Annotated in this window: 203 protein-coding genes, 1 tRNA gene and 2 pseudogenes; 118 read left to right on the top strand and 88 right to left on the bottom strand. The window is 63.3% G+C overall.

Annotation, left to right across the window (positions count from 1 at the left end):
- Nucleotides 1–119: 119 nt before the first annotated feature.
- Nucleotides 120–416, bottom strand: a complete 297-nt coding sequence (gene groES, locus AC04SG_RS07835; protein ID WP_006203049.1) for a co-chaperone GroES — start codon at nt 414–416, stop codon at nt 120–122.
- A 185-nt stretch (nt 417–601) separates the two neighbouring features.
- Nucleotides 602–1,399 (bottom strand): class I SAM-dependent methyltransferase, encoded by a 798-nt coding sequence (locus tag AC04SG_RS07830; RefSeq protein WP_488550558.1) that lies wholly within the window; start codon nt 1,397–1,399, stop codon nt 602–604.
- 168 nt (nt 1,400–1,567) lie between these two features.
- Between AC04SG_RS07830 and AC04SG_RS07825 the strand changes: the two genes are divergently transcribed.
- On the top strand, nt 1,568–2,335 hold the full coding sequence (locus tag AC04SG_RS07825; RefSeq protein ID WP_488550557.1) for a hypothetical protein: 768 nt from the start codon (nt 1,568–1,570) through the stop codon (nt 2,333–2,335).
- Nucleotides 2,336–2,345: 10 nt separating this feature from the next.
- Here the strand turns inward: AC04SG_RS07825 and AC04SG_RS07820 are convergent, their stop codons facing one another.
- On the bottom strand, nt 2,346–2,972 hold the full coding sequence (locus AC04SG_RS07820) for a TetR/AcrR family transcriptional regulator (protein WP_488550556.1): 627 nt from the start codon (nt 2,970–2,972) through the stop codon (nt 2,346–2,348).
- 159 nt (nt 2,973–3,131) lie between these two features.
- Here AC04SG_RS07820 and AC04SG_RS07815 point away from each other — a divergent pair, with 159 nt between their 5' ends.
- Nucleotides 3,132–4,319 (top strand): MFS transporter, encoded by a 1,188-nt coding sequence (locus AC04SG_RS07815; protein WP_488550555.1) that lies wholly within the window; start codon nt 3,132–3,134, stop codon nt 4,317–4,319.
- Between the two features lie 103 nt (nt 4,320–4,422).
- The gene (locus tag AC04SG_RS07810; protein ID WP_488550554.1) at nt 4,423–5,358 is read left to right on the top strand and encodes a bifunctional helix-turn-helix transcriptional regulator/GNAT family N-acetyltransferase; all 936 of its coding nucleotides are present in this window, start codon (nt 4,423–4,425) and stop codon (nt 5,356–5,358) included.
- Nucleotides 5,359–5,525: 167 nt separating this feature from the next.
- On the opposite strand, the gene AC04SG_RS07805 is transcribed toward AC04SG_RS07810, so the two are convergent.
- The gene (locus tag AC04SG_RS07805) at nt 5,526–6,359 is read right to left on the bottom strand and encodes an AraC family transcriptional regulator (protein ID WP_488550553.1); all 834 of its coding nucleotides are present in this window, start codon (nt 6,357–6,359) and stop codon (nt 5,526–5,528) included.
- A 143-nt stretch (nt 6,360–6,502) separates the two neighbouring features.
- Here AC04SG_RS07805 and AC04SG_RS07800 point away from each other — a divergent pair, with 143 nt between their 5' ends.
- Nucleotides 6,503–8,032 (top strand): winged helix-turn-helix domain-containing tetratricopeptide repeat protein, encoded by a 1,530-nt coding sequence (locus tag AC04SG_RS07800; protein WP_488550552.1) that lies wholly within the window; start codon nt 6,503–6,505, stop codon nt 8,030–8,032.
- Here AC04SG_RS07800 and AC04SG_RS07795 read toward each other — a convergent pair.
- From AC04SG_RS07795 to AC04SG_RS07775, 5 genes are all read right to left on the bottom strand, one after another.
- Nucleotides 8,008–8,340, bottom strand: coding sequence for a hypothetical protein (locus tag AC04SG_RS07795; protein WP_488550551.1), 333 nt, complete (start codon nt 8,338–8,340; stop codon nt 8,008–8,010). The two genes, AC04SG_RS07800 and AC04SG_RS07795, sit on opposite strands and share 25 nt — an antisense overlap.
- Nucleotides 8,341–8,365: 25 nt before the next feature.
- Entirely contained in the window at nt 8,366–8,779 is a 414-nt protein-coding gene (locus AC04SG_RS07790) for a hypothetical protein (protein WP_352559502.1), read from the bottom strand.
- 75 nt (nt 8,780–8,854) lie between these two features.
- Nucleotides 8,855–11,956, bottom strand: a complete 3,102-nt coding sequence (locus tag AC04SG_RS07785) for an efflux RND transporter permease subunit (RefSeq protein WP_488550550.1) — start codon at nt 11,954–11,956, stop codon at nt 8,855–8,857.
- A gap of 113 nt (nt 11,957–12,069) precedes the next feature.
- Nucleotides 12,070–13,644 carry an FAD-dependent monooxygenase gene (locus AC04SG_RS07780; RefSeq protein WP_488550549.1) on the bottom strand — a complete coding sequence of 525 codons (1,575 nt, stop codon included), beginning with the start codon at nt 13,642–13,644 and terminating at the stop codon, nt 12,070–12,072.
- Nucleotides 13,641–14,765, bottom strand: a complete 1,125-nt coding sequence (locus AC04SG_RS07775; RefSeq protein ID WP_488550548.1) for an efflux RND transporter periplasmic adaptor subunit — start codon at nt 14,763–14,765, stop codon at nt 13,641–13,643. Before AC04SG_RS07775 ends, AC04SG_RS07780 begins: the two co-directional genes overlap by 4 nt.
- 276 nt (nt 14,766–15,041) lie before the next feature.
- Here AC04SG_RS07775 and AC04SG_RS07770 point away from each other — a divergent pair, with 276 nt between their 5' ends.
- From AC04SG_RS07770 to AC04SG_RS07750, 5 genes are all read left to right on the top strand, one after another.
- On the top strand, nt 15,042–15,233 hold the full coding sequence (locus tag AC04SG_RS07770; RefSeq protein WP_488550547.1) for a hypothetical protein: 192 nt from the start codon (nt 15,042–15,044) through the stop codon (nt 15,231–15,233).
- A gap of 210 nt (nt 15,234–15,443) precedes the next feature.
- Nucleotides 15,444–15,914, top strand: coding sequence for a MarR family winged helix-turn-helix transcriptional regulator (locus tag AC04SG_RS07765; RefSeq protein ID WP_192252809.1), 471 nt, complete (start codon nt 15,444–15,446; stop codon nt 15,912–15,914).
- Nucleotides 15,911–17,101, top strand: coding sequence for an HlyD family secretion protein (locus tag AC04SG_RS07760; protein WP_488550546.1), 1,191 nt, complete (start codon nt 15,911–15,913; stop codon nt 17,099–17,101). The genes AC04SG_RS07765 and AC04SG_RS07760 overlap by 4 nt, the downstream gene beginning before the upstream one ends.
- A 343-nt stretch (nt 17,102–17,444) precedes the next feature.
- The gene (locus AC04SG_RS07755; protein WP_488550545.1) at nt 17,445–18,980 is read left to right on the top strand and encodes a DHA2 family efflux MFS transporter permease subunit; all 1,536 of its coding nucleotides are present in this window, start codon (nt 17,445–17,447) and stop codon (nt 18,978–18,980) included.
- 296 nt (nt 18,981–19,276) lie between these two features.
- Nucleotides 19,277–21,955, top strand: a complete 2,679-nt coding sequence (locus tag AC04SG_RS07750; protein ID WP_488550544.1) for an EAL domain-containing protein — start codon at nt 19,277–19,279, stop codon at nt 21,953–21,955.
- Between the two features lie 30 nt (nt 21,956–21,985).
- Here the strand turns inward: AC04SG_RS07750 and AC04SG_RS07745 are convergent, their stop codons facing one another.
- On the bottom strand, nt 21,986–22,504 hold the full coding sequence (locus AC04SG_RS07745; protein WP_488550543.1) for a CAP domain-containing protein: 519 nt from the start codon (nt 22,502–22,504) through the stop codon (nt 21,986–21,988).
- Between the two features lie 184 nt (nt 22,505–22,688).
- Here AC04SG_RS07745 and AC04SG_RS07740 point away from each other — a divergent pair, with 184 nt between their 5' ends.
- Both AC04SG_RS07740 and AC04SG_RS07735 read left to right on the top strand, forming a co-directional pair.
- Nucleotides 22,689–23,513, top strand: coding sequence for a DUF2189 domain-containing protein (locus AC04SG_RS07740; RefSeq protein WP_488550542.1), 825 nt, complete (start codon nt 22,689–22,691; stop codon nt 23,511–23,513).
- A gap of 55 nt (nt 23,514–23,568) precedes the next feature.
- Nucleotides 23,569–24,432, top strand: a complete 864-nt coding sequence (locus AC04SG_RS07735; RefSeq protein ID WP_488550541.1) for a dienelactone hydrolase family protein — start codon at nt 23,569–23,571, stop codon at nt 24,430–24,432.
- A gap of 47 nt (nt 24,433–24,479) precedes the next feature.
- Here the strand turns inward: AC04SG_RS07735 and AC04SG_RS07730 are convergent, their stop codons facing one another.
- From AC04SG_RS07730 to AC04SG_RS07720, 3 genes are all read right to left on the bottom strand, one after another.
- Nucleotides 24,480–25,112, bottom strand: coding sequence for a LysE family translocator (locus tag AC04SG_RS07730; RefSeq protein WP_023742986.1), 633 nt, complete (start codon nt 25,110–25,112; stop codon nt 24,480–24,482).
- A 284-nt stretch (nt 25,113–25,396) separates the two neighbouring features.
- Nucleotides 25,397–27,358, bottom strand: coding sequence for a TadE/TadG family type IV pilus assembly protein (locus tag AC04SG_RS07725; RefSeq protein ID WP_488550540.1), 1,962 nt, complete (start codon nt 27,356–27,358; stop codon nt 25,397–25,399).
- A 190-nt stretch (nt 27,359–27,548) separates the two neighbouring features.
- Nucleotides 27,549–29,465: a vWA domain-containing protein gene (locus AC04SG_RS07720; protein WP_488550539.1), complete on the bottom strand. Its 1,917-nt coding sequence runs from the start codon at nt 29,463–29,465 to the stop codon at nt 27,549–27,551.
- 341 nt (nt 29,466–29,806) lie between these two features.
- Between AC04SG_RS07720 and AC04SG_RS07715 the strand changes: the two genes are divergently transcribed.
- Both AC04SG_RS07715 and AC04SG_RS07710 read left to right on the top strand, forming a co-directional pair.
- On the top strand, nt 29,807–30,667 hold the full coding sequence (locus AC04SG_RS07715; RefSeq protein ID WP_488550538.1) for a TIGR01459 family HAD-type hydrolase: 861 nt from the start codon (nt 29,807–29,809) through the stop codon (nt 30,665–30,667).
- 10 nt (nt 30,668–30,677) lie between these two features.
- Nucleotides 30,678–31,661, top strand: coding sequence for a bifunctional riboflavin kinase/FAD synthetase (locus tag AC04SG_RS07710; RefSeq protein ID WP_488550537.1), 984 nt, complete (start codon nt 30,678–30,680; stop codon nt 31,659–31,661).
- Between the two features lie 12 nt (nt 31,662–31,673).
- Here AC04SG_RS07710 and AC04SG_RS07705 read toward each other — a convergent pair whose 3' ends face one another.
- On the bottom strand, nt 31,674–32,228 hold the full coding sequence (locus AC04SG_RS07705; protein ID WP_112564910.1) for an HdeD family acid-resistance protein: 555 nt from the start codon (nt 32,226–32,228) through the stop codon (nt 31,674–31,676).
- A gap of 221 nt (nt 32,229–32,449) precedes the next feature.
- Here AC04SG_RS07705 and AC04SG_RS07700 point away from each other — a divergent pair, with 221 nt between their 5' ends.
- From AC04SG_RS07700 to AC04SG_RS07690, 3 genes are all read left to right on the top strand, one after another.
- Nucleotides 32,450–33,238: a MipA/OmpV family protein gene (locus AC04SG_RS07700; RefSeq protein WP_488550536.1), complete on the top strand. Its 789-nt coding sequence runs from the start codon at nt 32,450–32,452 to the stop codon at nt 33,236–33,238.
- A 284-nt stretch (nt 33,239–33,522) separates the two neighbouring features.
- Nucleotides 33,523–36,498, top strand: a complete 2,976-nt coding sequence (ileS, locus tag AC04SG_RS07695) for an isoleucine--tRNA ligase (protein WP_488550535.1) — start codon at nt 33,523–33,525, stop codon at nt 36,496–36,498.
- 199 nt (nt 36,499–36,697) lie between these two features.
- Complete coding sequence (locus AC04SG_RS07690; protein ID WP_192252854.1) at nt 36,698–37,381, top strand: hypothetical protein; 684 nt, start codon at nt 36,698–36,700, stop codon at nt 37,379–37,381.
- 28 nt (nt 37,382–37,409) lie between these two features.
- Here AC04SG_RS07690 and AC04SG_RS07685 read toward each other — a convergent pair whose 3' ends face one another.
- On the bottom strand, nt 37,410–37,862 hold the full coding sequence (locus AC04SG_RS07685) for a nucleoside deaminase (RefSeq protein WP_488550534.1): 453 nt from the start codon (nt 37,860–37,862) through the stop codon (nt 37,410–37,412).
- A gap of 180 nt (nt 37,863–38,042) precedes the next feature.
- On the opposite strand from AC04SG_RS07685, the gene AC04SG_RS07680 reads away from it, so the two are divergent.
- From AC04SG_RS07680 to AC04SG_RS07660, 5 genes are all read left to right on the top strand, one after another.
- The gene (locus AC04SG_RS07680) at nt 38,043–40,148 is read left to right on the top strand and encodes a pseudouridine synthase (protein WP_488550533.1); all 2,106 of its coding nucleotides are present in this window, start codon (nt 38,043–38,045) and stop codon (nt 40,146–40,148) included.
- 30 nt (nt 40,149–40,178) lie between these two features.
- Nucleotides 40,179–40,733: a 16S rRNA (guanine(966)-N(2))-methyltransferase RsmD gene (rsmD, locus tag AC04SG_RS07675; protein ID WP_488550532.1), complete on the top strand. Its 555-nt coding sequence runs from the start codon at nt 40,179–40,181 to the stop codon at nt 40,731–40,733.
- A 123-nt stretch (nt 40,734–40,856) separates the two neighbouring features.
- The gene (locus tag AC04SG_RS07670; protein ID WP_488550531.1) at nt 40,857–42,212 is read left to right on the top strand and encodes a M16 family metallopeptidase; all 1,356 of its coding nucleotides are present in this window, start codon (nt 40,857–40,859) and stop codon (nt 42,210–42,212) included.
- A gap of 155 nt (nt 42,213–42,367) precedes the next feature.
- On the top strand, nt 42,368–43,696 hold the full coding sequence (locus AC04SG_RS07665) for a M16 family metallopeptidase (protein ID WP_488550530.1): 1,329 nt from the start codon (nt 42,368–42,370) through the stop codon (nt 43,694–43,696).
- Nucleotides 43,693–44,553 carry a patatin-like phospholipase family protein gene (locus tag AC04SG_RS07660; protein ID WP_488550529.1) on the top strand — a complete coding sequence of 287 codons (861 nt, stop codon included), beginning with the start codon at nt 43,693–43,695 and terminating at the stop codon, nt 44,551–44,553. The genes AC04SG_RS07665 and AC04SG_RS07660 overlap by 4 nt, the downstream gene beginning before the upstream one ends.
- Nucleotides 44,554–44,716: 163 nt before the next feature.
- On the opposite strand, the gene AC04SG_RS07655 is transcribed toward AC04SG_RS07660, so the two are convergent.
- Nucleotides 44,717–45,121, bottom strand: a complete 405-nt coding sequence (locus AC04SG_RS07655; protein ID WP_488550528.1) for a dihydrofolate reductase family protein — start codon at nt 45,119–45,121, stop codon at nt 44,717–44,719.
- A gap of 283 nt (nt 45,122–45,404) precedes the next feature.
- On the opposite strand from AC04SG_RS07655, the pseudogene AC04SG_RS07650 reads away from it, so the two are divergent.
- Nucleotides 45,405–45,518 (top strand): annotated as a pseudogene (locus tag AC04SG_RS07650) (HNH endonuclease); the annotation flags it as partial.
- 48 nt (nt 45,519–45,566) lie between these two features.
- The gene (locus tag AC04SG_RS07645; protein WP_488550527.1) at nt 45,567–45,749 is read left to right on the top strand and encodes a hypothetical protein; all 183 of its coding nucleotides are present in this window, start codon (nt 45,567–45,569) and stop codon (nt 45,747–45,749) included.
- A gap of 78 nt (nt 45,750–45,827) precedes the next feature.
- Here AC04SG_RS07645 and AC04SG_RS07640 read toward each other — a convergent pair whose 3' ends face one another.
- Genes AC04SG_RS07640 through AC04SG_RS07630 form a run of 3 tightly spaced genes read right to left on the bottom strand, consistent with a single transcriptional unit; the run spans nt 45,828 to nt 52,677 of the window.
- Nucleotides 45,828–47,081, bottom strand: a complete 1,254-nt coding sequence (locus AC04SG_RS07640; RefSeq protein ID WP_488550526.1) for an adenylate/guanylate cyclase domain-containing protein — start codon at nt 47,079–47,081, stop codon at nt 45,828–45,830.
- Nucleotides 47,078–47,467: a response regulator gene (locus AC04SG_RS07635; RefSeq protein WP_488550525.1), complete on the bottom strand. Its 390-nt coding sequence runs from the start codon at nt 47,465–47,467 to the stop codon at nt 47,078–47,080. The genes AC04SG_RS07640 and AC04SG_RS07635 overlap by 4 nt, the downstream gene beginning before the upstream one ends.
- Nucleotides 47,464–52,677, bottom strand: coding sequence for a GAF domain-containing protein (locus AC04SG_RS07630; RefSeq protein ID WP_488550524.1), 5,214 nt, complete (start codon nt 52,675–52,677; stop codon nt 47,464–47,466). Before AC04SG_RS07630 ends, AC04SG_RS07635 begins: the two co-directional genes overlap by 4 nt.
- 495 nt (nt 52,678–53,172) lie before the next feature.
- Between AC04SG_RS07630 and AC04SG_RS07625 the strand changes: the two genes are divergently transcribed.
- The 5 genes from AC04SG_RS07625 to AC04SG_RS07605 all read left to right on the top strand — a co-directional run bounded on the left by AC04SG_RS07625 (nt 53,173) and on the right by AC04SG_RS07605 (nt 59,697).
- Complete coding sequence (locus tag AC04SG_RS07625; RefSeq protein WP_488550523.1) at nt 53,173–54,225, top strand: LacI family DNA-binding transcriptional regulator; 1,053 nt, start codon at nt 53,173–53,175, stop codon at nt 54,223–54,225.
- Between the two features lie 69 nt (nt 54,226–54,294).
- Complete coding sequence (locus tag AC04SG_RS07620) at nt 54,295–55,536, top strand: ABC transporter substrate-binding protein (protein WP_488550522.1); 1,242 nt, start codon at nt 54,295–54,297, stop codon at nt 55,534–55,536.
- Between the two features lie 356 nt (nt 55,537–55,892).
- The gene (locus AC04SG_RS07615) at nt 55,893–56,819 is read left to right on the top strand and encodes a carbohydrate ABC transporter permease (RefSeq protein WP_477351997.1); all 927 of its coding nucleotides are present in this window, start codon (nt 55,893–55,895) and stop codon (nt 56,817–56,819) included.
- The gene (locus AC04SG_RS07610) at nt 56,819–57,676 is read left to right on the top strand and encodes a carbohydrate ABC transporter permease (RefSeq protein WP_488550521.1); all 858 of its coding nucleotides are present in this window, start codon (nt 56,819–56,821) and stop codon (nt 57,674–57,676) included. The genes AC04SG_RS07615 and AC04SG_RS07610 overlap by 1 nt, the downstream gene beginning before the upstream one ends.
- A 41-nt stretch (nt 57,677–57,717) precedes the next feature.
- Nucleotides 57,718–59,697, top strand: coding sequence for a glycoside hydrolase family 127 protein (locus AC04SG_RS07605; protein ID WP_488550520.1), 1,980 nt, complete (start codon nt 57,718–57,720; stop codon nt 59,695–59,697).
- Between the two features lies 1 nt (nt 59,698).
- On the opposite strand, the gene AC04SG_RS07600 is transcribed toward AC04SG_RS07605, so the two are convergent.
- The 3 genes from AC04SG_RS07600 to efp form a co-directional block, all read right to left on the bottom strand.
- Nucleotides 59,699–60,496: an endonuclease/exonuclease/phosphatase family protein gene (locus tag AC04SG_RS07600; protein WP_112564939.1), complete on the bottom strand. Its 798-nt coding sequence runs from the start codon at nt 60,494–60,496 to the stop codon at nt 59,699–59,701.
- A 27-nt stretch (nt 60,497–60,523) separates the two neighbouring features.
- Nucleotides 60,524–61,984 carry a phospholipase D-like domain-containing protein gene (locus tag AC04SG_RS07595; RefSeq protein ID WP_488550519.1) on the bottom strand — a complete coding sequence of 487 codons (1,461 nt, stop codon included), beginning with the start codon at nt 61,982–61,984 and terminating at the stop codon, nt 60,524–60,526.
- A 70-nt stretch (nt 61,985–62,054) separates the two neighbouring features.
- On the bottom strand, nt 62,055–62,624 hold the full coding sequence (efp, locus tag AC04SG_RS07590; RefSeq protein WP_112565024.1) for an elongation factor P: 570 nt from the start codon (nt 62,622–62,624) through the stop codon (nt 62,055–62,057).
- Nucleotides 62,625–62,753: 129 nt separating this feature from the next.
- Between efp and epmA the strand changes: the two genes are divergently transcribed.
- The 7 genes from epmA to lpxK all read left to right on the top strand — a co-directional run bounded on the left by epmA (nt 62,754) and on the right by lpxK (nt 69,795).
- On the top strand, nt 62,754–63,794 hold the full coding sequence (epmA, locus tag AC04SG_RS07585; RefSeq protein WP_488550518.1) for an EF-P lysine aminoacylase EpmA: 1,041 nt from the start codon (nt 62,754–62,756) through the stop codon (nt 63,792–63,794).
- Between the two features lie 419 nt (nt 63,795–64,213).
- Nucleotides 64,214–65,557 carry a TldD/PmbA family protein gene (locus AC04SG_RS07580; protein WP_488550517.1) on the top strand — a complete coding sequence of 448 codons (1,344 nt, stop codon included), beginning with the start codon at nt 64,214–64,216 and terminating at the stop codon, nt 65,555–65,557.
- Nucleotides 65,544–66,344 carry a 3'(2'),5'-bisphosphate nucleotidase CysQ gene (locus tag AC04SG_RS07575; protein WP_488550516.1) on the top strand — a complete coding sequence of 267 codons (801 nt, stop codon included), beginning with the start codon at nt 65,544–65,546 and terminating at the stop codon, nt 66,342–66,344. The genes AC04SG_RS07580 and AC04SG_RS07575 overlap by 14 nt, the downstream gene beginning before the upstream one ends.
- 68 nt (nt 66,345–66,412) lie before the next feature.
- A complete protein-coding gene (locus AC04SG_RS07570) occupies nt 66,413–66,658 on the top strand; it encodes a DUF4170 domain-containing protein (RefSeq protein ID WP_112564945.1) in 246 nt (81 codons plus the stop codon).
- 5 nt (nt 66,659–66,663) lie between these two features.
- Entirely contained in the window at nt 66,664–67,452 is a 789-nt protein-coding gene (locus AC04SG_RS07565; RefSeq protein ID WP_488550515.1) for a lysophospholipid acyltransferase family protein, read from the top strand.
- The gene (gene waaA / locus AC04SG_RS07560) at nt 67,449–68,765 is read left to right on the top strand and encodes a lipid IV(A) 3-deoxy-D-manno-octulosonic acid transferase (RefSeq protein ID WP_192252905.1); all 1,317 of its coding nucleotides are present in this window, start codon (nt 67,449–67,451) and stop codon (nt 68,763–68,765) included. Before AC04SG_RS07565 ends, waaA begins: the two co-directional genes overlap by 4 nt.
- 1 nt (nt 68,766) lies before the next feature.
- Complete coding sequence (lpxK, locus tag AC04SG_RS07555) at nt 68,767–69,795, top strand: tetraacyldisaccharide 4'-kinase (RefSeq protein WP_488550514.1); 1,029 nt, start codon at nt 68,767–68,769, stop codon at nt 69,793–69,795.
- A gap of 235 nt (nt 69,796–70,030) precedes the next feature.
- Here the strand turns inward: lpxK and AC04SG_RS07550 are convergent, their stop codons facing one another.
- Nucleotides 70,031–70,264, bottom strand: coding sequence for a DUF2093 domain-containing protein (locus tag AC04SG_RS07550; protein ID WP_488550513.1), 234 nt, complete (start codon nt 70,262–70,264; stop codon nt 70,031–70,033).
- A gap of 114 nt (nt 70,265–70,378) precedes the next feature.
- On the opposite strand from AC04SG_RS07550, the gene AC04SG_RS07545 reads away from it, so the two are divergent.
- Nucleotides 70,379–70,975 carry a hypothetical protein gene (locus AC04SG_RS07545; RefSeq protein WP_488550512.1) on the top strand — a complete coding sequence of 199 codons (597 nt, stop codon included), beginning with the start codon at nt 70,379–70,381 and terminating at the stop codon, nt 70,973–70,975.
- A gap of 17 nt (nt 70,976–70,992) precedes the next feature.
- On the opposite strand, the gene AC04SG_RS07540 is transcribed toward AC04SG_RS07545, so the two are convergent.
- Nucleotides 70,993–71,919: a LysR family transcriptional regulator gene (locus AC04SG_RS07540; protein ID WP_488550511.1), complete on the bottom strand. Its 927-nt coding sequence runs from the start codon at nt 71,917–71,919 to the stop codon at nt 70,993–70,995.
- A gap of 92 nt (nt 71,920–72,011) precedes the next feature.
- Between AC04SG_RS07540 and AC04SG_RS07535 the strand changes: the two genes are divergently transcribed.
- Complete coding sequence (locus AC04SG_RS07535) at nt 72,012–72,905, top strand: DMT family transporter (protein ID WP_488550510.1); 894 nt, start codon at nt 72,012–72,014, stop codon at nt 72,903–72,905.
- Nucleotides 72,906–73,047: 142 nt separating this feature from the next.
- On the top strand, nt 73,048–73,803 hold the full coding sequence (locus tag AC04SG_RS07530) for a hypothetical protein (protein ID WP_488550509.1): 756 nt from the start codon (nt 73,048–73,050) through the stop codon (nt 73,801–73,803).
- A 39-nt stretch (nt 73,804–73,842) separates the two neighbouring features.
- On the opposite strand, the gene AC04SG_RS07525 is transcribed toward AC04SG_RS07530, so the two are convergent.
- From AC04SG_RS07525 to AC04SG_RS07515, 3 genes are all read right to left on the bottom strand, one after another.
- Entirely contained in the window at nt 73,843–74,157 is a 315-nt protein-coding gene (locus AC04SG_RS07525) for a DUF1905 domain-containing protein (RefSeq protein WP_488550508.1), read from the bottom strand.
- A gap of 4 nt (nt 74,158–74,161) precedes the next feature.
- The gene (gene mutL / locus AC04SG_RS07520; protein ID WP_488550507.1) at nt 74,162–76,030 is read right to left on the bottom strand and encodes a DNA mismatch repair endonuclease MutL; all 1,869 of its coding nucleotides are present in this window, start codon (nt 76,028–76,030) and stop codon (nt 74,162–74,164) included.
- Nucleotides 76,031–76,296: 266 nt separating this feature from the next.
- Nucleotides 76,297–77,199: a LysR substrate-binding domain-containing protein gene (locus AC04SG_RS07515; RefSeq protein WP_488550506.1), complete on the bottom strand. Its 903-nt coding sequence runs from the start codon at nt 77,197–77,199 to the stop codon at nt 76,297–76,299.
- Between the two features lie 90 nt (nt 77,200–77,289).
- On the opposite strand from AC04SG_RS07515, the gene AC04SG_RS07510 reads away from it, so the two are divergent.
- The 4 genes from AC04SG_RS07510 (at nt 77,290) to AC04SG_RS07495 (ending at nt 81,713) form a co-directional block, all read left to right on the top strand.
- Nucleotides 77,290–78,840: a trimethylamine methyltransferase family protein gene (locus AC04SG_RS07510; RefSeq protein WP_488550505.1), complete on the top strand. Its 1,551-nt coding sequence runs from the start codon at nt 77,290–77,292 to the stop codon at nt 78,838–78,840.
- A 43-nt stretch (nt 78,841–78,883) separates the two neighbouring features.
- Nucleotides 78,884–80,533: an ABC transporter substrate-binding protein gene (locus AC04SG_RS07505; RefSeq protein WP_488550504.1), complete on the top strand. Its 1,650-nt coding sequence runs from the start codon at nt 78,884–78,886 to the stop codon at nt 80,531–80,533.
- 93 nt (nt 80,534–80,626) lie between these two features.
- Nucleotides 80,627–81,106 (top strand): DUF3828 domain-containing protein, encoded by a 480-nt coding sequence (locus AC04SG_RS07500; protein ID WP_488550503.1) that lies wholly within the window; start codon nt 80,627–80,629, stop codon nt 81,104–81,106.
- Between the two features lie 4 nt (nt 81,107–81,110).
- Complete coding sequence (locus AC04SG_RS07495) at nt 81,111–81,713, top strand: YqhG/Tai3 family protein (RefSeq protein ID WP_488550502.1); 603 nt, start codon at nt 81,111–81,113, stop codon at nt 81,711–81,713.
- 9 nt (nt 81,714–81,722) lie between these two features.
- Here the strand turns inward: AC04SG_RS07495 and queF are convergent, their stop codons facing one another.
- Complete coding sequence (gene queF, locus AC04SG_RS07490) at nt 81,723–82,184, bottom strand: preQ(1) synthase (RefSeq protein ID WP_112564976.1); 462 nt, start codon at nt 82,182–82,184, stop codon at nt 81,723–81,725.
- A 138-nt stretch (nt 82,185–82,322) separates the two neighbouring features.
- On the opposite strand from queF, the gene AC04SG_RS07485 reads away from it, so the two are divergent.
- A complete protein-coding gene (locus AC04SG_RS07485; RefSeq protein ID WP_488550501.1) occupies nt 82,323–84,368 on the top strand; it encodes an oxidoreductase in 2,046 nt (681 codons plus the stop codon).
- Between the two features lie 154 nt (nt 84,369–84,522).
- Here the strand turns inward: AC04SG_RS07485 and AC04SG_RS07480 are convergent, their stop codons facing one another.
- Nucleotides 84,523–84,930: a hypothetical protein gene (locus AC04SG_RS07480; RefSeq protein ID WP_488550500.1), complete on the bottom strand. Its 408-nt coding sequence runs from the start codon at nt 84,928–84,930 to the stop codon at nt 84,523–84,525.
- Between the two features lie 203 nt (nt 84,931–85,133).
- Between AC04SG_RS07480 and AC04SG_RS07475 the strand changes: the two genes are divergently transcribed.
- Entirely contained in the window at nt 85,134–85,538 is a 405-nt protein-coding gene (locus AC04SG_RS07475; protein WP_488550499.1) for a MarR family winged helix-turn-helix transcriptional regulator, read from the top strand.
- A gap of 22 nt (nt 85,539–85,560) precedes the next feature.
- On the opposite strand, the gene AC04SG_RS07470 is transcribed toward AC04SG_RS07475, so the two are convergent.
- Nucleotides 85,561–87,627: a putative bifunctional diguanylate cyclase/phosphodiesterase gene (locus tag AC04SG_RS07470; protein ID WP_488550498.1), complete on the bottom strand. Its 2,067-nt coding sequence runs from the start codon at nt 87,625–87,627 to the stop codon at nt 85,561–85,563.
- A gap of 311 nt (nt 87,628–87,938) precedes the next feature.
- On the opposite strand from AC04SG_RS07470, the gene AC04SG_RS07465 reads away from it, so the two are divergent.
- Both AC04SG_RS07465 and tdh read left to right on the top strand, forming a co-directional pair.
- Nucleotides 87,939–89,126, top strand: coding sequence for a glycine C-acetyltransferase (locus AC04SG_RS07465; RefSeq protein ID WP_488550497.1), 1,188 nt, complete (start codon nt 87,939–87,941; stop codon nt 89,124–89,126).
- 45 nt (nt 89,127–89,171) lie between these two features.
- A complete protein-coding gene (gene tdh / locus AC04SG_RS07460; protein ID WP_183458247.1) occupies nt 89,172–90,206 on the top strand; it encodes an L-threonine 3-dehydrogenase in 1,035 nt (344 codons plus the stop codon).
- 207 nt (nt 90,207–90,413) lie between these two features.
- Here the strand turns inward: tdh and AC04SG_RS07455 are convergent, their stop codons facing one another.
- Nucleotides 90,414–90,857, bottom strand: a complete 444-nt coding sequence (locus tag AC04SG_RS07455; protein WP_488550562.1) for a MarR family winged helix-turn-helix transcriptional regulator — start codon at nt 90,855–90,857, stop codon at nt 90,414–90,416.
- Nucleotides 90,858–90,980: 123 nt separating this feature from the next.
- On the opposite strand from AC04SG_RS07455, the gene hmgA reads away from it, so the two are divergent.
- Genes hmgA through AC04SG_RS07430 form a run of 5 tightly spaced genes read left to right on the top strand, consistent with a single transcriptional unit; the run spans nt 90,981 to nt 95,045 of the window.
- Nucleotides 90,981–92,294, top strand: coding sequence for a homogentisate 1,2-dioxygenase (hmgA, locus tag AC04SG_RS07450; RefSeq protein WP_488550496.1), 1,314 nt, complete (start codon nt 90,981–90,983; stop codon nt 92,292–92,294).
- Between the two features lie 10 nt (nt 92,295–92,304).
- Nucleotides 92,305–93,192, top strand: coding sequence for an MBL fold metallo-hydrolase (locus AC04SG_RS07445; RefSeq protein ID WP_488550495.1), 888 nt, complete (start codon nt 92,305–92,307; stop codon nt 93,190–93,192).
- Entirely contained in the window at nt 93,189–94,202 is a 1,014-nt protein-coding gene (locus AC04SG_RS07440) for a fumarylacetoacetate hydrolase family protein (protein ID WP_488550494.1), read from the top strand. The genes AC04SG_RS07445 and AC04SG_RS07440 overlap by 4 nt, the downstream gene beginning before the upstream one ends.
- Nucleotides 94,203–94,215: 13 nt before the next feature.
- On the top strand, nt 94,216–94,512 hold the full coding sequence (locus AC04SG_RS07435) for a hypothetical protein (protein ID WP_488550493.1): 297 nt from the start codon (nt 94,216–94,218) through the stop codon (nt 94,510–94,512).
- A complete protein-coding gene (locus AC04SG_RS07430) occupies nt 94,509–95,045 on the top strand; it encodes a DinB family protein (RefSeq protein WP_488550492.1) in 537 nt (178 codons plus the stop codon). Before AC04SG_RS07435 ends, AC04SG_RS07430 begins: the two co-directional genes overlap by 4 nt.
- Nucleotides 95,046–95,226: 181 nt before the next feature.
- Here the strand turns inward: AC04SG_RS07430 and hppD are convergent, their stop codons facing one another.
- Nucleotides 95,227–96,342 (bottom strand): 4-hydroxyphenylpyruvate dioxygenase, encoded by a 1,116-nt coding sequence (hppD, locus tag AC04SG_RS07425; protein WP_488550491.1) that lies wholly within the window; start codon nt 96,340–96,342, stop codon nt 95,227–95,229.
- A gap of 139 nt (nt 96,343–96,481) precedes the next feature.
- Here hppD and AC04SG_RS07420 point away from each other — a divergent pair, with 139 nt between their 5' ends.
- On the top strand, nt 96,482–96,949 hold the full coding sequence (locus tag AC04SG_RS07420) for an Lrp/AsnC family transcriptional regulator (RefSeq protein WP_041163864.1): 468 nt from the start codon (nt 96,482–96,484) through the stop codon (nt 96,947–96,949).
- A 241-nt stretch (nt 96,950–97,190) separates the two neighbouring features.
- On the opposite strand, the gene AC04SG_RS07415 is transcribed toward AC04SG_RS07420, so the two are convergent.
- Both AC04SG_RS07415 and zigA read right to left on the bottom strand, forming a co-directional pair.
- Entirely contained in the window at nt 97,191–97,529 is a 339-nt protein-coding gene (locus AC04SG_RS07415; RefSeq protein ID WP_352559434.1) for a protein tyrosine phosphatase family protein, read from the bottom strand.
- Nucleotides 97,530–97,648: 119 nt separating this feature from the next.
- Complete coding sequence (zigA, locus tag AC04SG_RS07410; RefSeq protein ID WP_488550490.1) at nt 97,649–98,860, bottom strand: zinc metallochaperone GTPase ZigA; 1,212 nt, start codon at nt 98,858–98,860, stop codon at nt 97,649–97,651.
- Between the two features lie 235 nt (nt 98,861–99,095).
- Here zigA and AC04SG_RS07405 point away from each other — a divergent pair, with 235 nt between their 5' ends.
- On the top strand, nt 99,096–99,440 hold the full coding sequence (locus AC04SG_RS07405) for a RidA family protein (protein WP_192252993.1): 345 nt from the start codon (nt 99,096–99,098) through the stop codon (nt 99,438–99,440).
- Nucleotides 99,441–99,616: 176 nt separating this feature from the next.
- Here AC04SG_RS07405 and hutC read toward each other — a convergent pair whose 3' ends face one another.
- A complete protein-coding gene (hutC, locus tag AC04SG_RS07400) occupies nt 99,617–100,357 on the bottom strand; it encodes a histidine utilization transcriptional repressor HutC (RefSeq protein WP_488550489.1) in 741 nt (246 codons plus the stop codon).
- Nucleotides 100,354–101,706, bottom strand: a complete 1,353-nt coding sequence (locus AC04SG_RS07395) for a formimidoylglutamate deiminase (RefSeq protein ID WP_488550488.1) — start codon at nt 101,704–101,706, stop codon at nt 100,354–100,356. Before AC04SG_RS07395 ends, hutC begins: the two co-directional genes overlap by 4 nt.
- A gap of 97 nt (nt 101,707–101,803) precedes the next feature.
- On the opposite strand from AC04SG_RS07395, the gene hutI reads away from it, so the two are divergent.
- From hutI to AC04SG_RS07355, 8 genes are all read left to right on the top strand, one after another.
- A complete protein-coding gene (gene hutI / locus AC04SG_RS07390) occupies nt 101,804–103,033 on the top strand; it encodes an imidazolonepropionase (protein WP_488550487.1) in 1,230 nt (409 codons plus the stop codon).
- On the top strand, nt 103,030–104,568 hold the full coding sequence (gene hutH, locus AC04SG_RS07385; RefSeq protein ID WP_488550486.1) for a histidine ammonia-lyase: 1,539 nt from the start codon (nt 103,030–103,032) through the stop codon (nt 104,566–104,568). The genes hutI and hutH overlap by 4 nt, the downstream gene beginning before the upstream one ends.
- A 1-nt stretch (nt 104,569) precedes the next feature.
- Complete coding sequence (gene hutG, locus AC04SG_RS07380; protein WP_488550485.1) at nt 104,570–105,382, top strand: N-formylglutamate deformylase; 813 nt, start codon at nt 104,570–104,572, stop codon at nt 105,380–105,382.
- Between the two features lie 28 nt (nt 105,383–105,410).
- Nucleotides 105,411–107,081, top strand: a complete 1,671-nt coding sequence (hutU, locus tag AC04SG_RS07375) for a urocanate hydratase (protein ID WP_488550484.1) — start codon at nt 105,411–105,413, stop codon at nt 107,079–107,081.
- 11 nt (nt 107,082–107,092) lie between these two features.
- Complete coding sequence (locus AC04SG_RS07370; protein ID WP_488550483.1) at nt 107,093–107,671, top strand: HutD/Ves family protein; 579 nt, start codon at nt 107,093–107,095, stop codon at nt 107,669–107,671.
- Nucleotides 107,672–107,983: 312 nt separating this feature from the next.
- Nucleotides 107,984–116,563, top strand: a complete 8,580-nt coding sequence (locus AC04SG_RS07365; protein WP_488550482.1) for a glycoside hydrolase family 94 protein — start codon at nt 107,984–107,986, stop codon at nt 116,561–116,563.
- Between the two features lie 344 nt (nt 116,564–116,907).
- Nucleotides 116,908–118,680 carry a glucan ABC transporter ATP-binding protein/ permease gene (locus tag AC04SG_RS07360; RefSeq protein ID WP_488550481.1) on the top strand — a complete coding sequence of 591 codons (1,773 nt, stop codon included), beginning with the start codon at nt 116,908–116,910 and terminating at the stop codon, nt 118,678–118,680.
- 281 nt (nt 118,681–118,961) lie between these two features.
- On the top strand, nt 118,962–119,714 hold the full coding sequence (locus AC04SG_RS07355) for a heme ABC transporter permease (RefSeq protein WP_112563598.1): 753 nt from the start codon (nt 118,962–118,964) through the stop codon (nt 119,712–119,714).
- A 39-nt stretch (nt 119,715–119,753) separates the two neighbouring features.
- Here the strand turns inward: AC04SG_RS07355 and AC04SG_RS07350 are convergent, their stop codons facing one another.
- The gene (locus AC04SG_RS07350) at nt 119,754–120,812 is read right to left on the bottom strand and encodes a D-TA family PLP-dependent enzyme (protein ID WP_488550480.1); all 1,059 of its coding nucleotides are present in this window, start codon (nt 120,810–120,812) and stop codon (nt 119,754–119,756) included.
- A gap of 143 nt (nt 120,813–120,955) precedes the next feature.
- Here AC04SG_RS07350 and AC04SG_RS07345 point away from each other — a divergent pair, with 143 nt between their 5' ends.
- Nucleotides 120,956–121,642, top strand: coding sequence for a D-lyxose/D-mannose family sugar isomerase (locus AC04SG_RS07345; RefSeq protein WP_203279006.1), 687 nt, complete (start codon nt 120,956–120,958; stop codon nt 121,640–121,642).
- 32 nt (nt 121,643–121,674) lie between these two features.
- On the opposite strand, the gene AC04SG_RS07340 is transcribed toward AC04SG_RS07345, so the two are convergent.
- Genes AC04SG_RS07340 through AC04SG_RS07310 form a run of 7 tightly spaced genes read right to left on the bottom strand, consistent with a single transcriptional unit; the run spans nt 121,675 to nt 127,984 of the window.
- Nucleotides 121,675–122,022 (bottom strand): hypothetical protein, encoded by a 348-nt coding sequence (locus AC04SG_RS07340; RefSeq protein WP_488550479.1) that lies wholly within the window; start codon nt 122,020–122,022, stop codon nt 121,675–121,677.
- Between the two features lie 14 nt (nt 122,023–122,036).
- Nucleotides 122,037–122,897, bottom strand: a complete 861-nt coding sequence (locus tag AC04SG_RS07335) for an RDD family protein (RefSeq protein ID WP_488550478.1) — start codon at nt 122,895–122,897, stop codon at nt 122,037–122,039.
- Complete coding sequence (locus AC04SG_RS07330) at nt 122,884–123,903, bottom strand: stage II sporulation protein M (protein WP_488550477.1); 1,020 nt, start codon at nt 123,901–123,903, stop codon at nt 122,884–122,886. Before AC04SG_RS07330 ends, AC04SG_RS07335 begins: the two co-directional genes overlap by 14 nt.
- A complete protein-coding gene (locus tag AC04SG_RS07325; RefSeq protein ID WP_488550476.1) occupies nt 123,900–125,210 on the bottom strand; it encodes a DUF58 domain-containing protein in 1,311 nt (436 codons plus the stop codon). Before AC04SG_RS07325 ends, AC04SG_RS07330 begins: the two co-directional genes overlap by 4 nt.
- The gene (locus tag AC04SG_RS07320; RefSeq protein WP_203279010.1) at nt 125,207–126,163 is read right to left on the bottom strand and encodes an AAA family ATPase; all 957 of its coding nucleotides are present in this window, start codon (nt 126,161–126,163) and stop codon (nt 125,207–125,209) included. The genes AC04SG_RS07325 and AC04SG_RS07320 overlap by 4 nt, the downstream gene beginning before the upstream one ends.
- The gene (locus AC04SG_RS07315; RefSeq protein ID WP_488550475.1) at nt 126,150–127,355 is read right to left on the bottom strand and encodes a DUF4350 domain-containing protein; all 1,206 of its coding nucleotides are present in this window, start codon (nt 127,353–127,355) and stop codon (nt 126,150–126,152) included. The genes AC04SG_RS07320 and AC04SG_RS07315 overlap by 14 nt, the downstream gene beginning before the upstream one ends.
- Complete coding sequence (locus AC04SG_RS07310) at nt 127,352–127,984, bottom strand: DUF4129 domain-containing protein (protein WP_488550474.1); 633 nt, start codon at nt 127,982–127,984, stop codon at nt 127,352–127,354. The genes AC04SG_RS07315 and AC04SG_RS07310 overlap by 4 nt, the downstream gene beginning before the upstream one ends.
- Before the next feature lie 150 nt (nt 127,985–128,134).
- Between AC04SG_RS07310 and AC04SG_RS07305 the strand changes: the two genes are divergently transcribed.
- Entirely contained in the window at nt 128,135–128,917 is a 783-nt protein-coding gene (locus AC04SG_RS07305; RefSeq protein WP_488550473.1) for a hypothetical protein, read from the top strand.
- Nucleotides 128,918–128,944: 27 nt separating this feature from the next.
- Here the strand turns inward: AC04SG_RS07305 and AC04SG_RS07300 are convergent, their stop codons facing one another.
- Complete coding sequence (locus AC04SG_RS07300) at nt 128,945–130,630, bottom strand: hypothetical protein (protein WP_488550472.1); 1,686 nt, start codon at nt 130,628–130,630, stop codon at nt 128,945–128,947.
- 271 nt (nt 130,631–130,901) lie between these two features.
- Between AC04SG_RS07300 and AC04SG_RS07295 the strand changes: the two genes are divergently transcribed.
- Entirely contained in the window at nt 130,902–131,774 is an 873-nt protein-coding gene (locus AC04SG_RS07295; RefSeq protein ID WP_488550471.1) for a DUF4747 family protein, read from the top strand.
- A 671-nt stretch (nt 131,775–132,445) separates the two neighbouring features.
- Here AC04SG_RS07295 and AC04SG_RS07290 read toward each other — a convergent pair.
- The 5 genes from AC04SG_RS07290 to AC04SG_RS07270 form a co-directional block, all read right to left on the bottom strand.
- Nucleotides 132,446–134,086, bottom strand: coding sequence for an ABC transporter substrate-binding protein (locus AC04SG_RS07290; RefSeq protein ID WP_488550470.1), 1,641 nt, complete (start codon nt 134,084–134,086; stop codon nt 132,446–132,448).
- 327 nt (nt 134,087–134,413) lie between these two features.
- Entirely contained in the window at nt 134,414–135,400 is a 987-nt protein-coding gene (locus AC04SG_RS07285; RefSeq protein WP_488550469.1) for an alpha/beta hydrolase, read from the bottom strand.
- Nucleotides 135,401–135,408: 8 nt separating this feature from the next.
- Complete coding sequence (locus tag AC04SG_RS07280; RefSeq protein WP_488550468.1) at nt 135,409–136,086, bottom strand: isochorismatase family protein; 678 nt, start codon at nt 136,084–136,086, stop codon at nt 135,409–135,411.
- Nucleotides 136,087–137,391 carry a M24 family metallopeptidase gene (locus AC04SG_RS07275; RefSeq protein ID WP_488550467.1) on the bottom strand — a complete coding sequence of 435 codons (1,305 nt, stop codon included), beginning with the start codon at nt 137,389–137,391 and terminating at the stop codon, nt 136,087–136,089.
- A 291-nt stretch (nt 137,392–137,682) separates the two neighbouring features.
- Entirely contained in the window at nt 137,683–138,579 is an 897-nt protein-coding gene (locus AC04SG_RS07270; protein ID WP_352589602.1) for a GlxA family transcriptional regulator, read from the bottom strand.
- A gap of 182 nt (nt 138,580–138,761) precedes the next feature.
- On the opposite strand from AC04SG_RS07270, the gene AC04SG_RS07265 reads away from it, so the two are divergent.
- A complete protein-coding gene (locus tag AC04SG_RS07265) occupies nt 138,762–139,259 on the top strand; it encodes a GAF domain-containing protein (RefSeq protein ID WP_488550466.1) in 498 nt (165 codons plus the stop codon).
- Between the two features lie 6 nt (nt 139,260–139,265).
- Here the strand turns inward: AC04SG_RS07265 and AC04SG_RS07260 are convergent, their stop codons facing one another.
- Nucleotides 139,266–140,342: a YeiH family protein gene (locus AC04SG_RS07260; RefSeq protein ID WP_488550465.1), complete on the bottom strand. Its 1,077-nt coding sequence runs from the start codon at nt 140,340–140,342 to the stop codon at nt 139,266–139,268.
- Nucleotides 140,343–140,700: 358 nt separating this feature from the next.
- On the opposite strand from AC04SG_RS07260, the gene AC04SG_RS07255 reads away from it, so the two are divergent.
- The 3 genes from AC04SG_RS07255 (at nt 140,701) to AC04SG_RS07245 (ending at nt 143,136) form a co-directional block, all read left to right on the top strand.
- Nucleotides 140,701–141,165, top strand: a complete 465-nt coding sequence (locus AC04SG_RS07255; RefSeq protein ID WP_112563564.1) for a GNAT family N-acetyltransferase — start codon at nt 140,701–140,703, stop codon at nt 141,163–141,165.
- 27 nt (nt 141,166–141,192) lie between these two features.
- Nucleotides 141,193–141,576, top strand: a complete 384-nt coding sequence (locus AC04SG_RS07250; protein WP_488550464.1) for an ACT domain-containing protein — start codon at nt 141,193–141,195, stop codon at nt 141,574–141,576.
- 126 nt (nt 141,577–141,702) lie between these two features.
- A complete protein-coding gene (locus tag AC04SG_RS07245) occupies nt 141,703–143,136 on the top strand; it encodes an aldehyde dehydrogenase family protein (RefSeq protein ID WP_488550463.1) in 1,434 nt (477 codons plus the stop codon).
- 85 nt (nt 143,137–143,221) lie between these two features.
- Here the strand turns inward: AC04SG_RS07245 and AC04SG_RS07240 are convergent, their stop codons facing one another.
- On the bottom strand, nt 143,222–143,485 hold the full coding sequence (locus tag AC04SG_RS07240) for a hypothetical protein (protein WP_488550462.1): 264 nt from the start codon (nt 143,483–143,485) through the stop codon (nt 143,222–143,224).
- Between the two features lie 163 nt (nt 143,486–143,648).
- On the opposite strand from AC04SG_RS07240, the pseudogene AC04SG_RS07235 reads away from it, so the two are divergent.
- Nucleotides 143,649–143,762 (top strand): annotated as a pseudogene (locus tag AC04SG_RS07235) (aldehyde dehydrogenase family protein); the annotation flags it as partial.
- Nucleotides 143,763–143,969: 207 nt separating this feature from the next.
- Here AC04SG_RS07235 and AC04SG_RS07230 read toward each other — a convergent pair.
- The 3 genes from AC04SG_RS07230 to AC04SG_RS07220 all read right to left on the bottom strand — a co-directional run bounded on the left by AC04SG_RS07230 (nt 143,970) and on the right by AC04SG_RS07220 (nt 145,791).
- The gene (locus AC04SG_RS07230; protein ID WP_488550461.1) at nt 143,970–144,473 is read right to left on the bottom strand and encodes a hypothetical protein; all 504 of its coding nucleotides are present in this window, start codon (nt 144,471–144,473) and stop codon (nt 143,970–143,972) included.
- A 288-nt stretch (nt 144,474–144,761) separates the two neighbouring features.
- Entirely contained in the window at nt 144,762–145,052 is a 291-nt protein-coding gene (locus AC04SG_RS07225) for a hypothetical protein (RefSeq protein ID WP_488550460.1), read from the bottom strand.
- A gap of 106 nt (nt 145,053–145,158) precedes the next feature.
- The gene (locus tag AC04SG_RS07220) at nt 145,159–145,791 is read right to left on the bottom strand and encodes a hypothetical protein (RefSeq protein WP_488550459.1); all 633 of its coding nucleotides are present in this window, start codon (nt 145,789–145,791) and stop codon (nt 145,159–145,161) included.
- Between the two features lie 184 nt (nt 145,792–145,975).
- On the opposite strand from AC04SG_RS07220, the gene AC04SG_RS07215 reads away from it, so the two are divergent.
- A complete protein-coding gene (locus AC04SG_RS07215; protein ID WP_488550458.1) occupies nt 145,976–147,124 on the top strand; it encodes a hypothetical protein in 1,149 nt (382 codons plus the stop codon).
- A 73-nt stretch (nt 147,125–147,197) separates the two neighbouring features.
- Here the strand turns inward: AC04SG_RS07215 and AC04SG_RS07210 are convergent, their stop codons facing one another.
- The 5 genes from AC04SG_RS07210 to AC04SG_RS07190 form a co-directional block, all read right to left on the bottom strand.
- A complete protein-coding gene (locus AC04SG_RS07210) occupies nt 147,198–147,728 on the bottom strand; it encodes a J domain-containing protein (protein ID WP_488550457.1) in 531 nt (176 codons plus the stop codon).
- 412 nt (nt 147,729–148,140) lie between these two features.
- Nucleotides 148,141–148,344, bottom strand: a complete 204-nt coding sequence (locus tag AC04SG_RS07205; protein ID WP_027162011.1) for a CsbD family protein — start codon at nt 148,342–148,344, stop codon at nt 148,141–148,143.
- Nucleotides 148,345–148,638: 294 nt separating this feature from the next.
- On the bottom strand, nt 148,639–149,016 hold the full coding sequence (locus tag AC04SG_RS07200) for a DUF2934 domain-containing protein (RefSeq protein WP_488550456.1): 378 nt from the start codon (nt 149,014–149,016) through the stop codon (nt 148,639–148,641).
- A 343-nt stretch (nt 149,017–149,359) separates the two neighbouring features.
- Nucleotides 149,360–149,433 (bottom strand) — tRNA-Gln (locus tag AC04SG_RS07195).
- Nucleotides 149,434–149,568: 135 nt separating this feature from the next.
- The gene (locus AC04SG_RS07190; protein ID WP_488550455.1) at nt 149,569–150,501 is read right to left on the bottom strand and encodes a lysylphosphatidylglycerol synthase domain-containing protein; all 933 of its coding nucleotides are present in this window, start codon (nt 150,499–150,501) and stop codon (nt 149,569–149,571) included.
- A gap of 285 nt (nt 150,502–150,786) precedes the next feature.
- Here AC04SG_RS07190 and AC04SG_RS07185 point away from each other — a divergent pair, with 285 nt between their 5' ends.
- On the top strand, nt 150,787–152,151 hold the full coding sequence (locus tag AC04SG_RS07185) for a Ppx/GppA phosphatase family protein (protein WP_488550454.1): 1,365 nt from the start codon (nt 150,787–150,789) through the stop codon (nt 152,149–152,151).
- On the top strand, nt 152,148–152,945 hold the full coding sequence (locus AC04SG_RS07180) for an RlmE family RNA methyltransferase (protein ID WP_488550453.1): 798 nt from the start codon (nt 152,148–152,150) through the stop codon (nt 152,943–152,945). The genes AC04SG_RS07185 and AC04SG_RS07180 overlap by 4 nt, the downstream gene beginning before the upstream one ends.
- A 6-nt stretch (nt 152,946–152,951) precedes the next feature.
- On the opposite strand, the gene AC04SG_RS07175 is transcribed toward AC04SG_RS07180, so the two are convergent.
- Complete coding sequence (locus AC04SG_RS07175; protein ID WP_488550452.1) at nt 152,952–154,373, bottom strand: MFS transporter; 1,422 nt, start codon at nt 154,371–154,373, stop codon at nt 152,952–152,954.
- 228 nt (nt 154,374–154,601) lie between these two features.
- On the opposite strand from AC04SG_RS07175, the gene AC04SG_RS07170 reads away from it, so the two are divergent.
- Both AC04SG_RS07170 and AC04SG_RS07165 read left to right on the top strand, forming a co-directional pair.
- Nucleotides 154,602–154,847, top strand: a complete 246-nt coding sequence (locus AC04SG_RS07170) for a type II toxin-antitoxin system Phd/YefM family antitoxin (protein ID WP_488550561.1) — start codon at nt 154,602–154,604, stop codon at nt 154,845–154,847.
- Entirely contained in the window at nt 154,844–155,299 is a 456-nt protein-coding gene (locus tag AC04SG_RS07165) for a PIN domain-containing protein (RefSeq protein WP_488550451.1), read from the top strand. The genes AC04SG_RS07170 and AC04SG_RS07165 overlap by 4 nt, the downstream gene beginning before the upstream one ends.
- Nucleotides 155,300–155,314: 15 nt before the next feature.
- Here the strand turns inward: AC04SG_RS07165 and AC04SG_RS07160 are convergent, their stop codons facing one another.
- Nucleotides 155,315–155,458 carry a hypothetical protein gene (locus AC04SG_RS07160; RefSeq protein ID WP_488550450.1) on the bottom strand — a complete coding sequence of 48 codons (144 nt, stop codon included), beginning with the start codon at nt 155,456–155,458 and terminating at the stop codon, nt 155,315–155,317.
- Here AC04SG_RS07160 and guaB point away from each other — a divergent pair.
- Genes guaB through AC04SG_RS07145 form a run of 3 tightly spaced genes read left to right on the top strand, consistent with a single transcriptional unit; the run spans nt 155,445 to nt 157,990 of the window.
- Nucleotides 155,445–156,947, top strand: coding sequence for an IMP dehydrogenase (gene guaB / locus AC04SG_RS07155; RefSeq protein ID WP_112563527.1), 1,503 nt, complete (start codon nt 155,445–155,447; stop codon nt 156,945–156,947). The genes AC04SG_RS07160 and guaB overlap by 14 nt on opposite strands.
- Before the next feature lie 55 nt (nt 156,948–157,002).
- Nucleotides 157,003–157,548: a hypothetical protein gene (locus AC04SG_RS07150; RefSeq protein ID WP_488550560.1), complete on the top strand. Its 546-nt coding sequence runs from the start codon at nt 157,003–157,005 to the stop codon at nt 157,546–157,548.
- Nucleotides 157,549–157,570: 22 nt separating this feature from the next.
- On the top strand, nt 157,571–157,990 hold the full coding sequence (locus tag AC04SG_RS07145; RefSeq protein ID WP_488550449.1) for an MAPEG family protein: 420 nt from the start codon (nt 157,571–157,573) through the stop codon (nt 157,988–157,990).
- Nucleotides 157,991–158,161: 171 nt separating this feature from the next.
- On the opposite strand, the gene rnd is transcribed toward AC04SG_RS07145, so the two are convergent.
- The 3 genes from rnd to AC04SG_RS07130 all read right to left on the bottom strand — a co-directional run bounded on the left by rnd (nt 158,162) and on the right by AC04SG_RS07130 (nt 162,082).
- Nucleotides 158,162–159,313, bottom strand: coding sequence for a ribonuclease D (gene rnd / locus AC04SG_RS07140; protein ID WP_488550448.1), 1,152 nt, complete (start codon nt 159,311–159,313; stop codon nt 158,162–158,164).
- Between the two features lie 75 nt (nt 159,314–159,388).
- Entirely contained in the window at nt 159,389–160,633 is a 1,245-nt protein-coding gene (locus AC04SG_RS07135) for an MFS transporter (RefSeq protein ID WP_352560501.1), read from the bottom strand.
- 243 nt (nt 160,634–160,876) lie between these two features.
- Nucleotides 160,877–162,082, bottom strand: coding sequence for an MFS transporter (locus AC04SG_RS07130; RefSeq protein ID WP_488550447.1), 1,206 nt, complete (start codon nt 162,080–162,082; stop codon nt 160,877–160,879).
- Nucleotides 162,083–162,194: 112 nt separating this feature from the next.
- Between AC04SG_RS07130 and AC04SG_RS07125 the strand changes: the two genes are divergently transcribed.
- Nucleotides 162,195–162,953 carry a DeoR/GlpR family DNA-binding transcription regulator gene (locus AC04SG_RS07125; RefSeq protein WP_488550446.1) on the top strand — a complete coding sequence of 253 codons (759 nt, stop codon included), beginning with the start codon at nt 162,195–162,197 and terminating at the stop codon, nt 162,951–162,953.
- Between the two features lie 43 nt (nt 162,954–162,996).
- On the opposite strand, the gene AC04SG_RS07120 is transcribed toward AC04SG_RS07125, so the two are convergent.
- Entirely contained in the window at nt 162,997–163,878 is an 882-nt protein-coding gene (locus AC04SG_RS07120; RefSeq protein WP_488550445.1) for a DMT family transporter, read from the bottom strand.
- Between the two features lie 93 nt (nt 163,879–163,971).
- On the opposite strand from AC04SG_RS07120, the gene AC04SG_RS07115 reads away from it, so the two are divergent.
- The 3 genes from AC04SG_RS07115 (at nt 163,972) to AC04SG_RS07105 (ending at nt 167,881) form a co-directional block, all read left to right on the top strand.
- Nucleotides 163,972–164,838: a LysR family transcriptional regulator gene (locus tag AC04SG_RS07115; protein WP_488550444.1), complete on the top strand. Its 867-nt coding sequence runs from the start codon at nt 163,972–163,974 to the stop codon at nt 164,836–164,838.
- Between the two features lie 141 nt (nt 164,839–164,979).
- On the top strand, nt 164,980–166,770 hold the full coding sequence (gene aspS, locus AC04SG_RS07110; protein WP_488550559.1) for an aspartate--tRNA ligase: 1,791 nt from the start codon (nt 164,980–164,982) through the stop codon (nt 166,768–166,770).
- A gap of 148 nt (nt 166,771–166,918) precedes the next feature.
- Nucleotides 166,919–167,881 (top strand): bifunctional helix-turn-helix transcriptional regulator/GNAT family N-acetyltransferase, encoded by a 963-nt coding sequence (locus AC04SG_RS07105; RefSeq protein WP_488550443.1) that lies wholly within the window; start codon nt 166,919–166,921, stop codon nt 167,879–167,881.
- Between the two features lie 109 nt (nt 167,882–167,990).
- Here the strand turns inward: AC04SG_RS07105 and AC04SG_RS07100 are convergent, their stop codons facing one another.
- Nucleotides 167,991–169,181: a hypothetical protein gene (locus AC04SG_RS07100; RefSeq protein WP_488550442.1), complete on the bottom strand. Its 1,191-nt coding sequence runs from the start codon at nt 169,179–169,181 to the stop codon at nt 167,991–167,993.
- A 403-nt stretch (nt 169,182–169,584) separates the two neighbouring features.
- On the opposite strand from AC04SG_RS07100, the gene parC reads away from it, so the two are divergent.
- Both parC and AC04SG_RS07090 read left to right on the top strand, forming a co-directional pair.
- Nucleotides 169,585–171,837 (top strand): DNA topoisomerase IV subunit A, encoded by a 2,253-nt coding sequence (gene parC, locus AC04SG_RS07095; protein WP_488550441.1) that lies wholly within the window; start codon nt 169,585–169,587, stop codon nt 171,835–171,837.
- A 236-nt stretch (nt 171,838–172,073) separates the two neighbouring features.
- The gene (locus AC04SG_RS07090) at nt 172,074–173,288 is read left to right on the top strand and encodes an AI-2E family transporter (protein ID WP_488550440.1); all 1,215 of its coding nucleotides are present in this window, start codon (nt 172,074–172,076) and stop codon (nt 173,286–173,288) included.
- Here the strand turns inward: AC04SG_RS07090 and AC04SG_RS07085 are convergent.
- The 4 genes from AC04SG_RS07085 to AC04SG_RS07070 form a co-directional block, all read right to left on the bottom strand.
- Complete coding sequence (locus AC04SG_RS07085; RefSeq protein WP_488550439.1) at nt 173,276–174,172, bottom strand: DMT family transporter; 897 nt, start codon at nt 174,170–174,172, stop codon at nt 173,276–173,278. The two genes, AC04SG_RS07090 and AC04SG_RS07085, sit on opposite strands and share 13 nt — an antisense overlap.
- A 131-nt stretch (nt 174,173–174,303) precedes the next feature.
- Entirely contained in the window at nt 174,304–175,068 is a 765-nt protein-coding gene (locus AC04SG_RS07080; RefSeq protein WP_192253163.1) for an arginyltransferase, read from the bottom strand.
- Nucleotides 175,069–175,207: 139 nt separating this feature from the next.
- A complete protein-coding gene (locus AC04SG_RS07075) occupies nt 175,208–175,678 on the bottom strand; it encodes an RDD family protein (RefSeq protein WP_112563497.1) in 471 nt (156 codons plus the stop codon).
- A gap of 108 nt (nt 175,679–175,786) precedes the next feature.
- Complete coding sequence (locus tag AC04SG_RS07070; protein WP_488550438.1) at nt 175,787–176,479, bottom strand: methyltransferase family protein; 693 nt, start codon at nt 176,477–176,479, stop codon at nt 175,787–175,789.
- Between the two features lie 201 nt (nt 176,480–176,680).
- Here AC04SG_RS07070 and sthA point away from each other — a divergent pair, with 201 nt between their 5' ends.
- From sthA to AC04SG_RS07055, 3 genes are all read left to right on the top strand, one after another.
- Nucleotides 176,681–178,069, top strand: coding sequence for a Si-specific NAD(P)(+) transhydrogenase (gene sthA / locus AC04SG_RS07065; protein WP_112563493.1), 1,389 nt, complete (start codon nt 176,681–176,683; stop codon nt 178,067–178,069).
- A 151-nt stretch (nt 178,070–178,220) separates the two neighbouring features.
- A complete protein-coding gene (locus tag AC04SG_RS07060; RefSeq protein WP_488550437.1) occupies nt 178,221–178,862 on the top strand; it encodes a DUF47 family protein in 642 nt (213 codons plus the stop codon).
- A 3-nt stretch (nt 178,863–178,865) separates the two neighbouring features.
- Entirely contained in the window at nt 178,866–179,870 is a 1,005-nt protein-coding gene (locus AC04SG_RS07055; protein ID WP_488550436.1) for an inorganic phosphate transporter, read from the top strand.
- 125 nt (nt 179,871–179,995) lie between these two features.
- Here AC04SG_RS07055 and AC04SG_RS07050 read toward each other — a convergent pair whose 3' ends face one another.
- A complete protein-coding gene (locus AC04SG_RS07050) occupies nt 179,996–180,178 on the bottom strand; it encodes a hypothetical protein (protein WP_488550435.1) in 183 nt (60 codons plus the stop codon).
- A 188-nt stretch (nt 180,179–180,366) separates the two neighbouring features.
- On the bottom strand, nt 180,367–181,023 hold the full coding sequence (locus AC04SG_RS07045) for an alpha/beta hydrolase (protein WP_488550434.1): 657 nt from the start codon (nt 181,021–181,023) through the stop codon (nt 180,367–180,369).
- A 218-nt stretch (nt 181,024–181,241) separates the two neighbouring features.
- Here AC04SG_RS07045 and AC04SG_RS07040 point away from each other — a divergent pair, with 218 nt between their 5' ends.
- A complete protein-coding gene (locus AC04SG_RS07040; RefSeq protein WP_488550433.1) occupies nt 181,242–182,429 on the top strand; it encodes an OpgC family protein in 1,188 nt (395 codons plus the stop codon).
- Nucleotides 182,430–182,432: 3 nt separating this feature from the next.
- Here AC04SG_RS07040 and AC04SG_RS07035 read toward each other — a convergent pair whose 3' ends face one another.
- Complete coding sequence (locus tag AC04SG_RS07035) at nt 182,433–183,512, bottom strand: LacI family DNA-binding transcriptional regulator (RefSeq protein WP_488550432.1); 1,080 nt, start codon at nt 183,510–183,512, stop codon at nt 182,433–182,435.
- Between the two features lie 146 nt (nt 183,513–183,658).
- Between AC04SG_RS07035 and AC04SG_RS07030 the strand changes: the two genes are divergently transcribed.
- Both AC04SG_RS07030 and AC04SG_RS07025 read left to right on the top strand, forming a co-directional pair.
- A complete protein-coding gene (locus tag AC04SG_RS07030; protein WP_488550431.1) occupies nt 183,659–183,799 on the top strand; it encodes a hypothetical protein in 141 nt (46 codons plus the stop codon).
- Nucleotides 183,800–183,861: 62 nt separating this feature from the next.
- Nucleotides 183,862–184,005: a hypothetical protein gene (locus AC04SG_RS07025; protein ID WP_488550430.1), complete on the top strand. Its 144-nt coding sequence runs from the start codon at nt 183,862–183,864 to the stop codon at nt 184,003–184,005.
- A gap of 42 nt (nt 184,006–184,047) precedes the next feature.
- Here the strand turns inward: AC04SG_RS07025 and AC04SG_RS07020 are convergent, their stop codons facing one another.
- Nucleotides 184,048–184,422: a DUF423 domain-containing protein gene (locus AC04SG_RS07020; RefSeq protein WP_488550429.1), complete on the bottom strand. Its 375-nt coding sequence runs from the start codon at nt 184,420–184,422 to the stop codon at nt 184,048–184,050.
- A 40-nt stretch (nt 184,423–184,462) separates the two neighbouring features.
- Entirely contained in the window at nt 184,463–185,728 is a 1,266-nt protein-coding gene (locus tag AC04SG_RS07015) for a multidrug efflux MFS transporter (protein WP_488550428.1), read from the bottom strand.
- 151 nt (nt 185,729–185,879) lie between these two features.
- Here AC04SG_RS07015 and AC04SG_RS07010 point away from each other — a divergent pair, with 151 nt between their 5' ends.
- Both AC04SG_RS07010 and AC04SG_RS07005 read left to right on the top strand, forming a co-directional pair.
- Nucleotides 185,880–186,545 carry a GntR family transcriptional regulator gene (locus AC04SG_RS07010; protein WP_488550427.1) on the top strand — a complete coding sequence of 222 codons (666 nt, stop codon included), beginning with the start codon at nt 185,880–185,882 and terminating at the stop codon, nt 186,543–186,545.
- An 82-nt stretch (nt 186,546–186,627) separates the two neighbouring features.
- On the top strand, nt 186,628–186,888 hold the full coding sequence (locus AC04SG_RS07005) for a DUF982 domain-containing protein (RefSeq protein ID WP_112563470.1): 261 nt from the start codon (nt 186,628–186,630) through the stop codon (nt 186,886–186,888).
- A gap of 65 nt (nt 186,889–186,953) precedes the next feature.
- Here the strand turns inward: AC04SG_RS07005 and AC04SG_RS07000 are convergent, their stop codons facing one another.
- Nucleotides 186,954–187,112 carry a hypothetical protein gene (locus AC04SG_RS07000; protein WP_488550426.1) on the bottom strand — a complete coding sequence of 53 codons (159 nt, stop codon included), beginning with the start codon at nt 187,110–187,112 and terminating at the stop codon, nt 186,954–186,956.
- 272 nt (nt 187,113–187,384) lie between these two features.
- Between AC04SG_RS07000 and AC04SG_RS06995 the strand changes: the two genes are divergently transcribed.
- Nucleotides 187,385–188,356, top strand: coding sequence for a glycosyl transferase family 90 (locus tag AC04SG_RS06995; RefSeq protein WP_488550425.1), 972 nt, complete (start codon nt 187,385–187,387; stop codon nt 188,354–188,356).
- A gap of 18 nt (nt 188,357–188,374) precedes the next feature.
- On the opposite strand, the gene AC04SG_RS06990 is transcribed toward AC04SG_RS06995, so the two are convergent.
- The gene (locus AC04SG_RS06990; protein ID WP_488550424.1) at nt 188,375–189,418 is read right to left on the bottom strand and encodes an aldo/keto reductase; all 1,044 of its coding nucleotides are present in this window, start codon (nt 189,416–189,418) and stop codon (nt 188,375–188,377) included.
- 244 nt (nt 189,419–189,662) lie between these two features.
- Between AC04SG_RS06990 and ppk2 the strand changes: the two genes are divergently transcribed.
- Nucleotides 189,663–190,583 carry a polyphosphate kinase 2 gene (gene ppk2 / locus AC04SG_RS06985; RefSeq protein ID WP_112567462.1) on the top strand — a complete coding sequence of 307 codons (921 nt, stop codon included), beginning with the start codon at nt 189,663–189,665 and terminating at the stop codon, nt 190,581–190,583.
- Nucleotides 190,584–190,780: 197 nt separating this feature from the next.
- Here the strand turns inward: ppk2 and AC04SG_RS06980 are convergent, their stop codons facing one another.
- Together AC04SG_RS06980 and AC04SG_RS06975 are read right to left on the bottom strand one after the other, a co-directional pair.
- Nucleotides 190,781–191,431, bottom strand: coding sequence for a dihydrofolate reductase family protein (locus AC04SG_RS06980; protein WP_488550423.1), 651 nt, complete (start codon nt 191,429–191,431; stop codon nt 190,781–190,783).
- A 424-nt stretch (nt 191,432–191,855) separates the two neighbouring features.
- On the bottom strand, nt 191,856–192,551 hold the full coding sequence (locus tag AC04SG_RS06975; RefSeq protein WP_488550422.1) for a winged helix-turn-helix transcriptional regulator: 696 nt from the start codon (nt 192,549–192,551) through the stop codon (nt 191,856–191,858).
- A gap of 175 nt (nt 192,552–192,726) precedes the next feature.
- On the opposite strand from AC04SG_RS06975, the gene AC04SG_RS06970 reads away from it, so the two are divergent.
- Nucleotides 192,727–193,053, top strand: coding sequence for a DUF1330 domain-containing protein (locus tag AC04SG_RS06970; RefSeq protein ID WP_023693250.1), 327 nt, complete (start codon nt 192,727–192,729; stop codon nt 193,051–193,053).
- A 64-nt stretch (nt 193,054–193,117) separates the two neighbouring features.
- On the opposite strand, the gene AC04SG_RS06965 is transcribed toward AC04SG_RS06970, so the two are convergent.
- Nucleotides 193,118–194,326, bottom strand: a complete 1,209-nt coding sequence (locus AC04SG_RS06965) for a polyhydroxyalkanoate depolymerase (protein ID WP_488550421.1) — start codon at nt 194,324–194,326, stop codon at nt 193,118–193,120.
- A 113-nt stretch (nt 194,327–194,439) separates the two neighbouring features.
- Between AC04SG_RS06965 and AC04SG_RS06960 the strand changes: the two genes are divergently transcribed.
- Nucleotides 194,440–195,096 carry a glutathione S-transferase gene (locus tag AC04SG_RS06960; RefSeq protein WP_352560438.1) on the top strand — a complete coding sequence of 219 codons (657 nt, stop codon included), beginning with the start codon at nt 194,440–194,442 and terminating at the stop codon, nt 195,094–195,096.
- A 28-nt stretch (nt 195,097–195,124) separates the two neighbouring features.
- On the opposite strand, the gene hemB is transcribed toward AC04SG_RS06960, so the two are convergent.
- Together hemB and AC04SG_RS06950 are read right to left on the bottom strand one after the other, a co-directional pair.
- Nucleotides 195,125–196,177 carry a porphobilinogen synthase gene (hemB, locus tag AC04SG_RS06955; RefSeq protein ID WP_488550420.1) on the bottom strand — a complete coding sequence of 351 codons (1,053 nt, stop codon included), beginning with the start codon at nt 196,175–196,177 and terminating at the stop codon, nt 195,125–195,127.
- A 119-nt stretch (nt 196,178–196,296) separates the two neighbouring features.
- Nucleotides 196,297–196,803, bottom strand: a complete 507-nt coding sequence (locus AC04SG_RS06950) for a pyridoxamine 5'-phosphate oxidase family protein (RefSeq protein WP_488550419.1) — start codon at nt 196,801–196,803, stop codon at nt 196,297–196,299.
- Between the two features lie 193 nt (nt 196,804–196,996).
- Between AC04SG_RS06950 and AC04SG_RS06945 the strand changes: the two genes are divergently transcribed.
- The 11 genes from AC04SG_RS06945 to AC04SG_RS06895 all read left to right on the top strand — a co-directional run bounded on the left by AC04SG_RS06945 (nt 196,997) and on the right by AC04SG_RS06895 (nt 206,384).
- Nucleotides 196,997–198,034: an enoyl-CoA hydratase/isomerase family protein gene (locus AC04SG_RS06945; RefSeq protein ID WP_488550418.1), complete on the top strand. Its 1,038-nt coding sequence runs from the start codon at nt 196,997–196,999 to the stop codon at nt 198,032–198,034.
- Nucleotides 198,031–198,453 (top strand): DUF6163 family protein, encoded by a 423-nt coding sequence (locus AC04SG_RS06940; RefSeq protein ID WP_488550417.1) that lies wholly within the window; start codon nt 198,031–198,033, stop codon nt 198,451–198,453. Before AC04SG_RS06945 ends, AC04SG_RS06940 begins: the two co-directional genes overlap by 4 nt.
- A 203-nt stretch (nt 198,454–198,656) precedes the next feature.
- Complete coding sequence (gene ldtR, locus AC04SG_RS06935) at nt 198,657–199,172, top strand: transcriptional regulator LdtR (RefSeq protein WP_112562982.1); 516 nt, start codon at nt 198,657–198,659, stop codon at nt 199,170–199,172.
- 190 nt (nt 199,173–199,362) lie between these two features.
- On the top strand, nt 199,363–199,740 hold the full coding sequence (locus AC04SG_RS06930) for a hypothetical protein (RefSeq protein WP_488550416.1): 378 nt from the start codon (nt 199,363–199,365) through the stop codon (nt 199,738–199,740).
- 338 nt (nt 199,741–200,078) lie between these two features.
- A complete protein-coding gene (locus tag AC04SG_RS06925) occupies nt 200,079–201,332 on the top strand; it encodes a L,D-transpeptidase family protein (RefSeq protein ID WP_488550415.1) in 1,254 nt (417 codons plus the stop codon).
- Between the two features lie 201 nt (nt 201,333–201,533).
- Nucleotides 201,534–201,680 (top strand): hypothetical protein, encoded by a 147-nt coding sequence (locus AC04SG_RS06920; protein WP_488550414.1) that lies wholly within the window; start codon nt 201,534–201,536, stop codon nt 201,678–201,680.
- A 175-nt stretch (nt 201,681–201,855) separates the two neighbouring features.
- A complete protein-coding gene (glyA, locus tag AC04SG_RS06915; RefSeq protein ID WP_488550413.1) occupies nt 201,856–203,169 on the top strand; it encodes a serine hydroxymethyltransferase in 1,314 nt (437 codons plus the stop codon).
- Nucleotides 203,170–203,248: 79 nt separating this feature from the next.
- A complete protein-coding gene (locus AC04SG_RS06910) occupies nt 203,249–203,836 on the top strand; it encodes a hypothetical protein (protein WP_488550412.1) in 588 nt (195 codons plus the stop codon).
- A 247-nt stretch (nt 203,837–204,083) separates the two neighbouring features.
- The gene (gene nrdR / locus AC04SG_RS06905; protein ID WP_023669351.1) at nt 204,084–204,578 is read left to right on the top strand and encodes a transcriptional regulator NrdR; all 495 of its coding nucleotides are present in this window, start codon (nt 204,084–204,086) and stop codon (nt 204,576–204,578) included.
- 2 nt (nt 204,579–204,580) lie between these two features.
- Nucleotides 204,581–205,702 (top strand): bifunctional diaminohydroxyphosphoribosylaminopyrimidine deaminase/5-amino-6-(5-phosphoribosylamino)uracil reductase RibD, encoded by a 1,122-nt coding sequence (gene ribD / locus AC04SG_RS06900; RefSeq protein ID WP_488550411.1) that lies wholly within the window; start codon nt 204,581–204,583, stop codon nt 205,700–205,702.
- 64 nt (nt 205,703–205,766) lie between these two features.
- Entirely contained in the window at nt 205,767–206,384 is a 618-nt protein-coding gene (locus AC04SG_RS06895) for a riboflavin synthase (protein ID WP_488550410.1), read from the top strand.
- 13 nt (nt 206,385–206,397) lie between these two features.
- Here the strand turns inward: AC04SG_RS06895 and AC04SG_RS06890 are convergent, their stop codons facing one another.
- The gene (locus tag AC04SG_RS06890) at nt 206,398–207,045 is read right to left on the bottom strand and encodes a glutathione S-transferase family protein (RefSeq protein ID WP_488550409.1); all 648 of its coding nucleotides are present in this window, start codon (nt 207,043–207,045) and stop codon (nt 206,398–206,400) included.
- Between the two features lie 224 nt (nt 207,046–207,269).
- On the opposite strand from AC04SG_RS06890, the gene ribH reads away from it, so the two are divergent.
- The 7 genes from ribH (at nt 207,270) to AC04SG_RS06855 (ending at nt 213,676) form a co-directional block, all read left to right on the top strand.
- Complete coding sequence (ribH, locus tag AC04SG_RS06885; RefSeq protein WP_488550408.1) at nt 207,270–207,764, top strand: 6,7-dimethyl-8-ribityllumazine synthase; 495 nt, start codon at nt 207,270–207,272, stop codon at nt 207,762–207,764.
- A complete protein-coding gene (nusB, locus tag AC04SG_RS06880) occupies nt 207,761–208,252 on the top strand; it encodes a transcription antitermination factor NusB (RefSeq protein WP_488550407.1) in 492 nt (163 codons plus the stop codon). Before ribH ends, nusB begins: the two co-directional genes overlap by 4 nt.
- Nucleotides 208,249–209,478 (top strand): MFS transporter, encoded by a 1,230-nt coding sequence (locus AC04SG_RS06875; protein WP_488550406.1) that lies wholly within the window; start codon nt 208,249–208,251, stop codon nt 209,476–209,478. The genes nusB and AC04SG_RS06875 overlap by 4 nt, the downstream gene beginning before the upstream one ends.
- Nucleotides 209,479–209,633: 155 nt before the next feature.
- Entirely contained in the window at nt 209,634–210,545 is a 912-nt protein-coding gene (osmF, locus tag AC04SG_RS06870; protein WP_488550405.1) for a glycine betaine ABC transporter substrate-binding protein OsmF, read from the top strand.
- A gap of 286 nt (nt 210,546–210,831) precedes the next feature.
- Entirely contained in the window at nt 210,832–211,995 is a 1,164-nt protein-coding gene (locus AC04SG_RS06865; RefSeq protein WP_488550404.1) for an ABC transporter permease, read from the top strand.
- The gene (locus tag AC04SG_RS06860; RefSeq protein ID WP_488550403.1) at nt 211,992–212,930 is read left to right on the top strand and encodes an ABC transporter ATP-binding protein; all 939 of its coding nucleotides are present in this window, start codon (nt 211,992–211,994) and stop codon (nt 212,928–212,930) included. The genes AC04SG_RS06865 and AC04SG_RS06860 overlap by 4 nt, the downstream gene beginning before the upstream one ends.
- On the top strand, nt 212,927–213,676 hold the full coding sequence (locus tag AC04SG_RS06855) for an ABC transporter permease (protein ID WP_488550402.1): 750 nt from the start codon (nt 212,927–212,929) through the stop codon (nt 213,674–213,676). Before AC04SG_RS06860 ends, AC04SG_RS06855 begins: the two co-directional genes overlap by 4 nt.
- An 11-nt stretch (nt 213,677–213,687) precedes the next feature.
- Here AC04SG_RS06855 and AC04SG_RS06850 read toward each other — a convergent pair whose 3' ends face one another.
- Entirely contained in the window at nt 213,688–213,894 is a 207-nt protein-coding gene (locus tag AC04SG_RS06850) for a type II toxin-antitoxin system HicA family toxin (protein ID WP_488550401.1), read from the bottom strand.
- Nucleotides 213,891–214,091 carry a type II toxin-antitoxin system HicB family antitoxin gene (locus AC04SG_RS06845; protein WP_488550400.1) on the bottom strand — a complete coding sequence of 67 codons (201 nt, stop codon included), beginning with the start codon at nt 214,089–214,091 and terminating at the stop codon, nt 213,891–213,893. Before AC04SG_RS06845 ends, AC04SG_RS06850 begins: the two co-directional genes overlap by 4 nt.
- A gap of 343 nt (nt 214,092–214,434) precedes the next feature.
- On the opposite strand from AC04SG_RS06845, the gene AC04SG_RS06840 reads away from it, so the two are divergent.
- Complete coding sequence (locus AC04SG_RS06840; protein WP_352589315.1) at nt 214,435–216,576, top strand: sodium-translocating pyrophosphatase; 2,142 nt, start codon at nt 214,435–214,437, stop codon at nt 216,574–216,576.
- Nucleotides 216,577–216,687: 111 nt separating this feature from the next.
- On the opposite strand, the gene AC04SG_RS06835 is transcribed toward AC04SG_RS06840, so the two are convergent.
- Nucleotides 216,688–217,608, bottom strand: a complete 921-nt coding sequence (locus tag AC04SG_RS06835) for a LysR substrate-binding domain-containing protein (RefSeq protein WP_488550399.1) — start codon at nt 217,606–217,608, stop codon at nt 216,688–216,690.
- A gap of 203 nt (nt 217,609–217,811) precedes the next feature.
- Here AC04SG_RS06835 and AC04SG_RS06830 point away from each other — a divergent pair, with 203 nt between their 5' ends.
- Nucleotides 217,812–218,825, top strand: coding sequence for a helix-turn-helix domain-containing protein (locus AC04SG_RS06830; RefSeq protein ID WP_488550398.1), 1,014 nt, complete (start codon nt 217,812–217,814; stop codon nt 218,823–218,825).
- A 107-nt stretch (nt 218,826–218,932) separates the two neighbouring features.
- On the opposite strand, the gene AC04SG_RS06825 is transcribed toward AC04SG_RS06830, so the two are convergent.
- Nucleotides 218,933–219,445: an outer membrane protein assembly factor BamE gene (locus AC04SG_RS06825; protein ID WP_246691392.1), complete on the bottom strand. Its 513-nt coding sequence runs from the start codon at nt 219,443–219,445 to the stop codon at nt 218,933–218,935.
- Nucleotides 219,446–219,560: 115 nt separating this feature from the next.
- Between AC04SG_RS06825 and AC04SG_RS06820 the strand changes: the two genes are divergently transcribed.
- The 3 genes from AC04SG_RS06820 (at nt 219,561) to plsX (ending at nt 221,890) form a co-directional block, all read left to right on the top strand.
- On the top strand, nt 219,561–220,103 hold the full coding sequence (locus tag AC04SG_RS06820; protein WP_488550397.1) for a ubiquinol-cytochrome C chaperone family protein: 543 nt from the start codon (nt 219,561–219,563) through the stop codon (nt 220,101–220,103).
- 23 nt (nt 220,104–220,126) lie between these two features.
- On the top strand, nt 220,127–220,675 hold the full coding sequence (locus AC04SG_RS06815) for a YceD family protein (RefSeq protein ID WP_488550396.1): 549 nt from the start codon (nt 220,127–220,129) through the stop codon (nt 220,673–220,675).
- A 144-nt stretch (nt 220,676–220,819) separates the two neighbouring features.
- Nucleotides 220,820–221,890, top strand: coding sequence for a phosphate acyltransferase PlsX (plsX, locus tag AC04SG_RS06810; protein WP_192253291.1), 1,071 nt, complete (start codon nt 220,820–220,822; stop codon nt 221,888–221,890).
- Nucleotides 221,891–221,932: the final 42 nt, after the last annotated feature.

The following is a 221,932-nucleotide window of genomic DNA, read 5'->3' as shown; positions in this document are numbered from 1 at the left end:
CCGCGCAGCATGCGCTCACGGGCGTCGCGGGAGAATTTTACGTCTTTGGCAGCCATGTTTTAGCTCCTGGCAGGGGCTTGCGATCAAGCCCGAAATTCAGTTGACGGTGAGGCCGATAATCAGCCGATGATGCCCATAATGTCGGATTCCTTCATGATCAGAAGGTCTTCGCCATTGAGCTTGACTTCGGTGCCCGACCACTTGCCGAACAGGATGCGGTCGCCAGCCTTGACGTCCAGGGGAACCAGCTTGCCAGCTTCGTCACGAGCGCCGGAGCCGACGGCGATGATCTCGCCTTCCTGCGGCTTTTCCTTTGCCGTATCCGGGATGATGATCCCGCCGGCGGTCTTGGATTCGGATTCGACCCGGCGAACGACCACGCGGTCATGAAGCGGGCGGAACTTCGACTTTGCCATTTTTTCTTCCTCGAATGAGAACGGTGAGAACAGTTCCTCCATCCGGCGATGCCGGACATGCGTTAGCACTCACCAAGGGAGAGTGCTAACGTGGCGCTGAAATAGGCGCGTGGCTTTCGAGAGTCAAGGCGAGCGGTGGGCTCAATTTGCTCTAATCTGAGCCCTGCCGTGGTCTGACGGGAAGCCTAGCGACGCCTCGGCGATCCAAGCACCAGCAGAGGGCATCGTTCCGCCAGCGGATAGGAGCCGCTCGGCACGACGCGCACGTCGCCGAACCACGCACTCGCCTCATCGACCAGCACGGCCAGCGTCGCGAAGCTGTAGCTTACGTCGGAGCCGGCATAGACGTCGATCGTGTTGATCGAGGCGATGCTCCATCCCGTCCGCGCGGCAAGGGCCTCGCGGTCGGGGAACAGGCCGTCGAATGTATCGCGGATCATTCGCACCTGGATCGCGAAATCCGGGCCGCCCGTGGTGCACGCCATGGCGATCCGCCATTTGAGCGCATGGAAATTCTCGATCGCACCGGCCAGCACCTGGGCTTCAATGCTGGCCAGATCCTCGGTCGTTTCCGGAGCCGCGAAAACGCGGATCGCGGCACGCCCGCCGGGTCTCAGGACCCTGACGATTTCGCCATGCAGGCGATTGCGCGCCGCCTTCGAGGCGACGGCGGACAGGCATCCGTCGCCAATGACTGCCTCGGTGCTGGCCCCGGCAACCGGCAGATCCAGCCAATTTCCAGCCATCGCGCTGCGCGAGGCATTGTCGCCTGCCCATACGCCCGAGATCATGGCCGCCGATTGGTCGATTGCCAGCATCGATCTGCCAAGCACTGCAAGTTCCGGCGTCACCCCCAGGAGCAGGACATCGGCATTTGCCAGGCTGACTTCGCGCTCGAATATACCAACGGTTTCCGGCGTCGGACGAAGCGGCGCGTCCAGAAGCCTCCAGTGACGGTGATAATTGTCCCAATGACTTGTCATGCTGCCTTTGCAGAGTCCGAGACGTCTGGCTTTTGGTGTTCACAGTCGCCTATTAGAAAATTGCAGGAAATCAAAAGGCTGTCTGTGGCACGAATTGTCGTCGTAACGCATGAGCACGATCGGTTCCAGAGCGGCCGCAACCTCTTACTGCGCAGGTCGAGCCCCTACATGCTTTTCGATGTTCTCGAAGAACTGAAAAGGCGCGGCCATTCGGTCCGGATCCAGCAAGGCCCGGCCATGACGCACAGTGCCGACATCGCAATTCTACATGTCGATGCAACCGTCACACCGGCGGATTATCTCGACTATGCGCGGGGTTTTCCATTCTGCCTCAATCTCGCAACGGCCGACATCTCCAAGCGACGGGTCAGCGGCGCGTTGCTAACGCATGACGACGCCTGGCAAGGCCCGGTCATCGTCAAAACCAATCTCAACAATCAGGGCATTCCGGAGACGTTCCTCAACCGGCGATCCAGGCGCGCGGGCAAGCAGCCACCTTTTCCCGATGTGCAGGGGCTGCAGCCCTACGAGGTCTACGAGTCTCTTGGCGGCGTCCCGGATGGCGTCTTCGGCGACGACGATCTGGTCGTGGAAAAGTTCATTGCCGAACGGGAACCCGATGGCTTCGCAATGCGGTTCTGGGTGTTTTGCGGAGAGAGCGAGCGTTGCACCCGCTACGTGTCACCAAACGGCCTCGTCAAGGCATCTGAAACGATCCGACGTGAGCCTGTCCCTGTTCCTGACGAGATCCGCGAGCGGCGACGAGAACTCGGCTTCGACTACGGCAAATTCGATTTCGTCATGCATGAGGGCAGGGCGATCTTGCTCGATGCCAACAAGACGCCGGGCCGTCCCAAAAACCTGGTGAAAATGTTTGCGGCTGGCGCCGCCCATCTGGCCGACGGCTTCGAGGGCCTCATGCACCGGGCGCGATAGGCCTTCTCGCCTAAAGAAACTGGCGCAGCTGCGTATGGATGATCGATCGGTAGTCCTCGATCGTATGGACGCTTTCCGTTTTGTCCTGGGTCAGCGCCATGCGCACGACGCCTCCGGCAAGCTGGAAGATCAGGAAGACCATGCGCCCGAACTCTTCACGCCGTTCGGCCGCGAGAAACGGACCGACATGATCGCAGAACATCGCCGCCTGGCGCCGGGTTTCGGCGATATCTAGATTTTGCAGCGCCTTGTCGGCCTGGATGGCGTTCTGCAGGTCCTGGATGGCCGGGTCACCGGCGACACGTTCATAGTAATCGTCGAGTAGTCGGTCGGCGGCGGCGATGACGTCGCTCAGTCCGCCAATGTCGGCAACGATCACGGCAAGCCGGGCGCGGCTCACTTCCGAGAAACGCTCGTAGAGCATCGCCAGGATCGCCGACTTGTTTGGGAAGTAATGATAGACGGTGGCAATCGGGCCGCCGGCCAGCGCGCCGACTTCCTTCATGGTGACGGCGTCGATGCCCTTTTCGCCGATCAGCCGCATGGTGGTCGACAGGATGGCGTCGATGCGCTCGCGGCTGCGCTCCTGCTTGGGCCTGCGCCTCGGTTCGGTCGCCGTTCTCACCGCTTCGTTCATGCCGCCACCCTCTCGATCGCCAAGTCCATTCGATCCCCAGCCTTGCTGATGCCGCGCCTCACCAATGATTGACAAACGAATATGATCGAGTATCAGTTTCTAAATACTGACAGATTGTCAGTTTTTGTGCCGTCAGGCAAGGACGTTTGGGAGACGCCCGTGACTTCTGTTGGTAACGCCGATGCCGGAAACGGCGACTGGCTGGTCGGCAATCCGACCGCCGCGCAACTGGCCTCGGCGCTGTGGATCGGTTCGGTTGGCCTGCTCATTCTCGGCCTGCAGCCGGTGCTGCTTGGCGCGCTCTACACCGAGGGACATGTCAGCGGCGACGAACTCGCGCTGGTCGCCACGGCGGAGATGATCGCCATCGGCATTGGGTCAGCCGTTGTCGCGATGCTGCTGTCCGCCCGCAATATGCGTTGGAAGAGTGCGATCCTTCTGGTCCTGCTGGCGCTGGCGAACTGGGCAACCGCCTATGCGGTCAGCCCGAATTCGCTGATTGGCGCCCGCACTGTCGCCGGCCTCGCCGAAGGTGGCCTGGTGGCGGTCGCCACGGAACTGATCGCCCGATCGCGCCGGGCCGAGCGCATCGGCGGCTATTTCGTCACCATCCAGACCCTGGCGCAATGCGCGCTGGCGCTCTTGCTGGCGCTTTACGTCATCCCGGCTGCCGGATCGGCGGGCGGCTTCATCGTTCTTGCCGTCGTCTGCATCGCCTCGCTGGCGGTCGCCTTCATCGTCCCGGACAACTATGCCGACCTGCCGAAGGAGGAGAATTTCGGCAATGTGCTGACCGTTCCTTCGATCACCGCTCTGCTGTGCGTCTTCTGCTACTTCATGTTTTTCGGCTCGGTCTGGGCCTTCCTCGAGCCGCTCGGCGCGCAATACGGCATTGACGGGCGCACCGTCGGCCTGATCGTCTCCGCCAGCCTTGCGATCCAGGTGCTGGGCGCGATGACGGCGACCGTCTTCGAAGCGCGCATCGACTACCGCTTCGCCACAGTGGCGATCGGCGTGGTCGCTGTCGCCTGTTCCGCGGTGCTGGCCAGTAGTCCAAGCCTGACGATATTCTGGGCCGCCGCGCTGGTCATGGGCTTCATTCTTCTGTTCATCGTGCCTTATCAGATCCGGCTGGCGATCACCGCCGACGAGACGCGCACCGCAGTGCTCCTGGTGCCGGCTGCCCAACTTTTCGGTCTGGCCATCGGGCCGATCGCGGCATCGCTGCTGATCGACGGCAAGGATTTTCGGCCGGTGCCGGAATTCGCCGCCGCGAGCGCCGCGGCCAGCGTCGTATTGCTCGGCCTGTTCATACTGGTCGCGCGCCGCCGCCGCGCCATCGCCTGACCGAAACCATTCGTTCCCGAAGACACGATGGCGTGAGCGTTCAGCCACGATACTTGACCAAGTCAAATAAATGATTGATCGTCGTGGGGCAGGAGGCTGGCCCATGACGATCCATCATCAACCCGGCAAGGAACGCATCGACGCGGTGCGGGCTTTCAACCGCTTCTACACCCGCCAGGTTGGTCTGCTCGACGAAGGCCTGCTGAAAAGTGCCTTCTCGTTGACCGAAGCGCGGGTGCTTTACGAACTGGCGCATCGCGACGGCCTGACGGCCACTGATCTCATTCGCGATCTCGGCCTCGACGCCGGCTATGTCAGCCGACTCCTGAAGAAGTTCGAGCACTTGCAGCTAATTTCGCGCACGGCGCTGGCGTCGGATGCGCGGCAATCGTCGATCACGCTGACGCTGGCGGGGCGGCAGGCCTTCGCGCCGCTGAACCGGGGTTCGCACGACCAGGTCGCGGCCTTGCTGGGGCGGCTCCCGGCTGCCGAACAGGACCGGCTGGTCAAGGCCATGCAGACGGTGCAGCAGCTCCTGGGCGAGAGCCCGGAGCCCAAAGTCCCCTATATGCTGCGACCCTTGCAGGTCGGCGACATAGGCTGGATTGTCCGCCGTCAGGGCCAGATCTACGCGCAGGACTATGGCTGGGACGAAACCTATGAGGCGCTGGTCGCCGAAATCCTCGGCGCCTTCGTAAAATCCTTCGATCCAAAATGGGAGCGCAGCTGGATCGCCGAGCGGCAAGGGGAGGTGGTCGGCTCGGTCTTCGTCGTGCGCAAGTCGGACGAGGTGGCAAAGCTGCGCCTGCTCTATGTCGAGCCTTCGGCGCGCGGCCTCGGCATCGGCAAGCGGCTGGTCGAGGAGTGCATCGGCTTTGCCCGCGCCAAGGGCTACAAGACGCTGACGCTGTGGACCAACGACATATTGAGCGCCGCCCGCCACATCTACGAGAGCGCCGGCTTCAAGCTCGTCGAGGAAGAGCGCCACCATTCCTTCGGCAAGGATCTCGTCGGCCAGAACTGGAACCTGGAGTTGTAGCAGCTCTTCCTTCTCCCCCTGTGGGAGAAGGTGGATCGGCACGTAGCGCCGAGACGGTTGAGGGGTGCGCGAAGGATCGCTGTCCTTGCCAAGCTGGAACACCCCTCATCCGACCGAGCTTCGCTCGGCCACCTTCTCCCACAAGGGGAGAAGGGAAGGCCCAGGCCTCACCCCTTCACCGGAATCCAGATCTCCAGCCCGCCATTGCCGCTGCGCGGATCGAACTCCGGCCCGTAGCGTTCGAATTCGGGGCCGTCCGCGATGTCGTGACCGGAAGCCGGCAGCCATTTGTTCCAGATCGTGTTGACGGTGCGGCGGATGGTCGAGATGTGCTCGGCATGGGTGAAGACGGCGTATTTCTGCGCCGGCACCCGCACCCGGGAAAGCTCTTTCGGCAGGTCGGAGAAATCCAGGACTTCGACGCCGGCGATGTAATCGAAATTGCCGGCATCGTCGCCGTTGACGCAGACGCCATAGGCGACGTCGCCGGTCTCGCCCGGAATGTTGCCGATATAGGGACCGAAGCGCTGCCACTGCATCGGAATGGCGGCGCTGGATTCGCAGCTGTAGCGTTCGCCGAGGCCGGCGATGAGGAACGGCCGGCCAGCCTCGAAGCGTGGCGGCGGCAGTGAGGCGAGGAAGGACTGGTCCATTAGGATCGGCTCCACGAGGTCGAGGTTTCTGAGGCTGCCTTGCGCACGCACCAGTTCCGGCGTGGTGCCGAACTGGTCGCGGAAGGCACGGGTGAAGGCCTCATGCGAGGCGTAGCCGGCATCGAGCGCGACTGAGAGGATGTCGGGCGCGCCACCGGCCAGCTTGCGCGCCGCTTCGGTCAGCCGGCGCGCGCGCAGATAGCCCATCACCGAACGGCCGGTGGCGGCGCCGAAGGCGCGCGTCACATGAAAGCGCGACACGCCGCTGCTGTGCGCGACATCGTCAAGCGAGATCGCTTCCGGCAGATGGCTTTCGACAAACCACAGCGCTTTCTCTGTCGGGTTCATGGCACCTCGCATTTGGCGGACCAACATTATCCATCGCGCCAACCGACAGTTTGATCGAAATTGCGCACTGGGCAATAATGCAGCATGTCCATGCCGTGTCGATGTGGGAATGGAGACGGCCCGATCCGGGGAGGGGTGTCCCGATGACAGCGACGGCTGCCGATCAGCTTTTCCGGTTTGGCGGGTTCACGCTCGACCTCGCCATGGGCACGCTGCGCGGTGTCAACGAGCCGCTGTTCCTGCGCCCCAAGGCCTACGCGTTGCTGTCGCATCTCGCCCGCAACATGGGCCGCGTCGTGCCGAAATCGGAGCTGATGGATGTGGTGTGGCCGGGCGTCTACGTCACCGAGGATTCGCTCACCCAGTCGGTGCGTGAAATCCGCAAGGTGCTGGGCGATGACATGGTGCGCACCGTTTCCAAGCGCGGCTATATGCTTGCCGCCGAAGCGCAGACCGCGCCCGAGATCGGCGCGCAGCCGGTGGTGGCGGTGGTGCGCTTCCGCAACGAAAGCGGCGATCCGGCCGACGAGGCTATGGTCGATGGCTTTGCCGAGGACCTCATCAACGGCGTCGCGCGCTTCGGCACGGTTACCGTGCTTGCGCGGAACTCCAGCTTTTCCTTCGCTTCTTTCGGCCGTTCCGAATGGTCGCAAATCCGCGCCCGCATCGGCGCAGATTATCTGGTCGAAGGGTCGCTGCGCCGCCAGGGCGAGCATGTCGTCGTGGCCGTCAGCCTCGTCGACATCGCCACCGCCCGCCAGCTCTGGGGTGACCGGTTCCAGTCGCAGGGCGACGGCCTGTTTGCAATCGAGCGCGAGATCGTCGAGCAGATCGTCAGCCGGCTGGTCACCCGCGTCACCAATGCCGGTCTCGAACAGGCCTCGCGCAAGCCGATGACCAGCCTCGCCGCCTATGAGCTTCTATTGCGCGGTTTTGCGATGTTGCGCGATCCGGCCCAGACCGACCAACGCAGCGCCGAAATCCTGTTCGAGGCGGCAATCGCCAAGGATCCAGGCTACGGCCTTGCCTATACCTATCTCGCTCTGGTGCGGGCATTGGACGGAGAGTTCGGGCGCGCCAGCGATGCGGTGCTGCAAAATGCGCGCGATCTCGCCGACAAGGGCCTGGCCCTATCTCCGGACCAGCCGACCGGGCATCGGGTGCAATCACTGATACGGCTCTATATGCGCGAGCATGAAGCCGCCGAGCAGCACATGCGCATCGCGCTGCAGCTCAACCCCTATGACGCCGACAGCATCGAGCAGATGGGCATGCTGCTCACCATGCGCGGCCGGCCGCTCGAGGCGCTGACCTGGCTGGCGCGGGGCATCCGCATCGATCCCCTGCACCCGCACTGGTACCAGTTCGACCGCGCGCTGGCGCTCTACATGATGGGGGAATACCGGCAGGCGGCGGATGCGCTTGAGCTTGCAACGCGCCCGGCGCCCTGGATCCGCACCAGGCTGGCTGCCTGCTATGCCCAGATGGGCGAGATGGAGAAGGCGCGGCGGCAGATCGCCCTGATCGAGGAGGGCGATCCATTTTCGCCGATCGACTATGCGCTGCGTGGAGTGCCGTTCGAGAACAAGGCCGATGCCGAGCATCTCGCCGAGGGCGTCAGGCTGGCCCTCGGCGAGATCGAGCCGGGTCAATCAACGACCACGACGATGTAGCGGCCCTGATAGGCCCTGTAATAGGTGCCGCCGCAACGCCAGACGTCGAAGCCGTTGACCTTGGTGCGCACGCAGCCTGCCGGCAGCGTGGCGACCCAGGCCGTGGTGTGGCGCAGCACGCGCCATGCGGTGGTGCGGCGGGCGACGCCGGCGGCGCTGCGCGGCGTCCACGGCGCACCGACACGAGCCTGCGCCTCGCCGACCAGCGCGAGCGCCGGCACGGTGGCGCCGGCGATCTCGAGGGCGCTGAATGTTATGGCCAGAATGGCAGCCAGGGAGCGGGTTTTCTTTAGGGAATTCATAGACATTTTCATATCTCCAGATGTTGAAAGTCTAGTGGGAGGATGAAGCGGCAAGCCGGGCCGAGCCCGCCAATGCCGCCAGGTGAGCAACCACGAACAGAAAGTGCGCCGCGGTTGTGACGTAGCCGACGACGAGCACGTCGGCGGCGATGAAGAACTGCCAGAACGCAAGGTTTGCGGTCCCAAGCAGCAGGTGCACGGCAGCCAGGAAGGCATGCCATGTGCGGGAGTAGGCGATGCGCCAGAGCGTCACGCCGATGATCAGGGCCAGGCCGTGCGCCTCGATGAAGCCGATGCCGGTGCCCGGCGCATTGCCAAGCAGGACGGCTTCAGCACCGGTGCCGAAGAACGAGCCGGCAATGTCGGTGGCGAGCCCGCCGACTGATGCCAGGATCAGAAAGCCGGCATTGAAGCGCACGAGGATCTTTCCAAAGAAGGGGTCCATGGTCGATTTCCTTTCGGTTGAGTGGGGTCGCCACGGCGGCGTTTCCGCCGCGGCTTGCAGCAATGCGTTGCCGCGTCAGGCGGCGATGGCCTGCGGCTCGGCAGACACCTCAATGGGTTCCGCCGCTTGCCGGGTTTGCGGCGGGGCCTTGATGCGGAACCAGGCGACGTAGAGCGTCGGCAGGAAGATCAGCGTCAGCACGGTCGCTACCATCAGGCCGCCCATCACCGCATAGGCCATCGGCCCCCAGAACACGGTCGGCGCGATCGGGATCATGCCGAGGATGGCGGCGGCCGCCGTGAGCAGGATGGGCCGTAACCGGTGCGTGGTGGCGCTGATCACCGCCGCCCACGGCTCCTCGCCGGCGGCGATGTGCTGGTCGATCTGCGCGATCAGGATGACAGAGTTGCGGATCACCATGCCGATCAGCGACATCACGCCCAGGATCGCGACGAAGCCCATCGGGGCGCCCGACATCAGCAGTGCACCAGCGACGCCGATCAGGGCCAGCGGGGCGGTGAGCAGCACCAGCACCAGGCGCTGGAAGCTCATCAGCTGCACCATCAGCACCGTCGTCATGATGAACAGCATCAGCGGGAAGACCACGAAGATGCTGGCCTGCGCCTTGGCGCTGTCCTCGATCACGCCGCCCTGTTCGACGCTGTAGCGCGCCGGCAGCTCCGCCTTGAAGGCAGCGATTGCGCCGCCAAGCTTCTTGGTGACGGAGGCGGCGTCGGTGCCCGGCACGATGTCGGCCTGGACCGTCACCGTCGGCAGCCGGCCGCGGCGCCAGATCAGCGGCGGCTCGGTCTGGTAGCTCAGAACAGCCACCTGATCGAGCGGCACGCGGCGACCGCCGGAGGCGCTGATCGTCAGCGTGCGCAGCGTGTCGATGTCGGCGCGTTCCGACTGGACGGCGCGGGCGACGATGTCGACGAGATAGGTGTCGTCGCGCATCTGCGTGATCTTCGAGCCCGACAGCACCGCGTTGATGGTCTCCGACAGCTGCTGCGAAGAGATGCCCAGCGCCCGTGCCCGGTCCTGGTCGACTTCGACCTTGATGACCTTGGCCGGTTCATTCCAATCGTAGTTGATGTTGCGCACGGCGGCATCGCTACCCAGCACCTGCGCAAACTGCTGCGCCAGGCTGCGTGTCTTGTCCGCATCCGGACCGCTGACGCGGAATTTTAGCGGCCAGCCGACCGGGGGGCCAAGCTCCAGCGGCGTGACGCGGGCCATCACATTGTCGAAGCCGTCGGACAGCTCCTTCTCCAGCCGGTCGATCACCGCCTGGCGCACGGCGTGGCCCTTGGTGACCACCACGGCCTGGGCAAAGAAGTCGTTCGAAAGCTGGGCATCGAGCGGCAGATAGAAGCGCACCGCGCCCTGGCCGACATAGAAGCTCCAATGGTCGATATCAGGATCGGCCGCGAGCAGCTTTTCGACACGCGCAACCACTTCATCCGTCGCCTTGATCGACGCCGTCTGCGGCAAAGTGAGGTCGACCATGACTTCCGGCCGGTCGGACTTCGGGAAGAACTCGTGGCCAACAAAGCCCATCGCCACGACCGAGAGTGCGAACAGGCCAGCGGTTGCCGACAGCACCAGCCACTTCGCCCGCATCGCCGCTTCGAGCAGCGACTGGAAGCCGCGCGCAATGCGCGAAGGTTGGTGGCTGTCATGGCCCTTGATGCGATCCGGCAGCAGCACCACGCCGGTGAGCGGCGTGAACAGCACAGCCACGATCCACGAGACGACCAGCGCGATGGCGACGACCGCAAACAGCGAAAAGCAGTATTCGCCGGCACCACTCTTGGCGAAGCCGACCGGCACGAAGCCGGCGATCGTCACCAGCGTCCCCGTCAGCATCGGGAAGGCGGTCGAGGTGTAGGCATAGGTCGCGGCCGAAATCTTGTCGTAGCCTTCCTCCATGCGTGAGATCATCATCTCGACAGCGATCATGGCGTCGTCGACCAGCAGGCCGAGCGCGATAATCAGCGCGCCGAGCGAGATGCGCTGCAGCGAGATGCCGAAATAGGCCATGGTGACGAAAGTGACGGCGAGCACCAGCGGGATGGCGACGGCGACCACGATGCCGGGACGCCAGCCCAGCGCCAGGAACGAGACCGCGAGCACGATGGCGACGGCCTCGCCGAGGCTTTTGGTGAACTCGCCGACGGATTCCTCAACCACTTGCGACTGGTCGGCGACCAGGCCAAGTTCGACACCGAGCGGCAGCTCGGCCGACATCTGATGCATTTTCTCCTTGACGTTTTCGCCCAGCGCCAGCGCGTCGCCGCCGGCGGTCATCGAGACCGCGATGCCGAGCGCCGGCTTGCCGTTGAAGCGGAACATCGGCTGCGGCGGATCCGAGTAGGCACGCTTGACCTCGGCGACGTCGCCCAGCCGGAAATAGTGGCCATTGGCATAGAAGTTGATGGCCTTCAGGCTCTCCTCGGAGGTGAAGCTGCCCGACACCCGGATGGCGATGCGCTCGGGACCGGCGTCGACCGTTCCGCTCGGCACCAGCGCATTCTGCGCCTGCAGCGCCTGCGTCAGCGCGCCGACATCGAGGCCGAGGGCTGCAACTTTCTGCGTCGAGAATTCGAGATAGATCTTCTCGTCCTGCTGGCCGATCAGCTCGACCTTGGCGACGTCGGGCACGGTCAACAGACCGGCGCGCAGGCTGGTGCCGAGATCTTTCAGCTCGCGATGGCTGATGCCGTCGGCGGTGAGCGCATAGATCAGCGAATAGGTATCGCCGAACTCGTCATTGTAGAACGGACCCTGGACGCCGGACGGCATCATCGGCTTGATGTCGTCGAGCTTCTTGCGCACCTGGTACCAGAGCGGCTGCACCTCGTCGGCGGCGACCGTGTCCTTCAGGTTGACGAAGACCACGGACTCGCCAGGCTTGGTGTAGCTCTTGACGTAATCGAGCTTGGGAAGCTCCTCGAGCTTCTTTTCGATGCGGTCGGTGATCTGCTTGACCGTGTCGCTGGTCGTGGCGCCGGGCCACATCGTCTTCACCACCATGGTCTTGATGGTGAAGGGCGGGTCTTCCTCGCGGCCGAGGCCGCTATAGGCGAAGAGGCCGGCAAGGGCGGCTGCCACCATCAGATAGATGACGAAACTCTTGTGGCGCAGCGCCCATTCGGAAAGGTTGAAGCTGGTCATGATGCAACTCCTGTGTCTAGGCGCGCGCTTTCCCGCGCGGCCGGGCTGCGCCGGCTGACGTTTCGGGTTTCGGATTTTTGGTCAGCGCCGGCCGTTTCGGTCGGCGCTAGCGATCAGGCCAGGCTGTGCATGGTGCCCGTGATACGATAGGGCGCGCGCTCGGCGAGCCTCGGCTTGATCGCCAGTCCGGCGAGATAGCGCTGGAAGACCGCCGCCTCCTGGACGGGCGAGGCCAGCGCGACATGGCCGTCCGGTCTCACCAGATAGGCGCCGTCGCGCTTCAGGCCGGCGGCTTCCGCAATGTCCGACCAGGCGAAGACATGGACGGGAATACCGGTCGAGGCGAGCATCGCCCGAAACTCCCCATTGGCCTCGCCATAGACATGCACCTGCCAGTCGAGCGAGCGCAGCGGTTCGAAATTGTCGCCGTTCGCCGCCGGGACATAAGGCAGGCGGTCGCCGCCCTCGATCGTGCCGGCCTTGCCGCTGCTGATCGCGCTTTCGCGGTATTGAATGCGGGTCTGTGAAATCAGCCCGAAAAACCCGCGCGATCCAAATGTCGTCGCGAGGCCCAAGCGCAGGATCTTCGGCATCAGATAGCGGCGGAACAGGCCGACCAGCCGCGAGCGGTTGGTGGCGACCCGAAACGCCTGGTCGGTGCTGTGGATCAGCTTGCGGGCAAAGGCAATGCGCTCCGGCTCGTAGCTGTCGAGCAGGCGCTGATCGGCGCGGCCCTGCACCACGGCGGCGAGTTTCCAAGCGAGGTTGACCGCGTCGCCCATGCCGGTGTTCATGCCCTGGCCGCCGGCCGGGCTGTGGATGTGGCCGGCATCGCCGGCGAGGAAGACGCGGCCGACGCGGAAGCGGTCGGCGACGCGGTGATGGACGCGGTAGGTCGAGAACCAGTTGACCTTGTCGATCGTCACGCCGGTGTCGCGCTCGATATCGGCGCGGATCGCCTCGAAGGTGATCGTCTCGTCGGCCTCATGCGCCTTCGGCACAATGCCGATCAGGCGCAGCGAGCCCGACTGCCGCACCGGCATGACGATCGCAAAGCCATAGGCGCTGATGACGGTGTCCATGCCGTTGCGGGTGACATCGCCGCGCCCGTCGACATCGGCGACGTAGAAGGCCTGCTCGTAAGTGCCGCCGGGAAAGCCGATGCCGAGCCCGTGCCGCACCGCGCTGCGGGCGCCGTCACAGCCCGCGAGATAGGCCGCGCTGACGATCTCGTCCGTGCCGTTCTTGCGCAAGGTGGCGACGACCGAACTGCCCTTGTCTTCGAAGGCGACAAGCTCGGTGTCGCGCTCGACCTGGACGCCGGCGCGCTCCAGATGCACGATCAGGATGCGCTCGTGGATGTCCTGCGGCAGCGCGAAGGCGAACGGGTAAGGGCTGATGCCGCGGCCGAAATCGGCCAGCGGCAATTTTGCGGCGACGCCGGCTGGCGTGTGCACGGTAAGCTGTTCGATCTTCACGCCTGCGGCGATCATGTCATCGACGATGCCGATCTGGCGATGGAATTCCAGCGTGCGGGCCTGGACGGCGAGCGCGCGCGAGGTCTCGCCGGGGCCGGCATCCTTGTCGAAGAGGCGGACCGGAATGCCGAGACGGGTAAGCCAAAGCGCAAGCGTCAGGCCGGTGGGGCCGGCGCCGGCAATGAGGACCTTTGTTTGAGCCGTGCTCATTTTGCTTCTCCCTGGAGAGTGCGGACTTTCTCATGCTCGCGCAAGCGGTTGACGCCGGCGGTGACGACGATGTCGCCTTCGGAAAGGCCGTCGCTGACGACGACTCGGTCGGTCTCGTAGCGGGCGATGACGACGCTCTTCAGCTCGACGGCCGATGAGGCGCTCACGACCCACACCGCCGGCTCGCCATTCTTGTCGAACAGCGCGCTTCCCGGCAGCACCACGACCGGCGCACCGGCCTCGTTTACGCGGCCGGCAACGCTGGAGCCGAAGCGCATTTCATCAGGTGGATTTTGCAGCGCGACCTTGACTTGAAAAGTGCGGGTCGCGGCATCGGCCACCGGCGATATTTCGCGCACGATGCCGGTGGTCGAAATCGCCGGTTTGCTGAGCAGCGAGACCGTGATCTCCGGTGGCTGTCCGGACCTGTGTTCATCGGAGAACACCGCCTCAGCGATCGAGAACACGGCGTCGCGAGCCTGCGGATCGGCAATGCGCGCCACCATCTGTCCGACATTGACGAGCTGGCCTTCCTCAGCGCCGGTCGCGGTCACCACGCCGTCGAAATCGGCATGCAGTTCGGTATAGGCGAGCTGATCCTTGGCCATCTCGTAGCCGATCCTGGCAGAGTCCAGCTTGGCCTGCGCCGAGCGCAAGTTCTTCAAGGTCGCATCGTAATTGGCGCGCGTCGCATAGCCTTTGCGCAGCAGCGCGCCGATGCGGCTCTCGCCGGCGCTGGCCTCGACCAGCACCGCCTGTGCGGCCGCGACATCGGCCTCGGCGCTGCGCAGCCGGTTGCGGCAATCCTGGTCGTCGATACGGGCGAGGATGTCACCCTTGCGGACGCTCTGGCCGACCGACACAAAGCGCTTCACCAGCTTGCCGGAGATGCGAAAACCGAGATCGCTCTCGCGCTGCGGGCGGATCTCGCCGATGGCAAGGCGGCTGTCGGCCTGCGGCGCCGGCTTGACCGCCATCGCCTTGACCAGTTTCAGCTCGGGCGCTTCAGGCTTGGCGCCCGCGGCCTCGCCCTTGGCGGCGTACCAGCCGACGGCGGCAGCGCAGGCAAGCGATACGCCGAGAAGGCCTTTCTTCAACCTCAAATGGGATGCGGTGCTCATATTGTCTCCTATCCATGGTGCGGCCGGCCGAACCGGCAGCCGGCAATAATCCTGGCTGGGAGAGGGGAAGCGCCTTGGCGCAAATTCGGGGTCAGTCCACCCGTTTCACCAGCACGCTCTCATTCGGCGTTTCGGCGGCTGAAATCCCGATCGGTTTCTGAAAATTTTCCGATGTTTTGGCGACCGGCCTTGACGGCGGCGGTCCGTTGACGGGGCGGCCCGCGCTGGCGCCTGGGATCAGATGGCGAAGCCGCTGCTCAGCATGCGGCCGCCGTAATGTCTGCCTTGCAGACCCGCATGGATCCGCAGGCCAAAAAGGTCGCCGCACTTTCGGCGCTCGCAACCGCGCCCTCGACCCAGCCGAGATCGCTGGTGAACAGATCCGAGCCGCGCGGCCGCAATGCCGCCTATGCCGGCGCCGACGATCGCATAGTTCAAGGGTTGCATCGGTCTGCTCCGCTCACTTAACCGCTTTGGCCTGAATCGCTCCACGCGTGGCGACGACCATTGAGGGCCTGCCTTAGAGGCAAAGCAGGATCGGTTCTTGGGAAGAGCGGAACACGGTTTTGGGGAAATAGGCACCTTTGCCGCCTGACGAGCGGCGTGGCTTCCCTGTTTGGCAGCTCTGGCGCAATGCGGCATCTTGAATGGTAAGCACGCTTATAATATATACCGCTCATGGTTTCCGACGGCATAGATAGACTGGGCTTTTTGATCCACGACGTGCAGCGCCTGATGCGCAAGCGCTTCGAGGCGCGCGCCAGCGGGCTTGGCCTGTCCTCGGCGCAATGGCGGCTTCTGGTCCGCGTTGCCAAGGAAGCGGGCGTGGCTCAGGCGCGGCTTGCCGAACTGCTCGAAATCGAGCCGATCAGCGTCTCGCGCTTGGTCGACCGCATGGAGGAGGGCGGCTGGATCGAACGTCGACCTGACGCAACCGACCGGCGCGTGCGCATGATCTTCCCGACCGACAAGGCGAATGCGGCCTATGCCAATGTCAAAAGCCTTGCCGGCGAGGTCTATGAAGAATCGCTGGTCGGCGTTTCGCCGGAAGATCGCCGCGTCCTGATCCGGGCGTTGGATACCATTGTGCAAAACCTTGCGGACGGTGAGACGTCGTCCTTGAAGAGTACGGAAGGGGCAGCGTCATGAACGCGGCAGCCAAGATAGACGAGAATGTGACTAAGCTCGAAACGCCGGCACAACCGGCCGCCGAAGCGCCGGTCCAGCCGACCGCCGCGCCCGTCGCGGTGGCTCCGTCCGCGCAGCCCGCTCCCACTCCGAAAAAGCGCCGCCTCGGCCGCTTGCTTCTAATGGTCGTCCTGCCGGCGGCACTGGCCATTGGCGGCGGCTATGTCTGGGTGACCGGCGGCCGCTATCAGGAGACCGAGAACGCCAATTTGCAGCAGGCCAAGGTGTCGATTGCCTCGGATACGGCCGGGCGCATCGTTCAGGTCAACATTTCAGACAACCAGCTGGTCAAGCAGGGTGATGTGCTGTTTGCCATCGATCCCGAGCCCTACCGGATCGCGTTGGCCCAGGCCGATGCGGCGGTTGCGGTCGCACGCGTGGGCATCGAACAGTTGCGCGCTGCCTACAGCCAGGCGATGGCGCAGGAGAAGTCCGACGCCAGCGAAGTCGACTACGCGCAGTCGCAGTATGACCGCGCGGCCGACCTTGCCCAGAAGGGCATCAACGCCAAATCCTCGCTGGATCAGGCCAAGAACGATCTCGACAAGGCCAGGCAGCAGCTGGCGGTGGCCGAGCAGGGCATCATCAGCGCCAAGGCCGCTCTCGCCGGCAATCCCGATATCGAGACCGACAAGCACCCGACGGTGATGGCCGCACTCGCCGCGCGCGACAAGGCCGCCTACGATCTGGCACAGACCACGGTCAAGGCGCCGGCCGATGGTGTCATCAGCCAGGCCTCGTCTTTCAAGGTCGGTCAGTATGTCGGTTCCGGCACGCCGTTGTTTGCGCTGGTCGAGACCGGCGACACCTGGATCGATGCCAATTTCAAGGAAACCCAGCTTACCCACATGAAAACCGGCCAAAAGGCCGAGATCGTGGTCGACACCTATCCGGGCCGCACATTCGAAGCCACCGTCAAGGCAATCGGCGCCGGCACTGGCGCGGAGTTTTCGCTGTTGCCGGCCCAGAATGCCACCGGCAACTGGGTCAAGGTCACCCAGCGCATTCCCGTGCGCCTGGAACTCACCGATGCCGATGCCAAGATGGCGTTGCGCACCGGCATGAGCGCCTCGGTTACGGTGGACACCGGCGTTGCCCGCGGGTTGCCGGCCATCTTCGGCCACGCCACGGCGGGCGAGGCACAATAGACTGTGAATGGACCGTGATCCTGAAAAGCAGGATCACGGCCGGGCAGGAATGCTCGCTCAGGCGAGGTGGGATGACAGGATTGGTCCGATGGCAGGTTGCGCGACGGGTGGGGTTGGACCGGGCCGCATCGCGGCCTGACCAACGCCTGGCTATCGCGGCGCCGATCCTCCGGTCCTTGGATTTCCGGGCGGTAAGCGCCTGATGTGTTGAGACGTTCGGTCGATGTAACCCCCACATCGATAGATCGCGTCCCACCGCGATGAGGGTCTCTTCACCAGAGAAGGCCTCGCCGCCCGGAAGCCTAGTGTACACGTTTTTGTTACCTGTCGGAAGTTCCGTATCATGAGCACGCCAGAGCCGTTCAAGGAAGTGCCGCATCGCGGCCTGATCACCGTGGCGTTGATGCTGGCGACGATCATGCAGGCGCTCGACACCACCATCGCCAATGTCGCGCTGCCGACCATGACCGGTGATCTCGGCGCCTCGCCCGACAACATCAACTGGGTGTTGACCTCCTACATCGTTGCCGCCGCCATCATGACGCCGGTCACCGGCTGGCTGGCCGACCGCTTCGGCCGCAAGGAACTGTTCCTGGCGGCGGTGGTCGGCTTCACCGTGTTCTCGATGCTGTGCGGCATCGCCTGGAGCCTGGAGAGCATAGTGTTCTTCCGGCTGATGCAGGGCGTGTTCGGCGCTGCCATCGTGCCGCTATCGCAGACCTTCCTGCTCGATATCAATCCCAGGGAACGCCACGGCCAGGCGATGGCCATCTGGGGCGCCGGCATCATGCTGGGGCCGATCCTGGGCCCGACGCTGGGCGGCTGGCTGACCGAGAATTTCAACTGGCGCTGGGTGTTCTTCATTAACTTGCCGGTCGGCATCATCGCCTTTCTCGGCATGGCCGCCTATCTGCCGGTCGTTGCCCGGCGGGTGCGCAGCTTCGATTTCTTCGGTTTCGCCATGATCTCGCTCGGCGTCGGCGCGCTGCAACTGCTGCTCGACCGCGGCGGCGAGGTTGACTGGTTCTCCTCGGTCGAAATCTGGATCGAGCTTGCTCTTTCGATCACCGGATTCTGGGTGTTCACCATTCACACGGTGACGGCGGAACGTCCTTTCATCGACCCCAAGATTTTCCTCGACCAAAATTTCGTCACCGGGCTGGCGTTCATCTTCGTCATGGGCGTGCTGATCCTGGCTTCGATGTCGCTGTTGCCGCCGATGCTGTCGACCATCTTCGGCTATCCGACCATCACCATCGGTATCGTCTTGGGGCCGCGCGGTGTCGGCACGATGATTTCGATGCTTGTCGTCGGGCGGCTCATGAGCAAGATCGACGCCAGGATTCTCGTCGTCATCGGCTTTCTGCTCACGGCCCAGTCGCTCTACACCATGGCCGGCTTTACACCGCAGATGGACAATTGGCTGATCCTCAGCTCCGGCGTCATCCAGGGGCTGGGCATGGGCATGGTGTTCGTGCCGTTGTCGACGGTGGCCTTCGCCACGCTCGACGTGCGCTTCCGCACCGACGCCACGGCGCTGTTCAGCCTGGTGCGCAATCTGGGTTCCTCGATCGGCGTGTCGGTGGTGACGGTTCTCCTGGTACGCAACACGCAGGTCAATCACACCGAGCTGTCGACCTTCATCAACCCGTTCAACCCCAATCTGTGGGCGCTTTCGCCGGCGGCAGCTGGTGGCGACCCGATGGCGCTTTCGCAGATGGATCGCATGGTCAACGTCCAGTCGATGATGATCTCCTACGTCAACGACTTCAAAATACTGATGATGATGACGCTGATTGCCATCCCGTTTGTGTTTCTGCTGCGTAAGCCGAAAACGGCCCCGGTTGCCGGCGCCGCGCCGGCGGCACATATGGATTGAGACGCGCGTCGATATTTGTCGATATCAGATGACGTTGTCGCGGGCGCCTGCGAATATGCAAGGTCGGACGGTTGCCGGGATGATCGCAAAACTCTCCAGATATCCAAGAATGTCGATTCTGTAGCTGCGATGGTGATTTGAAAATGGCGTTTAAGTTTCAGGTAACCAGAAACCCTCTCGTCTGATTTCGGTTCGGCTTGTATGCTGTTAGTACATATCCAACACTATCAACAGACTGTCGCATGGCACATAAATGATCGTTGCGTTCTTTCAGACCCAGCTGGGAGAAGGTCTGTTTGGCTACGAAATCATCCAGGAAATCCGCGGAAACGACTGAGCCTGCCGGCTTGGCCGCGTTGGCAAAACTGGCCGATGTTTCCTATGAGTCGCTGGAGCGTGACCTCCGGGCGACGATCACGACACTCGAAGCACAGGCGCTGCGCTTCGAGACGGTGCTCGAAAACATTTCGCAAGGCATCTGCTTTTTCGACCGCGATGAGCGGCTGATCCTGAGCAATCGCCGTTATGCGGAAATCTACCGCCTCGCACCCGAGCAGTTGCGGCCTGGTCTGACGCTGAGCGAAATCGTCGAGCGCCGCGCCGCTGCCGGCACGGCGGCGCTGGCTACCGACGCCTATCTGGCGATGGCGAGATCGGTCAATTCAGGCAATGCTCCAAGGACCTGGACTGCCAAACTCGCCGACGGCCGGGCCATCCAGATTTACAACCAGCCGATGCCCGACGGCAGCTGGGTAGCCACCCATGAGGACATTACCGATCTTGCCGCCAGTCGACAGATCGTCGACGAGCGCATCTCGTTGCAGGCGCTGATCGACTGGGTGCCCAATTATCTCTGGGTCAAGGACACGCAAAGCCGCTTCGTCGTCGTCAACAGCGCACTTGCGACTGACAGTGGCCGCGACAAGACCGCCGACATGATCGGCTTGACCGATTTCGATATCCATCCCCCGGAAGTTGCGCAGAGGTTCCGGCAAGTCGAACAGTCGGTGCTCGAAAGCGGACAACCCTTGATCGATGCGGAGGAGTTTGTCGTCGATGCGTCGGGCACCGTAAAATGGTTCTCCTCGACCAAGGTGCCGTTGCGCAATGCTCAAAACGAAATTTTCGGTCTGGTCGGCATCGCCCGCGACATTACCGCCCGCAAGCAGGCCGATGTCCTGCGCAGCGGACAGGCAAACATTCTGGAGATGATTGCGACGAGCGCTCCGCTCGAGAACGTGCTCGACAGCCTCATGCGCTTGGTCGAATCCCAAGTGAAGGGGATATTCGGTTCCGTCCTACTGCTTGACCAGGATGGCGTGCACTTGCGGCACGGTGCGGCGCCGAGCCTGGCCAAAGCCTATATGAGCGCCATCGATGGATCTGCCATCGGCCCCAAGACAGGGTCGTGCGGAACCGCCGCCTACCGGCGCGAACCGGTCATCGTGGCCGACATTCTGCAGGATCCGCTCTGGGAGGATTACCGCGAACTCGCGACGCCCTATGGCTACCGTTCGTGCTGGTCGACCCCGATCCTGTCACATCAGGGCGTCGTGCTGGGCGTCTTTGCCATGTATTCGATGAGCGTGCGCGAGCCGACCGAGGCCGAGACTCGCCTGATCGAATTCACCACCCACATTGCCGGTATCGCGATCGAGCGCAAACGGGCTGAAGACCAGATCCACTTCATGGCCAACCATGACGCGCTGACCGGGCTGCCCAATCGCGCTTTGCTGGAGGATCGGCTTTCCCAGGCGGTCCTCTACGCGCAGCGATACAATCGCTGGGTGGCGGTGGTGTTCATCGATCTCGACAATTTCAAACTGGTGAACGATACGTTGGGCCACAATGCCGGCGACGAACTGCTCAAGACTGTTGCGAGCCGTTTGGTTGGATGCGTGAAGGCGACCGACACCGTCGTGCGGGTAGGCGGCGACGAATTTGTCATCGTCCTGTTCGATCAACCCACCAATGTCGATGTCATTTCGGAAACCCTGCAGACGATCAGGGATGCGATTGCCGAGCCGGTTCCCGTCGCCGAGCACCGCTTGCGATTAACGGCCAGCATCGGCATCGCAAATTACCCGAAGGATGGGACAAGCCCGGACAAGCTGTTGGCCAATGCCGATGCCGCCAAGTCTCGCGCCAAGGAATTCGGCCGCGACAATTTCCAGTTCTATGCCCCCGAGTTCAACTCGAGCGCACACGAAAAATTCCTGCTTCAGGGGGAATTGCGAAACGCGCTCGCCCGTTCGGAATTCGCGCTGCTCTACCAGCCGCAGATCGATCTGCGGTCGGGTCTGATCCTGGCCGTCGAAGCGTTGGTACGCTGGAACCACCCGGCGCGAGGCCTGGTGTCGCCGATGATGTTCATCCCGACCGCCGAGGAGACCGGGCTGATCGTGCCGATCGGCGACTGGATCCTGCACGAAGCCTGCCGGCAAAACAAAGCCTGGCAGCGCGCCGGTCTGCCGCCCGTCACCGTCTGCGTCAACGTGTCGGCGCGGCAGTTCAGGGAGAAGAACCTGATCGACCGCGTCGTCAACGCATTGAACGAAAGTGGCCTGGAGGCCAGGTATCTCGAGCTCGAGGTGACCGAAAGCCTGATCATGCAGGATTTCGAGTTGGCGGTCGCAACGATGAACGGGCTGCAAGGGCTCGGCGTGCAGATATCGATCGACGATTTCGGAACCGGCTATTCCAGCCTCAGCGCGCTCAAGACCTTTCCTGTGCAGCGGCTGAAGATCGACAAGTCCTTTATCGACGACCTCGCGACCGACGAGAACGATCAGGCGGTTACCAGTGCCGTCATCTCATTGGGTCAAAAGCTGAACCTGAGGGTGCTTGCCGAAGGCGTCGAGACGGATGATCAGGTTGCCTTCCTGCGCAAGAACAATTGCGACGAAATGCAGGGCAATTATTTCAGCAAACCGCTGTCGGCCGGGGATATCGGCAAGCTCATCGCGAAAGGCTGACGATGGGTTGGCGTCGCTAACCGCAGGCGCTTACCTTCCCAGCACCAGGCTCCAGTAACGGACAGCGCCGTCGCGTCCGTCGCGCACATAGGCAAGGCCGAAGCGGCTGAAATCCGGATCGAGCATGTTGTGGCGGTGGCCAGCCGAATGCATCCAGATGTCGAACAGTTTCCGCTGGTCGAACCGGCCCTCGGCGATGTTTTCGCCGGCGGCGCCCCCCACGCCATTGTCCCTCATCCGCGACGCGAAATCCTTGCCCCAGCCGGTGGTGTGGCTCATGCGGCCGCGCTGGGCCATGTAGCCGGCCTGCTGGAGCGCTGCCTGTTCGAGCTGCGCATCCGGCGCCAGCGGGCCGAGCCCGGCCGAGGCGCGGATGCCAGCCAGAGTGGCCGTGGCGGAGGAAGACACGCCGGCGCCTTCGCCGGTCGGCAGAGAAACGGTACTGCAGGCGGCAAGCCCGGCCAGCGCGGCAAGGCCGGCGGCCTTTAGCAGCGTGCGTCGTTCGAAATTGATCTGGGGCTGGTCGGCTTCGATGGTCGCTATGCTCATGCGACCTCTGATACCGGTGATCATGTCTTTTGCCGGGCAGGGCGATGAAAATCGCGTGAGGACCGGCGAAATGCCATCCCTGCGAGGACAACCCCTGGCAAATCGGCTATGCTGCCACAGGTATATGTGGCAGCTGCGGGCGGCCATCCAGGCGGTGACCGCCCCGACACACGGGAGGAAGGTTATGGCCGGCTTTCATGTCATGGCGGACGCGCACGGTATGCATGTGCAGCCCACGGTACGCCATATCTCCACCGCGGACCTCTGGGATGCGCTCAAGCTCGGTTTCGACGATTTCTGGGCCAAGCCGTCGCACTACGTGTTCCTCTGCCTGATCTATCCCGTCGTCGGCCTGATCCTGACGCGGTGGACCTCCGGCTCCAACGCCATCCAGCTCATCTATCCGCTGATGTCGGGATTCGCCCTGGTCGGCCCGTTCGCGGCGATCGGCCTCTACGAGATCAGCCGCCGGCGCGAACTCGGCATGAACACCTCCTGGTGGCATGCGCTCGACGTGCGCCGCTCGCCGGCGCTGCCGTCGATCGCGGTCATCGGCTTCATGCTGCTGGTGCTGTTCCTGTTGTGGATGTTCACCGCACAGTCGATCTACACCAGCCTGTTCGGCGATCAGCCGCCGGCTTCGATCGCTGGATTTCTGAGCGAGGTGCTGACGACCAGCAAGGGCTGGACGCTGATCGTGTTCGGCAATGCCGCCGGTTTCATCTTTGCCGTGATCGTGCTGGCGACGACGGTGGTTGCCTTTCCGTTGCTGCTCGACCGCGACGTCGGCGCCGTAGCGGCGATCGAGACCTCGGCGCGCGCGGTGATGGCAAATCCGCTGCAGATGCTGCTGTGGGGGCTGCTCGTCGCAGTGTTGCTGGTGATCGGCTCGATCCCGCTGTTTGCCGGGCTCGCCGTCGTCATGCCGGTGCTTGGCCATGCCACCTGGCACCTCTACCGCAAGGTGGTGGAGCCGGAGCGCGCGCAGCAGACACGGCGGCCGATGTAGGGGCGTCAACCTCGGCCGGTGCAGCCGGCCTAAGAAGTCAAGAGAGAGACCCATGATGAGCAGATTCCTGGAATTGCTCAGAGGTATCGGCTTTGCCGCTTGCTTCTGCCTAACCAGCCATGTTCACGCCGCGTCTGCAAGCGCCGACCAGCCGGTGCAATTCGAAAGCGCCGCCGTGAAGCCGACGCCGTTTCAGCAGCGCATTGCGCAACAGAACGGACAGGTACTAAAGACAGCTCCCGGCACGCCATTAAACGGCTATCTGACGCGACCGCCGGGCGACGGGCCGTTCCCGGCTGTCGTAGTTCTCCACGGATGTTCAGGCCTATTCCCAAGTTTGAGGAAATCCGGGTCCGAGCTGCTGTCTTCCTGGGGGTACGTCGTCCTCGTTGTCGACAGCTTCAGCACGCGCGGCATAAAGGAGACCTGTGATGGCCTCCACTCTGTTGATCGCGTCTATGACGCCTACGGTGCCTTGGAGTTCCTGTCGAAATACAGTTTTGTCGACCGGCAGCGCATTGCGTTGATGGGGTTCTCCGCTGGTGGGATCGCAACACTCGACGCCGTGCAATTGGGTGGCGCCGAGCGGCTGGTCGAGGGCAAGTTCAAGGCAGCGATCGCCTACTATCCGGATTGTTCGGCGACAAATGGCGACGTGACGGTCCCAACCTTGATCCTGATCGGCGACCTTGACGATTGGACCCCTGCCAAAAAATGCCAGGAGATGATGGCGCAGCGCAGCGGCAAGGGAAGTGCTGTTCAGCTTGAGGTCTTCAAGGGCGCTCGGCACGCATTCACATCCCGAGGATTGAAGGCCGGCACTGAGGAGTATGGTCACCGGATGGAGTACAATGCGGCTGCGACCGAGCAATCCGAGAAGGATGTCCGAGCGTTTCTGAAGCAAGCCTTCAGCGGATAGGAGCTCACTGGAGACAGGTTCGCTTTTGAGCGGGGGAGTCTCCGACCTCAGCGCTGGGCGTCGGTTGCCATTTTCAGCGCCAGCGCGGCAAGCACCGTGCCCATCATCCAGCGCTGGATGACCATCCATAGCGGCCGTCCGGCGAGGAAGGTGGCGATTGAACCGGCCGTGACCGCGATGATCGCATTGACAGTCAGGCTGATCGAAATCTGCGTGGCGCCGAGCACCAGAAGCTGCGACAGCACATGGCCCTTGCCCAGCGAGATGAACTGCGGCAGCAGCGATAGATAGAGCACCGCCACCTTGGGGTTGAGGAGATTGGTCATCAGGCCCATGGCGAACAGCTTGCGCGGCCTGTCCTTCGGCAGTTCGCGCACTTGGAACGGCGAGCGCCCGCCGGGCCGCACCGCTTGCCAGGCGAGCCACAGCAGATAGAGCGCGCCGGCAATACGGAGCGCGTCATAGGCGAACGGCACGGCAAGCAGCAGTGCGGTGATGCCCAGCGCAGCCGATACGACATAGAACAAAAAGCCGACTGCCACGCCGCCGAGCGAGATCAGCCCGGCCTTCGGGCCCTGCGACAGTGAGCGCGAGATCAGGTAGATCATGTTCGGCCCGGGCGTCAGCACCATGCCAAGGCAGACCAGCGCGAAGGCGAGATGGTTGGCGGTTTCGGGCACGGGTATGTCTCCGGGAAGCGGTGACGATACTCACCATGCGCTCTGACTCACCGCAAGAGCATGATGGCGGTAGCCTTTGCGCCAGCGTCAAAAATTGGCGAGGGCGGCGACGCTGTTGATCTCCCTCCTTGAGGGGGAGATGGCCGGCAGGCCAGAGGGGGTCGTCTCGCGTGGAGAGCCAGCCTCGTCTGGCGACGAAGGGGGTCGCGTCCCGTCGAACCGACCCCCTCTGTCGCCTTTGGCGACATCTCCCCCGCAAGGGGGGAGATCAGCAGCTTCAACCCTCAGCTCACCACGCGCAGGTTCGACAGTTCGTTGGCGATTTCCTTAAAATTGTCCGACAGCGTGGCGCCCGTCGCATTCCAGAACAGTTTTGCAGGCTTGCTCGGGTCGGTTGGATCCTTGCGGAAGCGCGAGTCGGACGAACACGTCTTCAGCGCGTCCATCGCGCTCTTGTCGCCGGCGTCGGTCGTCGACATGTCGAGCGCCACCGTCATCACCATGATGTTGGCCGCCTTGGCGTTGTTGCACAAGGTCGTCATCTGCTCGTTGAGCGCGGCGGTGTAGTTGCTCGACGAATAGTTGAACTGTCCGATGGCGCTCGACGTGCCGCCGAACAGGCGGGTGACCGCAGTGCCATTGTAGCCGACGCCGGTATAGCCATAGCCGGCATAGGTCGACTTGTTGCCGGCGGGGTCGGAGCTCGGCGTCGAATAGGTGTTCTCGCCGTCGGTAAGCACGATGACCACCTTGTCGTTGCCGCGCTCGGTCTCCGGGCGTCCCTCGGTGAAGGGCTCGGTGCTGGAGACGGTGCGCCAGCCCCACGCCATGCCTTCCGGCACATTTGTGTTGCCGTTGGGTGCCATCAGGTCGATCGCAGCCTTGATCTTGGCCAGCCCGTCGGCGTTGGTGACATCGGTCAGCGGCGTGATCGGCGTCGTGGTGCAGCTGTAATTAGGCCCGGCGCCTTTCGACAGCACCGGCGCATTGATCGGCCGCGGCTGGAAATACTTGGCCATGTTGGACTGCCTGGTCTTGCCGGTGGTGCTCGATGGATCGTCGTTCCACCAGCTGTTGACCGCGCCATAGGTCACCGGCTTCGGCTCATCCGGATCCTGCGTGATATACCAGTGGTTGCCCGGCTCGTCTGGCGCAAACATCGGCACGAACATGGTCGCGGGGTCGCCGACGCCGGTGCCGGTGTTGTTCGGTCCGCCAGAGGCTGGCGCGTCGTTGACATTATAGGGATAGGGACGGACTTCGACGCAGCCCTGCCAACTGGCGAACGGTCCGTATGTGTCGGTGTAGTCGTATTCGTCGTGGCTGTCCGAGCATGTATGATTGGCACGGTATTTGTCGCAGACCACGCGCTTGCTACCGACGATGCGCTCGTGGCTGGTGACCACCTTCATGTCACGGTAAAGCGAGAAGCGGGTCAGCATCTGCCCCTCCTGCTCACCCCAGCCGGTGCCTTTCTTGTACCAGATGCCACCGATCTTCTGGGCATATTTGTCAGCGGCGTTCAGCGTCGACCAGTCGAAGTTCTCATTATGGATGGGCGACAGCCCATAGGCGTCGATCCATGACGCATTGTCGTTGCTGGCGCCGACATTGACCGATGCGGCGAACGGCACCAGGCTGAACTGCACCGGCTTGTCGATCTGCTTGATCATCGCCGCCTGCGAGGCAAGCGTGTCGACCAGCTGCTTTGCGGCCTGTTTGAGAAGGTCGATGCGCTTTTGTCCGGAGCCGGTGCCGGGTGTCGACATCGAGCCCGAATTGTCGAGCACCATGGCTACTTCCAGCGTGTTCTTCAACCGCACCTGCGAGCACACGGAGTAGTCGATGTCGCCTGACGTCTTGCCGATCAACATCGAAGCTGCCGGCAGGAAATAGGGCTTGTAGACCAGGCTTGCGCAAAGCTTGACGATGCCGCCGCCGGCTGTGCTGCTGGGCAGCGTAACGTCGAGCGTCGTGTTGGCGGGATCGACGTCGTTGAGGTTTGCCTTGAAGAAGTCGAGCGCATAGGCGCGCAACTGGTCGTCGGTGGCGCCTTCCACCAGCCGGCGCGCTGTGGCGAAGTTGGCGGCGTCGAGCGCGTTGACCACTCTCTGCTTCTCGCTGACCATGCCGCTGAAGTCGACGGCCATCGCCACGCCGCCCATCAGCGGCACCATGGCCAGAACGGTCATGAGAGCATAATTGCCGCGCCGGTCGCGCCAGAAGTCACGCCAGAATTTGCGCATGTGATGTAAGCGGCCCCGCCTGCGGATTCTTCAATGCCGCCACACTTTCACAAAACGCTGAAGGACGGGTTTGGGAAACCGCTCGATTGCGCGCCGAGCGCTTCACCAAGCGCTAACCAAATGGGGGCGGCTGCTCTAGGCAAAACGCCCCGCCGGAGACGGGGCGCCTCGTCCCAAAGGACTGCGCCGATCAGCCGACGATGCGCAAATTGGACAGTTCGTCGCCGATTTTCTTGAAATCATCCGACAGTGTGGCACCCGTCGAGTTCCAGAACAGTTTCTCCGGATTGCCGGCCGCATCCTTGCGGAAGCGCGAATCCGACGAGCAGGCTTTCAAGGCGGCCATCTGTGCCGTTTCGGCCGTCTTGCTGGAGTCGAGATCGAGCGCGATCGTCATGACGATTACGCCGGCCGCCTTTGCGTTGTTGCAAAGCGTGGCGAAGTGCTCATTCATCGCCTTGGTGTAGTTGGCATTCGAATAATCGCCCTTGTTGACGTTGCTGCTGGTGCCCAGGAAGATACGGCCATCGCTATAGGGGCTGTTAAAGGGTTTGGTCTGGTTGGGGTAGGTGAGGTATCCCAGGGACGAGTAGATGGCCTTGGAACCGGCAAGATCGTTGCCGCCGTTCTTGTAGTTGGTGCTGGAATAAGGCTGCGCCCATACCGACGTTGGCGTGTAATAGGTGTTGGCACCGTCGGTTAGGACGATCAGCACCTTGTCGTTGCCCTTTTGGGTCTCGGGCCGGCCTTCCGTGAAAGGCGCCGTGCTCGAAAGGGTTCTCCAGCCCCAGGCCATTCCCTCCGGCACGTTGGTGGCACCGACATCGACCATGGCGTCGATGGCCGCTTTCACTGCTGTCGCCCCGGCAGCGACAGACACGTCGGTCAAAGGCGTGATCGCGGTCGTGCTGCAGCTTGTGTTCGGCCCCTCATTCATGCCGTAGGCCGGCGTTACCTTGGTGCCGGCATTGAAATATTTCGGCATGTATTTCTGGCGCGTGGCGTTGTTGGAGTTTGTCGTCACGTCGAGGTGCCAGTTGTTGTTCGCCGGCCGTGAACTGCTGTCAATATTGTCGGTCTCGTCGGGTGCGAACATCGGCACGAACATGGTAGCCGGTGTCGAGGTTGAAGCAGCTGTATCGTCTATATTGTAAGGATACGGGCGGGATTCGACGCAGCCGCCCCAGGTCGCGATCGGCGCGTAAACTATGTTGGATGTGCAAACGTTACTCGAGTTTTTGGTGCACGACGAAATGCGCTTCATCCACTTGTAGAGCGAAAAGCGCGTCAGCACCTGGTTCAGTTGCGTGGCATCCCAGAGCGAACCCTTCGCGTAGTAGTTGTTGCCGGACTTCGTCGCGTACTGGTTCGGGGAGTTAGTCGCGGTAAGCGTCGACCAATCGAGATTCTCCTGGTCGAGGGGCGAGACGCCTGTCGTGTCCATCCACGTCGCGTCTTTGTTTGCCGGGCCGACATTGACGGAGGCTGCGAACGGGACAAGGCTGAACTGGACCGGATTGCTTATCTGCTTCATCATCTGCGCCTGGCCGGCAAGCTGATCCACCAATTGCTTGGCCGCGCTCTTGAGCAAGTCGAACCTGACCGCGTTCGAATCTTTGCCGAGTTCGGACATCGAGGCGGAATTGTCGAGCACCAGCGCCACTTCCAGCGTGTTCTTGAGGCGGATCTCTGATCTGGCGGTAAAATTGACGTTGGTGTTGCCGGAGGATTCGCCAAGCAGCATGGCCGCAACCGGCACGAAGTACGGCTTGTATGTCAGGGCGGCTTGCAGAACCAGCGTGCCGCCGCCGGCGTTGTTGTTGGGCAGCGTCACGGTCAGCGCCGTATTGGCCGGTTGAACGTGGCCGAGATTGGCCTCGAAGAAGTCCTTGGCATAGGCCTTGGCCGCATCGTCGGTCGCGCCGGAGACAATCTGCTGGGCCGTGGCGATGCCTGCGGCGTCGAGCGCGTTCAGCGTGTCCTGGCGCTGGCGGATCAGTTCGGTGTAGTCGATGGCGAGTGCCAAGGCGCCCATCAAGGGCACCATGGCGATCACCGTCATCAAGGCATAATTGCCGCGTCTGTCGCGTAGAAATCTGCGGATCATGCCTTCAGCACCCCTGCCAGGATCCAAATATCGAAAATCGGCGCGAAGATGCCCACAAATCGTTAAATTTCAGGTTGCTGAAATGCGTTCAAGATCGGCCCATCATTTCAAGGCTCGTTAACCACTCGGCCCTGGTGAACGGCGAAGCAACATTTTTCGATCGACCGAAGCTTGGGGAAGGGGCGCTTGAATCGAGATGCAATCGCCATCAGCCCGTGGCGCGACGGCGTCGAAAACGCCGAAAGCTGGTGACAGGATGAAACGCTTCGGTTAATGCGGGGCCGGTTGCGGCGGACCGTCGGCTGCAGCTCTCGCAACGATCGTCACATCAGGAAAACGGCATGGCGGATTCGCCTGACATCATCGGCTCGCTCGGGGATTTGTCGGGAGCCTACTCGGCCATCCTGTGCGATGTCTGGGGCGTGATCCACAATGGCGAATGGCATTTCCCGGCGGCCGCCGAGGCGCTTGCCGCTGCGCGTTCTGCGAAGGTTCCGGTTGTCCTGATCACCAATTCACCACGCCGCAATGCCGATGTGGTGGCGCAGATGAATGCGATCGGCGTCCCCACCGCTGCCTACGACCGTGTCGTCACCTCCGGCGATGTGACCCGCGACCTCATCGCCGAAGGCCCGCGAAAAATCTTCCACATCGGCGCCGACCGCGACTTCACCCTCTATGACGGTCTCGACGTCGATCTCGTCGAGGAGTTCGAAGCCTCCGGCGTTGTCTGCACCGGCCTGTTCGACGACGAGGTGGAAACACCTGAGGATTACGCCGAACTGCTGCGCCGACTGCGGGCCAGGAACCTGCCTTTTATCTGCGCCAACCCCGACATCGTGGTCGAGCGAGGCGAGCGCATGATCTGGTGCGCCGGGGCCTTGGCCCGCGACTATGCCCAGCTCGGCGGCCGCACGCTGATCGCCGGAAAACCCTATGCGCCGGTCTATGACGCAGCAATGCGGGAGCTCGCCTTGCTTCTTGGCCGTGACGTCGAGCGCTCGGAGGTGCTGGCCATCGGCGACGGCATGCTGACCGACGTCAAGGGCGCCGCCGATAATGGCATCGACGTGCTTTACGTGTCGGGCGGCATTCACGCGCGCGACTATGGCGATCCCATGCAGCCGGACCCTGCCAGGCTTGCAGCCTTTCTGCAAAAGCACGGCTACCGGCCGGTCGCCGTCATTCCGAGACTGCAGTAGGGTCGCTTCCATGAGCGCAGCCTTCGACCATATTTCCGCGACCGCGCCGCTGCCGGCGCACTTGCGTGGCGGCGTGGTGGCGATCGGCAATTTCGACGGCGTTCACCGCGGCCACCAGGCCGTGCTCGAACGCGCGCTTGCCGAAGCCAGGCGGCGCGGCGTGCCGGCGCTGGTGCTGACCTTCGAGCCGCATCCGCGCAAGGTGTTCAGGCCCGATATGCCGCTGTTCGTGTTGACGCCGCCGCCGATGAAGGCGCGGCTGTTGGCGCATCTGGGCTTTGCAGCACTCGTCGAACAGCCATTCACGCGCGCCTTTGCCGGCCTGTCGGCCGAGGCTTTCGTGACCGATGTGCTGGAAAGGAACCTCGGCATCACCCATGCCGTCACCGGCTTCGATTTCCACTTCGGCAAGGACCGGCAAGGCGGCCCGGCCTTTCTGATGGCGGCAGGCGAGCGCCACGGTTTCGGCGTCACTTTGGTCGACGCCTTTCGCGACGAAGGCGCCGAGGTGGTGTCGTCGAGCCGCATCCGCGCATTGTTGTGCGAGGGCGAAGTCGCCGAGGCCGCCGGCCTGCTCGGCTACCGCTTCACCGTCGAAAGCGAAGTCATCGGCGGCCAGCGGCTCGGCCGCACGCTCGGCTTCCCGACAGCCAACATGAGGCTTTCTCCGGAAGCTGAACTGAAGGAAGGGATTTATGCTGTCCGCTTCCGCCGCGCCGATGGCACGCTTTATGACGGCGTGGCCAGCTTCGGCCGCCGCCCGACCGTCGACGACAATGGCGCGCCGCTGCTCGAAACCTTTGTCTTCGACTTTTCCGGCGATCTCTATGGCGAGATCTGCGAAGTCTCGTTCTTCGGCTTCCTCCGCCCCGAGGTGAAGTTCGACGGGCTCGATGCGCTGGTGGCGCAGATCAAGCGCGACGAGGCGGAGGCACGCGCGCTGCTGGCCGGCGTCAGGCCGCTGTCGCAACTCGACAGCGCGATCGCTTTTTGAGCGTCCGGCCGCCTACCGCTTCAAGGCAAGTCCGAGGGCGATGAAGCTCCAGCCCTGGAAGATCAGGTCGATGGCCAGGAACAGGCCGAGCACCCACAGGCTGTTGACCGGCCAGCCCATGGCGATGGTCAGGCCCGCCAGCACGCTGATCAGGCCCGCCGCGACGACCCAGCCCCAGCCATTTTCCGGCCGGTGGCTGTAACCGACCCAGGCCCTGAGCGCGCCCGAGGCGACCAGCGCCACTGCCAGCAGCAAGGTCAGCACCGTCGATGCCAGCAGCGGATTGTCGAAGGCGAAGAAGCCGGCAACCGCATAGAGCAGGCCGCTGAGCAGCCAATAGAAGAAGCGGCTCCAGCTCTTCACCCCGAAGGCATGCACGATCTCGATGATGCCGGCCATCAGCATCAGCCAGCCAACAACATAGACCGAGGCGACGGTGGCGATGAACAGATTGCCGAAGGCAATGCCGCCGAAAATGAGCAGCAGCACGCCGAGCGCGACGAACCATCCCCATTTGTCTCGTGTCCGGCCGATCGCGTCTTTCAGGGTGTCACCGTGCAGGGTCATAGCCGCATCTCCTCAAAGTCACTTTGCATCAAAGATCGCCTGGCTTGTCGCCGTCCCTGAGGTTAGTCCCGGCGTCGGCACCCGTCCAGCGACTGCGGACAACTGCAAACCGCGATCTCTGTCTCGGACTTAAATCAAATTTTACCAAACGGCCGTCAAAGCTGTGGCCGGGGGCGCGGCTGTGTTGTGTTAGTGGAGTGACCATGAGTCCGGTCGGGAAAATGTCTGCGGTTGTGGCGGCGATCATGCTGGGTGCGCCCACGGTGGCAAACGCAGGCGGGGGCACCTTCGGCTGGCTCTCGGGCGACTGGTATCTGACGCTTGGCGCCACCGGCATGGTCGCGCCGAAATTCGAGGGCGCCAACAGTCTTCTGCTCAGCGCCACGCCGATCATCTCACTGGGCAAGGTCGGCCCCGCCGCCCGCTTCACCTCGCGCAATGACAACATTTCGCTGGCATTGGTCGACGATGGCGGCGTCCGCGCCGGCCTGACCGGAAAGTTCCTGTTTTCGCGCAGCAGCAAGGATGAGCTGAAAGGCCTCGACCCGGTGCGCTGGGGCGGCGAGGTCGGCGGATTCTTCGAATTCTACCCGACGGACTGGCTGCGCGCCCGCGCCGAACTGCGCCACGGCATCCGTGCCCATGACGGCTTTGTCGCCGACATCGCCGCCGATGCGTTTTACGATGTGACGCCGACGGTCAGGATTTCGGGCGGCCCGCGCGTGTCGTTCGCCTCGTCGGGCTATTTCGACTCCTATTACGGCGTCAACGCCAAGGAGGCCGCGGCATCGGGCCTCAGCGAATACCATCCCGGCGGCGGCCTGAAATCGACCGGCCTCGGCGGCGCCATCACCTGGAAGGTGACGGAGCCGATGACCGCCAGCCTATTCGGCGAATATGCGCGCCTGAGGGGCCCGGCCGCCGATTCCAGCCTGGTCAAGGAGCGCGGCCAGCGCGACCAGTTCACCGTCGGTGTCTCGACCACCTACCGTTTCAACTTTTCAATGTAGGCGATTTCGGCGCTTTATTCCTGCCGTAGCTTCGGCTAAAAGCCCAGCCATGACCAGCTTTTCGCGCCTTTTCGCGATCGCGATACGAATTACAGGCCCGGTGTTCCGGGTGGCCTGAGCGCCGCCGGAGCCGCCGGGAGTTTCTGCGCGCCCCCTCGCGCTTTTTCCAGAACATCAACGCATATCGCCCAAAAGTGGGTCCGGTTTTGGGAAAATGATATGCGTCAACCGAAGACTTCACGCCCGAGCTTCGATGCCGCCGGGCAATGCACATGGCAGACCAAATGACCGACACTGTTGAAACGATCGACTATTCCAAGACGCTTTATCTGCCGCAGACGGATTTCCCGATGCGCGCCGGCTTGCCGGAGAAAGAGCCGCTGCTGGTCAAGCGCTGGCAGGACATGGACCTTTATCGCAAGCTGCGCGAGAAGGCCGCCGGCCGCGAAAAATACGTTCTGCACGACGGCCCGCCCTACGCCAACGGCAACATCCATATCGGCCATGCGCTGAACAAGATCCTCAAGGACGTCATCACCCGCTCGTTCCAGATGCGTGGCTACGACGCCAACTATGTGCCGGGCTGGGACTGCCATGGCCTGCCGATCGAATGGAAGATCGAGGAGCAGTACCGCGCCAAGGGCAAGAACAAGGACGAGGTGCCGGTCAACGAATTCCGCAAGGAATGCCGCGACTTCGCCGCGCACTGGATCTCGGTCCAGGGCGGCGAATTCCAGCGGCTCGGCGTCGTCGGCGACTTCAAGAACCCCTATACGACGATGGCTTTCCACGCGGAGTCGCGCATCGCCGGCGAGCTGTTGAAATTCGCCATGTCGGGCCAGCTCTATCGCGGCTCCAAGCCGGTGATGTGGAGCGTGGTCGAGCGCACCGCTCTGGCCGAGGCCGAGGTCGAATACCAGGACTATGAGAGCGATACGATCTGGGTGAAATTCCCGGTCGCCAGCCTTGCTCGCCCGGTTACCGGTGCCGAGGACGCGCAGGCTGCGGTGCTGTCGGAATCCTCGCTCGACCTGCTCGAGGCCCATGTCGTCATCTGGACAACGACGCCCTGGACGCTGCCCGGCAACCGCGCCGTCAGCTATTCGCCTCGCGTCGCCTATGGCCTCTACACGGTGACGGCGGCCGAGAATGCCTTCGGCCCGCAGCCCGGCGAGAAGCTGATCTTCGCCGATGCACTGGCCGAGGACGCGGCGGCAAAAGCCAAGGTCACGTTGACTCGGCTTCACAGCGTCTCAAGCGAACAGGTTGCAAGCCTTACGCTTTCGCATCCTTTCAGGGGGCTGGGCGGCGGCTATGAATTCCCCGTGCCAATGATCGCCGGCGACCATGTCACCGACGACGCCGGCACGGGTTTCGTTCACACCGCGCCCAGCCACGGCCGAGAGGACTTCGACGCCTGGACGGATGCGGTGGCCGAGCTGCTCAAGCGCGGTATCGACACCGCGATCCCGTTTCCCGTCGACGATGGCGGCTTCTTCACCAAGGACGCGCCGGGCTTCGGCCCGGACCGCGAGGGCGGCGCCGCGCGCGTCCTCGACGACAACGGCAAGAAGGGCAATGCCAACCAGGCGGTGATCGACGAGCTGATCAAGCGCAACGCGCTGTTCGCGCGCGGCCGGCTCAAACACAGCTACCCGCACTCATGGCGCTCGAAGAAGCCGATCATCTTCCGCAACACGCCGCAATGGTTCGTCTATATGGACAAGGACCTCGGCGACGGCACGACGCTGCGCAGCCGCGCGCTGAAGGCCATCGACGACACGCGTTTCGTGCCGGCGGCCGGCCAGAACCGCATCCGCGCCATGATCGAGGAGCGCCCTGACTGGGTGCTGTCGCGCCAGCGCGCCTGGGGCGTGCCCATCGCCGTCTTTGCCGACGAGGACGGCAATGTGCTGAAGGACGAAGCGGTCAACCAGCGCATCATGGATGCCTTCGAACAGGAAGGCGCCGACGCGTGGTTCGCTGCCGGCGCCAAGGAGCGCTTCCTCGGTAATCACGATGCCTCCAAATGGAAGCAGGTGATGGACATCCTCGACGTCTGGTTCGATTCGGGCTCGACGCATGTCTTCACGCTGGAAGACCGTCCGGACCTGAAATGGCCGGCCGACGTCTATCTCGAAGGCTCCGACCAGCATCGCGGCTGGTTCCACTCCTCGCTGCTCGAAAGCTGCGGCACCAGGGGCAGGGCGCCCTACGACACCGTCGTCACCCATGGCTTCACCATGGATGAGGAGGGCCGCAAGATGTCGAAGTCGCTCGGCAACACCGTCGTGCCGCAGGACGTCATCAAACAGTCCGGCGCCGATATCCTGCGGTTGTGGGTGGTGACGACAGATTATTGGGAAGACCAGCGGCTCGGCAAGAACGTGCTGCAGACCAACATCGACGCCTACCGCAAGCTCCGCAACACCATCCGCTGGATGCTGGGCACGCTGGCCCATGACGATGGCGAGGAGGTGCCGCTGGAAAAGATGCCGGAACTGGAGCGGCTGATGCTGCACCGGCTGGCTGAGCTGGATGAGGTGGTGCGCTCGGGCTACGACACGTTCGAGTTCAAGCGCATAACCCGCACTTTGCTCGACTTCATGGTCGTCGAGCTGTCGGCCTTCTATTTCGACATCAGGAAGGACGCACTCTATTGCGACGGACCTTCCAGCGTGAAGCGCAAGGCCTCGGTGCAGGTGGTGCGCCACCTCTTCGACTGCCTGGTGAAATGGCTGGCGCCGATGCTGCCTTTCACCATGGAAGAAGCCTGGCTCGACCGTCATCCCGATGCCGTTTCGTTGCATCTCGACCAGTTCCCTGAGATTCCGGCCAACTGGAAGAACGAGGCGCTGGCCGAGAAATGGCGCAAGGTGCGGCAGGTTCGCCGTGTCGTCACCGGCGCCCTCGAGATCGCGCGCGCCCAGAAGGTCATCGGCTCGTCGCTGGAAGCCGTGCCGGTCGTGACGCTCGACGATGCCGCGCTTGAAGCTGCAATCGCCGATGTCGACATGGCCGAAATGGCGATCACCAGCGATCTCGTCATCGCCCATGGCAAGGCGCCGGAAGGCGCCTTTGCGCTCGACGATGTCAAAGGAGTCGCCGTCGTTGTCGAAAAGGCCGAGGACCGGGGCCTGGTCAAATGCGCGCGTTCGTGGCGCTATACGGCCGATGTCGGGCAGGATGCCGAATTCCCCGACGTTTCGGCCCGCGATGCCGCGGTGCTGCATGAGCTGCAGGCTCTGGGACGTTTGTGAGTCCCTAAGCCGGTGCATAGAAGCCACGCCGGGTGGGCGAAAACCGCCCGCGCGTTGCCCTTAACGAGTGGTTGAGGTAAACACGCGAAACTCCGGAAGACAAATTGTCGCCGGATTTCCGTCGCAAGAGCGTGGACGATGGGGACCGGACCTTTGGCCGGTGACGATCGAGAGGCTGTCTAGAGTGGGACTTTTTGGCATGACCGACAGAACTTCCGTGCGCGTTGCGCTGCTGGCGCCGCTTGTCGCGTCCGGCCTCGCTCTGTCCGGCTGCATGAGTTCGCCCACCTACGGCACCGACAAGACGGCTGGCGAGCAGCTTGCCGGCGACCTGTCCGGCGCCTTTTCAATCTCGCCGAAGCGCAAGCAACAGATCGACTACAAGCCCCGTCCGGAGCTGGTGAAGCCCGCGCCAGGGCAAAAGGAGGCGCTGCCGGCGCCCCAGGAAAGCATCGAGACGGCGAGCACCGATTGGCCCGAATCGCCCGAGCAGCGCCGCGCCCGCCTGCGTGCCGACGCCACCGCCCACCAGGATGATCCGTCCTATCAGTCACAGATTGTCGATGATGTGCAGACCGATCCGGCTGCGGTGAAGAAGGCGATGGCGGATTCGGCCTCGAGCCACCCGCCACGCTGGTCGCCGGCGGATTCGGACAAGGGCCGCGCCGCCGAAATCCAGCGCCGTACGGCTGAGGGCAAGCAGGGCGATCCCACCACGCGCAAATATCTGAGCGAGCCGCCTTTGGCCTATCGCGCCGCCGCCGACACCGCGCCGCAGGGCGAACTCGGCGAGGACGAATACAAGAAGGAACGCCGCCTCAAGAAAGAGGCAGCCGCCAAGAGCAAGAGCGGCGGGCTCTTCGACTGGCTGCCTTCCTGGTAGGGATACCGCCCGCCATCGTTGGCGGGGCCTACGTCTCGCGCCTTTCCCGAAAGAATTCCTTGAGCAGCAAGGCCGCATCGGCTTCGGCCATGCCCGGATAGATATCGGGCGTATGGTGGCAGGTCGGTGAGGCGAAGAAGCGCACGCCGTTGACCACCGCGCCGCCCTTCTCGTCGGCCGCGCCGAAATAGAGCCGGCGCAGCCTGGCGAAGGAAATGGCGCCGGCGCACATGGCGCAGGGCTCCAGCGTCACATAGAGGTCGTGTCCGGTCAGCCGCTCGCTGGAGAGCTTCTGGCAGGCCGCGCGGATCGCCAGCATTTCGGCATGTGCCGTCGGATCGGCAAGTTCACGGGTACGGTTGCCGGCGGATGCCACCACGGTGTCGCCGCTGACGATGACGGCGCCGACGGGAACTTCGCCGCGCAAGGCGGCGGCTTGCGCCTCTTTCAGCGCCAGCGCCATGAAATCCGGCCGCTTCACGCGGTTTGCATCCTGATTATCTCCTCGCCACTTAGCTGTGATCCTGTTATGGAGCGCGTCAACCCGAACATCGGAACAGATTTTCGGAAATGATCATGCGCCACATCAAAGTGCTATAGCGTTCGTTGCGCGCCCCAAAGGATGCGCCACGCTGTAGCAGCGCAAACGGACAAAGGCCACATGGACGACAACGACAAGAAATCCCCGCGCCACAAAGGCCCGGGCAAAAGCGGTCCGAGAGCCGCGGGGCCGCGCCGTGATGGCGCCGCCGGCAAGGGCGGCAAGCCTTCCTTCGGGGCCAAGAAACCCTATGCGCCACGCGGTGCCCGGCCGGCAGCGGCTGAAGGCGAGCGGCCGAAGCGCGACTTCAAGAGCGGCGACCGGCCGTTCAGCAAGGGTCCGCGCCCCGAAGGCAAGCCTTTCGAAAAGCGCGAAGGTCCGCGCAAGCCTTATGCGCCGCGCGGCGACCGGCCGATGGCAGCCGATGGCGAGCGGCCCAAGCGCGACTTCAAGAGCGGCGACCGGCCGTTCAGCAAGGGGCCGCGTCCCGAAGGCAAGCCTTTCGAAAAGCGCGAAGGGCCGCGCAAGCCCTATGCGCCGCGCGGCGACCGGCCGATGGCGGCCGATGGCGAACGACCGAAGCGCGACTTCAAGAGCGGCGACCGGCCGTTCAGCAAGGGGCCGCGTACCGAGGGCAAGCCCTACGAGAAGCGCGAAGGTCCGCGCAAGCCCTACGCACCGCGCGAAGGCGAAAACCGTTTCGACCGGCCAAAGCGCGATTTCGGCGATCGTCCGCAGCGCGACGCCGGTGATCGGCCCAAGCGTGACTTCGCGGATCGCCCCAAGCGCGATTTCGGTGGTGACCGGCCGCAAGGTGTATCCGGCAGCGGCTTCAAGCCGCGTCCGCGCGCCGTGGAGACGGAAGAAGCCGGCGAGCGCATCGCCAAGCGGCTGGCCCGCGCCGGCCTTGCTTCGCGACGCGATGCCGAGGATCTGATCGCGGCCGGCCGCGTCAAGGTCAACAACCGGATTTTGACCTCACCGGCCTTCAACGTCATGCCCGGCGACATCATCCATCTCGACGGCATGGAAATTCCGCCGATCGAGCGCACAAGGCTCTTCCTGTTTCACAAGCCGGCCGGAGTCGTTACCACCAACCGCGACCCCGAGGGGCGCAAGACCGTGTTCGACGTGCTGCCCGCCGAATTGCCGCGGCTGATGACCATCGGCCGGCTCGACATCAACACCGAAGGCCTGCTGCTGCTCACCAATGATGGCGGTCTGTCGCGCGTGCTCGAACTGCCTGCCACCGGCTGGCTGCGCCGTTACCGCGTGCGCGTTCATGGCAAGGTCGAGGAAAGCATGCTCGCGGGCCTGCGTGAAGGCATTGCCGTCGACGGCGTCTTCTACGGCGCCATCGAGGCGACGCTCGACCGTGAGCAAGGCACCAACGCCTGGCTGACGATCGGCCTGCGCGAAGGCAAGAATCGGGAAGTGAAGAACATCCTCGGTTCGCTCGGCCTCGACGTGACGCGGCTGATCCGCATCTCCTACGGGCCGTTCCAGCTCGACGACCTCGCCGAAGGCCATGTGCTGGAGATCAAGGGCCGCGTCTTGCGCGACCAGCTCGGCGAACGCCTGATCGAGGATTCCGGTGCCAATTTCGACGCCGAGATCACCAAGCCGTTCTCCAACCAGCCGGTGCGGCGTGAGCGCGAAGTGGAGCCCGAACGACCGAAATTCACCCGCGAGGGCGACCGCCGGCCGATCGGCGAGGGCGGTCTGATCAAGAACCGCAAGCGCCGCGAGGGCAGCCGCGACGAGGCGTTGGGCAAGCTGTCGACCAGCCCTGAAAGGGGTGCAAGGCCGGAAAAGAGCTTTGGCGAACGCGGCCCGCGACCCGAGCGCGGCGAGTTTTCAGACAAGCCGCGCGGCAATTTCGGCGATAAGCCCCGCGGTGGCTTCGGCGATAAACCCCGTGGCGCCTTTGGTGACAAACCGCGTGGCGGCAAAAAACCTGAGCGCGAGCAGCGGCCGATCGAGCCGCCGGGCCAGCGCAAGGCCAATGTCTGGATGGCGCCGGGTGCGCGCCCGATCGGCAAGGGCAGGGCGGAAGCCGATGCCGCCAAGGCGGCCAACGCCAAGGCGCGCAAGGCCTCGTTCAAGCCGGCCTATGGCAAGCCGGGTGGCGCCAAGCCGTTTGGCAAGCCGCGCGGCGAGCGTCCGGATGGCGGTCGGGGCGGTGAGCGGCCGCGCAACGGTCCCAAGGGCCCCCGGACCAGATGAGAGCCGGACTTAAATGAGACCCGGACTTAAATGAGGATCGTCGGCGGCCAATTTCGCGGGCGTCCGTTGGCGACGCCGCGCGACCATGCCATCCGCCCGACCACCGACCGCGCCCGCGAGGCCGTCTTCAACGTGCTGGCGCACCGCTTCGCCGACAAGCTCGAGGGCGCGCGTGTGCTCGACCTGTTCGCCGGCACCGGCGCGCTCGGCCTTGAAGCGCTGTCGCGCGGCGCCTCCTATGGCGTCTTCATCGAGGAATCGGCGGAAGGGCGCGGCCTGATCCGCACCAATGTCGAAGCCTTTGGCCTCACCGGCCGCACCAAGATCTTTCGCCGCGACGCGACTGCCTTGGGCGACGCCGGCACGCTTGCCGCCTTTGGCCTGATCTTCGCCGATCCGCCGTATGGCAAAGGTCTCGGCGAGCGCGCACTGCGTTCGGCCAAGGCAGGCGGCTGGCTGCTGCCCGGCGCGCTCTGCGTGGTCGAGGAAGCCGCCTCGGCGCCCTTCGAGGTTGGGCCTGAATTCTCGGTGGTTGATGAGCGCAACTACGGCGAGACGGTGATCCGGTTCATCGAGGCTGGGTGATTAGGCTCCACCTTCTCCCACGAGGGAGAAGGAAGAAACAGCGCCTTCAAAATGACGCACAATTCACTTTGCCTCGGTGGCTAACCTTGCCTATCGTCGCGCGATAACAAACCGGAGCCATTGATGACACTTCATACTGAATGGCTGCGGAGAGCGTTGCTCGCCACCGCGCTGACCGTGGCCGGCCCGGCCCTGGCTGCGGACGACGGCAAGGTGGCGAACTTCCTGCTCGACAACGGCATGGAAGTGGTGGTCATCCCCGACCATCGTGCCCCCATCGTCACCCATATGGTGTGGTACAAGATCGGCAGCGCCGACGAGCCGCCAGGCAAGTCCGGCATCGCGCATTTCTTCGAACATCTGATGTTCAAGGCCACGACCAACCACGCCGCGGGCGAGTTCGACCGCGCCATTTCGGACATAGGCGGCTCCAACAACGCCTTCACTTCCTATGACTACACCGCCTTCCACGAGACGGTGACGCCCTCGGCGCTCGAACAGATGATGAACTTCGAGGCCGACCGCATGCGCAACCTCATCTTGACCGACGAGGTCATCAAGACCGAGCGCGACGTGATCCTGGAAGAGCGCCGCTCGCGCATCGACAGCAACCCCGAGGCCGTGCTCGACGAGGAGGTCGATGCGACGCTCTGGCAGAACCAGCCCTACCGCATTCCGGTGATCGGCTGGATGCAGGAGATGGAGCAGCTGAACCGCACCGATGCGGTTGCCTTCTATGACAAGTATTACCGCCCCAACAATGCCGTGCTGATCGTTGCCGGCGATGTCGAGCCGGATGCGGTGAAGGCGCTGGCCGAAAAGACCTATGGCAAGGTCGCGCGCGGCCCGGACCTGCCGCCGCGCATCCGCCCGGTCGAACCGGAGCAGAACACCAGGCGCACGGTGACGCTCACCGATGGGCGCATTTCGGTGCCGAGCTTTTCGACGCAATGGGTGGTTCCGTCCTACCACACCGCAAAGCCCGGCGAGGCCGAGGCGCTCGACCTGTTGGGAGAGATTCTTGGCGGCGGCAGCCGCAGCCGGCTTTACCAGCAGCTCGTGGTCAAGCAGGGCATCGCATCGGGGACCGGCGCCTTCTTCCAGGGAACCATGCTCGACGCCACCAATTTCACCGTCTATGGCGCGCCGCGCGGCGACGCCAAGCTGAGCGACGTCGAGGCGGCCGTCGACGCCGAGATCGCCCGCATCGTCAAGGACGGCGTCACCGCCGACGAGTTGGAGAAGGCCAAGGCCCGCTACATCAGGGCCCTGATCTTCGCCCACGACAAGCAGGACGAGATGGCCAATCTCTACGGCGCCGAGCTCGCCACCGGCGGTAATGTGAAGGACATCGAGGAATGGCCGGACCGCATCCGCAAGGTCACCGCCGACGAGATCAAGGCGGTCGCCGCCCGCTATTTGCTGCTCGACCGTTCGACCACCGGCTATCTCTTGCCGCAGCAACAGGCGGGGAATTGATGATGAGCCTGGTTTCCATGAGCATGCGCGAGACTGCCCCCTCATCCGGCCGCTTCGCGGCCACCTTCTCCCCGCTGGGGAGAAGAGGCGGGCGCCAGCGCTGGCAAGCTCCTCTCCCCATCGGGGAGAGGTCAGCCGAGCGAAGCGGAGGCTGGGTGAGGGGGAGTGCCGCGCTCCGTACCTTCACCGCCCTGTTCCTCGCCATCCTCTTCCTCGTCCTGCCGGCGCTTGCCGCGCGCGCGATGGACATCCAGCAGGTGACCTCGTCAAAGGGCATCAACGCCTGGCTGGTCGAGGATCACTCCATTCCGATCGTCGCCATTCGCTTCGTCTTCGATGGTGGCTCGACGCAGGATCCGGCCGGCAAGGAGGGGCTGGTCAATCTGATGACCGGCCTGTTCGACGAGGGCGCCGGCGACCTCGACAGCGAGGCCTTTCAGACCAGGCTTGACGATGCCGGCGCCGAAATGGGTTTCGACGCGGCGCGCGACGGCACCTATGGCTCGATGCGCATGCTGGCCGAGCAGAAGGATGCGGCCTTCGACCTGCTCAGGCTGGCGGTTACCAGCCCGCGCTTCGACCAGGCGCCGATCGACCGCATCCGCTCCCAGATATTGTCCGGCATCATCGCCAGTGAGCGCGACCCCAACACCGTCGCCCAGACCAAATGGCTGCGCGCCATCTATGGCGACCATCCCTACTCCCGGCCGGACCAGGGCACCAAAGACAGCATCGCCACCATCACTGCGGCGGATCTGGCTGCCTTCCACAAGGCCAATTTCGCCCGCAACGGCCTGCATGTCGCGGTGGTCGGCGACATCGACGCCGCGACGCTGAAACAGAAGCTCGATGACGTGTTCGGCGATCTTCCCGAAAAGCAGCTGCTGCGGCCGGTAGCCGATACCGAGCTGAAGCTCGGCCAGCAGCTCGAGGTCGATTACGACCTGCCGCAGACCTCGCTGCAGTTCGCCTATCCCGGCGTGAAGCGCGATGCGCCGGATTTTTTCCCGGCGGTGCTCATGAACCAGATTCTCGGTGGCGGCACCTTCACCTCGCGCCTCTATGACGAGGTGCGCGAAAAGCGCGGCCTGGCCTACAGCGTCGATTCCAGCCTGGTCGATCACCAGCATTCCAACGCGCTGATCATCACCACGGCGACGCGTTCGGACCGCGCGGCCGAGACGCTCGCCATCGTCAAGGACGTGGTCAAGAAGATGGCCGAGGAGGGGCCGACAGAGGCCGAACTGGACGCAACCAAGAAATACATGGTCGGCTCCTATGCCATCAGCAATCTGGATTCTTCCAGCGCCATTGCATCGACGCTGGTGGAATTGCAGCTCGACCATCTCGGCATCGACTACGTGCAGCGCCGTTCAGCGCTCATCAACGGCGTGACGCTCGATCAGGTCAAGGCAGCGGCGAAGAAGCTGCTGTCGGCGGCCCCTGCGATCATGAGCATCGGCCCGAAGCTGGAGGCCAAATGACAGGTCCCACTTTCGGCATCGCCTTTGGCGGCGGCGGCGCTCGCGGCCTGGCTCACATTCACATCGTCGAGGCTCTGGACGAGCTCGGCATCAAGCCGGTGGCCATCGCCGGCTCCTCGATCGGCGCCATCATGGGCGCCGGCATGGCCTCTGGCATGAGCGGCAAGGACATCGAGGGCTATGCCCGTTCGATCCTGGGCCGTCGTGCCGAGGTGGCAGCGCGCATGTGGCGCTCGCGGCCGGGCACCATCGCCGAGGCAATGCAAGGCGGCATCCGCGTCGGCCAGTTCAACATCGAGCGCATCCTGAAGGCCTTCCTGCCCGAAGCGATCCCTGAAACCTTCGCCGACCTTCAGATCCCGCTCAAGGTGACGGCGACCGACTATTTCGGCCACAAGCTGGCCGTCTTCGACGATGGCGACCTGCATTCGGCCTTGGCGGCTTCGGCCGCCATTCCCGCCGTGTTCCGCCCGGTGACGCGCGACGACCGCGTGCTGATCGACGGCGGCATCTACAATCCGGTGCCGTTCGACCTGATCGAAAACGCCGCCGACATCATCATCGCCATCGATGTCGTCGGCGCGCCGAGCGAGGCCGAGCGCAAGCACCCGACCACCGTCGACCTGATGTACGGCGCCACGCAATTGATGATGCAGTCGATCATCGCCCACAAGCTGAAGCAGGGGCCGCCCGACATCCTGATCCGCCCCAACGTGTCGAAGTACCGCGTGCTCGATTTCATGAAGATCGACGCGCTGATGGCCGAGACGCAGGAGATCAAGGACGAGCTGAAGCGCGAGGTGGAAAGGGTGGTCGAGGCACGCGCCAAGGGCAAGCGAGGGAAGAAGGCCGGGTGAACTGCTAATCTCCCCCCTTGAGGGGGAGATGGCCGGCAGGCCAGAGGGGGTCGGTTCGACTGGATACGACCTCCTTGCGACAGATGAGGTGGGCGCTTTACGCGCAGCGACCCCCTCTGTCGCCTTCGGCGACATCTCCCCCCTCAAGGGGAGAGATCAGCCTTCACTTCCCCGCCGCATATTCCAGTGCTACCACGCCATTGCTGAACGTCATGGCCGAGATCGGCTCCAGCGCCACAGGCATGTCGGTCGGAAACAGCTTCTTGCCCTCGCCAACAGTGCCGGGGTAGCTCAGCAGCCTGACGCGGTCGACCAGGCCGTGGCGCAGCAGCTCCTGCGCGACGCTGAGGCTGCCATGCAAATAGATGTTGCCGCCACTGCCTTGCTTCAGCTTGCTCACTGCTTCCGGCAAGGAACCCGCAAGCAATTCCGCCGGCTTCCAGTCCAGCGCCTTCAGGCTGGCCGACGCGACATATTTCGGCAGCCCATTGAACCGGTCGGCGAAGTCGCCGGTCTCGCTCGGCCAGGAGCCGGCAAAGATCTCATAGGTCGTGCGCCCCAGAAGCATGGCGCCGCTATCGGCAAGCTCTCCTCCTTGAACCTTTGCATTTCATCGTTCCAGGTCACTTTGGGCAGCTTCTCGACCTCGGCAATGCCGTCGACGCTGATGAATTCGGTGACGATGAGTTTTCGCATGACGTTCTCCTTTTTTGGCCAGAGGACGGATGGCGGAGACTTGATGCTACACGCAACGAGGGGAAAATTCTTCCGGCCTGAAATAAACTCCCGAGATCGGATTTTGGTGTTACATCGCAGGCAGATATTTCCCAGGAACGGATTGCAGGACGATCATGGGATTCGGAGTCTTCATTCACCGATGGGATTCGAGATACAATGATCGCCCTACAGAGCAATACCAGTTTCCTCGCCCGTATCTCAGCCGCGTCGAAGCATGCGTCGCAGAGCGTCCCACCTGATCGGAGAAAGAGGTTGTCAGTCTGAAGGTGGCGGTGATGCGGCGTCGAATTCCGGGTGTTCGATTTGATGATGAAATCAAGGACGCTGAAGCGGATATTGAGAAGGCGGTGGAGGTGCTGGGCGGCGAGGGCGCGCGGGTGGAACGGCCGCTGATGATCCAAAGCGGACTCCCCGAGGCGAAGGCGCATGACCGCTTTGCGCCGCTTGTCGGTCGTTGAGGGCACCTTTGCCACCTTGTGAAAGCAGACATTGCTGGCGACGAGGCTTGACGGTCGCGGTCGCGACAGGCGCAAAGATCAGTCGAGGCTGATCCGCGTTCCCTTGGCGCCGTTGAGCAGCCGCTTGAGATGGAAGCTGGCGAGCTGGTCGTCCGGACATTTGCCGATCTGCGCGGCGAAAGCCGTAAGCGCGTTTGCATCGCCGGCCTCCAATCTGCCGAAGGCTTCGAGATAGCTCGCCGTCGAAGGATCATCATACTGCTTTGACGACAAAGGCTCGAACGCGCGCAGCGCCTCGGCCCTGCCGCGCAGCATCAGATCGCCGACCGGCCGTCCGCGGAAGCCGTCGACCCTTGCAGCCGCGCTCGCGCTGACGCAGATACGCGTGCCCAGCTGCTTGTTGGCGCTTTCCAGCCGCGCCGCGATATTAATGGTGTCGCCATAGGCCGTGTAGTCGAAGAAGCGGCCTCCGCCGAAATTTCCGACCAGCGCCGGACCTGCATGGACGCCGATGCGGGTCGTACCGACCGCGACGCCCTTGTCGCGCCAGCTATCGCGGAACGATTGCGACAGCGCGTCGAGCTCGAGCGCGCAGGCAACCGCGCGCGCCGCATGGTCCTGCTGCTCGCCAGGCGCGCCGAACAGCACATGCAGCGCATCGCCGACGATCTTGGCGACAGTGCCTTCATGCGCGAACACGACGTCGGTCATGCCGGCCAAATAGTCGTTGAGGAGCGCGCCTAGCGTGGCAGGGTCGATCGTTTCCACCAGCGTGGTGAAGCTGGTAATGTCAGTGAACAGCGAGGCGACCTCGCGCCATTGCCCGGCTAGCGCCAGCCCGTCGGCGTCGCCGGCCAGCCGCTCGGCCAGATTGGGCGAGAAATAGCGCGACAGCGATGCATGCGCGCGCTCCGCGACTGCTTGCCGCCGATGCGCCTCTTGCAGCACCTCGCGATGCTTCAAGGTCTTGGCGATCGTGGTCTCCAGGTCGGCAAAGTCGATCGGCTTAGTGATGAAGTCGAAGGCGCCGCGGTTCATCGCAGTACGGATGTTGGCCATGTCACCGTAAGCGGAGACGATGACCGTCGAAAGCTGCTGACCCTCGGCCTGCTGCAGCTTCTCCAGCAGCGACAGGCCGTCCATACGGGGCATGTTGATGTCGCACAGCACCATGTCGATGTCGCTGTTGCCGTCGATGACGGACAGGGCGTCCACACCATCGCTGGCAAACAGGAAAATGACCGCGCCGTCGCGGATCTGACGCCGGAACTTCTGGACGATCAAGACCTCAAGATCGGGCTCGTCGTCGACCACGAGGATGCGCGCCGTCACGCCACCATTCCCAGCCGGGTTTCGATCTGTTGCCTGAGCGCCGAAAAGTCGATCGGCTTGGTCAGCAGCGCTTCGGCACCGTTCTCCAACGCCTTGCGCTTGGTTTCGGCGTCGCCATAGGCGGTGATCATGATGACCGGGACGTCGGGCCGCAGCACCTTGATCTTCGGCAGCAGCTCGAGCCCGCTCATGCCGGGCATATTGATGTCGGACAGCACCAGGATCAGTGTCACCCCTTCGGCGTGGTCGATCTGCTCCAACGCATCGACTGCCGATTGCGCGAACTCCATGGTGAAGCGGCTGGCTCGGATGTCGCGGCGGAACTGCTGGCGAAACAGCGGCTCGACGTCGGGCTCGTCGTCGACGACCAGGATGAGGAGGCTCATACTTCACCTCCCGATTTTGCGAGCGAGGCCGCAGCGCGCGGCAGCACGATCCGGAACTCGGTGAACTCGCCTGGCTGGCTGTCGACGTCGATCGTGCCGGCATGCTGTTTGACGACGATGTCGTGGCTGAGCGACAGGCCGAGCCCGGTGCCCTCGCCGGCTGGCTTGGTCGTGAAGAATGGGTTGAACATCTTCTCTTTCACCTCCGGCGGAATGCCGGTGCCGTTGTCGCGGATCCTGATTTCGACACGGTCGCCGAGACTCCTGGTGGTGGCGGAGAGCGTCGGCTCATAGCCCGCGCCATTCGCCGCGGCGCTGCGCTTGGCCGTTGCATAAAAGCCGTTGGAGATGAGGTTGAGAAGCACCCGCGTGATCTCCTGCGGGTAGAGATCGACATCCCCCGCCTGCGGGTCGAAATTCCGCGTCAGCGTGACGTTGAATCCCGGCCTTTCGGCGCGCGCCCCGTGATAGGCAAGGTTCAGGCTCTCCTCCACGATGGCATTGATGTCAATCGGACGATGCTCTCCTGAACCCGCGCGCGAATGCAGCAGCATGTTCCTGACAATGGAATCGGCCCGCTTGCCGTGCTGGACCACCTTGTCGAGATTGCTCTTGAGAATGGCTGTCAGCTCGCCGACCTCTTCGCGCACGGATGCCTCCAAAGGCGCTCCGGCCAGCACACTGTTCAAATCATCGATGAGTTCGCCGGAGAGCGTTGAGAAGTTGTTGACGAAGTTGAGCGGGTTCTTGATCTCGTGGGCGATACCGGCGGTCAACTGGCCGAGTGAGGCGAGCTTCTCCGTTTGCACGAGGCGGTCCTGCGCGGTCCTCAGATCTTCGAGCGAGCGTGACAATTCGCGGGTACGCGCCTGCACCTCGTCGAACAGCCGGACGTTTTCGATCGCTATGCCGGACTGGTCGGCAAACGTCTCGACGAGCTCGATCTGCCTCGGCGTGAAGTCCCGCACCTGTGACCGCGTCAGCGCGAACACGCCGACCGGCGCGCCTTCGCGCAAGATCGGAACACATAGAATGGTCCGGTAGCCGCCGAGCTTCTGAAGCTGCGTTGCCCCGTAGTCCGGGTCGGCGAGCACGTCCGAAACGTGGACGGCGCGGGCTTCGAGGGCCACCCTTCCGGTGACGCTGTCGCGACCGGCGGCGAAGGGATTGGCTTTGGCGAAAGCCGCGGCTTCAGGCAAATTGCCGTACTCGGCCGACCACCGGTAGAGATCGCCGTCACGCTTGAAGATGACGCTCGTGTCCGCGTCGCACAGCTTGGCCGCTGATTCTGCCAGCGTGTCGAGAACCGGCTGCAGGTCGAATGTGGAACGGCTGATCGCCTTCAGAACATCCGCCGTTGCCGTCTGCAGCTGCAGCGATTCGCTCAATTCCGCCGTGCGGGCCTGTACCTCGTCGAACAAGCGGACATTTTCAATGGCGATCACCGCTTGGTCGGCGAAAGTCTCGACCAGCTCGATCTGCTTTGGCGAGAATGGTCCGGGCGCCTTGCGCATGACCAGAAGCAACCCCATCAGCTCCGTACCGCGCAGAAGCGGAACGCCGAGGATGCAGCGAACGCCGCGCTGCCGCGCCACGTCGGTGAAGGTGAACTCGGGATCGGCTTCGAAATCCGGTACGTGAACGGTTTTCTGTTCCAGCAGAACGCGCCCCGACACCGATCCGCGCCCCGGCTGGCGCATGATCTTGGTATGGGCAGGGGCCGCTTCCGGATCTCGGCTGAAGGTCGTGGTCCACTGAAATCCGTCGTCGACCAGACGATAGAAATCGGCAATGTCCGCGTCGCAGAGGTGCGCGGCGGACTCTGCCAGGGTGTCAAGGACGTTCTGCAGGTCGAAGGCCGACCGGCTGATGACCTTGAGCACGTCTGCTGTCGCTGTCTGCTGCTGAAGCGACTCGCTTAGCTCCGCGGTCCGCGCCTTGACCTCATCAAACAGGCGGACATTTTCGATGGCGATCACGGCCTGGTCGGCGAAGGTCTTCAGAAGTTCGACTTGCTTAGCGGCAAGAAAGCCCGTCTCAGCACGCCCGACTGCTATGCAACCGATGGGCAGGCCGTCACGCAGTATCGGCACGGCGACAGCACTGCGCAGGCCCGAAAAAGCCGCCGCGGCGCGATGCGTGAATTCACTATCCAAGGTGAGGTCCGGGATCTGCGCCACGTCAAGATATAGAATTGCCCGTTCGGCAGCGCTGCCGCGAGTAGGTGCCACGGGAAAGGTGTTGCGCACGATCTCAACGCTTTCTTCGGTGATGCCGTGATGCGCGACGAAATGCAGAAGCTCGCCGTCAAATCTGTAGACAAAGCAGAACTGCGCTTCGCATAGACGGGCGGCGCTTTGCGCGATCATATTAAACACTGGCTGCCCATCGGTGGGCGAGCGGCTGATAACGCTAAGCACATCGCTGGTCGCCGTCTGGTACTCCAGCGCCTCTGTGGCCTCCCGTGTCCGCTGCTGCACCTCCTCGAAAAGGCGGACGTTCTCGATCGCAATTACGGCCTGGTCGGCAAAGGTCTGGACAAGTTCGATCTGGCTATCGGTGAAGGGCCCGGGTTCAGGTCGCGTCATTGCGAAGACGCCAATTACCGATCCTTCGCGCATAAGCGGTACACAGAGCACAGCCGAATAACCTCCGAGACGCGGAGCTTCGGGAAGGCCATGTTCTGTGTCCTTGGTAACATCCGGAACATGGACGACTGCCTTGTCGAGTGCTGTTCGGCCGACCCAGGATTGTCGGCTGATCGGACTCGGATTCGCCTCTTCATACGCGCGATACTCCGGGGTTTGGTCGTAGCCTGCCGCAAGCCGGAAGACATCGCCGTCGCGCATAAAGATGCCAGACGTTTTCGCACCGCAGAGCCTCACAGCAGAATCGATAAGTGTCTGCAGGACGCTCTGCAGGTCGAATGCGGAGCGGCTTATGACCTTGAGCACATCCGCGGTCGCTGTCTGCTGCTGTAATGCTTCGCCAAGTTCGGCGGTGCGGGCCTGCACCTCTTCGAAGAGCCGCACATTGCCGATCGCGATGACGGCCTGGTTGGCGAAAGTTTTGAGGAGGCCGATTTGGCTGTCGCTAAAGGGCCGCGCCTCGATGCGCCGGATCATAAGCGCTCCGATTGCTTTTCCTTCCTGCAACAGCGGAGTGGCGAGAATCGCGCGAAAACCGAGACGTTTAGCCATCATTCGGGCAGTTGCAAACTCCTCTCCAGCGATGGTCAAGTCGTGAACGTGGACCGGCACCCGATCCAATACGGCGCGGCCGGTAACGATGTCGCGCGCGACCGGCAAGCCAGCACTGTCAATCGGAATCGGTCCATGATGCGCTCCCACAGCCAGCCTGTCGGAGCGCAGCAGATAGATCGTTGCGTCATAGGCGTCGCAAAGCCGAGCGGCACTTTCAGCGACGGCGTCCAGCACAGGCTGAATGTCCGTAGGAGACCCGGCGATCACTTGCAATATCGCGCCGGTCGCCGTCTGCTTCTCTAGCGCGTCGGTCAGGTCACGGCCACGCGACTCGACCTCTTCGAACAGCCGGACGTTCTCGATGGCTATGACCGCCTGGTCGGCGAAGGTCTTGAGCAGTTCGACCTGCCGATCGGGAAAATCGCCGGCTTCAAGCCGGTCGACCGTGATCACGCCGATCGGAACGCCATCCTTGAGCATCGGCACCGCGACGGTGCTTTGCGAATGCAATAAATCGGCAAGGGCGCCCATCCTATGATCCGGATCGGCCTGATAATCCGGATCGGCCTGTATGTCGGGGATTTGCACTACGGTGCCGCTGCTCACCGCCCGCGCTGCAGCGCTGCCACGTCCTGGTGCCATTGGGAAGCTGCGATCGATCGTCTCGATTGCTTCGGGCGGCACCCCGTAATGGGCCATGAAGTGCAGGAGCGTTCCATCGAACCGGTCGACAAAGCAGAATTGCGCCCCGCAGAGCTTGGCGGCGCTCTGTGCGATCGCGTCGAAGACCGGCTGCGCATCAGTCGGGGATCCGGAGATTGCGCGCAATATCTCGCCGGTGGCCATCTGCTGTTCCAGCGACTCGGCTAGGTCGCGGTTGCGGGACTCGACCTCTTCGAATAGCCGCACGTTCTCGATCGCGATGACCGCCTGATCCGAAAATGTCTGTACCAGTTCGATTTCGCGCGTACTGAACGGCGAGACCGACGAGCGGGCGAGGACGAAGACGCCGGTCACGGCGCCGTCACGCATCAGCGGAACGCCTAGCAGAGTGCGGAAGCCGCCGAGCCGCTGGCCTTCGATGTTTGTATACTCCGGATCGTCGAGAACGTCGGCAATCTGCTCCACGGACCCGCTCTGGGCAACGCGGGCGGCGATGCTGCCCCGGCCCGGCGTGACCGGGAGGTTGTTCATGTGGTCCTGGAATTCTTGGCTCCATCCGATCTGTACCGTCGGCTGCAACACGTCGCCCTGGCGCAGATAGATGTAGCCCATCCCGGAATGACAGAGGTCGGACGCGGACTTCACAAGCGTATGCAGCACGGAATCGAGATCGAACGCCGAACTGCTGATCGTCTTCAACACTTCGGCCGTCGCAGTCTGCTGATCCAGCGACTCGGCCAGTTCACGATTGTGCCCCTCGACTTTCTCGAACAGCCGGGCATTCTCGATGGCGATCACGGCTTGGTCGGCGAAGCTCTCGACCAGTTCGACTTGACGCGGTGAAAATAGCCCGATCATCCGCCGCGCCATGCCGAATACGCCGATGGTCTCCTGACCCCGCTTCAGCGGAACAGAAAGTACTCCGCGGAAACTGCCGATGATTGCGGCTTCCGGCCTTTCGTATTCCGGGTCTTCAAGCGCGTCCGCCACATGGATCGTCAATCCCTCCAGCGCGGCGCGGCCCTGGAACGTCCCTCGTCCCACGACATGTGGGTGGGCCCGTTCGTATGCATGCAGCTCAGCAGCCTGCCCGCCGCCTGCCATGAACCGCAACGTATCGCCAACGCGCAACGTGATTGCGCCCATGTCCGCCCCGGCCAGGCGTATAGCCGAGTCGACCAGCGTCTGCAGTACCGGTTGGATGTCGGTCGGCGATGCGGCGATCACCCTGAGGATCGCACTCGTCGCATTCTGCTGCTCAAGGAGATTGGCGACCTCTGCGGTGCGTACCTGATTTTCTTCGCGCGCCGCTGTCAACTCGGATCGGAGCGAGCTGATCGTCATCTCTGAGTCGGAGTCTGGCCCTCCCACAGAGGTGCTCCTCTTTTTCTCTGCTCAGTGTCGGCTCTGGCCAGCCCAGCGTCAAGTTTGGTGACCTGCAATGTCCGTGCGTCACGCAGAGCGGCCGCTTTGGTGATGCACCTGAGCGCCGGCTTTCGGAGCTATCGCAGATAGGGAATACTTCCGAGATGGGGTCGTAGGCGGAGTGTCCGCTTTTTCGCGCCTTGACCTAAAGCCAGTCGGTCAGCTTCCGGCCAAAAGGCGACATCGGAAGATCTGCTCGTCAATGGTCACTTCTGACGCAAATCGGTCGCAACGAACAACTGCGTCGATCGCGTCGCCACTCGCCGCCCCCTTGCCATCCCCGAATTCTCATCCTAGTCTCCCGTTGAGAAAACCTTTTCCCAATTTCCGTGGCGTCCGCCGATCCCCAACATCGACAGGGCACGGGCCAGCAAGAGAAAACCTTTTCCCAAACCGAGGACCAACACCTAAGCAATGGCATCCGACGCGCCACCACCTGTCTCCGCCAAGACCCCCGTCACCCTGCGTGAGGTAGCGTCCGCCGCCAGCGTCAGCGTGGCGACGGCGTCGAAGGCGCTGAACGGGCAGGGGCGGATGACGGCGCAGACGCGCGAGCGTATCCGCGAGACGGCGCAGCGGCTCGGCTTCCGGCCGAACAGCCTGGCGCAGAGCCTGTTGCGCAAGCGCTCCTTCACCGTCGGGCTGCTCACCAACGATACCTATGGCCGCTTCTCGCTGCCGCTGATGGCCGGCGTTTCCGATGCGCTGGTCGATGCCGGCGTCTCGGTCTTCCTGTGCAATGTCGAGGACGACGTGCGGCTCGGCCAGCTGCATGTCGAGGCCATGCTCGACAAGCGCGTCGACGGCATCATCGCCACCGGCAAGCGAATCGACCGCCACCTGCCGGTCGACCTCGCCAATCTGCGCATCCCGGTGATCTACGCCTTTACCCAGCCCGATCCCGACGCCATCGGCTTCGTCTCCGACGATGCCGGCGGCGCGCGGCTGGCGGTCGAGCAGTTTTGCGCGCTCGGGCGCCGGCGCATCGCCCATGTCAGCGGTCCTGCGAGCTTCGCCGTGGTGCATGAGCGGGCGCGTGCCTACCGCGAGGTGCTGACCGAGCATGGCCTGCCGGTTGCCGAGCCGCTGCTCGGGCACTGGTCGGAGGCCTGGGGGCACGAGGCGGTCGCAAGACTGTTCGACGGCAAGGCGGGCAGGGGGGAGAAACCCGACGCCGTCTTCTGCGGCAACGACCAGATCGCGCGCGGCGTCATCGATGCGCTGCGCGAGCGCCGCATCGGCGTGCCCGGCGATGTCGGCGTCATCGGCTTCGACAATTGGGAGATCGTGGCGGAAGCGACGCGGCCGCCGCTGACCTCGGTCGACATGAACCTTTCAGCGCTTGGCCGCGAGGCCGGGCTTGCGCTGCTTTCGCTCGTCGGCGGCCAACCGGCCGCGCCAGGCATAAGAAAACTGCCGTGCCGGCTGGTGGTGCGTCAGTCATGCGGCCGTCCACCAGGCGGCTAGGAGAACGCGCGGCGCGATCTGGGAGAGCGCCGCAATAGGGAGGAGAATAGAACCATGAGGAGGAAAACCATGAAGACCAGGATTGCCGGGCTTGCCATTGCCGCGAGTATTTTCGCTATGCCCGCCATGGCCGCCGACACGGCCAATATCTGGGTGCGCGCCGACGGCTCGAATTTCATGCCGCGCATCGTCGATGCCTTCAACAAGGGGCATGAGAACCAGATCAAGCTCGACATCATCCCCAATGCCGAGATCATTCCGAAATATGGCGCCGCGGCCGCCGGCGGCACTGCGCCCGACGCGCTGTCACTTGACCTGATCTACACGCCGGCCTTTTCCGCCGCCGGCCAGCTGGAAGACATCACCGACTGGGCGAAGTCGCTGCCCTATTTCGCCAGCCTGTCGCCGGCGCACGTCAAGACCGGCACCTACAAGGGCCGCATCTACGGCCTGCCGTTCTCGGCTGACTCCTCGGTGCTGATCTGGAACAAGAAGCTGTTCAAGCAGGCCGGGCTCGACCCTGAAAAGGGCCCGGCCAATTGGGCCGAAATCGAAGCCGACGCCGAGAAGGTCAATGCGCTCGGCGGCGACATCAAGGGTTTCTATTTCTCCGGCAATTGCGGCGGCTGCAACATCTTCACCTTCACGCCGCTGGTCTGGGCCTCGGGCGGCGACATCCTCTCCGAGGACGGCGCCAAGGCGACGCTGGACAGCCCGCAATTGCGCGGCGCCATCGACCTCTACCGGTCGATGGTCAAGAAGGATCTGGTGCCAGCCGGCGCGCAGACCGACACCGGTTCCAACTTCTTCGCCGCCTTCGCCGCCGGCAATATCGGCATCTCGCCCTCCGGCGCCTTCGCCATCGGCGCGCTCAACACGCAGTATCCTGATGTCGATTACGGCGTCACCTTTCTGCCGGGCAAGGATGGCGGCTGGTCGTCCTTTGCCGGCGGCGACAATTTCGTCGTCACCAAGGGCACCACGAAGCTCGCTGTGGTGAAGGAGTTTCTCGACTTCGCCTATTCGCTCGAGGGCCAGACCATCCTGGCGAAATACGGCAGCCTGCCGGTGCGCGGCGACATCGCCAAGGAGGCGCTGAAGGATCTCGACCCGCGCTACCAGATCGCCGCCGAGGCGATGGCCAAGGGCCGCACACCCTATTCGGTGGTGTTCAACGATTTGATCAACTCCGCCAACGGCCCGTGGACGCAGATGGTCAACGAGGTCTTCTTCGGCGACGATGTCGACGGCGCGATCGCGAACGCCCAGGAGACCATGCAGTCGATCATCGACCAGGCGCCGCAGAAATAGGGACTGGCTGGACGGCAGCAGTGGCGCAACGCCCTGCCGTCCGAAGTCCCAATCCGGCCGCCCGCCCGTCTCCCTGGACGGGCGGCCGGACATCGCATCGCTAATTGCAGGGTTATCGTGTTGAAACAGCATTCACCTATCGGGATTGCCAGCAATAAGGCGCACCGGGACCTTGGCTCCCCCTTCTCCCCTTGTGGGAGAAGGTGGCCGAACGAAGTTCGGTCGGATGAGGGGTGTTCCAGCTTGGCTATACGTTCGAAATCCCCGCTGCCTCATTCCTTTGCGCACCCCTCATCCGTCTCGGCGCTGCGCGCCGATCCACCTTCTCCCACAAGGGGAGAAGGGAAGGGCAAGCCATGACCACCATCGCAGCAACCTCCGCCGCGGCGCGCCCGCGAAAACTGGTCGGTGCCGGCCGCCGGCAGTGGATCGGCTTGCTCTATGTCGCGCCGGCCGTGGCGCTGGTGGTTGTCTTTTTCATCATCCCGCTCGGCATGACGGCGTGGATGTCGTTGCACAACTGGCCGCTGATGGGCGAGCACAGCTACATCGGCCTCGATAATTATTGGGCGATCCTGCGCGACACCAGGTTCTGGAATGCACTGCGCTTCACCGGCCTCTACACGGTGGTGGTGACGATCGCGATCTTCGCCGTCGCCTTTCCGCTGGCGCTGTTCATCGAGCGTCCCCGGCGGCTCACCGGCTTCTACCGCACGTCCTTCTTCATGCCGGCTGTTATCGGCTTCGCTTCGGCGAGCCTACTCTGGTCGTGGCTTTTGAATGTCGATTCCGGCCTGTTCAGCCCGGCCGCCTTCGACCTCGGTCTGACCGGGAAGAAATTCAACCTTCTGGCCACCTTCCAGCCGGCCTTCTGGTCGATCATTGCCATGGTCGTGTGGAAGGTGGCGGGCTTCACCATGATCATCCTGATGACCGGCCTGCAGTCGATCCCGACCGATCTGCAGGAGGCGGCGATGATCGATGGGGCAGGACCGTTCGCGCGCTTTCGCGCCATCACGCTGCCGCTGATGCGCCGCACCCTGGCGCTGGCGCTGATCCTGTCGGTCGCCGGCTCCATCCTCGCCTTCGACCAGTTCTACATCATCCTGCGCGGCGGTCCGCGCAATCAGACGCTGACCGCCGTCTACTGGATATTCAACCAGTCCTTCGTATCGTTCAAGCTGGGCTATGGCGCCGCTCTGTCGATGATCCTGCTCGCCATCCTGGTCGCGCTCAGCACGTTCCAGCTCTGGCTGCTGCGCAAGCCCGAGGGGGTCGACTGATGGCGCAGGCAAGAAGCCGCAACAGCCGCTTGCGCCTCGGCATCGCCGAGCACGCGACCGGCATGATCGCCTCGGTGCTGTTCCTGGCGCCGATCGTCTGGACGGTGCTGTCGGCCTTCAAGCCGTCGCAGGAGGCGCGCCTGCCGCCGCTGCCGCCTTGGCCGACCACCGGTTTTTCGGTCGAAAATTACGGCACGCTCAACACTTTCGGCGACGGGCTGTGGCTGCCGGCGCAAAACAGCCTCTATGTCTCCGTCATGACGGTGGTGTTTTCCGTCATCGTCAGCGTGCTTGCCGGCTACGGCTTCTCGCGCTTCCGCTTTCCGTTCAAGGACCTGCTCTTCGTCGTCATCCTGTCGACGATCATGATCCCGTTCCAGTCGATCCTGACGCCGATCTTCCTGGTGCTGACCAAGGTCGGCCTGCACAACACGCTGACCGGGCTGGTCTGCGTCTATGTCACGCTGCAGCTGCCGTTCTCGATCTTCATGATGCGCAACGCCTTCGACGCGGTGCCGCGCGAGATCGAGGAGGCGGCCCGCATGGACGGCGCCAACAATGTCACCATGCTGCTGAAGGTGATGCTGCCTTTGGTCTGGCCCGGCATCGTCACCATCGCGCTGTTCGCCTTCCTCGGCGCCTGGAACGAGTTCCTGGCCGCCCTCGTGCTGATGACCGACCAGTCCAAATTCACGCTGCCGATCATGATGACCGCACTTCAATCCGGCCGCTTCGGCGCCATCGACTGGGGCGCCGTGCAGGCCGGCGTCACCGTGATGATGGTGCCTTGCCTGATCCTCTTCCTGTTGCTGCAGCGCTTCTACATACGCGGCCTGATGGCCGGCGCCGTGAAATGACCGGCGGAAATGACAATGACGAAATCGAACGGAGCCAGCCGATGACCGCACACAAATCCGCCGCCCGGAAGACGGGAAAACTAAGCCTCGCCTTCCGCCCGCTGCCGGTGCCGCAGGTCGACGTGCGCGGCTTCTGGGGCGACCGCGTCGATGCGGTGGCGTCGCGCACCGCCGACATCCTCTACGAGCGCTGCGTCGAAGCCCGCATGCTGGAGCAGATCGATCCGGACCGGCCGTCGCCCGGTCTCGTCATCCCATTCCATTCGCCGTCGCCCGACGAGGCGGCCACGCCCGGCTTCACCGGCTCGACGGTGACGACGCAGATGTTCTGGGATTCCGACTGGGGCAAGACCATCGAGACCGCCGCCTATTCGCTCTACCGCCGCCGCAACGACCGGCTGGAGAAAAACATCGACGCCGTCATCGACATGTACGAAAAGCTGCAGCAGCCCGACGGCTATCTGTCCTCCTGGTACCAGCGCATCCAGCCTGGCCTGCGCTGGACCAATTTGCGCGACTGCCACGAGCTCTACTGCGCCGGTCATCTGATCGAGGGCGCGGTCGCCTATTTCCAGGCCACCGGCAAGCGCAAGCTGCTCGACATCCTATGCCGCTATGCCGACCATATCGCCGACACGTTCGGGCCAGAGCCCGGCAAGCAGAAGGGCTATTGCGGCCATGAGGAGATCGAGCTGGCGCTGGTCAAGCTGGCGCGAGCGACCGGCCAGCGGAAATACATGGAGCTGGCGAAATACTTCATCGACCAGCGCGGCGTTGAGCCACATTATTTCGACGAGGAGGCGCGTGCGCGCGGCGCCGACCCGAAGGCCTATCATTTCAAGACCTACGAATACAATCAGTCGCACAGGCCGGTGCGCGAGCAGGACAAGGTCGTCGGTCACGCGGTCAGGGCGATGTACCTCTATTCCGGCATGGCCGACATCGCCACCGAATATGGCGACGATACGCTGCGGGTAGCGCTCGACCGGCTCTGGGACGATCTCACCACCAAGAGCCTCTACGTCACCGGCGGCATCGGGCCGTCGGCCCACAATGAAGGCTTCACCAGCGATTACGACCTGCCCAACGAAACCGCCTATGCCGAGACCTGTGCCTCTGTCGGGCTGGTGTTCTGGGCCAGCCGCATGCTCGGCATGGGTCCCGACGCCCGCTACGCCGACATGATGGAGCGGGCGCTCTACAACGGCTCGATCTCCGGCCTGTCGCTCGACGGCTCGCTGTTCTTCTACGAGAACCCGCTGGAAAGCCGGGGCAAGCACAATCGCTGGAAATGGCACCGCTGCCCCTGCTGCCCGCCCAATATCGGCCGCATGGTGGCGTCGATCGGCAGCTATTTCTACGGCCTGGCCGACGATGCGCTGGCCGTCCACCTCTATGGCGACTCGACGGCGCGTTTCGACATCGCGGGCACGCCGGTCAGCCTCGTCCAGACCAGCAACTATCCCTGGGACGGCGCGGTCTCGATCCGGGTCGAGCCGGATGCGCCCGTTGAGTTCACGCTGCATCTGCGCGTGCCGTCCTGGTGCCGCAAGGCAACGCTGAAGGTCAACGGCGCGTCTGTCGACCTCGATGCCGCGTCGAACGATGGCTACGCAGCGATCCGGCGCGAGTGGCAAAAGGGCGACCGCGTCGAACTCGACCTCGACATGTCGATCTCGCGCCTGTTCGCCAACCCGCAGGTGCGCCAGGATATCGGCCGCGTAGCACTTGCGCGCGGCCCGTTGATCTACTGCGTCGAAGAGACCGACAATGCCGGCCAACTGCACCGCATCACCTTGCCGCGCACGGCTGAGATCGAGGCGCATCCCGAGCCGAACCTTCTCGGCGGCGTCGTCACCCTCTCGGCCACCGGAAGTCGGGAAACGGCGGAAAACTGGGACAACGGCCTCTATCGCACCGAGGCGCCAGCCGTCGAGCAGGCGAAGCTCAAGGCCGTCCCTTATTACGCCTGGGACAATCGTGACCCCGGCGAGATGGTGGTGTGGTTGCGCGACGGGTGAGTTACAAACTCACGAAAGCCGTCAGCGGCAGATGATCAGACGCAACCCGCGATAGCGGCGTATCATGGGCTTCCACCGACGAGACCATGCCGTGCCGGTTGGCCATGATGCGGTCGAGCGCCAGAACCGGCAGGCCCGAGGGGAAAGTCGGTACGGCCGGCGGCGTGGCGAAGGTGGTGTGCAGCGTCTTCAGCGCCGAGCGGTTGCCCAGCCGCCATTCGTTGAGGTCGCCGAGCAGCAAGGTCGGCCTTTCATCCTGGCTGCTCATAATGTCGAGCACGACGCGGGCCTGCTCGGAGCGTGAGCGGCGCAGCAGGCCGAGATGGGCGGCAATGACGCGCAGCGTGCGGGTTTCGTCGAGGTCGATCTCGGCTACCAGCGCGCCGCGCGGCTCCAGCCCCGGCAGCTTGATCTGATGCACGTCACGCACCGTGCCGCGCTTGAACAACAGAACGTTGCCGCGCCAGCCATGGCCCTTGCCGTTTCCCGAAACCGGCACCGGCACCAGCCCCGTTTCGTGTTCGATCCGGGCAAGATCGAGCAGCCCGGCGCGATCGCCGAACCGGTTGTCGGCCTCTTGCAAAGCAATGACGTCGGGGCCGATCTCGCGGATGACGCGGGCGGTCCGCTCGGGGTCGAACCGGCGGTCGGTGCCAATGCATTTGTGAACATTGTAGGAGGCGACCACCATCTCAGCGCCATCAACGCGCTTGCGCGGCGTCGCATTCGCCTTGCGCGCCTTCCTGCCGCGGATCGACAGGAGCACGGTTTCGGGGAGGCTGCGTCCGTTTATGTCCATAGGCCTGCTGTTCAATCTGTACTGATTCTAAAGATAGGGCGATCCCAGCCATAGCAACCGGTCGAAAACACGGATGACAAATGGCCGCGCTTTCAAGGTTGCGAGTGTGACGGGTTTGGCGGAAGCGATTGCTGATCCGATGCGTGCTTCGATCTCGGCGGCAAAGCCTTTATCCAGCACCTCCAGATCGATCTCGAAATTCAGCCGCAGCGACCGGGCGTCGAGGTTGGAGGAGCCGACATAGGCCCACACGCCATCGACCGACAGCAGCTTCGAATGGTCGAACGACCCTTCGTGGCGCCAGACACGGCAATAATGCTTCAGCACCTGGTCGTATTGCGCCGACATGGCACGGCCGACCAGGAAGAGATTGTTGACCGCCGGCACGACGATATCGATCTCGACGCCGCGCCGGGCCGCCGTGGTCAGCGCGCTGATGAATTCCCGGTCCGGCAGGAAATAGGGCGACATGATGCGGATCGATTTGCGGGCGACGGAAAATGCGCCCATCAGCAATTTGTGGTTGGTTTCTATGCTGGCGTCCGGCCCCGACGCCACGGCCCGCACCAGGATCGGCTGACCGGGCGGCGGCGAGGGTTTTTCGACGTGCCAGACCTCGTCCTTGAGGGCCTCGTTGCCGGCAAAGCGCCAGTCCTCGGCGGCAACCGCAAACAGGTCGGCCACGACCGGTCCAGTGACCTGGAAATGTGTATCCGCCGAACTGGCGGTTCCCGCGAATTCGGCCGAGAATCCCTTGCGGATGTTCATGCCTCCCGTGAATGCGACCGCACCGTCGACGATCAGGATCTTCCTGTGCGTTCTGAGGTTCGCATAGGGAAGTCTCAGGCCCATGACGATGTTGCCGTTGAAGAGGTCGACGGTGACGCCGGCTTCCCGGAGAGTCGTCAGGATGCTGGGCACTGAGTAGCGCACGCCGACGGCATCGATGAGCACGCGCACGGTGACACCGCGCCGAACCGCGCCGGCAAGCGATTCGACGAACAGCTGCCCGATCTCGTCATTGTCGAAGATGTAGGTCTCGAGCAGGACGCTGCGCTGTGCCTCGTCGATCGCCTTGCGCATGGCCGCGTAAGCATCGTCGCCCGTCCTCAGCATGGTGATTGCGTTGCCCGAAAGCAGTCCGCGTCGCGCTACCCGGTCGCCCAACGTCTTCAGGCCGGCAAAGCGTTCGCCGAATTCGGCTGAGATCAGCGCTTCGAGCGCAATGTCGCGGTCGTGTTTGGCCGTCTCGGCTTCGCCCGCCACGGGCCTCATGGCGCTGATCGTGGCGCGGCGGATGCGGTTGATGCCGGCGATGGCGTAGATGATGGCGCCCAGGAACGGCGACAAAATCATCACGCCCACCCAGCCAGTGGCGGCGCGGACGTCTTCCTTCGTCATGATGGCGTGGACGATGCCGATAGCGGCCATCAGCATCGGAATGATCACGAGGATCAGAGGCCAGTAGGTCACAAAGGTCTGCCACATCGGCAGGACTATCGAGCCAGTGGCCGCAGAAGGCAATGCAAGGCATTAACGAGGACTGGGGCTTGGCGCCTCAGTCCTTCGCCCGCTCCACATAGGAGCCATCCGCCGTCATCACCACCACGCGGGTGCCGGCGCTGATGTGCGGGGGGACTGCGGTGCGCACGCCGTTGGACAGCACGGCCGGCTTGTAGGAGGACGAGGCCGTCTGGCCCTTGGTCACCGGTTCGGTCTCGACCACCTCGAAGGTGGCGCGCTGCGGCAGCACGAGGGCAATGGCGATGCCGTTGAACTGCGAAATCTGCACAGCCATGCCTTCGAGCAGATAGGGCGCCATGTCGCCGACGACGCTTTCCGACACCGCGACCTGGTCGTAGCTCTCCGGGTTCATGAAATGATAGCCTTCGCTATCCGCGTAGAGGAAGGTGTGCTCGCGGTCCTCGACATAGGCGCGCTCGACCTGCTCGGTGGTGCGGTAGCGCTCCGAAACCTTCACCCCGTCGGAGATGCGGCGCATGTCGAGCTGGGTGACCGGCGTGCCCTTGCCAGGGTGGATGTTTTCGGCAAAGAGGATCACGTAAAGCTTGCCGTCCTTGTCGACGACGTTGCCTTTACGCAGGGAACTGGCGATGACCTTCACCACGGTTTTCAATCCTAGACTTCGTTGGCCTGAAACGATTGTTCGGCGCAAATCGGCTGCGAGAGCCGTCGCCGTAGCGCATCTTGGCGCGAACCGCCAGCCCTGTCAGCAATTCCGTTGCCCGGCAAAGCCATGACCGAGGCCTCGCCCTGGTGGACGCCGGATGTTCACGCCGACCGCCGGCCGCGGCTGATCGCCCGCAACGCCATCGCGGCCGCGATGCGTGATTGGTTTGGCGAGCGCGATTTCATCGAGGTCGAGACGGCGGCGCTGCAGATATCGCCCGGCAATGAGGCGCATCTTTCGGCTTTCGCCACCGAGGCAATTGGTTCTGACGGGGAGCGCCGGCCGCTTTATCTCCACACCTCGCCGGAATTCGCTTGCAAGAAGCTGCTGGCCGCCGGCGAACAGCGCATTTTCAGTCTGGGTGCGGTCTGGCGCAACCGCGAGCGCGGCCCCTTGCACCATCCGGAATTCACCATGCTCGAATGGTACCGGGTGGGCGAAACCTATGAGAGCCTGATGGCCGATTGCGCCGAGCTGCTCAAGCTGGCGGCCAAGCGGGCCGGCGCTAAAACCTTTCGCTTTCGCGGCCGCGAGGCCAATCCATTTGCCGAGCCGGAACGGCTGAGCGTTGCCGAAGCTTTTCAACGCCATGCCGGCATCGATCTTCTCGCCACGGTGGCGGCTGATGGCAACACCGACCGTGACGCGCTTCATCAAGCGCTGGTCAAGGCGGGCCTGCGCACCGCCGACGATGACAATTGGGCCGATCTGTTCAGTCGCGTAATGGTCGAAAAGGTCGAGCCGATACTGGGGCAGGCGCGCGCCACCATCCTCTATGGCTATCCGATCTCGGAGGCAGCCCTTGCCCGGCCGAGCGCCGAAGACCCGCGCGTTGCCGAGCGCTTCGAGCTCTATTGCTGTGGCGTCGAGCTCGCCAACGCTTTCGGCGAACTGACCGATGCTGCCGAGCAGCGACGGCGCTTTGCCGCCGAGATGGACGAGAAGGAGCGCGTCTATGGCGAGCGCTATCCGCTGGACGAGGATTTTCTCGCGGCGCTGGCCACGATGCCGCAGGCCAGCGGCTCGGCGCTCGGCTTCGACCGGCTGGTGATGCTGGCGACGGGCGCGGCCAGAATAGACGACGTGATCTGGACGCCGGTCGCCTAAGAGGCGGGCCGGGCGGCTATACGCCTCCGCGGCCGCTTTTGGCTGCCGTGGCGCCAGCAGGTTGGCGACGAAAAGCGGGACTTATCGAATCTCCACGTTCGTCCTGAAATGGATGCGATCCGGTTAGGCTGGAATCCGTGGACAATAAATTAAATCAACTTGATCTCTTAAAGCTGCGTTCTGTGGAAAGGGCTGCTGTTCGAGAAAGTTCGGAGCCTTGCCTCCACGCGGCCGGCTTATCATCACCATCGCCTTGGCCTGGGTTGTGATCGGCACCGCAGATGGGGCTTTGGCGGTCTGCTCGGGCGCTATGCCGCAGCGGCGCAATTGCCCATGCGCCATTGCACAAGCCGAAGCGGGACAATAGATGGTGCAGCAGCCGCTACCGCCCGGCGCGGCTTGAAGCCAGGACCATGCGCATGACAGATACATCAGAGGCAGCGAAATTGACCGACCGCGTCGCGGCTCTGGTCGAGGCTGCCAAGCGGGCCGGCGCTGACGCCGCAGATGCGGTTGCCGTGCGCGGCCGCTCGACCGGCGTGTCGGTGCGGCTGGGCAAGGTCGAGAGCACGGAGGCCTCCGAGGGCGACGATGTCTCGTTGCGCGTCTTTGTCGGCAACCGGGTGGCGAGCGTATCGGCGACGGCGGCATCGGACCCCAAGGCGTTGGCCGAGCGCGCCGTGGCGATGGCGAAAGTCTCGCCGGAGGATCCCTACCAGGGTCTTGCCGATCCGGCTTTGCTCGTCGGCAAGGTGCGCGACCTCGATCTGTTCGACGCCACCGAGGTTTCGGCCGATCAGTTGAAGGAAGCGGCCCTGGCTGCCGAGGAAGCAGCCCTTGCCGTCAAAGGTGTCACCAATTCGGCCGGCAGCGGCGCCAGCGCCGGGCTGGGCGGGCTGGTGCTTGCGACGTCGAACGGCTTTGTCGGCCACTATGTCGCCTCGCGCTTTTCGCGCTCGGCCAGCGTCATTGCGGGCGAGGGCACCGGAATGGAGCGCGATTACGAATATTCCTCGCACCAGCATTTTTCCGATCTCGACGCGCCCGAGCTGATCGGCCGCAAGGCCGGCGAGCGCGCCGTGCGCCGCCTCGGTGCCCGCAAGGCCGCGACCGGGCCGGTCGATGTCGTCTTCGATCCGCGCGTCGCACGCGGCATTGCCGGCCATCTCGCCGGCGCCATCAACGGCGCTTCGGTAGCGCGCAAGACCAGTTTTTTGCGCGAGATGATGGGCAAGCAGGTTGCATCGGCGGATATCACCGTCACCGACGAGCCGCTGCGGCGCCGCGGCCAGGCCTCACGGCCATTCGACGGCGAAGGCGTCGAGGGCGAAAAGCTGCTGATGGTCGAAAACGGCGTGCTGAAGCATTGGTTCCTGTCGACGTCCGCGGCGCGAGAACTGGGCCTTGTCACCAACGGACGCGGTGCGCGCAGCGGCTCGTCGGTGTCGCCGTCATCGACCAATCTCGCCATCGAGCCGGGCGACAGGATGCCGGAAGATCTGATCAAGTCGCTGAAATCAGGCTTTTACGTCACCGAAGTGTTCGGCCAGGGCGTCGACATGGTGACCGGCGAATACAGCCGCGGCGCGTCCGGCTTCTGGATCGACAATGGCGAGCTTGCCTATCCGGTGGCCGAGGTGACCATCGCCTCCAATCTGAAGACGATGTTCCTCAACATGGTGCCGGCTAGCGATCTCGACCGCAATTTCGGCACCGCCGCACCGACGCTGCTGATCGAAGGCATGACCCTTGCCGGCGCGTGACCCGGTCATATCGGCTGCAGAAGACCTTGAGCTTTTGCGCGACGCCGCCCGCGAGGCCGGTGCGATCGCCATGCGCTATTTCGGCAAAAACCCGCAAGTGTGGATGAAGGGCGGCACCTCGCCGGTCAGCGAGGCCGACCATGCGGCTGATGCCTATTTGCGTGAGACCCTGCTCGCGGCGCGGCCGGACTATGGCTGGCTGTCGGAGGAAACGACCGACGATCCGGCGCGGCTTCTGGCGCGCCGCACCTTTGTCGTCGATCCCATCGACGGCACCCGTGGCTTCCTTGAAGGCCTGCGCTCCTGGTGCGTCAGCGTCGCTGTGGTCGAGGACGGCCGCACGCTCACCGGCGTGCTCGAATGCCCGGCCAAGGACGAAACCTATTGGGCGCTGCCTGGACAGGGCGCATTCCTTAATGGCAAGTCCATTGCCGTGCGTCGCTTGGGCGAGACGGTCGAGATCGGCGGGCTGAAGCAGCTGATCGACCGGATGCCGGCGGAGTGGCAGAGCCGGGTGCATCGCGCGGCGCACATTCCCTCGCTCGCCTATCGGCTGGCGATGGTCGCCAACGGCACGCTCGACGCCACCTTCGTCAAGCCCAACGCGCATGATTGGGATATTGCCGCCGCCGATCTCATCCTGCGCGAAGCCGGCGGCGCCGTGCTCGACGGGCATGGCCGCGCGCCGCTTTACGCCGGCGAGGTGATCCGTCACGGAGCCTTGGTCGCAGGCAGCGGGAAGCTGCTCACCGTGCTTGCCGGCGTCATTGCCGGTACGGAAGCGTGATCGAAGGTTCCAAAGTCGACAGCTTTGGTCTAGACCTGTCACAAACTCACAATATGTGAAGGACCGAAATGCCCGCGGAAGACGGAAAGAAACAGCTTTTGCACCTGGTGTTTGGCGGCGAGCTGAAGAAGCTGGGTGGCACCGAGTTCCGCGATCTCGACGCGCTCGACATCGTCGGCGTCTATCCGGACTACCAAACCGCGCACAGCGCGTGGAAAGCCAAGGCGCAAGCCAGCGTGGACAATGCCCATATGCGTTATTTCGTCGTTCATCTGCATCGGCTGCTCGACCCTGAAAGCAAGGCCGGCAGTTGACAGCGATGGAGCATGAAGCGGTGAAAGGGCAGCCCACCGGCGCCGCGGTCAGAAGAAGACGCGGCGGCAGCACGAAGACGTTCTGGCGCAAGATCCGCGAGCCATTGGCGCAGTCGCGAATCGTCAAGAGCATCATCGTCAGCCTGCTCGCCTGGTTTGTCCGCCTGGTGCGCCTGACCAACCGCATGGTCGAAGGCTCGGCGCAGTTTTCCGGCGGCGCCTACGCCAAGTTCGAGCCTGGCATCATCGCGCTGTGGCATGGCCAGCATCTGCTCACACCCGCCTATTATCCCAAGGGACGGCCGCTGGTCGCCATGGTCTCGCGCAGTGCCGATGCCGAACTCAACGCGCTGATGATCGCGAAATTCGGCATCGAGGCGGTGCGCGGCTCCGGCGGCCGCGAAAGCTCGAAGCACCTCGACAAGGGCGGCGCCAAGGCGCTTATTGCCCTGAAAAAGTCACTCGTCGCCGGCAAGAACGTCGCCATGATCGCCGACATTCCCCACGGCACGCCGCGCGACGCGGGGCTTGGCATCGTTCTGCTGGCGCGGCTTTCGGGTCGGCCGATCATGCCTGCCGCCATCGCCACCAGCCGCCGCAAGGTGCTGGAACGGAGCTGGGACAAGACCACCATCAACCTGCCGTTCGGCCGCTCCTCGATCGTCATTGGAACGCCGGTGTTTGTGCCGGCCAATGCCGACGAGGCCGAAATGGAGCGCAAGCGCCGGGAAGTCACGGCCGCGCTCAATGCCGCAACCGCCGAGGCCTATCGCCTCGTGGACGGCAATCCATGAGCGAGCGCTGGGCGCGCGCCTTCCTGACGGCGTATCGCTTCGCCGGCGCGGCCGCCTATCCGCTGATAGGCCCCTATGTCGCCTGGCGGACGTCGCAGGGCAAGGAAGATCGTAGTCGCAGTCGCGAGCGCTACGGCGTCGCCGGGCGGCCGCGTCCCGAAGGCCCGGTGATCTGGATCCATGCCGCAAGCGTCGGCGAGACCATCGCTGTCGTGCCGCTGGTGCAAAGCATCCTCGATTACGGCGTCAATATCGTGCTGACGACGGGCACGGTGACCTCGGCGCAGGTCGCCGACGAACGGCTCGGCGACCGCATCATCCATCAATATGTGCCGCTCGACCTCAAGCCGGCGGTCAGCCGCTTCCTCGATCACTGGCGGCCGGACCTGGCGATCATCGCCGAATCCGAGATCTGGCCGATGACCATCCTCGAACTCGGCGCACGTCGCGTGCCGCAGGTGCTGGTCAATGGCCGGCTGTCCGACCGCTCGTTCAAATCCTGGAAGAAGCGCGCCAACATCGCCGAGGCGCTGTTCGAGAACCTCGCCCATGTCGTTGCCCAGTCTGATGTTGATGGCGAACGGTTTCGTGCGCTTGGCGCCCGGCCGGTCACCGTCTCCGGCAACCTCAAGGTCGACACCTTGCCGCCGCCGGTCGACGAAAGGACTCTGGCGACGCTGAAGCGCCAGATCGCCGGCCGCCCGACCTGGGCGGCGATCTCGACCCATGACGGCGAAGAGGTGGTCGCCGCCGAGGTCCACGCCATGCTCTACAAGCGCCACCATGGCCTGCTGACGATCATCGTTCCGCGCCACCCCGACCGCGCCGAAGCGCTTGCCGCGCAGATTTCCGGCATGGGCCTGAAGCTGGCGCGGCGCAGCAAGGGCGACCGGATCACCGCCGACACCGATATCCTGCTCGGCGATACGATCGGCGAGATGGGGCTTTATCTCCGGCTGACGGAAATCGCCTTTGTCGGCCGCTCGCTGACCTCGGAAGGCGGCCAGAACCCGCTGGAGCCGGCCATGCTCGACACCGCTGTGCTTGCCGGCCGCAACGTCCAGAATTTCCGCGAAGCCTATCAGCGTCTGCTCGACAGCGGCGGCGCCAAGCTGGTGCGCGACCGCGACATGCTGGCCGGCGCCGTCAATTTTCTGCTGAGCAATGAAGTCGCCCGCCATGAGATGATGGCGGCCGGTGCCGCCACTGTCGACCAGATGCGCGGTGCGCTGGCGCACACGCTGAAGTCGCTCGAGCCTTATATCCAGCCGCTGATCGTCAAGTCGCGCCTGAAGGGCGCCGACGGGCGCTAGGGTGGCGTCGGAAGCACCACCTTTCTGGTGGGAGGCGCCGGACTGGCGGGTCTTCGCGCTGTCGCCGCTGTCGGCGGTCTACGGCATGGTCGCCGGCCGCCGCATGCGTCGCGCGCCGCGCGAAAAGATCGACGCGCCAGTGCTTTGCGTCGGCAATTTCACCGTCGGCGGCAGCGGCAAGACGCCGGTCGCCATCGCGCTGGCAAAGCAGGCCAGGCGCATGCAGCTCAATCCCGGCTTCCTGTCGCGCGGCCATGGCGGCTCGTTCGCGCAGCCCCATGTCGTCGACATCAATCACGACGCCGCCAAACATGTCGGCGACGAGCCGCTGCTGTTGGCCGAGCATGCGCCGGTTGCGGTGAGCCCCAACCGCGCCGCTGGTGCCAAACTGCTCCTGGAAGCCCATGGCTGCGATTTCCTGATCATGGATGACGGCTTTCAGAGCGCGCGCATCCATATCGATTATGCGCTGGTCGTCGTCGACGCCCGCTACGGCATCGGCAATGGCCGCGTCATTCCGGGTGGGCCGCTCAGAGCCAACATCGTCGACCAACTGGTCTTCACCGACGGGCTGCTGAAGATGGGCGAGGGCACCGCCGCCGACCAGGTGGTGCGCCAGGCCGCCCGCGCCGGTAGGCCGATCTTCGAGGCGCATGCCGAACCCGGCGGCAAGGAACGCTTCGCCGGTCGGCGTTTCCTCGCCTTTGCCGGGATCGGTCATCCCGAAAAATTCTTCGACACGCTGCGCGGCACAGGCGCTGAGGTGGCGCTGACCCGGTCGTTTCCGGACCATCATTTCTATGCCCCTGACGAGCTCGCTGAGCTGGCGGCAACCGCGCGCCGCGAGGGACTGGGCCTCGTCACCACTGCCAAGGACGCCGCCCGGCTGCGCCATGGTGCAGCCTCGGCCGAATTCCTTGGTCAGCTCGACGTGCTGGAGATCGACGCCATGTTCGAGCTCGACAATGTGCCCGAACGCATCATCGACGAGACGCTGGACGCGTGGAGGCAGCGCAGGCTGCAGGGTTAGGGGCGGGGTTTCGCGCGCAGCGACCAAATACTCGGAGATGCCGGCGGGACAGCACCCCTCTGGCCTGCCGGCCATCTCCCCCGCAAGGAGGGAGATTGGCAGCTTCAATGCGCCGCCATTCCTGCTGCGCTGTAGGTCAGCGAATGAATCGATGACAGCTGATCTCCTCCCTTGCGGGGGAGATGCCCGGCAGGGCAGAGGGGGGTGTGAAGGATCGCTGGCGGCAGGTATCTGCTCAGCGCCGGCTGCGCAGGTCCGGATGCGTTTCGATCTCGCGGCGCAGCGAGGCGGCGGCGCTGACATAGGGTTCTTGCCTGGCGACGCTCCAGTATTTCAGCTCGTCCAGCGGGATGCTCTCGCCGGTCACCGCGCAGCGCACGAATGCGCCGGGGCTGGTGACTTGGAAATCGCCGTCGAGATAGCGGATCCGGGCTTCCTTGCCGCCAGGGCCTTCGAAACGATTCATCATCGGGTGGTGCCAGAGTTCATGCTGATTTCATCGCCATAAATTGCCGGCAAGGTCAAGCTTGACGCAATGCTGAGGCTCTATTGTCGCGCCGCAAACCATTCTCGTGGGACCGGCATGGACATTTCATCGGCCCGTCTGACCGCTCTGCTGCGCGAAGCCATGGTATTGGCGGCGGTGCCGTCGGCGAACGCCGACCCGGCGAAAACGGGCCTTGTCAAGGCGCTGGCGCAGCCGCCGGCGCCATCCGGTGCTCCATTGCAGCCGGCGGCGGTGCCAGCGCTGCAGGCCCAGTTGTCCGCCACCCTCGCCAAGGCGCAGCAGAGAGGATCTGCCGAAATCCTGCAGGCCTATCTGGCAATTGCCGAACCAGGCGCCGGGACGCCAGATGGTGCCCCGACAAGGGCCGCGGCGCCTGCACCGGCAAACGACGACGCACAGCACGGTTTGCCGGTGTTGCCGCCAAGGACCGACGATGGCGCTGCTGCGAAACCCGCAGGCCTGCCATGGCTTGCCTTTCTCGTCCCTGAAGTTTCGCCGCAGTCTCGTGCCTCCGCAACCAATGCAGCGGCGACACGAGGGCAGGCGACGCCTCGATCGAATGGCGCAGTCCAGCCCGAAAGCCAGCAAGAGATGCGTATCGGGCTGATGGCGGTAGGGACCGGGTTTTTGGCTGTCGCGATTATCGGGTTCGTCCTGCTGGTGCTTCGCTGAGCACCGAACGATCGTCGCTAGCGTTCGGCTTCGAGGAACGCTTCCATCTTTTCCATCGCCAGCCCCGCCTCGATCGCGATGCGGCGTGAGAGTTCGGCGGCAGCAGTACGCGGCCGTCCCAGCGGCCGGTCGAGCCAGTATGACACCGGGTTCAGCGCCGTGCGCTCATCGACGGCGACGATGCGGCCCGCCTCCAGCTGTTGCCCGGTCAATGGCGGCCGCGCCAGCGCGATGCCGAGCCCATAAGCGGCGGCATCGAGCACCAGATTGTAGTCTTCGAAGCGGCGGTCCTGCGGACGCGGGCGGTAATCCATGCCTTGAGCGGCAAACCAGGCGCGCCAGCCCGATGCGTCGGAATCGTTGATCAGCGGAAATTTGAGCAGACGGGCAGGGTCGCCGCGGCCGATCTCGCGGGCAAGGCCAGGTGCGGCGACGGGAAAGACATATTCCTCGAACAGCTGCACCGAGATCCGGCCCGGAATGCCGCCGCGCCCGCAGCGGATCGACAGGTCGATGCCTTCGTCGGCAAGGTCGGCCTGGCGGATGTCGACGTCGAGCACAATACGCAGCTTGCTGGGATTGTTCTCAAGCGCCGCCATGCGCGGCATCAGCCACAGCCCGCTGACCGAGGGGATCGAGGTCAGCCGCACCACGGCGGTGCCGCGCGGCTCGACCCAACGGTCGGAATGGGTGGAGATCAGCGCAAAAGCCTCCGCCGTGCGCAGATGCAGACGGTTGCCCTCGATGGTCAGCGAGACGCCGCGCGCGCCGCGGTCGAACACTTTCAGGCCCAGCCAGTCCTCCAGCTTGGCGATTTGCCGGCTGACGGCGCCATGGGTGATGTGGAGCTTCTCGGCGGCGGCCGAAAAGCTCCCGGTGCGTGCCGCCGCATCGAAGGCGCGCAGAGTCTCGAGCGGCACCATTGTGTCTGAGCTGTGATCCATAGTCACAGGTGATCCTCGATTTGATCGTTTGTCAACGGCGTCGAAAAGGCGCTTTCTGGCTTTCGAGACCCAAGAACACGAAGGACAGTGAGATGAGCGCAACGACCAGCACGTCGAATCCGACACAGCGGATGGACGCCACGGCAGCCATCGCCGTGGCGCTGACGGTGGTCGGCTGGGCGTCCGCCTTTCCCGCGATCCGCGCCGGCCTCGCCGCCTTCGGGCCGCTGGAACTCGGTGCGCTGCGCTTTGCCATCGCCGCGGTACCGGCGGCGATCTTCCTTGCCGTCAAGCGCCCGGCGCTGCCGCGGCTCGACGAATTGTGGCGCCTCGCCTTTGGCGGCGCGATTTTCGTCGCGCTCTACACGGTCATGCTCAACTACGGCGAACTGACCGTATCGGCAGGTGCGGCCGGCTTCATCATCAATGTCAGCCCGATCTTTACCGCCATCATGGCAATGGCATTGCTGGGCGAACGCTTCTCAGGGTGGGCCTGGTTCGGCACGGCGATTTCTTTCGCCGGCATCGGCATCATCGCCGTGGCCGACGGGAATGGCTTGCATTTCGACACCGGTGCGCTGCTGGTTCTTGGTTCCGCGCTGTGCTCGGCCATCAACACGATCGTTCAGAAGCCGCTTTTTGCCCGCCATCACCCACTGACCATCTCGGCCTCGAACATGATCCTTGGCGCACTTTGTCTGGCGCCCTTTCTGCCAAGCGGCTTTGCGCAGGCAGCGGTCGCCAACACAGCCGGGATCGGCGCCGTGATCTTTCTCGGCATCGTGCCGAGCCTGATTGCCTATGCCGCCTGGGCAACCGCTCTTTCGCGTCTGCCTGCGGCACGCGCGTCAAACTTCCTCTATCTGGTTTCGCCCATGTCGGCCCTGATCGGCTTCTTCTGGCTGGGCGAAGTGCCGACGCTGCTCGGCATCGTCGGCGGCGCGCTGGCGCTTGGCGGTGTCATCGTGGTGAATTTGAAGCGTTAGATCAGAGGGTTGGACGCTTTTCCCGAATCAAAATGAGAGCCGTACCGGAGTTCACAGCTCACGAGACGGCCGGCTGTCGCTGCGGTGCAGACATGACCCCACCGGCTGGCTATGGTGAGTTGAAATTCACCGGGGGGTCAGGATGGTCAGGCAGTTCGCATCGGCCGTTTTTTGCTTGCTGCTGCTCAGCGGCAAAGCCATGGCGGGTTGGTATCACGTGGAAAACTATGAAGGTTCCATCGGTCCCGATCCCGTCCATCTCTCCTTGCAAACCTACAGTTTCGGCAGCGGCATCACTGTCCAGGGCAGCTACTTCTATGACGCGAAGCAAAGTCCGATCGCGCTCTACGGCAAAGCCAGTGGCGCCGGCCTTGCGCTTTGCGCGATTGCGGATGACGAGGAGTTCGAGCGCGTCATCGTCATGGGCAAAAAAACAGGCCTTGATACCGCTGGATGCCCGTTTTCTCTCGAGCTTGGTGACGGCGTCTTGACGGGCAGCTGGAGCAAGGGCGTCGATAAATTCCCCGTCAATCTCAGGAAGGTCGCGGGCCTGGACGACACCGGGGAGGGGAAGGTCGAAGGAACCGTCGAGATTCCCTTCTGGGCGCAGTCGGCCACTGACCGGTTTGCCGGGATCTACGCGAAAACCGACAACGGAATCTGCATGACGAAGATGCAGGTCATCAATAAGAAGCGGAAGAAGGCCGTGCAGACCATCAAATTCGGCGGCGACCTCTGCAATGCGGGCATGCTGATGACACCCATCTACTGGAACGTGCAGAACAGTCTTGAGCGAGGCAAGGACATCATATCGGTGAGTTTCTACGATGGCCGTGCCGGGTATGAGGAGGAGTATGTCTTTGACCGCAAGACCAAGAAGTATCGCCTGAAGAAGTGAAGCGACGCCTGTCAACATAATCGCCCACAGGCGGCGTCGTTATCGTCCGCGAAGCTGTATCGAAATGGACGCGGAAATCGAATCGCCTGCCGTTAGATTGCACTTGCGCCGGACGGCATCCTTCAAGGGCAAAAGATAGCTTCCGTCCTTGGGAAATAGCGATGTGCCGAACATGAAGCGATTGATGGTGGCCTCGACAGGTATCACCCCCCAGCCATAGGTGGCGAACTTCGCCACCTTTTTGATCTCGTCGCCATGCTGCTCGGGGATTGGCGCGAAGAAGTATGGCGATGGGCCCCGCCAGTGGACCACTTCGGCTTCGAATTGGAACTGGACCGTCGAGTTGCCGCTCACAGGCTTACCGCCGCCCGAATAGCCGCTCGATGTCGGCGAGCTTGAGCTCGATATAGGTCGGGCGGCCATGGTTGCATGTGCCGGATCCCGGCGTCGCCTCCATCTGGCGCAGCAGCGCGTTCATCTCTTCGGGTTTGAGCAGGCGGCCGGAGCGCACCGAGCCATGGCAGGCCATGGTCGCCGCAATCTTGTCCAGGCGCTCCTTCAGCGTCTCGACCGTGTCATTGTCGGCGATCTCGTCGGCGAGGTCGCGCACCAGCTGCTGGACATTGGTCTCGCCCAGCATCGACGGCGTCTCGCGCACTGCCACTGCGCCGGGGCCGAAGCGCTCGACGCCGAGGCCGAAACGGGCCAGCGTCTCGGAATGCATGGCCAGCCGTTCGGCGTCCTCTTCCGGCAGGTCGACGATTTCAGGCAAGAGCAGCATTTGCGAGGGCACGGCGCGGGAATGCAGCGCATTCTTCAGTGCTTCGTAGACCAGCCGTTCATGCGCCGCGTGCTGGTCGACGATGACAAGCGAATCCCGGGTTTGCGCGACGATGTAGTTCTCGTGCACCTGCGCGCGGGCCGCACCCAGCGCCGTGCCGAGCAGCGTCTCGGCCGCCTCGGCTGAGCCGGCACGCGCATCGGCGCTGGCAAGCGGCCCGGCATCGAACGCCGCCTGATCGTTGTCAGCAAAGCCGTTTCGTTGCGCCCTTGCTTCGCCCTGACCCATATCCAGCGGCCGCTGCGGCGAGCGGTCGAAGCCGGCAAAGCCCGACGCGTGATAGGCCGCGTCATAGCTGCGGTGGCCGTTGGCCGGGCCGGCATGGGCATAGGACGCAGCGCCCGGCCGGAACGCCGCCATCATGCCGGCGGCGCCGCTGGTGGCGGCGCGGATGCCGGCATTGGCCAGCGCCTCGCGGATGGCGCCGACGATCAGCCCGCGCACCAGGCCGGGGTCGCGGAAGCGCACATCCGCCTTGGCCGGGTGGACATTGACGTCGACGGTCGCCGGATCGAGCGTCAGGAACAGCACGGTCACCGCGTGCCGGTCGCGCGGCAGCACATCGGCGAATGCGCCGCGAATGGCGCCGGCAATCAGCTTGTCGCGCACCGGCCTTCCGTTGACATAGGCATATTGCTGCAGCGCGTTGGCGCGGGTGAAGGACGGGATCGAGACGTGACCGGTCAGATGCACCCCGTCGCGGCTGGCATCGATGGCAATGGAATTGTCGGGGAACTCGGCGCCCATCACCTGGGCGACGCGGCGCAGGCTGCCTTCCGCGCTGTCGTCGGTGGCTGGCAATTCCAGCGTCGAGCGGTCGGAGCCGGCGAGCGTGAAGCGCACGGCCGGGAAGGCGATGGCGATGCGCTTGACCACGTCGCTGGTGGCCGAGCTTTCAGCCCGCTCGCCTTTCATGAATTTAAGCCGGGCCGGCGTGGCGAAGAACAGGTCGCGCACCTCGACCGTGGTGCCTCGGTTGGCCGCCGCCGGTTTGACCGCCGAAACCCGGCCGCCTTCGATGCCGATCTCGGCGGCAGCGTCGCCGGTGGCCGTGCGCGAGCGGATCGACAGCCGCGCCACCGAGCCGATCGACGGCAGCGCCTCGCCGCGGAAACCGAGCGAGCGGATGTCGTGAATATTGTCGGCGAGCTTGGACGTGCAGTGGCGCGCAATCGCCAGCGCCAGCTCCGGTTCTGGAATGCCGAAGCCGTCATCGGTGACGCGGATCAGATTCAGTCCGCCGCCAGCGGTGACGATCTCGACGCGGGACGCGCCGGCATCGAGCGCGTTCTCGACCAGTTCCTTCACCACGCTCGCCGGACGCTCGATGACTTCGCCGGCGGCGATCTGGTTGATCATCGTTTCGGAAAGCTGGCGAATGGGCATGGGGCATTATAGGCGGATTCGTGGGGTGTGCGGAAGCATTCAGTGCATGCCGAACGTCGGAGACGCCAGCGGGACAGCACCCCCTCTGGCCTGCCGGCCATCTCCCCCGCAAGGAGGGAGATTGGCAGCTGCACCGCTTCCGCCAGCCTTTCGACGTTGAAAATTGGCGAAGGTCGAGGCGATATCCGATCTCCCCCTTTGCGGGGGAGATGTCCGGCAGGACAGAGGGGGTGTGCAGGAACGCCGCCCTCATGTGTGCGCCGAACTCAAGCCTGCGCCGCCAGCCAATCCCTGACTTTCCGAGCATTCTCGCTCAACTCGCGATTCTTCGGCCAAACCACATAGAACGCCTTGCCGGTCCTCAGCACATGATCCGTCACCGGCACCAGCAGCCCCGTTGCCAGCAGTCGTTCGGCGAGATGCCGCCAGCCGAGCGCGATGCCCTGGCCCTCCATGACGCCCTGGATCACCAGGCCGTAATCGTTGATGCGCAGGCCGCGCGCGGTGTTGTCGAGGCTGCCGCCGGCCGACTGGAACCATTCGTCCCAGCTTGCCGCCTCGCGATAGGGCTCTTCGAGATGGATCAGCCGGTGCGTGGCCAGCTCCGCGACAGTCTTCGGCATGCCGAATTTCGCGAGATAGCTGGCGCCCACCACCGGGAAAATCTCCTCGTCGGCCAGCGGCAGCGAATGATAGTCGGCCCAGTCGCGCGGTTCGCCGCCGCGCACGGCCAGCGGAATGCCTTCGGCGATGATGTCGAGGTCGCGGTCGGCGGTCTGGATTCTGAGATCGATGCCCGGCAGCTCGTCGCGGAACTGCTGCAGGCGCGGCATCATCCAGAACGAGCCGAAGGCGGTCGAGGCCGCTAGCGTGACATGGCCGCCGGTCGCCTGCAGGCGCAGATCCTCCGCCGATTTGCGGATATGCGACAGACCGAGCGAGACGTCGGCATGGAAGCGCCCGCCGGCTTCCGTCAGGATGACCTGGCGGTGACGGCGCTGGAACAGCTGGACGCCAAGCTGCTCCTCCAGCCCGCGCACCGCATAGGAGACGGCGGCCTGCGTCATGCCGAGTTCACGCCCGGCGGCGGTGAAGCTCGACAGCCGGCCCGCCGCCTCGAAGACGATCAGGCTGCCGGCCGAGGGCAGGAGGTGGCGCAAGCTTCGCATAAGCTCAGCTTATACAAGAGATCAGGATTTTCCAGCGTCACATCCATATTTCATCTCGCTAACTTGGCTGGAACGGAATTAGGAGGCTCCATGAACGCACCGGCAGCTGAACTGACCGAGCAAACCCACCGCCGCGGCGGCGGCCGCCTCGGGCGCAAGGCGCTGAGGAGCGCCCCCGTCACCTCGTTCCCGACCCTGGTCCGCGAGATCCCTACCTATCAGATGGTCCCGGATGAGGCGGTGGAGCTTATCCACCAGGAGTCGCTCGCCATCCTCGAGGAGGTCGGCTGCGAGTTCCGTGACAACGAAGCCATCGCCATGTGGAAGGCGGCGGGCGCCGACGTGTCCGAGACACGCGTCCGCATCGACCGCGGCCTGCTGATGGAGCTGGTCTCGAAGGTCCCGTCCGAGTTCACCCTCAATGCGCGCAATCCTGAGCGTACCGTCCGCGTTGGCGGCAAGAACTCCGTCTTCGTGCCGATGTATGGCGCGCCCTATGTGCGCGACCTCGACAACAACCGGCGCTACGGCACGCTCGCCGACCTCAACAATTTCCACAAGCTCGCCTACATGGCGCCGGCGCTGCACTCGTCGAGCTCGATTATCTGCGAGCCGATGGAAATCGCGGTTCCGAAGCGGCATTTGCACATCATCCACTCGGCGCTGAAGCACTCCGACAAGCCGTTCATGGGCATCGTCACCTCGAAGGAACGGGCCGAGGACACGATGGCAATGGCCGGCATCGTCTTTGGCGAAGAGTTCGTGCGCGAAAATCCGGTGCTGGTGTCGATCACCAACTGCAACTCGCCGCTGGTCTGGGACGCCACCATGCTGGACGCGATGAAAGTCTATGCGCGCCACAACCAGCCGCTAATCCTGGCGCCCTTCGCGCTCTGCGGTGCCTCGACGTCCGCCTCGGCCGTCGGCGCGGTGGCGCAGGTCAATGCCGAAGCGCTGGCCGGTGTCGCCTTCACGCAGCTCATCCGCCCAGGTTCGCCGCAGATCTACGGCCAGTTCATGGTGACCGTCGACATGAAGACAGGCGCCCCGATGGGCGGCACGCCGGAGGCGGCACAGATGATGTATCTGATGGGCGCGCTGGCGCGGAAATACAAATTGCCCTGGCGCACCTCCGGCTTCCATGTCGGCTCCAAGCTCAACGACGCCCAGGCAGGCTACGAATCCAACATGCTGATGCATGCCGCGATCCTCGCCGGCGCCAATTACATCTGGCATTCCGCCGGCTGGCTCGAAGCCGGGCTCACCTGCGGCTATTCGAAATTCGCCACCGACTGCGAGCAACTTGTCGGCTGGTACAAATATGCCGGCGGCTTGGCGTTCGACGATTTCAAGGAGGCGATGGCTGCGATCCGCGAGGTCGGGCCGCAGGGTCATTTCCTTGGCACCCAACATACGCTCGAGCATTTCGAGTCCGCCTTCTTCATGCCCACCATCATGGACTTCAACTCCTACGAGCAGTGGAAGGCCGAAGGCGCGAAGGACCACGACACGCGCGGCCGCGAGAAAGCTCGCAACATGCTCGCCGACTATGAGGAGCCGAAGCTGGATGAGGGCGTCGCCGAGGGCCTCAGGGATTTGATCGCGCGGCGAGAGGAAATTCTGCCGGACAGCGTTAGTTGATGTGACAGGCGAAGACCTGACGGAACAACCCAGGGAGGAAAACATGACGCTCTTCAGAAGCAATGGCGACCGCGTGCCGGGCGCTATCGAGGCAATGGCGAAAGAGACGCGTGCGGGCCGCATGGACCGGCGCGAATTCCTGGCGCTGGCCAGCGCCTTCGGCGCATCGACGGCTTTCGCCTACGGCATGATCGGCCTTGCCGCGCCGACAAAGGCCCTGGCCGATGAACCGAAAAAGGGTGGAACGCTGCATGTCGCCATGTCGGTCAAGGCGCAGAAGGATCCGCGCACCTATGACTGGACCGAGATGGCAAACGTCACCCGTTGTTGGCTGGAGCCGCTCGTCCGCTACACGCACCAGTTCACTTTCGAGCCGGTCCTGCTCGAAAGCTGGGACGTCAACGACGACGCCACCGAATACACGCTGCATCTGCGCAAAGGCATCACCTGGAACAATGGCGATGCCTTCAACGCCGACGACGTGGTCGCCAATCTGAACCGCTGGTGCGAGAAGGGTGCTTCCGGCAATTCCATGGCGGCACGCGTCGGCGCGCTGATCGACACAAAGACCGGCAAGGCCAAGGACGGCGCCATCACCAAGGTCGATGACCTCACGGTCAAGCTGAAGCTCGGCGAACCCGACATCGCGATCATACCGGGCCTGACCGACTATCCGGCGCTGGTCGTGCATCGCGACTTCGACAAGGATGGCGCCGACCCGATCAAGAAGCCGATCGGTACCGGTCCTTTCGAGTTGGTGTCCTATGCGGTGGGTTCGAAGGCGGTCGTCAAGCGTCGCGAGAACGGCAAGTGGTGGGGTGGCGAAACGCCGCTCGACAGTGTCGAGTTCATCGACTACGGCACCGACTTCAATGCCACGCTGAATGCCTTCGAATCCGGCGAGATCGACCTCAATTTCGAAACGCCGGCCGACTTCATCGATGCCCTCGACAAGATGGATCTGGTGAAATCGGAGGTCGCAACGGCAACCACGCTCGTTGCCCGCACCAACATCACCCACAAGCCCTATGACGACCAGCGGGTGCGCAATGCGCTGCAGATGGCCGTCGACAACGATGCCGTCATGCAACTCGGCTACGCCGGGCGCGGTACGGTCGGCGAAAACCACCATGTCGCCCCGATCCATCCCGAATACTATCCGCTGCCCAAGAAGACGCGGGATGCCGCCGCCGCCAAGAAGCTGATGGCGGATGCCGGGCAGGCCGACTTCGAGCACGAGCTGATCACCGTCGAGGACGAATGGCAGAAGAACACCGGCGATGCGATCGCCGGCCAGTTGCGCGATGCCGGCATCAAGGTGAAGCGTACGGTGCTGCCGGGCTCGACCTTCTGGAACGACTGGACGAAGTATCCGTACTCGATGACCATCTGGTACATGCGGCCGCTCGGCGTGCAGGTGCTGGCGCTTGGCTATCGCTCGGGCGAGGCCTGGAACGAAACGGCCTATGCCAACCCGGACTTCGACGCCAAGCTGAAGCAGGCGCTATCGCTGGCCGATCCTGACAAGCGCAAGGAAGTGATGAAGGACGTCGAGCAGATCCTGCAGGATTCCGGCGTCATCATCCAGCCGTTCTGGCAGAAGCTCTACTGCCACATGAGCAAGAAGGTGAAGAACTACGGAATGCACCAGACTTACGAAATGGACTTCCAGAACGTCTGGCTGGACGGCTGAGACGGCACGCAAGGACTTCATGAGCCGCAAAAAAGCCGATATGCAGGATGTGTGGTATTGCCACCTTGCCGCCGAACATCCGGAGATTCCTGCATGAGACCGATAGTGCTGGCCGCTGCCCTTTCGATGGCCTTGCCCGCCGCAGCCGCGGCCGGGCCGGCTTCGAACGCCGTGAAGTTCTTTTATGTCCCTGAAGTGAAATTCGAAGGGGACGCCAAATACCGCGACCGCTTCACCGAGCCGGTGACGAAACTCTTCGATCTCAACGACCAGGCGCAGAAGAACAAGCCCGATGAGGTCGCCTGCCTCGACTTCGATCCCGGCCTCGACGCCCAGGATTTCGACCAGAAGACGATTGCCAAGACATTGAAGCTGGCCGAGTCCGTCAACGGCGATACAGCCGAGGTGACGGCGACGTTCAGCCTTTTTGCGGAAGGCGATGAGTCCAAACGCGAAATGCTGTGGTCGTTGAAGAAAATCGACGGCAAATGGAAGATCGCCGACATCACTTCGAGGACCAGCAACTGGACGCTGAGCGCGCTCGAATGCATACCCGACAAAGCGCCGGAGTGATCCAGTGTTCCGCCGTCTCGCCCTGGCGCTGCCTACTCTGTGCCTGCTGGCGGTGGGTATGAGCAGCGCCGCCGCTCAAGGGCTGCTGGGTCCGCCACCCGCAAATGCCCCGGCCGAGACAGTGCCGGGCGGCGCACCGCCTGCAAATCCACCCGGGGATGCGGTGGAGCCGACAACGCCACCCCTGGCATGGCCGCCATCCGAGCCGGCCGCACCGATCCTGCCGGGCTCGCCGACGGCAGTCGTCAAGCCGTTCTACGAACATCTCGGGCTGGAGCTCGATCCGACCGAGCGCAAGAACTTCGTCGATCCGGCCAAGACCGTGCTCGACAAGAGCGATGCGCTGCGGGCGTCGGGGCAGGGCGAATGTCTCGACCCCAACATGGCGCTCGACAACGCCGATTACGACAAGCTTGCAATCGACAAGAGCCTGAAGAGCATCGAGGCCGTCAATGGTGATCAGGCCAAGGTGGTGGTCGCCTTCGTCGTCGAAGGCAATCAGCATCGGCTGGAGTGGAAACTGAAGAAGGTCGACGGCGCCTGGAAGATATCCGACCTGCTCTCGGTGACCGGCGAATGGGCGCTCAGCCAGTATCAGTGCGAATGAGAGACGAGTTCAGCCCCTTCCGCGATAGGGGGCAACACCGGTGTCGGGCAGCCAGGCGCCTTCAGGCGGCGCCCCCGTCTGCCAGAAGACATCGATCGGAATGCCGCCGCGCGGATACCAATAGCCGCCTATGCGCAACCACAGCGGCTTGGTCGCCGCCACAATGCGGCGGCCGATCATCACCGTGCAGTCTTCATGGAAAGCGCCATGGTTGCGAAACGAGGTCATGAACAGTTTGAGCGACTTCGATTCCACCAGGGCGGCATCGGGTGCGTAGTCGATGACGATATGGGCAAAGTCCGGCTGGCCGGTGACCGGGCAGAGCGAGGTGAATTCCGGACAGGTGAAGCGCACGATTGCCGGCGGCCCGTCGCCGCGCTGGAACGGCACGGTCTCGAGGACCGCAGTTTCGGGGCTTTGTGGCGTCTCGACGTGCGCGCCGAGCTGGGTAAGGGTTTTTGTATCGATCATAAGCGGTTGTCCTTGGATTTTCCGCGCTCATTAGCACCGGACCGAAAAATGTGCAGCGGTTTTCGGATAGATCCGATGCTTAAATAAGAACTGGAGCAGCGCATGCTGCTCCGACACTAATGAAAATGCAGGAAGACGATGACCTCCAACGATCCGCTTCTCCAGCCCTATCAGCTCAAGCACCTGACGCTGAAGAACCGGGTGATGTCGACCAGCCATGAGCCGGCCTATTCCGAGGACGGCATGCCGAAACAGCGCTATCGGCTCTACCATGCCGAAAAGGCCAAGGGCGGCATGGCGCTGACCATGACCGCCGGCTCGGCCATCGTCTCGCGCGACAGCCCGGCCGCCTTCGGCAATCTGCATGTCTATGACGACCGCATCGTGCCATGGCTGGCCGAGCTTGCCGACGCCTGCCACGAGCACGATTGCAAGGTGATGATCCAGATCACCCATCTTGGCCGCCGCACCGGTTGGAACAAGGCCGACTGGCTGCCGGTGCTGTCGGCCTCGCCGGTGCGCGAACCGGCGCACCGCGCTTTTCCAAAAACCATCGAGGACTGGGACATCGAGCGCATCGTCGCCGACTATGCGTCGGCCGCCCAACGCTGCCAGGCGGCCGGCCTCGACGGCATCGAGTTCGAATCCTACGGCCATCTGATGGACGGTTTCTGGTCGCCGGCCACCAACCACCGCGACGACGAGTTCGGCGGTTCGCTCGACAACCGGCTGCGCTTCACCGACATGGTGCTGGGTGCCGTACGGGCGGCGGTCGGCGAAAAATTCGTCGTCGGCATCCGCATGGTCGCCGACGAGGATTTTGAAAAGGGCCTGTCGAAAGCAGAGGGCGTCGAGATTGCCAAGCGGCTCGCCGGTTCCGGCAAGGTCGACTTCCTCAACATCATCCGCGGCTCGATCGAGACCGATGCGGCACTGACCAAGGTCATCCCGGTGACCGGCATGCGCTCTTCGCCTCATCTCGATTTCGCCGGCGAGGTGAGGGCGGCGACGAAATTTCCGACCTTCCATGCGGCGCGCATTTCCGATGTCGCCACCGCGCGCCATGCCATCGCGACGGGAAAACTCGACATGGTCGGCATGACCCGCGCCCACATCGCCGATCCGCACATCATCAAGAAGGTCATGGAAGGCCGCGAGCACGAGATACGCCCTTGCGTCGGCGCCACCTATTGCCTCGACCGCATCTATGAAGGCGGCGAGGCGCTGTGCATCCACAATGCCGCGACCGGCCGCGAGGCCGAAATTCCACACATCATCGTCAAGACCGAAGGGCCGAAGCGGAAAGTCGTCGTCGTTGGCGCGGGGGCAGGTGGGCTGGAGGCTGCCCGCGTCATGGCCGAACGCGGCCATGACGTCACGGTGCTCGAAGCCTCCGCTCAGGCCGGCGGGCAGGTTCGGCTGGCGACGCAGAACCCGCGCCGCAAGGAGCTGATCGGCATCATCGACTGGCGGCTGGCCGAACTCGACCGGCTCGGCGTCGAGATCCGCTACGACACCTGGGCCGAGCAGGGCGATGTCTTGGCGCTGGCGCCCGATGTGGTGGTGATCGCTACTGGCGGCCTGCCGCAGAACCCGCCGCTGACAGCAGGCGATAATCTCGTGACCTCGAGCTGGGACATCATGGCCGGCAGCGTCAAGCCGGCGGAGAACGTGCTGCTCTTTGACGACAATGGCGGTCACCAGGGCATGGGCGCGGCGGAGCTGATCGCCAATGCCGGCTCGAAACTCGAACTCGTCTCGCCGGAGCGGTTCTTCGCCCCGGAAATGGGCGGCATGAACCACGTGCCCTATATGCGTGCCTTCCAGGAAAAGGGCGTCACCATCACCATCAACACCAGGCTGCGCTCGGTGCGGCGAGAGGGCAACCAGCTGGTCGCCGAACTGGCCTCCGACTTTGCCGATGGCTGGCGCGGCGAAAGGCGGGTCGACCAGGTGGTGGTCGAACATGGCACAGCCCCGCTCGACGATCTTTATCTCGCGCTGAAGCCGTTGTCGAAAAACGGCGGCGCGATCGACTACGAGCGGCTGGTCGGCGGCGGCGACATTTTTCCGCAGCGCAACCCGCAGGGCAGCTTCGTGCTGTTGCGCATTGGCGATGCAGTCGCCTCGCGCAACATCCACGCCGCCATCTATGACGGCATCAGGTTCGGCTTGCGGATCTGAGCCCATTCCCGGCCCGGCTGTTGGCGCGCAGTCGAGCCTCTGTGCGGAGAGCCACCTTGCACATCGGTTCGATCTGCGCGCCGCGCACGTCGCCGGCCTGGAGCCAAGCGACGTGCGATGCGGAAAGCTTCAAGCTGACGTGGCGCGGCAAGGCTCAAATCATCCTGGCGGTCGCCATGCAAAGTACGGTGAGCACCAGCAGCCATGCGGCGATGCGCTCGCCACCAGCCATTTTGGTGCGCAAAGCCCTCTCCGTTGCGGCGTCCGCGCCCGCAAGCTGCCGGCTGGTCTTGCGAACCACGACGCTGAGAACGCCGGCTGCGGCAAAGGCGGCCAGGATGCCCAGCGCCAGCACCATTTCCATCGAGCCGAAATAGGCGCCATGGAAGAAATACCAGAGCAGCGCGCCGGTCAGGAACACCACGCCCGCCGAGCCCAGTTGCGGCTGGATGAAACGCTCGGCCTTGATTTCGGGATCGCGGGCAAGCGTGATGGTGGTGCCGGCCCAGAACACGCCGGCCATGACGTGAAGGCCCATAACGAAGATGTAGACATATTGCATGGTTCCTCCTTGCCCCATCGCCAATGAACGTCGCCAAAACTGGCCCTCGGTCCGGCTCAAGGCAACGCGGATAACGTTAGCAACGACAGGTGATATAGTTAGACATCGAATGATTCGATGTCAATGAATAATGCTGCGTTCCCTCGCTCGGTCCCTTGTTCTACTGTCGGCTCATGACTCCCTTTGACCGCCCGCCCGTCGGCATGAATCTCGCGCGTACATCCAAGCTGGTAGCGCAGGCTTTTGACGCCGCTTTGGTCGAGGCCGGCGGCACGCTGCCGGTGTGGCTGACCCTGCTTTCGGTCAAGTCGAGCGAGCTCGCCAATCAGCGCGAGCTTGCCGGCATGATCGGCATCCAGGGCGCCACGCTCACCCACCATCTCAACACCATGGAGGCGCAAGGCCTGCTGACGCGCCGCCGCGATCCCGACAACCGCCGGGTTCATCTGGTCGAGCTGACCGTAGCAGGCGAGGCAATGTTCGTGAAACTGCGCGCGGCGGCTCTCATCTTCGACAAGCGGCTGCGCACCGGATTGCCGGACGACCGGCTGGCGGAGTTCGCCGAGGTGCTGGCGGTGTTGCGGGCCAATGCCGCGCCGGCCAAATGACCGGCACCGGTGTGGCAATAGTCTAGGCTAAATTGCCCTGCAGCACCTTCAGCTTGGCTTTCTTCGGGCTGCGCGCCAGCAGCCATTCGCGTGCCTTGTCCTGCGGCATCGGGAAGGCGATGGAATAGCCCTGCACCTGGTCGCAGCCGATCGCCATCAGCGAATCGAGTTCGGCCTCGGTTTCCGCACCCTCGGCGACGATCGAGATGCCGAGGCCGCGCGCAAGCTCGGTGATGGCGCGCACGATCTTGGTGTTGTCGCCATTCTCGTTGATGTTCTGGACGAAGCGGCGATCGATCTTCAACCGGTCGATCTCGTTCGGGTTGACATGGCTGAGCGAGGCATAGCCGGTGCCGAAATCGTCGAGTTCGAGATGAACGCCGGCGGCTCGGATGTGGCGCAGCTTGGCCGCGATGCCGGTCTTCTCGTCGTCGAGAATGACGGATTCGACGATCTCCAGCGACAGTTTGTCGGGCGACAGCCCAGCCTTCTCCAGCGTCGCGAACAGGAAGCGGTCGAAGTCGGGTTCGCGCAGTTCAGTGCCCGACACGTTGACGGCAAGCCGCCCGAACGCAATGCCCGCGCGGTCCCATTCGGCTGCTTGTTCAATCGCCTTGGCAAAGACGATGCGGCCGATCTCGGGCATGAAGCCGCATTTTTCGGCGATGGGAATGAACTCGGCTGGCGAGATCATGCCGCGCTCGGCATGTTTCCAGCGCACCAGCGCCTCGATGCCGCTGATGGCGCCATTGGTCAGCGACACCTGCGGCTGGAAATAGACCTGGAAAGCATTCTCAGAGATGGCGACCCTGATGTCGTGCTCGAGCTGCTTGCGGTAGTCGAGCTCGCGCCTGAGTTCCTCGGAGAAGAACGAAAAGCTGCCGCCGCCGAGCTTCTTGGCCGAGTAGAGCGCGAGATCGGCGTGGACGAGCAGATCCGCCGCATTGTCGGCGTCGATGGGATAGACGGCAATGCCGGCGCTGGCGCCCGGAAGGATGGTCGTGCCCTGGAACATGATCGGCTCGTTGATCTGTTCGAGGATGCGCCTGGCCAACATGTTGATGTCCTCAGTGCCGCCGGCGCCATTGAGGATCATCACGAATTCGTCGCCGCCAAGACGCGCGCACAGATCCGAGGCGCGGCAGGAATCGCGCATGCGTTGCGCGGTGACCACCAGCACATAGTCGCCGGCGGCGTGGCCGAGCGTGTCGTTGATCTGCTTGAACCGGTCGAGATCGAGCTGGATCACCGCCAGCCTTTCACGCCGGCGATGCGCGCCCTTGATCAGCGTTTCGAAGTGATCGGTCAGGAAGGTGCGGTTGTGCAGGCCGGTCAGCCCGTCATGCACGGCGATGAAGGCCATCGAATTGCGGGCGTCAATAAGCTCATGCGTCTTGCGCAGGATCGCCTTTGACATCGGCCGGAAGATGAAAAGCGCGACCAGCACGATGACGCCGATGGTGGCGTAGAACAAGGTGCGGTGGAGATCGAGGAGCTTTTCCGACCGCTCGTCGGCGAAGGCGCTGATACGCTGGCCAAGGGCGGCATAGCCCGACAGCGTCGCGTTGGCGACGGAGGCGTCGAGATTGACGCGCTCGCCGCCACCCTTGTAGGCGGCCTTGCCGGAGAGCTGGGACTCAAAGGACGAGATCAGCCTTTCGCCATTGGCGATAAGTCCGACCGAGAAATAGTCGAGGTGGAACGGCTTGGCGAACAGCACGTTTTCGATCGATTTCGGATCGGACCGTACCGGCGACTTGGGATCGGCCCCGGTCTGCTCGAGCAGCAGATCGTAATTTGTCTCGAACTCGGTGGTCGCCTGCTTCAGCGCAGAAACCAGGGCCGGCTGCTTGTCGCGCGAGGCGGAGCCGGTTGCACTTGCCAGGAAGACGATGCGCTGCGACAGCGCCTTCTGGGTGCTGACGATATCGAGCAGAGTGTGGTTGTGCTGCTGGGCCGCCATCATCTGCTGCAGCAGGATGAAGGAGGCCATCACCATGGCCGCGATGATCAACAGCGCCAGCCAGTAGCCGGTCTTGATCAGCAGGATGAGTTTGCCCGAGACGGTTTGCGCCGGCTGCTGCGACATATTCTAGGTGACCCCTCGGTCGAACGGATTTCCGCCACGGATTCATGGCGAGAAGACCATTGGCTTGAAAGGGTTAACAGGTCTCGAAGCCGGCGGAATTGTTGCTTCAGCAGTCAATGAAAGCTGCCGAAATGGTTATCATGTTCTTTCGCGGCATGGCCATATTTGCACAGCTGCTACTCCAACATGCTGGTTTTGCGATCGGATCGCGCCAAAGTTGAGCTTGCCGCGCCACCGAAGCGGTCGCATTTACGGTGGATTTTTCATTCAGGGGGCGCGACAGTCGCCGCCAATCTCAATAGGACCTGATCATGAGCGCGGCATTCCTCTCCCATATCGACAATGAACTGCAAGGGTTGAAATCGGCCGGGCTCTACAAATCCGAGCGGGTGATCACCTCGACGCAGTCGGCCGAGATCGAGGTCGGCGGCGACAAGGTGCTGAACTTCTGCGCCAACAACTATCTCGGCCTCGCCGACAGCGCCGAATTGCGCACGGCAGCCAAAGGCGCGCTCGACCGCTACGGCTACGGCATGGCTTCGGTGCGCTTTATCTGCGGCACGCAGGAAGAGCACAAGCAGCTTGAGGCGACGATTTCTTCCTTCCTCGGCCTGGACGACACCATCCTTTACGGCTCGTGCTTCGACGCCAATGGCGGCCTGTTCGAAACGCTGCTCGGCGAGGAGGATGCGATCATCTCCGATGCGCTCAACCATGCCTCGATCATCGACGGTGTGCGGCTGTCGAAGGCAAAGCGCTTCCGCTACGCCAACAACGACATGGCCGACCTCGAAGCGCGGCTGAAGGAAGCGAAGGACTGCCGCTTCCGGCTGATCGCCACCGACGGCGTGTTTTCCATGGACGGCATCATCGCCAATCTGAAAGGCGTCTGCGATCTCGCGGAAAAATACGACGCCATGGTGATGGTCGACGACAGCCATGCCGTCGGCTTCGTCGGCAAGAACGGCCGCGGCTCGGCCGAACATTGCGGCGTCGAGGGCAGGGTGGACATCATCACCGGCACGCTCGGCAAGGCGCTCGGTGGTGCCTCCGGTGGCTACACCTCCGGCAAAAGCCAGGTGGTCGACTGGCTGCGCCAGCGCTCGCGGCCCTATCTCTTTTCCAACACGCTGATGCCGGCGATCGCCGGCGCTTCGATCAAGGTGTTCGAGCTGATCCGCAATGGCGATGCCTTGCGCGAGCGCCTATATGCCAATGCGGCGCGGTTCAGGTCCGAAATGGGCAAGCTCGGCTTCACGCTTGCCGGTGCTGATCATCCTATCATCCCGGTGATGCTGGGCGATGCCAGCCTGGCGCAGGAGATGGCACAGCGCATGCTGAAGCGCGGCATCTATGTCATCGGCTTTTCCTTCCCGGTGGTGCCGAAAGGCCAGGCGCGCATCCGCACGCAAATGTCGGCGGCGCATTCCAGCGCTGATATCGACCGCGCCGTGGCGGCATTCGCGGCGGTCGGCCGGGAACTGGGCGTCATTTCCTGAGCCGCCAAAAGCGATTCCGGATCAAAGGATTCAAGGGACAAAAGAATGTCGAACATGATGAAGGCGCTGGTGAAGGCCAAGGCCGAGCCGGGCATCTGGATGGAAGAGGTGCCGGTGCCGGAGATCGGCCCCAACGATGTGCTGATCAAGATCAAGAAGACCGCGATCTGCGGCACCGACGTGCACATCTACAATTGGGACCAGTGGGCGCAGAAGACCGTGCCGGTGCCGATGGTGACCGGCCATGAGTTTGTCGGCACGGTTGCCGATTTCGGCGCCGCAGTCACCGAATACAAGGTCGGCCAGCGCGTCTCCGGTGAAGGCCACATCGTCTGCGGCCATTGCCGCAACTGCCGCGCTGGGCGAGGGCATCTCTGCCGCAACACGCTCGGCGTCGGCGTCAACCGTCCCGGCGCCTTCGGCGAATATCTCGCGATCCCGCAGCACAATGTCGTGCCCATCCCCGACGATGTGCCCGACGAGATCGCCGCCATCTTCGATCCACTGGGCAATGCCGTGCATACCGCTCTGTCCTTCGATCTGGTCGGCGAGGACGTGCTGGTCACCGGCGCCGGGCCGATCGGCATCATGGGCGCGCTGGTGGCGCAATGCGTCGGTGCCAGAAAAGTCGTCATCACCGACATCAATCCGGTGCGGCTTGCGCTGGCCAAAAAACTCGGCGTCCAGCATGTCGTCGACGCCTCGAAGGAAAAGCTTAGGGATGTCATGCCCGCGCTCGGCATGACCGAGGGGTTTGACGTCGGCCTCGAAATGTCGGGCGCCGCGCCCGCCTTCCGCGACATGATCGACACCATGAACAATGGCGGCAAGATCGCCATTCTGGGCATCGCGCCGACCGGTTTCGAGATCGACTGGAACAAGGTCATCTTCAAGATGCTGCACCTCAAGGGCATCTACGGCCGCGAGATGTTCGAGACCTGGTACAAGATGATCGCCTTGGTGCAGGGCCCGTTGGACGTGTCGGGTCTGATCACGCACCGCATCGGCATCGACGATTTTCAGACCGGGTTCGATGCGATGAGGAGCGGCAGTTCGGGCAAGGTGGTGATGGATTGGTGAACACGTCGATAGAGACGTAGAGTTCCTTCGCGCCCCCCTCTGTCCTGCCGGACATCTCCCCCACGAGGGGGGAGATCAGATGTCACGCGGGCTTTCGCCAATCGCCAACGGTGCAGGACGAGCGGTGCGCTGGAACCGCTAATCTCCCCCCAAGTGGGGGAGATGTCCGGCAGGACAGAGGGGGGCGCTGTCCGTCAGCCTATCGGCTCAATTTCCTTTCAACGCACCCTCCAGCGCCGCGACGCTTGTAACAATCGCCGACCGCTCTTCCGCACTCAGCCTCTCCAGCAACTCCTGCTCAAACGCCTTCGCCAGCGGCACCATCTCACGATAGGCGGCAAGCCCGGCCTTGGTCAGCGCCAAATGCTCCACGCGTCGATCATTCTCGTTCGGTGTGCGTGTCAGCCAGCGCCGCCGCTCAAGCTCGGCCACCGCGCGCGAAACCTTGGTCTTGTGCATGGCCGATTGTTCGCCGAGCGCTGTCGCCGTCATCGTGCCGCGCTGTCCAAGCCCTGAAAGCGTGCGCCATTCCGGCCGCGTCAGGCCGTGACGGTCGCGGTAGATTTTTGAAAATTCGCGGCTGACGGCATCGGCAAGTCGGTAGAGCCGATAGGGCAGGAAGCTTTCCAGCTCTAAGACTTCAGGTTCCATCTGCGCACCGTGGAAGCGGCGTTTGCCGTTGATAGTTACATTTTCAATGGTTACAAATGAAACCAGTTTGGTCAACAGTGCCGGCAAGCAGCGTTTCGCGAGGCCGGGATCAGGGAGGATCGGATGGCCTTTTCCTACATGCCGGGCTTCGGCAATGATTTTGAGACCGAAACCTTGCCCGGCTCGCTGCCGCAGGGGCGCAATTCCCCACAGCGACCGGCTTACGGGCTCTACGCCGAACAGCTTTCCGGCTCGCCCTTCACCGCGCCGCGTGGCACCAATGAACGCTCCTGGCTCTACCGCATCCGGCCGAGCGTCAAGCACACCGGGCGTTTCAAGGCGGCCAGCTATCCCCTGTGGAAGACCGCTCCCAATGTCGGCGACCACGAACTGGCGCTTGGCCAGTACCGCTGGAACCCGGTGCCGATGCCGAAGGAGCCGACCGATTTCATCGCCGGCATGCGCACCATCACCACGGCCGGCGACGTGCTGGGGCAGAGCGGCATGGCGGCTCACGTCTATGTCGCCAACCGTTCGATGGTCGACGACCATTTCTTCAACGCCGACGGTGAATTGCTGGTCGTGCCCCAGGTTGGCGCCTTGCGCTTCGTCACAGAGATGGGCGTCATCGAGCTTCGGCCCGGCGAGATCGCCGTGCTGCCGCGCGGGCTGGTGTTCAAGGTCGAACTGGTCGACGCCGAAGTGCGCGGCTATGTTTGCGAGAACTATGGCGCCAAGCTCACCATGCCCGACCGTGGCCCGATCGGCGCCAATTGCCTAGCAAATCCGCGCGATTTCAAGACGCCCTGCGCCTGGTTCGAGGAGAAGGAGACGCCGTGCCGGCTGACGGTGAAATGGTGCGGCAATTTCCATGTCACCGAGATCGGCCATTCGCCGCTCGACGTTGTCGCCTGGCACGGCAATTATGCGCCCTATAAATATGATCTGGCGACGTTTTCTCCGGTCGGCGCCATCCTGTTCGACCATCCGGATCCGTCGATCTTCACCGTGCTGACGGCGCCGAGCGGCGAGGAGGGCACCGCCAATATCGACTTCGTCATCTTCCCGCCGCGCTGGCTGGTGGCGGAGGACACGTTCCGGCCGCCCTGGTATCACCGCAACATTATGAGCGAGTTCATGGGCCTGATCCACGGCCAGTACGACGCCAAGGAGGAAGGTTTCGTGCCCGGCGGCATCAGCCTGCACAATCTGATGCTGGCCCACGGCCCGGACGCGCCTGGCTTCGAAAAGGCCTCGCGTGTCGAACTGAAACCGGTCAAGCTCGACAACACCATGGCGTTCATGTTCGAGACCCGATTCCCGCAGATGCTGACCCGCTACGGGGCCGAGCTGGAAACAAGACAGGACAATTACATCGACTGCTGGTCCGATCTGAAGAAGCGTTTCAACGGCACGGTCGAGGGCGACTGGTCTTGAGGCTCGCGCTATGAGCGACCGGCTAGTGCTCCTCGGTTCCAAGGGCGGCCCGGCGCTGCGGCCGGGTGGGCCATGGCCGAGTTCATCGCTGCTGGAACTCGCCGGGCGAACCATTGTCGTCGATTGCGGGCTAGGCGTCACGCGTGGCCTGGTCGATGCCGGCGTCAGCCTGAAGACGCTCGACCTGATCTTCATCACCCATCTGCATTCCGACCATGTGCTGGAACTGGGGCCGTTGCTGCACACAGCCTGGACGGCCGGTCTGGCCAGTCCGGTGACACTGTTCGGGCCGCCCGGCACCGGCCATTACTGGCGTCGTTTCTGCCAGGCGATGGAGTTCGACATCGAAATCCGCATCGTCGACGAAGGCCGACCGGACATTCGTGAACTGGTTTCGATCGCCGAGTTCGGTGAAGGCGACATTTTCGAACAGCGCGGCCTCAAGGTCTCGGCGCTGCGCGTCGACCATCCGCCGGTGACCGACTGTTTTGCGCTGCGTTTCGAGAGTGCGGGCAAAAGTGTCGTCTTCTCGGCCGACACAGCCTTCTTTCCGCCGCTCGCCGGCTTCGCCAAAAATGCCGACATCCTTGTCCATGAAGCGATGCTTGAGGAAGGCATCGAGCGTCTGGTCGCCAAGACCGGCAATGGCGCGCGGCTGAGAGAGCATCTGCTTGCCAGCCACTCCTTTGCCGAGGAGGCCGGGCGCATCGCCAGCGATGCCGGCGTGAAGAGGCTGGTGCTCAACCACCTCATTCCAGCCGACGATCCCGCGATCGGCGAGGCCGATTGGGAGGCCGCTGTCAGGAAATCGTGGGTGGGTGACTTGACGATTGCCCGCGACGGCCTTGTTGTGAACGTAGACGGCGCCAAAGCCGCATCAGGAGAGGAAACCGCATGAAGCTTGCCACATTGAAGGACGGGACGCGCGACGGAAAACTCGTCGTCGTCTCGCGCGACCTGACGCGCTTCACCGACGCCTCGTTCCTGGCGCGCACGCTGCAGGCGGCACTCGACGACTGGCAGCGGATTTCGCCGCATCTGGCGACCATCGCGGAATCGCTGGAAAACAATGCGGTGCCGTCGGCACGCTTTCATGAGCATGACGCGCATTCACCGCTGCCACGCGCCTATCAATGGGCCGACGGGTCTGCCTATGTGAACCATGTCGAGCTGGTGCGCAAAGCGCGCGGCGCCGATATGCCGGCAAGCTTCTGGACCGATCCGCTGATCTACCAGGGCGGTTCGGATTCCTTTATCGCGCCGCGCGAGCCGATCCGCATGGCCGACGAAGCCTTCGGCATCGACATGGAGGCGGAGATCGCCGTCATCGTCGACGACGTGCCGATGGGTGCCAATCTCGACCAGGCGCGCGCCGCGATCCGGCTGGCCATGCTGGTCAACGATGTGACGCTGCGTGCGCTAACCGGGCCCGAACTCGCCAAGGGTTTCGGCTTCTTCCAGTCAAAGCCGTCCTCGGCATTTTCGCCGGTCGCGGTAACGCCGGACGAGCTCGGCGACGCCTGGGATGGCGGCAAGGTCAGCCTGCCGCTGCTCGCCGATCTCAACGGCAAGCCGTTCGGCCGCGCCAATGCCGGCGTCGACATGACCTTCGATTTCCCGGCTTTGATCGCTCATGCCGCGAAAACACGGCCACTGGTTGCCGGCACCATCATCGGCTCGGGCACCGTCTCCAACAAGCTGGACGGCGGGCCGGGCAGGCCGGTGTCGGCAGGCGGCGCCGGCTATTCCTGCATCGCCGAACTGCGCATGATCGAGACCATTGAGTCGGGCGAACCCAAGACGTCATTCCTGCGCTTCGGCGACACGGTGCGTATCGAGATGAAGGACAAGACCGGCCATTCAATCTTCGGCGCCATCGAGCAGAAGGTCGAGAAATACCAGGCATAACAGGGGCAATGCAATGACGGGCGAGGCGTTCTATCTGCTGTGCGGCGTCTGGGCGCTTGGCATTCTGGCGGTGTTCATCCAGGCGATTCGGTTGAGCTACCGCATCGAGGCGCGCTCGCCCGATCTGACCAACCGCAGCGGCTACCCGCGCAAGGCGATGATGTTCCACACCATCACCAACACCAATGTGGCGCGTGACGAGGAAACGCAGGCCATGCGCCGGCGCATGAACCGGCTGTTGCTGATCGTTGTCGCTGGCTTCGCGGTCATGGCGGCAGGCATTGGCCTGGTCAGACGAATGAACTCGTGACCCTGCTCGATCATCTGCGCCGCATGGCCGGCAACAATCTCTGGTCGAACGACCGGCTCTACCGCGCCGTGCTGCAGCTCAAGCCCGGCGAATTCGAAGCCGAACGCACCAGCTTCTTTCCGTCGATCAAGGCGACGCTCAACCACATCCTTGCGGTAGATCATCTCTATCTCGATTTCCTGGAAGAGGGCGGCGTCGGCGCCGTCGCCCATGACGACTACGTGCCGTTCGATGAACCGCAGGCACTGTTTTCCGCCCAGACCGCGGCCGACCGGCGGCTAATCGCCTTTTGCGGCAAGCTGTCGGAGGCCGATCTCGACCGCCGCGTCATCACCGACCGGCGCGAGGACGGTATGATCCCCGAAAAGATCGGCGATATCCTAGCCCATGTCTTCCTGCACGACATCCACCATCGCGGCCAGGTGCATGCGATGCTGTCCGGCACGTCGGTCGCGCCGCCGCAGCTCGATGAGTTCCTGCTCGATTATGATTTGAAGGTGAGGAAGGAAGAGGTCGAGAAGTTGGGGTTGTGATCGACCAATCCCCGATGTTGGCGCCGCCCCTCATTGCCCTGCCGGGCATTTCTCCCCGTATAGTGACGGGGAGAAAGGGCTGACTGCAGCCTCGGCGCCCTTCTTGCGACGCTGGAGATTAGCGAAATCATCGATGCCGGCAGGCAGGTGAGGGGCAGCGCGACGTTGGTAATTAGGGGCGTTACGCCGCCTTGCCGTCCACCTTGATCACCCCGCGCTTGATCTGGTCCTGCTCGATCGATTCGAACAGCGCGCGGAAATTGCCTTCGCCAAAGCCTTCGTCGCCCTTCCTCTGGATGAATTCGAAGAAGATCGGCCCGATCACGGTTTTGGAGAAAATCTGCAGCAGGATCTTGGTCGTGCCGCCGTCGACCACGCCTTCGCCATCGATCAGGATGCCGTGCTTCTTCATCCGATCGATCGGCTCGTCATGGCCGTTCACGCGGTCATACGACATGTCGTAATAGGTCTCCGGCGGGCCGGGCATGAATTTCAGACCGTTGGCCGCCAGTTTGTCCGTGGCAGCGTAGATTTCATCGGTGCCGACGGCGATGTGCTGGATGCCTTCGCCATTGTACTTCCTCAGATACTCGGCGATCTGGCTGGTCTCGTCCTTGGATTCGTTCAAAGGAATGCGGATCTTGCCGCAGGGCGAGGTAATGGCGCGGCTGACCAGGCCGGTGATCTTGCCATCAATGTCAAAGAAATGGATCTGCTTGAAGCCGAACAGCTCGCGGTAAAAATCCCACCATTTGTCCATCTGGCCGCGATAGACATTGTGGGTGAGGTGGTCGAGGAAATAGAAGCCGACGCCTTGCGGCCGCGGGTCGCGTTCGCCCAGCCACTCGAACTCGGCGTCATAGGCCGAGCCCTTCTTGCCGTAGGCGTCGATGAAGTAGAGCAGCGAGCCGCCGATACCGACAATGGCCGGCACGTCGAGCGCCTTGTCGTCGCCTTCGTAAGGCGTGGCGCCTTTCGACACGGCATGGTCGAAGGCGTGCTTGGCATCGACAACACGCCAGGCCATCGAAGCCGCGCACGGACCGTGCTTGTCGACGAACCTCATCGCATGCGAGCCCGGCTCGGCATTGACGACATAGTTGATGTCGCCCTGGCGCCAGACGGTGATGTCCTTCGTGCGGTGCTTGGCCACCGCGACATAGCCCATGCGGGTGAACAGTTCGGCGAGCTTCTGCGGCTCCGCATGCGCGAACTCGACGAACTCGAAACCGTCGGTGCCGGCCGGGTTTTCCTTGCTGATTTTTGCGGGCGGGGCGTCGTGCGGGAAGGGACCCATGGCATTCCTCCAAACGGATGGTGGCCGCATCGGGCCACGAGATGACGCATCATAGCGCGGAGCGGCCGCACGGTGCTTGCATTCAAACGCTTGAAATGCTCAGGTCATGCGTAATTCATGCATGATTGGAGATAAATCCATGGATGATGCGCGCATCGATCAATTCGACCGCAAGATAATGGCTCTTTTGCAGGGCGACGCGCGGCTCACCAACAACGACCTCTCGGAACGCGTGAACCTGTCGGCGTCGCAATGCTCGCGCCGCCGCCAGCGGTTGGAGGAAGACGGCTATATCAAGGGCTATCGCGCCGTGCTCGACCGCGACAAGCTCGGCTTCTCGCTGGTCAACGTCATCTCGGTGACCTTGGCCACCCACAACCGCGACAATGCCAGGCGCTTCGGCGAACTCGTGGCACGGCTGCCGGAAGTGCAGGAAGCGCATGCGCTGACCGGCGAGATGGATTATATCTTGAAGGTGGTGACGCCCGATCTCAAATCACTGTCGGAGTTCGTCAACGGCGTGCTCCTGCCGCACGAATCCGTGCAGCATGTGAAGACGGCGATCGTGCTGGAGACGCTGAAGGAGACCGGCGCGCTACCGATTTAGTTTTCCTGGATCCTATCGGATGAGCCGGCGGGACAGCGCCCCCTCTGTTCTGCCGGACATCTCCTCCACGAGGGGGGGAGATCAGATGTCGCGCGGGCTTTCGCCAATCGCTAGCGTTGCAGGAAAGGCGTCACCGGCGAAGCGCTAATCTCCCCACCTGTGGGGGAGATGTCCGGCAGGACAGAGGGGGCGCGAAGGGTCGCCAACTTGTGGAAGTGGCCTTGGCAATCGCGCTAACCCTTCACCCCTTCGACTGCTGAATAAGCCCATACAAATTCGTGCACCGCGCTCCAGATCGGCAATAAGCAAACACCGGCCCTTCGAGCGCGTCTAGCGCCTCGGCCTGATCCTCGACATTCTCGGCGGTGATCTGGCCGCTGATCACCGGGATGTAGCGGAAGGCCAGCCCGGCGGCTTCGACCGCCGCCTTGACGCTGCCGGCCGAAGGCTGACCGGGCTGCTCGTCATCCGGCCGGTTGCAGATCACGCTCTTGAAGCCGGCGGCCTTGATGGCGGCGGCATCTTCGGGCTGGATCTGGCCCGAGACCGAATAGTCCTCGCTGATTTCGCGATATTCCATGGCTCTCATCCTCGCAATCTGGTTTGGCGCAGAGTCTTGCCACTCTCGAGCGAGGTCGGCAATCCGCGCAACAGGAAATCCTTTTGCGCAAATAGCCATTCCCCCGGGCAAAATCCACCTCAGCCATGTGTCCAGGTCGGGAACGGGTCGGGCAGTCCGCGCCACAGTTCGGGCCGGAAGTCCTCCGTCTCGACCAGGCAATCGTCCAGTTCGCTGCGGATTTTCCGCTCATCCATCGGTTCGCAGCCGATGAACACCATCTCCTGGCGCCGGTCGCCCCAGACCGGATCGAGATAGGGTCGCATGCTTTCGCGCCATTCGGCATGGTCGGGCCACCGCTCCTGCGGCACGGCGGCCCACCAAAGACCGCGCTTTTCGGTCCTGACCAGCGCGCCGGCATGGCTCATTTCACCGACGTGATGCGGCCGGGTCGCCAGCCAGAAAAAGCCCTTGGCGCGCACCACGCCCGGCCATGCGCGATCGATGAACGCCTGGAACTTCGTTGGCTCGAACGGCTTTCGCGCCCGGTAGACGAAGGAACGGATGCCATACTCCTCGGTCTCCGGGACATGGTCGCGAAAACCGTTGAGCTCCTTGAACCAGAGCGGGTTCTGTTGCGCCTTATCGAAATCAAAGCGCCCGGTGGCGAGCACCTTGTCGAGCGGCACCTTGCCGAAATCGGCTTCGACGATCTCGGCATCGGGATTGAGCGCCCGCACGATCAGCCGCGCCATATCCAACTGCTGCGAGTTGGCGACGCCGACCTTGTTCAGCACCACGATGTCGGCGAATTCGATCTGCTCGACCAAAAGGTCGACCAGCGCCCGGCTGTCCTGCTCGCCAAGCGACTGGCCGCGCTGCTTGAGGAAATCGGACGATGAATAATCCTTGAGCAGATTGAGCGCGTCGACCACCGTCACCATCGTGTCGAGACGGGCGACGTCGGACAGGCTGTCGCCATTCTCATCGCGAAAATCGAAGGTCGCGGCGACCGGCAGCGGCTCTGAAATCCCGGTGGATTCGATCAGGAGATAGTCGAAGCGGCCTTGTTCAGCGAGCGCGCGAACCTCTTTCAGCAGATCGTCGCGCAGCGTGCAGCAGATGCAGCCATTCGACATTTCCACCAGTCGCTCATCGGTACGCGACAGGTCGGCGCCGTCGCGCACCAGCTCGGCATCGATGTTGATTTCGCTCATGTCGTTGACGATGACGGCAACGCGGCGGCCTTCGCGGTTCGACAAAATGTGGTTCAAAAGCGTGGTCTTGCCGGCACCGAGGAAGCCGGAGAGCACGGTGACGGGCAGGCGTTTGGTTTTGGAGGTTTGCAGCATGTCTGTATCCGAAGGTTCGGCGCGGAGGGGTGGGATGGTGCGGCGATCCGCGCGGCTGGGGTAGGGGATCGATTTGGTATGTTATATTATTACAGACGTCAACAGATTAGCTCCGAAATGAAACCGCACGGGCTCAATTCGCCGTGCGTTGGCTCAAGCGGTTTCGTTCAGCCGGCCTTGCCCGAAGCCGGCAGCGCCACTAAACAGGCGCCACCGACCAACGAAGGAACCTCCCATGAGCATTCGTCGCATCGATGTTGGCCCGCGCATGAGCCAGATCGTCATTCACGGCAACACCGTTTACCTCGCCGGTCAGGTCGGGACGCCCGGCGCCAGCGTCGGCGAGCAGACCAAGTCGATCCTGGCCACCATCGACGAATTGCTGGCCAAGGCCGGCACCGACAAGACCAAGATCCTGCAAGCGATCATCTGGTTGGCCGACATGGGCACCTTTGCCGAGATGAACAAGGAATGGGACAAGTGGGTGCCGCAAGGCAACACGCCCGCCCGCGCCACCGGCGAAGCCAAGCTCGCAGGGCCGGAATACACGGTCGAGATTATTATTACGGCTGCGATCTGAGGCGCAGGCGCTTTACCCTCCCCCTCGAGGGGAGGGTCGGCGAACAGTCAAAGCGAAGCGGAGACTGTGAGACGGGGTGGGGTCGGCGAGGCTGCACCGACCCCACCCCGCGTCACTAGTGCCGCCGTGCGGCACTCGCTCCGCGACCCTCCCCTCGAGGGGGAGGGTAGAAAGCGCTACCCCTGCGAAGGCCGAAACCTTGCCACCAGCGTGTGGCTCTCCGCGGGGTAGGTGAACCTCACCTGCGTCACTGGATACTCCGCGCTCCAGGTCCGGCGCTCGACCACCAGGCATGGCGCGCCGGTTGCGATGTCGAGGGCTTCGGCAATGTGCCTGTCCGCCCCTACCGCGCGGATGCGGTGCTCGGCCTCGCTCCATGGCACGCGGCCGATCAGCCAGGGGCCGGGGGCGATGTCGAGAAATTCTTCCTCAGCGGCTTCCGCGACCGCGGCGAGATTGATCAGCCGCTGTTCATGCGCGAACGGCCGCTTGCCGGCGAAATGCCGGCATTCGAGCGCCAGCACCCGTCCGGCAGCGCCGAGTTCCAGCAAGCCACGATCCTCGGCGCTGCTGCGCCTTTTCTGCCGGGTCACGCGCTCGTAGCGATAGGCCAGGCCGAGCGCCTCGACCTCGATCCTTATGTCATGGATTTCCAGCACCGCCGCCTGCGACTGCGGCTGGCGGACAAAACTGCCTGAACGGCGGCGGCGCTCGATCAGCCCGGCCTTGGCCAGTTGCGACAGCGCCTTGTTCACCGTCATGCGCGAGCAATTGTATTCGGCCGTCAGTTCGTGCTCGAACGGGATGCGGAAGCCCGGCGCCCAGACGCCGGACAGAATCTTTTCGCTGATGTCGGACAGGATGCGCTGGTGCAGCGAGCCGCCGCCTTCCACCGCCGCTGTCTCGATCATGCTCATGCCGAAAGCGCCATCATCACTTGGCGAAAACGCTCGGCGATTGCCTCGCGCCTGGCATGCCGGCCGCCGCTGACCTGCTTTTTACCATGCACCCAGACGCAATCGACCTTGCTGCCATTGGCAAAAATCCAGGCATCGAGAATGGCATCGCCGCTCTTGCCGGCAAGCGAGGGATGGTTCTGGTCGAGCGAGACGAAATCGGCCGGACCGCCGGCGGCGATCCGCGACGGACCGGCGCCCAGCGCCACGCTGCCGCCGTCGAGGGCTGCGTCGAACAGAGCGCGCCCGGTCGAGCCGCCGGCCACCGCCAGAACATTGCGGGCGCGATGCGCCAGGCGCTGCGAATATTCGAGCTGGCGCAATTCGTCCGGCAGGCCGATCAGCACATTGGAATCGGAGCCGACGCCGAAGCGGCCGCCCTGTTCGGTGAACAGCGGCGCGGCGAAAGTGCCGTCGCCGAGATTGGCCTCAGTGATCGGGCACAGGCCGGCAATGGCGCCGCTTTTCGCCATGCCGATGATCTCGGTCTCGGTCATGTGGGTGGCATGGATCAGGCACCAACGCTTGTCGATGCCGGCATTGGCGAGCAGCCATTCGACCGGCCGCGCGCCGGACCAGGCGAGGCAGTCCTCGACCTCCTTCACCTGCTCGGCGACATGGATGTGGATCGGCCCGTCCGGCGCCATCGCCGCAACTGCAACGAGTTCATCCGGTGTCGCGGCGCGCAGGCTGTGCGGGGCAACGCCGACGACAGCCTGATTCAACGCGCGAACGGATTCGCGGCTTTTCTCAAGCAAGCGACCGAAGCGATTCACATCGTTGATGAATCGCCGCTGGCCTTCGTTGGGCGCAGCACCGCCGAAGGACGAATGCGCGTAGAATACCGGCAGCAGCGTCAGGCCTATGCCCGTCTCAGCCGATGCGGCGGCAATGCGCTCGGCCATCTCGGCAAGGTTGGCGTAGGGCTTTCCGTCGCGGTCGTGGTGCAGATAGTGGAACTCGCCGACGCGCGAAAAACCGGCCTCCAGCATCTCGACATAGAGCTGTGCGGCAACTGCCTCGACCTGGTCCGGCGTCATCGACAGCGCGAAGCGGTACATCACCTCGCGCCAGCTCCAGAAACTGTCGGCGGAGGGGCCGCGCAGTTCAGCCAGCCCTGCCATGCCGCGCTGGAAGGCGTGGCTGTGCAAGTTCGGCATGCCTGGGACAACAATGGCGTGCCGCTCGTCGCCGGCCCACGGCGAAGAGCCCGGCTCGACCTTGGCGATCTGACCGCCACTCAGCGAGATCCGCACCTTGTCATGCCAGCCATCGGCCAGCAGCGCCTGTTCCGCAAAGATCGCCGTCACGTTTTTCTCCGAATCCGAATTTCCGATGACAATAGCACTTGCAGTGCGTTCCAATATGTATATACATAATCGCCATCCAATCAAACGGAAAAAGATGATGGCGGCACAGAACAAAAGCCGGGCAGGGGACCTTCACCTTTGGCGCAATGCGCGCCTGGCGACCATGGCCGAAGCCGGACTGGGTATCGTCGAGAAGGGCGCGATCGCAGCCCGCGACGGCGTCATCGTCTATGCCGGGCCGGAAGCAGACATGCCGTCAGCCCTGGCTCAGGGCAGCGAGGCCACCAACTGCGAAGGCCGCTGGATCACCCCCGGCCTGATCGATTGCCACACTCATCTCGTCCATGCCGGCAACCGCGCCAACGAGTTCGAGATGCGGTTGGCCGGCGCCACCTATGAAGAGGTCGCCCGTGCCGGCGGCGGCATCGTCTCCTCCGTCAAATCCTTGCGCGCTGCCAGCGAAGACGGGTTGGTTGCGCAGACGCTGCCGCGCCTTGATGCGCTGATGGCAGAGGGCGTCACGACGGTGGAGGTAAAGTCGGGCTACGGGCTCGATCTCGGAAATGAACAGAAGTCGCTGCGCGCGGCCCGGCGCCTCGACAAGGAGCGGCCGGTGACGGTTCGCACCACCTTCCTCGGCGCGCATGCGTTGCCGCCGGAAGCCAAAGGCGACAAGGACGCGTTTGTCGATTTGGTCGCCAACACAATCCTGCCGGCCATCGCCGCCGAAGGCCTGGCCGACGCCGTCGACGGTTTCTGCGAAGGCATCGCCTTTTTGCCGGAGCAGATCGCCCGCGTCTTCGACAAAGCCAGGGCACTCGGCCTGCCGGTCAAACTCCATGCCGACCAACTGTCCAACCTTCACGGCGCCGAACTCGCCGCCCGCTATGGCGCGCTGTCGGCCGACCATCTCGAATATACAGACGACGCCGGTGCTGTGGCGATGGCGAAAGCCGGCACCGTGGCGACGATCCTGCCCGGCGCCTACTATTTCATTCGCGAAACCAAGAAGCCGCCGATCGGCCTGTTTCGCCAGCACGGCGTCAAGATGGCCGTCGCCACCGACAACAATCCCGGCACCTCGCCGCTGACCTCGCTGCTCTTGACCATGAACATGGCTGCGACCTTATTCGGCCTGACCGTCGAGGAATGCCTGGCCGGCATCACCCGCGAGGCCGCCCGCGCGCTCGGACTGCTCGGCCAGACCGGCACGCTCGAGGCAGGCAAATCCGCCGACCTGGCGATCTGGAACATCGAGCGCCCGGCCGAACTCGTCTACCGCATGGGCTTCAACCCGCTTCATGCCCGCATCTGGAGAGGACAATGACCGAACTCAACCTGAAGCCCGGCAATGCGACGCTGGCTGACTGGCGCGCGATATACCGTGGCGCCGTGCCGAAGCTCGACGCAGCCTGTCGCCCGAAGATCAAGGCCAGCGCCGATGCAGTCGCCCGCATTGTCGCCAAGGGTGAGCCGGTCTATGGCATCAACACCGGCTTCGGCAAACTGGCCAGCGTCCGTATTCCGGCCGCCGACCTCGAAACCCTGCAGCGCAACATCGTTCTGTCGCATGCAGCCGGCGTCGGCGAGCCGATGCCGGTCGCGGTGGTCCGGCTGATGATGGCGCTAAAACTCGCCAGCCTGGCGCAGGGCGCTTCCGGCGTGCGGCCGCAAACCATCGAATTGCTGGAAGCAATGTTCGCCAACGACGTCATCCCCGTCGTGCCGGCGCAAGGCTCGGTCGGCGCCTCCGGCGATCTCGCGCCGCTGTCGCACATGACGGCGGTGATGATCGGCGTCGGCGAATGCTTTACTCCGCATGGTCGCTTCCCGGCCAAGGTTGCTTTCGTCTCGCACGGCCTGGAGCCGGTGACGCTCGGCGCCAAGGAGGGTCTTGCACTGCTCAACGGCACTCAATTCTCTACCGCCTATGCGCTGGCCGCTTTGTTCGAGGCCGAGGTGCTTTACCAGTCGGCGCTGGTCGCCGGTGCGCTGTCGACCGACGCCGCCAAGGGTTCGGACGCACCCTTCGATCCGCGCATCCATCTCCTGAGAAAGCACCCCGGCCAGATCGAGACGGCTGCGGCGCTGCGCAATCTGATGACCGGCAGCGCCATCCGTGAATCGCACCGCGTTGGCGACGAGCGCGTGCAGGACCCGTACTGCCTGCGCTGCCAGCCGCAGGTGATGGGTGCAGCTCTCAGCGTGTTGCGTCAGGCTGCCGATACGCTCGGCACCGAAGCCAATGGCGTCACTGACAATCCGCTGATCTTCGCCGAGGACGATACGGCGCTCTCCGGCGGCAATTTCCACGCCGAGCCGGTGGCTTTCGCCGCCGACATGATCGCGCTCGCCGTCTGCGAGATCGGCTCGCTGTCGGAACGCCGCATCGCCATGCTGGTCGATCCGGCGCTCTCCGGCATGCCCGCGTTTTTGACGCCGAAGCCCGGCCTGAACTCCGGCTTTATGATCCCGCAGGTCACGGCGGCAGCGCTGGTTTCCGAGAACAAGCAGAAGGCCTATCCGGCCAGCGTCGATTCCATCCCGACCTCGGCCAACCAGGAAGACCATGTCTCGATGGCGGCGCACGGCGCCCGCCGGCTGATCGGCATGGTGGAGAATGCCACGGCCGTCATCGGCATCGAACTTTTGGCCGCCGCGCAAGGCTGCGATTTCCATGCACCGTTGGCGTCGAGCGCGGCCCTTGAAGCCGTGCGCAAGCTGGTCCGCTCCGAGGTGCCGCATCTCGACACGGACCGGCATTTCCACCCGGACATGGAAAAGGCCATCGCCATGGTGCGCAGCGGCGCCACCATCAAGGCTGCCGGCGCGGTAACACTACCTTCGATCTCGGGAGCCTGACATGACCGACTGGCTGACAGTCACCGAAGGCACCGCACCTCTTCTGGTGTCGATCCCGCACACCGGCATCGATCTCGCCGGCATCGACAACCGGCTGGTCTCGCCCTGGCTCGGCCGCCGCGATTGCGACTGGTGGATCGACAATCTCTATGATTTTGCCGCCGGCCTCGGTGCGACGGTTGTGCATACGTCGATCTCGCGCACCGTCATCGACGTCAACCGCGATCCCTCCGGCGCCTCGCTCTATCCCGGGCAGACCACGACCACGCTTTGCCCCACCGAGACCTTCGACGGCGATCCACTCTATTTGCCCGGTGCGGAACCGACGCCGTCGGAGATAGACCAGCGCCGCACATCCTATTTCGTGCCCTACCATGAAATTCTGGCGGCCCAGGCCGTCAGGCTGCGCGGCCTGCACGAAAAAATCGTCATCTACGATTGCCACTCGATCCGGTCGGTGCTGCCGCGCCTGTTCTATGGCACGCTGCCGGTCTTCAACCTCGGCACCAATGATGGCAAGAGCGCCGATCCGGCGCTGCAGGCGCTGGTCGGCCAGATCATGGCCGAAAGCGGTGAAAGCAATGTCATCAACGGCCGTTTCAAGGGCGGCTGGATCACGCGCTATTTCGGCAACCCGCAAGGCGGCTACCATGCGTTGCAGATGGAACTTGCCGATCGCGGCTATTTGCGCGAGCCCGAGGGCAAGGGTGAACCGGGCAATTGGCCGGTGCCCTATGATGCCGAGTTCGCCGCACCGATGCGCGCCACGCTGACGAAAATCCTCCAAACCGCCATTGACTGGGCCGGGCGCTGAGCCGCCGCCTTAATCGAAAGGGACAGTGATGAATAATCCTCGCCACAACATCCGCGAAGTGCGTGCGCCGCGCGGCGACAAGCTCAACACCAAATACTGGACGACCGAAGCGCCGATGCGCATGCTGATGAACAATCTCGATCCGGACGTCGCCGAAAACCCCAACGAGCTGGTCGTTTATGGCGGTATCGGCCGGGCCGCGCGCACCTGGAACGATTTCGACAGCATCGTCGCGTCGCTGAAGACACTCAATGAGGACGAGACGCTGCTGGTGCAGTCGGGCAAGCCGGTCGGCGTCTTCCGGACGCACACCGACGCGCCGCGCGTGCTCATCGCCAACTCCAACATCGTGCCGCACTGGGCGACCTGGGACAAATTCAACGAGCTCGATAAGAAGGGCCTGATGATGTACGGCCAGATGACGGCCGGCTCCTGGATCTATATCGGCACGCAAGGCATCGTGCAGGGCACTTACGAGACCTTCGTAGAAGCCGGCCGCCAGCACTACAATGGCAACCTCAAAGGCAAGTGGATCCTGACCGGCGGCCTCGGCGGCATGGGCGGCGCCCAGCCGCTTGCCGCCGTCATGGCCGGCGCCTGTTGCCTCGCTATCGAATGCAATCCGGACTCGATCGATTTCCGCTTGCGCACTCGCTATGTCGACGAGAAGGCCGAGACGCTGGACGAAGCGATGGAAATGATCGAGCGCTGGACCAAGGCCGGCGAAGCGAAATCCGTCGGCCTGCTCGGCAACGCTGCCGAGATCGTGCCGGAAATGTTCAAGCGCGGCATTCGCCCCGACATGGTCACCGACCAGACCTCGGCGCATGACCCCATCAACGGCTATCTGCCCAAGGGCTGGACGATGGCTGAGTGGCGCGAGAAGCGCGTCAGCGACCCCAAGGCTGTCGAGAAGGCGGCGCGCGCGTCGATGCGCGAGCATGTCGAGGCGATGGTCGCCTTCTGGAATGCCGGCGTGCCGACGCTGGACTATGGCAACAACATCCGCCAGGTCGCCAAGGACGAGGGTTTCGAAAACGCCTTTGCGTTCCCGGGCTTCGTGCCGGCCTACATCAGGCCGCTGTTCTGCAGGGGCATCGGCCCGTTCCGCTGGGCGGCACTGTCTGGCGATCCCGAGGATATCTACAAGACCGATGCCAAGGTGCGCGAGCTCACCCCCGGCAACACCCATCTGCACAACTGGCTGGACATGGCGCGCGAGCGCATCTCGTTCCAGGGCCTGCCGGCGCGCATCTGCTGGGTCGGCCTTGGCGACCGCCACCGCCTCGGCCTCGCCTTCAACGAGATGGTCGCCAAGGGCGAACTCAAGGCGCCCGTCGTCATTGGCCGCGACCACCTCGATTCCGGCTCGGTCGCTTCGCCGAACCGCGAGACGGAAGCGATGAAGGACGGCTCCGACGCCGTGTCCGACTGGCCGCTGCTCAACGCCCTGCTCAACACCGCGTCGGGCGCCACCTGGGTATCGCTGCACCATGGCGGCGGCGTCGGCATGGGCTTTTCGCAGCATTCCGGCATGGTCATCGTCGCCGACGGCACACCGGACGCCGCAAGGCGCCTGGAGCGCGTGTTGTGGAACGACCCGGCGACCGGCGTCATGCGCCACGCCGATGCCGGCTACGACATCGCCATTGAGTGCGCGAAGGAGCACCAGCTCAATCTGCCCGGCATTCTCGGCTGATTGGCTGAACGATGCGCATCCTTCGTGCCGCCGACTACCGCTCCATGCCGTGGAAGAATGGCGGCGGCACGACGACCGAAATCGCCGTCGTGCCTGACGGTGCCGGGCTTGACGACTTCGACTGGCGCGTCTCGATGGCGCGTGTCGAAGGCGGCGGCCCGTTCTCCGGCTTTGCCGGCGTCGACCGCACGCTTGCCGTGCTGGAAGGCGAGGGCATCATCCTCGACATTGCCGGCCGGCCGCCTGCCGAGGTGACCGGAGCCTCCGCCCCGCTGTCCTTCCCCGCCGATGTGGCGACCACGGCTGCGCTGATCTCTGGCCCCATCACCGACCTCAACGTCATGACCCGCCGCGGGCGGGCGACCCATACGGTCGAGCGCCTCATGGTTTCAGCCCCGACCGATATCCGTCCGACGACCGCAACGACCCTTATCCTGCCGCTCGACGGCGAGGTCGGCGTGACCGACCCGACACCATCCCGGCTTGGACCTCGTGACACGCTCGTGATCGGCCCAGACGTGGCGCAATTGCATGTGGAACCGGTGCGGCCGACGACCGTGTTCGTTATCCGGATCTCCAGCTTGGGCTAGCTGCGCTACCAGCAACGATTAACGCCTGTTGCCAAACATGATCGCACGCCGGAGAAATCTGGCGTAAGCTGTTGCCTGGATCACGAAAAAGCCTGAATCCTTCCGTCGTTCCAAGGCGGACGGGAGGACAGGGGTGCTCGTCCTTCAGTTGTCGAAAGCCCCTCCTTGAAATGTCGAAGGGATAACGCTCCTGGAGTGGTGCGAAGCAAAACTTTCGGCCATTGTAATCATGCAACCAATTGCATTTGAATCGGTTTTAGGGACATTGCCGTGGCGGTGACGCCGCTTCGCGTCCCCCATGCGGAATTTTCAATGAATATCCAGACAAATCCTGCCCAGATCGAAAAGACCAGCGCCAGCTTCCCGGCCATCACCGAAGAGCCGATACGCTCCAATTTCCTGCCAGAAGAGCGTCTGCGCGCGCTGGGCGACAGCCTCGCCAAGGGCGACGTCAAGGACCTGTTCGGCCTGACGCCGTTCGATTTCCAGGCCCGCATCCGCGACAGTGCCAAGAAAATCCTCGAAGTCTACCGCTCGACCAATGCCGCCCAGGCCAAGGGCGAAACCATTACGCCTGCCGCACAATGGCTGCTCGACAACAATTATCTGGTCGAGGAGACCATCTTTCAGGTCAAGCGCGACCTGCCGCGCCGTTTCTACCGGCAGTTGCCGACCCTGAAACTGTCCGATGGCGAGGCCGTGCCGCGCGCGCTGGCCTTGGCCTGGAGCTATGTCGCCCATTCCGACAGTTCGGTCTCGGCGACCATGTTCAAGGCCATCGTCGAAGGTTTTCAGTCGGTCGAACCGCTGAAGATCGGCGAACTCTGGGCGCTGCCGTCGCTGCTGCGCTTCGTGCTGATCGAAAACCTGCGCCGCATCGCCGTGCGCGTCGACCGCACCAGGCAGATGCGCCACATCGCCAACGAGGTCGCCGACCGGGTTCTGGCGACCGACGACAATGCCGACCGGCAGAAGATCCTGTCGAGCTATGGCGCCCATGCCCAGGACACCACCTTTGCCACGCAGTTGCTCTACCGCCTGCGCGACGGCTCGCAAAATGCCGGCAGGGCGCTGGAATGGCTGGAGGTCGAGCTCGAGAAGACCGGCTCCGACGCCGAGGAAATCATCATTTCCGAGCATCGCACGCTGTCCAGCGGCAATGTCACCACCGGCAACATCATCCGCGGCCTGCGGCTTATCAACGACGTCGACTGGACGGTCTGGTTCGAAGGCGTCAGCCGCATCGACACGCTGCTGCGCGAGCGCACCGATTTCGCCGCGCTCGATTTCTTTTCGCGTGACCAGTACCGCACGTCGATCGAGCAACTGGCGCGCCGCTCGGATCTCTCCGAATTCCGCGTCGCCGAAAAGGCGATCGAGCTTGCCGGCCATGTCCCCGGCGTCACCGATGCCTCCGGCGTGCCGGATGCATCGGCCGATCCGACCATGCATACCGATGTCGGCTTCTTTCTGGTCGGCCCGCGCCGGCCGGATCTGGAAAAGGCGATCGGCTACCGGCCGCCTTTCTATGTGACTGTCAAGCGCGCCTTCACCAGCACCGGCTGGCTGGGCATCGTGGTGCCCGTCTTCCTGCTGACGGTGCTGCTGCTGGTTGTCTCAGGCAATGCGCTTGCCCATCTGGGGCTCTCGGTTCCCTCGATCACGTTGATGCTGGCGCTGTTTGCTGTGCCGGCCAGCGAAGGTGCGCTCGCCTTTTTCAACACTGTCGTTTCGCTGTTCCTGAAGCCGACGCGGCTGGTTGGTTATGACTACAAGCACGGCATCCCGGCTGCCTCACGCACGCTGGTCGTTGTTCCCTCGCTGATCGGATCACGCGACGATGTCGAGGAAAACATCCGCAACATCGAGGTGCATCACCTCGCCAATACCGCGGACGAAATCCATTTCGCGCTGCTATCCGATTGGCCGGATTCCAAGACCGAGATCGATACCGCCGACATCGAGATCCTGCAATATGCGCGCGACGAGATCGCCAGGCTCAATGCCCGCTACCCCTCCGAGGGCGCGCCGCGTTTTTATATCCTGCATCGCCGCCGGCTCTACAACCAGGCGCAGGGCGCCTGGATGGGCTGGGAGCGCAAGCGCGGCAAGCTGCACGAGCTGAACCTTCTCTTGCGCGGCGACAGCGACACCACCTTCCTGCCGCTCGACGTGCCGCTGCCGGAAAAGGTCGTCTACGTCATGACGCTGGACGCCGACACGCGCACCACGCGCGACGCGGTGTCGTCGCTGGTCGGCAAGCTCGCCCATCCGATCAACCGCCCGCATTTCGACGCGGCAAAGCGTGTCGTCACCGCCGGCTACACCATCCTCCAGCCGCGCATCACGGCATCGCTCACCAGCGGCGACGACGCCTCTTTCTTCCAGCGCGTCTTTTCGTCCAACAGCGGTCTCGATCCTTACGTCTTTGCCGTGTCGGATCTCTACCAGGACGTCTTCAGCGACGGCTCCTTCACCGGCAAGGGTCTCTATCACGTCGACGCCTTCGAGGCGGCGCTGAAGGGACGCATCGAGGAAAACACCATCCTCAGCCACGATCTGCTCGAAGGTGCGCTGGCGCGCGCGGCGCTCGTCACCGACGTCGAACTGGTCGAGGACTATCCGACCCGCTATTCGGTCGACGCCTCGCGTCATCACCGCTGGGCGCGTGGCGACTGGCAGTTGCTGCGCTTCATCTTCAGCCCGCGTTCCGGGGTGCCGGCGCTGTCGCGCTGGAAGATGATCGACAATCTGCGCCGTTCGCTGACCCCGATTTTTTGGGTGATGGCGGCGATCGCCGGCTGGACGCTGCTGCCCTTCACGCAGGCCGCGCAATGGCAGGCGCTGCTCATCCTCTCGCTGTTCATGGCGCCGACTTTCGATGTCATCAACGCCATCTTGCCCAAGAGCGGCGACCAGACGCCGCGCGGCCATTTCTCGGCGCTGGCGCGTGACACCGTCTTTGGCACGGCGCTGGTGGCGCTGAAAGTGCTTTTGATGGCGCACAATGCCTGGATGATGGGCGACGCCATCGTGCGCACGCTCTACCGCCTGTTCGTCAGCCGCCAGAACCTTTTGGAATGGCGCACGGCGTCGCAGGCGCACAAGGGCGGCGACAACGACCTCGGCTCCTATTACAGCATGATGTATGGCGCCGTGATCATCGGCGTCGTCGGTCTCGCTATCCCCGTGCTGGCCGATTCCACCGGCGCCTTTGTCGCCTTCTTCTTCGCTCTGTTCTGGATCGGCTCGCCGGCCGTTGCCTGCTGGATCAGCCGCTCGGCCGAGACCGAGGACCGTCTGCGCATATCGCAGGCCGATATCCATGCGCTGCGCACCGTGGCGCGCCGCACCTGGCACTATTTCGAAACCTTCGTCACGGCCGAGCACCACAACCTGCCGCCCGACAATTTCCAGGAAAGCCCGGCGCCGGTGGTGGCGCCGCGCACGTCACCGACCAATATCGGCGTCTATCTCCTGTCGGTGGTGTCGGCACGCGATTTCGGCTGGATTGCGCTCTCCGACGCCATCACCCGCATCGACGCGACGATGACGACCATCGAGAGCATGCCGCGCAACCGCGGTCACCTCTTCAACTGGTACGACACCACGACGCTGAAGCCGCTTTATCCGCTCTACATCTCGGCGGTCGACAGCGGCAATCTCGCGGGGCATCTGGTGGCGGTGGCGGCTGCTTGCGCCGAGTGGGCGGAAGCTCCGTCCGTCCACCTGCAGGGCGATTTTGAAGGCGTCCTCGACACGGTGACCATCCTGGACGAGAGCCTCGAGGACCTGCCCGATGACCGCCGTCAGCTCAGGCCGCTGCGCCAGCGACTGGCCGACCGCCTCGACGGCATGCGGCGCGCCGTCATGACCATCAAGGCGCAGCCGGAGATGGCTTCGATCCGGACCATCAATCTGGCCGTGCTGGCCGGCGAGATCCGCAAGCTCGCCACCGCCATCCACACTGAGGCCGGGTCGCAGCGCAGCGACGTCATCGCCGACTGGGCAGCTAGACTGGAAGCGACCTGCGAGGCGCATGTGCATGACTCGCACAGCGACGAGAACGCCGTCGAGGCCTTGCGCGCCAAGCTCTTGGCGCTGCGCGAGCGCTGCCGCCGCTATGCCTTCGAGATGGATTTCTCCTTCCTGATGCGGCAGGAACGAAAACTGCTTTCGATCGGCTACCGGGTCGAGGAACACCAGCTCGACGAAAGCTGCTACGACCTGCTGGCGTCCGAGGCGCGGCTGACCAGCCTGTTTGCCATCGCCAAGGGCGATCTGCCGACCGAGCATTGGTTCCGGCTCGGACGGCCGATTGTCGAGATAGGCTTCCAGGGCGCGCTGATGTCCTGGTCGGGCTCGATGTTCGAGTATCTGATGCCGCCGCTGGTGATGAAGGAGCCGCAGGGCTCGATCCTCAATCAGACCAGCAAGCTGATCATCAAGCGCCAGATCCAGTATGCGCGCTCGAAGAACGTGCCGTGGGGCATTTCGGAAGCCGCCTACAACGCCCGCGACCGCGAACTGACCTACCAGTACACCAATTTCGGCGTGCCCGGACTTGGCCTCAAGCGCGGTCTTGGCCAGAACACGGTGATCGCGCCCTACGCCACGATCCTTGCAGCGCAGTTCACACCGCGCGAATCCGTCCAGAATCTCGCCCGGCTGCGCTCGATCGGCGCGATGGGCCGGCACGGCTATTATGACGCCGTCGATTTCACGCCGCAGCGCGTGCCGGAAGGCACCGACCACGCCGTCGTGCTGAACTACATGGCCCACCATTCCGGCATGTCGATCGCCGCCGTTGCCGACGCCATCTTCGAAGGCCGGCTGCGTGACCGCTTCCACAGCGATCCGGTGATCGAGTCTGCCGAACTCCTGCTGCAGGAGAGGGCGCCGCGCGACATCCCGACCGCCACCGTCAGGACAGAAGCCGACGAGCGCTCGAAGGACGAGACCGAGGTCGAGAGCCCGGATTCCCGCATTGTCCTCGACCCGCTGAAGGCGCTGCGCGCCACCAGCGTCATGTCCAACGGCCGTTACTCCGTGATGGTCTCGGCAACCGGCTCCGGCTACAGCCGCTGGGGCGAACTCGCCGTCACCCGCTGGCAGCCCGATCCGACCGAAGACCGGCTCGGTTCCTACATCTTCCTTAGGGATGCCGGCACCGGCGACTGGTGGTCGGCCACCGCCGAGCCGAGGCAGGCGACCGGCGAGAGAGTGCAGACGCTGTTTTCCGACGACAAGGCGAGCTTCGTCAAAACGGTCGGCTCGTTGCGTTCGGAGGTCGAGTGCATCGTCATCTCGGAAGGCAATGGCGAAGGACGGCGCGTCACCCTATACAATGACGGCGCTACCGACCGGCATATTGAGGTGACCTCCTTTGCCGAACTGGTGCTCGGCAACGAAGCTTCGGACAACGCCCATCCGGCATTCTCGAAAATGTTCATCGAGACCGAGATCGCTGCCAACAACGGCGCCATCTTCGCCACCAGGCGCAAGCGCGACAAGAACGAGCCCGACCTCACCATGGTGCATTTCGTCACCGATCCGTCGGGATCGGCACGCGATGCCGAGGCCGAGACCGACCGCCGCGCCTTTATCGGCCGCGGCCGCACCATCGCCGAGGCCGCCGCTTTCGATCCGGGCGCCAAACTTGGCGGCCATCATGGCTTCACGCTCGATCCGGTCGCGGCGCTGCGCCGCCAGGTGCGGGTGCCGGCCAACAAGAAGATCTCGCTGACCTTCTGGACCGCCGTTGGTGCCAACCGCGCCGAACTCGACGAAGCCATCGCCAGGCTCGACCATCCCGAAAGCTTCGCTCGCCAGGCGATGCTCGCCTGGACGCGTTCGCAGGTGCAGACCCGCCACCTTGGCCTCAGCCTGACCGACGCCGCCAATGTGCAGAAGCTGGCACGCTATCTGATCTATCCCGATCCGTTCCTGCGCCTGCCGGCCGAATCCATTGCTTCGGGGCTGGGCAAGCAGTCCAGCCTGTGGCCGACCAGCATCTCCGGCGATTTCCCGATCTTCCTGGTCCGCATCGGCGACGTCGCCGACCTCGAAATCGTCGCCCAGGCGCTGCGCTTCCAGGAGTATATGCGCGCCCGCGGCATGATGATCGACTTCGTCGTCGTCAATGAGCAGGCCTCGTCCTATGTGCAGGATCTGCAGCGCGCGGTCGAGACGCTGTGCGAAAACAGCCGCTTGCGCGGCAAGGAGCTCGGGCCGCGCCAGCATATCTTCGCGGTGCGCCGCGACCTGATGGACGAAGCGACCTACAAGACGTTGCTGGCCGTCGCCCGCGTCGTGTTGCACACCCGTAACGGCACCATCTTCGACCAGATCGAGCGCGCCGAGGCGGCAGCCTTGCAGGCCCGCGATGCCTTGCAGCCGGCGGGTGCTGCGACCCTTCGCGAAACGGCTCTGCCAGTGCCGGTGGCGCCTGCATACCATGCTGCGTCTGACGCCAGTGCCGACGGCAGCGGCCTCAGCCAATGGAACGGCTTCGGCGGTTTCGAAGGCGATGGCCGCCACTACGTCACCCGCCTTGCCGGCCGGCGCACGACGCCGCAGCCGTGGATCAACGTCGTCTCCAACGCCTCGTTCGGCTTCCATGTCTCGGCTGAGGGGGCCGCCTTCACCTGGAGCCGCAACAGTCGCGACTACCAGCTGACGCCGTGGTCGAACGATCCGGTCACCAACCGACCGGGCGAGGGCGTCTACATCTACGACTATGCAAGCGGCAAGTCGTTCTCGCCGCTTGCCGCTGTAGTGCGCGATCCCTCGATGACTTACGAGACATGGCACGGCCAGGGCTTTTCGACCTTCCGGTCGAAGCGCGGCCCGCTGTCGATGGATCTGACGCATGTGGTCGATCCCATCGATCCGGTGAAGATCACGCGGCTGCGCATCCAGAACTCGGGCTCGGCACCGGCGCGGCTGCGTGTCTATGCCTATGCCGAATGGGTTCTCGGCAGCCATCGTTCGAGCACGGCGGCCACCATCATCCCGTCGAGGGATTCGGCGACCGGCGCGCTCTTGGCGCAAAACCCGTACGGGCTCGATTTCGGCGACCGGGTGGCCTTCCTGGCCGCTGCCGGGCCGGTGCATTCGGTGACAGCCGATCGCGGCGAGTTCATCGGCAGGCAGGGCACCAGCGCCTTCCCGCACGCCGTGGTCAGCGGCGCCGGCCTGTCGGGCCGCGTCGAGGCAGGCGATGATCCTTGCGCGGCTGTCGCCAGCGACGTCGACATCCCCGCCGGCGGCGACGTCACGCTCGTCTGGCTGCTGGGCGATGCCGCCAATCCGGCCGAAGCGAGCGCGCTGGTGCAGACCCATTCGGGCAAGGATTTTGACCAGCGGCTTGCCGACAATGAACGCGTCTGGCGCGGCTTCCTCGACACCATCCAGGTCGAGACGCCGGACAAGGCGCTCGACGCCATGGTCAACCACTGGCTGCCGTATCAGAGCCTGGCCTGCCGCATCCGCGCCCGCTCGGCCTTCTACCAGGCGAGCGGCGCCTTCGGCTTCCGCGACCAGCTGCAGGACACGCTGGCCCTGCTGGCGCATGATCCGAAGCTGGCGCGCGACCAGATCCTCAACGCGGCGCGCCGGCAGTTCCCCGAAGGCGACGTCCAGCATTGGTGGCTGCCGCGCACCGACGCCGGCGTGCGCACCCTGATCTCGGACGACGTGGTCTGGCTGGCGCACGCCACCAACAGGTACATCGAGGTGACTGGCGATACAGGGATACTCGAGGAGCAGCTGCCCTTCATCGACGGGCAGGTTCTGGGCGAGGGCGAGCATGATGCTTTCTTCACGCCCGAGATATCCAAGACGCACGCCTCGCTCTACGACCATTGCGCGCGGGCGCTCGACCTTGCGGTCAAGCGCAGCAGTCCGGCCGGGCTGCCGCTGATCCTCGGCGGCGACTGGAACGACGGCATGAACCGCGTCGGCGAAGGTGGCAAGGGCGAGAGCGTATGGCTTGGCTGGTTCCTGCTGAAGACGCTTGGCGACTTTGCGGCTGTCGCCAAGGCGCAAGGCGACACCAAGCGGGCGCAGGCCTGGCTGAAGCACGCCGACGTGCTGAAGCGAGCACTGGAAAGCACCGCCTGGGACGGCCAATGGTACCGGCGCGGCAGCTACGATGACGGCACGCCGCTCGGCTCGCACAATTCGGACGAGTGCAAGATCGACTCGATCGCGCAGTCGTGGAGCGTGCTCTCCGGCGAGGGCGACCCGGCGCGCTCGACCACGGCGATGCAGCAGGCGACGAACTTGCTGGTCGACGACAAGCTCAAGATCGTCAAGCTGTTCACCCCGGCCTTCCAGAACACGCAAAAGGACCCCGGCTACATCAAGAGCTACCCGCCTGGCGTGCGCGAAAACGGCGGCCAGTACACCCATGCAGCGACCTGGTTCGTCATCGCGCTCGCCGAAATGGGCCGCACCGACGATGCCTATCGCTGCTTCTCGATGCTGAACCCGGTCAACCATGCGCTCGACGATGCGTCGGCCGAGCACTACCGGGTCGAGCCCTACGTCGTCGCCGCTGACATCTATTCGGGTGAAGGCAAGGGCGGTCGGGGTGGCTGGACTTGGTACACAGGCTCAGCCGGATGGCTCTACCGTGCCGCCGTCGAAGGCATTCTGGGCATCGGGCGGCGCGGCAAGCAGATCACGTTCCAGCCCAAACTGCCCAGCCACTGGGACGGTTACTCGGCAACGCTCAAGATGCTGGGGGCCGAGGTCCAGGTTCGCGTCATCCGCGACAAAAAGGCCAAGACCATCTCGCTTGAAGTCAATGGAACCAAGACAAAGTCTTCCGGCTTTGAGCCGAAAGCTGGTGAAAAGACCGAGGTGGTCGTCAAGATACCCGCGTAAAATCAAAGGCTTGAACCAATTTGCGCGCGCCTTTCAGGGCGCGCGTTTCTATTTGGTCATGCGCATGGCGCAAAGCAGCCCTGCTTCTTATGTATTGGCGCTGCCGGGCGTGGGTGATTAAAAATGTGGCAGCCTTGGGCACGTGCCATGATTTTGCCGCAAGACTGACATTTCACCTTTTATCTCAAACCGTTAGGTGATCACGGCAGATTTCGCAGCGTCGTCATCTTTTGTTCGCAGAATGGGAACGGAAGAGGTAGACGGGCATTGTTTTGCGACCCGTTAACCGATACGTGTCAAGAAATGGTGCAGTGCACAATGAATGTTTGGGCGGAGTAGCTGAAGTGTCACTTCTGCAAATCTACTGGAGAGCGCTGGGTTATCTCGCAGCCGACAGGAAACGCGTTGCGTTGATCTGCGGTGCGAATGTCGCGCTTGCCATCATCGCCATCCTCGAGCCGATCATGTTCGGTCGGGTGATCGACGCCATCTCCGATAAGGGTTCGGTGTTTTCGACGCTGGCTCTCTGGGCCGGCCTCGGCGCCTTCAACATCATTGCCTTCGTGCTGGTGGCGCGTGGCGCTGACCGTTTTGCCCACAAGCGCCGCAGCGAAGTGCTGTGCCAGTCGTTCGAGCGCGTGATCACCATGCCGCTTGCTTGGCACCATCAGCGCGGCACCTCCAACGCGCTGCACACGCTGTTGCGCGCTGTCGAGACGCTGTTCAGCCTGTGGCTTGAATTCATGCGCCAGCATCTGTCGACGGCCGTTGCGCTTGCTCTGCTGATCCCCACCGCGATCACCATGGATCTGCGCATGTCCATGGTGCTGATGGGCCTTGGCGTTCTCTATGTCGGTATCGGCCGCCTGGTGATGAAGCGCACCAAGGCAGGCCAGGCCGCCGTCGAGCGCCACTATCACAAGGTGTTTGCGCATGTGACCGACTCGGTCAGCAACGTCGCCGTGCTGCAGAGCTACAACCGTCTCGGCCATGAGGCCGATACGCTGCGCCGCTACGTCAAGAACCTGCTCGATGCGCAGAACCCCGTGCTCGACTGGTGGGCGATGGCCAATGCGCTGCACCGCCTGTCGTCGACCATTTCGATGATGGTCGTGCTGCTGATCGGCGCTTATCTCGTCACCCATGGCCAGCTCAAGATCGGCGACGTCATCGCCTTCACCGGCTTTGCCACGCTGCTGATCGCTCGCCTCGACCAGATGTCGGCTTTCGCCAACCAGATTTCGGAAGCCCGCGCCAAGCTGGAGGACTTCTACCATCTCGAGGATTCGGCCGCCGACGCTGCCGAACCGGATGGCTTGCGCGATCTCACCAATGTCACCGGCCATATCCGCTTCGAGAATGTCGGCTTCGAGTTCGGCAATTCGGGGCAGGGGATCGATGACGTCTCGTTCGAGGTCCAGGCTGGCCAGACCGTTGCCATCGTCGGCCCGACCGGCGCCGGCAAGACGACGCTGATCAATCTGTTGCAGCGCGTTTTCTCGCCATCCCACGGCCGTATCCTGATCGACGGCATCGACACCCGCACGGTGACCCGCAAGTCGCTGCGCCACTCGATCGCCACCGTCTTCCAGGATGCCGGCCTGCTCAACCGCTCGATCGAGGACAACATCCGTGTCGGCCGCGCCGAGGCGACCTATGACGAAGTCCATGCCGCCGCCAATGCTGCCGCTGCCCAGGATTTCATCCTGGCTAAGAGCGCCGGCTACGACACCGTCGTCGGCGAGCGTGGCGGCCAGCTTTCGGGCGGCGAGCGTCAGCGTATCGCCATTGCCCGCGCCGTGCTGAAGGACGCACCGATCCTGGTGCTCGACGAGGCGACCAGCGCGCTCGACGTCGAGACCGAGGACCGCGTCAAGGAAGCGATCGACGAATTGAGGCGCAACCGCACCACCTTCATCATCGCCCACCGCCTGACCACCGTTCGCGACGCCGATCTGGTCGTGTTCATGGACAAGGGCAAGGTGGTCGAGATGGGCGGCTTCGCCGAACTGTCGCTGCGTAACGGCCGTTTCGCCAGCCTGCTGCGCGCCGGCGGCCTGCTCAACGACGAGGAAGTCCGCCGCCTCAGCCGCACGGTGAATATCGAAGCGGCTTAAGTGCAAGGCCTTCCCTTCTCCCGTTGTGGGGTGAGCAGCCGGTTCGCGTAAGCGAATTCATCGTGCCGGTGGCACGATGAAAGGCCGGCGCCGGGACGCTGCGGAGCAGCGGGGACCCGGCCGGGAGGATCGGCACCCCCGCCCGGCCCTTCGCAGGCTCAGGGCGTTCGAAGCTCGAAAAGCCAAGCAGTTGGCTTTTCGTCCGCTAACGCGGACCGCTTCTCACCCCTGCGACACTCCCTCGATTGCCCCAAAGCCGCCGCCGGTCTATTTAGGTCCGCATGAGCGACACGACTTCACGCCTTGCAGGCTGGATGGATCTTGCCAACCCGACGCGCTTTGTCGGGCTGGCCGACAGGCTGGTGCCGTGGCTGGCGTCGATCGCCGCGATCCTGCTTGCCGTTGGCCTCTATATGAGCTTTGCCGCGCCTGAGGATTTCCAGCAGGGCATCACTGTTCGCATCATGTACATCCACGTGCCTTTCGCCTGGCTCGCCATGATGTGCTACACGGTCATGGCGGTCGCCGCGCTCGGCACGCTGGTCTGGCGCCATCCGCTGGCCGACGTCGCGCTGAAATCGGCAGCCCCGATCGGCGCCACTTTCACCGCGCTTGCGCTCATCACCGGCTCCATCTGGGGCAAGCCGATGTGGGGCACCTGGTGGGTGTGGGACGCGCGCTTGACGTCTGTGTTCGTCCTCTTCCTGATGTATCTCGGCATCATCGCGCTGACGCGCGCGCTGGATGACGCCAGCCGCGCCGCCTGGGCTGCCGCCATCATCACTCTGGTCGGCTTCATCAACATCCCGATCATCAAATTCTCGGTCGACTGGTGGAACACGCTGCATCAGCCGGCTTCAGTGTTCCGGCTTGGCGGGCCGACCATCGATCCCAGTCTGCTGTGGCCGCTGCTGGTGATGGCGCTCGGCTTCACCGTGCTGTTCTTCGCCCTGCATTTGACGGCGATGCGCACCGAAATCCGCCGCCGCCGGGTGATCGCCATGCGCAGGGTAGCGGCGCGGCAGGCAAACTGAGCTCCCCCTTCTTCCACAAGGGGGGAAGGGAAGCGCCATTCACCCCATCCGCCCACGCGCCACGACAGGCAGCGTCTCCAGCACCTTGTCGCCGTCGATCAGATGCACCTGGTCGAACAGGTTCGTCACCACGCAGCAATGGTCCGGCACCACGCGCACGCGCTCGCCGATGCGAAGGCTCGCGCCATTTCCAAGCGTGACCGTGCCGTGCTCCTCGCTTAAGCCAGTGACGCGGGCGCCGGGCATGCCGAGCAACTCGCCAAACTCAGGCAATCCCAGTGTGTCGCTGGACAGCGCCTTGCTGCCGCTGTCCAGGATGGCGCGGGCCGGCGTTGGGTGGCTCACCACCGTGGCGAGCACTGTCAGCGCGCATTCGTCGAGCGTGCCGACGCCTTTGGCGACCTGATAGCGGTCGAGGTAGATGTAGGTGCCGGGGCGGTATTCGGTGACCACGCTGTCCTCGCCGGAGCGCCACATGTCAGGCGTGCCGCCGCTGGAGATACGATCACAGGCGAGACCCGACGCCGCAAGCGCCTGCTTGGCGCCAACCAGCCATGTCTCGGCCTCCGTTGCGCGGCCAGCCGCGGGGTAGGTCATCAGTCCGCCGAAGGTGAGCCCCTTGGCTTGATCGATCACTTTTGCCAGCGCCAAGGCCTCGGCGGCGCTCTGTACGCCGCAGCGGCCCATGCCGGTGTCGCATTCGACCAGAACGGGCAGGGGATGCCCGGCATCGGTGAAGGTGGCGGCGAGCCCCTCCAGCGTCTCGCGGCTGTCGGCCGTCACTGACAGCGTCACGCGGCCATGCAGCGCCTTGAGCCGCTCCAGCTTGGCGCGGCCTAAAATGTTGTAGGGCAGAAAAATATCGGAGAGCCCGGCATTGGCCATCACCTCAGCCTCGCCGATCTTCTGGCAGGTGATGCCGACCGCTCCCGCCGCCACCTGTTTCTTCGCCCAATAGGGCAGCTTGTGGGTCTTGATGTGCGGCCTGAGCTTCAGCCCGTGGCGGTCGGCATGCGCCTGCGCTCGTGCGATGTTGGCTTCGGCGCGGGCCGCATCGATGAGGATCGCCGGCGTATCGAGGTCGTCTATGCCTTGCATGAATGTCACCTTGGGAAATTTGGCTGGACTTATGGCCCCGATCGGCCCGGATGTCATGGGGCCAGCGTGCAGTTTGCGTCGACACCGCAACGCTGTTCGGCTATGCGCTTTAGGCAGGAACGCGACGCCAAGGGATCACGACCATGAAACGCTCCACCGTCAACGACATCATCCGCGATGCCGACGCCTTCATCCGCTCGTTCGGCTACATCATGCCGCCCTTCGCCTACTGGTCGCCGGAGGAGATGAAGGCGCGCAAGGCTGACTCCGCGGCTATTTTCACCTCGCGGCTTGGCTGGGACATCACCGATTACGGCCAGGAGAAATTCGACGAACTCGGCCTGTTTCTGTTCACCGTGCGCAACGGCGTCTATGCCGACATGAAGAAGGGCATGGGCATGCTCTATGCCGAGAAGATCATGATCTCGCGCAAGGACCAGCTGTCGCCGATGCACCGCCACAACATCAAGGCCGAGGACATCATCAACCGCGGCGGCGGCAAGCTGGTGCTCGAACTGTTCATGCACGACCGCGACGGCGGCATTGATCCGAAGGCCGAAGTCTCGGTGCCGGTTGACGGCACCATCCACAGGCTGCCGGCAGGCGGGCTCTTGAAGCTCGACCCGGGCCAGAGCGTGACACTGATGCCCGGCGTCTGGCACGCTTTCTGGGCCGAGGGCAGGGATGTGCTGATCGGCGAGGTCTCGACCGTCAATGACGATCTCACCGACAACGTCTTCCGCGAGCCGATCGGCCGCTTCTCCAACATCGACGAGGACGTCGCGCCGCTGCACCTGCTGGTGTCCGACTACGAGAAGTGGGTGGGGTAGGCGAGGGTGCAGCCACCGCTCAGGGCCGCTGGTCAGTCCCAGTTTAGCTGCTGATAGAATGTCCAGATGCTGATCGTGCTGTCGTCTCGGTCACTCGTGCTGTGCAGGCTAAGAACGATATCGACGTTCGGTGGCGCTTCGATCTTTGTTGTGATCAGGCGGGTCTCGTCAGGTGCGATGCCTACGACAGAACCCATTGTCCAATTCCCGCCGGCCTCCTGAAGCCGGCGGGAGGAGTCTGCAAATTGCTCCATCATCGATGCATCGTTGGAAAATGGTGCATCAGTGAGTCTACTGAATTCGTTCCAGGATCCCGAGATCGCGGCTTGAATGGCGCACTCAATCCTGGCTTCTTCTGCCTTGCTGATTGTAGCTGGCACGCCGCAACTCCGATCTACCGCTGATACTTGTCCGCCTTGCGTGTTCCCAGCAGAAGCTTGCGTTCGAGCTGAGCCCGCAGCTCGCCATAATAGGCAATGAGAAAAGCCCTGGAATCGACCGGCTCGATCACCATGCCGATCTTGCGCCCGATCGTTTCGGCCACGGCCTTCAGCGCGAAATAGTCGTCGCGGCGCAGCACTTCTTCCAGCTTGTGCAGTTCGGCGATGCCATAGGCGTCGAGCTGCGCCTGGGTGAAGCGGAAGGCGCGTGCGTTCTGGCGTTGCGACAGGTCCTCGACCAGCGCCAGCTTCGGCGCCTCGACCACCCAGGTTCCGGCCAACAGGTCGCCGATCCGCATGCGGTCGCGGTTGAACAGCGGGAAGAGTGCAAACAGCAGCGCCCAGACCAGCCCGAAGATCGTCGACAGCGTGTCGGCGAGCCCCATCTCGCTGCGGCCAAGGATGATCGACAGCGGCAGGAATATCTCGATCTCGCGCATCAGATTGCGGGCGATGACCTGATCGACCGAAAGGCCGGCGCCGCTGCGTGACGCCACCCGGATGCCGAGCATCCGCTTGCCGGGCGTGGCGGCGCGGCGGCCAGCCTCGAAGACGATGAAATAGGCGTTGCGCAGGAAGAAGATCAGGATGATCCAGACGATGAACAGCGGCTGCGCCCCTTCGCCGTTGAGGCCGGCCAGCCCGAACAGCGCGACGATCGTGATCACGATCGCAGTGACGATGATGATCACAAAGTCGAGCAGGAAGGCGGCGGCGCGGGTGCCGGCATCGGCGAGCTTGATCCGGAGATCGACACCTTCCGGCGTGATCAGCGGCCGTATCGTCGAGACGGCGGCGCGCCTAGCGGTCGCCATGCCGCACCACCCTGAACAAATAGAAATAGCAAAGCCACAAGGTCAGCATGCCGCCGCCAATGGCATAGCGCGTCACGTCGCTGGTGATGACCTGCCTGCCGATGCCTTCGAGCAGGCCGGCACACAAAAGCATGATCGTCACCCCAACCATGGTGGTGGCCGCCACGCGCCCGGCATCGGCCGCGGCCGTCATCCGGGTCAGTTCGCCGGGGAAGGCGATGCGCGTGCCGATCCGCATGCCGGCAGCGCCCGCTAAGGCTATTGCAAACATCTCGGTGGTGCCGTGGATGGACAGCCATCCACCCAGCTCCACGCCAAGCCCCTTGGCGACGTAGATCTGGAACATCGCGCCGAGCAGGCAGCCATTCATCAGGATCAACAGCACGCTCGGCACTGCGAAGGCAAAGCCGAGCGCGAAGGCCAGGATCGCCACCTGGACATTGTGCGTGAACAGATAGGCGGCGAAGCCCGACAGGAAGTTGCTGTCGGCGCCATCGTAGAGCACCTGGCGCAGCACTTCGACTGAGGCGTCCGGGTTGCGCCCGCCGGCGAGACTCGGCGGAATGATGGCGTCGTACCAGCCCTTGTCTTTCGCCACCAGCCAGTAGCCGGCGCCGAAGCCGACGAAGGTCAAGATGACCGACAGCAAGGTTTCGCGCCACAAATCGCGAATGGCATGCGGCCAATCATGCAGGAAGAAATCGCCGATGCGCTGCCGGAGGCTCCGACGCGCGCCATAGAGATAGAAATAGCCGCGCAGGCAGAGCGCTTCGAGATAGCCGACCAGCGCATTGTCGAGCGACGTCGCCCGCGCCACCGAGAGCGAGGACAGCGCCGAGCGGTAGAGCAGGGGCAGCGACAAAAGCTCGTCTTCCGACAGCGTACGCGGCGCGCGTTTCTCGACCCGGGCAAGCAGCGCCTCGAACGCCTTCCAGTCGGCTTCGCGTTCCGAACGGAAGCTCGCCAGCGACTGGCGCACCGCATCCTTGCCGACCAGCGCGTTCACAACAGATCCTCCTGCTTGAGCTCGAGATAGCGCTCGACCAGCGCCGGCCCCAGCCTTTGATGGTCGGCCTCGATGACATGCGCGCCGAGCAGCCGCAGCCTGCCGATGACGACCTGCCTTTCGCGCAACAGCCCACCGGCGACGACCGAGCGCGCCACGTCCTCCGGAGTGTCTGGTGGCATGTCGGCCAGTGTCTCCAGTTCGACATCCTTCATCATCATGAACAGCACCAGATGCCGTTCGGTGAGCCGGCCGACGGTGCGCAGCATCAGTTCGGCGCTGATCGGATCGACGAAATCGGTGAAGATGATCACCAGCGAACGCCGGTCGAGCCGCGCCGCAAGCGTCGTCAGCGCCAAAGTGAAATTGGTCTCTTCGGTGGAATAGTCGATCTCCGCCGCCCGCTTCTGGATCATGGCGAAGCTGGCCGAGCCGCGCACGGCGCCGCTGGACACGCGCGGCCGCGCATCGAAGCCAAACAGGCTGATCATGTCGCCGCCCTTCAGCGCAATGAACGCCGTCAGCAAGGCGGCAGTGACGGCGCGGTCGACCTTCGGCACGCCGTCGACGGGCTCGCACATCAGCCGGCCGCTATCGATGGCAAGCACGATGTTGTTGTTCTCCTCGATGCGGAACTCGCGCGCCAGAAGCCTGCCGTGGCGGGCGCTGCGCTTCCAGTCGATCATGCGCCGGCCCATGCCGGTCTGGTAATCCTTGAGTGCCTCGAACTCGCGACCCTGGCCGGCGCGGCGTTGCGCATGGCCGTCTGGCAGCGACTGGCGCTGCAGAAGCGTGATTGCCTCGTCGCGGGCGCTGCGGATGTCAGGCAGCACCGCGACCTTGTTGTCCATCGGCAGCACGACCTGGTTCCAGACCAGACCGAACGGCCCGCGCCAGCGCACCCACAGGCGATCGAACCTGGCCATGCCGCGCCGCAGCGCCTGGAATTTGAGGTCGAGCGATGCGCTGCCGGCCTCAGCAGTCAATGCGCCGCCGGTGCCGCCCAGCGGCTCCAGCCGCTCATCATGGCCGAGACGCGCCTGCACGGCGCGCGGACGTCCGTTGAGCCTGGCGGTGACATTGACGGTGAACTGGCCGCCGACGCTGACTTGCGGCGGCGCATGGATGGTGGCGTCCAGGGAAGCGCGTCCGCGACCGGCGGCCGCGTCCACAGCCAGGAAAGCAAGCAGCACGCAGATCCACAGCAGGCCGAGATACCACAGCGACGGCAGCGCGAGCGCGATCAGGAAGGCCGGTATTGCCCCTGCCGCACCTGCCCAGACTGCCCGGCCGCTCGGATAGATCAACGTGGCGCTTCCGTCTGGTCGACAAGGTCGGTGACGATCTGCTCGACCAGGCGGCCGTCGATCTGCGCCGCCGGCGATAGGATCACGCGATGGCGCAACGCCGGCACGGCAAGCGCCTTGACGTCGTCGGGGATGACATAGGCACGGCCGTCGAGCGCTGCCCGGGCGCGTGCGGCTCTCGCCAGCATGGCGCCGGCGCGCGGGCTGGCGCCAACCTCCAGGTCCGGGCTGGCGCGCGTCGCCCGCACCAGCCTGGCGATGTAGTCGACGACATCGTCGACCAGCGTGACCTCGCCGACCGTCGCCAGCGCCTTTTCCAGCGTCTTGCGGTCGGCCTGGGCGGTGATGCCGTATTGCTTGATATCGTGCGAGGCGCTGCCGCCGCCGTGGTGGATGATGATCGCCTTTTCTTCTTCAGGGCCGGGGTAGCTCACCCGGTGCTTGAACAGGAAGCGGTCGAGCTGGGCCTCCGGCAGGGGATAGACGCCCTGGTGTTCGATCGGGTTCTGCGTCGCCACCACCATGAAATTCTGGCCGAGCGAATGGGTGGTGCCGTCAAAGGTGACGGCATGCTCCTGCATCGCCTCCAGAAGGGCGGCCTGGGTCTTTGGCGGTGTGCGGTTGATTTCGTCTGCCAACAGAAGGTCGCAGAAGATTGGACCGTGCGTCAGCGTGAATTGCCCGGTCTGGAAATTGTAGATGTTGGAGCCGACGATGTCGCCGGGCATCAGGTCTGGCGTGAACTGGATGCGGCCATAGGCGACGCCTAGCGCCTGGGCAAAGCAGCGCGCCGTCATCGTTTTGGCCGTGCCCGGTGGTCCCTCGAGCAGAATATGCCCGCCGGCGAACAATGCCGTCAGCATCAGATCGACCGTATCGTGTTGCCCGGTGATGGCCTTGGCCACCTCTTCCCTGATCTGTGTCGCCAGGGCCTTCACATCATCGACGTTCACCGAGCCTCCTTGCCGTCCAGTCATGCAGCTTTTCGGCTGCCTCATGCATTTGTGTCAGGGTCTTTGCCGCGTCGGCGGCTTGCAGGCGGGTCGTGAAACCGCCGGGTTCGTCCTTATCGCGGGAATCGAGCCAGCGGTCGAGCGCTTCGCCCTGCAAACCATGCGGCGCGCCGAGCAAAGCGCCGGCGCGGACCCGCGCCAGCGCGCCATAGCGATCGCCCAGTTCCTCCAGCCGGCCGGCGCGGCGCAACAGCATCGCCGTGGTGTCGACCAGCGCCCGCTTGCCGAAGGCGATGGCGCGCTGATCGGCCCGCGGCGGCCCGAACCGGCCAAGGCCATGCAGGAACGCCAGCGCCGCCGCCGCCAGGATGGTCAGCGTCAGCGCCAGGAATGGCGGCTCGACCAGAAGCTTGGCGAGGTCGTATTTCCGCCCGAAACCGTGCAGCGTCAGGTCGAACATCACCGGACCCTCTTCGGACTGCAGGAACTCGATCAGCTTCAGCGCCGCCGCTGCCTTGTCGGGATCCTTGAGCGCGGCATTGTTGATCAGGTCGGGGTCGATCAGAATATAGAACCGCTCGTCTTCCACCTCGGTCAGCACCGCCTTGCCATTGCCGGCGGCAATCAGCGGGTGTTCGTCTGCTACCCACTGCAACTGGTCGGGAACGTTGACCGTCTGCCCTGAGACGTCGATTTGTTTGACCGTGATGTCGCCCCCGCCGAGCTTGGCCTTGGCGATGCGGCCGAGCCAGTCGTTCACCACGACGGCCGGCAGCCGCTCGATCTTCATCTCCCAGCCCTCATGCTGGAACAGCGGCAAGGTCGCCCATTTGGGCAGCACGAACAGCGTATCCATACCCTTGCGAAGCTTGATGATGTTGGCGAGCGCATCTGGATCGCTGTCGGGTGAGATGGTGACGACCAGCAGCATTTCGGTCTCAAGATCGCTGTCGGACCGCGCCATATCGGGGGCTTCGCCGGTCAGCTTTAGCCATTCCGCCAGGCCCGCATAGCCGATGCCGCTCTTAGACAGGGGCGTCGCGCCGCCGACGCTGGGCTGACGGAAGTCGGGGGCATAGGTGGACAACAGGAAGAAGCCCGCCGCCGCGAGCAGGCTGGCAAAAATGCCCCAGAACAGCGTCCTGCGGCTGAACGGTTCCTGCTGGGCGATGTCCGCGGTCGAAGCGCTCACACCCAGGCATCCCTGAAGACGAATCGCTCATAGGCGCCGCGTGCCTCCTGCCAGCCCTCGGGTCCGACCGGCCGGCGCGCGAACAGCGCCGCCTCGACGATGCGCGCGATCTGGGTGAAGGCGCTGCGTGCCCGCACCGGGATCGAAGCCGCGCTGGCGATGTCGCGCGCGGTCAGCGACGGACGCAGGAAGTCGGGCAGGCGCCCGGCAATGTCGGCGACACTGCGGCGAAGCAAAAGATGCACCGCTTCGTCATACTCGCCGCGGGCAGCCAGCGCATCGGCTTCCGACAACAGGATCTGCGCCGCACCGACGTCGGGACGCCACGTCGCCTCAGCCTCGGTCATGCCCTTCTTGCGCCGCCAGGGCAGGCGCCAGGCAACGCCTTTCACCTCGAGCAAAATCAGCAACAGGATGATCGCTGCGCCCGTGATCACCGCGCCCCAGAACAGGTAGATCATGTAGGGGCCAAGCCATTTCAGGAACTCGCCAAACGGCTTCAGCCACTCGGGGGGCTGGGGTTGCACATAGCCCGGCAGGTCGAACTGGATCGAATCGTCCGACAGCAACTGCTTGTGCAGTTTGGCCAGCCATTCGGCTTGCGCAGCGTCCGGCTGTGCGGCAGTCACCTTTTCGCCCCCATGCAACCTGCGGTTCGCGCGCCGACACTGACAATGCAGCGCAACATTTGCAAGTGGGCTAGACGCCGCTCGCCAATCTTGGCAAATTTACTACTGCGGTCGCCGGACAATATTCGGCGATGAAACAGGGGGCGCATCATGACTTCGGCAACATTTGCACGGCCTGAGAAATTTCAGATCGGCAGGGTCTTCAACAACAGCTTCTCCGTCATCGGCCGAAATATCGTCCTGACTGTCGGACTGGCATTGCTGTTTTCAGGGTTGCCGACGGTCTTGATGCAGTTGTGGACTGAATCGCGCATGCAAGCCATCCTGGCGGTCGATCCTGGCGCTGCGGCCGATCCCACATTAATGTTTCGCAATTCCTGGGTCACGGTTGTCGCCATTTTCGTCAGCTCCATTTTCGCGCTGCTGCTTCAGTCGGCGCTTGTGCGGGCCACGATCGAAGACCTGAACGGCAAGCGCCCGACCTTCGGCGACAGCCTGCAGATCGCCATTCGCTTTCTGCTGCCGACCCTGGCGATAGGTTTCCTCGTTGCTTTGGGATCGGGCCTGGCCATGATCGCTTTGATCGTGCCCGGCATCATCCTGTGGCTCGGCTGGTCGGTCTCGGTGCCGGTTCTGATCCAGGAGCGGCTTGGCGTGTTCGGCTCGATGTCGCGCAGCCGCGCCCTGACCAAAGGCAGCCGCTGGTCGCTGTTCGGCCTGTTCGTGGTGCTGTTCATCATCGCCATGGTCATCCAGGGGGCGGTTGGCGTGGTTGTCTACCTGTTTCACGGCACTGCCGCTACGATCGTGGCGGGGCTGGTGCAGAGCGTGACGTCGATGCTGCTGTCGGTGGCCGCCGCGGTCAGCTATGTCGAGCTGCGCCAGGTCAAGGAAGGCACCAGCGTCGACGAACTGGCGGAGATTTTCTCATAAGGCGACGCCGCTGCGGTCGGCTGGGCTTCAATGGCAGCAGCTATGCTCCGATTGCACGCTCGTTCGGCACAGGCATGACGAGGTGATCGTCACATCCGCCTTGGTCAGCGCCCCGGCAAGCTTCGCCTGCAGCCCCGGCATCTCCACGCTCTCGCCGCGCCGTTTCAGGCATTCGACCAGCCCGTGCAGCGCCCAGACATTGTCGGGATGCTGCGCGCAGCGTTGCACCCTGCCGCTCAAGCCGAGATCGTCGCGATAGACCTGCTCGGCCTCTTCAGCGCGGCCCTGGTCGAGCAGCAGGGCGGCCAGCGCATGGCGGGGAGGGTGCATCCAGGCCCATGGCTCGGTGTAGGACAGATTGTCGTCGAGCTCGACTGCGTGGCGCAGGTGATCGTAGGCCCCGTCATGGCGGCCCTGGTGGTAAGCAAGCTCGCCATCGAGAAGGGCTGCACCGACAGCCAGCGAGGCCCGGGTCGGATTGCTGAGGAAGCGGCGCTCCGGCGGTATGCTCTCGACATGCCTGCGGAAATTTTCGCGTTCGCGCTCGGCCGCCGAAAAATGCTTGAGCGTGGCATGCGCGACGCCCTTGGCGTAGTGCTGCATGGCGGCGGTTAGCACGTAGAGTTCCGGCTCCGCCACCATCGGCTCATCGATGATCTCCTGCCAGCGGCCGAAGCGCACCTGCACGTGCGATTTCATCGCGTGATAGCCTTCAACCGTCTGCGTCAGTTTCGGTCGGTCCTGGATGGCGACCACGTCGCGCGCGACCAAGCTGCGCACCTTGTCGGCCGCCCACAGCGCCGGCTGGTACTGGCCAAGGAACATGCAGGTGAACATCATCAGATGCAGGTCGTGGCAGCAGCCGAGCAGATAGTAAGTCGGCTCACTGGTATAGGCGAGGTAGAGGTCGTTGGCGCGCACCGCCTTTTCGCTGGCGAGCTTTGCCTTCTCGTAGTCGCCGCACAGCACATGGATATGCCCAGGCATGTGGTTCATGTGGCCGGCATCGGGACACATCGTGCCAAGCAAATCGGCCGAACGTATGCCGCGCTCCGGCTGCGTCGACATTTCCAGGAGATGGATGTGCAGGTGCAGGATCGCCGGGTGCGGCGCAGTGCCTGCTTCGTCCGACAGCCGGATCGAACGCTCGCAGACCTCCAGCGCCTCCAGCACATCCGAATTGGGCGCCGGTCTGCCGGTCTTCAAATCCCAAAGCCGCCGCACGGTGCGCATCATCAGCGCCTCGACGGTGAGCGCCATCACATCATGGTCGTCGGGAAAGTGGCGATAGACCTGCCGCATCGCGGCGGCATAGGCATTGTCCCATTGTTCGAATTCCGCGGGCATCACGCCGTGCGGCTCCTGGAAACGGGCGGCCAGCGCCTCGATCAGCCGCTGCTCGACGGGGCTGGCCTTCGCCGCATGGGCACGCGCCAGCTGCACATGATCAAAGCAGCGCTTGGCCGCACGGTTCGCCTCGTCCTTGCCGTGCTCCTTCCAGGTCAGGTTGTAAAAAGGCCCGGCGGCATAGGCGATGCCCCAATGCACGAAGGCGCAATCAGGGTCGGTCTCCAGCGCCTTCTCGAAGCATTTTATGCCTTCCTCATGGTTGAAGCCGTAGCACCAGTTCAGCCCGATATCGAACCAGCGCTGCGTATCGGCCGAGGATGTGGAGATGGGGCGGCGATAGGTGCCGAGGTCGAAATGGTCCATTCGCTGCCGCACCGTTGGAACTGCATTGTTACATATTGCCTGATCACAAAGTTGTTAGCGAGAGTAACTCAAAACTAACCTGAAGCGCACATACGCCCTTTCTGTCGTGCGTTTTGGTTATCGCAATCGCTCTTGACAGCGTTGAAGGATGTTCCTACTTTGTTCTGGAGCTAAAATTCGTGGCTCAATCCCAAAAAGATTTCCACCTCGCTCTAGTGAGAATGCTTCTGCATGATGTAGTCTACTAGAAGTGGTTGTGAGGGGAAAGCTAATGGCACGTAAAATCAAGATATCAGCAGCTGCACTGAATGTCCGCCTGCACCCGCATAGTGCGGCTATATATGCCAGTTGGATCGACTTGATCTTTTCTAAAAGGCTGATCGGGCCAGTCCATGGAGATCGGCACGGGATGATCTCCATGATCGACCGAAATGAAGTGGCAAAAGGGATAGTGTCAGGAATTATAACGACTTTTGTGAAACTTGAAGATGGGGGCCATTGGTTCAATGCTGAAAATCTCGCAGAGGCAACGAAAGACCAAATATCAAGTGTAAGTATACCTCCAAACCTGTATCCAAATTCGTCTACATTTTACTTCTATTTTGATTTAACGAAGCATACGCTTTATTTTCAAACATACTCGAAGGGCAAGACGCTCACGCCTACTTCTGCACTAAGATTTTTCAGCTATCTTTCCAGAAATACTGATGTCATGGCTGTGTTTGGCGAGGCAAAGCTTTCGATATTGCAGGACAAGGCATCACTTGAAAAAATGTTTGCTTTAAAGAGAATTAAAGAAATTGAAATTACCATATTGAGATCAAATACGGATGTGTTTGATGATGATTTTGAGAAAAATATAGAGAAACATCTGGAAGAAACCAAAAGCAGCCAGTTCACGGTGACTTATAAGGCTGAAGCAAACGGCTCTATTAAACCTGACGATGACATAAATAAAATTAGCAAAGTTGCTCTTGTGAACGGATCGATCAACGTTTTGGGACGTGACGAAAAGGGGGCTGTGAGGCTTAACAGCGAGCACTTTCCTCAGGTGCTGCATGACAAATTTGATCCCGATGCGCAAAGCGAACGAAATGCCTTTTTGGGCTTAATCCCGCCCGACCTTCAACAAGACAATGAATAGCTCATGTTCGGACAATGGCTCACTCTAGCTAAATGGCTTAGGCGATATCTCCGATCGTACGGCGGCCTCAAAAGCGTGGTTGCGTCGCCATTTTTCGGGATGGCGTTGGTCATTGCTGCATTGGACTATTCGCAGTGGCTTATGCCGAAGTGGGTCGAGAAAGTTGAAATGCTGATTCCAAGCCTTCTAGGTTTCAGCCTTGGAACATATGCGATCCTATTCAGCATAATGAGTGGTCGTTTGAAAGGTGCTTTGCGGCAGGTGAAATCTCCTCACGGAGCCAGTTACCTAGAGGCGATAAACGCCACTTTTTTTCACTTTATTTTTATACAAGTTTTATCGCTTACCTGGGCATTCCTATTCCAAGGATCATGGCTATTCGATCTGACGAAGACTCTCGAAAGCTCGTATCCGGCCGCGGAGTCAGTATTCTATGTTTTGTCCACGACAGGCTCGTTCATAGGATGTTTTCTGCTTGTGTACTCCGTATTGCTTACGGTTGCAGCGGCTCTTGCTGTCTACCGCCTGGCGTTAATCAAAGACCCCGCGGAGGGGAGTCCCGATTAAGTGCGTCGGTATGCATTGGCTAGTTTGATCCGCCCTGCGAGATGTCCAAGCGGTCGGGCCGCTGCCGTGCAGATACCCGCAGAGGATGTGCGAGGAAATAGGGGTCACGCCTCCAGCCACACCTTCTCGAAGTGCTGTTCCAGCGACTGGTGTTGTTCGCAGCCTTGCACGCCCTTGCGGTAGGTGCGGTAGACCGAGCGCCAGTAGGGCTGGATGATGATGCCGGCATCGCGCAGATTCTGCTCGATCCTGGCCATGATCTCCTTGCGCTGGGCGGCATCCGGCGTTGCCAGCGCCTTGTCGAGGAGTTCGTCGAATTCCTTGTCGGCATAGGCGCTTTCGTTCCAGGCGGCGCCCGATTTATAGGCAAGCGCCAGCACCTGGACGCCGAGCGGGCGCCCGAGCCATTCGGTGGTGGAGAAGGGGTATTTGCTCCAGTCGTTCCAGAAGGTCGCCGCCGGCAACACCGTGCGCTTGATCTTCAGGCCGGCCTCGCGCATCTGCGCTGCGATCGCGTCGCCGGTGCTCTTTTGCCATTCGACATCGACGGAGATCAGGTCGAATTCGTGGTCGGCTTTGCCGGCCTCGGCAAGCAGTTTCTTCGCCTGGTCCATGTCGCGCTTGGCCGGGCCGATATCGGCAAACTCAGGGTGCATCGGGCCGACATGGTGGTTGTCGGCGGGCTTGCCGCGGCCACCGAGGCCAAGCGCCAGCACGGCCGAATTGTCGACCGAAAGCTGGGCAGCGCGGCGCACCTTGACGTCGTCATAGGGTGCGTTGCCGACATTGAAGCGGGCGACGATGGTCGAGCCGGTGGCGATCTCGGAATTTTGCAAGCCCATCTGCTCGGTCTGTGAGACAGCGTCGGAGGCGGTCTCGTGGTCGGTGTCGATCTCGCCGGATTCGAACGCCGACAGCATGGCATTGGGGTCGGAGCCGTAGTCGACCCATTTGATGCCATCGAGGTAGAAGTCGCCTTTCCACCAGGGCTTGTCCTTGCGTTTGACCTCAGCACTTGTCTCGGCATTCCAACTGACCAGTTCGCAGGGGCCGGTGGTGATCGCCAGCGCCTTCATCGGGTCGTCGCCGCCTTCGTAGGAGCGGTGCATGATCAGTGCCGGATAGTCGGCCATGCCGGCGATCAGCGAAATGTCGGGCTTCGGCAGATTGAGTTTGACGGTGAAGTCGTCGACCTTCTCGATGCCGCCATCGACCGGCTTCTTGGTGTCGGCATTGACCAGCGCGCCCATGCGCGCGGCGACCGAATTGCCGGCCACGGAAGCATCGCACCAGCGGGTGAGATTGTGGATGACGTCGTCGGCGTTGAAGGTGTCGCCGTTCGACCAGGCGATGCCCTTGCGTACATGCAGGGTGATTGTTTTGGCGTCGTCGCTGGTTTCCCAGCTTTCGAGCAGCCACGGTTCGAAGGTGAAGTCGCGGTTCCAGCGCACCAGATATTCGTTGCAGTGGCGTGCGACATTGGACATTTCGACGCCGTCGAACGTGCGCGGATCCTTGAAGCCCTTGACGTTCATGGCGACGCGCAAGGTACCGCCGCGCTTCGGCTCCTCGGCCCGGGCAGGCGACGTGCTGAGGCCGCCCAGCGCCAGCGCGCCGGCCGCGCCGACTCCGAAGCCGGCCATGATGGCGAGATATTCGCGGCGGTTTATCCCGCCTTTCCTGAAATCGTCGGCAACGGGCTTCGCCTGCGGGTGCAATTTGCGGTCGGTCAGCATGAATTTCATCGTCGTTCCCTCTTTGTCGAGCGGCCCGACGGATCGCCTCCGCTGGGGGCGGATGCGACTGCCGGGGCGCCGTTACCTGAGCGTCGATGATAGGGCGGGCTGACGCAGGGAAATGTTCGCTTTTCCGCAATTCTTGTGCGCTGCTCCGCAGGGGGGAGCCTGAGCGAAGGCCCCCCTCACCCAGCCTCCGCTTCGCTCGGCTGACCTCTCCCCGAGGGGAGAGGAGATGGCGAATGCTGGCCCCTACCTCTTCTCCCCAGCGGGGAGAAGGTGGCCGCGAAGCGGCCGGATGAGAGGGCCTTCGCTAGGTCCGGAGCGCAACGAAGCTCAGTACGGCCACTCACCCTTGCCGAGCACGGCGACGGCGGCGATGCCCGCCAGGATGCACAGGAAAGCCTCGCCGGCGCGCCCTACATCCTTGCGGGCACGCAAAAAACTGTGCACCAGCCGCGGCTCCTCGTACCACCAGGCGCGGCCGCCGGCGGCGAGGATACGGTCGCGATAGGTCTCGCCGTCCGACGACAGCGGATCGCATTCGGCAGTCACGATGACCGTCGGCGGCAGGCCGGAGAAATCGCTGTCGCTCAGCGGCGAGAATGTCGGGTCGTCGGGCGTGTGCGCCGGGCCTGAGCGGATGGCGCGGTAGGTCTCGATGTCGCGCAGCGTCAGCAGTGGCGCTTGTGCGTGCTCGACATAGGAGCCGGCGTTTTCGTCGCCGCCGAGGCCGGGATAGATCAGCACCTGGCCGACCGCGTGGCGCGGGTGGCGGCGCGACGCATGCGCGACCGCGGCGGCAAGGTTGCCGCCGGCACTCTCGCCGACGAGCACGATTGGCAGGTCGGTCGTCTGCGCCGCCCATTCGAAGGCGGCAAGCGCATCCTCGAAGGCAGCCGGATGCGGATGTTCCGGCGCCAGCCGGTAGTCGGCGGAGACGACGTCGAAGCCGGTGCCGGCGCAGATCTCGGCGCAGATGTCGTCATGACTGTCGAGCCCGCCCAGCACGAAGCCGCCGCCATGATAATAGGCGATGAGCGCGCGTAGCGGCTTGCCCGCCATGCGGTAGTGGCGGATGGGAATGGCGTGCCCTGCATCGGCGGCAATTATGCCGTCGCTCGCCGAGACCCCAGGCGGATAACCCTGATGGAAGGCGCGGCACATCGCATCATAGACCGACCTCTGCTCGGCAATCGGCAGTTCGGCGATTTCGGGCGGGAACCAGTCGTTGACCAGGTCGATGTAATCCCACAGCGCGGGGTCGAGCAGGGTGGCGTATTTTCCCCGCCCTGCTGTCTTGAGCTGGTGGAGTGTGCCCATCCTGTGCCTCAGAGTTCGCCGTAGAGCCTGCCGGCGTTTTCAAAGGTGAAGCGCAGCGGCACCGAGCCCTCGACCTGCCATGCGCTGACGGTATCGCCCGCCATCAGCCGGCAGGCGTCGATGGTGTTGGTGACGGCGCCGCCATAGAGCCGGTTGGCGAGGTTGAGGATGGCGGTCTGGTGCATGGCGGCACTGCCGCTGCCGCAGGCATCCTTGACCAGAAGTACACGAAAGCCGGATGCGACCGCGTCCTTCACGGTGGCGTCGACGCAGGCCTCGGTCCACACGCCAGCGACGATCAGCCACTCGATGCCGCCGGATTTGAGGTCGCGCGCCGCCGGCCCCGAACGGAAGGCGCTGGCCTCCGCCTTGATCAGCAACGCTTCGCCATTGGCCGGCGCCACCTCATGACAGATTTCCGTCAGCGGATCGCTCTTGTCGGAAAAGGCCGACTTGCCGTCGGCATCGAGCGGGTGGAACGGCCGCGCCTTGGCGGTGTCGACGATATAGGCCCAGTGGTAGAGCGGCACGAAATTGCGCCGCGCCGCCGCCTGCAGGCGCTGGACGTTGGCCAGCACCTCGCCGTAACCCTCGACGAGGTAGCGCTTGTCTTGCCGATGCTCCTCCTGGAGGTCGATGAACACCGCCGCCACAGTGCCACGTTTGATCGAGATGGGTGCCTTCATCTAGGAAGCCCCTGCAAGAAACTCGTCCTCATAGGGAAAGCGCGACAGAAGCTCGGTGCCGGTGTCGGTGATCAGGATCTCGTCCTCCAGCTTGACGCCCTCGCGGCCGCCTTTCTCGCCGATATAGCTTTCCACGCTGACCACCATGCCGGGCACGATGACACCGTCGCGGCCGTAGGTCTCATAGTCCATGGCATGGGCAATGAACGGCGTTTCTCCATGCATGCCGACGCCGTGCATCACAGAGGTATAGCGCTGGTCGACGAAACGGTCCGGGATTTTCCACGCTTTTTCGGCGATCTCGCGAAACGCCATGCCCGGCTTGACGATCGAAATATTGTGCTGAACCTGGTCGTGCGCCATGCGGTAGAGCGATTTCTGGTAGTCGGTCGGCTTGCCCGGTCCGCAGCGGAAGGTGCGCGAGAAATCGGAATAGTAGCCGTAGCAGCCGATCGTGTCGGTATCGAGCGCCAAGAGTTCGCCCGGCCGGATCTTGCGGCCGCTGGCTTCGTTGAACCACGGATTGGTGCGCTGGCCGGAGGTCAGCAGCCGCGTCTCGATGAACTCGCCGCCTTGCCGGATCACCTCGCCATACATGATGGCGAACAGCTCGTTTTCGGAAACGCCGGGCTTGATCGCCTCGCGCACGGCGTAGACGGCGGCTTCGGCGCCGGCCATCGACACCTGCAGGCATTTGACTTCCTCAGGCGTCTTGACGGCGCGCACCGCCAGGATTTCGCCCTGGCAATCCTTGACCTCGCAGCCGCGCTTTTCCAGCGCCAGCGCCTGCAGATGGCTGCAGCGGTCAAGCCCGAGCTTCATCGAGCCGCCGCCGTGCTTCTTCAAAAGCTCGGCGATCTCGTCGGCAAACGGGCCGGCGGTCTCGTCGTCGCGGCCCGACACCGAAGACCACACCAGCTTGGACGGCCGCGCCTCGTCGATCGTGTCGAGCACCATCGAGACATGATAGCTCTGCGGATATTCGAACAAAACGATCGGCCCTTCGGTCGGAATGAAGAAATAGCGCGTCGAGTTGCGCAGGAAATAGCCGAACATGTTGCGCGAGCCGGTGGCGTAGCGCTGGTTGTAGGGGTCGAACAGAACCACGCCGCCATAGCCCGCCTCGCGCATCCATTGGCGCAACTTGGCAAGCCGTCCCTTACGCAAAGCGTCGGCATCGATGAAGGACGGCTCGGTGTCGGACAGCCACATGCCGCCGGCCGGATCGGCCGCGGCCGGGTGGCGCATGCGGTCCTTGAAGTCCACATCCTCGGTGCTGTCGGGATCGAAAACGACGATGCTCATGGGTCCGCCTCCTGAAAGGTCGACCATAGCTCGGCGTTGAGTAAAGGCTGTGCTAAATCCCGCAGATGTCGTGCCGAATACCGCAGAACGCTGGCGGGACAGCACCCCCCTCTGGCCTGCCGGCCATCTCCCCCGCAAGGAGGGAGATCAGCAGCTTTGTCGCTCCGCATATCCTGCAATGTTAGTGGTTTGCGAAAACCCTCGAGCGCCCAATCTCCCCCCCTTGCGGGGGAGATGCCCGGCAGGGCAGAGGGGGGTGTGAAGGAACTCGGCGTAACCGATAAGCGCCGCCTAATGCCGTCGCATGGCCTTCGGCGCATGCCCGTGCTCCTCCCTGAACGCCCTCGCAAAACTCGACATCGAAGCAAAGCCGCAGGCCAACGCCACGTCGCGCACCATCAGCGTCGAATGCGCCAGAAGATCGGCGGCGCGCCGCAGCCTGAGGCGCCGGTAGTAGCCATTGGGCGAAATGCTGAGCTCGCTGCGGAAATTGCGCTCCAGCTTGTCGGAGGAGACGCCGAGCCTTGCCGCCAGTTCCGTCATGCCGAGCCGCTCTTCCACCGCATCCTCCATGATGGCAATCGCCGACAGCACCAGCTCGTTCTGGACGCCAGTGCGCAGGCGCAATGGCATCAGCTTGCGGTCGACACTTGAGCGCAGCGGGCTGTGCACGAACCATTCGGCGACGCCTGCCGCGAGCTCGCCGCCATAATCGTTGGTGATGATCTCCAGCATCATGTCGAGGCTGCCGACGCCGCCGGCCGAGGTGAAACGCTTGCGGTCGATGACATAGAGATCGCGCCTAAGCTCGATGTCCGGAAACGCCTCGGTGAAGGCGGCCTGGCTTGTCCAGTGCAAGGTGCAGGCATGGCCGTCGAGCAGGCCGGCCCTGGCGAGGAAGAAGGCAGCATCGGCCACCGCGCCGATATGGGCGCCGCCCCGCAGGCTCTTGCGCATCCAGGCAACCGCATCGTCGGCGACAAGCAAGTCGGCATTGCCGCCCGAACAGACGACGATACGGTCGACCTTCGGCGCGCCAGAGGCTGAGAATCCCGGTTGTATGACAACCCCGTTGGACGCCTCGACCGTGCCTTGGTCGGCGCCGACGATCACCCAGCGGTAGCAATCGCGTTTGGCCAGCACATTGGCGGCGCGCAGCGGCTCGATGACCGAACTGAACGCCATCATCGGAAAGCCGGGAAACACCAGCACGGCGAAGGTGAGGGGGCCTTCGTGCGCTGCCGGCTGCACCCGATCCTGTCTTCTGCTGGTAGGGGTGGTATTCACAATTGTGTATTTCCCAGTCGCCTCATTGGTGGCAGACAGGAGATATAGCGGGCATCTTGGCCCACCGGCAACGGAGACGAACCATGTTTGCGGCCCAGACGATCGACAGCACCGACAAGCCAGCCTTCTACCGCGAACTGGCAACCCAGTTGCAGGCGCTGCTGGAGGGCGAGAGCGACTCGGTCGCCAACGCCGCCAACACATCGGCGCTGATCTTCCAGATGGTGCCCGACCTCAACTGGGCCGGCTTCTATTTCCTGGCCTCCGACGAGGAGCTGGTGCTTGGGCCGTTCCAGGGCAAGCCGGCCTGCGTGCGCATCGCCGTCGGCAAGGGCGTGTGCGGCACCGCGATCGATCTCGAAATGTCGATGCTGGTCAAGGATGTGCACGAATTTGCCGGCCACATCGCCTGCGACGCCGCCTCGCGCTCGGAACTGGTCGTGCTGCTCCGGGACAATGACGGCGTCTTCGGCCTGATCGACCTCGACAGCCCAACGCCCGGCCGCTTCGACAAGGACGACAAGGCCGGCATCGAGGCGCTGGCCGCAATCTATGTCGCGGCAAGCTCGTTCGAGGACTGAGCGGCTTTAAGCGAACTTCACCAGCATCAGGCTGAAGCAGCCGATGAACAGGAAGGCCGAGAAGGCGAGTGCCAGCGGCCGCAGGCCGCGCGAGCGCAGCTGCGAAATGTTGGCTTGCAGGCCCATGGCGGCGAGCCCCATGGTCAGCATGATGGTGGTGGAGAGCGCCATTGCCGACTTCACTTCCGCAGGCACGGTGACCAGGCTGTTCAGCGCCACGACAGCGACAAAAGCGGCGACGAACCACGGCATGGGCGGCCGTGCCGCCGATTGATCGCCTGACCGGTCGCTGCTCGTCTTGCGGCGCACCATCAGGCCGAGCGCGATGACCATCGGGGCCAGCATGGAAACACGGGTCAGCTTGGCGACGGTGGCGATCTCGCCGGACTGGGCGCCGTTCTGGAAGCCTGCGCCGATGACCTGCGCCACCTCGTGGATCGAGGCGCCTGCCCACAGACCGAATGCGTGCTGGTCAAGGCCGAGCACCGGCGCCAGCAGCGGGAAGCCGAGCATGGCGACCGTGCCGAACAGCGTGATCGAGGCGACGGCGTAGGTGACGTCTTCGTCGCGCGCATCGGTGACGATGTTGGTGGCGACAATCGCCGAGGCGCCGCAGATCGAGGTGCCGGCGGCAATCAGTTGCGCTAGCTTGGCATCGACGCCGAGCAGCCGGCCGAGCGTGATGGTGAAGACGAAGGTCGCGCCGAGCGTCAGTGCCACGATGCCGACGCCGCTGGCGCCGATCGAGACGACCTGGCCGAGCGTCAGCTGGAAGCCGAGCAGCACAATGGCAAAGCGCAGCAGGCGCTTTTGCGAGAAGCCGATTCCGGCCTTGGCATGGGCGGGGGTGCCGAGCACGTTGGAATAGATCATGCCGGCGACGACGGCCAGGATCATCGGGCTGAACAAGGCAAAGCCGGAGACGTTGTGGGCCGAGAACGCCACTGCCGTGATCATCGCCACCAGCACGATGCCGGGGATAACGCCATTCCACACCGAATCGAGCCGCTTGCGGCCGGCGGCCAGATCGGTCGGTATCAGGCTTTTCGGAATTTCGTTCGCGATGTGGGCAGCGGAAGACAATGCAATTCTCCAGGCGACTATACCGGAGGAATGCCATTCCTGAACCAATCTTTCCAACGAATTGTTCTGGTTAGAATGATTGATTTTTACGAACGATTGGTTTTGAGCTGACGATGGAACACCTCCCGAATTCGCCAGGCTGGGCCAATCTCAAAATCTTGACGGGCTGAATTTCCTGTTCCAGCGTGGCGCCATGTTCGTTTTTGCACTCGCCATCACCAAGCGACGTCGCCTCTGCACGATGCGGAGCGGTAAGCCGATTGCGCGACGACAAACACCGGCACGATAGATCCGGTTTGTTCGTTTCCCGCCCCGCCGCGACATCTGCCGGCGGGGTTTTCATGTCTGGAGCCTTGCTATGACCAATTCTTCCATCCGGTTTCGGCCGGCCGAGCGCGCTGATGCTGCCAAGATCAGGGACATCGTACGCGCCGCCTATGCCAAATGGGTGCCGGTGATCGGCCGCGAGCCGCTGCCGATGCGCGCCGACTATGACAAGGCGGTGGCCGAACATCCGTTCGATGTCGCCGTCGAGGATGACCGTATTGTCGGCATGATCGAAACCATGCTGGAGGACGATCATCTCTGGATCGAGAATGTCTGCGTCGCGCCGCAGGCGCAGGGCAGGGGTATTGGCCGGCTGTTGCTGGAGCGAGCCGAGCTGAAGGCGCTCGAGGCCGGCCGCTTCGAACTGCGCCTGCTGACCAATGGCGCTTTCGAGGCCAATGTGTTGTTGTACAAAAGGCATGGCTATTCGGTCGACCGGGAGGAGCCGTTCATGGGCGGCATGACGGTCTATATGAGCAAGACATTGACGCGATAGCGGGCAATCGGAGGCATGGATACGACGATGGCAGTCAGGGTCCGGTTGAAGCCACTCTCGGGGCGGTATGCGGTTTCGCGCCTCGAAGCGAAAGAGAGCATTCCCGGCTGGGCCGACGGACCGGGCTTCGTCAGCATCACCAGGACCGAGGACGAGCTTTCGGTCGTCTGCCTGCAGGAGCGGGTGCCAGACGGGGTGAAGCACGACAGGGACTGGGTCGCCCTGAAACTCCAGGGTCCCTTTGCTTTCGACGAAACAGGCATCGTGCTGTCGGTAATAAAGCCATTGTCGGAAAACGAACTCGGCATTTTTCTGGTATCCACCTTCGATGGCGACCATCTGCTCGTCAAGGTGAAGGATGAAGCCGCGGCAAGGGGGCTTCTGGTCGCGGCGGGGCACACGCTTCTGTAGCCGCCTGGCTCAATCGGGGCGCCCTTGCGTTTGACATCGCTCTTGCCGCATCGTTATCTCTGACGCGATACGACGATCCGGCGATCGCCCCCCAAATCAGATCAAAAATCCCCCAGGGAGAAATCCATGTCTCACAATCTGCAGTTCTATATCGATGGCGCTTGGGTCGATCCGGTCGTGCCCAATAGTTTCGACGTCATCGACCCCTCGAACGAAGACGCCTTCGCCCAGATTTCGCTTGGCTCCAAGGCCGATGTCGACAAGGCGGTGGCCGCGGCAAAACGGGCCTTCGAGACATTCGGCTTCACTTCGGTCGAGGAGCGCCTCGATATCCTCAACCGCATCATCGAGGTCTACAAGAAGCGCAGCGCCGATCTGGCGCTGGCTGTGTCACGCGAGATGGGCGCGCCGCGCCGGATGGCGCTCGACAGCCAGGTCGGCGTCGGCCTTGCGCATCTGCAGAAGATGGCGCAAGTGCTGAAGTCTTTCGAATTCCGCCACGTCAAGGGCTCGTCCCTGATCGTCAAGGAACCGATCGGCGTCGTCGGCCTGATCACGCCATGGAACTGGCCGCTGAACCAGATCACCTGCAAGGTCGGTCCCGCGCTCGCCGCCGGCTGCACCATGGTGCTGAAGCCGTCGGAGATCGCGCCGCTCGACGCCATCATCTTTGCCGAGATCATCGACGAGGCCGGCGTGCCGAAGGGCGTCTTCAACCTCGTCAATGGCGACGGCCCGGGCGTCGGCCAGGCGCTGTCCAGCCATCCCGATATCGACATGATGTCGTTCACCGGTTCGACCCGCGCCGGCATCCTGGTCGCCAAGGCGGCGGCCGATACGGTCAAGCGCGTGCATCAGGAGCTCGGCGGCAAGTCGGCCAACATCCTGTTTCCCGATGTCGACCTGGAAAAGGCCGTCGCCAAGGGCGTCGCCGGTTGCTTCAGCAACTCAGGCCAGTCCTGCAACGCGCCGACCCGCATGTTCGTGCCGCGCGACCGCCATGACGAGGCTGCCGGCTATGCCAAAACGGCGACGGAAAAGTTCACCGTTGGCCCGGCCGATGCGGCCGGTTCCAAGCTCGGCCCGGTAGTCAGCCAGACCCAGTTCGACAAGATCCAGGACCTGATCCAGGCCGGCATGGACGAGGGTGCGACGCTGGTCGCGGGAGGTCCCGGCCGTCCGGCCGAACTCAACCGCGGCTATTACGTCCGCCCCACCGTATTTGCCGACGTCACGCCGGACATGCGCATCGCGCGCGAGGAAATCTTCGGGCCGGTGCTGGCGATCATGCCTTACGACACCGTCGAAGAGGCGATCGGCACCGCCAACGACACCGTCTATGGCCTGGCCTCCTACATCCAGGCCAAGGACATGAACAAGGCCCGCGAAGTCGCCGCCCGCATGCGCACCGGCAATGTCTACATCAACTATCCGCAGTGGGATGCCGGCCTGCCTTTCGGCGGCTACAAGCAATCCGGCAACGGCCGCGAATACGCCGAATACGGGCTCGAGGATTTCCTCGAGATCAAGGGTATCGCGGGCTACGAGGCGGCGGAGTAGGGCGGGGAGACAAGGCCCTCGCTAGCTCCAATGCAATCGAAGGGGCGCGGTCTCGGCCGCGCCCTCGCTGGTCTCGTCAACCGGGTCACCGCCCGGAGACGGACCGCCGCTTGTCATAGCCGCGGTTTGTCTCGATGATCCCAACCATGGCACGGGTGAATTCGACCATGCTGTTTGCCGTGATGGCTGCATCGTCGGGACTCTGGCCGACATGCTCGGCGGCTCCGCAACATGACCGGCGGATGCTGTCGTAGTGCGTAACTCTCTCATCATCGGGCAACGTCGCCAGATTGAGGGCGCGGCCGTGGATCATGCGCAATAGCTGCGCCAGTGCTGTGTCGACACTCATGCGTTTTACTCCGCATCGGTCGAGCGTCGCGGCACACAAATAGTGCCGGATCGTCGATCGGGAATTGGTCCCGATACGCAAAGGCTCGATCATACTTATTAATATATCGTTGAATGCTAATATGCATGGCCGTACCGATTGAGCGCGGAGACGTTGCGGGCAGGTCGGCACCGCCAACGACACCGTCTATGGGCTGGCCTCCTACATCCAGACCAAGGACATCCAGAAAGCCCGCGAAGTCGCCGCCCGCATGCGCACCGACAATGTCTATTGGAATCTTCGCTTGTCTACCCGCTGTTCGCGCTCAATACATAAGAGGTTATTGGCGCGCCTGTCTCGGCGGATATTGAGATACTGGCTTGGCGTTGGTTAAGCTCGCGCTAATCTATGTTAGCACCTGCCCGACCTTAGCCAGCCTGCAAGGCCAGGGACACCAGATGCCCGGCTGATGCCAAAAGCTGGCAGCAAAAAGCGCTGGCGTGCTTCAGGAACCCGTCCGCCGTGCGAAATGTTCGTACGTCACGCGCCAGGGGTCGCTCTCCGCGCGTCTCTCCTCGCCGATCCAGTGAAAGCTGTCGGCGGTGATCTCGGTGAACCGCCATCTGGCCTGCAGGCCGCGCAAGTCAGCGCCGATCTGGACAATATCCTTGCCCTCGGGCCGCCCGATCTGGCGCGAATAGTCCTGGTTGAGCGGATCGCTCCAGATAATGTGCCAGCCACCGATCCCGGGGTCGAAGACGCGCAAGGTCGTGCCATACATGGTGGACGGGGAAGGGCGCCTGGGCCTGATCCAGATGTCCTGAATGGCGCGGCCTTCCAGCACCCAGCCAAAGTGACATTCGCCGTCCATTTTCTGAACTGTGCCGTCGTTGCGGTGGTGGACCGTCTCCAAGTCCCAGCTGCCAATCAACCATCCATAGAGGTCCATGTCTTTCGCCCGGTCGGCTGGAGGACCTTCAGATCCGAGAGCGGTGAGAAACGTCGTCATGATTGTCTCCAGGGCAAGCCGCGCCAAGACGCTGGGGTCATAACCATTGCAGCGTTGAGGGTTCCGGGTCTTGGGAAAAATTGCGGTAGTGCCGCGGCTGCCGGCCTTCCGCGTTCGCGCCATTCCAGGTCAATGCGCGAATGCTAATGGTAGCGACGGCGGGTACCCCAATGCCCGCCTGGCCGGCGCCTCCTCGGGCAATCTCTTGGATGAGCGGCGCCGGCCCGCCGGCTTGGGCGACGACCAAATTCCTGACGTAGGAATATCAGGCCTGGTAGGTGGTTATTGCTAGGCAGTTTTGGTAGGCATTCCAATATCGGTCTGTATCCCCAAAACGTCCGCTGCCCAATCGCGCAGTTCCGGAGAAGCATCGCCCGATTTCATGATCGACACGGCTAGTGCTGCCATGTCTGCGGGCGGCTTTTTGCTGGAGGTCGCAAAGGCGAAATAGCCGGCCATGATGGCGCATCCCACCGAAATGACCGGTGGGATGATCTGGAGTGTCGTCAAAGCTATTACGCGCCAGCGTCCGGATCGGCCGGGTGCTGGAACCTCATCCTCATCCACAAGGTCGACCATGCTGCTCTGTCCAAAAGCCGCGAGACACAGTCCGTAAGGATGAGCTACATTAGTTAAAATGCAGATAAATCCTATTACTGAATCCTATTACTGATGAGCAGCTGTCCTAGTCGGTCTCTCCGGACGGCGCGGCATTTTCCCAGCCGGCCAGCTCCGGCAGGTCGTCAAGCCAGCTCTTTTCCGTCATCGACGCTTGGCCGGCCGGAGGCGCGGCCTCTGTGGCGTTTTGAATGAGCCAGTCCATCCACTTGCGATAGGCGGCAGGAGCCAGCTCGGGCGGCAGCACCTTGGCCTTGGCCAGCATGCGTTTGCGGAAGCTGACTTGCCTGCGCAGCTTGGTCGTCGTGAACTTGATGACCTTGCCCTGGTATTCAACCGTCCAGCGCCCATCGCCATGGCTGGCGAGCCTGTCGATGGCGAAACCGGCATCGACCGGCCTGTCGCGCCACGGAAGCTCGATGGCATTTCTCCTCAGATCGAGTGCCCACCGCCTGTAGTCAGCCCCTGCGCGCTGGGGCGGCAGCACGCCGGCCTGTTCGAGGATTTTCCTGCGGAAGGTCGGCTGCTTCTTGATCTGCCCGGTCGTCAGCTCGACGCGATGCCCGCGCAATTCGACGTGCCAGCGGATCCTGCCGTTGCCGACATACTTCACCAGCCTGTCGATGACGAACTCGTCCTCGGAAAGCGTCACGCAGCCTTGGCGGATGCGTTCGAGAATGTACTGGCTATCGGTGGGCATGACGCGGCCTTGGGCAGGAACCTTTGACGAAGCTTAGCCAGTACCACAAACCAGCCAATCTTTTTCGCTCCGGGAATCTCGCCCCCGAGCGGCCGGTTTGCGGCTGCCCGTCTGTGACACACCTCATTGACGCACCGTTTCGCCCGGTGCTGTAATCGGGCACGAAGAGCCTTGATCGCGACCCATGAACGACACCAGCGCGAACAGCAAAGAGGTCGACGCCACCGCGACGCGGGCCTTCGGCATTGAAAAATATCTGTTCAAGAAGATCCCCTGGGCGCTGGGTTTCATGGCTCTTGCCATCCTGGTCTTGTTTCTCGCCCGCGGCGGCGACAGCAGCGACGACAGCGAGGCGAGGGTGGTCGCATTGTTCATCATCTTTGCCAGCCTCGCTTACATCGGCTTCGCCTTTCATCGTCGCAACAGCCCGCGAAAGCCGATGCTCGAGCTGTCTCCCTCCGGCATCCTGTTCCGTATCGCGAAGAACAAGGAACTCCGCATTCCGTGGAGCGAGATCCACGGTCTCGAACTGATAGACATCAGGGGGGCGAAGGGTCATATCTTCCGCGACGTGACGGCCGCGCTTGTGTCGCGGGAATTTTTCGACGCCAACAATCCGGTCAAATCGTGGTGGGGGCGGGGTCCCGGTTGGGACGTCCACTTCGTTCCCAGGGACGAGATGGTGCAAGTCGCCTTCCACCACGACCTGCTGACCGTGACGGCCGACGAGTTGTGGCAGGAAATAGAGACGCGCTGGCGCGTATTCAGCGGCAGCCCGTCGGCGCCGCTGCTGGCGACGCCGCGCGTGGTCAGGGAGCGCGGCTGGATTTTCGGCTGGAAGCCGACACCGCCGCAGCAGCGCGCCGGTGCCGCCATGCTGGCCGCCGCGGCCGTGGCCCTGATCTATTTCTGGCAATGTCTGCACGCCTGGATCACCTTTCCCGGTTTCAACGGGGATACCGGCACGTATTATCTGAGCCAGGCATTCGACCAGACCGGCGTTTATGCACGCCTCCCCGGCAAGGGCGTGGTTGTCCTGCGCCGTAGCGATTTTTCCGGGATCGGCGTGACGCGCTGCCGCAGCGATATCGAGCGCGATGCGGCCCGCAGCGGGCTGACGCCAGCCTACACCGCGTTCGCCATCTGCTCGACGGAAATGCCGCACGTGTCAGGCATAGCGGTCCGAACCATCTTCAAGCTCGCCGGGCGGACGTTCACTTCGAAGGACTGGCAGGACAAGCCGGTCGAATACAGGGCGATCTCGCCGGTGGAAATGAGCGTCGAGGAGGCCAACGCCAGGCTTTGCGAGCTCGGCGTCTGCGCCGACGCATAGCAGCCGAAAACTCGCTCGCGTTAGGGTTTTGACCGCCGGACCTGCAACTAGCCTAAGTCAACGGTTCAGCGTTCTACGATCCCAGGAGCCGAATGCTGGTATCGCGACGCAGTTCGGAATCGGCGCGGTCGACGCCTTCAACCGTGATCGCGATTGTCCCGTTCTCAATTCTTGCGATCCACCCCTTCGCCTTCATGTACCAGAGATGGAACTCGAGATGCTCTCGCGGACAGCCCAATAACCGTTCGATTTCGACGTCGCCAATGCCGGGGTTGCTGACATCCTGGCGGCGCTTCACATAGAGCAGCGAGAGCAGTTTTGCCTGGACCACAGCGTCCTTCTGAACGCCTTTGCCGTCGCTTGCTTCCTCGACCAATTGAAGGCGCAGACCGGCATGCTCTCGATAGGCGATGTCGTATTGGGCGCGCTTGACCGGATCTTTCAGGACGTTGTGTGCTTCTACGATTTCACTGAAGCGGGCTTCATTTCCGGTTTGCTGATTGTCGGGATGATAGCGCATCGCAAAATAGCGAAATATTCGCTCAAGCGTCTCCGAGTTGGCGTTGGGGCTGATCTCCAAGAGTTCGTAGTAATCGACGAACAATGCGCTGCTCCCTCAAACATCGCCCCCGAAGAACGAAGAGCCTGGGCCGCCTTGTCTGTTGCGAACCAGGCCCTCAACCGTCGGGTTTCTCAGCGATGTTGCACTTGCTTGAGGCCAGTCACAAGCCGGACTTTGGTCCCGGCCTGGTGCCGATACCGGCAAGGCAACAAACGCGCTCGCCTTGTCCTAATTATCAGCGCCAGGCGGTGCGTAAAATGACGCTTTACGGCGCGATTCGGCTGCTGGTGGTGGCGTCGCCATCAACGTTATCAGCACCGGAACGCCTAGAAACACGACCCTGGCGGCCACAACGCCATGACGGCGGGACCGACAGTCACGGGTGACGCGACAGGTAAAGGTTCGGTTGCCTGGTTCTATCTGACTGTTACCTCTTTTGAATACAAATCCCGATCTACCAACCTTGCATCGAGTACCAGTCATCGACGTCTCGCCGGACCCGGTCCTTCTCAAGGCCGTATCTCTCCTGAATCTTTCCTTCGAGCTGGTCGCGCTTGCCGGCAATGCGGTCCAAATCGTCGTCAGTCAGCTTGCCCCACTGCTCCTTAACCTTGCCCTTGACCTGCTTCCAGTTACCTTCAACGCGGTTCCAATCCATGGTCTTCGCCTCCTTGGTTGCACTGCAGTTGAAACGTCGGCAGCCCGGCTAGGTTCCGGTGGGCTTGACGGAACATTAGCCGCGCTGATGGTAAGGCCTGCGCGGGTGGTGCCCTCCATCGCTCGCCGACCATCGGGCCTCCGATCGGCCCGCGCTACTCCGGAAGAGGCGCGGGTTGTCCCGCTGCCGGTAGCGCCAGGCTGGCGAGCATCAGGGCTGCGAGGGCGGCGATGTAGAGCGGCGTGAGAGCCATTTACCTTCGGATCTTGGCGATTGCCGGCGCGCGTGGTTTTCCTATTTGCTGAAATTCTGTTGGCCGGTCGCCAAGGTCCGGGCTGCTTCCTCGATCGCCTCGCGGTCATTACCCAACCTATCAATTAAGTCTTGGGCTTGGTCGCCCGTAATGCCGGTACGCATCGCTAGCCCCTCTGCCGTTATGACGTCGGAACTGGCGGTCTCAGTGCGCCGCGGCTTTCTCGTCTTGGCTGATAGCACCGTAGCTCCAACGGCACTTGGTTCGGTAAATGCTTGATCAGTTTCCGATTGTTCCTCGCGCTCGATTTCTGACTCAGCTTGGTGCCAATGTTTCTCCGGGTCGCCATAAACACCGCCCTCACGCTGCCAAATTTCGTATGCCCGTTGCTGAATTCTCTGATGCCGATCGTCACTCATGGTGATGCTCCTTGTTGGGATTCACATCAACGCGGGGCAAAGCCGATTGATCCGCGCTTGGTACGGCGATTTGAGGGGTAGGCAGGCCTAAAGGGGCGTGACGGCGAATTAGGGTAACGAGACCCGACATCGCTGTTGAGGGACAAACAAATGCTCCGCCGTCACCAAACCTCAACCGTCTGGAGTCGCTATGGTTCCAGCGGTGCACAATGTCGCGACCATGTTGCTATTCGCAGCCTCCGCTCCTTACCAGGCCTTACAAATCAATGGTTTATGTTGCTGCATATTTCGAGCTAGCAACATGGATTCTCGCGGATTTGGTAGCTAAGTGATTGATTTTATTTGGCTGGGGAACCTGGATTCGAACCAGGACTAACGGAGTCAGAGTCCGTGGGTCTACCGTTAACCTATTCCCCAGCAGGCGCTGTCGCGCTGGTGGGCCGCCGAAGCAGCCGCGCGTGCCTTGTAGCCGCCGCCGGAAAATAGTCAAGCCTGCGTTGCGTTTCAATCATGGGCTTTTGGTTTGCTCCGTTGATACGCGCGGGCAGGGCGCTACTTCTCGCCTCGGCTGTATTGCGAATGCTCGAAGAACAGCACCACGCCAAGCGCGATCAGCAGCGGGATGATCAGGTAGAACAGGCGGAACACCAAAAGTGCCGCCAGCACGCCGACCGGGTCCATCTGCGAAAGCCCGGCCAGGAACACGACCTCGAACACGCCGAGCCCGCCCGGCGCGTGCGAGATCTGCGCTACCGAGAATGACACCAGGAACACGCCGAGGATGACGAAATAGCCGGGATTGCCGGCCACGGGCAGGGCAAAGAAGATGATTGCCGCCGCCGCCAGCAGCTCGATCGGGCCGATCAGCAATTGCCGCGCCACGATCGGCAGCGCCGGGTAATGTAGCTGGAAGCTGGCGATCTTCAGCGGCTTCAGGTGCAGCCAGCTGCCGAAGATATAGGCGCCGACCAGAATGAGCAAAGCGATGCCGGCGGCGATCGCCAGCCCGCGGTGGGGCGCGCCGGAAAAGCGGTCGATGATTGCAGGCTCGAACACCAGCACCAGGCCGCCGACCAGCAGGCTGGAAAGCACGAATGTGATCCAGCAGATCGCCACCAATATGCCGACATCCTGGCCGGTCAGTCCCCTGGTGCCATAGGCGCGGTAGCGGATCACCGCGCCCGAAAGCACCGAGCCGCCAATATTGTGCGAAAGCGCGTAGGTGGTGAAGGAGCAGAAGGTGACGAACAGCCACGACACTTTCTTGCCGATATGCAAGAGCGCGATGTGGTCGTAGCCGGCAAGCGAGGCGTAGGCGACCACCGAACTCAGCGCCGCCAGCACCCAGCCGCGGGTGGGGATGGCGACGATGCCGTCCCAGACATCGTCGAGCGAGATGCCGCGCAGCTCATGCCACAGCAACAGCAGCGAGAAGATCACCGCTGCAATGCCGATGACCGGCCACAAATAGCGCCTCCAGTTCATGGAGTTCTCGTCATGCGTTGCTGCCCATCGCCCAGGCGGGCGTGAAAAAATCCGCGATTCACCAATATTGCCCTCATTTCAGAAATGCCTCATTGAAGCCGGCTATTCAATCGGACAAGCCCCGCTATTCAACGCGGCGAGCGTTGCCGCTGCATGATGCCGGCAAAATTTGCCCCCCTGCTCTTGGTGATCGGGTCCCGCACTGCTACTCTGGCGGCAACTTAAAACATTTAGGTGCCTGCTGCGTCCGGTTTCCCGGTTCGCGCGGCACCGGAAGGACCCGAAGTGGAAGACCACGACACCGGCGCAGGCGCGCCGGAAGTGGGCGTGTCCAGGGCTTCGCCGCCATCAGGCGGGCCAAGCCCATCCGCCGGGCGGCCCCGCCAGGCGGGGCCCCAGTCCGGTAACGGACAGGCCGGTGACGCCCAGCCTCAGCGAGGCAAAGCGAGAAAGCGGCGCAAGCGCCGGCGCGGACGCAAGGTTTTTGCACGCGATGAGCTCGCTACGGCCGCGCATCTCGTTGCGGCGTCAGCCGTCAACATCGTCGCGGCCGGCCCGCCGGCCGTCAGCACCGCGCCAAGCCCCATGGCCGCCCCCCCGGCTCCGCAGCCCAGGCCCGAACAGCCCATACAGCGGCCGCCGATGCAGGAACTGCCGGTGTTTGCCGCGCTCGATCTCGGCACCAACAATTGCCGGCTTTTGGTCGCGGTGCCGCAGCGGCACGGCCAGTTCCGTGTCATCGACGCCTTTTCGCGCATCGTCAGGCTGGGCGAGGGGCTGACCGCCAACGGGCACCTGAGCCAGGCGGCGATGGACCGCGCCGTCGAGGCGCTGAAAATCTGCGGCGACAAACTGCGCAACCGCAAGATCAAGAAGGCGCGGCTGATCGCCACCGAAGCCTGCCGCACCGCCGACAATGGCGTCGAATTCCTGCAGCGTGTCGAGCGCGAGGCCGGTCTGAAACTCGAGATCATCGACCGCCAGACCGAGGCCCGCCTTGCGGTGTCGGGCTGCGGCTCGCTGGTCGAGCGCGACACGCAAGGCGTAGTGCTGTTCGACATTGGCGGCGGCTCGTCCGAAATCGCGCTGATCGACCTCACCGGCCAGCGCTCGCCGCGGCTTGCCAACCACATCGTGTCATGGACGTCGCTGCCGGTCGGCGTCGTCTCGCTCGCCGAGCGTTTTGGCGGCCGCACGGTGACGCGCGAAATCTTTGCCGCCATGGTCGAGGATGTCGCCGTGCGGCTGAGGTCCTTCGACGGCCGTGACCGGCTGAGCCATGTGCTGGCCAGCCCGAAATTCCATCTGCTCGGCACATCCGGAACGGTGACAACGCTGGCCGGGGTCCATCTCGACCTCGAGCGCTATGACCGCCGCCGTGTCGACGGGTTGTGGATGGACCGCGACAGCGTCGACCGCATGGTCGAAAAGCTGGTCGGCTGGGATTTCCAGCAGCGCTGCGCCAACCCATGCATCGGCGCCGACCGCGCCGATCTGGTGCTGGCCGGCTGTGCTATCCTCGAAGCCATCCGCGCGGTGTGGCCGTCGGAGCGGCTGCGCGTCGCCGACCGCGGCCTGCGCGAAGGCATTTTGAGCGAGCTGATGGCCGATGATGGCGTCTGGCGCAACAGTGGGCGTGGCCGACAGTGACTAAGAAACCGGAAAAACCAGGTTCTGCCAGCATCCGCGTGCTGAAGACGCGGATCAAGAAAAAGAGCGGCCTGAAGGAATCGTCGCGCCGCTGGCTGCAGCGCCACATCAACGACCCCTATGTCCAGCGCTCCAAGGCCGACGGCTACCGCTCGCGCGCGGCCTACAAGCTGATCGAGATCGACGACAAGCATCATCTCTTGAAGCCCGGCATGAAGGTCATCGACCTCGGGGCCGCGCCCGGCGGCTGGTGCCAGGTGGCGGCCGCGAGGACGAAATCGACGGCGGAGAATCCGCATGTCATCGGCATCGACTATCTCGAAATGGATGCCGTGCCCGGCGCTCCCGTGCTGCTGATGGATTTCCTCGATCCCGAAGCGCCGCAAAAGCTCGCCGAAGCGCTGGGTGGCGACCCTGATGTCGTGCTGTCGGACATGGCGGCGCCGACCACCGGCCACAAGCGAACCGACCACATCCGCACCATGCATCTGTGCGAGGTCGCCGCCGATTTCGCGCTGTCGGTGCTGAAGCCGGGCGGGCATTTTCTGGCCAAGACGTTTCAGGGCGGCGCCGAGAATGAGCTGCTCTCCATGCTCAAGAAGAACTTTCGCTCGGTGCATCACGTCAAGCCGCCGGCGTCGCGCGACGAGTCGGTGGAGCTGTATCTGCTGGCGAAGGATTTCAAAGGGCGAGAGGCCGGTCCACCGTCAGGTGGATCGGAACGTCCAGTGGACGTTCCGAAGGGCTCGAGCGTCCGGAGCCACGGCGGAGGGCCGGGGGACGCCGAGGCCTGATAGGCCTTACTTCCCCGCCGTGCTCACCGGCTCCAGCGTCTTCGGCGTCGTCAACCGGCCATGACCCGACACGGCGTTGCCGGCGTCCGGCGCCAGCCGCATGAACGATATTGACGCCGCCGCCGACACCGCCGCCACGATGAAAAACGCGATGTGGAAATCGCCAAGCGTCAGCGGGCCGCCATGGATCGAGGTCGAGACTTCCAGGATGCCGCCGGCCAGCGCCACGCCGAGCGCGATCGACAGCTGCTGGAACACCGCCGTGATCGGCGTCGCCTTGCTGGTGTCTTCCGCCGACACCTCGGCATAGGAAAGCGCGTTGACGCCGGTAAAGAACATCGAGCGGATGAAGCCGCCGACCAGCAACATGGCCAGCATCAGCGCGTAAGGCGTCTCCGGCGTGAACAGGCCGTATATGGCGATCGATGCGGCGGCGATCAGCGAGCCCCAGATCAAAACGCGGCGGAAGCCGGCCAACCGGAAGATCAGCGCCGTGACGAACTTCATGCCGATGGCGCCGATGGCCGAGACGAAGGTGATCATGCCCGACTGGAACGGCGTCAGCCCGAAGCCGATCTGGAACATCAGCGGCAACAGGAACGGCACCGCGCCGATGCCGATGCGAAACAGCGAGCCGCCGAGCACCGAGGAGCGGAACACCTGGTTGCGGAACAGTTCCAGCGCCAGCAGAGGGTTTTTGGCGCGCCGCGCATGCAGGAGGTAGAGTGCGCCGGAAATCAGCCCGACCGCCACGGTGATGAAGCCGATCGCCGGCGGCAGATAGGGCAGGCTGACCACGGACAGGCCGAAGACAACGCCCGATGCGGCGAGCCCGCTTAGCACGAAGCCGGGAAAATCGAGCGGCGGCGTTTCTGCGGCATCGGTTTGCGGCAGGAAGCGCGTCGCCAGCCAGATACCGATCAGCCCGATCGGCACGTTGATCAGGAAAATCCAGTGCCAGGTGAAATAGGTGGTGATGAAGCCGCCGATCGGTGGTCCCACAAGCGGGCCGACCAGCGCCGGCACCGTCAGCCATGACATGGCGGCGACCAGTTCGCTTTTCGGCGTCGCGCGCACCAGCACCAGGCGGCCGACCGGCGTCATCATGGCGCCGCCTATGCCTTGCAGGAAGCGCGAGACGACAAAGGCCGGCAGCGAATTGGAGATGGCGCAGGCGACCGAGCCCAGGATGAACACACCGATCGCTGCCCGAAACACGTTCTTGGCGCCAAACCGGTCGGCCATCCAGCCGCTGATCGGAATGAAGATCGCCAGCGACACCAGATAGGCGGTCAGCGCCAGCTTGAGCGCGATCGGGCTGGTGTGGATGTCGACGGCGATCGCCGGCAGCGATGTCGCAATGACGGTCGAATCCATGTTTTCCATGAACAGAGCGACCGCCAGTATGAGCGGAATGATGCGGTTCAACGAACGCGTCCGAACTGGCAAAAGGTGCGTGCCGACCGGGGCAAGCCGACACGAAAAGGCGGTTATCACGCCCTTACCCGGATGTCGCATTAATTTGCTGTCACTTTTGTGCGACCGCCTGCTCGCGCGGGCATGGGAGCGTTCCAAGGCAAGCAGAGAGGAATAGCTCTCGCGAAAGGCGACGCGGCGCATTATTGTAGTGAATATTACTACTATATGGGCTTTATCATGGAAGAGGCCGTTTCGGCAGCCGATGCCAATCGCAAATTCTCGCTCCTCCTGCGCGGTGTTCGGGAAGGGCAAAGCTATGTCGTGACCAGCCATGGACGACCCGTTGCGCGGATCGTGCCCGCAGGGCAGCCCGACGCCGTGGCTTCCCGCTCGCGCGCCGCGCTGCTGTCGCGCCTCGAACGCCAGCCTGTATTAGAGGCCGGGCGCTGGACCCGCGACGAGCTTTACGAGGACGAGCGGTGAAGGTCGCGCTTGATACCAACATCCTTGTCTATGCGGAGGGGATCAACGGAGCCGAGAAGCGCGACATCGTTTTCGATCTGCTGCGCGACATGGCGCAGGAGGCCGCCATCATTCCGGTCCAGGTGCTCGGCGAGCTGTTCACCGTTCTGACACGTAAGGCCGGAAGGTCGCGCACGGAAGCCCGTGACGCCTTGTTGAGCTGGCGCGACGCGTTTCCGGTTGTCGGCACCACACCGGAGGTGATGACGGTGGCGGCCGATCTCGCGACCGATCACCATTTCGGCATGTGGGACGCAACTATCCTGTCCGTTGCCTCGCAAACCGGTTGCCGGCTGCTGCTGTCGGAAGACCTGCAGGACGGCTTCACCTGGGGCGGCGTAACGGTTGTCAATCCTTTCGCATCGCCGCGCCATGCCCTGCTCGATGCTCTGCTGGGCAAGTCCGCCGAATAGGCAATCATCGGCTTTTCATCGGCGCCGCGACGTGTTACCAGCCAGCGCCAATCCTGAAAGGGAAGAAACGAGTCGGCGCTGTCCATTGCGGTCCAGCGCTTTTTTGTATTCTCCCAGCGCTTTTTCGTATTTCGAAGGACTGGCCATGGCAAAAATCATCGAAACGTCCACCGGCGCGCTGGCGCTGACCTTTGACGACGTGCTGTTGCAGCCCGGCCATTCCGAGGTCATGCCCGGCGAGACCGATATCCGCACCCGCATCGCCACCGACATCGACCTCAACGTGCCGATCCTGTCGGCCGCCATGGACACCGTCACCGAGGCGAGGCTTGCCATCGCCATGGCGCAGGCCGGCGGCATCGGCGTCATCCACCGCAATTTCTCGCCGGCCGAACAGGCCGAGCAGGTGCGCCAGGTCAAGAAATTCGAATCAGGCATGGTCATCAATCCGGTCACCATCGGCCCCGACGCCACGCTTGCCGACGCGCTGGCGCTGATGCGCACCTATTCCATCTCGGGCATTCCGGTGGTCGAGAATGGCGGCACCGGCGGGCAGAAGATCGGCCGCCTGGTCGGTATCCTGACCAACCGCGACGTGCGCTTCGCCTCGGATCCGGGGCAAAAAGTCTACGAATTGATGACCCGTGAGAACCTGATCACGGTCAAGGAGAATGTCGACCAGGACGAGGCCAAGCGGCTGCTGCACCAGCACCGCATCGAAAAGCTCGTCGTCGTCGACAAAAAGGGCAATTGCGTCGGCCTGATCACCGTCAAGGACATCGAGAAGTCGCAGCTCAACCCGCACGCCACCAAGGACGCGCAGGGCCGGCTGCGCGCCGCCGCCGCCACCAGCGTCGGCGATGACGGCTTCGAGCGCGCCGAGCGGTTGATCGACGCTGGCGTCGACCTGCTGGTCATCGACACCGCGCATGGCCATTCGCAGCGCGTGCTGGATGCCGTGACCCGGGCCAAGAAGCTTTCGAATTCCGTGCGCATCCTGGCCGGCAATGTCGCCACCGCCGAAGGCACGCAGGCGCTCATCGATGCCGGCGCTGACGCGGTCAAGGTCGGCATCGGCCCAGGTTCGATCTGCACCACCCGCATCGTCGCCGGCGTCGGCGTGCCGCAGCTGTCCGCGATCATGTCGGCGGTCGAGACGGCACATAAATCCGGCGTGTCGGTCATCGCCGACGGCGGCATCAAATATTCGGGCGACCTGGCCAAGGCGCTCGCCGCCGGCGCGAGCGCCGCCATGATCGGCTCGCTGCTCGCCGGCACGGACGAAAGCCCAGGCGAGGTCTATCTGCACCAGGGCCGCTCCTTCAAGGCCTATCGCGGCATGGGTTCGGTCGGCGCCATGGCGCGGGGCTCGGCCGACCGCTACTTCCAGGCCGAGGTGCGCGACACGCTGAAACTGGTCCCGGAAGGCATTGAAGGGCAGGTGCCTTACAAAGGACCTGTGTCTGGCGTGCTGCACCAGCTTGCGGGCGGGCTAAAAGCCGCTATGGGTTATGTCGGTGGCCGCGATCTTGCCGATTTCCGCGAGCGCGCCACCTTTGTGCGCATATCCAACGCCGGACTTCGTGAAAGCCACGCCCATGACGTCACGATTACCCGCGAAAGCCCGAACTATCCTGGCGGGGCCTGACCAGCAGCCAGACCAGCAGCCAGACCGGAACGTGCTCTGGCGCAACCAGGCGGCGATTGTGCTGCGGCTGGCGCGCCACGCGGGCGCGCTATGCGTTGCATCGATAGCGGTTTTCATCGCCATGATGCTGCTGGAATTCTTCTATTTCCGCCAGTTGAGCGGCGGCCTGCTGTCGCTCGATGTGCGCCTTGGCGGTTTCACGCCGGATGAGGGCATGGCCTGGCTGACCGCACTCGGCCGGCGCGGCAGCGAGATCATCCTCGTCTGGCACTATTTGACCTTCGACCTTCTGTTCCCGGCGCTGCTGTCACTGACCATGGTCAGCCTGATCCTTGCCACAGGGCGGCGGCTGAAGCTCTTTCGCACCCTGCCGGTACAGGTTCAGTCGCTGTTGGCGCTGGTTGTCGTACTGCCCTACACCTGCGCCGATTACGCCCAGAACATTGCGGTGGCGCGGCTTTTGTCCGATGCGCTGTCGGCCAATCCGGATTCGCTGTCCTTCGCCTCGTCGCTGATCGTCACCAAATTCGCGCTTCTGGCGATACCTGTCGCCGTCATCGCGGCTTTCATCGTCGCCAGTCGGCGGCGTCCACAGGCATGAACAACAAAGTACGGGCAACGCCATGAGCCAGACCGCAATCTTCTGGCCGATGCTGGCGCAGGTGCTGCTGGTCTATATCGTCTATGTGGTAATGGGCCGGCGCCGCTACGGTGCGGTCAAATCAGGCGAAGCCAAGGTCGGTCAATACAAGATGCGCACGACCGAGCCTGCGTCCAGCGTAACCGTCGCCAACAATCTCATCAACCAGTTCGAACTGCCGGTGCTTTTCTACGTGCTGTGCCTGGCGCTGCACGCGACCAATGGCGTCAATTATCTAACCTTGGCCTTGATGTGGATCTTCGTGATTTCCCGCTATGCCCACGCCTGGGTCCACCTGACCAGCAACAATTTACGGTTTCGCAGCCGCGCCTTCTACATGGGCGCGATCATTCTCTTGCTGGCATGGATCTGGTTCGCGCTGCACCTGCTCGGCCTGGTTTGAGCAGCGCGTAGGCCTTGCCTTCTCCCCTTGTGGGAGACGGTAGCCGAGCGAAGCTCGGTCGGATGAGGGGTGTTCCAGCTTGGCGGGGATGGCGATCCGTCACGCACCCCTCAACCGTCTCGGCGCTGCGCGCCGATCCACCTTCTCCCACAAGGGGAGAAGGAAGAGGCGCTATAGGTCGAACACCGCGATCTTGCGCTTGTCGAACTTGATGCCGATTTCGCCGCGCACCAGCTTCAGTGCAACCTCGCCGAACACGGCGCGCCGCCATCCCTGCAGCGCCGGCACGTCGGCGGCTTCGCCTTCGGCAGCGATGCGGTCGATGTCGTCGCTGGACGCCAGCACTTTCGAGGCGACGCCTTCCTTCTCGGCTACGATTCGCAACAGCACTTTCAGCAGTTCTGCAGCCGCGCTCGAACCCTCGGGAGGCTGAAAGCTCTTGGGCAGCTTCGGCATCTCTTCCCGGGGCAGAGCGAGCGCCGTGTTGACCGCGCCGAGCAATGCGGTTGCCGTCGATGACCGTTCCCAGCCTTTCGGCGTGGTGCGCAGCTTGCTCAACGCGGCCGCATCGCGCGGGGCCTGCTGGGCGACCTCGTATATGGCGTCATCCTTGAGCACCCTGCCGCGCGGCACGTCGCGCTCGCGCGCCTCGCGCTCGCGCCATGCCGCCACCGTCTGCACGATCGCCAGCTCCTGCGGCTTGCGCAGCCGCATCTTCAACCGCTTCCAGGCATCCTCGGGGTGCGGATCGTAGGTCTCGCGCGAGGTCAGCACCTCCATTTCCTCGTTCAGCCAATGGGCGCGGTTTTCCCGTTCCAGTTCGGCGCTGAGGTGCTTGTAGACATCGATCAGATGAGTGACGTCGGCCAGCGCATAGTCGAGCTGCTTGTCGGATAGCGGCCGGTGGCGCCAGTCGGTGAAACGCGATGATTTGTCGAGCCGGGCGCCGGTGATGCGCTGCACCAACTGGTCGTAGGAGACGCTGTCGCCGAAGCCGCAGACCATGGCCGCGACCTGAGTGTCGAACACCGGATGCGGCACCAGATCGCCGAGATGGACGATGATTTCGATGTCCTGGCGCGCGGCGTGGAACACCTTGACCACCGCCTCGTTGGCCATCAGCCGGAAGAACGGGGCGAGGTTGATGTCGGGCGATAGCGGGTCGATCAGCGCGGTGACGCCGGGCGCCGCCATCTGGATCAGGCACAGAATCGGCCAGAACGTCGTTTCGCGGATGAATTCGGTGTCGACGGTGACGAAATCCGACTTTTCAAAAGCGGCGAGAACGGACTCGAGCTCATTTTGGGTGGTGATGACGTGCATCAAATCGCTTTTTAGTAACGGGTAAGGTTCTCTTTCAATTTCAGCCGTGGGCGCTTTCGTCAAGCCGCCCTTCGGTCAAGTATCCGTCGATCCGTCGGAATCGCCATTCCTGCGCGCCAGCCGCGCGAAGACAGTCGATGTGCGCAGCAGCGCCGTGAAGCGGCTGCGCTTGCCCGCCGGCACGCTGCCACGCACCTGCATGCGGTAGAGGATGACGGCGATGAGGGTACCATAGACCGCAGCACTGAATACAAACAGGGCGCCCGGTCCGAAATACTGCATCACCGTCGACGCCGCGAAGGGGCCGCCAATGGCCCCGAACGAATAGAACAGCATCAAAGCCGCGTTGATCAGTACGAACTCTCCCTTGTCGGCGCGGTCGTTGGAATGCGCCGCCGACAACGAATAGAGCGGCATGGCGAAGCTGCCGAAGATGAAGACGATGACCAGGTTGAGGGTCGGATTGGCGCCGGCGACGAAGGCCAGCGCCAGCGCCGCCAGCAGGGCGCCGCATGTGGTTACCAACAGCACCGCGCGCCGGTCCCAGCGGTCGGAGAGATAGCCCAGCGGATACTGGATAAGGGCGCCGCCAAAGATGCCGACGCTGACGAAGGTGACGACATCGGCCACCGACATGCCGATCTGCTCGGCATAGACCGGCGACAGCGTGCGGAAGGCGCTGTTGGTGACGCCGACGCAGATGCAGCCGAAGCAGCCGAGCGGCGAGATCCGCCAGACGCGCGCCAGATCCAGCTTGACGTCTTCCGGCGGCGTCGGGTTGGAACGGTCGCCAAGCGACACCGGCACCAGCGACAGCGTGATCATCATCGACATGATGGCGAAGATCGCAAAGCCGCCGGGGCCGAAGATCGGTATCAGGAACTGCGCGCCGGTCACCGAGCCGATATCGACCATGCGGTAGATGGCGAGCACCCGCGCGCGGTCCTTGTTTTCGACGCCGGAATTCAGCCAGGCTTCCATGACGGTGAACAGGCCGGCAAAGCAGAAGCCGCCGGCAAAGCGGATGGCACACCACATCACCGGATCAATGACCAGCACCAGAAGCAGCGTGCCGGCCGAAGCTGTGGCGGCGAGTGCCGAAAAGGTCCTGACATGGCCGACCGCCTTGAGGATACGGGTGACGGCGAGGCAGCCGAGCAGAAAACCGGCGAAATAGAACGTGCCCATCAGGCCGATGTCGGAGGCGGAAAACCCTTCCTGTGCGCCACGCAGCGCGATCAGCGTGCCCTGCAGCCCGTTGCCGCCAAGCAGGATGCCGGCGGCGATGAGGAGAGGGATCAGCGGGCGGATGGAAGACATGCGGAACCGATGCTTAGAGCATGATCCCGAAAAGTGGGAACCGGTTTTCGGAAAAAGATCATGCTTCGACAAAGAGCTGGATGAGTATGACGATTCAACGTCATACTCGTCTAGGTGGCTCCGCAGTTCTGAACCATTGGTGCGGCCATTGCCAGCTTCATATCCCGCCGCCAACAAGTGTGTGGCGTTCAGGTCGCTCCTGTCAGTCCGGCGACCCGCTTCAGCAAGTTGATCGACGACCGTTCAAGCTTCGTGAGCCCTCGCCAGCACTTCGCCCGCCGCCGGCGCGACAGGGCTGGCCGCCCTTCGGCCAAGCGAGCCGGCGGTCAGCAGGCTGAGGATGATAAACGGGATGCCGATGCCGAAGGCCGAACGGATGCCCCAATGGTCGGAGACGAAGCCGAGCAGCGGCGGCCCGAGCAGGAAGGCGACGAACGAGATTTGCGACAGCGCCGCGACATTGATTGCCGCGGAGCGGTCCGTTCGCTGGGCGGCCGCCGAGATCGCCAGCGGAAAGATCGCACTGCTGCCGATGCCCAGCAGTGCAAAGCCCAGCATCGACACGAGCGGAGCAGGCGAGAAGAAGACCAACAGCACGCCTGCCGCCATCGTCGCCAGCAGCACCCGCGCCACGCCGCTTGGCGAGTGGCGCTCGACAAAGCTGTCGGCGAAGAAGCGCGTGCTTGCTTGCGAGAATGCAAACAGCGCCACCGTGAAGCCGGCGACGAACGGGCCTGCATCGAAGACTGTGCGCATGTAGATCGCCGACCAGTCGATGCTGGCGCCTTCCATCAGCATCGCCGACAGCGTCACCGCGACGAGGACGAGGATCGGCAGCGTCGGCCGCGCCAGCCTTGGCGCCGTCTCGTCATTGCCGGCGAAGCGGCTCGGCGCCGGTTCGTAACCGCCGAGAAACAGCGCTATTCCTATCGCCACCATCGGTACGACGATCGCCAGGTGCAGTTGCGGCGATATACCGAGATGGGCAAGTGCTGCGCCGAACAGGCCGGCGCCGAAAAAGCCTATGCTCCAGAACGAATGCGCGCGGTTCATGATCCGGCGCTTGAGCAGGAATTCGGTCCTGTCGGCTTCGACGTTGAGGATGATCTCGACGCTGCCGATCATCAGGCCGACCGGAATCAGCATCAGGAACAGCGCAAGCGGCCCAGGCGCGTGCACGGCAATGGCATAGGCAACTGACAAAAGCGGAACCAGCCCGAGCAAGGCGCGGCGGAATCCGACTCGCTCCAGGATCGGCGCCGCCAGCGTCAGCGCGGTCAAGGTGCCGATCGGCGTCCCGATCAGGCTGAGCCCGAGCGTGCCGTCCTCGATGCCCATGGCATGCTTGATGTCGGGCAGCCGCGGAAAGATGTTGCCCATGCCGAACGAGTAGATCGCAAAACCGGCATAGACCCGGTGTTGCGGAGCGAGGCGGAGGCCAAAGGTCATGACGATGCTTTCAAGGGAGAGAGCCGGCGGTTGTCGCCGCCTAGTATACCTTATATCTTGCACAAACAGGCAAACCATGCAAGAACGTGCATAAAGAAAACAGGATCATGCAATGCTGACCGATGAGCGGCATCAAATCATCCGCGATCGTCTTGCAGCCGAGGGAAGGGTGCTGGCCGGCGAACTGGCGAGCCGTTTCGGCGTTTCGGAAGATACGGTTCGCCGCGATCTCAGGGAGCTCGCCAAGGCTGGGCAATGCCGTCGCGTCTATGGCGGCGCGGTCGCGCCCGCACCTTTCGCGTCCGCGCCGGTCGGCCTGCGCGCCGGCCATGCGGTCGAAGAGAAGATGCGGCTGGCCCGCGCGACCGTGGCATTGCTGTCGCGCGGACAGACTTTGTTCATCGACAGCGGCTCGACCAATGCCGCGATCGCCCGGGCCATCCCGCGCCACCTCGACCTGACTGTCGCCACCAATTCGCTCGAAATTGCCTCGGCGCTCTCGGACCACGCCTTGATCGAGCTGATTGTGCTGGGGGGGCGATTCGACCGCCACCTCGGCGCCTGCGTCGGCGCCGACACGCTTGCCGCCGTCGCGCAGCTTGGCGCGGACCTGTTTGTTCTCGGATCCTGCGGTCTCGACGCCTCGCGCGGCGTGACGGCCTTCGATTCGGCGGAGGCCGAGGTGAAGCGGGCCATGGCCAAGAACAGCACAGGCATCGTCATCGCTGTCCCCAATGACAAGCTGGCCACCGCCGCACCCTTCAGGGTCGCCAGGCCCGACGCGATCCGCCACCTTGTGGTCGAAAAGACCGCGCCGTCCGCGATCCTCGCCGACTTCGAGCGTCAGGGCGCTGAGATCCACTTTGCTTAAAGGAAGCGCGGCGCGCTGGCTGTTCACGCGAGCGGCTTGACCGTCACAGGCCGAACCTTCTGGTGGCTCCCGAAGCGATCGCTATTCCGGCCAGCACCGCCACGAGGCCGACAAGCAGGTTGGCGCTAACCTGTTCGCCCAGCAAGACGACGCCGAAGATCGACGCCGTTACCGGATTGACCGCAACCGAGACGGCAACCAGTGTCGGCGCGGCGCGCCTCAGCGCGAATGCCCAGAGAAAGAAAATGAACGCGCCGCAGACGATGGCCAGATAGCCGCTCGCAATCCACTGCGGTGCATTCAGCGTCGCAAGTCGTGCGAGGCCGCCGTTTGAAGCCGCAAGGGCCGACAGGCAGACCGCACCGACGCCCATGCCAAACGCCACGAACGGGATCGGCGCGGTGCGCGACAGGAATGGTCGGGACCACACGCTGTAGAGCGCCATGCAGAATGCCGCCGTGACCATGATGAGGTCGCCGCGCCACGCACTTGCGGGAGCCGTCTCCAGGCTCGTGCCGAGTGCTGCGGCCACCCCCGCCATGGCGATCAGGACGCCGGCGATCTTGCGCATCGTCGGCGGCTCTATCCGCAGCACCGCTCCGGCAAGCATGGTCAGCAGCGGCAGGGTCGAAAGCGCCAGCGCACCACGCGCCGCCGTCGTGTAGAGAAGGGCTCCATTGAAGAGCACCGGAAACAGACCGAAGAACAGCAGGCCCAAGGTGCCGGCACCAAGCCAATCGCTCTTCGGCGGCCACGTGTCCCGGCGCGAGAGCGCCACCGCGACCAAGACCAGAAAGCCACCACTGAACCGCACCGCGCCGATGGTGAGCGGATCAAGCGTGCCGGCGAGATATCGTGTTGCGCCGACGGCAGTGCCGCCGAGAGCGCTGGACAGAATCGCCGCGAGCACGCCCAGAATTTCCATTGTTTCCCGACCTTGCCAGTTCAGCGCCAGCGATATCGGGCAGGCTGGTCGAAAGGAATCGAATAAGCGCAATGAGTTTGATAATGCTTGGCTATGAATACTCCAGGCCTCGACCCCGAACTGCTGCGCGCCTTCGTCGTCGTTGCCGACCGGCTGTCGTTCACGCGCGCCGCCGAGCAACTCAATCGAACCCAGGCCGCCGTCAGCTTGCAGGTGAAACGTCTCGAGGAGCGCCTCGACACCGCCCTGTTTCGCCGCTCGACCGCTCGCGTTGAACTGACGGCCGCCGGGGAGGGCTTTCTGACCGATGCGCGCCGCATCCTCGCCCTCAACGAGCAGGCAATTGCGCGTGTTTCCAATCAGCGTGTGGCCGGGCACGTTCGCATCGGGGTGATGGAAGACTATGGCACCAGGATCCTGCCAAGCCTGCTTGCCGACATTGCCGAGCGATTTCCGCTCGTGCAAGTCGACATGGAGATCGGTCTCACCGCCTTGCTGCTCAAACGCCTCGGCTCATCCTTTGACGCGGTCATCGCAATGCATCCGGAGGGCAGGACCGAGGGTGACCTGATATGCCGCGAAAGAGCGATCTGGGCGGCAGCGTCCACCCGTGCCATCGAGGAGCTCGATCCGCTGCCCGTCGCTCTGTCCTATCCCGATTGCCTGTTTCGCGCCTGGGCCATCGAGGCGCTCGACAAAGCAGGCCGGCCATGGCGACTGGCCTATGTCAGCCCGAGCCTCGCCGCCACGGAGGCAATCGTCGAGCAGGGCCTGGCGATCACCGTGGTCAAAGGCAGCATGCTGGCGCCTGGCCTGCGCGGTATCAATCCCGGTCGTTATGTGCCGCCATTGCCCGGGGCGGAGATACGCCTTCATCGCGCCGCAACGTCTTCCGCCAGCGCGGCATTGGTCGTCGATCATCTTGCACACCGCCTCAGGCAATCGGCTCTGGGCTCATAGGCCTGTGAGGGGGAAAGCCGAAAGACGACCAAGATACCAGCCGAGGCCGGCTTGCCTTGACAAATCAGACCTCCCATGCGCTTTTCGCGCAAATTTTTGAGGCCGGCTTCGGCCCGCAACATCCGGACTTTACCCATGACAATGCATCGTTACCGCAGCCACACCTGTGCCCAGTTGAGAGAGAGCGACGTCGGCTCTTCGGTTCGCCTGTCGGGCTGGGTGCATCGCGTGCGCGACCATGGCGGCCTGCTGTTTATCGATCTGCGTGACCATTACGGCCTGACCCAGATTGTCGCCGATCCGGATTCGCCCGCCTTCAAGGTCGCCGAGACGGTGCGCGGTGAATGGGTGATCCGTGTCGACGGCGAGGTCAAGGCGCGCCTGCCGGACACCACAAATGCCAACCTGCCGACCGGCGAGATCGAAATTTTTGCCCGCGAGATCGAAGTGCTGTCGGCGGCCAAGGAATTGCCGCTGCCGGTGTTCGGCGAGCCGGACTATCCCGAGGATATCCGCCTGAAATACCGCTTCCTCGACCTGCGCCGCGAGACGCTGCACAGGAACATCGTGGCGCGCACCAAGATCATCGCCGAGATGCGCAAGCGCATGACCGATGTCGGCTTCACCGAATTCTCGACGCCGATCCTGACGGCCTCGTCGCCGGAAGGCGCGCGCGACTTCCTGGTGCCGTCGCGCATCCATCCCGGCACCTTCTACGCGCTGCCGCAGGCGCCGCAGCAGTACAAGCAGCTGATCATGGTCTCCGGCTTCGACCGCTATTTCCAGATCGCGCCCTGTTTCCGCGACGAGGATCCGCGCGCCGACCGGCTACCCGGCGAATTCTACCAGCTCGACCTCGAAATGAGCTTCGTCGAGCAGGACGACGTGCTGTCGACCATGGAGCCGGTAATGCGGGGCGTCTTCGAGACCTTCGCCAACGGCAAGCCGGTAACGCAGAAATTCCAGCGCATTCCCTATGAGGTCGCGATGCGCAAATACGGTTCCGACAAGCCGGACCTGCGCAACCCGATCGAGATGCAGGCCGTCTCCGATCATTTTCGCGATTCCGGCTTCAAGGTGTTCGCCAACATCCTGGCCAACGATCCAAAGGCCGAAGTGTGGGGCATTCCGGCAAAGACCGGCGGCAGCCGCGCCTTTTGCGACCGCATGAACTCCTGGGCGCAAGGTGAGGGCCAGCCGGGGCTGGGTTACATCTTCTGGCGCAAGGAAGGCGACAAGCTCGAAGGCGCCGGTCCACTGGCCAAGAACATTGGCGAGGAGCGCACCGAGGCGATCCGTCAGCAGCTTGGCCTTGCCGATGGCGACGCCGCCTTCTTCGTCGCCGGCGATCCGAAGAAGTTCGTCACCTTCGCGGGTGCCGCGCGCACGCGCGCCGGCGAGGAGCTGAACCTCGTCGACCGCGAGCGCTTCGAACTCTGCTGGATCGTCGACTTCCCGTTCTTTGAATGGAACGAGGAGGAAAAGAAGATCGATTTCGCCCACAACCCGTTCTCGATGCCGCAGGGCGGTATCGAGGCGCTCGGTGGCGACGACCTGCTCGGCATCAAGGCCTTCCAGTACGACATGGTCTGCAACGGTTTCGAGATCGCCTCGGGCGGTATCCGCAACCATCTGCCCGAAACCATGGTCAAGGCGTTCGAGACGGTCGGGCTGGATCGCGCCACGGTCGAGGAGCGTTTTGGTGGCCTCTACCGCGCCTTCCAGTATGGCGCGCCGCCGCATGGCGGCATGGCGGCCGGCGTCGACCGTGTCGTCATGCTTCTGGTGGGCGCCAAGAACCTGCGCGAGATCACCATGTTCCCGATGAACCAGCAGGCCTACGACCTGTTGATGAGCGCACCTTCGGAAGCCAGTCCGCAGCAGCTGCGCGAACTGTCGCTGCGTGTCGCGGCGGTGAAGAAGGAAGGCTAGGACTCACAGCCAAGCCTTTCTTTCTTCTCGATGAATCGATCTTCGAGACGGGCATTCCGTCGACCTATCCGGCTTAGCCGTTGTTCATTGCCAATTCGACTGCAATCAAATATGTTAGGAATTACGTAAATGCCAACGGAGATGGCAAATGACGTATCTGGCGGAGGTAGGTGTTCTGGCGCTCGGGAGCAGGCTCCGGGCAGTGAGCGAGCAACTCTACGCGGTGGCCGATGAGGTCTACGCCACCCATGGAATCGGTCTCGAGGCCAGGTGGTTCCCGGTGCTTAGGACTATCCACGACCGAGGGCCGCAGTCGGTCGGTGAATTGGCCAAGGCGGCGGGGCTCACGCACTCGTCGATCAGTCAACTGGCCTCTCGGCTAACGAAGGACGATTGGCTGACCGCAGTACCAGGCAGGGACGACCGCCGGGTGCGCGAGTTGGCGCTTACGCAAAAGGCGGAGGTTGCGCTGCGCAAGGCCAAACCTTTGTGGCGCGCCCTGCGGGACGAGTTGGACGCGCGTTGTCAGGCAGACGGGATCGACTTGATGGCGGCCGTCGGAGGGCTGGAGCGAATGCTCGACGGAACAATGGCCGTGGCCGTCGCTGAGCGGGCGCGCAGGCTCGGTGCCGAAGCAATCGAGATCGTGCCGTTTGAGCCGTCGCTGCGGGACCACTTCTACAGGCTGAATGCGGAGTGGCTAAGCCGGCACTTCTACATAGAAGAAGGCGACCACGCTGTGCTCTCCGCGCCTGAGAAGCACATCCTGGGACATGGTGGCAGGATCTACTTTGCGTTGCATGGTGAGGAGGTTGTGGGCACCTGTGCGCTGTTGCCGGTTGGCGAAAATGAGGTCGAACTCACCAAGATGGGCGTCGATCCCGCGGCGCGAGGGCTGGGGATCGGGCGGCTGCTGCTTGAGCATGCGATCCGCGCATTCGAGCAGCTGGGTCGCGCTACGCTGTTCCTCGAAACCAACACCAAGCTTGCTCCGGCGATCCGCATGTACGAAAGCGCGGGTTTCGAGCATCAGCCGGCGGCACGGGCCGATACACACTACCAGCGGGCGAACGTATATATGGTCTGGAAGGGCTGGCCGAAGGCGAACTAAAGCGTTTCGCGTTCATCGAGACTGCTACGGCGGGCGCAATCGATTTTCGCGACAGCAGGTCAAAAGCCCGGCATCGCTGCCGGGCCTTTTGTTTGAGCGTTTCGCTCGATCAGTCTTCGTTGGCCGTCACATGGACCCCGAGCGTCTTCGGCAGGTCGAGCGGGTTGGACATCGCACCCGCCATGATCAGCGCGAACGGCACCGCTGCCGGCGGCTCGGCCGAAATCTCCAGGCTCTTCGGGTCGTCGAGGTATTTGCTCACCGCGGCCGTCACTTCGGCTGTCAATTCGGGATTGTTGAGCTGCGCCATGCCGAACGGCACGATCGCCTTGGCCTGGTTGGCGATGTCCTTGCCCGACATGCCCTGCTGCTTGCCGACATACTCAAGCACCTTGCCGGTCAGCGAATCGTCGTCGAAGCGGACCGAGGCGCCGTTGAAGGAAAGCTGCTGCAACAGGCCGAGCAACGCCATGCCTTGCGCCGAGTTGTCGGCCCCTTCGGGCTGCGCCGCCATCTTCTTCTGCATCTCCTGCATCGACTTGACGAAGTCGACCGTGTAGCCGCCGAGGCCGAAGGTCATGCCGAGCGTGCCGGCATTCTCGACCGAGATGTCGTATTTCGACAGGTCCATCTTGCCGTCGCTCGGCTGCCAGGTGCCGCCGATTTCGATGTTGCCCGATATGTTCTGGTAGCCCAAGGCGTTGATTGCTTCCTTGGACTTTGCATCGTCAACCAGGGTCAGGTCGGCGTTGAACTTTTCCGTGGTGGCGGAAAATTCCATCGCCTTGCCGTCGGCCGGGGGCGTGATCTGGACAGCAACGCCATCCACCGAGAAGGCGGTCTTGTCGGCAACCTTGACCGTCAGGTTTTCGAGTTCGGCCGACTTGTAGATCATCATCGAGCCGAGCGGGCCCGTAGCGCCCTCGGCCGGGATGTTCGCGTCATGAATGACGAAGGGGGTGAGGTTAAGCGTCACACCGTCCTTGCTGTGCTCGAAGGCCGAAGTCGAGATGGTCGCGATATCGAATCCGCCATTGGCCTCGGTCACGCCTTCAAGCTTGACGTCGCCGATCGGCAGCGCTTCCTTTTCGGCCGCCGGTTTGACCGACACGCCCTGCAGCACCATGCTGGAATTGTCGCCGGTAACCCCGGTCCAGGTGATATCGACGCCCTGGACGGCAAGTGCGGCCTTCAGCCGGTCGGCAACCGCCGCGTCCTGCGCAAAGGCGGCATTGAGCGGCAGAGTCAGCAAGAAGGTCGAAAAAGCGAGTTTCTTGAGTGTCGAGCGTTGGATTGTCATCGCGGGTTCCCTGAGAGAGTCCTGAAAAGTGTTTTCTTGAGTTCTGCGCCATCACCATTCCGTGACGAACTGGACGGGAAAAAGGCGCTTTCCCGCAGATTTGTCGAAAATCACGGCGAAAGGCAAACCGGAGCGGGAGCCTTCGCTCGATGCGGTGAATATGTCATGAAGGTCGGGCTCCCCTGAATACCGTCTCCTGCCTTAGAGAGGGCGTGTAACAGATTGATGTTGGTTGGCAACAGCACTGCTACCGGTGCTGTTGCACAGGGACGGCAAGCTGGAACATGAAGTCCGTCACATCCGTCGTCGGATACTGAGCCGCCCTTCACAGCCGGAGGCCGCAAATTGCGGATTTCCGCAGCTCCGCCTTGCCGCGAATCATCCGCTCGGCTAGTCCACCCGCATGGGAAAAAGGCTTTTGCCGCCTGAAGATGGCGGCGGTGACCATATCGAACCGGTCGATCTGAAGAAGGCGCTGGAAGAGCGTTATCTCGCCTATGCGCTGTCGACCATCATGCACCGGGCGCTGCCGGATGTGCGCGACGGGCTGAAGCCCGTGCATCGCCGCATCATGCACGCCATGCGGCTGCTCAGGCTCAACCCCGACCAGGGCTTTGCCAAATGCGCCCGCATCGTCGGCGAGGTGATGGGCAAGTTCCACCCGCATGGCGACCAGTCGATCTACGACGCGCTGGTGCGCCTGGCGCAGGACTTTTCCATGCGCTATCCGCTGGTCGACGGGCAGGGCAATTTCGGCAATATCGACGGCGATAACGCCGCCGCCATGCGCTACACCGAAGCGCGCATGACCGACGTGGCGACGGAACTACTTTCCGGCATCACTGAGGACGCGGTCGACTATCGGCCGACCTACAATGAGGAGGACGAGGAGCCGGTCGTGCTGCCCGGCGCCTTTCCGAACCTGCTCGCCAATGGCTCGTCCGGCATTGCGGTCGGCATGGCCACCTCGATCCCGCCGCACAATGCCGCCGAGCTTTGCGATGCGGCCCTGCACCTGGTCGAGGATCCGAGCGCGCCGGTGGCGAAGCTGATGGACTTCGTCCAGGGTCCGGATTTCCCGACCGGAGGCATCATCGTCGACAGCCGCGCCTCGATCCTCGAAGCCTACGAGACGGGCCGCGGCGGTTTCCGCGTCCGGGCCAAATGGGGCCAGGAAGACCAGGGCAGGGGCACCTGGAGCATCGTCGTCACCGAAATCCCCTATGGCGTGCAGAAGGCGCGGTTGATCGAGAAGATCGCCGAGCTTCTGATCGCGCGCAAATTGCCGTTGCTCGAAGATATCAGGGACGAAAGCGCCGAGGACATCCGCGTCGTGCTGGTGCCGAAGAGCCGTTCGGTCGATCCCGGCATCCTGATGGAATCACTGTTCAAACTGACCGAGCTCGAAAGCCGGTTCCCGCTCAACATGAACGTGCTGTCGCGCGGCAAGGTGCCCAACGTGCTGTCGCTGAAAGGCGTGCTGCAGGAGTGGCTGGAGCACCGGCGCGATGTGCTGATCCGCCGCTCGAAGCATCGGCTGGGCGAGATCGAAAGGCGCCTCGAGATCCTCGCCGGCTACCTGATCGCCTACCTCAACATCGACGAGGTGATCAAGATCATCCGCGAGGAGGACGAGCCCAAGCAGGTGATGATGGCCCGCTGGTCGCTCACCGACACCCAGGCTGAAGCCATCCTCAACATGCGGCTGCGCGCTCTGCGCAAGCTGGAAGAGTTCGAGATCCGCAAGGAGTTCGACGGCCTCACCACCGAGAAGAAGCAGATCGAGGCGCTGCTGGCGTCGAATGCCAAGCAATGGTCGACGATCAAGTGGGAAGTCGCCAGCATCCGCGACAAGTTCGGCCCCGAGACCGAACTCGGCAAGCGCCGCACCCAGTTCGCCGACGCGCCGGAACACGATTTGACCGACATTGCGCACGCCATGATCGAGCGCGAGCCGGTCACCGTGGTGGTCTCGGAAAAGGGCTGGCTGCGGGCCATGAAAGGCCATCTGGCCGATCATTCGACCTTGACCTTCAAGGAGGGCGACAGCCTCAAGCTCGCCTTCCATGCCCAGACCACCGACAAGATCCTGGTCTTCACCACCGGCGGCAAATTCTACACGATCGGCGCCGACCGGCTGCCGGGCGGCCGCGGTCATGGCGAACCGATCCGCATCATCGTCGACATGGACAACGACCAGGACATCGTCACCGCCTTCGTCCACGACCCCAAGCGCAAGCTGCTGCTCGTTTCCTATGATGCCAACGGCTTCATCGTGCCGGAGGAAGAGGTCGTCGCCAACACCCGCAAGGGCAAGCAGGTGATGAACGTCAAGGCGCCCGACGAGGCCAAGGCCTGCGTGCCGGTTTCGGGCGATCACCTCGCCATTGTCGGGGAGAACCGCAAGATGTTGGTGTTTGCGCTGTCCGAAATCCCCGAAATGGGCCGCGGCAAGGGCGTTCGCCTGCAGAAATACAAGGATGGCGGCCTGCTCGACCTGAAAGCCTTCACGCTGGCGAGCGGCCTGTCATGGCAGGATTCGGCCGACCGTACGTTTACCCGCTCGCGCGAGGAATTGGCGGAGTGGATTGGCGCCAGGGCATCGGCCGGACGGATGGTGCCGAAGGGATTCCCGCGGACGGGGAAATTTGGGTAGCTAATCTCCCCCTTGAGGGGGAGATGTCGCCGGAGGCGACAGAGGGGGTCGGTTCGACTGGACGCGACCTCCTATTTGGGACCGAACAAGGCTAGCGCTTCACGCGAGGTGACCCCCTCTGGCCTGCCGGCCATCTCCCCCTCGAGGGGGGAGATTCCCAACCATTTGGACTATCGTCACGATTGCGGCACTATAACAGTGCATAAACGCTTGGTAGGCCGGGGAGAGATGGGCGTTTGAAGGAAGCGAAGATCCAGAAGCCGGAGCGTCAGCAGCGCCTGTTCGGCCTGTCGACGCCGTTGAGAGCCGCCGTCATTCCACCGCTATCGGCGGCGCGCTGGCTGCTGGTGCTGATCGTCGCCGCCGGTGTCTATTTCTTCCACGGCTTTCTGTTTCCGGTTCTGGCAGCGCTTGTCATCGCCTTCGCCAGCTGGCCGCTCTATCGCCGGCTGCTTGCCGGCGTCGGCGGCAACCGCACGATTGCCGCGACCTTTGCCATCCTGTTCATTCTCACCTTCCTGGTGGTGCCGATCGCGCTCGCCGGCACCTACGCCATCAACGAAGTCCGCGAATGGGTCGGCTGGGCGATCGAGACTAACCGGCATGGCGCCGTCACACCGCGCTGGATCACGACGCTGCCGGTGATCGGCGAGTGGCTGAACGAACAGTGGGTCGACAATTTCGGCCACCCCGGCGGCATCGGCGAGCTCATCCAGCTGGTCAGCGGCGCCAATATAGGCAGCATCTATCGCGGCGTGCTGGCGGCTGGCGGCAGCGCCTTCGGCCTGCTTTTGACACTGCTGTTCATGATGATCGCCCTGTTCTTCGCCTACCGCGACGGCGAGCAGTTCGCGGCCCAGATCGATCGCCTCGGCGAACGCATCCTGCCGACGCGCTGGGAGCGGATTTCGCGGGTCGTGCCGGCAACCATCTCGTCCACCGTCACCGGCATGACCGTGATCGCCATCGGCGAGGGGCTGGTGCTGGGCGTCGCCTACTGGCTGGCCGGCGTGCCGTCGCCCGTGACGCTCGGCGCACTCACCGGCGTGATGGCGCTGATCCCCGGCGGCGCACCGCTGTCCTTTACCCTGGTGTCGATCTACCTCGCCGCCAGCGGCTCGCCGATGGCGGGGCTGGCGCTGTTCATCTGGGGCGCGGTGGAACTCTTCATCGTCGACAAGACCTTGCGCCCGAAACTGGTTGGCGGGCCGATCAAATTGCCTTTCCTGCCGACCTTTTTCGGACTGATCGGCGGCGTCAAGACCATGGGCTTCCTCGGCCTGTTCATCGGCCCCGTGCTGATGGCGCTGCTTGTGGCGATCTGGCGCGAATGGCTGCGCGAGGTGGAACTGGCCGAGGACACCGTTCCCGAGGCCGTGGCCGAGCTCGAAGGCGGCCCGCCGCAGATCGAGATTGTCGCCGGTCCGGCGAAGAAAAGTCAGACCGGATAGGCAACCGCCAGCGCCGCCCGACGCTTGCGCCCCTCATGCAACTGCCACAGCGAATGCGCGACCAGCGTGACGATGAGGATGGCGCCGCCGATCAGGCTGTTGCGCGACGGCGTCTCGGCAAAGATCATCCACACCCAGACCGGCGCCAGCACCGTTTCCAGGAGATAGAACATCGCCACTTCCGGGCCTGAAATGTATTTCGGCCCGTTAGCGAGGCAGAAGAAGGCGAACGGCATGACGACGGCGCCGTTGAGGATGATCCACCATGGCGCCTCCACTTGAAAACCGGTCCTGGAGACCATGAACACCGCCAACGCAAAAGGCAGGAGGACACCGGTCAATGCGGTGAAACCCATATCCCTGCCGCTGGCGCGCGAGATGGTGATGGCACAGGCAATCGCGAAGGCCGAACACAACGCCATCACGTCGCCGAACAGGTGTCCGGTGCCGATGGAATCGCCGACGATGACGGCGATGCCGACGATCATCAGCGCCATTGCCGCAAGCGTCAGCGGTCGCGGCCGCTCGTTCAAAAAGAGCCATGACAGCAGCGCCGAAAACATGGTGGAGAAGGCCAGGATGAAAACCAGATTGGCGGTCGAGGTGTTGTAGACGCCGGTGATGAAGGCGACCGCGCCGAGCCCGTAGATCACGGCGACAATCAGCCCCGACCAGCCGGGTATGAGGTGCGGCGCATTCTTGCTGAACGAGCGCCAGACGGCCCATACGATCAGCGCCGCCACGAAGGTGCAGCCGGTGCGCAGCAAAAGGATCGTCCACGCTTCGCCATGAGCGAGCCGGATCAGCGGAATGTCGACGGTCAGTATCAACCCGCCAAGCGCGGTGAGCAGAAGTCCTTTGGTGTGAGCGTTGTGAGATGACATGCAATGACTTTCGCAATGGACGGGAGGCAGGATGACCGGCCGGCACAATCGCGCGCTCTCCGCCAACAGCGAAAAGACCGGCATCATCCCCGCTGAAAATGTTCAGGCCCGGATTTGGGAAAGAAGAAAGATCAGCGCGTGACCGCTTCGTGGTCGTAGCGTTCCCAGCCCTTCGGGCCGAGATGCTCCTGCGGCATGAAGCGCATCTTATAGTTCATCTTGCGCGAGCCGTTGACCCAGTAGCCGAGATAGACATGGGGCAGGCCCATGGCTCTGGCGCGGGCGATATGGTCGAGGATCATGAAGGTGCCGAGCGAACGGTCCTCGAACTCGGGATTGAAGTAAGAATAGACCATCGACAGGCCGTCGGCCATCTTGTCGGTCAGCGCCACGGCGATCAGCTCGCCCTGGCCCTTGCCGGTGATGAAAGTGTCGGGGCCGCGGCGCCGGTACTCGATGACCTTGGTGTCGACATGGGTGTCCTCGACCATCATGGCGTAGTCGAGCACCGTCATGTCGGACATGCCGCCGCGACGGTGGCGGGCGTCGAGATAGCCGCGAAAGAGCGAATATTGCTCGGTTGACGGCTGCGCGTCGTGCATGGCGCCGATGAGATCGGAATTGCGCTGGATCACCCGCTTCATGTTGCGGCTGGCGGTGAATTCCTGCGCCAGGATGCGCACCGACACGCAGGCGCGGCAGGTCTCGCAGGCCGGCCGGTAGGCAATGTTCTGCGAGCGCCGGAAGCCGCCTTGCGTCAACAGGTCGTTCATCTCGGGCGCCTTGTCGCCGACCAGATGCGTAAACACCTTGCGCTCGAACTGGCCCTCAAGATACGGGCACGGCGATGGCGCGGTCAGGAAGAACTGCGGCGACTGGGTCGGATGCTGGGTCATCGAACCTTGGAAACACTCCTGCGAATCGCTCTACCTTTGGCCTCGCCGGCGAAAAATTCAACAGGATTGTGAAGGCAAGGTTGAACGAACGCCTTCACATTTGTGCACAAATGCTTCTTGGGGTCGGTTGAACGCCGGTTCAACGGTCGCTGCGGCTGACAACAGTGCCAAGCAGCAGGTCGTGCAGCGTGCGCTTGCGATCGGAAAACAGCGTCACCAGGAGGACGAGCGGCGTCAGGATGACAGTGCTCGCCCAAAACAGCACCGAATGGACAACAGCGGTGAGCCCGTCGATCCGACTGCCGTCGAGACGATCGAGCCGAATGCCCATCATCCTCATGCCCGAAGTGGCCTGGTTGCGACCGCCCAGCGTGTTCCAGATGTAGAGAATGGCGACCGCCGGCACGAGGATGGAATACAGCGCCCAGCCAAGACCGAAGGTCAAAAGGCCAAGCACGGCCACCAGGATCGCGAACGGAATGGTGAGCAGGGCCACGATGCAATAGTCGATAATGAAGGCGAGGATGCGCCGCGTGCGCACACCGTCATAGGCCCTGACGTCGTCGAGCCTGCTGGTGATGATTTCGCCGTCAAGTACGCGCGCGTTCATGTCATGTCCTCGCCATGGCATCCCAACTGGAATGTCTGGCGCCCTTTCAAATGGTGAGGGCGACGGCGAATTCAAGAAACGGACACTCCGGCGTTCGGCTGACCGTTCCTAGAAGATACCGGGCACAAGGCGATAGCGGACCCTGTCCATATACTCGCTGTATTCCTGTGTCCTTGCCAGGATGGCTTCCTCCCGCAGGATGCGGTGGATCTGGAAAAGCGTGATGATGGCATAGACGGTGAAGTTGTAGATCGAGAAGCTCGACAGCAGGAACAGGATGTGCCCGACCAAATAGCCGGCGTAGATTGGATGCCGCACGAACCGGTAGGCGCCGCCGGTCACGACGCCGCGATTGGCGGGCAGGATGGCGAAGGAGCGGCCAAGCGACACCTTGCCCCAGATGACAATCCAAAGCCCGATGAACTGGATCGGCGCCGCGATATAGAGCGGAATGAGGGGAACGCCGGCCTCCATCGAGACGAAGCCGGCGCCGAAACCGGCTGCCAGAGCGATGAAGACGGTGAAGGGGTTCCAGTCGCGCACCAAGGGTCGCCGGGCCGTCAGCAACCAGATGAAAGTCAACGAGTCGGAGATCATGAGCAGCAACAGGTTGAGACGAGCCGGATCGACGACCAGATGCTGCATGCCCCGATAGACAAAGAGCGCGGCGACAGCCAGCGCTATGAAACGGAACAGTCCCTCGCGCAGATCGATGAGGATTTCGCGGCCGCGCAGGCTGGACCAGAAACCCGCCTGTGCGCCAGGCAGTGTCTCACTCTTGAAAATGCTCAAATCAGTCACCCCGGCGATCCCCTCGAGAGGGACCATTGCACGCAAGCGTTGCCGTCGGGTTAAGCTTTCTCCAGCAGTTCTCACATTACGCCGGTAGATTCATCACAGTTGCGCCGGACCGCACGAGTTTGCGGTCTGGGCAGTTGAACATGACACTCTTCCCAGTTTAGCTTGCTGCGGCGCAACAAGACGCCGAGGGGACGGGGAAATATGGACTACGACATGCTGGTCATCGGCAGCGGCCCTTCCGGCCGCCGCGCCGCGGTGCAATCGGCCAAGCTCGGCAAATCGGTGCTGGTGGTCGACAGGGGCCGGCGCCTCGGCGGCGTCTCGGTGCACACCGGCACCATCCCGTCGAAGACGCTGCGCGAGACGGTGCTGAACCTTTCCGGCTGGCGCGAGCGCGGCTTTTACGGCCGCGGCTACCGGGTCAAGCAGGATATTTCGATCGGCGATCTGGTCGATCGCCTGCACAAGACGCTCGACCACGAGGTCGAGGTGCTGCAGCACCAGTTCATGCGCAATGCCGTCAAGAGCGCACGCGCCACGGCGAAATTCCTCGGCCCCAACAAGATCAGCCTGACGGCGGACAATGGCGACTACTCGGAAGTCGGCTTCGCCAATGCGCTGATTGCGGTCGGCACCAGGCCGCACCGGCCGCGCGACGTACCCTTCGACAAGGTCCGCGTCTTCGACAGCGACGAGATGCTGGAACTCGACCGCCTGCCGCGTACGCTGACGGTCATCGGCGCCGGCGTCATCGGCGTCGAATATGCCACCATCTTTTCGGCCCTCGACGTGCCGGTGACGCTGGTCGAGCCGCGCAACACCATTCTCGATTTCGTCGACCGCGAGATCGTCGACGACTTCATCCACCAGATGCGCGACCGCGGCATGACCATTCGCCTCGGCAGTACGGTCAAGGAAATCGTCTCCAAGCCGGACTATGCCGAAGTGACGCTTGCCGATGGCCGCACCATCCGCTCCGAGGTCGTGCTCTATGCCGCCGGCCGCAGCGGCAATCTCGGCAGCCTTGGCCTCGACGTGGTCGGCATCGATGCCGACTCCAGGGGCCGCATCAAGGTCGATCCGCAGACGTTCCAGACCGCCGTGCCCAACATCTATGCCACCGGGGACGTCATCGGCTTTCCGAGCCTTGCCTCGACTTCGATGGAGCAGGGCAGGGTGGCCGCCTGCCATGCTTTTGGCGTGCAGCTGCCGCCGCCGCCGGAAACCTTCCCCTATGGCATTTACGCGGTGCCGGAAATCTCCACCGTCGGCCAGTCGGAGGAACAGGTGCGCGAGAGCGGCGCCGCCTATGAGGTCGGCGTGGCGCGTTTTCGCGAGACCTCGCGCGGCCATATTATGGGCGTCAACACCGGCTTCCTGAAGCTGCTGTTCTCCGTCGAAACCCGCCGCCTGCTCGGCGCCCACATCGTTGGCGAGGGCGCCACCGAACTGATACATATCGGCCAGGCGGTGATCAATCTCGGCGGTACGGTCGACTTCTTCGTCAACAACACTTTCAACTACCCGACGCTGGCCGAAGCCTACAAGATCGCCGGGCTCGATGCCTGGAACCGGATGGGGCAGGGGTAACGCGCCTCAGCTCAGCCTTCCATCTGGGCGAGCAGCGCCAGCATCTGCGATTCGCCCGCATCCACATCTTTCAGCCGGCTTACTGTTTTCAGTGGCTCGATGGGGCGTTATGTGAGTTGATGGGTGTGGACGGGCGCGACGGGAGATCGAGATGCTGGGCTGGTTCCGCAAGCTGCTGCCGCGCGAAGATCGCTTCTTCGATCTGTTTGAACGGCATTCCCGTACCGTAGTCGGTGGCGCCGAGGCGCTGCAGCAGCTTCTCCAGGGCAAGGATATCGAGCGCTGGTGCCAGGAAATCATCGATCTCGAGGACGAGGCCGATCACATCACCGCCGAAGTCCTGCTGGCGGTGCGGCGCTCCTTCATCACGCCCTTCGATCGCGGCGACATCAAGGATCTTATTCAGTCGATGGATGATGCCATCGACATGATGCACAAGACCGTCAAGACGGTGAAGCTGTTCGAAAAGAAGGAATTCGACCCGCTGATGCAGGAAATGGGTGGCGTCATCGTTGCCGCTTCCAGGCTGGTTGCCGAAGCGATCCCGCTGCTCAGCAAAGTCGGCACGCACGCGGTGCGCCTCAACGCCATCGCAGAAGAAGTCATGCGCGTCGAAAGCCGCGCCGACGATCTGCATGAGCAAGGGTTGAAGGACCTGTTCAAGCGGCACGGCGGCAGCGATCCGATGGCCTACCTGATCGGCAGCGAGATTTATGGCCAGCTGGAGAAAGTGGTCGACCGCTTCGAGGACGTCGCCAACGAGATCAGCGGCATCGTTATCGAGAACGTTTAGGCGATGGAAGCCACCATCGCCTTTCCTGTGCTGGCCGGCCTTGTCGCCGTCGCGCTGTTTTTCGATTTTCTCAATGGCCTGCATGACGCCGCCAACTCCATTGCCACTATTGTCTCCACCCGCGTGCTGAGGCCTCAATATGCGGTGCTATGGGCGGCTTTCTTCAATTTCATCGCCTTCATGTTCTTCGGCCTCCATGTCGCCGAGACCGTGGGAAAAGGCATAGTCGACGTCACCATTGTCACGCCGGCGGTGATCTTTTCGGCGCTTGCCGGCGCCATTGTCTGGAACATCGTCACCTGGATTGCTGGCATCCCATCGAGCAGCTCGCATGCGCTGATCGGTGGGTTGGTTGGCGCGGGTATTGCGAAGGCCGGTGTCAGCGCCATCGTCTGGACGGGGCTCGGCAAGACGGTCGCCGCAATCGTCGTGTCGCCGGCGACCGGTTTTGTTCTGGCGCTGGTCCTGATCCTGGTCGTTTCCTGGCTGTTCGTGCGCCAGACACCGTTTGCCGTCGACAGCACCTTCCGCGTCATGCAGTTCTTTTCTGCCTCGCTTTATTCGCTCGGACACGGCGGCAACGACGCACAGAAAACCATGGGCATCATCGCCGTACTGCTCTATTCGCAAGGTATGCTCGGCGCCAATTTCTACGTGCCGCTATGGGTCGTCCTCACCTGTCAGTCGGCGCTGGCTCTGGGCACGTTGCTCGGCGGCTGGCGCATCGTTCACACAATGGGCTCGAAAATCACCCGACTGAATCCGATGCAGGGCTTCTGCGCAGAAACCGGCGGCGCCATCACTCTGTTCGCGGCCACTTGGCTCGGCGTTCCCGTGTCGACCACCCACACGATCACCGGGGCCATCATCGGTGTCGGCGCTGCCCGCCGCGTCTCGGCCGTGCGCTGGGGCATTGCCGGCAACATCGTCATCGCGTGGATTGTCACCTTGCCGGCCACGGCGGCAATTTCGGCACTCACCTATTTTTTCACGCGCCTTGGCGGCTGACGCGGAGCGGGCGCCAAAATCTGATTATGGGCGATGAAGCGTCCATACAGATCTGACGCAAAGCCTAAGCCTGAAGCGTGGTTTGCTTTCTCATCAAGACCGTGTCGCGCCCAAGCCGGCCCTTATCAGGTTTTTGCCAGATTTCTGCTAGGCAACAGTTTCACGACGCTGGCCTCTTGGAGGGTTTTGAGCGCTTCTTCTTTGGTGAGGCCGAACTTGCGGGCAAAGTAGGCGGCTTCGATCGCCATTTCGCGATCTGCCCGCGGTTCGGTTTTCTGCTTTGCCTTCTTGCCCACGACAAGAATCATAGCACATTCCACTAGATAGATCCAAAGAAGCTCGTCCACCGCGCATTTTACACGGGCAGCGGCCAGTGGGCTCCCGGCTTACTTAGCCTAGATCGCGGCGCGGTCGCGAACGTTGATAGCTCTCTCAATCCTGGCCACTTTCGGAGGGATGGCCACCATTGCCGGCACGACCCGGTAGTGATGATTTGCTATGCAGCAATCGGCGCAGCAAGCCATTGCCGGACGATCGCGGCGTCAGGGTCGCCGATGTCATGACCTGAGGCGACGATCCGGGCGTCGACCTCGGCGCCGCGTTTGGTGAGCAGCGTCACCAGCGCCGGCGCGAACGGCCCGTAGGTCTCGTCGGCGGCGCCGGCAATAATCAGAACCCGAGTTCCGCTGGCGTCGGTTGACGGAATATCGTCAAGCACCGGCATCGCTCTCAGCAGCGCCGCTCTTCGCACTAGGCCGGGGTTGAGCAGCATCAAGCTGGACACCAGATTGGCTCCGTTGGAATAGCCGAGGAAAGTCGCGCGAGCGAGGTCGAGCCGGTGCCGCCTTGCGGCCTCGCTTGCAAACGCGGCGAAGGCCGATGTCTCGGTGCGGATGCTTGCCTGCTCGAAGCGGGTCGGGGTGATCCGCTCGAACCAGCGGAAGCCGTCCTCCTGCGGGATGCGGCCCCGCACCGCGACCAGCGTGGCGTCGGGTGCGATCTGCCTCGCAATCGGCAGCATCGTCGTTTCGTCGACGCCCGATCCGTGCAGCAAAAACAGGCATCCGCCGCTTGCATTTGCCGGCTCGAGCAACCGGTAAGGGAAGGCCAGATCCTGGTGCAGAACGTCATGCTTTTCGGTATATTCAGGCACGCTCATATCTCTTTGATTTCGTGATTGTTTTGTTCGTTTGCCGGCTTCAAAACGGAATATTTTCACGCTCCGCGAAATGTGATTGAACCAGGCTCATTTCAGACCGTTTCTGCGCCGATATGCTTCCCGCGGGAGGAATCGAAGCGGTGTGCGCCGATGGTCGCATCCCGGCATGAACAACACGAGCACCCTTGCTCTCGCTTTGAGGCCTTTTGTCGATGACTACGCAACTCCCGCCGGATCGCGCCGAACGCGACACCCGCATTGACGTGTTCCGCGCGCTCGCCCTGTTGACCATCTATATCGACCATGTGCCGGGCACCGTCTTCGAAACGCTGACCTACAAGAATTTCGGATTCTCGGACGCGGCGGAAGCCTTTGTGCTGATCTCCGGCATGTCCGTTGCGCTCGCCTATGGCAGCAAGTTCCAGACCGGTGGTCGGCTATTGGCGACGTTGAAGATGTGGCGCCGCGCCGGCGTCCTCTACACCGCCCACATCGTCACCACCGTGGTGGTGATGGCGATGTTCTGCGCGGCGGCGGTGTTCGCCCACCGGCCTGAGCTGCTGAAACTGATCAACATCGAACCGTTGATGAAGAACACGCCCGAGGTGATGGTCGGCATCGTCACGCTCGGCCACCAGCTTGGCTACAACAACATCCTGCCGGTCTATGCGGCGCTGCTGTTGATGGCGCCGGTCTTCCTGCTCTTCATCAGCTATAGACCGCTGCCGACACTGGTCTTTTCCGGTGCCTTGTGGCTCGTCGCCGGCATCTGGCAGATCGCGCCGCCGAACTATCCCGAGCCGGGCTTCTGGTTCCTCAACCCGCTGTCCTGGCAGTTCCTGTTCAACATCGGTCTCGCCGGCATGCTGCATGTCCGGCGCGGCGGCACGATTCCCGTCAATCGCTGGCTGGTGGGCGCAGCGGCGACCTATGTCGCGGCAGCGCTGGTCTGGGTGCACAGCCCGCTCTGGGGCCAGATCACCTGGTTCGATCTGCCCGTGGTGATCGGCGGCTTCGACAAGACCTTCCTGTCGCTGCCGCGGTTGCTGCACATTCTGGCGGTGAGCTATCTGATCGTCGCCTTGCCGGCCGTCTCGAACCTGTTCCGTCTCAGCCGCGACCATCCGCTCGCTCTGCTCGGCAAGCGCTCGCTGCCGGTGTTCCTTGCCGGCACGGTGATCGCCATGGTGGCGCAGGTGATGAGGCTGATCAATCCGGGCGGCCTTGCCTATGACGCCCTGCTGATATCGGCCGGCATCGCCATGCAGTTCGCGCTCGCCTTCTATCTCGAATGGTTGTCGGGAATCGGCTGGTCGGGCAAGAAACCGGTTCGCACCGAAGCCCCGGCCGCTCGCCAGCCTTTCGGCATGGCGCCCGTGGTGGCAAGGCTGAGCCGATGAAGGCTAGGCAGGAGAGGGGCCTGATGAGGCTCTGATCACCAGATCGACCGGCAGCAGTTGCCGGCTGAGCGAGCCATCGTTCTCTAGGATCGCCTTGACGGCGAGCCGGCCCATCTCTGCAATCGGCTGTGCGACGGTGGTCAGCGGCGGCTTGGAAACAGCACCTTCCGGCACACCGTCGAAGCCGACGACGGACACGTCGCCCGGTACAGCGATGTCATGTTGGCGCAGCCAGTCGAGCGCATGCAGCGCCATTCTGTCCGACATGGCCAGGATCGCCGTCGGCTTTTCCGGCAGCGCGAAAATATGCTCGAGACCGGCCCGCACGGTCTCTTCGTCATTCAGGGTTTCGTAGATAGGCACCTGCGAGACGTCGATGCCGAAGCGGGAGAGTTCGGCGAAATAGCCGCGCAAACGGTCGCGCGTGCCGGAATAGAGTGCCGACGTCTCGACCTGCTCTTGCGTGACCGGACCAAAGCCGGCGTCGGCAGATTCCAGGGCGAGTATGGCAAAGCGGCGATGGCCGAGCTCGGCCAGATGGCGCGCGGCAAGGCTGGCGCCGGCGATGTTGTCGATGCCGATCGCCGCGACCGTCTCATCCTCCGAATCGAGGTCGAGCGCCACGAAAGGCAGTTTGCGCTCACGCGCCAGTTCGACCGCCCGTGAACCGCCCTCGATGCAAAACACAATGAAGCCGTCGACAAGGGCGCTCTGGATGTTCCAGGCGAGCTGTTCGTTGTTGGCGGCGGAGACCAGCGAAATCCCCGCGCCGGTGGCATCGCAGGCCTGCGAGATGCTGGCCATCATGACGCGGGCGAACGGATCGTCGAAGAAATAGGACAAGGGTTCGGCCGTGGCGACGCCGATGGCATTGACCTTGCCGGCGCGCAGCAGCCGGCCCTTGGGGTCGGGGCCGGCATAGCCCATTGCCTCAGCTGCCGCCTTGACGCGCTCGCGCACCTCCTCACGCACGATCTCGGGTCGGGCGAAGACATTGGATGCGGTGCCGTGCGAGACGCCGGCTGCCTTGGCAATGTCGGCCAGCCGCACTGGTCTCGTCTTCCCGGAAGTCAATGCCGTCATCTTCGTCTCCTCAACGGGCTCTATCTAACACTTTCGTTGGATCGGTTCAAATTTTCCCTTGATCGGAGGGCAGGGAGGGTCTATGTTTGAATCGATCCAAGGCGATTCACCGCCATACGATTGGATCGGTTCAAGAGGAGGGTGCCATGCATCCCATGAATTATCTGTTCGAAGACATCTACGGCAACTGGGGCATCGCCCAAGATGCCGCCACCCGCAAGCGCCGTGGCCGGACTTGCCCGTGGAAGCGCGACCTGCATTTCCTCGTGGAGCGCAAGCGCAGCTGATCGGCAAGGCATTTTCGTGCCGGCTAATTGGATCGATTCAAATTCTAAGAGGAGACCGAACCATGCATCCCGTGAAGCATCTGTTCGAAGACATCTATCGCAACTATTGGGGCATCTCGCCAGCTACCGAGCGCCCGGAACGGCAGCGGCTGATCAAGCCTGCCAACCGCAAGCGCGACCTGCTGCCGGAACGCCGGCAGGATTAAGCCTCGAGTGAGAAATTCTGACGGGGCAGGGTTCTTGCCCCGTCATGGACGTTGACGCACCAGCGCCGAGCCCGCGATCGCCAGCCAGCCGGCGATCAGCAAGCTGCCACCGATCGGCGCCGACATCGGGAAAAGCCGCGATCCCACAAAATCCCGGGCCAGCAGATCGCCGCAGAACAGCACCAGCCCGACGAGCAGCACCAGGCTGCCGATCCGCAGGATCCGGTTTGCGCGGGCGAGGCCAACGGCCAGAAACACCGGCGCATGCATGATCAGGAATGATGCGGCGGTGCCGACGAAAGCGCCGCCCAGATGCGCGGCCGCAGCCGACAACGCCACGCCCGCCGCGCCGCACAGGCCGCCGGCGAAGACGAGGATGCGGGCGCTGCCTGTTGCCGGATGGTCGGCGATGCTCATGTCTCGGGCTCCTGTGATTGGCGATAGGCGGCGCAACCTGTCAGGATTTGCCTGATACCGCCAGCATGTCGCGCGTGCGGCGTGACTGGGCCAGCCAGTTGTAGACGGCGCCGCCGGCCATCAGCACGGATGTGCCGAGAAACACCGCGCGCATGCCGAAATGACCGCCGACAAAGCCGCCGAGCAGCGGGCCTGCGACCTGGCCGACATATTGCGCCGAGATCGCCAGGCCGAGCACATTGCCGCCGACGCCATCGGGAACATTGTGGCGGATGACGCTGGTGATGCAAGGCAAGAGCCCACCCAACACAAGACCCATCAGGAACCGCAGGCCGACCAGTTGCCAGCTTTCGGTGACGAAGGCTTGCGGTATCAGCAGCATTGCCGAAACGGCAAGCGATGCGACGATGACGTTCCAGTGGCCGATGCGGTCGGCGAGCTTGCCCAGTCGCGACGCCGACAGGATGGCGCCGATTGCGGCCGCCGACATGACGACGCCGGAGGTCAGTGTCACCCGGCTGGCGTCCGCGACCAGTTGCTGGACGTAGACGGTGATGATCGGCTCGATCGACATGTTGGCGAAGGTGAACAGCATGCCGGTCGCCAGCATGGCGGCGATAGGCCGCTTGTCAGGGATCTGCGCCCAGCCGCCCTTCGGCTTCTCCTTGGGTTTGGTTGGCGCTGTCGGGCGAGGCATCTCCTTGATCAGGAATATCGTCGCCAGCGCCGCCAGGAAAATGACGCCGCCGGCGATGAGGAAGGTAGCGCGGATGCCGATCAGCGGCGGCAGCGCGCCGCCGAGCAGCGGGCCGACCAGGGAGCCTGCGGTGATGCCGGCCGACAGCACGCCGAGCGCCCAACCGGAGCGTTCCTTCGGCGTCTGCATGGCGACCAAAATGGTCGAGCCCGAGGAATAGCCGCCGGCAAAACCGATCAGCAGGCGCAGCAGCACCAACTGCCAGACGGTCTGCACCATGCCGGTCAGCGACATGCAGATCGCCATGCCGAAGCTGGCGCGCACCAGCATTACCTTGCGGCCGTAGCGGTCGCCCAGCCGCCCCCACAGGGGCGCGACGAGGGCCGCGGCAAAGAAGGTGGCGCCGAAGGCGATGCCGGACCATTGCACGATCGCCGCGTGGCCCACGGCGCCCAGCTGCTCGACATAGAGCGGCAGGAACGGCAAGAGCAGCGTCATCGCCACAAGCGTGCTGAACGATCCGGCAAAACACACGAACAGGTTGCGCCGCCAGTGCACATTGTAGGTCGAGGGCGCTTGCGTCGCTTGCGCTGCACTGTCCTGCGGCATGTCATGTCCTGTCCGCTTGCTGCGGATACCATTTTGGGATACCAAACTGGTATCCGTCTTGAACGCAAGCTTTGCCGCTGTCAATGCGGCGCTCTCAAACGTGATCGGCCAGACTTCAATGCGAGGCCGATCGCCAGCAACGGAACCAAAGATGTCGCAGATGCAGATCGTCGAAAACGCGCTTCGCGAGATGATCCTCGGCATCGAGGTCGGGCCTGGCGAAAGGCTGACGGAACGCTGGATCGAGAGCCGCTTCGGCGCCTCTCGCACGCCGGTTAGGGCAGCGCTGCTGCGGCTTGAGACGGAAGGCCTGATCTGCCGCGACGGGCGCGGCTGGACGGTATCGCCGATCAACCTCGCCGAACTGGAACAGATCGCGGTCTATCGCGAGGCGGTCGAGGTAGCGGCCGTCAGGCTGACTTCGGCGCTGGCCGACAGAAGCGCCATAGAAATCATCGAGGCGATGCTGGACTCCTGCGATGCCGCTACCCCGCGCGAGGAATGGCATCGCGTCGGCATGGATTTCCACATCGAACTGGCGCGGCTCTCCGGCAACGAGTTCCTGTTCAGGGCGGTGCGCGATGCCATGACGCGGCTGTCGCGGGCGCGCTGGCTGGAGGTGCGTGACGAGGCAGCACTCGGCCGCGCCTGGAGCGAGCATCACGCCATCCTGGCGGCGGTGCGGGCGGGCGACACCGACGCGGCGGCAGCGCGGCTTTCCGCTCATATTGTCGGCAGCCGCGACCGCCTGGTGACGTCGCTGCACAATGACCGGCGTGGTCTGCGCGCCAGGGGATTTGCCGTCGTCGCCGCTTGATATCGGTCACGAAGGTGACAGATGTCAGGCGCCATCCGCTTTCGGCCTCGCTTCATGAGCGCCGATGGCGTAAGGAGCGGCCATGGAAAACAACCGATTTGAAACACCCGTGACCGTCAAGGCAGCCGCGGGGGGAGAAAACCAGCTCCTGCGCACGGCCCGCGAGGCCTCCGATTACCTGCTCAACAGCTGGCCCGGCAAGCGCAGCCCCAAGCATCGCGAAGCGCTGCAGGCCTGTCATGATGCGCTGGCCGGCGACAAGCCGGCGATGATTGCAAGGCGTGCCTTCATTGCCGCGGCGCGCGAAGTCAACGTCTTCGTTAGCGATAAAGCGACGGCCTGATTCACAACAGCATCGCCGGAGTCCGGCCCGTGATGCGGGCCGGACATCGTGCAATCGTGGCTTGCCTATTTTGCCGTCTCGGTCTTGGTTTCGGAACCGGCCTCGTTTTCAGGCTCGGAGCGCTCCTTGGCCGCAACCTTGGCGGCCAGCTTCTCCGCCTTCTTGGCGGCCTTCTGCCGGTCGCGCTCCTTGCGTTCCTGACCGTAGTTCGGTGGTCGCGCCATATCGTTTCCTTTCGCTGTGCCTGAAGCGGTTTCACGATTAGACCGTGGAACCGCTCTAACTTTTTGTTTGGGCGCAATTCCGGACGGAAAACCGCTTCGCACTTTTCCTGGAATTGCTCCCTGCCTAGAAGCATTGGCCGGCAAACACAACAGCGCGGGGAGGGCAGATGCCAGCGGTTCGGGACTTGCGTGATGGCTAACACAATGGTTTAGAAAAGGCTGCGGGACAGTTACTGGAGCCGCCGCCGACCGATTTCGAATCAAAACGACCGATGGCCACGCTTCAAAGAAACGCACAGAAGCTCGTCTATTATGCGCGCAACGCCATGCGCGACATCGCGCCGCCGGTCCTTTTCCGGCGCCAGCTCGGCCGTCTGCTCGCTCAGGCCAGGCTTTCCGACGCATCGGTCCGTGAGCGGCTCAATTATTACAACACGCTGCGGGAGCCCTTTACACCAAGCCCCGAGGCCGTGCCGGTCAATCGGCTGCCGACGGACCGCAGCATGTACTATTACGATCTGAAGGAGTTCACCCGCTATTTCGATCCGGGTCTGCGCATCGACCTGGAATTCGGCGACGTCATCGAGGTGCCGAAGATGCCGTCGATCGTCAAGGACCGGCCGATCATCGGCGACAACGGCAACGGTGTCCTGTTCAAGCTGAACAAGTTCCGTCATTTCCACATGCCGGCCGACGATGTCGCCTTCGCCGACAAGCATCCGCTCGTCGTCTGGCGCGGCGAGCTCAACAATCCGATCCGCACCTTGCTGCTGGAGGCCGCCCGCGACCTGCCGATCTGCGATATCGGCACGCCAAGGGCAACGGCGCCGGCGGAATACCGAAAACCCTATCTCACCATCGATCAGCAGCGGCGCTACCGCTACATCATTTCCCTCGAAGGCAACGATGTCGCAACCAATCTGAAATGGATCATGAGCTCGAATTCGCTCTGCCTCATGCCGCCGCCGACTTACGAGACCTGGTTCGCCGAGGGCCAGCTCGAGCCCGATGTCCATTATGTGCCGCTGGCGCCCGATTTCAGCGACCTGGCCGAGCGGGTGCACCACCTCGAGAAGCATCCGGCCGAAGCCCAGCGCATCGTCGCGGCGGCCAATGCCTATTGCCGCAAATTTGCCGACGAGCGGGCCGAGCAGGCGATCAGCCTGCTCGTGCTCTACAAATATTTCGTGCTCAGCGGCCAGATCGAGCCCGATCCGGAGGTCTGGCGGTTTATCGCGGGCTAGCCGGCTTTCGACAGTCTTTCAGATGACGCTGCGGTCGAGAACCAGATCGGCCGGGCCGAACCGGTCCTTCGCCGTGAACTGCTGGTGCCAGTAGGGGTAGAGCACCGGCGGCCGGCTGACGGCATCGAGACGGTCGCGTTCCTCAGCGGTGAGGGCGAGTGCCGCCGCGGCAAGATTGTCCCTAAGCTGGGTCTCGTTGCGGGCGCCGATCACCAGCGAACTGACCGCCGGCCGGCCGAGCAGCCAGGCAAGCGCCACCTGCGCCGCCGAGACGCCGCGGGCCGCGCCGATGTCGACGAGAACATCGACGATCCGCCACAGCCGGTCCTCGTCGCGGATCGGCGGTTCCGACCAGCCGGCGAGCTGGCGCGCGGTCGGGCTGTCGCGGCGGTATTTGCCCGACAAGAGGCCGCCGGCAAGTGGGCTCCACACCAGCACGCCAAGGCCCTGGTCGACCGAGATCGGCAAGAGTTCGTATTCAGCCTCGCGCGCTTCCAGCGTGTAATGGATCTGCTGAGTGATGAAGCGCGGCTGGTGCTGGCTGTCGCTGATGCCGAGCGCCTTCATCACCTGCCAGCCGGAGTAATTGGAGCAGCCGACATAGCGGATCTTGCCCTGGGCAACCAGCGTATCGAGCGCAGCCATGGTCTCCTCGAGCGGCGTCGTGCCGTCCCATTCGTGCAGGAAATAGATATCGATGACATCGGTCCTGAGGCGCTTCAGGCTCTTCTCGCATTCGCGGATCAGATGATGACGCGACAGGCCTTCGTCATTGGGACCTTTGCCGATCCGCATGCGCGCCTTTGAGGCGATCAGCACATCGTTCTTGCGCTTGCCGCCGAGCGCCTCGCCGATGATCTCTTCCGACAGGCCGTTCGAATAGACATTGGCGGTGTCGATGAGATTGATGCCAGCATCGATGCAGGTGTCGATGATGCGTGATGCCTCAGCGAGATCGGAATTGCCGACGGCGGCGAAAGGTCCGCTGCCGCCGAAGGTCATGGTGCCCAGCGTCAGCGTCGAAACTTTCAAGCCGGAACGGCCAAGCGTGCGGTATTCCATGTCAGATCCTCGCAATTTTGGTGGGGTGGGGCGTTTTGGTCGAGAAGGGCGGGGCCGCCCGAATGGGTTCGCCATTTGTAGGACAATTTGATTGGCTTGTCGCCATGCCACGGCGATGGATCGGCCATGCCTCGCCGATTTGGGCTGTGATCGACCGGCCGGCGGCTTGCAATAAAACCGTCATTACCGGCCTATATCAAGTCGGCTCAGGGTTTCATGACAGCCGGCAAGCGGAGCAGCAGAAATGACCGAGTTAAAGCAGAATTCTCCGGCCAGGGATTGGCTTGAGGCCGAACTCGCCGACACGCTCGACGAAGACTATGAGCTTGAAATGTCGGAGCCGGCGCTGTCGCTGGAGATCGCCAAGATCTACAAGAACGCCCATCCGCCATCGATCGATCGCATGCAGTATTTTCGCGACCTGATCAGCTTGCAGTCGGAACTGATCAAACTGCAGTCCTGGGTCGCCTACCACAAGAAAAAGCTGGTGGTGATTTTCGAGGGCCGCGATTCCGCCGGCAAGGGCGGCGTCATCAAGCGCATCACCCAGCGCCTCAACCCGCGCATCGCTCGTGTCGTGGCGCTGCCGGCGCCGACCGAGCGTGAGAAATCGCAATGGTATTTCCAGCGTTACGTGCCGCATCTGCCGGCCGGCGGCGAGATCGTGTTGTTCGACCGCTCCTGGTACAACCGCTCCGGCGTCGAACGGGTGATGGGCTTTGCTGACCAGGATCAGGTCGAGGAGTTCTTCCGCGACGTGCCAGAGTTCGAGCGCATGCTGGTCCGCTCCGGCGTCACGCTGGTCAAATACTGGTTCTCCATCACCGACGAAGAACAACAGATGCGCTTCCTGATGCGCATCCACGATCCGATGAAGCAGTGGAAACTGTCGCCGATGGATCTGCAGTCGCGCGTGCGCTGGGAGCAGTACACCAAGGCCAAGGAAGAGACGTTTGCCCGCACCAACATTCCCGAGGCGCCGTGGTACATCGTCGAAGGCAACGACAAGAAGCGGGCGCGGCTGAACTGCATCGACCATCTGCTCAAGCAGATGCCCTATGAGGAAGTGCCGCACGAAGAGATCACGCTGCCCGAGCGGGTGTTCAATCCGGAGTACGAACGGCAGGTGTTGCCGCGGGAGCTTTACGTGCCGGAGAAGTATTAATCCCTTTTTCCTTCTCCCCGTTTCACGGGGAGAAGGTGCCCGAAGGGCGGATGAGGGGCAGCGCTGACCGCGATAGTTGGGTCAACCATACATCCTCCAACGCAATCCTTCGACCGTTTGCGCCGCCCCTCATTGCCCTGCCGGGCATTTCTCCCCGTATAGGGACGGGGAGAAAGGAGCCTGCGCCGAGGGGTTCGCTACCTACCCCGCTTGATCGTCACATGCGTCGCAAGCGCTGTCGCCACCTGCTCGGTGCATTGATAGCCGAGCTCAAGCATATCCAGACCGGCAAACAGGTTCTCACCCTTGCCCAGCAGCACCGGCGACACTGCCAGATGCAACTCGTCGATGAGCTTCTCCTGGAGATACTGCCGGATGGTGGAGACGCCGCCGCCGACGCGGACATCCTTGCCACCGGCCGCGGCTTTCGCCTGGTCCAGTGCCTCATGGATACCGCCGGTGACGAAGTGGAAAGTGGTGCCGCCTTCCATTTCGATCGGATCGCGCTTGTAGTGCGTCAGCACGAAGACCGGCACATGGTAGGGCGGATTGGTGCCCCACCAGCCTTTCCAGCTGTCGTCCGGCCACTCGCCGCGGATTGGCCCGAACATGTTGCGGCCAAGGATCCAGGCGCCGACATTGTCGAAACTGCGGACGGCGAAGTCATCGTCGGTGTCGGTGGTGCCGCCTTCCTTGCCCATCACCATCTTGCGAAAGGTGTGGGTGCCGATCATCCATTTATGCAGATCTTCGCCACCAACGCCCAGCGGGTTTTGCAGGGTCTGGTCAGGACCGGCGCCGAAACCGTCGAGCGACAGGGTGAATGCATTGACACGCAGCTTGGACATGAAAGCCTCCGACGTAACCGGTTGTGATTAGCAAGTAGTTGTCTTGTAGCAAACCGATTGCGAACTGCAAGTGGTTTTTTGAAATCACAAAGATTTAGAATATTCTAATGCTTGACGGAAAAAGCCGCCGCGTTACCTTCGGGAGGCCCTGAGTCGGGAGCGCACGAGATGAAGGCATATCGCGTCGAAAGGATGGACGGAGAGGTCGTCCAGGAGAGTCAGGAGACCCAGGCCAGTACACCGTTTGGAGCAGCCGAAAAGGTGATCGGCCGGAAGGTCACCTTGCGCGGCGACGCATGCAAATGGATCCGCGTGGTAGACCTGACAGACAAGGTCCCGACGCGGCGTCGCCCCAGCACCTACGAGTATAGAGCACTGGCGGGATAGATCAGCAAATTTGCAGCGCCTATGACGGCAACTGGCCTCAAGCCGCGGCGCGCTTCGGCATCACCGCAAACGGGCTGAGGCCAAGCCAGGCCTGCATCTTGCCGGCGACGTCGAGATCGCCGGTCAGGCTGATCTTGTCGCGTTCCTTGTGAACCGTGGTCAGCCCCATCCAGATCGACGTCATGGTGCAGAGGTCCGTCGAGACATAGAGATCGACGTCAAAGCCCGGATCGTACCAGCACAGATCGACATCGCCGTGCTTCTCGACGATCAGCCACCACGAGCGTTTTGACGCCGGCAGATCATGGTACAGGAATTGTATCACGGTGCGCCCGTCGGGCAGGGGGCTGGGGTTCAGATTGCGCCGCATATCCCACATCAGCAGCGACGGATCGAGATTTTTGAGCGAAAGCCTGGCCTCCACCCATTTCTGCCCCCAGAACCCCATCGCCTCGACCACGGGGCGCAAGTCCCGGCCCGCCTCGGTCAGCCGGTATTCGAACACGCCCTTCTCGGATTCGATCTCGGTGCGCTCGACAATGCCGCCGGCTTCAAGGTCCTTCAGCCGTTGCGACAGAAGGGTTGGCGACATTTTCGGCACGCCGCGGCGCAAATCGTTGAAACGGGTCGAGCCCGCCACCAGTTCGCGCAAAAGCACCATGGTCCAGCGTGTGCACAACAGCTCCGCCGCCATGGAGAGCGGGCAGAACTGCTTATATCCGGCTTGTGTCATGTGGCGATCTCCAAAAGAAGTTGCCGAACCTTATTCAGAAAATCGGCATTCAGCCAGTACAGAAGCTGTACTGGTCCCCTAGTACAATTTGGTGACTGGAGGCGCCCGGCGCCGTCATGCGAGGCAGCGGTCACGTCGCCGGGCAGTCCGGCGCCGTTCGATGAGGAGTAAGACAATGACCGCTTACGTGATCGCAGACATCAAGGTGAAGGACGACAAATGGGTGCCGGCCTATGCCGCTTCGGTGCACGACCTCGTGCACAAGCATGGCGGCAAGTATCTCGCCCGCAGCGGCAATGTGAAGACGCTCGAGGGCAAGCCGCTCGACACCAGTCTGATCGCCATCATGGCGTTTCCGTCGGCAAAGGCAGCCGAAGCCTTCACCAACGATCCGCAATACGCCCCGTTTGTGGCGGAGCGCCAGAAGGGCAGCGACAGCCGCTTCCAGCTGATCGACGATACCGATCTGGCCGGAACGATCCCTTATCTGCCGAAGGCGTGAGGAAAAGCCGGAACCCGGAAAGTCCGGGTTCCGGCTATCCCTTCAGCGTCCCTGTGGGCAAAACCTATTCCATCGACAGGATGAGATTGCGCACGGCCGGATAGATTTCGCGCTCCCAGCGCTTGCCGTTGAAGACACCGTAATGGCCGACATTGGCCTGCAAATGATGGCGCTTCAGATGCGGACGCAGCGACCGGCACAATTCATGCGCGGCCGATGTCTGACCGAGGGCGCAGATGTCGTCGCGCCCGCCCTCGACGGTCAGCAGGGCCGTGTTGCGGATCGCGCCCGGATCGACCGGGCTGCCGCGGAACGTGAACGTACCGGTGGCGAGCTCCGCCTTCTGGAACACGCGGTCGATGGTTTCAAGATAGAATTCTTCGGTGAGGTCGAGCACCGCCAGATACTCGTCGTAGAAGGCTTTTATCTTCTCGGCCTCGGCGGTCTCGCCAGTCGCCAGATGGTCATGCAGTTTTTGGTGGGCCTTGTTATGGCGGTCCATGTTCATGGCCATGAACGCGGCAAGCTGCAGAAAGCCCGGATAGACGCGGCGTCCGCCGCCTGCATGGCGCCACGGCACGCGCGAAATGACGGAACTCTGGAACCACGCCAGCGACTTGCTGACGGCGAACTCGTTGACCTTGGTCGGACTCTCGCGCGGATCGATCGGCCCCGCCATCAGCGTCATCGAGCGCGGTGTCGCAGGATGCTTGTCCTCGGACATCACGGCGACTGCGGCAAGCGCCTGGACGCAGGGCTGGCAGACCGCCAGTAAGTGCGCGCCCGGGCCAATCGCTTCGAGAAAGCGGATGATGTAGTCGACATGGTCATCCACGCCGAAGCGGCCGGCGACGAGCGGTACGTCACGGGCATTGGCCCAGTCGGTAATGTAGACCTCGTGGTCTGCCAGCAGCGTCTCCACCGTACCGCGCAGCAGCGTCGAGAAATGACCCGACAAAGGGGCGATCACCATCACCTTGGGCTGGCCCGTATCCATGTCCTTGGCGAAGCGCAGCAACGTCCCGAACGGCAGCTCGAGTGCTGTCTCGACGGTGACCGGTACGTCGCGATTGCCGACCCTGACGGATCTGATGTCGAAATCCGGTCGCGTATGGGTGAGTTTGAAGCGGCCGATCATCTCCAGCCCGGCGGCGAGGCGCTGCTTTACGCTGTCGCCTGAAACCATGCTGCTCATCGCCGAGCGCAAGAGATCGGCGAAAAAACGCGATGGGGCGATGAGGTCGTCCTGAAGCTGGTAGGCCTGGTACAGCATCGAGATGCATCCCGTTCCGAAGCCGCCATGTGGCAGTGCAAAAAAATCTAGTGCAAAATTTTGTGCATTGCGAGAGGATTGTTGCCGGCAAAGGGGCTCGGAGGGCCGACGGCATGACCAAGGCGACGTTGACGATCTCGTCGAAGAACTATTCTTCCTGGTCCTTGCGTGGCTGGCTACTCTGCCGCATGGCCGGGCTGGAGTTCGAGGAGAAGCGCATCGACATCGATGACCCCGAACAACGGCAGGAATTGCTGCTCCTGTCGCCATCGGTGCTGGTGCCACTGCTGACCCATGACGGGGTGACGGTGTGGGACACGCTGGCGATCGCCGAATATCTGGCCGAGACCATGCCGGATGCCGGTCTGCTACCTGCCGACCGCGTGGCGCGCGCGCATTGCCGTGCGGTATCAGGCGAGATGCATTCAGGCTTTCACAATTTGCGCTCGGCGCTGCCGATGAGCCTGAAAGCCCGGCACAAGAGCTTCAAGATATTTTCCGGCGCGCGCCCGGACGTGGAGCGGATCAAGACGATCTGGTCCGAATGCCTGGCAGCCTATGGCGGGCCGTTTATGTTCGGTTCCTCGCCGACCGTGGCCGACGCGATGTATGCGCCGGTCTGCACCCGTTTCCGCACCTATGCGGTTGAGCTCGAAGCGCCACACGCGGGCTATTGTGAGGTGATCCTCGACTGGTCGCTGATGCAGGAGTGGACGCGGGACGCGCTTGCCGAGCCCGAGGACATTATCGAACTCGACGTGGAATTTTAGGAAGGTGAGCAGGGTGGCCGCGGCGCGGCTAGCCCTTCAGCATCTGCGCCACTTCAGGAGCGAAGTAAGTCAGGATCCCGTCGCAGCCGGCGCGCTTGAAGGCAAGCAGGCTCTCCAGCATCGCCTGCTCGCCGTCGATCCAGCCATTGGCGGCGGCCGCCTTGATCATCGAATATTCGCCCGACACCTGGTAGGCGAAGGTCGGCATCTGGAACTCGTCCTTCAGCCGGCGGATGATGTCGAGATAGGGCAGGCCGGGCTTGACCATCAGCATGTCGGCGCCCTCGGAGATGTCCTGCTCGGCCTCGCGCACCGCTTCGTCGGAATTGGCGTGGTCGAGATAATAGGTCTTCTTGTCGCCCTTGAGCAGGCCGGCGGTGCCGACTGCCTCGCGATAGGGGCCGTAGAAGGCGGAAGCGAATTTCGTCGCGTAGGACATGATCGACACGTCTGAAAACCCGTTGGCATCGAGCGCGTCGCGGATGGCCCCGACGCGGCCGTCCATCATGTCCGACGGCGCAATGATGTCGGCGCCGGCCGCCGCCTGGATGACGGCCGCCGCGGTCACCTGTTCCACCGTCTCGTCATTGACGATGATGCCGTCGCGCAAGATGCCGTCGTGACCATGGCTGGTGAAGGGGTCGAGCGCGGCATCGGTGATGATGCCGATCTCCGGCACCGCGTCCTTGATGGCGCGCGTAGTGCGGTTGATGATGTTTTCGGGGTCGAGGATGTGCGAACCGGTCTGGTCGCGCAAAGCGAGTTCGACATTGGGGAAGGTAGCGATCGCCGGTATGCCGAGCTTTGCCGCGCGCTCGGCCTCCTTGACGGCAAGGTCGAGCGACAAGCGGAAGACGCCGGGCATGGCGGCGATCGGCTCGCGCGTGTTCTTGCCGTCGATGACAAAGATCGGCCAGATCAGGTCGTCGACCGACAGCCGGTTCTCCTGCACCAGGCGGCGCGACCAGTCGGCCTTGCGCATGCGCCGCAAGCGGCGGCTGCCGGTGATCTCGTCGACGCTGCGCGCGCCGGCGGGCTTTGCCGGCGCGAACTTGTTCGTCGCTGGGGTGAATTTGTTCATCGCCATAACTCCGGATCGCGCGGCTTTTACCACGAGCCCCGCCGCTATTTCGAGGCGGCTTTTACCACGAGCCCTTGCCGCTGACCAATGCGACACGATTGTGCCAGCCGATCTCGCCGCTATGCCTTCGGCGGCCACGCCAGTTCCGGCCCGGTTTTGAAGAATGACACATTGTTGGTGAAGATGCTCTCCGGTGCGAGTCGGATCAGGCGCCCGTTCGGATGGTCGATGTCGGCCACGGTGTCGATGAACCAGCGGTTCCAGGTCGGCTCCGGGCCGAGATATTTATGCAGCAGCCGTTTGAAACGGTCGGGCGACATCGCTTCGATGGTGGCCGCGCCACGCAGGCCGAGATGCAGCAGGATGCCGGCCTCATTGTCGAAATGCACGATCTCGACCGCGCAGCGCGCGTCGCGTTCGAGGTGTTTGACAGCACTTGCCTCGGTTGAGCCGAGCAGCCAGATCGCATCATCCTCCCAGACGAACCACATCGGCGCGTTGCGCGGCGCGCCGTCCGCGGTCACCGTCGCCAGATTGGCCATCAGCGGGCGGCTGAGCACATCGTCCGGGTCGAACTTTTTCGGCATTTCCCAGCCATAGCCCGGCGCTGCGGTTTCAAGCGTCATCGTTTCGCCCCTGGGTCACAAACAGGCTGGTGCTGAGATGGTGTTTCGCCGGCAATTTTGCCCGCATTTCGGCCACAGGCAAAGGACTGCGGCAGTTCCACTGCAAAATCCAAACCGACCGCTGCCGGTTGACGCACCCATGCGCCACCTTTAGCACTTCAGTCCCGCAGGCGCGGGGAGGGAATCTCTGACGATGGATTTTGGCGGCGGCGACGAGATCCGCTTCGAACGGTTGGGCAAGGCAGGCGTCGTCACGCTGACGCGGCCGCAGGCGCTCAATGCGCTGACGCATCGCATGATCAAGGCGCTGGACAAGGCGCTCGACGCCTTTGAGCGCGATGCCGGCGTCGATGTCGTCGTCGTCAAGGCCGAGGGCAGGGCGTTCTCCGCCGGCGGCGACATCATGCACGTCTATGAGGCCCGGGCTGGAAAGCCGCCGGTCGACTTCTTCGCCGACGAATACCGGCTCAACGCCCGCATCAACAGTTTTGGAAAACCCTATGTCGCGCTGATCGACGGCATCGTCATGGGCGGCGGCGTCGGCATCTCGTTCCACGGTTCGCAGCGCGTGCTGACCGAGAATGCCCAGTTCGCAATGCCCGAAGTCGGCATCGGCTTTTTCCCCGATGTCGGCGGCAGCCATCTGCTGCCGGACCTCGGCGGCAGCTTCGGCATGTACCTGGCGCTGACCGGCAACCGCATACGCTATGGCGATGCGCTGTGGTCGGGCCTGGCCACCCACACCATCAAGGCGGCCGACCAGTCTGCCTTTCTCGACCGGCTCTGCGCCAACGGCGACCCGGAATCGGTGCTGCGCGGCTTTTTCGTGCCAGCCAAGCGCGAGACCGCCCAGCCGGTGCTGGAAGCGATCGCCCGCCATTTTGCCCAACCTTCGCTTGCCGATATCGTCGCCAGCCTGGAGCGGGCGGCCGGCGCCGACGATTTTGCCGCCAGGACGCTGGCCACCATCCGCACCCGCTCGCCGACCAGCCTCAATGTCGCCTGGCGCCAGATCAGCGCCGGGCTGACCTTGTCGATGGAGGCCTGCATGAAGATGGAGTTCCGCATCCTCAACCGCATGCTGGCCGGCCACGACTTCTATGAAGGCATCCGCGCCGTCATCGTCGACAAGGGCTCAACGCCGCAGTGGCGGCCGGCAAGCCTCGCCGAAGTCGACGTGGCTTCGGTCGACGCGTATTTCGCGCCGCTCGAACGGGAGCTCGAACTGTGAGCGAGGTCACGTCACGGCGCATCGTGCTGCAGCCCTCGGGCGTCGAAATCATCTTCGCCTGGTTCCAGCGCGTCATAGCAGGCTACTGCCTTTTGTTCGGCATCCTGTACTGGATCCGGCTGATCGGCTTTTATCCCGGCCCGCTCTGGCGCTTCGACCTGATGCCCGTGCACTGGCAGGTGGCGGCGGTGACGCTGGCCGTGTTCTTTCCCTTCGCGGCCGCCGGCCTGTGGATGCTGGCCTCCTGGGGCCCCGTGATCTGGTTCATCTGCGCTGTCACCGAGATCATCATGTATGCCGGCTTTCCCGATCTGTTCGGCCACCGGCCGCTGATCCTGTTTTCGCACTTCGCGGTGGCGCTGCTTTACATCGTCTTTCGCGTTGTGATCTGGATGCAGAAGCGCCCCGCGCGCGCCTGAAGCGCCGCCCCGCCGCCATTGGCTAAATCTTTAGGTTAATTATCCTTGCTCGGGTGACCGTTCGTTAAGCGTCTTCCGAAACCTATTACCGGTAAGCTCTTGTTAGCCCTAGCGTTTAAGTCGAATTTTATGAGTATTCGATAGTGTCGCGATCAAGGTGAAAAACAAAAAATCACCAGGGCGACAAACGAGAGGCAAAGACAATGATCAATTCGCGTCCGGCGGCGAAGACCGCCAACGTATCCGACGATCGCCGCGAGGCTATCCGTACGCTTTACATGGAATCGCTGCAGCTGGTGGAGCGTCTGCATCGCCGTCTGCTTGACGTGATCAAGGACGAGTTCGACCGCAACGGCCGTTCCGACATCAATGCCATCCAGGCGTTGCTGCTGTTCAACATCGGCAATTCCGAGCTGACCGCCGGCGAACTGCGCTCGCGTGGCTACTATCTCGGCTCGAACGTCTCCTACAATCTGAAGAAGCTGGTCGATCTCGGCTTCATCAACCACCAGCGCTCGCGCATCGACCGCCGTTCGGTCCGCGTCTCGCTGACGCCGAAAGGCAACGAAGTGGCCGACGTCGTCGCCGGTCTCTATGAGCGCCATGTCGGCTCGATCGAACAGGTCGGCGGCATCAACAGCGAAGAGTTCAAGCAGATGAACCGCGCGCTGCAGCGCCTCGACCGCTTCTGGAACGACACCATCGCCTATCGGATGTAGTCCGGACATCGGATCGCGAGCCGCGCCAGAAGAAGCGCGGCCGGGGGAAAGCAAATGAAGGACCGGCGCCGGGGGGCGTCGGTCCTTTTTGCGATCATGGCTGTGACCACCATTTGACCATGCCGCCGCGCCTTGCTGCGGTTTGCTTTCGCCTCCGCAAGGCCTAATCTCACCGCCCGGAGGGGACAGCATGCGTTTAGGCAACAATCTCAAAATCTATCCGGTCGCAATGATGCTCTTGGCCGTGTCGCAAATGGCGTTTGCGCAGGAGTGGTGGCAGGGCGCCTTCGCCAGTGAAGGCTCGAGCCCGTGCGACAACAATGACTCCATCGTGACGTTCACCGACAAATCGGCAGATATGTGGGAAGTCGCTTGCACCGTCCAAAAAGTCCAGAAGTTGAAAGGCCTGGAGGTCATTATTCTCGACATGACCTGCTCGGACGATGAGCAAAGCGTCGACAAAAGACGAACGCTGTTGCTCAAGCTCGATGACAACAAGCTGTTGCGCTATCCGGAGAACCAGGTGTTGCAGCGTTGTTCGGAGCTGGAAGGCAACCCCAGGAACTGACCGGGACCAGCTAGGTTCGGGCTTGAGGGAACAGTCAGGGAACGGTGCCGAAAAGCACCGGTCATTCCATTTCAGATCGCCGGCGCGTCCAAATTCGGCGCGAAGCCACGTTGCCGCCATATTCGCGGTGGAAGCGGGGTGCGGGTGATGCAGCGGCGAAAGCCATTGGCGCGCCTGCAATGTCGCATCGCGGTCCGCTTTTTCACGGCTACGTGATGCAGGTCATGGTTGGCTAATTGTTAACAGTGCCAACTTTAGAGTGCGGGCGATATCGCCCAATGATCGAGCAAGTAGCGGAACGCTACGCGCCAAACGCTACAAGAATGTCTGGAACGTCGATGAGAACCAGCCGCCGCTTTTTCCTTTCCGGAGCCTCCGCGCTCGCCGTCGCCATGGTCGCCAATGCCGCCAGCGCGCAGGATGTCATCGACGATATCCTGAAATCCTCGGCCCGCGGCAATTGGGATGATCAGTTCGACGCCCGCGCCTCGGAAGGCGGCAAGGTCGCCTCGACGCTGCCGATCTTCAGCCTGCAGACGGTTGCCTTCACGGAGCAGGCCGTGGCGCAGTATCAGAACATTGTCGCCCAGGGCGGCTGGGAAGAGGTTCCGGGGACCAAGAAGCTGCAACTCGGCGTCGACGATCCGGATGTCGTGCCGCTGCGCAAGCGGCTGATGATTTCGGGCGACCTGGCGCAGAGCGCCGGCATTTCGACGTCGTTCGATTCCTATGTCGACGCCGCGGTCAAGCGCTTCCAGGCCCGCCATGGCCTGCCGGCAGACGGCGCCATGGGCAAATACACTTATGCCGCGATGAACGTTTCGGCGCAGATCCGGCTCGGCCAGCTGCAGACCAATCTGGAGCGGCTGCGCGAAAAAGCCGGCACGCTGGGCAGCCGTTATGTGCTGGTCGACATTCCGGCGGCACAGATCGAGGCGGTCGAGAACGACCGCGTGGTGCTGCGCCACACCGCAATCGTCGGCAAGATCGACCGCCAGACCCCGGTGGTCAATTCCAAGATCAACGAGATCATCGTCAATCCCTACTGGAACGCGCCTGTCTCGATCGTGCGCAAGGATATCATTCCGCTGATGCGGAAGAACCCCGACTATCTCAAGGACAGCCACATCCGCCTGTTTGCGCCGGATGGCAGCGAAGTCGACCCGATGACTGTCGACTGGTCGACGGACGATGCTGAAAAGTACCGCTTCCGCCAGGATCCGGGCTCCGGCAATGCCATGGCCTCGGTCAAGATCAACTTCCCGAGCCCGGACGGCGTCTACATGCACGACACGCCGCAGCAGAGCCTGTTCGGCAAGATGATGCGTTTCGATTCCTCGGGCTGCGTGCGCGTGCAGAACGTGCGCGACCTCGTCACCTGGATCCTGCGCGACACGCCCGGTTGGGACCGCCAGCATTTCGAGGCGACCATCAAGACCGGTGAGAACACGCCTGTGCAGGTCGTCAACCCGGTACCGGTGCACTTCCTCTATCTGTCGGCGTGGTCGACGGGTCCGGGCGTTGTGCAGTTCCGCGACGACGTCTACGCACTCGATGGCGCCCAAGAACTTCAGATCACGTCTGCGCTCTAAGCGGCTGATCTCGTTTGGAAAAAAGCCGCCGCCAAGGCGGCTTTTTTTGTTCCGGCACTGGTCGCGGGCCCGGATCGGTCTTGGAGGTTGCAGGAACGGCAGCGTCGCGTATGCCGGAACGGCTCCAAGGCGAGCTATCCAGGAGATATGCGGCGCCGGCGCCTCACTCAAGTCTTGAAACGACGGGCGGCGGAGCTCGAGATGCGGCTCGCCGGCATCGAAGCGGAGCGCACCGCCCAGCGCGACATGTTCCGCAGCGGCGTTATCAACGACCATACGGCACGATCGCTGTTTACCGAGATCACGCTTACTGAAACCTTGCTTCAGGGGCGGCAGGAGCGAAAATAGCGACCTGGGGTCCGCTCTGGCGCAATCCGGCCAGCAAATTTCGCGCCGCAAACGTGGCGAGGCCAAAACAACTGTGTTAATGGCGCGGCAATGCGTGTCGCCCGGAACTGCGCAGCGGTTTTGGGGCAACGATATGCATAGATAAAATTGCCCCGAACCGGAGGATTTTCAGGCCATGGCAACTGCAGCGGCAGCGTCGAACAAATTCGAGTCCTTCTTCGAAACCACGCTTGCCGATGCCGATCCGGATATTTTCGGCGCCATCCGCAACGAACTCGGTCGTCAGCGCCATGAGATCGAGCTGATCGCCTCGGAAAACATCGTTTCGCGTGCCGTGCTCGAGGCGCAGGGGTCGATCATGACCAACAAATATGCCGAGGGTTATCCGGGCAAGCGCTACTATGGCGGCTGCCAGTTCGTCGATGTCGCCGAGGAACTGGCCATCGAGCGCGCCAAAAAGCTGTTCGGCTGCAACTTCGCCAATGTCCAGCCGAATTCCGGCAGCCAGATGAACCAGGCGGTCTTCTTGGCGCTGCTGCAGCCCGGCGACACTTTCATGGGCCTCGACTTGAATTCCGGCGGCCATTTGACCCATGGCTCGCCCGTCAACATGAGCGGCAAGTGGTTCAAGGTCGTCTCCTACGGCGTGCGCAAGGAAGACCATCTGCTCGACATGGATGCCATCGAGAAGACCGCGCATGAGACCAAGCCGAAGCTGATCCTGGCCGGCGGCACTGCCTATTCGCGCGTGTGGGACTGGAAGCGCTTTCGCGAGATCGCCGATGCGGTCGGCGCCTATCTGATGGTCGACATGGCCCATATCGCCGGCCTCGTCGCCGGCGGCGTGCATCCCTCACCGCTGCCGCATGCCCATGTCGTCACGACCACCACGCACAAGTCGCTGCGCGGCCCGCGCGGCGGCATGATCCTGTGCAATGACGAGGACATCGCCAAGAAGATGAATTCGGCCGTTTTCCCCGGCCTGCAGGGCGGTCCGCTGATGCATGTCATCGCCGCCAAGGCGGTCGCCTTCGGCGAAGCGCTGAAGCCGAGCTTCAAGGTGTACGCCGAGAGCGTTGCTGCCAACGCCAAGGCGCTGGCGTCGAGCCTCCAGGAAACCGGCCTCGATATCGTCTCCGGCGGCACCGACAACCATCTGATGCTGGTCGACCTCAGGCCCAAGAACGCCACCGGCAAGCGCGCCGAGGCGGCGCTCGGCCGCGCCAACATCACCTGCAACAAGAACGGCATCCCGTTCGATCCGGAAAAGCCTTTCGTCACCTCGGGCGTTCGCCTTGGCACGCCGGCCGGCACCACGCGCGGCTTCGGCCAGGCCGAGTTCCGCGAGATCGGCAAGCTGATCGCCGAAGTGCTGGATGGCCTGAAAGTTGCCAATTCCGACGAAGGCAATGCCGCGGTCGAGGCGGCGGTGAAGGCCAAGGTCGTGGCGCTGACCGATCGCTTCCCGCTCTATCCCTATCTCGGTTGACCGCACGCCGCGCGTCGTCTTTTATCCCGCGCTCCGCGCCGCTCCTGTTCGGGCGGCGCGGCCTACTGGAGATTTGATGATGCGTGTGTACCGTCCTGCCATTCTGGCCCTCTTCGGCTCGCTTGCCGCTTTCACTGTGTCGGGCGCGGTTGCCCAGGAGCAGACGCAGCCGAGCACGGATATGCCGGCGACCACCACCTTTGGCAGGTGGACCACCATCATCGATGCGCTCGATACCGGCCAGGATTCGCACAAGACCTGCGCCGCCTCTACCGCCTTTCTCGATGGCAGCGGCAATGCGGGCACGCTGACGCTTTCGATCTCGACCGGCGACGCCCTGCCGCCCGACGCCTATCCGGCCATCATGATCACCGTCGCCAACAAGGAGCTACCGACGGGCAAGAAGATCGCGGCGACATTCGGCGACCCCGGCGTCAAGGTTTCCGCGACGGTCTATTCCAATGATGCCGCCGGCCGCCCGAGCTGGACAGTCGACAACCAGGCCAAGACCAGCCTCGCGCTGCTGCGTGCCATGCGCCAGGTCATCTCGCTCGATGTGACGTTCGGCAAGCAAACTGTCGCCAGCATCCCGATGGATGGTTTCACCAAGGCTTACCGCAACCTCGGAACGTCCTGCGGCTTCCCGACCAAGGACGTCGCGCCCTGACGTATCTGGCGCGGCTGGCAATTTTCCTCGCGCCTCGCTATCTCTGAGGGAGCGAGCGGCCTTTGCCGAACCTTTGCCCGTCCCGGCAAAAACCTCTAAGCCTCTCGTCTAAAGCATGATCCCGAAAAGTGGGAACCGGTTTTCGGAAAAGATCATGCTCAACAAAGAGATAGATCAGGATACCGATTCGGTCATTCAACCAAACGTCATCCTGATCTAGCCAGAATCGCGAACCCGAAGGCTCTCCATGCGTTGTCCCTATTGCCAGTCCGAAGATACGCAGGTGAAGGATTCGCGCCCCGCCGAGGATGGCGCGGCGATCCGCCGGCGGCGCGTCTGCCCCGATTGCGGTGGCCGTTTCACCACCTTCGAACGCGTCCAGTTGCGCGACCTCGTGGTGGTGAAGAAGTCCGGCCGCAAAGTGCCGTTCGACCGCGACAAGCTCTTGCGCTCGGTCGAGATTGCGGTGCGCAAGCGCAATGTCGATCCCGAACGCATCGACCGCGCGGTGACCGGCATCGTGCGCCAGCTCGAAAGCTCCGGCGAGACGGAAATCGCCTCGGGCGAGGTCGGCCGTCTCGTCATGGAGGCGCTGAAGTCGCTCGACGACGTCGCCTATGTCCGCTTCGCCTCGGTCTATCGCAACTTCCGCGAGGCCAAGGATTTCCATGACGTGCTGGGCGAACTCAAAGGTGACGAGCTCAAGGGCGACGAGCTGAAGAGCGAAGAGGACGCCGGCTGAGCATGGCAGCGCCTGGCAAAGCTGAACAGGAAGCTCTCGATCGTCGTTTCATGGCGGCAGCGCTGCGGCTGTCGCGCAGAAATGCCGGCCGCACCTCGACCAACCCTTCGGTCGGCACGATCATCGTGCGCGATGACGGCGCCGGGCCGATGATCGTCGGCACCGGCGTCACCGCCGTCGGCGGCCGGCCGCATGCCGAGACCGAGGCGCTGGCTGAGGCGGGTGAGCTCGCGCGTGGCGCCACGGCTTACGTCACTCTCGAGCCCTGCGCCCATCATGGCCGCACCCCGCCTTGCGCCAATGCGCTGGTCAATGCCGGCGTGGCGCGGGTGGTGGGCGCTGCCAGCGATCCCGATCCGCGCGTTTCCGGCAAGGGCTACGCCATCCTGCGCGCCGCCGGTATCGAGGTGGTCGAAAAGGTGCTGGCCGCGCAAGCCGCCGAGCAGATGGCCGGCTATCTCACTCGATCGCTGAAAAAGCGTCCGGAAGTGATTCTGAAGCTTGCGCTTTCCAGCGACGGCAAGATCGGCATGCATGGCGCCGGCCAGGTTGCCATCACCGGCGATATTGCACGCCGCGAAGTCTATCTGATGCGGGCCGAGGCCGACGCCATACTGGTCGGCATCGGCACGGCGCTGGAGGATGATCCGGCGCTTACCGTGCGGCTGCCGGGGCTGGAGAACCGCTCGCCGGCGCGCATCGTGCTCGACCGCCAGATCAGGCTGCCGGAAGCCTCGAAGCTGGTCTCCGGCATCGACCGGGTGCCGCTCTATATCGCCGCCTGCCTGGAGGCCGACCCGTTGCGGCGGTCGGTGCTGGAGCGTGCCGGCGTGCGCTTCATCGGCACCGAAACCCATGAAGGCGGGGTGGCCCTGCCGGAACTGCTTGAGGATCTCGGCGCGCTCGGCATGGCCAGCGTTCTAGTCGAAGGCGGCGCCAAAGTGGCCAGCGCCTTTCTCGCCGAGGGCCTGGTCGACCGCATCGTGCTGTTCCAGGGGCCGGAGGCGATCGGCGAGGACGGCATTGCATCGCCCATCGACGCCGACCATATCCCGGCAGGGTTCCGCAAGTTGCGCGAGATGCGCTTCGGCGAAGACGGCTATGCCGAATGGATACGACCATGATCCCAAAAAGTGGGAACCGGTTTTTGGGAAAGATCATGGTCAAACTGAAAGACAGAGATTTCTAATGTTTACCGGGATTGTTACGGATGTCGGCACCGTCGCCTCGGTGCGGCCGCTTAGGGAAGGGGTGGGCCTGCGCATCGACACCGCATACGACCCACAAGGCATCGCCATCGGCGCGTCGATCTCCTGCGGCGGTGTCTGCCTGACGGTGACGGCGCTGCCCGACAGCGGCTCGAATGCGCGCTGGTTCGAGGTCGAGGCCTGGGAAGAGGCGCTTCGGCTGACGACAGCAATGGGCTGGAAATCCGGTACCCGGATCAATCTGGAGCGGGCGCTGAAGATTGGCGACGAACTCGGCGGCCACATCGTCTCCGGCCATGTCGATGGCATGGCCGAGATCGTCGAGCGCAAGGATGAGGGCGATGCGGTGCGCTTTACCCTGGATGCGCCGCGCGAACTGGCGAAATTCATTGCGCCCAAAGGCTCGGTCGCGCTCGACGGCACCTCGCTCACCGTCAACAAGGTCGAGGGCACCCGCTTCGACGTGCTGTTGATCCACCATTCGCTGGCCGTCACCACCTGGGGCGAGCGCAAGGTCGGCGACCGCGTCAACCTCGAGATCGACACCATGGCCCGCTACGCCGCGCGCCTGGTCGAGGCGGCGAAAGAGGGTTTGTAGCGTTCAGGCGGCTTCAGTTGGCTGATGGGGCGTTGACTGCAAATTGCGCAGAGAAAGCCCTGATATAAGCGGGCCGGGCTTCTCCGCGCGCGACATAGGCAGCCAGGTTTTGATATTCGTCCAGGATGCCTGACATCCTCAGCCGCAGCAGCACGGATACCATCAACAAATCGCCCGCGCTGAACGCACCATCGAGCCAGTCGGCGGCGCCCAAATGAGCCGAAAGCTTGTCCAGCGGGGCGCGAACACGGTCCGTTACCAGGGGCAAGCGCTCCTTGCTCCAGGGCTTGTCGGCTTCGAATATCCTTGCCGTCGTCAGTTCGAGGATCGGCGGCTCGACAGTGTTGAGGGCGGCAAACATCCACGTGATGGCACGCGCCCGCGCATCGCGATCCCCAGGCAGCAGCCCCGCATGCTGCTCGGCAAGATGAAAGACGATCGAGCCGGTCTCGAACAGGCGGAGGGAACCTTCCTGATATGTGGGGATCTGGCCGAAGGGATGGATGGCCAGATGGTCAGGCGCCTTCATCCCCGCGAAGGACACGAGACGAACCTCATAGGGCTGGCCCACTTCTTCGAGCGCCCAGCGAACGCGTGTATCGCGCGCCAGTCCCTTGCCGCCATCGGGCGATCGCTCAAAGGCCGTGATGGTGATTGTCATCGCATTCGTTTCCTTGCCTGGGCGAATTTCTTCCGCCTCCTATCACAAGACGAATGTACCTCCCGAAAGTCGACATCGGTCCTGAACTATTTTCATTACCGGGCGCAGTTCGCGAATGCCCGCTCCCGACGTCGAGGTAGCACGGAAATTGGTCTGGCCCTTCGGACAAAGCTTGCGAATGCGGCCGCTTCGGCCTAAGTCACCGGCGACCCCCGGAGACATTTATGGCTGGCACATCCCAACACGGCAAAGCGTTCATCCGCCCGAAGAAGAAGGCCCACCTTCTGATCATCGAGGCACGTTTCCATGACGATCTTGCTGACGCGCTGCTCGACGGCGCGACGAACGCACTCGACGAAGCCGGCGCGACCTATGACGTCGTCACCGTTCCCGGTTCGCTGGAAATTCCAGCCGTGATCACTTTTGCGCTCGACGGCACGGGCGAAGGCGGCAAGGACTATGACGGCTTTGTCGCGCTCGGCACCATTATCCGTGGCGACACCTATCACTTCGATATCGTCGCCAATGAATCGAGCCGTGCGCTGATGGATCTGTCGGTGCAGGAAGCGATCCCAATCGGCAACGGCATCCTGACGACCGAGAATGATGCGCAAGCCTGGACGCGCGCCAAGCGCACGGAAGGCGACAAGGGCGGCTTTGCCGCGCGCGCGGCACTCACCATGATCGCGCTCAAAGAGCAACTGGGAGCGCAATCGTGAGCGAACCCGCTTCGCCCGGTCCGCGCCATGCCAACAAGCGTGGCGCTGCCCGTCTGGCCGCCGTGCAGGCGCTTTACCAGATGGACGTGGCCGGCAGCGGCGTCTTCGAGATCACGGCGGAATACGAGGCGTTCCGGCTTGGCAAGGAAGTCGACGGCGCGCTTTACCGCGAGGCCGACGCGCAATGGTTTCGCGCCATCCTGACCGGCGTCGTCGAGAACCAGAAGACCATCGATCCGATCATCCGCCAGGCGCTGACCGAGGACTGGCCGCTATCAAGGCTCGATTCGACGCTGCGCGCCATCCTGCGCGCCGGCGTCTACGAACTGATGAAGCGCGACGATGTGCCGGTGGCGGTCATCGTTTCGGAATATATCGACATCGCCAAGGCTTTCTACGAGGAAGACGAGCCGAAGCTGGTCAATGCCGTGCTCGATCGCGTATCGCGCCGGGTGCGCGGCGAGGGGCGCGGCAAGGACACCGTATGACTGTCGTCGCCGGGACCGCAAGGGACGCGCGCCGCACCGCGATCATCCTGGCGACATCGCAGGCAATCATCGGTTCGGCAGCGCCGATCGCCATTTCGATGGGCGGGTTGGCCGGCCAATATCTGCTGGCTGCCGACAAGTCGCTGGCGACGGCGCCGATCACCGGTTTCAATGTCGGCGTGGCGCTCGGCGCGTTGCCGGCCGCCGCCATCATTCGCGGTCTCGGCCAGCGCGGCGGCTTCATGAGCGGAACGATCGTCACCGCACTCGGCGGGCTGATCGCCACGTTGGCGCTGTATCAGGCCAGCTTCTGGCTGTTCGCTTTCGCCCTGCTGGTCATCGGCGTCGGCGGCGCCTTCGTCCAGCAATTCCGCTTCGCCGCCGCCGATAACGCACCGCCGGAATTCAAGGCGCGCGCTATTTCCTTCGTGCTGGCCGGCGGCATCATCACCGCCATACTCGGGCCGCAGATCGTCATCTTCACCCGCGAATTGCTGGCGCCCGTGATGTTTGCCGGATCCTTCGTGGCCATCCCGGTGCTGGCTGCGGTCGGCGCCATTATTCTGTCGTTCCTTCGCATCCCGGCCAAGGCCGCCGGCCACGCCGAAGTTGCGTACAGCGACGCTCGGCCGCTATCCGACATCGTCACCCGGCCGCGCTTCGTCGCGGCGCTGTTCTGCGCCGTCGGCAGCTACGCGTTGATGAGCTTCGTCATGACCGGCGCGCCGTTGGCCATGGTCGGCTGCGGCCTGTCGACGGATGACGCCACGCTCGGCATTTCCTGGCACGTGATGGCGATGTTTGCGCCGAGTTTCTTCACCGGCTCGTTGATCCATCGCTTCGGCGCCGAACGCGTCGTCGCCGCCGGCCTGGTGCTGCTCGTCGGTTGCGCCGCGGTGGCGTTGTCTGGCCTGCATCTGTGGCAATTCTGGACGGCGCTGATCCTGCTTGGTCTCGGCTGGAATTTCGCCTTCATCGGCGCCACTTCCATGGTCGCCGACAGCTACCACCCCTCCGAAAAAAGCAAGGTGCAGGGCTTCCACGATTTTGTCCTGTTCGGCTCCGTCGCTTTCGCTTCGCTGATGTCGGGCGCGGTCTACAATGCCTGGGGCTGGGAGATGCTGAACTGGCTCGTCTTCCCGGTCGTCGCACTGTGCTTCGTGGCGCTGGGTGCGCTCAAGCTGACCGGATTGCGCAACGCCGGCGCCCAAGATCGTCTTGCTTGACACGGCCTGTCAGCATGGCGCCGGCGGAAATCGCGGCGACGGCACAAAATTATTGCGTCTGTGCCCGTTGTTATGAAACCGTGTGCCCCGACGGAGCGTTGAAGCCATGCTCATATGCGGCCACCGCATTCCGGTTCAAAGCAAGGGATTTCACAATGTTTTCAGTCAAGGTTCTGGCCAGTGCGGCATTGGCGCTCGGCATCACAGCGGCTTCCGCCAACGCCCAGGTGGTCGTTTCCTCGAAGATCGACACCGAGGGCGGCGTGCTTGGCAACATCATCCAGCTGGTGCTGAACGCCAACAACATCAAGACCACCGACCGCATCCAGCTCGGCGGCACACCGGTGGTGCGCAAGGCCATCATCGCCGGCGAGATCGACATCTATCCCGAATACACCGGCAACGCCGCCTTCTTCTTCGAGAAGGCCGATGATCCGGTCTGGAAGGATGCCGCCAAGGCCTATGAGACCGCCAAGAAGCTCGACTACGACGCCAACAAGATCGTCTGGCTGTCGCCGTCGCCGGCCAACAACACCTGGGCGATCGCGCTGCGCAAGGAGATTGCCGAGACCAACAAGCTGGCGACGCTCTCCGATTTCGGCAAATACGTCGCGGGTGGGGGCAAGGTGGTGCTCGCGGCCTCGGCCGAGTTCGTCAATTCGGCGGCAGCCCTGCCGGCCTTCCAGACCACGTATGGCTTCACGCTCAAGCCCGACCAGCTGATCACGCTGTCGGGCGGCGACACCGCGGCGACCATTGGCGCGGCCGCCAACCAGACCAACGGCGCCAACGCCGCCATGGTCTACGGAACCGATGGCGGTATCGCCCCGTCCGGCCTAGTCGTGCTCGACGATGACAAGGGCGTGCAGCCGGTCTACCAGCCGGCGCCGATCATCCGTGAAGCCGTGCTGAAGGAGCACCCCGAGATCGAGACGCTACTCAAGCCGGTCTTCGCCAAGCTCGACCTCGTCACGCTGCAGGATCTCAACGGCCGCGTCCAGATCGGCGGCGAGCCGGTCAAGGGCGTCGCCGAGGACTTCCTGAAGAAGAACGGGTTCTTGAAGTAGTCAGCGCGTAGCTCATAGTGACACCGGTGCAAGGCGCTCCGCTCTGGAAGCTGCTGATCTCCCCCCTTGCGGGGGAGATGTCCGGCAGGACAGAGGGGGGTGCTGTCCCGCTGACACCTCAACCCATCACAGCTGCGGACTTTGATAGGGTTGCTTCCGAACGAACCGACGGACGAAAGCTGGCGATCCTTCACACCCCCCTCTGGCCTGCCGGCCATCTCTCCCGCAAGGGGGGAGATTGGCTCTCACGCCGACCTGCGCCAATCGCCTCTCATGAGGGGCATCCATGACCCTTCGTTTCGACAAGCTCGGCATCGTCATCGCGGCGATCGTTGCCTATGCAGCGTTCTTCGCCTCGTTCGCCACCTTCCGCGCCAACCGCATCGTGCCGGGCGAGGCGCGTTCGATCTTCGAAGCGCTGCCCCCGACGATCGGGCCGCTGCTGCTGGCGATCGTCGTGGTGGCGGCAATTGTTGCCTTGCTGAAGACCCCGCTTGTCTTGCGCCTTGCCGCAAGCGTGGTGGCGCTTGTTGCCCTTGCCATCCTGATCGGCGTTGCCGGCACCTTCCTGACGCCGGCGGGCAACACCTTCGCCCGCATCTCGCCGGCCTCCGGCTTCTGGCTGCTGATCTTCGCCTTCACGCTGCTTTTGGCCGATGTGCTGACAAGGCTCAGCCTGTCGCCGCTGGCCCGCGTTGGGGTGCTCGTCATAGCGGCGCTCGCCATCGGCTTGCTGTTGATCTCGGGGCAATGGGACAGCCTGTCGATCCTCAAGGAATATGGCAACCGCGCCGACAGTTTCTGGGCCGAAGGCTCCAAGCACGTCACGCTGGCGCTGGGCTCGCTGGCGGCGGCGGTGATCGTCGGCTTGCCGCTCGGCATTCTGTGCCATCGCGTCGAACGGTTGCGGGCCGGCGTGCTCAATGTGCTCAACATTGTCCAGACCATTCCCTCAATCGCGCTGTTCGGCCTGCTGATCGCGCCGCTCGGCTGGGTGGCCGCGCATGTTCCAGGTGCTGCGGCGCTCGGTATCAGAGGCATCGGCACCGCGCCGGCTTTCGTCGCTCTGTTCCTCTATTCGCTGCTGCCGGTGGTGGCCAACACCGTGGTCGGCCTTGCCGGCGTGCCACGGGCGGCCAACGATGCCGCGCGCGGCATGGGCATGACCGACCGCCAGCGCCTGTTCGGCGTCGAGTTCCCGCTGGCCTTTCCGGTCATCCTCACCGGCATCCGCATCGTGCTGGTGCAGAACATCGGCCTTGCCACCATTGCAGCGCTGATCGGCGGCGGCGGCTTCGGCGTGTTCGTGTTCCAGGGCGTCGGCCAGACGGCGATGGATCTGGTGCTGCTCGGCGCCGTGCCGACGGTGGCGCTGGCCTTCGCCGCGGCCATCATCCTCGACGCAGTGATCGAAATGACCGCCACCAAGCGCAGGGTTGAAACGGCATGATCGAGATCGAAGGCATTACCAAGCGCTATGACGCAACGACCGTGGTCGACGACGTCTCGATGGTCATCGAGCCGCGCACGGTTTGCGTCATCGTCGGCACCTCCGGCTCCGGCAAGACGACGCTGCTGCGGATGATCAACCGGCTGGTCGAGCCGACCGCTGGTGTGATCAAGCTCGACGGCAACGACAACCGCTCGCTGCCGGGCTACGAGCTGCGCCGCAGCATCGGCTACGCCATCCAGGGCCACGGCCTGTTCCCGCACCGAACGGTGGCGCAGAACATCGCCACCGTGCCGGTGCTGCTCGGCTGGGACAAGGACCGCATCAAAGCCCGCGTCGACGAGCTGATGACGCTCTACCAGCTCGACCCTCAGGCCTATGGCCCGCGCTATCCGCACGAGCTGTCCGGCGGCCAGCAGCAGCGCGTCGGCGTCGCCCGCGCGCTCGCCGCCGAACCCAATGTGCTTCTGATGGACGAGCCGTTCGGCGCGCTCGACCCGATCATTCGCACCAAGGCGCAGGAAGATTTGCTGGCGATCCAGAAACGCTTCGGCACCACCATCATCCTCGTCACCCACGACATGGAAGAGGCGGTGCATATGGGCGACAAGATCGCCGTCATGGATGCCGGCAAGCTGGTGCAATACGCCAAGCCGGAAGAGATCCTGGCCAGGCCCGCCAGTGCCTTCGTCGAAACCCTGGTCGGCGCCAGTGAAAAGCCGTTCCGGCTGCTCTCGCTCGGCCGCGTGCGCGACGCCGTGGAGAAGGGCACCGCCGAAGGCGAGGCGATCCCTGGTGACGCCAGCCAGCGCGATGCGCTCGCCGAACTTCTGTGGTCGGGCCGACCGGCGCTGCCGGTCAAGGGCGACGACGGCAAGCCGCTCGGCCGCGTCACCGTCGACGGGCTGGTCAAGCGCGCGGCGAGGCCGACATGAAAGCCTGGCTGCCTTCACTGCTCAGGCTTGCCCTGGTGGTGCTGCTCATAGCCTTCGTCACCAATCCCGGCTGGTTCGAGCCGCTGCTGAAGCCGCTGACCGAAAACAATGCGCCGGCGATCTACAATCAGGGCAGCCTGCTGACGCTGACACTGCTGCATCTCAGGACGGTGCTGATCGCTACCGTAGCCGCCACCATCGTCGCGGTTGCGCTTGCCATCCTGGTCACCCGGCCAGCCGGCGCCGAATTCCTGCCGCTGTCGCGCAGCCTGGTCAATATCGGCCAGACCTTCCCGCCAGTGGCGGTGCTGGCGCTGGCTGTGCCCGCCGTCGGTTTCGGCGAGAAGCCGACGCTGATCGCACTGTTCCTCTACGGCCTGCTGCCGATCTTCGAGAACGCGCTGACCGGGCTGACGACGCTGCCGGGCAATGTCATGGAGGCTGCGCGCGGCGCCGGCATGACCGGCTGGCAAAGGCTGATCAAAGTCGAACTGCCGCTCAGCGCTCCGATCATTCTGGGTGGTATCAGGCTGTCGGTGGTGATCAGCCTGGCCACCGCGACGATCGGCTCGACGGTTGCCGCCAAGACGCTGGGCGAGGTGATCATCGCCGGCCTGTTGTCCAACAACCTCGCCTTCGTCCTGCAAGGCGGCCTGATTGTGGCGGCCCTTGCAGTGCTGATCTATGACGGCCTGTCGGCCATCGAGCGCTACACCGCGCGCCGGATGGGGCAGGGGGCGGATTAGTCAGCAAGATCTCAGATATCGCGCTCGTTCATCTCGGCCAGCGCCAGGAGATGTCGCAGAAGTCCGGTTTTGAGCGGTTTGTTGGCATGAATAGGAATTGAAAGCCGCACTATGCTTCCTTGCTTGCCGTAGATGTGGTGGCTGCCGGCGATGCGTAAAAGCGTCCAGCCTTGCCGTTCGACGGCACGCGCAAATTGCTTGCCCGAAATGGATTTCAAACAGCGATTTCCACGATCCGGCCTGGTTCCGACGTGAACGACAGCGGCTCTACCGATAGACAGCCCTCGATCGCTTCACGCAAATTCTCGACAAGTTCTTCCATGGTTTCGCCCTGGGTCGCGCAGCCTGGAATTGCCGGCACCTCTGCCCAGAACCCGCCCTCTTCGGCTTCGTGGATAACGGCTTTGAAATTCATGAGTTAGCTCCGGTTCAATCCTGAAGATAAGCTACCCAGAGATCTTTGCAAAGAAGCATGAACGCCGACGGACGCGTTCACCATGGCTAGCAGATTGGCGCTGCAAGCCCGATGACGCAGCGTCATTTCAATCGATCTAATAGCAAGGCATCAGCGGCGGGACTGTTCTGGTCTAACCCTTTTGGCTGAAAGCCGGGCAAAAACCGAACAATATCTTGACGTTCCGAGCCCTGTTTCGCATACACCGCTGCGAAGGACGGATTCCGCCTAGGCTTTATCCGCTCCCCGCACCAACGGCCCAGGGAGGGGTTCTTTTGGGCCACCAATCGAGGAAAATTCGGCAATGACCATCCTATACGCCGTCATCGCCTGCGGTTTGCTTTCAGTGCTCTACGCCATCTGGGCGACACGATCGGTCCTCGCGTCCGATCAGGGCAACGCACGCATGCAGGAAATCTCCGCCGCCATCCGCGAAGGCGCGCAGGCCTATCTGGCGCGCCAATACACCACCATCGCCATTGTCGGCGTGGTCGTGCTCATTCTCGCCTGGTGGCTGCTTTCGATCACCGCAGCGGTCGGCTTCCTGATCGGCGCCGTGCTTTCGGGCGCCGCCGGCTTCATCGGCATGCACGTCTCGGTGCGCGCCAATGTGCGTACCGCGCAGGCAGCGTCCAACAGCCTTGCCGCCGGCCTCGACATCGCCTTCAAGTCGGGCGCCATCACCGGCATGCTGGTGGCGGGCCTCGCGTTGCTCGGCGTCTCGATCTACTACCTGATCCTGACCGGCCCCATGGGCCTGCAGCCCAATGACCGCATCGTCATCGACTCGCTGGTCTCGCTCGGCTTCGGCGCTTCGCTGATCTCGATCTTCGCCCGTCTCGGCGGCGGCATCTTCACCAAGGGCGCCGACGTCGGCGGCGATCTCGTCGGCAAGGTCGAAGCCGGTATTCCCGAAGACGATCCGCGCAACCCGGCCACCATCGCCGACAATGTCGGCGACAATGTCGGCGACTGCGCCGGCATGGCCGCCGACCTGTTCGAAACCTATGCGGTGACGGTCGTCGCCACCATGGTTCTCAGCGCCATCTTCTTCGGCGGCACGGCGGTTCTCGGTGCTACGATGCTTTATCCGCTGGCCATCTGCGGCGCCTGCATCCTGACCTCGATCGTCGGCACCTTCTTCGTCAAGCTCGGTTCCAACGGCTCGATCATGGGCGCGCTCTACAAGGGCCTGATCGTCACCGGCCTGCTGTCGATCGCCGGCCTCGCCGTCGCCACTTCGGTATGCCTCGGCTGGGGCGAGATCGGCACCGTTGCCGGCATGGCCATCACCGGCAAGAACCTGTTCATCTGCGGCCTGATCGGCCTCGTGGTGACCGGCCTCATCGTGGTGATCACCGAGTACTACACCGGGACCAACAAGCGCCCGGTGAACTCGATCGCCCAGGCTTCGGTGACCGGTCACGGCACCAACGTCATCCAGGGCCTCGCGGTCTCGCTGGAATCGACCGCGCTGCCGGCCATCGTCATCGTCGGCGGCATCATCTCGACCTACCAGCTTGCCGGCCTCTACGGCACGGCGATCGCGGTCACCACCATGCTCGGCCTTGCCGGCATGATTGTCGCGCTCGACGCTTTCGGCCCGGTCACCGACAATGCCGGCGGCATTGCCGAAATGGCCGGCCTGCCCAAGGAAGTGCGCCACTCCACCGACGCGCTCGACGCGGTCGGCAACACCACCAAGGCGGTGACAAAGGGCTATGCCATCGGCTCCGCCGGCCTCGGCGCGCTGGTGCTGTTTGCCGCCTATTCGAACGATTTGAAGTTCTTTGCCGCCAATGGCGACAAATATCCCTACTTCCAGGGCATGGGCGACATCTCCTTCGACCTCTCCAACCCCTACGTCGTCGCCGGTCTGATCTTCGGCGGCCTGATCCCCTACCTGTTCGGCGGCATCGCCATGACGGCCGTCGGCCGCGCGGCGGGCGCTATCGTCGAGGAGGTGCGCAAGCAGTTCCGCGAGGATCCGGGCATCATGGCCGGCACCTCCAAGCCGAACTATGCCCGTGCCGTCGACCTTTTGACCAAGGCGGCGATCCGGGAAATGATCATCCCGTCGCTGCTGCCGGTGCTGGCGCCGCTCGTCGTCTATTTCGGTGTGCTGTTGATCTCGGGCTCGAAGGCATCCGCCTTTGCCGCCCTCGGCGCATCGCTGCTCGGCGTCATCGTCAACGGTCTGTTCGTCGCCATCTCGATGACCTCGGGCGGCGGCGCCTGGGACAACGCGAAAAAATCGTTCGAAGACGGTTTTGTCGACAAGGACGGCGTCAAGCACCTCAAGGGTTCCGAAGCGCACAAGGCTTCGGTTACCGGCGACACCGTCGGCGATCCCTACAAGGACACCGCCGGTCCGGCGGTCAACCCGGCGATCAAGATCACCAACATCGTCGCGCTGTTGCTGCTGGCCGTGCTCGCGCACGGCTGAGGCAACGCCACTGCTTCAGGAAAAACCCGCGGGAGCGATCCCGCGGGTTTTTTTTATGAGCTGCTGACTGACGCAGGAAGGCTGCTTCAGTCCCGTCGTATCCGGTCTGCGTCAAGATTTGCGAGCGCCATCGCTATCGCCGGCTTCCGCCTTCAGCCAGTTGATGAACGATCTGGCAGGCTCCCACGCCGAGATGGACGGGTGGATGAGCACATAGTGATTCCAGTTCGTCGGTATGTCCGTTGCCAGGAGACGGACGAGCCGGCCGGTGCGCAAATCGTTCTCGACCAGCGACTTCCTCGCAATGGCAACGCCAAGTCCGCTCGCCGCCGCTTCGACCGCCAGCAAAGTTCCGTTCAGATTCATGCCGTCGCCAACCGTATCCAACGGCAAATTGTTCCTCTCGAACCAGTGGCGCCAATTGGCGCCGCTCTCGTCGTTCTCGGCCGTGGTGTCGAGGATGCGAAACAGTCGCAGCACGTCGTGCTGGTCTCTGACCGGACCGTTGGCGGCGAGATAGTCGGGACTGACAACGGGAAAGATCGCGTCGGCCATCAGCCATTCGGTCTCGACGGCCGGATAGTGCCCACCGCCGAAGCGCAAGGCGATGTCGACGGTTCGCTGCGAAAGGTCGACGACCGCAAGATCGGCGTTGATGTCGATTTCCGTCTCGGGATGCTTTTTGCGAAACCTATGCAGACGCGGCGCCAGCCAGCGCACGGCGTGCGAGGGAATGGCGGTGACCCGCAATCGCGTCCGCTCGCTGCGCGACACGCTGGCGATCGTGCTCTGGATCTCGAGCAAGGCGCGCCGCACCCCCGCCGCCAGCCGTTCACCTTCAAGCGTCAGCTCGACGCGGCGGACATGGCGGGTGAACAGGAGCACGCCGAGATCGGCTTCAAGGTCGGCAATCCGATGGCTGAGCGCACTCGCCGTGACATTCAACTCCTCGCTGGCGCGTTTGAAGCTGCCCAGCCGTGCGATGACCTCGAAAGCCCGAATGGATTCCAGCTGTGGAAGCCGTCTCGTCATTTGGCGCTACCCCGATCCCATCGGTTCGGCATGGATGAACATAACTCATCCATAGCCTCGTAAATGGTCTTTTGTCCAGGTCCGCAAATCATTGTATCCATCCACTGCCCCCCGATTGCCGCCGTCGGAATGAGAGGCCGTTCATTGAACGAGCCTCGACCACGAACGACTGTGAAACGATGACAATCGCTTGGGAGTGCCCCATGACTATTCGACCATCTGAGTTTGCCGATGCGCGCTTTTCGAGCGCCAAGTGGCCGCGAGCCGAATGGCGTGGCGTCTACTGCGACCTGCTGCGCCGGGTGGTGACTGAAACGGATTTCAACGTCGCGGAGGAAAAACTCTCCGACGCCACGATCCTGCGGTTGCCTGGCGTCGGCGTTTCCGATTCCAGGACCACTGCCTTCCGCACCACCCGTTCCCGGGCCATGGACAAGGGGACAGATGATTACATTTTCTTCATGTGTCTCGAAGGAGCTGCCACCTTCTCGCATCTCGGCCGCGAGACCAGCATCGAGGCCGGCCAGGCAATCCTTCTGTCCTCTTGCGACCCGCATGTGATCGAGCGAGCGATGTCGCATCATCTCTTCATCACCATTCCGAAGGCTGCCCTCGGGCCCATGGCCGCGAACGCAGATGCCGCCCTGATGACGCCGATATCATGTGTGGGCGAAAAATTCTCGCTGCTGGCCAGCTATGTGCGCCTGCTGATGCAGGAGCCGGACCTTGCCGCCAATTACATACAGGACCTCGTTGCGGTCAGCATCGGGGCAACGCAGGAAGCCACCGAGGTCGCCGCAGGCCGCGGTATACGCGCGGCGCGGCTGCGCGCCATCAAAGCCGATATCGAAAGCAATCTGGCTTCCGGCGACGTCGGCTCCGACGCGCTGGCCGGACGCCATCGCGTCAGCCCGCGCTATATCAGAAAGCTGTTCGAGGGTGAGGGCACATCGCTTTCGCAATTCGTGCTTGGCCGCCGGCTGGCACTGGTTTGCCGGAAGCTGGCCGATCCGCGCCTTGCCCATCGCACCATTGGCGCCATCGCCTTCGATGCCGGCTTCGGCGATCTGTCGACCTTCAATCACGCCTTTCGCCGCCATTTCGGCATGACACCGTCGGAAGCGCGGCAGAGCGTGGCTGTGCAACACGCCCCGCTGGAGCCTGGCGGCCGAACCGGTCAAGCGCGGCAAAGCGCGACGGGCGAGGCGGCGACGTGACCTCAAAACAAAAGCCCGCAGGATCTCCCGCGGGCTTTTGGTCGCCTGAGATGATGTTGCTTCGAGGGAAGCAAAAGCGAGAAAATCTTGGAGGAAGCGGCCGCTTCTTAGGCGCCGCCGCCGGGGATGCCGGGCGCGAGCTTACTGGCGCCATTGATGATCTGGCTGAGGAAGTTCTGGTCCTTGCCGCCGGTCGGCGTGGTGCGCGAAACGAAGTCGAAGATCTTGCCGTCCTTCAGGCCGTAATTGGCGATCTGGGTGACACGCCCGTCATCGCCGAAATAGACCGCCAGCACTTTCTGGTCGACCAGGTGCGGCTTGTCGAAGGCGACATAGCGCTTGCGCGTCTGCGAGATGTAATAGAAGGCCTCATTGTCGAAAGTTGCCGTCGTCGACGGCGTTCCGAGCGCCAGAAGCACCTGTTCGCGGCTGGAGCCTACCGGCACCGAGTCTACCGCCTGCTGGTCGATGACATAGCCCTGCGTCAGCGTCTCGCCCGGGGTAAGGTCGCCGAACATTTTGGATGAATTGCAGCCTGACAGCGCGGAAGCCACCAACACCAGCGAAACCGCCGCGGTAGCTCCGGGCAGCAAAGTCGACTTGAATTTCAGCGCGCGCAACAACAACTCCATTAGCTGACCGCAACTTGCGCTGGGCGGCAAAACCGGTAAACCAGCTTGCTTGCCGATGCAACAAGGCCAATTCAAACAAACGGTCCCCAGGAGACCACCCTCAATGTTCCAGCGCCTTTTTGGCCGCGAACGCAACGCCAACCGCGCTATCACCGAGGCGCTTTACGCACAAATCGTGGCAGCGGCGCGGCAGATTGTTTTTTATTCCGACTGGAATGTGCCGGACACGCCGCTCGGCCGTTTCGAGATGCTGTCGCTGCACATGTTCCTGTTTCAGCACAGGCTGCGCGGTGAAGAGGGTGTCGCGCTAGAGGTCGCACAGGTGCTGATCGACGAGTTCTTTCTCGATGTCGAGCATTCGCTGCGGGAACTGGGCGTTGGCGATGTCGGGGTGCCGAAGCGCATGAAGAGGCTGGCGAAAATGTTCTACGGCCGTACCGCCGCCTATGACGATGCGCTGGAACGCAGTGATAGCGATGCGCTTGCTGCCGCCCTGGCGCGCAATGTCAGGCCCGACGCCGGCGCTTGGCCGCAGGCCGTGCCGCTGGCGTCCTATGTGATCGATGCCGCAAGGCAGCTTGCGGCACAGCCGTCCGAGTCGATCCTCTCCGGCACGGTGGCGTTTCCCGTCGCCAAGGCGCAATGAAGGAAATCAAGAGGGAGGCTGAGATGAAACAGGCGGACACGTCGAGCCCGGTGTCATTCAAGGCGAACGTCGGTCGCCTGCCGCACAAAGGCCTTCCGGTGATGATCGATGCCGACGCCGCGCAGCGGGCGGCGCTTGCGCAGGAGCACAAGTTGCTTTCGGTCGAAAACTACCGTGCTGAGCTTTTGGTGGCGCCGTGGAAGCGCAACGGCGTCAAGGTCAGTGGCCGCGTCGAGGCTGATATCACCCAGGCCTGCATCGTCACCCTCGAGCCGGTCGCGGCCCATATCGACGAGGAGGTCGAGGCGCTGTTCCTGCCGGAACAATCCAAGCTCGGGCGCCAAGGGTTCGAAGGCGGCGGCGAGATACTGATCGATGCAGAGGGGCCCGACAGCCCGGAAACCTTTTCCGGCGACACAATCGACGTCGGCGCGCTCGCCGAACAGTTCTTCGGGTTGGCGATCGATCCCTATCCGCGCAAGTCCGGCGCCTCGCTCGAGGCGGCTGGCCCGGACGAGCCGGTCGAGAACGAATTCCAGCAAAAGCTGCGATCCTTGCTTGGAAAATCCTAAAACAGGATGCGATCCGAGAAAAGTCGGTTGTGCGGCAGCCCAAAACCGCTATTTTCCCCGAACCTTCGCGAGCCCCCCTTATTTCGCGAGTTTCGTATTTCGCGGGCCATGCGCCCTGGCCCAAGCTAGTGAGATAAAGACCGCGTGATCAGGATTTCCATCGATGCCATGGGTGGCGATCACGGGCCAAACGTGGTCATCCCGGCACTCATGACGGTCGCTGTCAGGCGTCCCGACATCCGCTTCGTCATCTATGGGCGCGAAGAGATGGTGCGCCCCGAGCTCGCCAAATTCCCCAAACTGGCCGAGATCAGCGAGTTCCACCATTGCGAGATCGCGGTCAGGATGGACGACAAGCCAAGCCAGGCGCTGCGCCACGGCCGCTGGAAGTCGTCGATGTGGAAGGCGGTCGAAGCGGTCAAATCTGGCAGCGCGCAGGCCTGCATTTCGGCCGGCAATACCGGCGCGCTGATGGCGATGTCGAAATTCTGCCTGCGCACCATGGCCACCATCGACCGCCCGGCGATCGCGGCGATCTGGCCGACGCTGCGCGGCGAGAGCGTGGTGCTGGACGTTGGCGCCACGATCGGCGCCGATGCGCATCAGCTGATCGATTTTGCCATTCTCGGCACCGGCATGGCGCGTTCGGTGTTCGGCATCGACCGGCCGAAAGTCGGCCTGCTCAATGTCGGCGTCGAGGAGATCAAGGGCCAGGAAGAGGTCAAGGAAGCCGGGCGCATGCTGCGCGAGGCCAACATGGCTTCGATGAATTATCACGGCTTCGTCGAGGGTGACGACATCGGCAAGGGCACGGTCGATGTGGTCGTCACCGAAGGATTTGCCGGCAACATCGCGCTCAAGACGGCGGAAGGCACGGTGCGCCAGATCTCAGGCTATCTGCGCGCCGCGATGAGTCGCACGCTGATGGCCAGGATCGGCTATGTCTTCGCCAAGGGCGCCTTTGACCGCCTGCGCGAAAAGCTCGATCCGGGCCGCTCCAATGGCGGTGTCTTCCTGGGTCTGAACGGCATCGTGGTAAAAAGCCATGGCGGTGCCGATTCGGATGGTTTTGCAGCAGCGATCGAGCTTGGCTACGATATGGTGCGCAACAATCTGATCGACCGCATCGAGGCCGATCTCGATCTGTTTCATGCGCGCAATCCGCATGCCCAGGCAAACAGGAAAGCCGACGCCGCCGTCGACGCAAAGGAATAGGAAAGACACTTTGATCAGATCAGTCGTGCGCGGCACCGGTGC

This window comes from Mesorhizobium sp. CNPSo 4684 (assembly GCF_057784315.1).
Note: the sequence above shows the minus strand (reverse complement) of the source record. Positions and strands in the feature narration are given on the sequence as shown.

What these genes read in the sequence shown, in the direction of transcription:
- glyA (WP_488550413.1), top strand. Translation starts at nt 201,856, where the DNA reads ATGGCAACTGCAGCGGCAGCGTCGAACAAATTCGAGTCCTTCTTCGAA.
- AC04SG_RS07485 (WP_488550501.1), top strand. Translation starts at nt 82,323, where the DNA reads ATGACCTCCAACGATCCGCTTCTCCAGCCCTATCAGCTCAAGCACCTG.
- AC04SG_RS07765 (WP_192252809.1), top strand. Translation starts at nt 15,444, where the DNA reads ATGGTTTCCGACGGCATAGATAGACTGGGCTTTTTGATCCACGACGTG.
- AC04SG_RS07000 (WP_488550426.1), bottom strand. Translation starts at nt 187,112, where the DNA reads ATGGCGCGACCACCGAACTACGGTCAGGAACGCAAGGAGCGCGACCGG.
- AC04SG_RS07255 (WP_112563564.1), top strand. Translation starts at nt 140,701, where the DNA reads ATGACCAATTCTTCCATCCGGTTTCGGCCGGCCGAGCGCGCTGATGCT.
- AC04SG_RS07190 (WP_488550455.1), bottom strand. Translation starts at nt 150,501, where the DNA reads ATGAACTGGAGGCGCTATTTGTGGCCGGTCATCGGCATTGCAGCGGTG.
- hutI (WP_488550487.1), top strand. Translation starts at nt 101,804, where the DNA reads ATGGCGGCACAGAACAAAAGCCGGGCAGGGGACCTTCACCTTTGGCGC.
- AC04SG_RS07025 (WP_488550430.1), top strand. Translation starts at nt 183,862, where the DNA reads ATGCATCCCGTGAAGCATCTGTTCGAAGACATCTATCGCAACTATTGG.
- sthA (WP_112563493.1), top strand. Translation starts at nt 176,681, where the DNA reads ATGGACTACGACATGCTGGTCATCGGCAGCGGCCCTTCCGGCCGCCGC.
- AC04SG_RS07810 (WP_488550554.1), top strand. Translation starts at nt 4,423, where the DNA reads ATGACGATCCATCATCAACCCGGCAAGGAACGCATCGACGCGGTGCGG.
- epmA (WP_488550518.1), top strand. Translation starts at nt 62,754, where the DNA reads ATGACCGAGGCCTCGCCCTGGTGGACGCCGGATGTTCACGCCGACCGC.
- AC04SG_RS07785 (WP_488550550.1), bottom strand. Translation starts at nt 11,956, where the DNA reads ATGACCAGCTTCAACCTTTCCGAATGGGCGCTGCGCCACAAGAGTTTC.
- AC04SG_RS06930 (WP_488550416.1), top strand. Translation starts at nt 199,363, where the DNA reads ATGCGTTTAGGCAACAATCTCAAAATCTATCCGGTCGCAATGATGCTC.
- AC04SG_RS07550 (WP_488550513.1), bottom strand. Translation starts at nt 70,264, where the DNA reads ATGATGAATCGTTTCGAAGGCCCTGGCGGCAAGGAAGCCCGGATCCGC.
- rnd (WP_488550448.1), bottom strand. Translation starts at nt 159,313, where the DNA reads ATGCACGTCATCACCACCCAAAATGAGCTCGAGTCCGTTCTCGCCGCT.
- AC04SG_RS07050 (WP_488550435.1), bottom strand. Translation starts at nt 180,178, where the DNA reads ATGATTCTTGTCGTGGGCAAGAAGGCAAAGCAGAAAACCGAACCGCGG.
- AC04SG_RS07500 (WP_488550503.1), top strand. Translation starts at nt 80,627, where the DNA reads ATGAGACCGATAGTGCTGGCCGCTGCCCTTTCGATGGCCTTGCCCGCC.
- zigA (WP_488550490.1), bottom strand. Translation starts at nt 98,860, where the DNA reads ATGCTGCAAACCTCCAAAACCAAACGCCTGCCCGTCACCGTGCTCTCC.
- AC04SG_RS06830 (WP_488550398.1), top strand. Translation starts at nt 217,812, where the DNA reads ATGACTATTCGACCATCTGAGTTTGCCGATGCGCGCTTTTCGAGCGCC.
- AC04SG_RS07040 (WP_488550433.1), top strand. Translation starts at nt 181,242, where the DNA reads ATGACTACGCAACTCCCGCCGGATCGCGCCGAACGCGACACCCGCATT.
- AC04SG_RS07355 (WP_112563598.1), top strand. Translation starts at nt 118,962, where the DNA reads ATGAGCGACACGACTTCACGCCTTGCAGGCTGGATGGATCTTGCCAAC.
- AC04SG_RS07705 (WP_112564910.1), bottom strand. Translation starts at nt 32,228, where the DNA reads ATGACCCTGCACGGTGACACCCTGAAAGACGCGATCGGCCGGACACGA.
- hemB (WP_488550420.1), bottom strand. Translation starts at nt 196,177, where the DNA reads ATGAACAAATTCACCCCAGCGACGAACAAGTTCGCGCCGGCAAAGCCC.
- AC04SG_RS07290 (WP_488550470.1), bottom strand. Translation starts at nt 134,086, where the DNA reads ATGAAATTCATGCTGACCGACCGCAAATTGCACCCGCAGGCGAAGCCC.
- AC04SG_RS07250 (WP_488550464.1), top strand. Translation starts at nt 141,193, where the DNA reads ATGGCAGTCAGGGTCCGGTTGAAGCCACTCTCGGGGCGGTATGCGGTT.
- AC04SG_RS07660 (WP_488550529.1), top strand. Translation starts at nt 43,693, where the DNA reads ATGACAGGTCCCACTTTCGGCATCGCCTTTGGCGGCGGCGGCGCTCGC.
- AC04SG_RS06960 (WP_352560438.1), top strand. Translation starts at nt 194,440, where the DNA reads ATGACCAAGGCGACGTTGACGATCTCGTCGAAGAACTATTCTTCCTGG.
- AC04SG_RS07020 (WP_488550429.1), bottom strand. Translation starts at nt 184,422, where the DNA reads ATGAGCATCGCCGACCATCCGGCAACAGGCAGCGCCCGCATCCTCGTC.
- AC04SG_RS07700 (WP_488550536.1), top strand. Translation starts at nt 32,450, where the DNA reads ATGTCTGCGGTTGTGGCGGCGATCATGCTGGGTGCGCCCACGGTGGCA.
- AC04SG_RS06910 (WP_488550412.1), top strand. Translation starts at nt 203,249, where the DNA reads ATGCGTGTGTACCGTCCTGCCATTCTGGCCCTCTTCGGCTCGCTTGCC.
- AC04SG_RS07105 (WP_488550443.1), top strand. Translation starts at nt 166,919, where the DNA reads ATGACGTATCTGGCGGAGGTAGGTGTTCTGGCGCTCGGGAGCAGGCTC.
- AC04SG_RS07820 (WP_488550556.1), bottom strand. Translation starts at nt 2,972, where the DNA reads ATGAACGAAGCGGTGAGAACGGCGACCGAACCGAGGCGCAGGCCCAAG.
- AC04SG_RS06845 (WP_488550400.1), bottom strand. Translation starts at nt 214,091, where the DNA reads ATGAATTTCAAAGCCGTTATCCACGAAGCCGAAGAGGGCGGGTTCTGG.
- AC04SG_RS07470 (WP_488550498.1), bottom strand. Translation starts at nt 87,627, where the DNA reads ATGTCGCAGCAGCCGGCGCAAACCGTCTCGGGCAAACTCATCCTGCTG.
- AC04SG_RS06820 (WP_488550397.1), top strand. Translation starts at nt 219,561, where the DNA reads ATGTTCCAGCGCCTTTTTGGCCGCGAACGCAACGCCAACCGCGCTATC.
- tdh (WP_183458247.1), top strand. Translation starts at nt 89,172, where the DNA reads ATGTCGAACATGATGAAGGCGCTGGTGAAGGCCAAGGCCGAGCCGGGC.
- AC04SG_RS07745 (WP_488550543.1), bottom strand. Translation starts at nt 22,504, where the DNA reads ATGAGCATAGCGACCATCGAAGCCGACCAGCCCCAGATCAATTTCGAA.
- AC04SG_RS07220 (WP_488550459.1), bottom strand. Translation starts at nt 145,791, where the DNA reads ATGCCCACCGATAGCCAGTACATTCTCGAACGCATCCGCCAAGGCTGC.
- AC04SG_RS07120 (WP_488550445.1), bottom strand. Translation starts at nt 163,878, where the DNA reads ATGGAAATTCTGGGCGTGCTCGCGGCGATTCTGTCCAGCGCTCTCGGC.
- queF (WP_112564976.1), bottom strand. Translation starts at nt 82,184, where the DNA reads ATGATCGATACAAAAACCCTTACCCAGCTCGGCGCGCACGTCGAGACG.
- AC04SG_RS07825 (WP_488550557.1), top strand. Translation starts at nt 1,568, where the DNA reads ATGCTTTTCGATGTTCTCGAAGAACTGAAAAGGCGCGGCCATTCGGTC.
- AC04SG_RS07405 (WP_192252993.1), top strand. Translation starts at nt 99,096, where the DNA reads ATGAGCATTCGTCGCATCGATGTTGGCCCGCGCATGAGCCAGATCGTC.
- AC04SG_RS07225 (WP_488550460.1), bottom strand. Translation starts at nt 145,052, where the DNA reads ATGGTCGACCTTGTGGATGAGGATGAGGTTCCAGCACCCGGCCGATCC.
- hutU (WP_488550484.1), top strand. Translation starts at nt 105,411, where the DNA reads ATGAATAATCCTCGCCACAACATCCGCGAAGTGCGTGCGCCGCGCGGC.
- AC04SG_RS06980 (WP_488550423.1), bottom strand. Translation starts at nt 191,431, where the DNA reads ATGTCCAAGCTGCGTGTCAATGCATTCACCCTGTCGCTCGACGGTTTC.
- AC04SG_RS07305 (WP_488550473.1), top strand. Translation starts at nt 128,135, where the DNA reads ATGACTTCGGCAACATTTGCACGGCCTGAGAAATTTCAGATCGGCAGG.
- AC04SG_RS07630 (WP_488550524.1), bottom strand. Translation starts at nt 52,677, where the DNA reads ATGACGATCAGCTCGCTCCGATCCGAGTTGACAGCGGCGCGCGAAGAA.
- AC04SG_RS07270 (WP_352589602.1), bottom strand. Translation starts at nt 138,579, where the DNA reads ATGATGGCGTTCAGTTCGGTCATCGAGCCGCTGCGCGCCGCCAATGTG.
- AC04SG_RS07475 (WP_488550499.1), top strand. Translation starts at nt 85,134, where the DNA reads ATGAATCTCGCGCGTACATCCAAGCTGGTAGCGCAGGCTTTTGACGCC.
- AC04SG_RS06920 (WP_488550414.1), top strand. Translation starts at nt 201,534, where the DNA reads ATGCGGCTCGCCGGCATCGAAGCGGAGCGCACCGCCCAGCGCGACATG.
- ileS (WP_488550535.1), top strand. Translation starts at nt 33,523, where the DNA reads ATGACCGACACTGTTGAAACGATCGACTATTCCAAGACGCTTTATCTG.
- AC04SG_RS07645 (WP_488550527.1), top strand. Translation starts at nt 45,567, where the DNA reads ATGCGGCGTCGAATTCCGGGTGTTCGATTTGATGATGAAATCAAGGAC.
- AC04SG_RS07295 (WP_488550471.1), top strand. Translation starts at nt 130,902, where the DNA reads ATGGCACGTAAAATCAAGATATCAGCAGCTGCACTGAATGTCCGCCTG.
- AC04SG_RS07535 (WP_488550510.1), top strand. Translation starts at nt 72,012, where the DNA reads ATGAGCGCAACGACCAGCACGTCGAATCCGACACAGCGGATGGACGCC.
- AC04SG_RS07060 (WP_488550437.1), top strand. Translation starts at nt 178,221, where the DNA reads ATGCTGGGCTGGTTCCGCAAGCTGCTGCCGCGCGAAGATCGCTTCTTC.
- AC04SG_RS07540 (WP_488550511.1), bottom strand. Translation starts at nt 71,919, where the DNA reads ATGGATCACAGCTCAGACACAATGGTGCCGCTCGAGACTCTGCGCGCC.
- AC04SG_RS07465 (WP_488550497.1), top strand. Translation starts at nt 87,939, where the DNA reads ATGAGCGCGGCATTCCTCTCCCATATCGACAATGAACTGCAAGGGTTG.
- AC04SG_RS07680 (WP_488550533.1), top strand. Translation starts at nt 38,043, where the DNA reads ATGGACGACAACGACAAGAAATCCCCGCGCCACAAAGGCCCGGGCAAA.
- AC04SG_RS06950 (WP_488550419.1), bottom strand. Translation starts at nt 196,803, where the DNA reads ATGACGCTTGAAACCGCAGCGCCGGGCTATGGCTGGGAAATGCCGAAA.
- waaA (WP_192252905.1), top strand. Translation starts at nt 67,449, where the DNA reads ATGAGCGAGCGCTGGGCGCGCGCCTTCCTGACGGCGTATCGCTTCGCC.
- AC04SG_RS07170 (WP_488550561.1), top strand. Translation starts at nt 154,602, where the DNA reads ATGGAAGAGGCCGTTTCGGCAGCCGATGCCAATCGCAAATTCTCGCTC.
- AC04SG_RS07655 (WP_488550528.1), bottom strand. Translation starts at nt 45,121, where the DNA reads ATGCTTCTGGGGCGCACGACCTATGAGATCTTTGCCGGCTCCTGGCCG.
- AC04SG_RS07215 (WP_488550458.1), top strand. Translation starts at nt 145,976, where the DNA reads ATGAACGACACCAGCGCGAACAGCAAAGAGGTCGACGCCACCGCGACG.
- ribD (WP_488550411.1), top strand. Translation starts at nt 204,581, where the DNA reads ATGGCAGCGCCTGGCAAAGCTGAACAGGAAGCTCTCGATCGTCGTTTC.
- AC04SG_RS07545 (WP_488550512.1), top strand. Translation starts at nt 70,379, where the DNA reads ATGGACATTTCATCGGCCCGTCTGACCGCTCTGCTGCGCGAAGCCATG.
- AC04SG_RS07510 (WP_488550505.1), top strand. Translation starts at nt 77,290, where the DNA reads ATGAACGCACCGGCAGCTGAACTGACCGAGCAAACCCACCGCCGCGGC.
- AC04SG_RS07160 (WP_488550450.1), bottom strand. Translation starts at nt 155,458, where the DNA reads ATGATTTTTGCCATGGCCAGTCCTTCGAAATACGAAAAAGCGCTGGGA.
- AC04SG_RS07365 (WP_488550482.1), top strand. Translation starts at nt 107,984, where the DNA reads ATGAATATCCAGACAAATCCTGCCCAGATCGAAAAGACCAGCGCCAGC.
- AC04SG_RS06840 (WP_352589315.1), top strand. Translation starts at nt 214,435, where the DNA reads ATGACCATCCTATACGCCGTCATCGCCTGCGGTTTGCTTTCAGTGCTC.
- AC04SG_RS07030 (WP_488550431.1), top strand. Translation starts at nt 183,659, where the DNA reads ATGCATCCCATGAATTATCTGTTCGAAGACATCTACGGCAACTGGGGC.
- AC04SG_RS07035 (WP_488550432.1), bottom strand. Translation starts at nt 183,512, where the DNA reads ATGACGGCATTGACTTCCGGGAAGACGAGACCAGTGCGGCTGGCCGAC.
- hmgA (WP_488550496.1), top strand. Translation starts at nt 90,981, where the DNA reads ATGGCCTTTTCCTACATGCCGGGCTTCGGCAATGATTTTGAGACCGAA.
- rsmD (WP_488550532.1), top strand. Translation starts at nt 40,179, where the DNA reads ATGAGGATCGTCGGCGGCCAATTTCGCGGGCGTCCGTTGGCGACGCCG.
- groES (WP_006203049.1), bottom strand. Translation starts at nt 416, where the DNA reads ATGGCAAAGTCGAAGTTCCGCCCGCTTCATGACCGCGTGGTCGTTCGC.
- AC04SG_RS07075 (WP_112563497.1), bottom strand. Translation starts at nt 175,678, where the DNA reads ATGAACGCGCGCGTACTTGACGGCGAAATCATCACCAGCAGGCTCGAC.
- AC04SG_RS06835 (WP_488550399.1), bottom strand. Translation starts at nt 217,608, where the DNA reads ATGACGAGACGGCTTCCACAGCTGGAATCCATTCGGGCTTTCGAGGTC.
- AC04SG_RS07760 (WP_488550546.1), top strand. Translation starts at nt 15,911, where the DNA reads ATGAACGCGGCAGCCAAGATAGACGAGAATGTGACTAAGCTCGAAACG.
- AC04SG_RS07130 (WP_488550447.1), bottom strand. Translation starts at nt 162,082, where the DNA reads ATGACCTTTGGCCTCCGCCTCGCTCCGCAACACCGGGTCTATGCCGGT.
- AC04SG_RS07795 (WP_488550551.1), bottom strand. Translation starts at nt 8,340, where the DNA reads ATGTCTATGAATTCCCTAAAGAAAACCCGCTCCCTGGCTGCCATTCTG.
- AC04SG_RS06945 (WP_488550418.1), top strand. Translation starts at nt 196,997, where the DNA reads ATGGATTTTGGCGGCGGCGACGAGATCCGCTTCGAACGGTTGGGCAAG.
- AC04SG_RS07005 (WP_112563470.1), top strand. Translation starts at nt 186,628, where the DNA reads ATGGAAAACAACCGATTTGAAACACCCGTGACCGTCAAGGCAGCCGCG.
- AC04SG_RS07715 (WP_488550538.1), top strand. Translation starts at nt 29,807, where the DNA reads ATGGCGGATTCGCCTGACATCATCGGCTCGCTCGGGGATTTGTCGGGA.
- AC04SG_RS07370 (WP_488550483.1), top strand. Translation starts at nt 107,093, where the DNA reads ATGCGCATCCTTCGTGCCGCCGACTACCGCTCCATGCCGTGGAAGAAT.
- nrdR (WP_023669351.1), top strand. Translation starts at nt 204,084, where the DNA reads ATGCGTTGTCCCTATTGCCAGTCCGAAGATACGCAGGTGAAGGATTCG.
- AC04SG_RS07445 (WP_488550495.1), top strand. Translation starts at nt 92,305, where the DNA reads ATGAGCGACCGGCTAGTGCTCCTCGGTTCCAAGGGCGGCCCGGCGCTG.
- AC04SG_RS06865 (WP_488550404.1), top strand. Translation starts at nt 210,832, where the DNA reads ATGACCCTTCGTTTCGACAAGCTCGGCATCGTCATCGCGGCGATCGTT.
- AC04SG_RS07530 (WP_488550509.1), top strand. Translation starts at nt 73,048, where the DNA reads ATGGTCAGGCAGTTCGCATCGGCCGTTTTTTGCTTGCTGCTGCTCAGC.
- AC04SG_RS07780 (WP_488550549.1), bottom strand. Translation starts at nt 13,644, where the DNA reads ATGAGCACGGCTCAAACAAAGGTCCTCATTGCCGGCGCCGGCCCCACC.
- AC04SG_RS07710 (WP_488550537.1), top strand. Translation starts at nt 30,678, where the DNA reads ATGAGCGCAGCCTTCGACCATATTTCCGCGACCGCGCCGCTGCCGGCG.
- parC (WP_488550441.1), top strand. Translation starts at nt 169,585, where the DNA reads ATGGGAAAAAGGCTTTTGCCGCCTGAAGATGGCGGCGGTGACCATATC.
- AC04SG_RS07565 (WP_488550515.1), top strand. Translation starts at nt 66,664, where the DNA reads ATGGAGCATGAAGCGGTGAAAGGGCAGCCCACCGGCGCCGCGGTCAGA.
- AC04SG_RS07740 (WP_488550542.1), top strand. Translation starts at nt 22,689, where the DNA reads ATGGCCGGCTTTCATGTCATGGCGGACGCGCACGGTATGCATGTGCAG.
- ppk2 (WP_112567462.1), top strand. Translation starts at nt 189,663, where the DNA reads ATGACCGAGTTAAAGCAGAATTCTCCGGCCAGGGATTGGCTTGAGGCC.
- AC04SG_RS07300 (WP_488550472.1), bottom strand. Translation starts at nt 130,630, where the DNA reads ATGGACCATTTCGACCTCGGCACCTATCGCCGCCCCATCTCCACATCC.
- AC04SG_RS06925 (WP_488550415.1), top strand. Translation starts at nt 200,079, where the DNA reads ATGAGAACCAGCCGCCGCTTTTTCCTTTCCGGAGCCTCCGCGCTCGCC.
- AC04SG_RS07670 (WP_488550531.1), top strand. Translation starts at nt 40,857, where the DNA reads ATGACACTTCATACTGAATGGCTGCGGAGAGCGTTGCTCGCCACCGCG.
- AC04SG_RS06995 (WP_488550425.1), top strand. Translation starts at nt 187,385, where the DNA reads ATGGCCACGCTTCAAAGAAACGCACAGAAGCTCGTCTATTATGCGCGC.
- hutG (WP_488550485.1), top strand. Translation starts at nt 104,570, where the DNA reads ATGACCGACTGGCTGACAGTCACCGAAGGCACCGCACCTCTTCTGGTG.
- AC04SG_RS07205 (WP_027162011.1), bottom strand. Translation starts at nt 148,344, where the DNA reads ATGGATTGGAACCGCGTTGAAGGTAACTGGAAGCAGGTCAAGGGCAAG.
- AC04SG_RS07135 (WP_352560501.1), bottom strand. Translation starts at nt 160,633, where the DNA reads ATGTCTTCCATCCGCCCGCTGATCCCTCTCCTCATCGCCGCCGGCATC.
- AC04SG_RS07240 (WP_488550462.1), bottom strand. Translation starts at nt 143,485, where the DNA reads ATGAGTGTCGACACAGCACTGGCGCAGCTATTGCGCATGATCCACGGC.
- AC04SG_RS06890 (WP_488550409.1), bottom strand. Translation starts at nt 207,045, where the DNA reads ATGACAATCACCATCACGGCCTTTGAGCGATCGCCCGATGGCGGCAAG.
- AC04SG_RS07350 (WP_488550480.1), bottom strand. Translation starts at nt 120,812, where the DNA reads ATGCAAGGCATAGACGACCTCGATACGCCGGCGATCCTCATCGATGCG.
- AC04SG_RS07690 (WP_192252854.1), top strand. Translation starts at nt 36,698, where the DNA reads ATGACCGACAGAACTTCCGTGCGCGTTGCGCTGCTGGCGCCGCTTGTC.
- AC04SG_RS06965 (WP_488550421.1), bottom strand. Translation starts at nt 194,326, where the DNA reads ATGCTGTACCAGGCCTACCAGCTTCAGGACGACCTCATCGCCCCATCG.
- hppD (WP_488550491.1), bottom strand. Translation starts at nt 96,342, where the DNA reads ATGGGTCCCTTCCCGCACGACGCCCCGCCCGCAAAAATCAGCAAGGAA.
- AC04SG_RS07055 (WP_488550436.1), top strand. Translation starts at nt 178,866, where the DNA reads ATGGAAGCCACCATCGCCTTTCCTGTGCTGGCCGGCCTTGTCGCCGTC.
- AC04SG_RS07230 (WP_488550461.1), bottom strand. Translation starts at nt 144,473, where the DNA reads ATGACGACGTTTCTCACCGCTCTCGGATCTGAAGGTCCTCCAGCCGAC.
- AC04SG_RS07570 (WP_112564945.1), top strand. Translation starts at nt 66,413, where the DNA reads ATGCCCGCGGAAGACGGAAAGAAACAGCTTTTGCACCTGGTGTTTGGC.
- AC04SG_RS07770 (WP_488550547.1), top strand. Translation starts at nt 15,042, where the DNA reads ATGTCTGCCTTGCAGACCCGCATGGATCCGCAGGCCAAAAAGGTCGCC.
- AC04SG_RS07480 (WP_488550500.1), bottom strand. Translation starts at nt 84,930, where the DNA reads ATGCAATATGTCTACATCTTCGTTATGGGCCTTCACGTCATGGCCGGC.
- AC04SG_RS07125 (WP_488550446.1), top strand. Translation starts at nt 162,195, where the DNA reads ATGCTGACCGATGAGCGGCATCAAATCATCCGCGATCGTCTTGCAGCC.
- mutL (WP_488550507.1), bottom strand. Translation starts at nt 76,030, where the DNA reads ATGCCCATTCGCCAGCTTTCCGAAACGATGATCAACCAGATCGCCGCC.
- AC04SG_RS07620 (WP_488550522.1), top strand. Translation starts at nt 54,295, where the DNA reads ATGAAGACCAGGATTGCCGGGCTTGCCATTGCCGCGAGTATTTTCGCT.
- AC04SG_RS07275 (WP_488550467.1), bottom strand. Translation starts at nt 137,391, where the DNA reads ATGAGCATCGTCGTTTTCGATCCCGACAGCACCGAGGATGTGGACTTC.
- AC04SG_RS07830 (WP_488550558.1), bottom strand. Translation starts at nt 1,399, where the DNA reads ATGACAAGTCATTGGGACAATTATCACCGTCACTGGAGGCTTCTGGAC.
- AC04SG_RS07115 (WP_488550444.1), top strand. Translation starts at nt 163,972, where the DNA reads ATGAATACTCCAGGCCTCGACCCCGAACTGCTGCGCGCCTTCGTCGTC.
- AC04SG_RS07735 (WP_488550541.1), top strand. Translation starts at nt 23,569, where the DNA reads ATGAGCAGATTCCTGGAATTGCTCAGAGGTATCGGCTTTGCCGCTTGC.
- AC04SG_RS07200 (WP_488550456.1), bottom strand. Translation starts at nt 149,016, where the DNA reads ATGAGTGACGATCGGCATCAGAGAATTCAGCAACGGGCATACGAAATT.
- AC04SG_RS06970 (WP_023693250.1), top strand. Translation starts at nt 192,727, where the DNA reads ATGACCGCTTACGTGATCGCAGACATCAAGGTGAAGGACGACAAATGG.
- AC04SG_RS07455 (WP_488550562.1), bottom strand. Translation starts at nt 90,857, where the DNA reads ATGGAACCTGAAGTCTTAGAGCTGGAAAGCTTCCTGCCCTATCGGCTC.
- guaB (WP_112563527.1), top strand. Translation starts at nt 155,445, where the DNA reads ATGGCAAAAATCATCGAAACGTCCACCGGCGCGCTGGCGCTGACCTTT.
- AC04SG_RS06990 (WP_488550424.1), bottom strand. Translation starts at nt 189,418, where the DNA reads ATGGAATACCGCACGCTTGGCCGTTCCGGCTTGAAAGTTTCGACGCTG.
- ribH (WP_488550408.1), top strand. Translation starts at nt 207,270, where the DNA reads ATGGCTGGCACATCCCAACACGGCAAAGCGTTCATCCGCCCGAAGAAG.
- AC04SG_RS07595 (WP_488550519.1), bottom strand. Translation starts at nt 61,984, where the DNA reads ATGTGGCAGACCTTTGTGACCTACTGGCCTCTGATCCTCGTGATCATT.
- AC04SG_RS06855 (WP_488550402.1), top strand. Translation starts at nt 212,927, where the DNA reads ATGAAAGCCTGGCTGCCTTCACTGCTCAGGCTTGCCCTGGTGGTGCTG.
- ldtR (WP_112562982.1), top strand. Translation starts at nt 198,657, where the DNA reads ATGATCAATTCGCGTCCGGCGGCGAAGACCGCCAACGTATCCGACGAT.
- AC04SG_RS06875 (WP_488550406.1), top strand. Translation starts at nt 208,249, where the DNA reads ATGACTGTCGTCGCCGGGACCGCAAGGGACGCGCGCCGCACCGCGATC.
- AC04SG_RS07600 (WP_112564939.1), bottom strand. Translation starts at nt 60,496, where the DNA reads ATGGACATAAACGGACGCAGCCTCCCCGAAACCGTGCTCCTGTCGATC.
- AC04SG_RS07015 (WP_488550428.1), bottom strand. Translation starts at nt 185,728, where the DNA reads ATGCCGCAGGACAGTGCAGCGCAAGCGACGCAAGCGCCCTCGACCTAC.
- AC04SG_RS07790 (WP_352559502.1), bottom strand. Translation starts at nt 8,779, where the DNA reads ATGGACCCCTTCTTTGGAAAGATCCTCGTGCGCTTCAATGCCGGCTTT.
- AC04SG_RS07285 (WP_488550469.1), bottom strand. Translation starts at nt 135,400, where the DNA reads ATGGGCACACTCCACCAGCTCAAGACAGCAGGGCGGGGAAAATACGCC.
- AC04SG_RS06895 (WP_488550410.1), top strand. Translation starts at nt 205,767, where the DNA reads ATGTTTACCGGGATTGTTACGGATGTCGGCACCGTCGCCTCGGTGCGG.
- AC04SG_RS07440 (WP_488550494.1), top strand. Translation starts at nt 93,189, where the DNA reads ATGAAGCTTGCCACATTGAAGGACGGGACGCGCGACGGAAAACTCGTC.
- AC04SG_RS07515 (WP_488550506.1), bottom strand. Translation starts at nt 77,199, where the DNA reads ATGCGAAGCTTGCGCCACCTCCTGCCCTCGGCCGGCAGCCTGATCGTC.
- AC04SG_RS07610 (WP_488550521.1), top strand. Translation starts at nt 56,819, where the DNA reads ATGGCGCAGGCAAGAAGCCGCAACAGCCGCTTGCGCCTCGGCATCGCC.
- aspS (WP_488550559.1), top strand. Translation starts at nt 164,980, where the DNA reads ATGCATCGTTACCGCAGCCACACCTGTGCCCAGTTGAGAGAGAGCGAC.
- osmF (WP_488550405.1), top strand. Translation starts at nt 209,634, where the DNA reads ATGTTTTCAGTCAAGGTTCTGGCCAGTGCGGCATTGGCGCTCGGCATC.
- AC04SG_RS07085 (WP_488550439.1), bottom strand. Translation starts at nt 174,172, where the DNA reads ATGTCATCTCACAACGCTCACACCAAAGGACTTCTGCTCACCGCGCTT.
- AC04SG_RS07725 (WP_488550540.1), bottom strand. Translation starts at nt 27,358, where the DNA reads ATGCGCAAATTCTGGCGTGACTTCTGGCGCGACCGGCGCGGCAATTAT.
- AC04SG_RS07625 (WP_488550523.1), top strand. Translation starts at nt 53,173, where the DNA reads ATGGCATCCGACGCGCCACCACCTGTCTCCGCCAAGACCCCCGTCACC.
- AC04SG_RS07615 (WP_477351997.1), top strand. Translation starts at nt 55,893, where the DNA reads ATGACCACCATCGCAGCAACCTCCGCCGCGGCGCGCCCGCGAAAACTG.
- AC04SG_RS07335 (WP_488550478.1), bottom strand. Translation starts at nt 122,897, where the DNA reads ATGGCGACCGCTAGGCGCGCCGCCGTCTCGACGATACGGCCGCTGATC.
- AC04SG_RS07580 (WP_488550517.1), top strand. Translation starts at nt 64,214, where the DNA reads ATGACAGATACATCAGAGGCAGCGAAATTGACCGACCGCGTCGCGGCT.
- AC04SG_RS07345 (WP_203279006.1), top strand. Translation starts at nt 120,956, where the DNA reads ATGAAACGCTCCACCGTCAACGACATCATCCGCGATGCCGACGCCTTC.
- AC04SG_RS07800 (WP_488550552.1), top strand. Translation starts at nt 6,503, where the DNA reads ATGACAGCGACGGCTGCCGATCAGCTTTTCCGGTTTGGCGGGTTCACG.
- AC04SG_RS06860 (WP_488550403.1), top strand. Translation starts at nt 211,992, where the DNA reads ATGATCGAGATCGAAGGCATTACCAAGCGCTATGACGCAACGACCGTG.
- AC04SG_RS07245 (WP_488550463.1), top strand. Translation starts at nt 141,703, where the DNA reads ATGTCTCACAATCTGCAGTTCTATATCGATGGCGCTTGGGTCGATCCG.
- AC04SG_RS07265 (WP_488550466.1), top strand. Translation starts at nt 138,762, where the DNA reads ATGTTTGCGGCCCAGACGATCGACAGCACCGACAAGCCAGCCTTCTAC.
- AC04SG_RS07010 (WP_488550427.1), top strand. Translation starts at nt 185,880, where the DNA reads ATGTCGCAGATGCAGATCGTCGAAAACGCGCTTCGCGAGATGATCCTC.
- AC04SG_RS07755 (WP_488550545.1), top strand. Translation starts at nt 17,445, where the DNA reads ATGAGCACGCCAGAGCCGTTCAAGGAAGTGCCGCATCGCGGCCTGATC.
- AC04SG_RS07505 (WP_488550504.1), top strand. Translation starts at nt 78,884, where the DNA reads ATGACGCTCTTCAGAAGCAATGGCGACCGCGTGCCGGGCGCTATCGAG.
- AC04SG_RS07415 (WP_352559434.1), bottom strand. Translation starts at nt 97,529, where the DNA reads ATGGAATATCGCGAAATCAGCGAGGACTATTCGGTCTCGGGCCAGATC.
- AC04SG_RS06975 (WP_488550422.1), bottom strand. Translation starts at nt 192,551, where the DNA reads ATGACACAAGCCGGATATAAGCAGTTCTGCCCGCTCTCCATGGCGGCG.
- AC04SG_RS07635 (WP_488550525.1), bottom strand. Translation starts at nt 47,467, where the DNA reads ATGAGCCTCCTCATCCTGGTCGTCGACGACGAGCCCGACGTCGAGCCG.
- AC04SG_RS07805 (WP_488550553.1), bottom strand. Translation starts at nt 6,359, where the DNA reads ATGAACCCGACAGAGAAAGCGCTGTGGTTTGTCGAAAGCCATCTGCCG.
- AC04SG_RS07720 (WP_488550539.1), bottom strand. Translation starts at nt 29,465, where the DNA reads ATGATCCGCAGATTTCTACGCGACAGACGCGGCAATTATGCCTTGATG.
- AC04SG_RS07080 (WP_192253163.1), bottom strand. Translation starts at nt 175,068, where the DNA reads ATGACCCAGCATCCGACCCAGTCGCCGCAGTTCTTCCTGACCGCGCCA.
- AC04SG_RS07280 (WP_488550468.1), bottom strand. Translation starts at nt 136,086, where the DNA reads ATGAAGGCACCCATCTCGATCAAACGTGGCACTGTGGCGGCGGTGTTC.
- AC04SG_RS07100 (WP_488550442.1), bottom strand. Translation starts at nt 169,181, where the DNA reads ATGACAATCCAACGCTCGACACTCAAGAAACTCGCTTTTTCGACCTTC.
- hutC (WP_488550489.1), bottom strand. Translation starts at nt 100,357, where the DNA reads ATGAGCATGATCGAGACAGCGGCGGTGGAAGGCGGCGGCTCGCTGCAC.
- AC04SG_RS07435 (WP_488550493.1), top strand. Translation starts at nt 94,216, where the DNA reads ATGACGGGCGAGGCGTTCTATCTGCTGTGCGGCGTCTGGGCGCTTGGC.
- hutH (WP_488550486.1), top strand. Translation starts at nt 103,030, where the DNA reads ATGACCGAACTCAACCTGAAGCCCGGCAATGCGACGCTGGCTGACTGG.
- AC04SG_RS06815 (WP_488550396.1), top strand. Translation starts at nt 220,127, where the DNA reads ATGAAACAGGCGGACACGTCGAGCCCGGTGTCATTCAAGGCGAACGTC.
- AC04SG_RS07775 (WP_488550548.1), bottom strand. Translation starts at nt 14,765, where the DNA reads ATGAGCACCGCATCCCATTTGAGGTTGAAGAAAGGCCTTCTCGGCGTA.
- AC04SG_RS07420 (WP_041163864.1), top strand. Translation starts at nt 96,482, where the DNA reads ATGGATGATGCGCGCATCGATCAATTCGACCGCAAGATAATGGCTCTT.
- AC04SG_RS07145 (WP_488550449.1), top strand. Translation starts at nt 157,571, where the DNA reads ATGAGCCAGACCGCAATCTTCTGGCCGATGCTGGCGCAGGTGCTGCTG.
- AC04SG_RS07605 (WP_488550520.1), top strand. Translation starts at nt 57,718, where the DNA reads ATGACCGCACACAAATCCGCCGCCCGGAAGACGGGAAAACTAAGCCTC.